Consider the following 228,855-nt stretch of genomic DNA (forward strand, 5'->3'; position numbering starts at 1 on the left):
CACCTTGGCGTGCAGGTGCACTTCGCCAGCGGCCAGCGCGTGTTCGACTTCTTCCAAGGAAGAGAAGGACATGCCTTCGCCCTTCATGCCGTCACGCTGGATCGTGGTGTAGTACAGACCCAAGATCATATCCTGCGAAGGAACGATGATCGGCGCACCGTTTGCTGGCGACAGAACGTTGTTCGTCGACATCATCAGAACGCGGGCTTCCAACTGTGCCTCAAGGCTCAGAGGAACGTGAACCGCCATCTGGTCACCGTCAAAGTCAGCGTTGAATGCCGAACAGACCAGTGGGTGCAGCTGGATGGCTTTACCTTCGATCAGTTTCGGTTCGAACGCCTGAATGCCCAAACGGTGAAGCGTAGGCGCACGGTTCAGCATGACTGGGTGTTCGCGGATGACCTCATCCAGAATATCCCAGACCTCTGGACGCTCTTTTTCGACCAGTTTCTTCGCCTGTTTCACAGTCGAGGACAGGCCTTTGGCTTCCAAACGCGAGTAAATGAACGGCTTGAACAGTTCCAAAGCCATCTTTTTCGGCAGACCACACTGGTGCAGCATCAATTCAGGGCCGGTCACAATAACCGAACGACCCGAGAAGTCGACGCGTTTACCCAAAAGGTTCTGACGGAAACGACCCTGCTTACCTTTCAGCATGTCGGACAGCGATTTCAGCGGACGCTTGTTCGCGCCGGTGATCACGCGGCCACGACGGCCGTTGTCGAACAATGCGTCAACGGATTCCTGCAACATACGTTTTTCGTTACGTACGATGATGTCAGGTGCGCGCAGCTCGATCAGACGCTTCAGACGGTTGTTACGGTTGATCACGCGGCGATACAGATCGTTCAGATCCGAAGTCGCAAAGCGGCCACCATCCAGCGGCACCAGTGGGCGCAGTTCTGGTGGGATCACAGGAACAACGGTCAGGATCATCCATTCAGGACGGTTGCCCGATTCCAAGAAGTTCTCGACGATCTTCAGGCGTTTGATGATCTTTTTCGGCTTCAGTTCGCCAGTGGCTTCTTTCAGCTCTTCACGCAGCTGCTCTGCAGTTGCTTCCAGATCGATCATCGACAGCATCTCGCGGATCGCTTCTGCACCGATGTTGGCTTGGAACGCGTCCATGCCGTAGGTGTCCTGAGCGTCCAGATACTCTTCTTCCGACATCAGCTGACCGTAGGTCAGATCTGTCAGACCTGGTTCGATAACAACGTAGTTTTCGAAATACAGGATGCGTTCCAGATCACGCAGAGTCATGTCCAGCATCAGACCGATGCGGGATGGCAGGGATTTCAGGAACCAGATGTGCGCAACAGGCGCAGCCAGTTCGATGTGGCCCATGCGTTCACGACGTACTTTTTGCAGCGTAACTTCAACACCACATTTTTCGCAGACAACGCCGCGGTACTTCATGCGCTTATATTTGCCGCACAGACATTCGTAGTCTTTGATCGGGCCGAAAATACGCGCACAGAACAGACCGTCACGTTCTGGTTTGAACGTACGGTAGTTGATGGTTTCTGGTTTTTTGATTTCACCGAACGACCACGACAGGATGCGCTCAGGCGATGCGAGCGAAACTTTGATTTCGTCGAACGCCTTTGCAGGTGTCAGTGGGTTGAACGGGTTGTTGGTCAGTTCCTGGTTCATCGGATGTCCTTACATATCAGTGGGAGACTAGAGGTGAGGCGCGTACGCCTCACTCGTCGTCCTCCGCATCCAGGAGTTCCATATTGAGGCCGAGGCCGCGGACTTCTTTGACAAGAACGTTGAACGATTCTGGTACACCAGCTTCGAAGTTGTCCTCGCCTTTGACGATGCTTTCGTACACTTTGGTACGTCCGGCAACGTCGTCCGATTTGACGGTCAGCATTTCCTGCAAGGTGTATGCAGCGCCATAAGCCTCCAGAGCCCAGACCTCCATCTCACCAAAGCGCTGGCCACCGAACTGCGCCTTACCACCCAGCGGCTGCTGAGTAACAAGCGAGTATGGTCCGGTCGAACGCGCGTGGATTTTGTCATCCACCAGGTGGTGCAGTTTCAGCAGGTATTTAACGCCAACGGTTACCTTACGAGCGAACTGTTCACCCGTACGGCCGTCGAACAGTACCGACTGACCCGACGTGTCGAAACCAGCACGCGCCAGTGCATCGTTCACGTCTGCTTCTTTTGCGCCGTCGAATACTGGGGTCGCGATCGGAACACCCGAGGTAGCATTGCCTGCCAGCTCGATCAGATCGTCTTCGCCCAGATCAGCAAAGCCTTCTTCGTATACAGCGTCACCATAGGTGATTTTCAGCGCGTCACGAACTGGGGTCATGTCGCCCGAACGGCGGTATTCCTGGATCGCTTCGTCGATCTGGATACCCAGACCACGCGATGCCCAACCCATGTGGGTTTCCAGAATCTGACCAACGTTCATACGCGATGGAACGCCCAGCGGGTTCAGTACGAAATCGACCGGCGTACCATCCGCAAGGAATGGCATGTCTTCGACTGGTACAACGCGGGAAATAACACCTTTGTTGCCGTGACGACCTGCCATCTTATCGCCTGGCTGCAGCTTACGCTTCACCGCGATAAAGACTTTGACCATTTTCATAACGCCCGGAGGCAGGTCGTCGCCGCGGCGAACTTTTTCGACCTTGTCTTCGAAACGTGCATCCAGCTGACGCTTTTGGGCTTCGTACTGCTCGTTCAGGGCTTCGACGATTTTCGCGTCGTCTTCGTCCTTCAGAGCGATCTGCCACCACTGACCACGCGACAGTTCTGCCAGTGCTTCTTCGGTGATAACCGAATTCGCGGCAAAACCACGTGGGCCTTTGACGGCTTCTTTGCCCAAAATCAGGTCTTTAAGACGTGCATAGATGTTGCGGTCCAGAATGCCCAATTCGTCGTCACGGTCACGCGACAGGCTTTCGACTTCTTCACGCTCGATCTGCAGCGCACGTTCGTCTTTTTCGACGCCGTGACGGTTGAAGACGCGAACTTCTACGACAGTGCCGTAGTCACCTGGTGGCAGGCGCAGCGATGTATCGCGTACATCGGATGCTTTCTCACCAAAGATAGCGCGCAGAAGCTTTTCTTCTGGCGTCATCGGGCTTTCGCCTTTTGGTGTGATTTTACCAACCAGAATGTCAGCTGGACCTACCTCTGCACCGATGTAAACGATGCCAGCCTCGTCGAGGTTGCGCAGCGCTTCTTCACCGACGTTCGGAATGTCGCGAGTGATCTCTTCTGGCCCCAGTTTCGTGTCACGTGCCGCAACTTCGAATTCTTCGATGTGAACCGAAGTGAATACGTCGTCTTTTACGATACGTTCAGAAATCAGGATCGAGTCTTCGTAGTTGTAACCGTTCCAAGGCATAAACGCGACGATCACGTTTTTACCCAGTGCCAGTTCGCCCATATCGGTCGATGGACCGTCAGCGATAACTTCGCCTTTGGTCACAACCGAACCTACTTTAACCTGCGGACGCTGGTTGATGCAGGTGTTCTGGTTCGAACGCTGGAACTTACGCAGACGGTAGATGTCTACGCCAGGGTCGCCAACTTCTAGATCTTCGGTCGCACGGATAACGATACGGGTCGCGTCAACTTGGTCAACGATACCAGCACGTGCAGCAGTAATAGCAGCGCCAGAGTCGATCGCCACTTTGCCTTCCATACCAGTACCAACCAGCGGCGCCGTTGCTTGCAGCAGCGGAACAGCCTGACGTTGCATGTTCGAACCCATCAGAGCACGGTTAGCGTCGTCGTTTTCCAAGAACGGGATCAGCGCCGCAGCAACCGATACCAGCTGTTTTGGCGATACGTCGATCAGGTCAACGTTTTCTTTTGGTGCGAGCGTGTATTCACCCGACTGACGGGTCGATACAAATTCGTTCACCAATACGCCGTCATCATCCAAGTTCGCGTTCGCCTGCGCAACGGTGTGGCGCATTTCTTCGGTCGCGGACATGTAGGACACTTCGCTAGTGACCTTGCCCTCGATGACCTTGCGATATGGAGTTTCGATAAAGCCGTATTTGTTCACGCGTGCGAAGGTTGCCAGCGAGTTGATCAGACCAATGTTTGGACCTTCAGGGGTCTCAATTGGACACATACGACCGTAGTGGGTTGGGTGAACGTCGCGAACCTCAAAGCCTGCACGTTCGCGGGTCAGACCGCCTGGTCCAAGCGCCGACAGACGACGCTTGTGCGTCACTTCGGACAGCGGGTTGGTTTGGTCCATGAACTGCGACAGCTGCGAAGAGCCAAAGAATTCACGAACAGCAGCCGCTGCCGGTTTCGCGTTGATCAGATCCTGAGGCATGACGGTGTCGATTTCGACGGACGACATACGCTCTTTGATCGCGCGTTCCATACGCAGCAGACCAACACGGTACTGGTTTTCCATCAGCTCGCCAACGGAACGAACACGACGGTTGCCCAAGTGGTCGATGTCGTCGACTTCGCCTTTGCCGTCACGCAGTTCAACCAGCGCCTTGATACATGCAACGATGTCTTCGTTGCGAAGGGTACGCTGAGTGTCTTCTGCGTCCAAAGCTAGGCGCATGTTCATTTTCACGCGGCCAACGGCGGACAGGTCGTAACGTTCGGAATCGAAGAACAGCGTATCGAACAGTGCCGATGCAGCGTCAACGGTTGGTGGTTCACCAGGACGCATAACGCGATAGATATCCATGAGCGCGGTGTCGCGGTTCATGTTTTTATCTGTCGCCAGCGTGTTCCGGATGTATGGACCAACGTTGATGTTGTCGATGTCCAGAACTGGGATGTCGGTGATGCCTTCATCGATCAGTTCTTTGATGGTGCCGCCGATGATATCGCCGTCTTTATCTATCTCCAGTGTCAGTTCGTCACCAGCTTCAACGTAGATCGCCCCCGTCTCTTCGTTGATGATGTCTTTTGCGACGAATTTGCCGACGATCTGGTCGAATGGAACCAACAGGTTCTGTACCGAACCTTCGTCGATCAGTTTCTTAACCGCACGTGGTGTAACTTTGTCGCCCGCTTTCGCGATCACTTCGCCAGTCGCCGCGTCTACTAGATCATAGGTAGGACGGGTGCCGCGAACGCGCTCTGGGAAAAATTTCGTAACCCAGCCGTGCGCTTTCTTATCCAGCGAATAATCGACGGTGTTGTAGTAAGCATCCATGATGCTTTCCTGATCCATACCCAGTGCGTACAGCAGGGTGGTCACAGGCAGCTTACGACGACGGTCGATTCGAGCGAATACCAGATCTTTTGCGTCGAATTCGAAATCCAGCCACGAACCGCGGTAGGGAATGATGCGGCAAGCGAACAGAAGTTTACCCGACGAATGGGTTTTACCTTTGTCGTGATCAAAGAATACGCCCGGCGAGCGGTGCATCTGGGATACGATTACACGCTCGGTGCCGTTTACTACGAACGTACCGTTTGGTGTCATCAAAGGCATATCGCCCATGAACACGTCTTGTTCTTTGATGTCTTTAACCGAACGAGCGCCGGTATCTTCGTCGATATCGAATACGATCAGACGCAGCGTTACCTTCAGCGGAGCACTGTAGGTCAGGTCGCGTTGCATACATTCTTCAACGTCGAATTTTGGCTTCTCCAGCTCGTATTTTACGAACTCAAGAACAGCGGTTTCGTTAAAATCCTTAATCGGGAATACCGACTGGAAAACGCCTTTGATGCCTTCGCCGTCCAGCGGCATGTCGCTATCACCCGAACGCAAGAACAGGTCATAGGACGATTTTTGAACCTCAATGAGGTTCGGCATCTGAAGAACTTCTTCAATTTTACCGTAGTATTTACGCAGGCGTTTCTGGCCAAGGAAGGTCTGAGCCATGTGCTTTGTCACCTTTCAATCTCTGCGGGGCCATGTCGCCGGGGCCGCGACATTTTCCCATTGAGAAGGGAGTTCCGGTCTATTCTTGACCCCCTTCCCAAGGGGGGCCGCCCGACCATTGAAACCTACCCAAGACGGCCGTCTTATAAAACGACCCGCTAAGACAGGTTCGGCTGGACCCGCGAAATCGCGGATCCAGCCCAAATTTGCGTGGCCCCGATCGGGACCAGAAACCAATTAGGCCAGTTCGACCGTTGCGCCAGCTGCTTCCAGCTTAGCTTTGATTTCTTCAGCTTCTGCTTTAGGAGCTGCTTCTTTGATTTTGCCGCCAGCTTCAACCAGTTCTTTGGCTTCTTTCAGGCCCAGGCCAGTGATGCCGCGAACTTCTTTGATGACGTTGATTTTCTGTGCGCCAGCGTCTTTCAGAACGACGTCAAAGTCGGTCTTTTCTTCAGCAGCACCGCCAGCGTCGCCAGCTGGGCCTGCCATCATTACTGCGCCACCTGCAGCAGGCTCGATGCCGTACTCGTCTTTCAGGATGGTTTTCAGTTCTTGTGCTTCAAGCAGGGTCAGACCAACGATCTCTTCTGCCAGTTTTTTCAGATCAGCCATTTTATGCTTTCCGTTCGTTTGATGTGTATTCCAACGTGAGAGAGGTATTCTCTACGAGGGCAATTAAGTTGCTTAAGCAGCGTTCTCTTCGATGGTCGAAAGAATGCTCGCGATGTTCGAAGCAGGCGCGCCAATCGCACCAGCGATGTTCGAAGCAGGTGCACCAATGCAACCAACGATCGAAGCAATAAGCTCTTCGCGGGATGGCATCTGTGCAACGGCTTTCACGCCGGCAACGTCCAGAGCAGTGTCACCCATAGCACCACCAAGGATAACGAGCTTGTCGTTACCTTTAGCGTACTTATCCACGACCTTCGCAGCAGCGACAGGGTCTTCGGAATAGGACAACACAGTCATGCCCGTCAGGTAGTCAGCGATGGACTCGCATGCTTTACCTTGCAGGGCGATCTTGGCGAGCTTGTTCTTGGCAACGCGTACAGAACCACCAGCTTCACGCATTTGCGCGCGCAGGTCCTGCATCTCTGCAACTGTCATGCCTTCGTAGTGTGCAACCACCACGACGCCAGAGCTGTCAAAGATTTGGCCGAGTTCGTCGACCAGCTTCTCTTTCTGGGCTCTATCCACAGTTTCACTCCAAGTTTGGGGTTTCCCCCGGCTCAATTTGACCCCTGTTTATCAAGGGCCGTTCGGGTCCGTTTCAGGGTCCCGAGGCCAGATCGCCCGATCCAAACGGAACGGATATCTATTCTCGTTTCCCATCTCAGGAAGGAATTATTGGGGAAACCCCAACCCTCCGTCTCGGACAGGACAGGGCCAATAAAGGCCCCGCCATTTCACCGCACAAGGCGGCGAAAATTCTTAGTTGCCAGTAGCGGAATCTACATTCACCGACACGCCTGGACCCATGGTCGAGGACAGCGATACTTTTTTCATGTAGGCGCCTTTGGCACCAGCTGGTTTTGCTTTTTGAACTGCGTCAACGAAAGCCAGCAGGTTTTCTTCCAGTGCTTTTGCGTCGAAAGAAGCTTTGCCGATACCTGCGTGGATAACGCCAGCTTTTTCAACTTTGAACTGAACCTGGCCGCCTTTAGCTGCTTTAACAGCTTCTGCAACGTCCATAGTAACGGTGCCGATTTTCGGGTTCGGCATCAGGTTACGTGGGCCCAGAACTTTACCCAGACGACCAACGATTGGCATCATGTCTGGAGTTGCGATGCAACGTTCAAAGTCGATTTTGCCCGACTGAACAGTTTCCATCAGATCTTCTGCACCAACGATGTCAGCACCAGCAGCTTTCGCTTCTTCTGCTTTGTCGCCACGTGCGAAAACAGCAACGCGAACGGTTTTACCAGTGCCGTTAGGCAGGGTAACAGTGCCACGAACCATCTGGTCAGCATGACGTGGGTCAACACCCAGGTTCATCGCGATTTCAACGGTTTCGTCGAATTTCGCTTTTGCGTTGCCTTTAACCAGAGCAACAGCATCAGCTACGTTCAGATCTTCTTTACCAGCAAAGGCCTCAGCGGCCGCAGTGTAACGCTTACCAGCCATCTTACTTCACCTCGATGCCCATGGAGCGTGCCGAACCCAGAATGATCTGCATAGCGGCTTCTACCGTGTTAGCGTTGAGGTCCTTCATTTTGGCCTCGGCGATTTCTTTAACCTGAGCAGCGGTCACGGTGCCCACGGTTTCTTTACCAGGGTTGTTCGCGCCCGATTTCAGCTTTGCAGCTTTTTTCAGGTAGTACGACGCAGGAGGCGTTTTCACTTCGAAAGTGAACGACTTGTCCTGGTAGTAGGTGATGATGGTCGGGCAAGGTGCGCCCGGCTCCATATCAGCCGTTTTCGCGTTGAACGCCTTGGTGAACTCCATGATGTTGATACCGCGCTGACCCAGCGCAGGACCTACGGGCGGCGAAGGGTTTGCTTGACCTGCAGGAACCTGCAGCTTCAGCGAGCCCATTACTTTCTTGGCCATTGGCCTCTCCTTTTTCCAACCCCTCAGGCACGCGTGCCATCAGGACAATGTTGTGTGGTCCGGTGAAACGGGCGCGCCCGCCGAACCTCCCACGAGATAAACTCAGGCGCCTTTGGTGACCTGAGTAAATTCCAGCTCGACCGGGGTTGCCCGGCCAAAGATCGAAACCGTCACCTTCAGGCGCTGGTTCGCATCATCAACTTCCTCGACCATACCGTCGAAGCCTTCGAACGGACCGTCGTTAACCTTGACCTTCTCGCCAACTTCAAAGCTGATCTCGACGCGTGGCGCCTCTTGACCTTCTTCGACGCGACCCAGAATTGCCTGAACCTCTGCATCACGCATTGGCATCGGGCGACCCTGCGGGCCTAGGAAACCGGTCACCCGGTTGATCGAGTTAACGAGGTGATAAGCCTCGTCCGACAATTCCATGTGGACCAGAACGTAACCCGGCATAAACCGGCGTTCGGTGGTCACTTTTTTACCGCGACGAACTTCGATCACCTCTTCGGTGGGGACCAGAACTTCGTCAATTTGGTCTTCGAGACCCAGCTCTTCAGCCTTGGCGCGGATCTGCTCGGCAATCTTTTTCTCGAAGTTCGAGAGCACGCTTACCGAATACCAACGTTTCGCCATAGTCTTCGACACCCTGTCGTTTTGGCCACCAAGGACCAGAATTCCAATTATTACAGCACCTTGCGGCACCAGACTCCGAAAAAATAAAAGCGGCGCGCAACGCGATTCGCCGCACGCCAGTTCGGAATGATTGGCTATTACCGCCCAAAACCCTTTAATTCAAGGGGGCTAGGCGGTTTTTTACCCAATGGCCAATTACCGGTTCAGGATCAGATCGTACAGTCCGAAACGGATCACCAAATCGGTCAGCGAGAAAAACAGCGCCAAAAGAACGGTCATGATGAAGACCATGATGGTAGTCAAAATGACTTCGCGGCGGGTTGGCCAAACAACTTTGGCGATTTCTGCGCGGGTTTGCTGAATGAACTGTACGGGATTCGTCCGTGCCATCGTCTTTTCCTTATCGGTAACGGGCGGGATGTACGCAGATATCGCGCGGTTTTCAACCCTCCGCGTGTCAGACGGCGTAGAACTCCACTTTATCCATCGACTTAATGGCATCTACTTGCACATCATACAGCGCTTGCGCCTCTTGCCGCGCACGATCGTCATACAGCCGATATTTCTGATAGCCATCTTTCATCGGAAATTGGCGGCGCGTTTGCGCAGAGTTGACGGGCCGCCCCGCAGCCTTGTCCGCCATAATTTCAGCCATGGCGCGATCGGTCAGACCTTCGTGCACAATACGGTCAATGGGCTCAACAACGCCGCCTAACCTCCAACGTAACATACGCCGAACAAGTGTTTTAAACACCGATGCATAATCTTCGTACCGCCAGACATGTACCGACTTTACGCCCTCGACCTGCGCAATCGCACGAACAACGGTTGCCCAATTAACCTGTTCGAATGGATGCGCGGCGATGTAGTCATCGGGCTCTAAGAAATGCCCGTTGTACACAGTCTGGCTGTAGGCCGATTCCAAAAATGTGTCCGGCGAACGGATCGCCAGAAATATCCGCACATCGACACCGTCCAAGACGCTGACCAAATCACTGATTCTTTCGCCGGCTTCGCGGTAAATCGGCAGCGCCAGCTTTCCATTACCTTCATGCAATGCGCCTAGAAAATTCTCTTCTGTCAGGAAAATGCGGCGATCACCTTTTGACAGGAATTCGATCTGTTCGGCCGGCGTTCGCGGCGACAGTTTAATGTTGGTCCATCTGCCCAACCCAAACAAACTGGGGATATTCCGGCCACGGCTCCGCAGATAGTCAGGTCCATACGGCCGTACGCCTGCGTCGATAATCTGCTGTTCGTAAGAAAAAATCGACTGCTGCAAATGCGTCGACGCTGTTTTATGCGCACCAAGGTGGAGAGTCAGTTCAACAGGTCTGGGCAATCGGTACATCCTCGCGGTCAACGTGCCGGAGTGGCAGGGGCACCAGGGCTCGAACCCGGGACCTACGGTTTTGGAGACCGTCGCTCTACCAACTGAGCTATACCCCTACTGACGGCGGTGATTAAGCTACGCATTGCGGGGAATCAAGGGGCGAAATGCGTGGTTTTCCAACATTAACGTGGTTTTCTGTTCATCAGTCGGAAAATCCACAACCCAAGCAAGGGAAACGCAAACAATCCCAAGCACAAAACCGATAGCAGCCAGAACGCGATCGGGCTGTTCACACCCGGCATTCCGCCGACATTTACCCCGAACAATCCGGTGATGAACCCCAATGGCAAAAAGATCGCTGACAATACAGACAAGACGAATGTGTTTTTATTAACCTGATCGCTTAATTGACCGGATAGCTCCTCTCGCAAGACCACCGCTTGATCGCGCAGTTCGTCCATGTCTTCGGCGATGCGGGTCATTTTTTGCGCTTCTTCATCGATTTCGCGCCGTGTTTCGGGGTCCATGAAGGAAACAGTCATATCTGCAAACGACCGCAAAGCGTCTCGTTGCGGACCGACATAGCGCCGCGCCGCGATGACCTGTAGGCGCAAGGCTGCAACATCGTGGCGCAGCTCCCTGCCCTTTTCACTGACGACTTTTAATTCCAGATCTTCGGCGACGGCATCCAACTCGGCCTGAAATTCCGCGATATGTCCGACCAAATCTTCAATCAGGACGACCAGAAAATCGCCTGCCGATTGGGGGCCATGTCCTGCGTCCATCGCGGCCTCCATCCGTTCGATTGCCATGATGCGTTTGCGCGCCACCGTCACGATTCGGTGTTCGTCCGCATAAATGCGGATCGACGCCATATCCTCGGGGTCTTCGCCGTCGTTGTCGTTGATACCGCGCAGAATCAAAATCACGCCGTCTTGGACAACCTTGATGCGGGGGCGTGTATCCACATCCAGCAAGGCTTCGCGCGCTTGAAGGTCTAGGTAATCCAGTTCGGCCGACACCCACTCTGCTGCATCGGGATGCTTACCATCCAAATGCGCCCACGCCAGACGATCTTCGCGCAGGGCCATAGAAATGGTTTCGAAATCGGTCGGGTCGATCCATGCCCCGTCTTGCAGAATACGCGAATATTTGACGAGCGGCGTTGTCATCACTGTGTCCTTGATCTTTTACGCACCCTAACCAGCCCACCGCCAAAGCAAAAGGGCCGCCTTTCGGCGACCCTTTCAGTAGTCTGATTGTTAGATCAGATTACTCGATGATTTTGGACACAACGCCCGAACCAACGGTACGGCCACCTTCGCGGATCGCGAAGCGCAGGCCTTCTTCCATTGCGATAGGAGCGATCAGTTCAGCCGACAGTTTCAGGTTGTCGCCTGGCATGACCATCTCGGTGCCTTCTGGCAGAATGCAAGTACCGGTAACGTCAGTTGTACGGAAGTAGAACTGTGGACGGTAGTTTGCGAAGAATGGGGTGTGACGACCGCCTTCTTCTTTGGTCAGGATGTAGACCTCTGCTTCGAATTTGGTGTGTGGCTTAACCGAACCTGGCTTACACAGAACCTGGCCACGCTCAACGCCTTCACGGTCAACACCGCGCAGCAGCGCACCGATGTTGTCGCCTGCTTCACCGCGGTCCAGCAGTTTGCGGAACATCTCAACACCAGTACAGGTGGTTTTCGAGGTGTCACGGATACCAACGATTTCGATTTCGTCGCCAACGTTGATCACGCCGCGCTCAACACGACCGGTTACAACAGTACCACGGCCCGAGATCGAGAACACGTCTTCGATTGGCATCAGGAATGGCTGGTCGATCGCGCGCTCTGGCTCTGGAATGTACGAGTCAACAGCTTCCATCAGCTCTTTGATCTTGTTTTCGCCGATGTTTTCGTCACGACCTTCCATAGCAGCCAGTGCCGAACCTGCGATGATTGGAATATCGTCGCCTGGGAAGTCGTATTCGGACAGCAGCTCGCGGATTTCCATTTCAACCAGTTCCAGCAGCTCTTCGTCGTCTACCTGGTCAACTTTGTTCATGAAAACAACCAGCGCAGGAACGCCAACCTGACGTGCCAGCAGGATGTGTTCACGAGTCTGAGGCATAGGGCCGTCAGCTGCGTTAACAACCAGGATGCCGCCGTCCATCTGCGCCGCACCGGTGATCATGTTTTTCACGTAGTCAGCGTGACCTGGGCAGTCAACGTGAGCGTAGTGACGGTTCTCGGTCTCGTACTCAACGTGAGCGGTCGAGATGGTGATGCCGCGTGCTTTTTCTTCTGGTGCGCCGTCGATCTGGTCGTAGGCTTTGAAGTCACCAAAGTATTTGGTGATCGCTGCGGTCAGCGTGGTTTTACCGTGGTCAACGTGGCCAATGGTGCCAATGTTGACGTGCGGTTTAGAGCGTTCAAACTTTTCCTTAGCCATCTCTTGGCGCCTCGTCGTTTGGGGGCCTTAATATCTGGCCCGTTTCAACATCGCGGGCGATGTATTGGCTATTGGCGCGAAAATCAAGCGTCAGTTGGTCGAATTCGCGTCTATCTGGTCGATTGCGTCATTATGGGCATCACCAGCCACGATTGTCGGGTCATCCGCCAGCGTTTCGGGCACCCCGCCGAACCATTCAGCGTTTTCACGCATGGTCCGCTCGACAGCGCGCGCGACGTTAAAGGCCAGCCCCTCGACCTGCTCTTCTTTCGTGCGCAACATGCCCGACCCCAAAACAGGGGTGCAGCAAGGTTCGAAAATTGTCAGGCGGATGGGGTCTTCGTTCAGTTTGGTTTGGGTCGCATCCTCAAAGAATGTCACATCAACAAGAAGCACCGATTGAGGCGAATACACCATCGGAACGCCGGGCATTGCGGCAACATAGGCCTGAACGACAACCGCGACATGATACCATGCATCGCCTTCATACCGGCCCAATCGATCCTGAACAGCCGATTGAATGGCTTCTTTCCATTCCTCGTCGGTCACATCACGTGAAAACGGGCCTTTTTGTGGGTCATTTGCAACCACAATATTATGGGCCAGCAAGAAATTCCCGATTTGGTCAGGACGTTCAGTCAGATCATCCCGGATTCCACCGCAAGCAGTCAGAACCGCCAAAGCCATCATCGCAACGACTGAACGCATGATAGTCGCCTTTCTATAGACAGCAGCGCCCATCGTGGGGCGCTGACAAATTAAGAGGTAAATCGATTATCACGGGGGAAGCCGCGCGGCGCCATTCGTCCTGTACCTGCGCGTTTGCCCAGCCATTCGGCCAGATCGCTTTCAGTACGGGTGCGACCGGCGGGGTCCAGCCAGCTAAGGCCATTCGCAATATCAAAGGTGGTCGCATCCGACATACCGCCGTCTTTGTATTTCTGCAGACGCACACCTTTGCCGCGGCCCATTTCGGGCAGCTCTTCGATAGGGAACACCAGAACCTTGCGGTTTTCACCCACGACAGCCACATGATCGCCATTCACAGGTTTGATCACGCGGGCAACAACGTCACCTTTGACGTTCAACACCTGCTTACCACCGCGCGTTTGGGCAATGACCTCTTGTTCAGGAACGATGAAACCATCACCAGCCGACGAAGCAACCAGCAGTTTGCGCCCAGCGCGGTGCACCAGAATATCGACAATCTCTGCCTCGTTCGGCAGGTCGATCATCAGGCGCACAGGTTCGCCCATGCCGCGCCCGCCAGGCAGGTTCGCGCCAAGGATCGTGTAGAAACGGCCGTTATTGCCAACCACAATCAATTTATCCGTGGTTTCCGCATGGAAGGCGAAACGACCTTCGTCGCCATCTTTGAATTTGAATTCGCCGTCCAGAGCCTGATGGCCCTTCATCGCACGAACCCAGCCCATTTTCGAACAGATCACGGTGATCGGTTCGCGTTCGATCATGGCCTCCATTGGCACGTCTTCGACTTCGCCCGCTTCGGCAAAGGTGGTTAGACGCTGACCGCGCGACGCAGAGTGACCGAACTGTTTGCGGGTTTCACGCAGTTGTTCGGCAATTTTTGCCCACTGCAAACCATCGTCAGACAGCAGTTCAGCCAATTCGGCCCGTTCAGCGATCAGGGCGTCACGTTCGCGGACCAGCTCCATCTCTTCTAGACGGCGCAAGCTGCGCAGACGCATGTTCAGGATCGCTTCGGCCTGAACCTCGGTCAGCTCGCCGTCGCCTTTGGCAGGCAGAGGCGACACATAATCAGATTCATCAACAGCCCGCGCCCGTTTCAGCGACCAATCTTCGGCCATCAAGGCAGCCTTGGGGTCACCGTCATAACGGATGATGTCGATCACACGGTCCAGATTCAGGAACGCGATGATCAGACCCTGCAATACCTCTAAACGGTGGTCAATCTTGTCGATGCGGTGCTGGCTGCGGCGTTGCAACACGTCACGGCGGTGATCCAGAAATGCGCGCAGCACTTCTTTCATCGAACAGACCTTGGGCGTCAGGCCGTCGATCAGCACGTTCATGTTCAGGCTGAACCGTACCTCTAAATCGGTGTTTTTGAACAGCATCCCCATCAGGATGTCAGGTTCGACCGTCTTGGCGCGCGGTTCCAGAACGATACGCACGTCATCCGCAGATTCGTCACGCACGTCGGCCAGCAAAGGCACCTTTTTTAACTGGATAACTTCGGCCAGTTTTTCGATCAGTTTCGATTTTTGAACCTGATACGGAATTTCAGTGACAACGATCTGCCATTGACCGCGGCCTAGATCCTCTTTCTCCCACCGTGCGCGCAGACGAATGGACCCGCGGCCTGTGCGATAGGCGTCGGCGATATTGTCACGCGATTCGACGATCACACCGCCTGTCGGGAAATCCGGACCTGGCACGTATTTCAGTAGGGTTTCATCATGGGCATCGGGCGATTTGATCAAGTGCAAACAGGCATCGATCAATTCGTGGATGTTATGCGGCGGGATGTTTGTCGCCATACCCACAGCAATGCCCGACGAACCGTTCGCCAATAGGTTCGGGAACGCCGCTGGCAAAACCACAGGCTCTTCTAGCGTACCGTCATAGTTGGGGCGGAAATCGACAGCGTTTTCGTTCAGCCCCTCTAGCAGCGCCTCGGCGGCGGCGGTCATGCGGGCTTCGGTGTAACGGCTGGCCGCAGGATTATCGCCGTCAATATTACCAAAGTTCCCCTGACCATCGACCAGCGGATAGCGCACGTTGAAATCCTGCGCCAAACGGGCCATCGCGTCATAAATCGCCATATCGCCGTGCGGGTGATAGTTGCCCATCACGTCGCCGCTGATTTTTGCCGATTTACGGAAACCGCCAGTCGGTGACAGTTTCAATTCGCGCATTGCAAATAGAATGCGGCGGTGAACGGGTTTCAATCCGTCCCGAGCATCCGGCAGCGCGCGGTGCATAATCGTGGACAATGCGTATTGCAGATACCGTTCACCTATCGCACGGCGAAGCGGTTCTTTGAATTCTGGAAGGCCGGTATCGGCGTCATCTGTGCTGTCGGTCATGTTATATCTGTAGCGACTCGGCACTTTGCTTTCCAGACCGATTTCGCATTCCAAAGAAACGTTTACAAAACTCATAAACGATATGTTTTTCAGATTTTTCCCCTGATCGGCGGAACTTTGCCAGCCTAAACAGCGTTACCAGTGTGTATATTTTGGGGAATGTTCATGCGTACGTTTATGTTGCTAAGTTTCGTGTTTTTGGGTGTTGGGTTTTATGAACTTTCCGGCGGTTCTGATTTCGAACCGGTCGAACGACAGGTCTTTGACGTTAGCTTTGCCGACGAAGGTAATGGTGTTCAGTTGCAGGCGGTATCTGCACCGGCTTTGCGCGTCATTGAACCTGTTGTCACGACTGCTGCGCTGAATGCGCAACGAACCACGAATGCGAACGACGCTGTCATCGTTCAAATTTCGTCTAAAAATATCGATCCTGCGCCTGTACCAGCGCCACAGGTACAGCCTACACCGCAAATCGAACTGGCCACAGTATCTGGCAACGCTGTAAACATGCGCCTTGGGCCTAGCACCCAATATGGTGTCGTCAGCACACTAGGACGCGGCACCGAGGTTGAGGTCCTGGAAACAGCTTCCAATGGCTGGGCACGTTTGCGTGTCGTCGAAAACGGTCAAGTTGGCTGGATGTCCGGTCGCTTTGTAGCCCAAGCAGGGACTTGAGCCGCGGCGCTTTCATCGCCACAAAGGCGCCATGACAGCAAAAACCATTTTAATAACGGGCTGCTCCTCTGGCATCGGATATGATGCAGCCCATGGATTACGACAAGCAGGCTGGCGCGTGTTCGCCAGCTGCCGCAAACAGGCTGATTGTGATCGGCTGATTGCCCAAGGTTTTGATTCACCCCTTATTGACCTCGCAGAAGCAGACAGCATCCGAAAGGGTTTAGCTGACGTTCTGGCAAAAACCGGCGGAACGCTGGACGCCTTGTATAACAACGCCGCATTCGCCTGCCCCGGTGCCGTCGAAGACCTACCCGCGGACGCCCTAAGGTCAGTTTTTGAAACCAACGTGTTCGGCACCCATGACCTGACCCGCGAAGTTATCAAGGTTATGCGCGCCCAAGGTCATGGGCGTATTATCAATTGCAGTTCAGTTTTGGGACTGGTGGGTCTGTCATGGCGCGGCGCATATGTATCAACGAAATTCGCACTTGAGGGCCTGACGGACGTGCTGCGCATCGAAATGCGCGATACGCCAATTGACATAATCCTGATTGAACCCGGCCCGATCACATCCAAAATCCGTGAAAACGCCATTCCGCATTTTGAAAAATGGGTAGACTGGGAAAATGCAGCCCGCGTTGATGAGTATCGCACCCTGACAAAACGCCTGTACGAAGACAGCGGACCAGACGCATTTGAACTCCCGCCGTCCGAAGTCACGCGCAAAATTCTAAAGGCACTTACAGCATCAAAGCCAAAACCGCGCTACTATGTCACAACGCCCACGTATCTCATGGGATTACTAAGGCGCATATTGCCGACACGTGCGCTGGATTGGGTAATATCCAAAGGCTAAACCTTTCCTTTGACGCCAATCGTGTTAGATCGCAGCCAACGATACAAAGGACACGCCAATGCTGTTTAACGATCCGTGGAATATTGCAATCATGGTCGCCGTTTTGGCGGTCGCTGTGATTTTGATGTGGGGCCTTGGCACTTTTGGGTTCGGCACCGACACAGGCAAACAGTCCAACAAAATCATGCGCTACCGCATCTACGCCCAAGGCTTTGCCGTCGCGCTGATTGCGATCTTGTTCTACTTCAAAAAATAATCCGAGGCTCTGATGGTTGTTTTGAACAAAATCTACACCCGCACAGGCGATGCTGGTGAAACTGCATTGGGTAATGGCAGCCGCGTTGCAAAACATTCGGCCCGCGTCACAGCCTATGGCACCGTAGATGAATTGAACGCGACCGTGGGACTAGCCCGTTTGCATGCGACTGGAGACTTGGCGGACCAGTTGTCTGCGATTCAGAACGATTTGTTCGATCTGGGCGCTGACCTATGCCGCCCTGACATGGAAAAAGACGACGAAGCGCCCTACCCCGTTCTACGTATGATTGCGTCGCAGGTTGACCGTCTGGAAACCGAAATTGATGCGATGAACGCAAATTTGGAACCGCTGCGCAGTTTCATTTTGCCCGGTGGATCAGCTTTGGCCGCGCATCTGCACATGTGCAGAACCGTTGCCCGCCGCGCTGAACGCCTGTCTGTCGAACTGGCATCCATGGAATCAGTCAACGACATCGGTGTGAAATACCTAAATCGTCTTTCGGACTGGTTTTTTGTGGCGTCGCGCGTCGCCAACAACAATGGCGCTGATGACATCCTGTGGGTGCCAGGAGCCAATCGTTAAAGGGTTTTGCGCCTGATTCTTTCAGGCGCAAAACCATGTCGCAGCGCAGCAAAAAATTCCATCTCGCAACAAAATTTCACGAACGCACTGCAAAACTTTAGTCGTATTGCGCCCGAAAATACGTCAAAACGTGGCGTCTTATGCGCTTTCCGCGTCGATTTTGCACTATTTTATCCGTGCTGCGCTTGCTAACAAAAGCGGGAATAGGTGCCACGTGGCACAGTTTGAGGGAGATACGCCGATGAAGGTACTCGTGCCGGTAAAACGCGTGATCGACTATAACGTAAAAGTTCGCGTCAAAGCGGACGGTACGGGCGTCGATCTTGCGAACGTAAAAATGTCGATGAACCCATTCGACGAAATCGCAGTCGAAGAGGCGATCCGCCTGAAAGAAGCCGGCAAGGCAGACGAAGTTGTCGTCGTGTCGATCGGCGTAAAGCAGGCTCAGGAAACACTGCGCACCGCGCTGGCAATGGGCGCTGACCGCGCAATCCTGATCATCGCAGCAGACGATGTGAACACAGACATCGAACCACTGGCAGTTGCAAAGCTGCTGGCCAAAGTGGTCGAAGAAGAACAGCCAGGTCTGGTTGTTGCTGGCAAACAAGCCATCGACAACGACATGAACGCCACCGGCCAGATGCTGTCGGCGCTGCTAGGCTGGAGCCAAGCAACCTTCGCATCCGAAGTGGACATCGACGGCGACAAAGCTGTTGTAACCCGCGAAGTCGACGGCGGCCTGCAGACCATCAAGGTCAACCTACCTGCCATCGTGACTGCTGACCTGCGTTTGAACGAACCACGTTACGCGACCCTGCCAAACATCATGAAAGCCAAGAAAAAGCCGCTGGATGAAAAAACCGCAGCTGATTACGGCGTTGATGTCACCCCACGTTTGGAAGTCGTGAAAACTTCTGAACCTGCTGTTCGTCAGGCTGGTATCAAAGTTGAATCGGTCGACGAGCTGGTCACGAAACTTAAAGAAGCAGGAGCAATCTAATGGCTGTTCTTCTACTTGCTGAAATCAACGACGGTGTTCTGTCTGTTGACGCAACCGCCAAAGCTGTCTCCGCATCGACTTCGCTGGGTGATGTAACCGTTCTGGCCGTTGGCGCGACCGCTGCTGACGCTGCTGCAGAAGCCGCAAAAATCGACGGCGTCGCCAAAGTTCTGGTCGCCGAAGACGCGCTATACAGCCACCGTCTGGCAGAGCCTGTTGCGACCCTGATGGCTGCGCTGGCTGCGGATTATTCGCACATCGTTGCACCTGCAACCACTGACGCGAAAAACATCCTGCCACGCGTTGCGGCGTTGCTGGATGTGATGGTCCTGTCGGACGTTACCGCAGTTGTAGACGCTGACACATTCGAACGCCCAATCTACGCGGGTAACGCAATCCAGACCGTCAAATCGTCGGACGCGAAAAAGGTTATCACCTTCCGCACCTCGACCTTTGATGCGGCTGGCGAGGGCGGTTCGGCTGCTGTTGAAACCATCGCGGCTGGCGACAACCCTGGCCTGTCCGAATGGGTCGAAGACAAAGTCGCCGAAAGCGATCGTCCTGAACTGACCTCGGCCAAGATCGTTGTATCCGGCGGCCGCGGCGTAGGTTCCGAAGAAGACTTCGCAATCATCGAAAAACTGGCTGACAAACTGGGCGCTGCTGTTGGTGCGTCCCGTGCAGCAGTCGATTCGGGCTTTGCGCCGAACGACTGGCAGGTTGGTCAGACAGGCAAGGTTGTTGCACCAGAACTGTACATCGCTGCAGGTATCTCGGGCGCGATTCAGCACCTTGCAGGTATGAAAGATTCGAAAATCATCGTCGCTATCAACAAAGACGAAGAGGCTCCGATCTTCCAAGTGGCCGACTTTGGTCTGGTCGCTGACCTGTTCGAAGCTGTCCCAGCACTGACCGAAAAACTGTAATCGCACCCGCGATCCAAGGTTTAAAAGGGTCCGCCTAGGCGGGCCCTTTTTGCATCATACGCCCCAAAACAGGTGTTAACGCTTGTGCCGCTTCACTGTGGGCCAGAAAAGACAACTGTTCGTCTGCGGCAGATATTTGCGTCATCGGGATCTGCATGCCCGACGTTCGATTTTGCCGCGCACGCAAACTAGGCCGCAATTCGACTACATCGCGCGCCTTATCTGTCAGTTGATCGACCATATTTTTGTTGATGAACAACTGATCGCCTTTAAACGGATCGTCTGCGGTGTCCCAGCTATCGTTCGTCAGGGGGCGCTCGCTCCACCAGACCAAGACGACTTTGGTGTTCAATTGATCAAGAACCGACCGCATTCTCGACACCCATGCTGTTTGCAGCTCATGCACAACGATATCAAATTTAGCTGCCGATTTTTCATACAGCGCCTGAAGTAAGTGACGTGTGAATGCGAAATCCGTGAAATCCACATCATCATAAAGCGCACGCAGAACGCTTGACGCTTGTAAAAACCGATCATTACGGCGTGGGTGCACCTGATAGAACCGGTTCGATAGATTATGTGCGCCGGTAATATGAAAAAACGTGACTTCGGCACGGCGGCCCAGCCCCATGGACACACCATCACGGAAATAGGCATCGATGGACGCGTTCGGCACGCCAAAATTAACGCAGGTCATTCCAGTCGCCCGTTCAACCAAATCTGACACGGGCGTTTTCATGTAGCGCCCATAGACATCCGTCCCGCCCATAAATGCCGCATATGGTTGGTTCAGATCCCGTTTCGGGCCTCTAAAAAACAGTCGCGAAGACCCATAGCGGCACGGCGTATAATCGATCGCAGAATCAGACAAAGATTCGAATTTCATGTTTCCCACCCAAAAATTTCTCACCTTGGGCAGGATTCGACCTAAATGATTGCTGAAATCTGAAACTCAGAATTTCAATCAATGTTTAACAATTAACGCGCCTTGAATGATGCGGTTGGTCGCCCCTATGGTGTGGCAGCAGAGGCAAAGGATCAGTGAATCATGACGATTGAAAAAGTTGGTGTCGTAGGAGCAGGCCAAATGGGCAATGGTATTGCCCACGTCAGCGCATTGGCCGGATATACCGTCATGATGACCGACATCAGCCAGGATGCGCTAGACAGCGCTATTGCGCTGATCGACAAAAATATGACCCGTCAGGTGTCCAAAGGCGCGATTTCCGAAGATGAAAAAGCCGCCGCGTTGGCCCGCATTGCCTGCACAACAACACTGACTGACTTAGGCCCTTGCGACCTAATCATCGAAGCCGCAACCGAACGCGAAACCGTCAAACAGGCGATCTTTGACGAACTGTTGCCGCATATTCACGAAAATACAATTCTAGCGTCGAACACATCGTCGATTTCGATCACACGTTTGGCCAGCCGCACGGACCGCCCAGAAAAATTCATCGGGTTCCATTTCATGAACCCTGTGCCGATCATGCAGCTGGTGGAATTGATCCGCGGGATTGCGACCGATGATGCGACCTTTAATGCCTGCCAAGAGGTCGTAGACCGCCTAGGCAAAACATCCGCAACATCCGAAGATTTCCCCGCCTTCATCGTAAACCGCATCCTAATGCCGATGATCAACGAAGCGGTCTATGCCCTGTACGAAGGCGTCGGCAACGTGTCGTCGATCGATACATCGATGAAACTGGGCGCAAACCATCCAATGGGTCCATTGGAATTGGCCGATTTCATCGGATTGGACACATGCCTAGCCATCATGAACGTGCTGCACGACGGTCTGGCGGACACCAAATACCGCCCTTGTCCACTGCTGACCAAATACGTCGAAGCAGGCTGGCTGGGCCGTAAAACGAAACGCGGCTTCTATGATTATCGCGGCGAAACGCCGGTTCCGACCCGCTAACCTTTGAACGGAGCCATCCCGCGGCGGGCCAGTTCATCGGCCCGTTCGTTTTCGGGGTGACCTGCGTGGCCTTTGACCCATTCCCACGTAACCTGATGGCGCTGCGCGGCTGCGTCCAGACGTTGCCACAGGTCCACGTTTTTGACGGGTTTCTTGGTCGAGGTTTTCCAGCCGCGTTTTTTCCAGCCCCACATCCATTCGGTGATGCCGCCTTTGACATAGGCGCTGTCTGTGACCACGGTCAGAGTGCTGGGACGGTCCAATGCCTCTAGCGCATTGATCGCGGCCAACAGCTCCATGCGGTTGTTGGTTGTGTCCGCCTCACCACCGTATAGCTCGCGTTCTTTTACAACGTCTTCGCCATTTTTGGCCTGCAGCAATGCGCCCCAACCACCAGGGCCAGGGTTGCCCGAACAGGCCCCATCTGTGTACGCAAATAATTCAGGCATCAGATTAACAAAGCCCCCAGCGACAGCACCACGAAGGTCGTCAGCAAAACCCGCAGGCGCATCCACCATACGGGCGCCAGCCCCCACGCAGCAAAACGGCTGTCGATAATCAGCAAGCCGATGAACCCTGTAATCTGGTAGATCGCCGCGCTGGTCATGCCGTCGCCGCGCATAAAAAACGCCCATAGGGCTGGCAACACAGACAGGACATATCCCGCCGTCGCCTGCGCCCCGTCAGTTTTCGTGGCAAAGCCCCACAAAACGCCCGACATAAACGACAGAATAACCGTGCCATAGGTCAGCGTGAAAATCGGGCCGCCCATGCCCATGACTGGTGGCAACCAACCCAAAGTGGTCAGCGCACCGAAAACGAACGGGATCAGCCCCGCCAGCCCAAGTGCTAGCGGCGCACGAGGGATAGACATCATGCTGGCATCCTTAGAACGCGGGGCACTTTGAATTCTACGTTTTCTTCGGCGGTCACAACCTGTTCAACAGTCACGGTGTAATGATCGCTAAAGGCGTCGACGACTTCGTTGATCAACACCTCGGGCGCGGATGCACCGGCGGTGATCCCGATGGTTTTGATACCCTCTAGCGCGCGCCAATCAATGTCTGCCGCACGCTGAACTAGCTGCGCGTAATTACAGCCATTCTTTGCCGCGACTTCGACCAAACGTTTAGAATTGGACGAATTCGGCGCGCCGACAACCAACAACGCATCACAATTCGGCGCGATGGTTTTCACGGCCTCTTGGCGGTTGGTGGTGGCGTAACAAATGTCTTCTTTGTGCGGGCCGATGATGGCAGGGAAACGGGCGTTCAACGCCTCGATAATATCTTTGGTGTCATCGACGGACAGCGTGGTCTGCGTAACAAAGGCCAAACGGTTCGGATCGCGCACCTGAACGGTGGCCACATCTTCGACCGTTTCGACCAGCAGTACCTCTCCGTCAGGTAATTGACCCATGGTGCCGATGGTTTCTGGGTGGCCCGCGTGACCGATCATGATCATCTGCAAACCTTCGTCTGCATGGCGGGCGGCCTCGATATGGACTTTACTTACCAATGGGCAAGTAGCGTCCACATAGACCATTTCGCGCGTTTCGGCGGCGGCAGGGACCGATTTGGGCACACCATGGGCCGAGAAAATCACAGGGCGATCGTCAGGGCATTCGTCCAATTCTTCGACGAACACCGCCCCTTTGTCGCGCAGGCTGTCGACGACGAATTTGTTGTGAACGATTTCGTGGCGCACATAGACAGGTGCGCCCCATTTTTCGATCGCCATTTCGACGATTTTGATCGCACGATCCACGCCCGCGCAGAACCCGCGCGGCGCAGCCAGATACAATGTCAAAGCAGGTTTGGTCATACCGAACAGGTAGTCGCAAGGTGCCACGCTGTCCAGCCGCACAAAAGAAAAGGGCCGGAAATTCCGGCCCTGTTTTTAGTCATCAGATGCTTGCTGATCCTCGGGGCGCGGTTCGCGCGGGGGACGGCCAACAACATCGCGCAATTCGTCCAGTTCGATAAAGTTATCGGCCTGACGGCGCAGTTCGTCGGAAATCATTGGCGGCTGACTGCGGATCGTGGACACGACCGACACGCGCACGCCCTTGCGCTGCAACGCTTCGACCAGCGGACGGAAATCGCCGTCGCCGGAAAACAGAACGACGTGATCGATATAAGGGGCCAGTTCCATCGCATCGACAGTCAATTCGATGTCCATGTTCCCTTTGACCTTACGGCGGCCCATGCTGTCGGTGTATTCCTTGGCCGGTTTAGTGACCATGGTGAACCCGTTGTAGTTCAGCCAATCAACCAGCGGGCGGATCGGCGAATATTCGTCATTTTCCAGCAGCGCCGTATAGTAAAACGCCCGCAGCATTTTACCACGGCGCATGAATTCACTACGAAGCAGTTTGTAATCGATGTCAAAACCCAGAGCTTTCGCGGCAGCATATAGGTTCGAACCGTCGATGAAGAGCGCTAGACGCTCGTCACGATAAAACATAAAAAATCCCTTCAATATACGACCACGTGCTTAGCTGTGAGTGGAGAGCACGGAGTTATAATTATAGTTAGCTACAAAAATCGTCTTCTCAAGTCAGGATGTACTATAGCATGCGTACCTTAACACTCGTGGCACTCGGGTCCAACGCTACGTCCTCTTTTGGCACCCCAAAAGAGATTATTGATCATGCTATCGCTACAATTGAATCCAGATTGGGCACTACGTGCGAAAAAAGTCCGATTTATCGCACGCCATGTTTTCCCAAAGGCGCTGGACCCGATTACGCGAATGCGGTGATTCGGTTCGAAACCAATTTAGAGCCGTCAAAGATTTTGCACCAACTCCATGAAATAGAAACGGAATTTGGCCGCGTTAGAACGAAACGCTGGGGTGAGCGCACACTGGATCTGGATCTTCTATGCCATGGCGATACGATTTTGCCCGACGATACCGAAGTCTTGCACTGGATGAATTTGCCAATCTCAGAACAAACCCAGATTGCGCCCAACCAGCTGATCTTGCCGCACCCACGCATTCAGGACCGCGCCTTTGTTCTGGTCCCGATGGCGATGGTTGCGCCAAATTGGCGACACCCAGTGCTACACAAAACCGTGATCGACATGCGTGATGCCCTGCCGCAGACCGAAATTGAAGAAGTCGTTCTGTACGACTGATCCGAATCTGCTTGTCATTTCTATGTTCTGGGCGTAAATGGGGGGCTTCCTAGGACCACATATTCAATAGTGGAGTGCGCTCATGGCCCGCGTAACGGTAGAAGATTGCGTCGATAAAGTTCCCAACCGGTTTGATCTGGTAATGCTTGCAGCACATCGTGCTCGCGAGATTTCCGCTGGTTCGCCGCTGACCGTTGACCGTGATAACGACAAAAACCCTGTAGTTGCGCTGCGCGAAATCGCTGACGAAACCCAACAGGCTGATGATCTGCGCGAACGCATGATCGAATCCAACCAGACCCAGATCGAAGTCGACGAACCAGAAGACGACGCAATGGCTCTGTTGATGGGTGCCGAAGCTGACAAACCAGCAGAGGACGACATGTCCGAAGAAAAACTGCTGCGCCAGCTGATGGAAGCACAAGGCCAGCGTTAATCGCTGCCCAACGATAGAGAATTCGGTGCCGGACCAAATTACGACAGCTGATAAACTGGTTGCGCTGGTCCGCACCTACAACCCTCGCACAAACGAAGCCCTGATCCGCAAGGCGTTCGATTTTGGCGAAGCCATGCATGACGGCCAGTTCCGTCATTCTGGCGAACGGTATTTCACTCACCCGATCGCAGTCGCTGCCATTTTGGCCCGCCAGCAGATGGATGACGCAACCGTTATTACCGCCCTGCTGCACGACACGATCGAAGACACCAAAGCCAATTACAAAGAAGTCGAAAAACTGTTCGGTCGCGATATTGCCGAACTGGTGGATGGCGTCACCAAACTGACGAACATCCAACTGACGTCTACGCAGACCAAACAGGCCGAAAACTTCCGCAAATTGTTCATGGCCATGTCGCGCGATTTGCGTGTCATTTTGGTCAAACTGGCCGACCGCCTGCACAACATGCGCACGATTTCGTCGATGCGCCCTGAAAAGCAGGCTCAAAAAGCCCGCGAAACCATGGATATCTACGCGCCACTTGCTGGACGTATGGGTATGCAATGGATGCGCGAAGAATTAGAAGATCTAGCGTTCAAAGTTCTTAACCCTGACGCCCGCCAATCGATCATCCGCCGCTTTGCCATGCTGCAAAGAGAATCTGGCGACGTTGTCGAAAAGATCACGACCGACATGCAGATCGAATTGGAAAAGGCAGGCATCACAGCAGATGTGTATGGCCGCGCGAAACGCCCCTATTCCATCTGGCGGAAAATGCAGGAAAAGGAACAAAGCTTTAGCCGCTTGTCCGATATTTATGGGTTCCGCGTCCTGACAGAAACCGAAACGGATTGTTACGGCGTGTTGGGCGCTGTGCACCAACGTTGGCGCGCCGTTCCGGGCCGGTTCAAGGATTACATCAGCCAACCCAAATCTAACGGTTATCGTTCGATCCACACCACAGTATCTGGCCGCGACGGGAAACGCGTTGAAATCCAGATCCGTACCCGCGAAATGCACGAGGTTGCCGAAACTGGCGTCGCTGCGCACTGGTCTTATAAAAACGGCGAACTGGTCGAAAACCGGTTTGCTGTTGATCCTGTCCGCTGGATCTCTCAGCTGTCGGAACGTTTGGATGACGATACCGACCACGATGAATTCCTAGAGGCCGTCAAACTGGAGATGTATCAGGACCAAGTGTTCTGTTTCACACCCAAAGGCGACGTCATCAAATTGCCTCGTGGCGCGACCCCGATCGATTTTGCTTATGCGATCCATACACGGATTGGCGCGGCTTGCGTTGGTGCAAAAGTCGATGGGTTGCGCGTGCCTTTGTGGACCCGTTTGAAAAACGGCCAATCTGTCGAAGTCATCACTGCCGAAGGTCAAAAACCCGAAGCAACATGGATCGATATAGCTGTAACGGGCCGCGCGAAAACAGCAATTCGCCGTGCGCTGCGCGAAGAGGATCGTGAACGCTACATCAAGCTGGGCCAAGAACTGGCACGTGTTGCATTCGAAAATATCGGCAAAAAAGCCACCGAAAAAGCGCTGCGTACGGCAGCAAAGACACTCGCGCTAGAAAGCGTTGACGAAATGCTGGCTCGCTTGGGCAGTGCTGAAATTACGTCTCGTCGTGTTGTCCGTGCCATTTACCCAGATCTTGCTGAACGCGAAGGTGACGAAATCGAACAGGAAAAGGCCGTCATCGGCCTGACTGGCGATAAGTCGTATGCGCGCGGTCAATGCTGTCAGCCCGTTCCTGGCGAACGTATCGTCGGCATCGCGATTCCCGGTCATGGCGTGGTTCTGCATACCATTGATTGTACTGCGCTGGCCGAATTCGAAGAGCTACCAGACGCGTGGGTTGACCTGCATTGGCAAGATGGCCGCCACGAAGCCAAACATACCGTCACGCTGGACCTGACCATCAGCAATGATGCTGGCGTTTTGGGCCGGATCTGTACGCTCATCGGTGAACAGGACGCCAATATCTCTGACCTGAACTTCATCGACCGGAAACCTGATTTTTTCCGTTTGCATGTCGACGTTGATCTACGTGACATTGAACATCTGCACCGTGTCATGACCGCATTAGAGGCCGAAAGTAATGTGTCCTCTATCGCTCGGTTGCGCGATCCATCCCGCGCAGCGCAGGTAAAACCAGCAAGGCAATAGACTGTGTTCAAACGCCGCGACAGATTACCTTTTTGGCGGGCAATACGGCAGATGCTTTGGCCCAGGGGGGGATGGCTACGCGCGTATAATTACGTCAAACATCGATTGCGCCGCCTACCTGACACACCCGAAAAAATTTGCCGCGGTATAGCCGTCGGGGTGTTTCTTAGCTTCACACCGTTTTTCGGATTTCACATCATATTCGCATGGCTGGCCGCACGGGCTATCCGTGGCAACAGTGGGGCGGCGGTTTTGGGCACCTTTTCCGGTAACCCTGCAACCTTTGGATTTATCGCTTTTGCGTCGTTGACCACTGGGCATTTTATGTTGGGATCGCGCCCTGACCATGACCCGAATTTGTCGGTCATGGAAAAATTCAGCGCCGCGTGGCAGGATTTGTCGCATAACTTCTTTGCCATTTTCACCCCCGCGAAAACGGACTGGCGCGGGCTGGAATTATTTTTCCACGACGTATTCGTGCCTTATGCGATTGGTGGCGTTCTGATCGGGACGATTGCTGCCGTGATCACGTATTATATCACTCTGCCTGTGATTAGCGCCTATCAGGCCAGTCGCCGCAAACGGCTGCGCAATCGTATGGCCCAATTGTCGCGGTCTGCGGAAAAACACGCTGACGACACTAAAATAACCGATTAGGGTCCACCCAAATTCTAATGTTCGGAGAAAACCGATGAGTGCTGGAAAACTGCGTCTCGGCGTAAATATTGACCATGTTGCCACCGTTCGCAACGCGCGCGGCAGCGCTTATCCTGATCCGATCCGCGCCGCAAAAATCGCAGAAGAGGCAGGCGCCGACGGTATTACTGCGCACCTGCGCGAAGATCGTCGCCATATCAGTGATGCGGACATTGACGGCCTGATGGCCGCTCTGACCAAACCATTGAATTTCGAAATGGCTGCAACTGACGAAATGCAGGCGATCGCATTGCGTCACAAACCACACGCGGTGTGTATCGTTCCTGAAAAACGCGAAGAACGCACCACCGAGGGCGGCCTAGAAGTCGCCAAAGAAGAAAACCGGCTGGCTCATTTCATCGCCCCGCTGCGCGATGCAGGATGTCGCGTTTCGATTTTCATTGCAGCCGACCAACGCCAGATCGAGGCCGCAAACCGTATCGGCGCGCAGGTGATCGAACTCCACACCGGCGCCTATTGCGACCTGCATGCCGAAGGCAAATTTGCCGAACGTGATGATGAATTGAAACGACTGACTGATATGGCTGCGTTCGCCAATTCGTTGGGATTAGAAGTCCATGCGGGCCATGGCCTGACCTATGACACCGTCGGCCCAATCGCGGCCCTGCCCGAGGTCATGGAACTGAACATCGGCCACTTCCTAATCGGAGAGGCGATTTTCCGCGGCTTGGACGGATCGATCCGTGAAATGCGCCGACTGATGGACGAGGCACGCGGGTGATCCGTTTTGCTGCAGCCTTTGGACTGATCGCAGCGCCTGCTGCGGCTGTAACGGTGGATGATTGCCTAGATCACCGGTCTGATGCCGCCGCTATCATGGAACCATGGGACGACAACACCGCGACCTATGCCAATGACCGGATTCGAATTGCCGTAATGGATGGCATCGAACCTGCAGCGGGTGCGCTACACATCATGGTTTTGTCGCCGCCCTTTGATGAATTAGGCAGCCGTCAGTGCAAAATCATTAGCTATGACGAACACCAAGGGTTCGCGGCCATTTGGTTTAATGAACGTAGTGCCGATTATAATCCCGCAACGGGCCTAACGGTCACGTTGCCCGTACAATTCTGGTTGCCTGATTTGTCCTTCACCAATTCGGCCCAACTGGCCATCACGATCAACCAATCCACGGGTGACGTGACCACCGATTTCACGGTCGGAGGCGCAGAATGATTTTGGGGATAGGGTCCGATCTGGCCAACATTGAACGCATCCAAGGCACCCTGGATCGATTTGGCGACCGTTTCAGAAATCGTGTTTTCACGCCCACCGAACAGTCCAAAGCAGAGCGCCGCAAAGATGTGGCCGGCACCTATGCGAAACGCTGGGCCGCAAAAGAGGCTTGTTCAAAGGCTTTGGGAACAGGTTTGGCGATGGGGATTAGCTGGATCGACATGGCTGTTGAAAATCTGCCCTCTGGCCAGCCAACGATGACTCTGACGGGTTGGGCTGCTGAACGTTTGGCGGAAATGACCCCAGCGGGTCACACCGCCCATATTCACGTCACTTTGACGGACGACCACCCTTGGGCCCAAGCCTTTGTCGTGATCGAAGCCCGCCCAACCCCTCAGTTGGGTTGACTTAGCCCAATGTGCGCCGCATGAAGTCCACGTCTTACGCAGGAGCAGAAAATGTCCGAAGAAAATGGCCTGTGGGCCGGCGTCAAAGAAACGGTTAAAACCGTCGTTTATGCCTTGCTGATCGCAGGTCTTTTCCGTTCGATCCTATTCCAGCCATTCTGGATTCCGTCAGGATCGATGAAAGACACGCTGCTGATCGGCGATTTTCTGTTCGTCAACAAAATGGCCTATGGCTATTCCTATGCGTCGTGCCCTGCGGTCAAAGTGCCTGCACTGGGAATCGACATCGGTCCTGATGATTTCTGTGGTGCCTTTATGGGCAGCGATGAACGTCTATTCGGCAGCGATCCAGAGCGCGGCGATGTCGTTGTGTTCCGCCATCGCGGTCTGGGCGAAGATTACATCAAACGTCTGATCGGTCTGCCAGGGGACAAAATTCAGGTGATCGATGGGCTGCTGTACATCAACGATGAACCTGTTCAGGTCGAACCTGCCGGTCAGTTCATCGAAGAAACCAGCCCCCAAGGCCCGCACCAAATTCCGCCCAGCTGTATGCGGCCTGTCACCGACAACCAGTGTGTCAAAGATCGCTTTATTGAAACGCTGCCAAACGGTGTCAGCCACGAAATCCTGAACATCACCAACAATGGTCAGGGCGACAACACAGATGTGTTTTACGTTCCAGAAAACGAATTCTTTTTCATGGGCGACAACCGCGACAATTCCGTCGATAGCCGTTTTGCATGGAACCCGATCAGCAACCGCGGTGTCGGCACCGTCCGCCGCGAAGATATCGTAGGCCGAGCGGATCGCGTGATTTTCTCGTCAGCGGGTAAATCCATTTTGGCATTCTGGACATGGCGCGCCGACCGGTTCTTTCACGCAATTAACTAATTAGCCATGTGGCGCAATTATAACCCCGTACGATTATATCAGGACGGCTATGACTGGACCGGACGCACGTCTAGGTCACAGTTACTGGTCGTCCTGATCTTTATGGGGCTTATCTGTCTTCCGGTTTGGAACCTTCACTGGTTCGGCAAAGCCGGCCGCATCGTCGAAATTGCGGGCTGGATTTCGATCGCATTGATGACGGTGCCCCTTTGGGGTCACATCGTGCGTCGGTTCAATCATATGCGCTGGCCCGCAGCATTGGCGCTATTGCTGTTTATTCCCTTCGTCAACCTTATCGTCCTTGCGATTTTGCTGATCAAAAACCAGGGACAAAGGCGGCTGTTTGAAATGACACCGCTGCGGACCGCAGGATTTTACTGCGCCGTTTTGGTGGCGGTCATCGCGCTGAGCCGGATTATCTGGACGCCTTATTGGGCGCCTGCCGGATCGATGAAGCCGAACCTGTTAATTGGGGATGTCTTTGCCGTTTGGCGTTTGGACAGATCGCCCGACTACGGCGACGTCATGGTGTTTGCTGACGCGTCAGGCACCATTTTCGTCAAACGCGTGATCGCGTTAGGCGGCGATACCGTCAAAATGACCAACGGCGTTCCGCAGGTTAACGGCGCGCCGTTACAGCAATCCCAGATCGACTCATTCATTGAAACGATGGAACCGCAGGGGCAATTCAAAAACCTGCCTCGTTGCAGCAACGGCGCTGTCGGCTATGGCGCGACATGCGTAAAACAACAATTCACCGAAATCGCACCCAACGGCACGACCTATTCCGTGCTGTCCACGATCCCAAATGCGTCGATGGACACTACGAATACCTTTACCGTTCCACAAGGCCACGTGTTTTTCATGGGTGACAATCGCGACAATTCACGCGATAGCCGTATTTCCGTTCCTGCAGGCGGATTGGGATTTGTGCCGGAAACTGCTATCTTCGGTCAGGCCGTGCGCATATTGTATTCGTTCAAAGGGGATGACCCGTATCAACTATGGACGTGGCGCGGCTCTAGAATATTCAAGGCGATCGAATGAAACTATCGGCCGAACTGGTCAAATTCAGCAAAAACCTGGGGCACGAATTTTCGCGCCCTGAATTGCTGGTGCGCGCAATGACCCACCCTTCGATGTCGTCGCCGCATCGTGACAACAACCAGCGTCTGGAATTTCTAGGCGACCGCGTTCTGGGTCTGGTCATGTCCGAAGCGTTGTTCAACGCCGACAAATCCGCAGCCGAAGGCGTATTGGCCCCGCGATTCAACGCATTGGTGCGCAAAGAAACCTGCGCCGATGTTGCCAAGGAAATTGATCTGGGGTCCGTCCTGCGTCTGGGCCGATCCGAACAGAAATCAGGCGGCCGCCGCAAGGATGCATTGCTGGGCGACGCGATGGAGGCGGTGATCGCCGCCGTCTATCTGGACGCTGGTTTTGAAACGGCCCGCGACATGGTTCTGCGCCTATGGGGCGAACGTATCCATCAGGTCGAAGAGGACGCGCGCGACCCCAAAACGGCCCTACAAGAATGGGCCCAAGGCCGCGGCCAGACCCCACCGAAATATGCCGAAGTGTCCCGCTCCGGCCCCGATCATCAACCCGTCTTTACCATCGAAGTGCGCTTGGACAGCGGCGATAGCGAACGCGCCAGCGCAGGTTCGAAACGGCACGCCGAACAGGCCGCCGCCAAAGCATTGCTTGCAAAGGTCAGCTCATGACAGATACCCAAACCCGCGCAGGCTTTGCCGCGCTGATCGGTGAACCTAACGCCGGAAAATCGACCCTACTGAACTGGATGGTTGGCGCTAAAGTGTCGATCGTAACCCACAAGGTTCAAACCACCCGCGCCCGCATTCGCGGCGTTGCGATGGACGATCAGAACCAGATCGTGTTCGTTGACACCCCTGGCCTATTCCGCCCGCGTCGCCGTTTGGACCGCGCGATGGTTGCTGCCGCATGGGGCGGCGCCGCTGACGCAGATGTCGTCGTTCTACTGATCGAGGCACATCGCGGCCTAACCGACGGCGTTCAGGCCATTCTGGACGCGCTGGCCGAAAACATGTCTCATGTGCGCCTTGCCCTCGCGATCAACAAAATCGACCGCGTAAAGGCCGAAGATTTGCTGGCTCTGACCCAGAAAATGAACAGCGCCTATGATTTCGAAAAAACATTCCTGATTTCGGCCGAACGTGGCCACGGCTGCGAGGACCTGAAACATTGGCTGGGCGAACAAATGCCCGAAGGCCCGTGGCTATACCCCGACGATCAGATCGCCGATCTGCCGATGCGCATGATCGCGGCGGAAATCACCCGCGAAAAACTGACCCTGCGCCTGCATCAGGAACTGCCCTACCAGCTGACGGTCGAAACCGAAAAATGGGAAGAACGCAAAGACGGGTCCGCCCGCATCGATCAGATCGTTTACGTATCCCGCGACGGTCACAAAGGCATCGTTTTGGGCAAAGGCGGTGAAACCGCCAAAGCCGTATCCAAAGCCGCCCGCGAAGAATTGCAGGAATTTTTGGGGCGCAAGGTGCACCTGTTCCTACAGGTCAAAGTGCGTCCGAACTGGCTCGAAGAATCCGAACGCTATTCGGAAATGGGTCTGGATTTTAAGGACGGCAACGCATGAGGCTTGCCGCGGGCGTATGGGTGTCGGCCTATCTGACGCGCCTACGTCTGGCCGATATTCCGGCCTTTGTCACAGCGCGCGGCGATGAAACGGCGGGCGCTGTGCTGGTAAAACTGAACACATTAGACGGCAACGCGGCGGCCTATCAGCGGTCTTTTGACCTGATGACGGGCGACCGCAAATGGATGACCCTGATCGAAGGCAGCGATGCAGACGTCGATCAATCCGTCGCCAAACAGCGGTCGTTTGACAGCGATCTATGGGTGATCGAAGTCGAAGACCGCATGGGCCGTACATTATTGGACGAACCGGGGCTGGAATGATCGAATGGCGGGATGAAGGCGCATTGATCGCCGCACGCGCCCATGGCGAAAACGCCATGATCATCGACGTATTCACTCCATCCCGTGGCCGTCACAGCGGCGTTGTGCGGGGCGGCACCAGCCGCAAAATGGTCGCCACCCTACAGCCCGGCACGCAAATCAGCGTCACATGGAAGGCTCGTTTGGAAACCCATATGGGCAGCTTTACCGTTGAACCCGTGCGCAGCCGCGCCGCATTGGTGATGAACGACCGACTGGCGCTAAACGGGCTGAACGCAGTCTGCGGGTTGCTGGCCCGCACCCTGCCCGAACGCGAACCGCATCCGCCGCTGTATGACCGCACCATAGCGCTGCTGGACCTATTGGGACAAAACGACGTTTGGCCGCTGGCCTATCTGCATTGGGAAATGGCCCTGCTGGATGAATTGGGGTTCGGCATTGATCTGTCGGCCTGCGCCGTGCGCGGCACGAACGAAGACCTGTGCTATATCTCGCCCAAATCGGGCCGCGCCGTCAGCGCTCAAGGCGCAGGCGAATGGGCCAGCCGCATGTTGGATCTGGTCCCCGTGATGAAAGGCGAAGGTGACGCCAGCGGAACAGAAATAGCCCGCGCCATGAAGACTACGGGCTATTTCATTGAAAACCGGTTGTTTGCCGCCCATTCGGGCAAAGCCCCCGCAGCGCGCCAACGATTAATCGACGCGCTACAGCGGTTACAGGATTAACCCAGCAAACGGCGCGCGATCACTTGCGCCTGAATTTCTGCTGCACCTTCAAAGATGTTCAGAATACGGGCGTCGCACAGGATGCGGCTGATTTTGTATTCCAACGCGAAACCATTGCCGCCGTGGATTTGCAGGCCATTATCCGCACAGGCCCACGCGATACGCGCTCCCAGCAGTTTGGCCATACCCGCCTCTAGGTCGCAACGACGATCCGCGTCTTTTTCACGAGCCGAGAAATAGGTCAGCTGGCGTGCGATCATGATTTCAACCGCCATCATCGCCAGCTTGCCCGACACACGTGGGAAATTGATCAGCGACTGGCCGAACTGTTTACGGTCGATTGCGTATTGCATCGAAACGTCCAGCGCCGATTGCGCCACACCGATTGCACGTGCTGCGGTTTGGATACGGGCCGATTCAAAGGTCTGCATCAGCTGTTTGAAACCGTTGCCCTCTTCGCCGCCCAGCAGGTTTTCGCCTTTGACTTTGAAATTATCAAAGCCCAGTTCGTATTCCTTCATGCCGCGGTAGCCCAGAACCTCGATCTCGCCGCCAGTCATGCCTTCGGTCGGGAATGGGTTTTCGTCGGTGCCTGGTGCCTTTTCCGCCAAGAACATCGACAGACCACGGTAATCGGTGGTGTTCGGATCGGTCCGCGCCAGCAGGGTCATCACGTGGGTACGTGCCGCGTGGGTGATCCAAGTTTTGTTGCCGGTGATGCTGTAATCGCCATCTTCGCCTTTGACAGCGCGGGTACGCAGCGAACCCAGATCCGAACCCGTGTTCGGTTCGGTGAACACAGCTGTCGGCAGGATTTCAGCAGACGACAGTTTCGGCAGCCAGTTTTGTTTCTGTTCGTCGGTACCGCCGGCCAAAATCAGCTCTGCCGCGATTTCCGAACGGGTGCCAAGCGAACCAACACCGATGTAGCCGCGCGACAATTCTTCGGACACGACGCACATGGATGCTTTGGACAGGCCAAAACCACCGAACTCTTCTGGAATGGTCAGACCGAAAACGCCCATTTCGGCCAGTTCGTCGATGATTTCCAGCGGGATCAATTCGTCCTTCAGGTGCCATTCGTGCGCGAATGGTTCGACCTTCTCCAACGCATAACGGCGGAACTGATCGCGGATCATTTCCAGTTCTTCGTCCAGACCAGAGGTGCCGAACATCGTCGCACCGTTCTGGTCTTGCATCAGTTCAACCAGACGCGAACGCGCGGCCTGCGTATTCGCGGATTGAACCAGCGTGATGATCTCGACCGAATTCAGGTTATCTTGGACACCCAGATCGGTCAGGCGCAGGATTTCGCCTTGGGACATCGGAATGCCGCCTTTGATCTGCGCAAGGTATTCGCCAAATGCGATCTGCAGGATCAGCTGTTCGGTTTCGCCAAATTTATCTTCAGCTTTGGCCGCAACTGCCCAGCCATTCATCTGGCGCAGCGATTCCACATAGGTCGCCAGCCATGCCAGACCGTGTGCAGCCGCCTGATTCTGTTCAACCAGCCCGCCCGACACGCGACCGTCTTTCATCACGCGCGATTTTACCGATTCTTTTGCGGATTCCAGCAGTTGTTCCACTGGGGCGATCACCGCGCCCGTTAAATCCAAAAGATTCTCAAGAATTGGCGATGCTGTCATAGCGATGTCCTGTCCGTCGTGAGGCATGGTCGGCTCCTGATTGTGCACTTGCAGAGATAACGATTTCGCAACTGCAGCGCAACTTAATTTCGTTTATTATACGCAGCGACAAACAAAATGTCGCACGGGAATTTCTAGTGCGTTGTCTTCGTTAAACGTCTAAGCCTGAGGAATGGATGCATTATTTTCGCTGATTTCGCCGGAATTATTGGCCTTTGCTTTTGTCGTGACTGTGATCGCAGGCACGGTAAAAGGCGCGATCGGATTTGCCATGCCGCTGATTATGATTTCGGGGCTAAGCATTCTGATTGATCCGAAATTGGTGGTCGCGGGAATCATTCTGCCAATTGTGCTGACCAACATACTGCAGGTGACCAAAGGCGGCCTGAAAAACGCATGGGATGCGCTGATGGAATATCGGACCTATGTGATTCTGGTCTGCATCATGATCCTAATCACATCGCAGTTCGTGGCCTATGTCTCTGCCGACATGATGTTGCTGGGGTTGGGCGTTATCGTCACGGTCCTATGTGCGATCCAGATCGCAGGCGTGCGCGTTGAAATCCCGCCCCACCGCCGAAAGGTCGGTTCGGTCATCGCGGGCATCCTATCGGGCATTCTGGGCGGATTTTCAGGCACATGGGGCCCGACAACCGTTTTGTATCTGGTCGCGGTCGACACGCCAAAGGCCAAACAGTTCAGCGTTCAGGGCGTTGTCTATGGCGCTGGCGCTGTGATGTTGCTGATCGGGCACCTAAAATCGGGTATCCTGAACGCGCAAACCGTGCCGTTTTCACTGGCTTTGATCCCACCGGGCGTGTTGGGCATGTGGATCGGGTTCAAAATCCATGACCGGATCGATCAGGTTTTGTTCCGCAAAGCAACGCTGTGGGTTTTGCTGATTGCGGGGATCAACCTTGTCCGCCGCGGGATTATGGGCTGATCACGACAGCAGCATATCGCCGCTACACAGGCTTTCGATCGACATTCCTACTGGGGCTGGCACGACGTCAAAAGTAACAGAAAAATGGGTCTGCCCCGCCTGTTCGATCGCGAATGACCATTCGCCAATCAAGACTTCGTACGGCATATCAAAACGATACATGCCTAGGCTAAAATCCTGATCCGACAGGCTAGGTGTCCAACGTTGTTCGGTCACCCCATCGGTGCCCATTGGCGGATGACGTACGACGATTTCAGCACCTGGTAATTTAATTCCATCTGCCAACCGCGCCTGAAAACCGAAACCCAAATGCTGGATCGCTGGCACTGTTGTGGTTGTCGAAACCACGGTTGGGTCACCAGCGATCACATCAATGGCGCCGATTTCGGTATCCGGCGCAGGTTCAGAGGCCAGCACTTCGTACGGGCAATGCAACCCGATGTCGCCAACAACGATTGTGGGCTTTGCCTCATATGCAGAAGCGATAGCAGGAATCAGGGCGAAAACAGTGGTAATCATGCGCATCTTAAACATGGGCGCCATCATCATGCCTAGCTAGGCCATGTCAATAAAAAGGGGCCCGATGCTGTCGCATCAGACCCCCAAATTCGCGTGAGTGGCGCGTATTAGCCGATTGCAGCTGCTTTGACGTCTTCGTCGATGAACGGAACGTACTGAGCAAAGTTATCTGCAAACATATCAACCAGCTTGGATGCCTGCGCATCATAGGCTGATTTGTCAGCCCAAGTTGCACGTGGGTCCAGCAGGGTCGCATCAACGCCAGAAACGGTTACGGGGACTTCGAAACCAAAGTTCGGATCCTTGCGGAATGTTGCTTCGGCCAGCGATCCGTCCAGAGCCGCCGACAGCAGCGCGCGGGTTGCTTTGATCGGCATGCGGCTGCCTGTGCCGTATGCGCCGCCGGTCCAGCCGGTGTTTACCAACCAGCAGGTCGCGCCGTGTGCCGCGATTTTTTCCTGCAACAGTTTGCCATAGGCCTCTGGGCGGCGCGGCATGAATGGCGCACCGAAACAGGTCGAGAATGTCGGGATCGGTTCGGTCACACCAATTTCGGTGCCTGGTGTTTTCGACGTGAAGCCCGACAAGAAGTGGTACATCGCCTGCGCAGGTGTCAGACGCGCGATCGGAGGCAGAACACCATATGCGTCACAGGTCAGCATGATGATGTTTTTCGGATGACCACCCAGCGCCGAATCCGATGCGTTCGAAATGTAGTGCAGCGGGTACGCACAACGCATGTTGTCGGTGATCGAGTTATCTTCGAAGTCCAGTTCTTTGTTGTCTTCGTCGTACACCATGTTTTCGATCACGGTGCCGAACATCGAACAGGTCGCGTAGATTTCTGGCTCCGCTTCAGCCGACAGGTTGATGGTTTTCGCGTAGCAGCCGCCTTCAAAGTTAAAGGTGCCGCGATCCGACCAGCCATGTTCGTCGTCGCCGATCAACACGCGATCAGGGTCAGCCGACAGGGTGGTTTTACCCGTGCCCGACAGGCCAAAGAAAATCGCGGTGTCGACAGGGTTGCCAACAGCGTGGTTTGCCGAACAGTGCATCGGCATGATGCCCTTTTCAGGCAGCAGGTAGTTCAACAGAGTGAAAACCGATTTTTTGTTTTCGCCCGCGTATTCGGTGCCCGCGATCAGAATGGTCTTTTTGTCAAAGTTCAGCGCGATCACGGTTTCCGAACGGCAGCCGTGCTTCTCTGGGTTCGCTTTGAACGATGGGCAGTTGATGATGGTCCATTCTGGATCGAATGCGTCCAGCTCTTCGCGTTCTGGGCGGCGCAGCATGGTGCGGATGAACAGCGAATGCCATGCCAGTTCGGTCACCATACGCACGTCCAAACGGTGTTCAGGGTCAGCGCCGCCGAACAAATCCTGTACGAAATAGGTGCCGCCCTTCATGTGCTCCAGAATGTCGCCGTGCAGCACGTCGAATTTGTCCATTTCCATCGGCGCGTTGTTATCCCACCAGATGGTGTCCTCGACCGATGGGGTGCGAACAACGAATTTGTCCTTTGGCGAACGGCCAGTGTGTTTGCCGGTCGATACCAGCAACGCGCCGCCATTACCCAAGGTGCTTTCGCCCAATTTCAACGATTCCTGAATAAGCGCAGGCTCCATCAGGTTGTAATAGACATAACCCAGTCCAGTGATGCCTTGATTTTCAAGCTTCATGGTTGGGTTGACCCGTCCGTGGTCCATTTGTCTCTCTCCTGATTGTGGGAGCCTGTTGCTCCGGGATAGGGGCCCACATAGCACCATGATTTTCCATCAGAAAAGGCGGGTTTGTCGCAGTTAGCGCAATCATTTTCGTGTTAGCGCAACCTGTTAGCGCGACCATACGACCAAGGCCGCAAATCGGACCAATTGGTCGATTCTGTTAGGCGTAACTGTTTACGCAAACAGTCCGAATCGCAGTTTCCGATTGATTCGCTCGCAGAAAAAATGCGAAAACTGTCGGTAAAAACGGCAGTTCAAAAAATTCAGGCTAAAGGGATCATCCCATGCACAAAATCGCGCTGGTCGACGACGACCGCAATATTCTGACTTCGGTCGCCATGACGCTAGAGGCTGAAGGTTTCGAAATCGAAACATATAACGACGGCCAACAAGCGCTGGATGCTTTTAACAAAAAGCTGCCCGATCTGGCTGTGCTGGATATCAAAATGCCGCGCATGGACGGGATGGACCTGCTGCAGCGCCTACGCCAAAAGACAAACATGCCGGTTATCTTTCTGACCTCGAAAGACGACGAAATTGACGAGGTTCTTGGCCTACGCATGGGTGCAGATGACTACGTCAAAAAACCTTTTAGCCAGCGTCTATTGGTTGAACGCATCCGGTCTCTGCTGCGCCGTCAGGACGCGCTGAACGGGGTCGAAGTTGAAACCGTCGAAGAAGACAACAAAGTCATGACGCGAGGCCAGCTAACCATGGACCCGCTGCGCCACGCGGTGAAATGGAAAGATCGTGACGTGTCCCTGACCGTCACCGAATTCCTACTGCTGCAGGCCCTGGCCCAGCGTCCGGGCTTTGTAAAATCCCGCGACCAGCTGATGGATGTGGCCTATGATGATCAGGTCTATGTTGATGACCGCACCATCGACAGCCACATTAAACGTCTGCGCAAAAAGATGCGTCAGGTCGACGGTGAATTCAGCGCGATCGAAACGCTGTATGGCATCGGCTATCGCTATAACGAAGAGTAACCGATGACTGCCAACCCGCAAATCGATGTTCGTGATCTACGCTCTGTCCGCAATGCGGCACAGAAATCGGACATCGTTTTGGGGGATGAATATATTTCGCCCGAAACGACGATGGACCGTGAAATTCTGGATCGTCGCCGTCGTCGCGGGCTGATTACGCTCAATCGCTCTCCGTTGGCGCGCAAGATCATCACGTTCAACCTGCTGGCCATTTTGATCCTTGTTGGCGGCGTATTGTGGATGAACCCGTCGCGCGACAACCTCGCGTTCCAACGTGCGTCAGGGCTGGTAAACGAAGCTGAGCTGATCGCCGATGTGTTCGAGGCGCAGCTACCCGACAGCGCACCGGTCAATTTGATCACAGGCGATGGCATCAACGTCCCCGAAACCTTGGCAGGTTTGGACCTGCGGGGCGGCGTCCAAGTCTATGTGTTCGATCCCAATGAAACGCTGATCGTATCAGAAACAGCCCCAGATCGTCCCACAATCGACGGCCTAAGCTACAGAGACGATGGCACCATCATTACCGATTTTTTAAATTGGATATGGGAAGGTTTGGCCGGACTGTTCAATTCGGAACCCGATACCAATATTTCGGCTGATCCGATTGAAACCGCACAAACCGATGTGGCCCTAACGTTGACTGATGGCACGCAGGTGCATTCTGAATTCAACAACGACGGTTTGACCACATTCCGCGTTAGCACCCCAATCATGCAAGGCGACACACCTGTAGGCGTTGTTGTTCTGGTCGGCGCCGCTGGCGAATTAGACGCGCTTGTCAGACGCGAACGCGAACAGGTCCTGCAGATGTTCGTGATCGGCATTCTGGTGTCCATCGGACTATCGCTCATCCTTGCCTCTACCATCGCCAATCCGCTGGCAGACCTTGCAGCAGCGGCAGAGGCTGGCCGCGACCGAAATGCACGTAAAATGTCACCCGGCCGTGTACGTATCCCTGACCTGACCGCACGCCCTGATGAAATCGGCCGTCTATCGGGCGCACTGCGCGGCATGGTTGCGGCGCTCTATGATCGCATCGAAGCGAACGAACAATTTGCAGCCGACGTGGCCCATGAAATCAAAAACCCGCTGGCATCGCTTCAATCGGCGGTCGGCACAATGCGGGTCGCCAAACGCGACGATCAGCGTGAAAAACTGCTTCAGGTCATCGAACATGATGTGGTGCGCCTAGATCGTCTGGTCAGCGATATTTCCAACGCATCCCGCCTGGATGCCGAGCTGGTGAAAGAAGACGAAACCGAATTCGATCTTTTGGAAATGTTGGGCAACTTGAACCAGTTCTTGGGCGAACAAGCCCGCGACAAAGGCATCGAATACCTAACCGACCTGCCAACTGGGCCGATTATGATTGCTGGCCTCGAAGGGCGATTGGCCCAAGTTTTCGTCAACTTGATCACCAATGCGATTTCATTCTGCGAAGATGGCGACGCCATTCGCGTCTGGGCGCGCAAACGCGAAAACCGCATTCTTGTGGTTGTCGAAGACACCGGACCAGGCATTCCGGATGGCGCGTTGACCAAAGTTTTTAAACGGTTCTATTCCGAACGCCCCGCTGGCCAGTTTGGCAATAACTCAGGACTGGGCCTCGCGATCTCAAAACAAATCGTCGAAGCCCACGGCGGCGTTATCTGGGCCGAAAACATTCGCCCCACAGACGCAGACATTACATCCGACCCGCTGGGTGCGCGTTTTGTCGTCGGCCTGCCTGTCTAAAACGTGTCAAACGATCCAATCAATGCTCACGGATCATGCGTTGCCTATCAGGGCCGCGCAGCGCTGATCATAGGTGGATCTGGTTCGGGGAAATCGACGCTCGCACTGCAATTGATGTCGATGGGCTGCGATCTGGTGGCCGACGACCGCACCGACATTTACCCCGATTTAACCGTCCGTGCCCCAGCCACAATCAAGGGGCTGATCGAAGCACGCGGCATAGGTATTTTACGTGCACAGCCCGTTTCGGCACAACTTTTGCTAGTAGTAGACTTAGACCGCATTGAAACGGAACGCCTGCCTCAAACACGACACACGACATATCACAAACATGCAATCCCGCTAATATATCGAGTAACAGGCGTTCACTTCCCATTTGGGATACTGCAATATCTGAAAGAAGGCCGACAGGATTAACCCCATGCTAGATGCGCCGGAAAAACAGGATCTGATTTTGGTGACAGGCCCATCGGGTGCTGGTCGCACAACCGCAGTCCGCGCATTAGAAGACATCGGGTTCGAGGTCATCGACAACCTGCCGCTATCATTGCTTGACCGCCTGATCGAAGGTAGCCCGCTGGATCGTCCGTTGGCGTTGGGTCTGGATGTCCGCAATCGCGATTTTACGGTCAATGGTGTGATCGATACGATTGACCGTTTGGGCGTCGATCCACGTGTCGATCTAAAGGTTCTATTTCTGGATTGTGCAGATGACGTATTGATCCGCCGTTTTTCTGAAACACGCCGTAGGCATCCGCTGGCGGACTCTGACGATCCAATTGTTGGTATCCGCAAAGAAAAAGAGCTGATGCAACCGATCCGCACCCGCGCTGAATTTCTGATCGACACCAGCGCCATGAGCCCTCACGAAGCGCGGCTAGAGGTTCAACGATGGTTTTCCAGTGACCACGATCAGTTGCTATCGGTGGCGACACAGTCTTTTTCATACAAACGCGGCCTACCTCGAGGGCTGGATTTCGTCTTTGACTGCCGTTTCTTGCGCAATCCCCATTGGGATCCGGAACTACGGGCATTGGATGGGACAACTGACGATGTTCAGTCCTACGTGACCCAAGACGAACGGTTTGCGCCGTTTTTCAATCACGTCAAATCCATGATTGAATTACTACTGCCGGCATTTCGTGATGCGGGTAAAACGCACCTCTCCATCGGGTTTGGGTGTACCGGAGGGCAACACCGTTCAGTCACAATGACCGAACTGCTGTCCAAGGCTCTTGCAGATGATGGCTGGCGGGTGTCTAAACGCCATCGGGAAATAGAACGCCAAACTGAAACAGGTTTGGCTGATCGGGGTGAACACGCGTGATCGGGATCGTCATCGTAGCACATGGTGGTCTTGCCAAAGAATATTTGGCAGCCATGGAACATGTCGTCGGAAAACAAGATGCCGTTCGCGCCATCGCAACGGGCCCCGAAGATGACCGATCTGCGAAACAAGCCGAAATTTGCGACGCTGCCGATTCTGTAGATACAGGCGATGGTGTTGTGATCGTCACCGATATTTTCGGTGGATCACCGTCAAACCTATCCTTACGCGCCTGCGGACCGACAAACCGCCGCATTTTATATGGGATGAATTTGCCTATGCTGATCAAGCTGGCCAAAAGCCGTGGCAGAACCGTTCCAGACGCGGTCGACGCTGCGCTACAGGCCGCCCGCAAATACATCAATAGTCATCAAGTCACAGAATAATTAACCTATATGTCCATTACCCGCCGCCTTGAAATCATCAATATCAAGGGTCTCCACGCCCGTGCCTCTGCCAAGCTAGCTGAAACCGTCGAACAGTTCGACGCGACGGCAACTGTTTCCAAAGACGGCATGGACGCCGCAGGCGATAGTATCATGGGGCTTTTGATGTTGGCAGCAGCCAAAGGAAGCTTTATTGAAGTCGAAACTTCGGGCAATCAGGCCGAAGAACTCGCCGACGCGATCCAAGCTTTGGTCGCGGATTTTTTCGGCGAAGGTAACTAGGCATTTCAGGGGTTTGACCTTTGACAGACGTAACGCGCAACACAGCGAATGGCCACCCGGCCCCAACCGATGCGCCAAAGGTCTATGACCGACGTAGCCTGACCTATTCGAACACCTTTGACAGTCCTTTCAAACGGAACGTTATCCGCGCGATGGAATGGGTGACGGGCAAATGGTCGATCATCCGCCGCATTCGTCGTTTTGAACGTCTGGGCACCCCGATGGGCCAAGAATTCTGGGCCGCCACGATGCGCGTCATGGGGATTGATCTGCAAACTCCGCGTGCACAAATCGAACGCATTCCCGAAACTGGACCAGTCATTTTCGTCGCCAACCACCCGCACGGATTGGTCGATGGCATGATTCTGGCCGACCTGATCGGCCGCCGCCGCGACGATTACCGCATCCTGACCCGTTCATTGCTGACAGGCATCGATGAAAGCGCTGCAAGCTATATGATCCCCGTGCCTTTCCCGCACGAAGAGGACGCGCAGCGCAAAATGATTGAAATGCGCAAAAAAGCGATGGAGCATCTGGCCGAAGGTGGTCTGGTCGCCCTGTTTCCTTCGGGCGTTGTGGCCGCTGCGGAAACGCCGTTTGGCCCCGCTATCGAAGCGGAATGGAACGTGTTTACCGCGAAAATGATCCGCACCTCTGGCGCGACTGTTGTTCCTTGTTTCTTTCAAGGATCAAATTCACGGGCCTACCAGATCGCGAACTGTATTTCGCCAACGATCCGTCAGGGCCTGTTGCTGCACGAAGTTGCGCACGCGTTCGACAAACCACAGGCACCGATTATCGGCGATCCGATCCCCGCAGAAGTGGTTGCTGAAAAAATCAAATCGCCGCGGGAATTTATGGCCTGGCTGCGCGAACACACGCTAAGCCTCAAAGACTAGGGCGCAGACTGCCCCCAAATTTCAGCGGGCACTGCTTTGACGATCAACACGGCGGCGATGCAGGCGAATAACCAGCCACCCGGCCGTGTGAACATCCAAACCAAAAACAAAAAAACAAAATTGACCGCCATCCGTGGCAGGCCCAACAAAAACACCATCAGATACGCTCCGGCAGCTCCATACCCCGCAGCGCATCTATCGTGGCCACTGGTTTCTTACCCGACCGCTGAAGACGCGTGATTTCCACAGCGCCCGTGCCGCAGGCCACGGTAAAGCCGTTCAGGATTTGCCCCGCTGCGCCGTTGCCTTCGGCCAGTTTGGCCCCCAACAACTTGACCCGTTCGCCATTGATTTCACACCACGCGCCAGGGAATGGCGACAGGCCACGAATTTTGCGATCAATCACCTCGGCAGGTTCGGACCAGTCAATCGCGGCTTCTTCTTTGTCAATTTTCGCGGCATAGGTCACGCCGTCTGTCGGCTGGACTTGCGGCGTCAGCTCGGGCAAATCGGTCAAAGCTTTAACGATCAGTTTCGCGCCCATATCCGACAGCCAGTCATGCAGCTGACCTGTGGTTTCTTCGGCGCCAATCGCGGTGGTCTGTTTCATCAGGACGGGGCCGGTATCTAAACCCGCCTCCATCTGCATGATACACACGCCCGTTTCGGCGTCGCCCGCCATAATCGCGCGATGGATCGGGGCCGCACCGCGCCAACGCGGCAGCAGGGACGCGTGGATGTTCAGACACCCCTGTTTCGGCGCATCCAGCAAAGACTGCGGCAAGATCAAACCATATGCCACAACCACAGCGACATCCGCATTCAGTTCGGCAAAGGCCGCGACATCAGCGGCATCTTTGAAATTCACAGGGTGACGGACGGGAATGCCTAGCGCCTCGGCCCGTGCGTGAACAGGGCTGGGGCGATCCTTTTTACCGCGGCCCGCGGGGCGGGGCGGCTGCGAATAGGCGCAAACCACGTCATGGCCCGCCTCGACCAAAGCATCCAGCACAGGCACCGAAAAATCGGGCGTTCCCATAAACACGACGCGCATTGAATTATCCGTTCAGTTTCTTTGCCTTACGGGTCAGCATGTCACGCTTTACCTTGGACAGATGGTCGAAATACATTTTGCCGTTCAGGTGATCGATTTGGTGCTGGACGCTTGTCGCCCAGATATCCACGAAATCGCGCTCCTCGACCTCGCCCGATTCATTCAAGAACCGAACAGTCACAGCGCGTGGACGCGTGATGACCGCCGATACGCCAGGCAAATTCGGCGAAGCCTCTTCATGATCGCGTGGTTTGACGGACGCGTGCAGAATTTCAGGGTTCGCCATTTTCACAGCGCGCCCCCGTTCATCGGACGCATCGACCACGGCCAAACGTAGCGGGATGCCCAGCTGCACAGCAGCCAGCCCAACGCCGGGCATGCTATCCATCGCTTCGATCATTTCGGCCCAGATGGCGCGAATGTCATCCGTGATCGCATCAACTGGTTCGGCCGGTGTGCGCAGGACTTTGTTCGGCCATTTCACATAAGGACGATGCGCCATTATTTGCCCCGCGCCATTTCGCGTTTCAGTTTCTGCATCTTGCGCGTGATCATCTGACGTTTCAGCGGTTTCAGGTAATCAATGAACAGCGTGCCGTTCAGGTGATCGATTTCGTGCTGAACGCAGGTCGCCCACAGTTCATCAAATTCTTCTTCGACCGTTTTGCCGTCCACGTCGAGCCAACGCACGCGCACCATTTTCGGGCGTTCGACTTCGGCGAATTGATCGGGGATGGACAGGCATCCTTCCTCGTAGACGTTCTTTTCCTCTGATTCCCAAATGACCTCGGGGTTGATCAGAACCATTGGGTTCGGCTTTGCCTCTGGGTCGCGCTGCGCATCCATGACGATCAGACGGTTCAAAATGCCGACCTGAGGCGCCGCCAGACCGATGCCAGGCGCGTCATACATGGTTTCGATCATGTCGTCGGCCTGTTTGCGGATGTCGGCGGACACCTCGGCAATCGGGTCGGCAACCTTTTTCAGGCGGGGATCAGGATGGATCAAAATCGGGCGTAGGGTCATACCCGCGATGTAGCCATTTACCGCCCGTCCCGCAAGGATTGGCGCATTTACGCTTGCACCTATACCGCAAAGGGGCAAATTTGATCACATTGCAGGAAAGAGGCCCCCAATGAATTTCGACGAAGTGATTGATCGCCGTGGCACCCATAATGCCAAATGGGACGAGATGCAGAACATCTATGGCGTCAGCCCAGATGACGGTCTGGCGATGTGGGTGGCCGACATGGATTTCCGCGCGCCCGATTGCATCACGGCTGCGCTGCAAAAACAAATCGATCATGGCGTACATGGGTATTTCGGCGACGAATCCGAATACCACGCCGCAATTTGCTGGTGGATGAAAAACCGTCACGGCTGGGACGTGGATCCAAGTTGGATTTTCACGACCCACGGGCTCGTGAACGGCACCGCAATGTGCGTTGATGCCTACACCGAAAAAGGCGACGGAGTCGTTCTGTTCACGCCCGTCTATCACGCCTTTGCCCGCGTGATCCGCGCCGCAGGGCGCGAAGTTGTCGAATGTCCATTGGCGCTGGACAACGGCAAATACACCTATGATTTCGATGCCTATGACGCGCAGATGACCGGCAACGAAACAATGGTCATCCTCTGTTCGCCACATAACCCCGGTGGCCGCGTTTGGACAAAAGAAGAGCTAGAGGCTGTTGCCGAATTCGCCAAACGCCATGACCTGATCCTAGTGTCGGATGAAATCCACCACGATCTGACCATGCCGGGCGCGACCCATATCCCGATGGCGAACATCGACGGGATCACCGACCGGCTGGTGATGATGACGGCGACGACCAAAACCTTCAACATCGCAGGCAGCCATTCTGGCAACGTGATTATCCCCAATGAGGCCCTGCGCAAAACCTTTGCCGCGCGGATGGGCGCGCTGGGTATTTCGCCGAACTCGTATGGCCTGTTCATGGCAACGGCCGCCTATAGCCCCGAAGGTGCGGCCTGGGTCGACGCGCTACGCGAATATCTGGATGGCAACCGTCGTCTGTTCGACGAAGGCATCAACGCTATCCCCGGCCTGAAATCTATGGAAATGGAATCGACCTATCTGGCATGGGTGGATTTTTCGGGGACGGGCATGACGCGCGATGAATACACCAAACGCGTCCTGCAAGACGCCAAAATCGCGGTGAACTATGGGCCGACCTTTGGTGCGGGCGGTGAAAACTATCTGCGCTTTAATATCGCCACGCCGCGATCCCGCGTCCAAGAGGCGGTACGCCGTATGCAAGCCGCCTTTGGTGACCTACAATAATCGAATCAAAAAAGGGCCGTTTCAGACAGCCCTTTTGCTATTCAGCGTTTGGTGATCAAACCCGCTGGCGCATCTATCGAACGGACGAAATCGACGGGCGGGCCATCCAATGCAGCCTGATGCCACTTATATTCAAACAAACGTTCGCCTTCTTCTTCGCGGGATTGGAATACTAACGCTTGATACAAATACTTTGGCCCATCATATATTTTGACGTGACCGCGCAATTTCGGCGCGGCTTCTGCATCCATCGCAAACCCCGTGTCCCACATCCGATTGATGCGATACACCTCGTCACCATCATGCACACATAGGCGCGACGAACGGCGCTCTGCGGCGCGGCGGGCTTCTTCCAATCCTTTACGGACAGCTTCGGGCAGAAAATCTGACATAGCGTTCACCTTGGTCTTGTATGCCTAGGATGAAGCAGCGGCAGAGAAAATCAACCTATACCAACGCCTTGTGTGACAAACTTGCCCGACGTTATCAAACAGCCGCAGTTTTCCGCGCTTTGACGATGCTGCAAATAGACACAACAGCCGCGACTGCGATTGCAACAACGGCAGCGTAATGATCATGGCCCGATGCAGCCTCTACATGTCCAGGGTGCGCCATCGCAGCGGTCGAAGCAGTCATAAAAACAGCGGTCAGGGCAAAACGGGTCATTTGTATTCCTTTGCAATGCAATAATTTCGCACAAGCAATGCATATAGCGGCGCCCAGTTTCAACCCAAGCCAAGATGCAGCTGTGCATTTATGCAGTGGGGACGTGCGTCAGCTTTTGTTGCGCCTTTGGGCAAATCGCCTAGTTTTCAAGCAACGCATAGACGGAGAGAACGATGGGCTACCTAGATAAAGGCGAGTGGAAAGACAAATGGTACGACACGGAATCGACGGGCGGTAAATTCGTTCGTTCGACCGCTGCATTTCGCAACTGGATCACCGCTGATGGATCAGCTGGCCCATCTGGCGATGCAGGGTTCAAGGCGGAATCGGGCCGCTATCACCTGTATGTATCCTACGCCTGCCCATGGGCACATCGCACATTAATTTTCCGCGCGATCAAAGGCCTGACTGACCACATCACCATTTCGGTCGTGCATCCGCATATGTTGTCGGACGGCTGGACGTTCGAAGACGATTTCGAAGGCGCGACGGGCGATGACCTGTTCGGCCTTCCGTTCCTGCGCGATATCTACACCAAAGTTGACCCTGAAATTTCGGGCCGCGTGACTGTGCCGATCCTATGGGACAAGAAAACCAATACGATCGTATCCAACGAAAGCTCTGAGATTATCCGCATGCTGAATTCGGCGTTCAACGACATCACCGGCAACACGGATGACTATTGGCCCGAACACCTGCGCGATGACATCGAGGCGCTGAACGACCGCATCTATGACACCGTGAACAACGGCGTCTACAAATCCGGTTTTGCCACCAGCCAAGAAGCCTATGAAGACGGCGTAAATCCATTGTTCGACAGTCTGGATTGGATCGAAGACATCCTATCGAAAAACCGTTACCTGACGGGCGATCACCTGACCGAGGCAGACTGGCGCCTGTGGACGACCCTTGCCCGTTTCGATCTGGTCTATCACGGCCATTTCAAATGCAACCGCAAGAAACTGATCGAATACCCGAACATCTGGGCCTACACCCGCGAACTGTACCAAATCCCGGGCGTGGCCGAGACGACCCATTTCGATCACATCACGCACCACTACCACTACAGCCATGACATGATTAACCCCGACCGTATCATCCCAACGGGGCCGGATCTGGATTGGGATGAACCACACGGTCGCGGCGCCTAAAACGCGAAAACAGTCGCGTCTTAGACTTGTGTAACCCTGCCTAATCCTTTTCATAGGCGAAAACAGGGTTAGCCTTATGAAAACACGGGACCACGGCGGAAATCTGGACGCGGCCATCGCACAATACGGTGGCACGCGATCAGATTGGGTTGATCTATCAACAGGCATAAACCCTGTACCCTATCCAGTCGGCGATATTTCGGCGCAATCATGGGGCACCCTACCAGATAAAACCGCGATGACGGCGCTGATCGCGGCGGCGCGTAAATTCTGGAACGTGCCCGACCGCGCCGCGATTTTACCTGCAAATGGCGCCTCGGCTCTTATTCGGCGCATGCCAGAGATTGCAGGCAGCGCCTATATCCCCACCCCAACCTATAACGAACACGCCGCGGCCTTTGGATCTGCCGATACGTCCAACCCGATGTCGCCAGTTCATATCTATGTGCACCCCAATAATCCTGACGGACGGCTTTGGCCTTCAGATGCGATCGGCGGGCGGCCAATGACGGTCATCGACGAAAGCTTTTGTGACGTCACCCCGGACCAATCGCACATAAGTCGCGCAGGCGAAGACGGGATCGTGATCCTCAAAAGCTTTGGAAAATTCTGGGGGTTGGCGGGGTTACGCCTTGGGTTCATGATCGGCACCCCCATTTTGATTGCCCGCATGGCCGAATTGCTGGAGCCTTGGTCGGTCAACGGCCCTGCGTTGGAAATCGGCACGCGCGCCCTGAACGACCCCGAATGGGCCGAACAAACGCGACATAGGTTGTCAGAACACGCGGCATATATGGATCGAATCTTTACCGCGAAAGGGGCAACCATCGCGGGCGGAACATCGCTATTTCGCCTTTATAGGGTCGATTCTGCGGTTCAATGGCGGGATCGTTTGGCCCGTGGTCATGTCTGGTCACGCATCTTTCCATATGCGGATGACTGGATCCGTGTGGGGCTGCCCGCGCCGCATCAATGGGACCAACTAAAGGCCGCTTTATGACCATCATTTTGGCAATGCTATTGGACGCCATTTTTGGCGAACCAAAAGCTATTTGGACGCGCATACCCCACCCCGCCATTTTGATGGGCCGCTGCGTGTCGTTCATTGACCGCACCCTGAATCATGGCCCAATGCGTCGCGACATGGGTATCGCCGGCATGGCAGGTTTGGTCGTCGCATTCGCACTTCTGGGGCATCTGTTGGAACAGTTTATCGGCTGGCCAGCACAGGTGATCGTTGGTGCTATTTTACTGGCTCAAAAATCATTGGTGGATCATGTCCACGCTGTGTCGGTCGGGCTGCGTCAATCGTTGGCCGATGGACGTTTTGCCGTTTCGATGATCGTAGGGCGCGATACCGACGCCATGGACCAGCCCGCAGTCGCCCGCGCCGCAATCGAAAGCGCCGCCGAAAATTTCAGCGATGGCGTCATCGCACCATTGTTCTGGTTTTTAGTCGGCGGATTACCCGGTTTGATGGTCTATAAAATCACCAATACTGCCGACAGCATGATTGGGTACAAAACCGAGAAATACATTGAATTCGGTTGGGCCGCCGCACGGTTTGATGATCTGCTGAACTTGATCCCTGCTCGGCTGACCGCACTACTGTTTATCCTACCCTACCCCCGTCTATGGCATTTCAAATCGATCTACGCAGATGCCATCAAACACCGCAGCCCCAATGCTGGCTGGCCAGAGGCCGCATTGTCGCGCGTTTTGAATGTCGCGTTATCGGGCCCACGCCCCTATCACGGCCAAATGCAAAACTATGATTGGGTGAATGACGGCGCACGCACCGCGCTAACGGTCGATGACATTGATGCAGCCATCGTCCAGCTGTGGCGCGCGTGGTCGATCGCTTTGATCATGATCCTGCTGATCGCCTTTATCTGCGGTTGAAACCTGATGGGCGAATGATACGCTCCTCTCAAGTTTTAAAGGAGCCATCATGCGTGTTATCGCCACCCTTGCCGCGCTTTGCTGCGCTACAGCTGTATCTGCACAAACTTGCGGAGGCTCTTTCAGCAGTTTTCTGTCGGACGTAAAATCCGAAGCCATCGCCCGCGGTCATGCACCTGCAACCGTGGACCGTTTTCTGGCGAACGCGCGTCAAGATGACGCCGTGATCCGCGCAGACCGCGCGCAGGGCGTATTCCAAATGGATTTTGTGACCTTTTCGCGTCGCCTGATTTCGCAAAATCGCATGGATAATGGCCGCTATTACGCGAACAATCAGGACGCCATATTTGACCGCATCGAACGTGAATATGGTATCCCGCGCGGGGTGCTACTGGCGTTCTGGGCATTTGAAACCGATTTCGGGCAAGTTCAGGGCGATTTCAACACGTTGAACGCGCTATTGACCTTGGCGCATGATTGTCGCCGTCCCGAATTGTTCCAGCCGCAGGTTTATGCCGCGTTAGAACTGTATGAGCGCGGTGATTTTGACCCTGTCCGCACCACCGGCGCATGGGCAGGCGAAATCGGGCAGGTCCAAATGCTGCCTGAAGATATTATTCGCAATGGCCGCGATGGCGACGGCGATGGGCATGTCGATCTGAAAAACTCGTCGGCAGATGCGCTTTTGTCGGGGGCATCGGTTTTGTCTTCGCTTGGGTGGCGTCCGAATGAACCATGGCTGCAAGAGGTCACCGTGCCTGCCGATCTTGATTGGTCACTGACGGGATTGAATCACGAAATGATGGGCCGCGAATGGGAACGGCTAGGCGTGCGTGCCACCAGCGGCGATATCGCAGGAAACCTGCCCGCGTCCATTCTGCTACCTGTGGGGCGCAAAGGACCCGCATTCATCGCATACCCGAATTTTCAGGTATATTTCGAATGGAACAAATCCATGGTCTATGTGACCACCGCTGCTTATTTTGGGACCCGCCTGATGGGCGCACCAGCTTATGACGCTGGCAATCCGGACCCTGCCCTATCTGGCGAAGAGGTCATGGCACTACAGCGGAAACTGGAATCCATGGGCTATGACGTTGGCGGGGTCGACGGGATTATCGGCGCAATGACCCGCGAGGCCGTTCAATCCGAACAGGAACGGTTGGGGCTGCCCGCTGACGCATGGCCGACGCGTGACCTGCTGAACCGACTGTAACGCGATTGGTACGTTGGGGCATCTGCACGACAACCAACGCTCCGATCGGGGAGGTGGTTGAATTTGCCGTCCATCACCTGTCGCTGGGCGCAGATCACCTGTGGCTGCACCTTGATACCCCGTCGGATGACGTCGTCGATAAATTGGGGCACCTTGCCAACGTAACCATCATCCAATGCGACACGCCGTATTGGAACCAGCTTGGCGGGCGACCAGACGAACACCAGCTGCGTCAGGTCATGAATATGCAAAGGGTCTACAACAACACCGTTGTGGATTGGGTCGCGCATATTGATGTCGATGAATTCATCGTTGGCGACGATATTTCCAGCGTCCTTGCCGACCACGATGGTGCGTTGATGGTGCGTATGAAACCATGGGAAGCGTTATTTTCACCGCATGATGGCAGCTGTTTCAACGCGCACCTTTTTCGAACAGCTTTGCGCGGCGATACGGCAAAGCAACGCCGACGCCAATCATTTCAGGAATACACCCCATTATTGCCCAAAGGCGCACTAAGCCATACAGCAGGCAAAGCATTTTTTAGGACGGGCACAGGCCTATCGCCGCGGATACACAGCGCGCGTTTGAACCACGCCCCCCTTGATCCTGTACCGTTCGAAGATCGGCTGCAATTACTGCATTTTCATGCCCAAAATCGCACAAACTGGTTGGCGCATTTGCCGTATCGATTGGAACACGGGGCGTATCGCGCCAACCCGAAATTGTCGGCGTTTTTAAAAGATGCTTCAGATGATGAGGTCAAAGATTTCTACAACCAGGTGATGCGCATCAAACCATGGCTGCGTGATAAATTGATAGCCGAAGGTTTGATGATCGATATCGATCTGCACCTCGCCCTAAAGGTAGACGCCGTTATGCGACCATAGCTTCGGCCTTTTTCAGGTCGACCGACACCAACTGACTGACCCCCTGTTCCTGCATCGTGACGCCGAATAGGCGATCCATACGCGCCATCGTGACGGCGTGGTGCGTGATGATCAGGAAACGCGTGTTTGTGCGGCGGGTCATTTCATCCAGCAGATCACAGAAACGGGTGACGTTCGCATCGTCCAGTGGCGCGTCGACCTCGTCCAGCACACAGATCGGCGCAGGGTTCGCAAGGAACACCGCAAAGATCAGCGCCAACGCTGTCAGCGTCTGTTCACCACCCGATAGCAGCGACAGAACCGACAGTTTTTTGCCTGGCGGTTGGCACATGATTTCCAGACCCGCCTCTAACGGGTCATCGGATTCAACCAAAACCAGCTTCGCCTCGCCGCCGCCAAAAAGGTGCGTGAACAAGGTGCCAAAGTTTTCGTTCACCTGTTCAAACGCGGTCAGCAGGCGTTCGCGGCCTTCGCGGTTCAGGCCAAAGATACCTTGGCGCAGCGCTTTGATCGCTTCCTCTAGATCGGCCTTTTCACCGGTCAGCGTGTCGTATTCGGCCTGGACTTCGATCGCGTCCTCTTCGGCGCGCAGGTTCACAGCACCCAAGGCATCGCGCTGGCGTTTGTAGGTATTCACCTGATTTTCGATCTGCTCGGCGGGCGGCATATCTTCTGGATTGACGTCCAGAGCCTCTAGCAGCTTATCGGGTGTGGTATCTTGCGCTTCGGCAATGCGTTCAGTTGCATAGGTCACCGTTTCGCGGGCGGCTTCGTTGCGGGCTTCGGCGCGGGCGCGGGATTCTCGGGCCTCGGATGCCAGACGTTCGGCGTCGCGTTCTTCCATCTGGATATCGCGCAGACCGTTTTCTGCCTCGGCCAATTTGTCAGCAGCGGCGCGGCGGCGTTCCTCGGCGTCCTCAATCGCGGCGTTCAGCTCTTCACGTTGTTCCGCGATTTCCTCAGGGGCTGCCATCGCCTCATACAGCTGATCTTCGCTGTCTTCTTTGCGCTCCACCAATTCAGAGGACCGTTTCGTCGCCGTATCCAAACGGTGACGCCAGCCGCTGATTTCTTTGGTGATCTCTTGGCTGCGTTTGGTGCGCGCATCGCCTTCGCGACGGACTTCGTCGAATGCGGCGCGTTTGGTCATCATAGTCATCCGCGCGGCCTCGACCGCCATTTTGACGTCTTCAACGGCGGCGCGGGCATCGGATAGGTCGGGCAAGCTGCGCGCGGTCGCCTCGGCCTCAGACAAAGCCTTGCGAGCGGTCAGCGCCTCTTCTTCGTGGCGACGCAGAGCCAGCTGAGATGTTTCGCGTTTCCCTTCGGCCAGATTGCGGTCCGCCTCGGCTCGCGATAGCGCGCGGGCGGCATCAGCCACCTGCTGGTCCGCAGCACGGCGGGCATTGCGGGCCATTTGATCCGCTTGGGTCAGGGTTTCCAAACGGGCCTGCATTTCTTCGTGCGCGGCGCGGGCCTGTTCGGCGCGATCCTCGGCGGCCTCTAGATCGGCGCGCAGAGCATTCAGGCGGTTGATTTGTTGCAGGCGTAGCGCGGCGGCAGATGGCGCGTCTTCGGCGCCGGCGCGATAGCCATCCCAGCGCCACAGATCACCCGCAAGGCTGACCAACCGCTGACCAGGTTTCAGCATCGGCTGTAGGCGTTCGGCGTCGATGTTGTCTATCAACCCGATCTGCGCCATACGGCGGCGCAGTACATCGGGCACATCGACGAAATCGGTCAATGGACGCGCGCCATCTGGCAGGGATTGCGCCGCATCGTAATCGGGCAACTTCGACCAACCAGTTTTCAGATCGCCATCCAAAACAGGCGCACGCAAGTCATCGGCCAAGGCCGCGCCCAGCGCCTTTTCATAGCCCGATTTCACCGATAACAGATCAAGGATCTGCGCCCCTTCGGCGCTGTCACGTTCGACCAATTTGGCCAGACCGTTCACCTCGGCCCGCAGGGCGTTCACTTCGCCTTCGGCAGATGACCGCAGGGCGCGGGCGTCGACCTCGCGCGATTGCATTTCGGCGCGGGCGGTTTCAGCCTCGATCAATGTTTCTTCGGCATGTTCGGCGGTGGCAATGGCGGCGGCTTCGGCCTCTTCTGCGGCGGCGAATTGTTCTTCGGCGCGGGTCAGGGCGGCGTCAGCGTCCTGCATCGCGGTGCGGGCGCGAACGGCATCTTCTTCAGCCTTGGCCAATGTTTTGCGGCTGTCATCCAACAAACGTTGCGTGGATTGGTGACGAGCAGACAGACGCGCGACATCTTCGGTCTGTTCCGACAACAGGGTTTCGCGTTCCTGCAACATAGAAGCGGCCTCGCGCGATGCGTCTTGCGCGGCCTCTAAACGCGCATCATGGCCTTGGCTCGCCTTGCTGATTTCGCGCGCTTCCCACTCCAGACGTTCGATCGTTTGTTCCGCGTCCACGTTCAGACCGCTTTCGCGTTCAATATCGCGGGCCAGCTGATCGATGCGGTTTTTCAGAGTCTGAATCGTCTCTAACGCGCGGATTTCCTGATCTTTGAGCGTATCGCGCTGCACTTGCAGGCGTTGTAGGATCGCCGCGGCAATCGCCTCTTCTTCGCGTAGGGGCGGCAGTGCTTCTTCGCCTTGGACACGTTTTGCGGTGGTCGCGCGGGCGTGGCTTTCGGCCTGCGATGCGGCAACGGTGCGTTCGCGCAGAACGTCCACGGCGGCCAAACGCGCCTCTTCGGCTTCTTTCCAGCGGCGGTACAGCAACATGCCTTCGGCGTGGCGCAGGTTTTCACCGATTTCGCGATACCGCGCCGCCTGACGCGCCTGTCGGGCTAATTGGTTCAGCTGATTGGCCAGTTGTTCGGTCACGTCATCGACGCGTTCCAAATTGGCCTCTGCTGCTTTTAGCTTCAGCTCTGCCTCGTGGCGACGCTGATATAGGCCGGAAATGCCTGCGGCTTCTTCCAAAATACGGCGACGCGCCTTGGGTTTCGCGTTAATTAGTTCGGAAATCTGGCCCTGACGGACCAGCGCGGGCGAATGCGCACCGGTCGAGGCATCCGCAAACAACATCTGTACATCGCGGGCGCGCACGTCTTTGGTGCCGACCTTATAGGCCGATCCAATATCACGGGTGATACGGCGGACGATTTCCAAATTATCCGCATCATTGAACGCGGCAGGGGCCAGACGTTCCTGATTGTCGATAATCAGCGATACTTCGGCGAAATTGCGGGCTGGGCGGGTTGCGGCACCAGCAAAGATCACATCCTCCATTCCGCCGCCACGCATCGCCTTAGGGCGGTTTTCACCCATGACCCAGCGCAGCGCCTCTAGCAGGTTGGATTTACCGCAGCCGTTCGGACCCACCACACCGGTCAGACCATCGGCGATGATCAGGTCGGTCGGGTCGACAAAGCTTTTAAAGCCGTTCAGCCGCAGTTTGGTAAACTTCACGCGATATACTCACTGATTCCGTTAGGGTCTGATCTTGCTGAACGCGCAGGGCCTGAGTCAATGGTGACCCACTTTATCTGGCCAGATGAGCGGTTTTATCCACAAGATATCGCCATATCCAGCAGGTTTGCGACAGGTGATTGCAGTGACAAAGGGGCAATGATCTATTCGGAGGCAGCATATTTATTTTCGGATTTTCCCATGATTCTGATTGAACGCACGTCCCCAAAACACCCGCAGGCAACGGCGCTGCTAAAGGCGTCGCACGCCCTAATGCAGAGCCTTTTCCCGCCCGAAGATAATTTCTACCTAGAGATTGATGACCTTTGCGTGCCGTCGATCCGTTTTTTTACCGCGCGCAAAGGCGACACCATTTTCGGCACCGGCGCATTGGCGATCAAAGACGGGTATGGAGAGGTCAAATCCATGTTCGTCGCCGAAAACGCCCGCGGATCGGGCGCGGCGGATGCCCTGCTCCGCCAGATCGAGGATGAAGCCCGCGCCGAAAATCTGGACTGGCTAAAACTGGAAACCGGCAACCTGCTGCATGCCGCGCACAAGGTTTACGCCCGTCACGGTTTCACGAAATGTAGGCCATTTGGCGATTATCCCGATGCGAACTCTTCGATTTTCATGGAAAAACGTCTAACTGCGTTGTCAGACGACGAAGGATAACACCGTGACCCTGACTGCAGACTACATCCAATCCACCTATGAAAAGATCAAAGACGATACGATCCAAACGCCAACCGTGCGTGCATCGCGTCTATCCCCACGTTTGGGATTTGATCTGTTTCTGAAATTGGAAAACCTGCAGCACACCAACGCGTTCAAAGCGCGCGGGGCCTTGGCGAAACTGCTGACGTTATCAGACGCCCAGAAACACGCAGGCGTTATTGCGTGCAGCGCGGGCAACCACGCCCAAGGCGTCGCATACCACGCCACCAATCTGGGCATTCCGTCCGTCATCGTCATGCCCGAAGGCACGCCGTTCAACAAAATCCAGCGTACGCAGGATTTCGGGGCCAAGGTCGTCATCCACGGCAACGGGTTTGACGACAGCGTTGCCTTTACCAAAGATATGGCAGACCGCGATGGCCTGACCTTTATTCACCCGTTCGATGATATCGACGTGGTCGCGGGCCAAGGCAGCGTTGCGATCGAAATGTTGGCGCAGCAGCCCGATCTGGACGTGATCGTTGTGCCCATCGGCGGCGGCGGTCTGATCGCGGGCATGGCAACCGCGGCCAAGGCGATTAAACCCGACGTTCAAGTAATCGGCGCGCAGGCGCTGTTGTTTGACGCAGTGAAATCGGCCATCGACGGCACACCGCCTCATTTTGCGGGCGCATCACTGGCCGAAGGCATCGCCGTCAAAGCGCCGTCAGAAAACAACATCGGCATCATCCGCAACACCGTCGACCGTATCGAAACCGCGACCGAAGAAGAGATCGAAGACGCGATTTTCGACCTACTATCGAACGAAAAAATCGTGGCCGAAGGCGCGGCAGGCGCGGGCATGGCGGTGATCAATCAGCTGCGCGATGAATTGCAGGGCAAAAAGGTCGGGCTGGTTGTCTGCGGCGGCAATATCGACAGCCGCATTTTATCAACGCTGATCCTGCGCGGATTGGTGCGCGACGGACGGATTACACGCCTGACGTTCGTCATTGACGACCGCCCCGGTCAGCTGTCGGAAATTTCGCGCCTGATCGGCGAAGCCGGCGCAAACGTGGTTGAGGTCATCCACCAACGCATGTTCCAGAGTGTCGCCTTGAAACAGGCCGAACTGGATGTGGTGATCGAAGCGCGCGATATTGAACATGTGCGCGACATCGTCGGCGTCTTGCGCGACAAAGGGTTCAACGTTTCGACAAACAACGAAACGCTGTAACGCCTTAGCCTTCTTTTTTCGCGGCGGCTGCCTTTTTCATTTTTTCCAGAATGGCTTTTTTGTCATTGCGAGGATCAGCGGTCTGTTTGTTGCGGCCCTTTTTGTTCATGTCCAGGTCACGGGTGTAACCACTGTGAACGGACGACGGACCCGAAGTACGATAATCTGGCATAGTATGCTCCTTTTTCTGGGCTGATGCCCTATTCGTCGGACATTGGCAATTGGCGGGTTGCGAAACCCTGCCATGCGCAGCAATGTCCACCCAAACCGGAGGATACCAATGTCAGACGAAAATCAACAGCACGCCGAACGCATGAAAAAGGTCAAAGCGGCGCGCGACAAAATGATGGCCAAAAAGACCGATAAAAAGGGCCTGATCATCGTGTACACAGGCGACGGCAAAGGCAAATCAACGGCTGGCTTTGGCATGATTTTCCGTCACATCGGCCACGGCATAAAATGTGCGATTGTGCAGTTCATCAAAGGCAAATGGCCCAGCGGTGAACGCGACATGATCAAAGAACGCTTTCCCGATATCTGCCCCGTTCACGTCATGGGCGAAGGTTTCACTTGGGAAACCCAAGACAAAGAGCGCGACAAAGAAATGGCCGCAGCCGCATGGGAAAAGTGCAAAGAATTGGTGCGCGACGAATCCAACAGCATGGTTCTGATGGACGAAATCAACATCGCACTGCGGTATGATTATCTGGATATCAACGACGTGGTGACTTTCCTGCGCGATGAAAAACCGCACATGACCCACGTGGTTCTAACGGGCCGCAATGCGCACCCCGACCTGATCGAAATCGCCGATCTGGTAACGGAAATGAAGCAGGTAAAACACCCGTTCAAATCCGGCATCGCCGCACAGGTAGGTGTAGAATATTGAACTGGAATGACCCGCGAACAATCCTAAGTTAAATCCCGAAAGGGGTTTGATATGACAAAACTTTTAGGAATTTGCGGGTCGCTTCGCGACGGTTCATATAACTTGATGCTATTGAAACAGGCGGCCGAACGGTTTGGCGCGGATCAGTTCAACATCGCAGAAATCCGTATGGAATTATACGACGGCGATGTCGAAGAACGCGATGGCATCCCTGCCGCTGCGCAGGCGCTATACGACCAGATCAAGGCGTCGGACGCCGTGATCATCGCAACGCCCGAATACAACAAATCCATCCCTGGTGGTTTGAAAAACGCGCTGGATTGGGTCAGCCGCATCGAAGGTAACCCGTGGGAAAACAAACCCGTGTCGATAATCTCAGCAGCCGCAGGTCGCGGGGGCGGTGACCGGTCGCAATATGCGCTGCGCCACGCGCTGCAACCCTTTGCCCCGCTGCTGCTGAATGGCCGCGAAGTCCTTGTCGGCGGTGCGTTCAATGCCTTTGGCGACGACGGCAAACTAGCTGACGATCAGGCGGTTAAGATGCTAGACACGCACCTAGGCGCGCTCAAAGACCTGATTACATACTCGCAGTCGGCTTAAACCCGTCTGGAATAGCGTCGTGGCCGTCCAACATCAGTTCGGCCATGACCTCGGCTATTTTCGGGGCCATACCGAACCCGATTTTAAACCCGCCATTTGCGATAAATTCGCCGTCCCGCAGGGGGTGATGCCCGATCATCGGGGCGCGGCTTTTGGCACGGGGGCGCACACCGGCCCAGCGTTCGATGACGGGCGCGTCTTTCAACACGGGAAACGCTGCAATGGCGCGGGCGATAATATCGTCCAACTGATTGTCCGTGGTATCAGGCGCATCAAATTCGCGTTCGCTGGTGGACCCAATGGCGACCGAGCCGTTCGCGTGCGGCACGATATGCAGACTATCGGCAAATAACTGAGGCAGCAGCCAACCGTTGTATTGCAACACAGCGGCCTGACCTTTGACACCATTGCCGACGTTTTTCCCAACAGTTTCGGACAGTTCCATCAATCCGCGCCACCCTGTGGCGTGCAGGATTTTGCCCTCTGCCGCGCCTTCGGTCACGATTTCACCGCCCAGTGCAACAATCGCCGACGCCAACGCGTGACAGGCCATGCGCGGATGCATCAAGGCGCTAAGGTTATCCCAAACGACCTGCCCCGTGGGCGTGGGCGGGCACCAATCGCCGAAATCACGCGCGCCTGCCACCTGCCATTCGTATTTCCCGCGCCACAATTCGCGCGCGTTTTCGGTGCGCATTTGCGCCAGTTCAATCGTGCGTTCGTCGGCCAGCGGCTGCAATCGCCCCGACCGAACATAGCCCGCGTGTTCGCCCGATACCTCGGCAACCTCGGCCCAGAATTTGGCGGCCATATCCAGACTTTGGAATTGGAATTCCTTTTTGTCGTTCCAATTTTCGGGAACATGCGGGGCCAGCGCCCCAACGACCCCGCCCGAAGACCCAGCGGCCACGCCATTTGGATCGATTACGCGCACGCGGGCCTTGCGTCTGGCGCAGGCATAGCCCACTGCTAGACCAAAGGCGCCTGCGCCGAAAATTGTTACATCTACCGTTGCCATGGCCCCACCTTGGGTTAGTTGCTGCGACGTATTTAAGGCAGACCAGTATGAACGACCAGCCGATTGCGGATATCGAATGGCGCGACGACACGATCCCTGTGTCGAAACAGTTCGATGACCCTTATTTTTCGATCAACGACGGTCTGGCCGAAACGCGGCATGTATTCATTGCGGGCAACGACCTGCCCCAACGGTTCGGAGGCGATTTCCACATCGGCGAATTGGGGTTCGGCACGGGCCTGAATTTTCTGACGACTTGGGCCGCATGGATCGCGGACGGATCGCGCGGAATGGTGACCTTTACCACGTTTGAGGCGTTTCCGATGTCTCTGGATGAAACCGAACGCGCTTTGGCAGCTTTCCCTGAAATTGCGCCTTTGGCCGATCAGATGATCGCGGGCCTGCGGGCGGGCGACACGACATTCGGCAACATCCGTCTGAACATCGTCACGGGTGACGTTCGCGAAACCCTGCCGCAATCAGACCTACAGGCGGACGCGTGGTTTCTGGACGGGTTCAGCCCTGCCAAAAATCCCGAAATGTGGGGCGCTAATTTGATGCAGCATGTTTACGACCACACTGCGCTTGGCGGCACCTTTGCCACCTACACGGCGGCGGGCCATGTGCGCAAATCGCTGGAAACCGCAGGGTTCACCGTGACCCGTACCAAAGGGTTCGCCCACAAACGCCACATGTCACGTGGGATCAAAGAATGACCGAACAAAACAATCGCATGGGCATCTGGATGATGGTGCTGGTCACCTTCATTTTCTCTGTCCAAGACGCCGCATCGCGCCATTTGGGCGAACTTTATGACATCCGTTTCATTGTTATGGTGCGGTTCTGGTTCTTTGCGCTATTCGCGGTGGCTCTTAGCTATCGGGCCACGGGATCGGCCTTTGGAGCGCTGAAAACCAAACAACCGATCGCACAGTTTTTCCGCGCCCTGATTATGGTTTTGGAAATCGGCATCATGGTGGTAGCCTTTACGAAACTGGGCCTTGTGGAAACCCATGCGATTTTCGCCTGCTATCCGCTGATCATCGCGGCATTATCAGGCCCGATTTTGGGCGAATCCGTTGGCTGGCGGCGTTGGGTCGCCATTGGCATTGGGTTTATCGGCGTCTTGATCATCCTTCAGCCCAGCGACGGGGTGTTTTCGCTCGTGTCGTTGTGGGCCGTTGTTCCGACAGTCATGTTCGCGACCTACGGCATTATGAACCGCTACGTGGCGCGCAAAGATTCGGCAGCAACGTCGTTTTTCTGGATGGGCGTTTTCGGGATGATCATGTCGACAGCGGTCGGCGTGTTCTACTGGGAAAACATGGCGCCCGTCGATTGGATTTGGATGCTGTTTTTATGCATCATCAGTCTGGCCGGTCATTACCTGTTGATCCGCGCGTATGAGGTCGCCCAGGCCAGCGCCATCCAACCCTTTGCCTACCTACAGTTGCCGTTCGCATCCTTTATCGGCGTCACGATGTTTGGCGACAACCTGCGCACCAATGTTGTTATCGGTGCAGTGATTGTTGTGACGGCGGGCGTGTTCACGTTGATCCGCGAACAGCTGGCCGCGCGCAAACAGACTAAGGCCGCGCGAGCGGTCGCGGGGCGTTAACCGGCGCATAAGGACTGGTCGACATCGATGGTTCGACTGTGTCGTCCCATGGGCGCACGGCGGGGCGCACCAACGGTTTCACACCGCGTAATAGGTCTGAAAATTCAATGGGACCGCTGACCGTCCCATTCAGGCGGGCGTTATAAATCAGAATGCTTTCCGTCACGCGCTGCACATAGTTACGGGTTTCGCTAAACGGGATCATCTCGATCCAATCAATGACATCCGCGTCGCCTGTACGGGGATCACCGCGTTCATCGATCCACCGTGCAGGACGGCTAGGCCCCGCGTTATACCCAGCAGCAATCATAACAGGCGATGGGCCAAACCGATCCTGCAAATTCCACAGATATTTCGCACCCAAGGTTGCGTTATATTCCCAATCTGCGGTCAGGCGCGCGCGGCTATAGGGCAGATCCAATTCTCCAGCGACTTCTTCGGCTGTCGCAGGCATGATCTGCATAAGGCCCAGCGCCCCGACCGCGCTGCCGACCACAGGATTAAATTCACTTTCGCGGCGTGCAATCGACAGGGCTAATTCAGGATCTACTGGCAAATCCATGCGGTGCAGATCGTGCAGCGGGAAATATAGATCAGGAATGATCATACCACGCGCAGCAGCCGATTTACCCAAGAGCAGCATAAAGAATGGTTCGTTCCTGCGGCGCAGTTCCAACCCCACAGTACCCAATTCAGCGCGATCCAATGTTCGGCCCAATGCCGCAAAAAACAAAACAGCCGACCCACGTTCACCCGCATCCAGCAATTCAAAACCGGATCGCGCCCATTCGTTCGACGACACAGGCGAGGCATCATAAGGATCAAACAGTTCCGAACGGATCAGCGATGGATCCAGTGATTGACCCAATTTTTCCGCGGCCAAAAGACCATAGAACGCCGTTTGATGTGCAGCCGCTTCGGCATAGGCGGCTTGGGCCGATGGAGCATCACCCAAGGCATCATAGGTGCGGCCCAACCAATATCCCGCACGCCCCGACGAAATTGGTCCATCTACTGCGTCTTTCAAACGATTGAAATGGATTCGGGCAACCGCAGGTTGGTCCAGAAACCGCAGTGCGATGTAGCCCGACAACCATTCCAGATCTGCATAGGGTTCACCATTTTCGGGCGTTAAAAAATGCATACTCGCCAATTGATAGGCGCGATAATATCGCCCCTGGCGCATGTCCCAACGGGCAAGGTTACGGCGCCAGCCAGACCATCGAAATGGCTGAGATAGGCTTTCGGCGGAGTCTGTATGGGTCAATAGGATCGCGATCGCGTCTGTGTAATCGCCGCGATTGGAAAGAAAATTCATTCTGTCATAGGCAAGCCCGACATCATCACGACGGGTCGCAGGAACAGCGGATAGTTTTGCGCCCCAATCATTAGAACGGCGGATCAGGGCGATGCGTGCCTCTGCCACGGCCCGATCATCGTCGTGCAGATATTCCAATATCCATTCCACATCATCCGCGCGCGACCGCCACAGCATATTTTCAGCGCGAATGGCGTGATGCGCCGTCAAATCTGGACCAAATTCCGCAATGATTGCGGCAGTTTCTTCTTCGGTCAGGCCGTATTTTTCCCAAATATTTTGAATAACCGCGCGGGCTTGTTCGTTTTGTCCCAACGCCCGCAAAGCTTGGGCAAGGCGCAAGCCCCCTGTCCCAGTTTCGGGTTCGTTGTCCGCAAACCACGCCACCACATAGCTAGGATCGGTTTCGTCGGTGATTGATTCTTCGCCTCGGGCACGCAGACGGTCAATTCCGGGCCAATCGGAATGTTCAGCTGTAAACGCGATGTAGTCACCAAAGGTGCCTTCACCTTCGCGCAGACGGGTCCAAGTGATCAGGTCGTGGGCCAATAAATCAAGCCCGACAAGGCCATAGGCGGAATCCCATTCGCCTGCGCGACCTGCTTCGAATGCGTTTGATAGGGCCGCATCTTGGGCATTCATCGGCGATGCCAATGCCCCGATCAGACCGAAGACCATCAGTTTACAGCGTAAAAATGCCATGAATTCCTGCCCTTTTTCAAAAGAGCCTAACGCCCAATGCACAAAGCACAACTCACAAACTTGGCAAGCGGCGGAAACCCGTCTAGGTTCCGCGCGTTTTAACACGGGCCGATTCACGGCCCTTAGCACAAGGAAAGCGTGTCATGCTCAAAGGATCGATGCCAGCATTGGTAACGCCGTTCAAAGACGGCCAAGTGGATCTGGACGCGCTGAAAAAGCTGGTCGAGTGGCACATCGACCAAGGGTCGCACGGTCTGGTCCCTGTTGGCACCACTGGCGAAAGCCCAACGCTGAGCCACGAAGAACACGATCTGGTTGTTGAAACCGTAGTCAAACAGGTTGCGGGCCGTATTCCTGTTGTTGCGGGCGCAGGTTCAAACAACACTATTGAATCCGTCCGTCTGGTCGAAGCCGCAAAAAAAGCTGGTGCCGACGCCGCGCTGGTCGTGACCCCGTATTACAACAAACCGACCCAAAAAGGTTTGATCGCCCATTTCGAAGCGACCGCAAAAATTGGCCTGCCGATTGTGATCTACAACATCCCTGGTCGTTCGGTCGTGGACATGACCCCAGAAACCATGGGCCATCTGGCAAAACTGCCAGAGATGATCGCAGTGAAAGACGCGACTGGCGATTTGTCCCGCGTTCCTAAATGCCGCATCACCTGTGGCCACGATTTCATCCAGCTATCGGGCGAAGACGCCACCGCATTGGGTTTCAACGCACACGGCGGTCTGGGCTGCATTTCGGTCACCGCGAATATCGCGCCGAAACTGTGTTCCGAATTCCAAGAGGCAACCCTGCGCGGCGATTACAAAACCGCACTGGAATATCAGGATCGCCTGATGCCCCTGCACGACGCTGTGTTTATCGAACCAGGCGTTGCAGGCGCGAAATACGGTATGTCGCTGCTGGGTCTATGTTCTGACGAAGTCCGTTCGCCACTGACCCCACTAGAAGACAGCACCAAAGAACGCATTCGCGCGGCCATGGTGCACGCTGGCCTACTGAATTGAGCCGCACCCCGGCGACCGGTCGGGAAAACCTGATCGGGTCTCTGTTCATGATCCTTTCGATGGCGGGTTTCGCCATCGAAGATTCATTTATCAAATACGCCACTCTGACCGACCGCCAGATCCCGCACGGGCAACTAATCGTCATGGTCGCCGCCAGCGGCATGGTGTTTTTCGGCGCTATGACCGCATTTCGCCGTCAGCCGCTATTCCCCGCTGAATTACTGTCCAAACCTCTGCTGATCCGTGGCGGGTTCGAAATCATGGGGCGGCTTAGTTATACGCTGGCGTTCATCCTTGCCCCGCTGATCACGGCGACCGCTATTTTACAGGCGACCCCGCTGGTCGTTGTGGCGGGCGCAGCGCTATTTCTGGGCGAAAAGGTCGGACCGCGCCAATGGGCCGCGGTCGTATTGGGTTTCTTTGGCGTGATGCTGATCCTGCGACCTTGGGGGGCGCAATTCGATTTCCTGACCATTCTGGCGGTTCTGGGCATGATCGGTTTTGCGGGCCGTGATCTGGCAACCCGCGCTTCCCCTGCCCGCCTGTCAAACTGGCAATTGGGGTTCATCGGATACACAATGTTCACATTGGCGGGTTTGATCATCTGGGGCCTACAGGGCGGGTTCACCCAGATTTCAGGCGCGGCGATGACCTATATCACAATCGCAGCCATGGGCGGGATCACTGGATATTTCGCGCTGACCGTCGCAATGCGCACGGGCGACGTGGGCGCGGTCACGCCGTGGCGGTATACCCGTCTGATCATCGGCGCGATACTGGTTCTGATCATGTTCGGCGAACCCATCGATCTGCCCACCATCATCGGCAGCGTGATTGTCGTGGGAAGCGGCATTTTCACCATGATCCGCAGACGGCAGCGGCAACAGACCTAACCGCCCCTTGCCCCCACTGCGGCAAAGCCCTATCTGGGTTGAACTATGGCCAAGAAAAAAGAAAACACCAATTACAAGGTCATCGCAGAAAACCGCCGCGCGCGGTTTGATTATGCGATCGAATCCGACCTAGAGGTCGGCATCGTCCTCATGGGGTCCGAAGTGAAATCGCTGCGCAACGGGCAGTCGAACATCGCCGAAAGCTATGCCTCGGTCGATGATGGTGAACTATGGCTAACGAACGCCTATATCGCGCCTTACGCCCAAGCCAAAACCTGGGGCCACGAAGAACGCCGCAAACGCAAACTATTGTGTTCGAAACGCGAATTGTCTCGCTTGTGGAATGCCACCAAACGCGAAGGCATGACCATCGTGCCGCTGGTGATGTATTTCAACGACCGCGGTTTGATTAAGCTAAAGATCGGCGTCGCCAAAGGTAAAAAGAACCACGACAAACGGGCCGATAGCGCGAAACGCGATTGGAACCGTCAAAAACAGCGTCTGCTGCGCGATCGCGGATAAATTCCAACCAATTCACGCTGGTTTTTAGTGCAAAGGCGGTCGCGCCTCTTGCCTCATATTATTACCCGCGCTAGTGGGGTTCGGATTGCTACTATCATCCGAAAGGGCACGCGAATGACCCAGACCACTCAGGATGATCCGCGCACCTTGGTTTCGACCGAATGGCTTGCGGCCCATCTAAAAGATGCTGACCTGCGCATTCTGGATGCCAGCTGGTTCCTGCCGACCGAAAACCGTGATCCACGCGCGGATTTCGCCGCGAACCACATCCCTGGCGCACGTTTTTTCGATATCGACGAAGTTGCCGATCTGCGGTCGGACCTGCCGCATATGCTGCCGCCAGTTGAAAAATTCCTATCGCGCGTGCGCGCCTTGGGCGTTGGCGATGGCCACCAGATCGTTGTCTACGATTCCAAAGGCCTGTTTTCCGCCGCCCGCGTTTGGTGGATGTTCAAGGTATTTGGTCACGATCAGATCGCTGTTCTAGATGGTGGCCTGCCGAAATGGACCGCCGAAGGCCGCCCGACCACGGATGCAGACCCCGTGATCCGCGACCGCCACATGCTGGCCGACGTGCGACACCACATGGTCAAAGACGTGACCGAGGTCGCCCGCGCGTCGAAACTGCGCGATTACGACATCGTGGATGCCCGCACCGCCGAACGGTTCCGCGGCGACGCCCCTGAACCCCGCGAAGGCCTGCGCGCAGGCCATATTCCGGGTGCGAAAAACGTCCCCTTCTCGACCGTTCTGAACGCAGACGGCACGATGAAATCCGCAGACGACCTGCGCAGCGTGTTTACCGCCGCAGGCGTTGATCTGTCGAAACCCGTAATCACAACCTGCGGATCTGGCGTGACCGCAGCGGTTTTGTGCCTTGCCCTTGAACGCATGGGCAAGACCGATCACGCGCTATACGATGGCTCATGGTCCGAATGGGGCATGTTTGCCGACCTTCCTATCGCAACCGGAGATGAATGATGCTCGAGCATCTTACCGAACAACCCGCCGATAAAATCCTTGCCCTGATGCAGGCCTACCGCGAAGACCCACGCGACAACAAAGTCGACTTGGGCGTTGGCGTCTATAAAAACGCTGAAGGCGTCACTCCGGTGATGAAAGCGGTCAAAGCTGCCGAACAAAAGATCTGGGAAGCCCAAACCTCCAAGGCGTACACATCGCTGGCTGGCGAACCTCAGTACATCGAAGGCATGATCGATCTGGTGCTGAACGGCGCTGTTGATCGCGCACGCATCGGCGCTGTGACCACTCCGGGCGGTACAGGCGCTATTCGTCAGGCGATGGAACTGATCCAGCGCACATCGCCAGACGCGACCGTCTGGGTTTCGAACCCAACATGGCCAAACCACGTGTCGATCCTGAACTATCTGGGCATGAAGCACAAAGCGTACAGCTATTTCGACACCGCAACCCGCGACGTTGATTTCGCAGGTATGATGGCTGATCTGGCAAATGTTGCTGCCGGTGACGTTGTTCTGCTGCACGGCTGCTGCCACAACCCAACAGGCGCAAACCTGACACTGGACCAGTGGAAAGAGGTCGTTGCCCTGATCAACGAAAAAGGCGCGATCCCACTGATCGACATCGCCTACCAAGGTTTCGGTGACGGTCTGGACGCAGACGCAGCGGCAACCCGTCTGGTTGCTGGTTCGGTTGGTGAATGCCTGATCGCGGCGTCCTGTTCGAAAAACTTTGGCATCTACCGCGAACGCACCGGCATCCTGATGGCCATCGCGGGCGATGAAAAAACTGCGAAACTGTCCCAGGGCATGCTGCAGTTCCTGAACCGCCAGAACTACTCGTTCCCGCCAGACCACGGCGCCCGCATCGTAGCGACCATCCTGAACGATGCTGAGCTACGCAAAATGTGGGAAGAGGAGCTGGAAGAAACCCGTCTTTCGATGCTGAACCTGCGTCAGCAGCTAGCGGACGAATTGAAACGCCTGACCAACTCGGATCGTTTCAATTTCCTAGCAGAACACCGCGGCATGTTCAGCCAGATCGGTACCACCGCCGAAAAGGTTGAAAAGATGCGCGCGGACAGCGCCATCTACATGGTCAGCGACAGCCGCCTGAACATCGCAGGCCTGAACGACAAAACCGTTCCTCTGCTGGCCAAAGCGATCGTAGACGCTGGCGTATAATTGACGCGCCCGCGGGCAACGCCCGCGCGAAACATAAACAACAAACGCCCGCAGCATTTGCTGCGGGCGTTTTCATTTTAACAACAGACATAAAAAAACCCGGGCGCGAACGCCCGGGTCTAAATTCCGATGAAAGGATATTAGCCTTTCGAGAATTCTGGGTAAGCTTCCATACCCAGCTCTGCTTTATCCAGACCGTTGATTTCGTCTTCTTCGGATACGCGGATGCCAACCAGGGCCTTCAGGATGAACCATACGACCAGCGACACAACGAAGGTGAAGATACCGACAACAACGATGGAGTACAGCTGAGTGCCCAGCGATGCGTCACCGTTGGTAAATACAACTGCGATGGTGCCCCAGATGCCGCAAACCAGGTGAACTGGGATAGCGCCGACAACGTCGTCCAGTTTCAGTTTGTCCAGCAGAGGAACAGTGATCACAACCAGGATACCGCCGATAGCGCCGATGATGGTTGCTGCACCCAGAGTTGGGGTCAGAGGCTCTGCAGTGATCGAAACCAGACCAGCCAGTGCGCCGTTCAGTACCATGGTCAGGTCGACCTTTTTGTACAGAAGTTGGGTCATGATCATTGCTGCGATTGCGCCGCCTGCTGCTGCAGTGTTGGTGTTCGCAAAGATACGCGATACGTCAGCTACGTCACCTACGGTGCCCATTGCCAGCTGCGATGCGCCGTTGAAGCCGAACCAACCCAGCCACAGGATGAATGTACCCAGAGTTGCCAGAGTCAGGTTCGAACCTGGGATTGGGTTTACGCGGCCGTCTTTGTATTTACCGATACGTGGACCCAGTACCAGCAGACCAGCCAAAGCAGCCCAGCCACCTACCGAGTGTACAACGGTCGAACCAGCGAAGTCCAAGAAACCAGCTGCGTCCAAGAAACCGCCGCCCCATTTCCACGAAGCTTGCAGAGGGTAGATCACAGCAGTCAGAACTACGGTAAATGCCAGGAATGGCCACAGTTTGATACGCTCAGCCAGAGTACCCGAAACGATCGATGCAGTGGTTGCACAGAACATCAGCTGGAAGAAGAAGTCGGATGCGGTCGCTGCATAGCCGTAGTCATCAGCGCCATCACGAGCAACGCCAACAGCTTCCAGAACGCCTACGCCCCAAACGCCGGACAGAACGCCGTCAACCGACCATGTGCCCAGTGGGTACATCAGGTTGTAACCGATCAGGTAGTAGAAAATCGCTGCCAGCGAAAACAGAGCGACGTTTTTAGTCAGCTGCATCGCAACGTTTTTGGTGCGAACCAAGCCAGCTTCTAGCATCGCAAAACCAGCTGCCATCCAGAATACCAGGAAGCCACCGATCAGGAACAATAGCGAGTTAAAAATGAAAATAGTGTCCGAAGCCGCATCAACGCCAGCTTCTTGGGCAAAGCCCATCGCTGGAAGCGCGGTCAGCGCTGCAGCAGCAGGGAGGAGTTTAGTAAGTTTCATGGAAATTCCCCTGTCGTCGCCTTATAGGGCGTCGTCGTTAGTTTCGCCGGTGCGCACGCGAACGGCGCCCTCAACGTCGAGAACAAAGATTTTACCGTCGCCGATTTTTTCGGTTTTGGCGGTAGCTGCGATGGTCGAAACGATCTGGTCGGCCATGTTATCAGGCACGACGATCTCTAGTTTGACCTTTGGAACAAAGTTCACAGCGTATTCAGCACCACGGTAGATTTCTGTGTGACCGGACTGAGAGCCAAAGCCCTTGATTTCGGTCACCATCATGCCGCGAACGCCAGCGGCGGTTACAGCTTCGCGAACCTCCTCCAGCTTGAACGGCTTGATAGTAGCAATGATCAGTTTCACGTTCTTCCCCTTGCGATATTAATCGACTGACCCCATCTGGGATCTCGCCCCGCTACTGAGCGTGTTAGGTGCCCATTCCTCAAGCAAATGGCGGATTTTCGCCTGTCAGGGCCACGTGTTTCGCCTAAAAATTATACATTTTAATCGATGTGTTCATTTTTTAAGCAGATAAAAAACTTAACAAAGGGTTTCTAGCGGCTCAACATTTCAACCGCACGGGGATAGAATCCCCAAAAACGCACATAAGAAAGAGCAGATAATGAGCGGTAAGGGACAAAAACGCCCCACTTTGGTGGCCGAGAATCGCTATGCGACGCGGCGGGATGCAAAACCGACACCAAAACCCGCACCCAGAAAGCGCAAGACCGCTACCAAAAAGCCGAAACGGCGCGGTCCACTCGGCTGGCTGCGGGCAATAATCTGGTTCTTTATCAGCTTTGTTTTAAAAATCGGCATTGCTGGGGGCGTTATCATCAGCCTGATCATTGCTGGCGCTGTTCTTTTCAAATCGTCGTCCCTGCCCCCTGCATCCGACCTGATCGACGGACGCGCGCGCGGATCTGTCACCATGCTGGACGTGAATGGTGAACAATTTGCATGGCGCGGTGACCAATTTGCGGGGATGATCACCGCCTCCTCGGTATCCGAACATTTGAAAAACGCGGTCATCGCAACCGAAGACAAACGATTCTATCGTCACTTTGGCATCTCACCTCGCGGTATCGCGGGCGCGGTTCGTAACAATTTGGCCGCTGGGAACGGTGCGCTATCTGGCGCGGGCGGATCCACCATCACCCAACAGACCGCAAAACTATTGTGTCAGGGGCAACCCTATGACCCTGACATCTGGGCAACCGAAACCGCCTATGAGGCCGATTGTCGCCAAACCACCCTTTGGCGCAAAGTGACCGAAGCGATCTACGCCATGGCGATGGAAGTTCGTTACACCAAGGATGAGATCCTAACGATATACCTGAACCGCGCCTATCTGGGCGCTGGCACCCGTGGTTTCGAGGCCGCCGCACAGCGTTATTTCGGCGTATCAGCAGCGGGCGTCACTCCGGCTCAAGCCGCACTATTGGCCGGCCTGTTGAAGGCGCCGTCGTCTTATGCGCCGACCAGCAACCTGCAACGCAGCTGGGATCGGGCCAGCGTCGTCGTCGGATTGATGGAGGACCAAGGATATATCACCGCCGCGCAGGCCCAAGACGCGCTGACCAACCCAGCACAGCTATCCGAAGCGGCCCAAACTCGCGCGGGCGGTTATTTTGCAGATTGGGTCATGGACACCGGTCCATCCTATTTCACCGAAGACACGACCGAAGACGTGATTATCCGCACCACTTTCGAACCACGCATTCAAACAGCCGCAGAAGAGGCTTTGGACTGGGTATTCGAAAACAAGGTCCGCGAAGGTTCAGAAGCGCAAGCCGCCATTGTTGTTATGTCCGCAGATGGCGCAGTCCGTGCGATGGTAGGCGGGCGACAAACGTCCATCGGCGGTCAGTTTAACCGCGCGACCCAAGCGTTGCGCCAAACAGGGTCGCTGTTCAAACCGTTCATTTTTTCGGCCGCACTAGAAATGGGGCACGGTCCGTTGGACATCATCAATGATGATCCGCTGTGTCTGAATGTCCCCGGATCCGGTGAATGGTGCCCGCGCAACTATGACCGCGAATTCAAAGGTCCGATCACACTCACCCAAGCTTTGCAAGAAAGCCGCAATATCCCTGCGATTATGCTATCGGAAAGTGTGGGCCGCGAGGCAGTGCAAACCGTTGCGCGCGGTTTTGGGTTTTCAAACGATTTGGCCAACGGCCCCGCGCTGGCGCTGGGGGTATCTGAATCTACACTGATCGAAATGACCGGCGCTTTTGCGGGCATTTTGAATGGCGGATCGTCCGTAACACCCTATGGCATGGAACAGCTAAGCCTTCGCCGAAATGCTGCGGTGCCTCTTATGGGATCAGGCGGCGGCATCGGTGAACGCGTCATCCGCGAAGAAAACGCACGGACACTGACGTGGATGATGCATCAGGTCATTGAACAAGGCACAGGCCAGCGGGCCAAGATTGACGGTTGGCAAATCGCAGGCAAATCCGGCACGACACAAAGCGCCCGTGACGCATGGTTCATTGCTTTTACAGGTGACTATGTGACTGGCGTTTGGATGGGATATGATAACAACACCCCGCTGACAGGGGTCACTGGTGGTGGCCTGCCTGCCGAAATCTGGCACGAAGTCATGACACGTGTCCTAGACGGTATGGTGCCCAGCCCGCTTCCAATGGATGCGCCCCAAGGCGAACCTTCAACTCCTGTTATGACTGACGATCAGGCGCAGGGGTTGATCGAATTGATCTTGCGGGAATTGCAAAACCAATAATCACACAGGCGGCAACAGATCATCTTCGGCATCGGTCGCGCTAATGCCCATAGCCTCAAGCCCGCTTTCTAAATGATCTGCCAAATGCGGCGAACCTTTTAGATAGCTTTCGGTTGGGGCTGTGGCTTCGGCCTGTGCGGTTGCAAAGGCTTCGTCATAGTCGGCCGCATCAAAACTGCCGCGCCCGACCCAGAACAGCGCAACCAAAGCGGCTTGTTCCTCGATATTCAAACGCCTGATGAAACCGTCGAATTCGGCTTCGGCGCGGTCTAATTCACGGGCCAGAATGATTACTTCGGCCACTTTGTCGGATGTAATGTGCATTGGTTCGTTTCCCCTATTCGCATGAAAGGATGGAAACAGTTTGAACGGGGCAATGTTGCCCCGCCTTGATTCAACGCAAATCAGAACAGTCTGTAATACAGCCAATCAGGTAAGAACTGTGACAAACGGAACATCGCCCCAAATCCACGAGGAAAGTTATGGGCAAATCCGTCCGAATTCATATGTTCGAAATAATCCTGCGCCGCGTCCTTGGGTTCTTTGATAAACGGCATCTTGAAATCGTTTTTGTCAGTCAGACGGGTTTTGATGAACCCCGGATTGACCAGCTGCACATCAACGCCTGACCCACGAAGATCCGCGTACATGCTTTCCGCAAGATACATCACGCCAGCCTTAGACGCGCCGTAACCGATGGCTCCTGGCAAACCGCGAAACCCTGACAGCGATCCGGTTAGCACAATATGACCTGCGCCTTTGGCGACCATGTCAGGAATGACAGCACCAACCGCACGCATTGCACCCGTAAAATTAATATCGGCCATAGCGGTTGCCTGATCAGCATCCCATTCTTTGGCGGACATGGGCCAATAGACGCCCGCCAAATACACCATACCGTCAATCGGCCCGATATCTTTTGCCGCCTGTTTGACAGCATCAGCATCGGTCACATCCAGCGGCACTACACGGCTTTTGCCGATCAATTCGTTTGATAGATCTGTCAGTCGATCTGCATCACGTGCAGATAAAATCACCTCGACCCCAGCCGAGCTCATGACCTGCGCCAGAGCCCGACCCAATCCTTCGCTTGCGCCAATTAACCAATAGCGCTTGCCGTTCCAGTCTCGCATTTTCTTTCCTCTGCCGGTCGCATTGTCGCGACCAGTTCGGCGACTTTGATGCCGAATTTGCGGAACTGCGACCGGTTTACCAATACTCCGTTCGGGGCCGCATACATCCAATCCGTCACGGATAAGACATGCCCCCCGGCGTTTTCTGTTAGTTTAATATTGTAGTTCAAAACCACTGCCGATCCAGATTGCTGACCGTTCCCTGTGCCCACTAAATCTGGTGCATCGGCTTTAATCCGCCCATCATCATCAACGGTGAACGTCCATTCACGCGCCTGATTTTCACCGCTGGCGTAGGTGAAATATTCCTTCATCACGCCGCGATTGCCATCCCATTCAGCATGCATATCGGCAACAAAACGCGATGTGACACGGCCCAAAGGCCCGTAAATGACGCCTTCACAAACCAGATGGCCATTAAACTCTTTGCGAATATCAATCGGCCGATCCGCGCTTTTGTAGTCACTGATTTTCTGGGCCCGAAACCCAGCAAAGCGGGAAAACACCCAAAGCGCGGCAGCCACGATCAGGATGCCGCACAAAATTCCATACAGAAAGGTCATCTTGTTGCCTCTTGTGCACTGACATGATGTTGAGGGGGTTCAGGCCGCGTTCGATAGGGCGCGCCCTTGCGCCATAGTCTGAACGCTTGCCAATGGATCAAACCCATTACCCGCAAGGACGCGAAAGGGCGCCGCACGGACGCTACGATCATCGCAGATGTTTTCAACGGTTTTCGGTCACCGCGCAGCGTCGCCACAACGCCGCCACCATCGCGTAGAAAATCAATGACGATCTCGATCTTGTTGTACCCGATATCGAACCGAAATTTATATTCGCCCTCTAACGGCTGAAACGGCGATACATGCATAACCTTGCGCGCGGTGATCCAGCGGTCACGGGAAATCGGCTCCATGTCGGGGTTATGACAAATATAGCAGTGACGATCGCCAAAAGTGTTGGTGACCTCTGCAATGACGACTCGCAGTTGGCCCGAAATATCGTGGCACAGCCAAAAACTGACCGGATTGAACACGTAACCCGCGACACGCGGTTGGGTCAGAAACCTGATATTCCCATCGCATTGCAATTGAAAACGATCCAATACCTCGCGCGCCCATGCGGCGCCGCGGCCTTGGTTCGGTGGACCGCCACAATCGCGATCCCGCACTGACCACAGGCCCAACCGATTTTTCCCAAAACCAATCGGCCCCCGGTCATCGGATTCTAAATCCAGCATCACATAGTCGACCGAATAGCGAAACGCGTTACGGATCGCGCCCCGCCTGCCATGGAATGTTTCGCCTGATACGTGTTCGACGGCTGTCATTGGGCTGCGACGCTGAGTTTTTCGGCCTGCAATCCATTCACCACGTCCAGCGCGCTGGATAAGCCATCTTCGTGGAAGCCATTTTTCATCCACGCGCCGCAGAACCATGTATTTTTACGGCCATTAAACGTAGTGACTTCTTTTTGCGCCTCTAGCGCCCCCAAGTCGTAAACAGGGTGGCGCAGTGTCACCTCGTCCCAAATCAATTCAGGTCGAATGCTGCGATTTGTATTCAACGTGACAAAGAAATTATCGCGGGTAAGCCAAGGCTGAAGCGAATTCATCCAGTAGGTTAGATCGATTGGACCATCCAGCCGTCCATTCATCTCTGTGTAGTTCCACGAACTCCAAACCGCGCGGCGCTTTGGCATGACTGTGTCATCAGAATGCAGAACGATTTTATTGGGCTGATAAGCGACTTTGGATAATGCGCTACGTTCGTAGTCTTCGGCATCTTCGATCATGCGCAAACTGTCATCCGAATGCGTGGCGAAAATCACTTCGTCGAATTGTTCCCAATCTGCGTCAGCCGTTTTGACCATAGCCCCAGAGGCGTTACGACGAACCGCATCGATTGGGCTAGAAACACGCAGCGACACATTCGCCTTTTCCAATGCCGATTGCAGACGCGAGACATAAGAAATGGAACCACCTTCGACCGTATACCACTGATGCTGTCCTGTGTGGCTCAGCAGGGCGTGGTTTTCGAAAAACTGCATCATGGCATATGCTGGGAAATCCATGATTTTTTCCAATGGCGTAGACCAAATCGCACCCGACAGCGGCAAAAGATACCGTTCACGGAACCAATCCGATGTCCCCAAAGCTGTCAGCATTTCACCGATGGTCATGCTGGTGTTGCGGCGCGACAATTCCAAAGCGTCAGAATTGAATTTGAAAATATCACGCACCATGCGCAGAAATCTGGGGCTGATCGCGTGCTTTGGCTGCGCAAACAACGACGATAGCGTCCGTAGTCCGTATTCGAACCCGCCGCCATTGATCGACGCACCAAAGCTCATATTGGATTTGACCACAGGCACGTCTAATTCATCGAACAGCGCCGTCAGATGGGGGTAGTTCGCGTAGTTGAACACGATGAACCCCGTATCCACCGATTGATCACCATTTGGCCCCGCCATCCGCGTACGAGCGTGGCCGCCGATCCGCGGCTCGGCTTCGAACAAGGTGACGTGATCAGTGCCACTTAACTTGTACGCCGCACCCATGCCGGTGATACCACCGCCAATAACAGCGATTTTCCGGGGTGAGGTGGGCTGAGCTTCGAACGGCATGCGGTTTCTCCAATATATCGAACAGGTTACGCATGAACCCACCCATCGGATTAAACATAGATTATTTTTAATCCGTTTCGACTAGCTTTCCGTATCTTTGGTATGTTTGTGCAGTCAGAAACCCAGATTCAGGATGGACCTGTCCCCGTTGACCATTATGGTCAGGGGCAGAACCATAACGTACGAACCAAAAGAAAGCCGTCGCGCGTGCCCAATACAGACACATCGCAGCGCATTGCATGGATCGAAGAAATCTTTGCGATCCGTGACAAACAGGACCAAGCGGCCTTCGCACGCCTGTTTGCGCATTTCGCACCGCGGATCAAAGGTTTCTTGATCCGCAGTGGCGCTGCAGACGACATGGCCGAAGAATGCGCCCAAGAGGTGTTAGCCACCGTCTGGCGCAAAGCGGCCCTGTTTGATCCATCGCGCGCCAGCGCGGCGACATGGATTTTTACAATCGCGCGGAACCGGCAGATTGACATGATCCGCCGCGCCCGACGCCCCGAACCCGAAGATTTGCCTTGGGGACCCGATGCCGAACCTGATCAAGAGGACGTCATCGCCCTTAGCCAAGAAACTGAAAAATTGGGCGAAGCCATTGCAGCCCTACCTGAAAAACAAAGGGAATTGATAGAAAGGGCCTATTTTGGCGATCTAAGCCACTCTGAGATCGCTGAACAAACCGGCCTGCCATTGGGCACCATCAAATCCCGTATACGTTTGGCGCTAGATCGCTTGCGCCATTCGATGAGGTGACGATTATGAAAGACATCAAACACCACCTAACCGATCAGCTGCTGATGGGTTATGCCGCAGGCACCCTACCCGAAGCGTTCAGCCTTGTGGTCGCGACACATGTATCGTTGTGTGATGAATGCCGCGCCCGGTTGGCCGAATACGAAGCCGTGGGTGGCGAGATCATGATGGATGCAGGTGCCGCACCGATGGCAGAAGACGCTCTGGCATCGACCATGGCGCTGATTGCGAATGCCAACCCTGCGCCAAAACAAGAAACCCGCTCTACCGGTATTTTCCCAACACCCTTGCGCGATTACGTGGGTGGTGACAAGGACGCCGTACGCTGGCGTTCGGTTGGTGGGGGCGTCAAACAGATGATCCTATCGACCGAAGGCGAAGCGACTGTGCGTTTGCTGCACATTCCCGCTGGTTCAGCCGTGCCTGACCACGGCCATAACGGAACCGAACTGACGTTGGTTTTGCAGGGCGCGTTTGCCGACCACACCGATCATTTCGGTGTCGGAGATGTCGAAGTTGCAAACGAAGATCTGGATCACACGCCCGTCGCGGCCGAAGGCGAAGATTGCATTTGTCTGGCAGCCACTGATGCACCGCTGAAATTCAATTCGTTCCTGCCCCGCATCGCGCAGAAATTCGTCAAGATTTGATCGGCAGCGCCGGCTCAGCGTCAGGCGCGAGCTCTTCGAAATCAAAGTTATCCAGACGGCGGGCCCGACGGCCCGCTTTGTCTGCACTGATTTTGATTTCGGACAGGTCCTTGGCCGCCTGATTGAAATGCCGATCTAGATTTTCGACACGTGTGCCCAGACGGTCCACATCCGAATATAGCAGCGACAATTCTTTGCGGATCGCCCCCGCCTGCTCGCGCATACGCGCATCTTTCAGGATCGCGCGCATGGTGTTTAGCGTCGCCATACACGTCGTCGGTGATACGATCCAAACGCGAGCATTGAACCCTTCGCGGACAAGTTCCCCAAAATTCGCATGCAGCTCGGCATAGACCGCCTCGGACGGCAGGAACATCAACGCGCCATCGGCGGTTTCGCCTTCGATGATGTATTTTTCCGCAATCGCGCGGATATGCGTCCGTACGGCGATGCGCATCATGCGGGCGGCATCGTTGACTTCGGCATCGGTCGTCGCGCGGCGCAGCGCCTCGTATGCCTCTAATGGGAATTTGCTGTCGATGACGATCGGGCCCGGCGGGTTGGGCAGATGGATCAAACAATCGGCCCTTTTCCCGTTACTTAGAGTCTGTTGCAGCGTGTAACTGTCCGACGGCAGCGCCTTGCTAACAATGTCATGCAGCTGGATTTCCCCGAACGCACCGCGTGTCTGTTTGTTCGACAAAATGTCCTGAAGGCTCAGCACATCGCCCGACAGTTTGGTGATGTTATCCTGCGCCTTATCGATGGTTTTCAGGCGCTGTTGCAATTCACCCAAGGATGCGGCGGTAACCTTCGCACTTTGTGTCAGGTTGCGGTTGGTCATTTCGGTGACCTGCTGCAGGCGCGCCTCCATCAATTTCAGCAGATGCGCCTGCGATTGGGCCTGCGCCTCGGATACCGATGTCAGGCCGCCGTATAGCTGCTGCTGACCGTCCGACAACATTTGTACGCGCTGCGTGACCCCGCCCAACTGCGACGCCACGATTTGCGCCATATGGGCCGACTGCCCCGCGCGGCGCACGACCATCACCAGCAGGATCAAAACCAGCGCACCCAACGCCAGCCCGACGACAGCCAACAACGCCAGAGGATCAGACAGGTCCAGCGTCATCAGCTACGCCCGAACAGACGTTCAATATCCTGCAACCGCAGTTCGACATAGGTCGGGCGACCGTGGTTACATTGGCCGGAATGGGGCGTTGCCTCCATTTCGCGCAGCAGGGCATTCATTTCTTCGGCCCGCATACGGCGCCCTGTGCGGATCGACCCGTGACAAGCGACGCGGGACAGGATCGCCTCGATCCGCGATTTCACCGTGTGGCTGTCGCCCAGATCGGCCAGTTCGTCCAGGATATCCATCATCATATCCTTGGCGTTCACCTCACCCAAGATCGCAGGGGTTTCGCGGACACAGATCGCGCCGCCACCAAAGGGTTCGATGGTCAGGCCTAGCTGAGACAAATCATCCGCGATTTCCATCAGACGCGCCGCATCGCCCGACGACATTTCGATGATTTCAGGGATCAGCAACGCCTGCGCCGCGACCCCGTTGTCCGCCATCTGTTTTTTCAGCTTTTCATAAACCAGACGTTCGTGCGCGGCATGACCATCGACGATCACCAAACCCGTTTCGGTCTGCGCGATGATATAGTTTTCATGCACCTGCGCCCGCGCCGCCCCTAAAGGCAGCGATTCCGCTGGTTTAGACTTTGTTTCTGTCACCTCCTCGAACCGAGCCGAAGGCGCAGACATTTCGGCAAACCCCATCGAAGGCTGCGGCGTTGGGGCCTGCATCTGATAGGTCATGGATTTCGCGCCCATCGACGGGCGGTCCATCTGATAGATCGGCGCGGCAGGGCGTTGTTCGGGACGGAACGCGCCCAAGGTATCCGACGCCACAGTCGTCGATGCGCGGTGCCCCGCATTCGCCAATGCATGACGCAGGCCCGATACGATCAGGCCGCGCACGATGCCAGGTTCGCGGAAACGGACCTCGGATTTGGCGGGGTGAACGTTCACGTCAACAAGGTTGGGATCACAATCGATGAACAGCGCCGCAGCGGGGTGGCGGTCACGCGATAGGAAATCCATATAGGCCCCACGCAGCGCGCCGATCAGCAGTTTATCCCGCACAGGACGGCCATTCACGAACAGAAACTGCGCCACGGCAGAGCCGCGCGAATACGTCGGCAGCGCCGCATAACCCGTCAGGTGAAACCCGTCGCGTTCGGCATCAATCGGCAGAGCGTTATCGGCAAATTCACGGCCCAGAATGGTCGCGAGACGCCCATTTAGCGCATCAAACATTTCGCCCTGTTCGGCATTGGCGCTGAAAATTTCGCGGCGGTTGCCGTTGGACGCATCAAACAGTGCAAAGCTGACATAGGGTTCGGCCATCGCCAGACGTTTAATCACGTCCGTGATTGCCTGCATTTCGGCACGGTCGGTGCGCAGAAATTTCAAACGCGCAGGGGTCGCGAAAAACAGATCGCGCAGTTCGACAACCGTCCCCGCAGACAGCGCGGCAGGTTTCACAGGTTCGATCTTACCGCCCGACACGCGGATCTCTGCAGCATCGCTGCCTGCGCGGCGCGACGTGATCGTCAGGCGGCCCACAGCACCCAATGACGGTAACGCTTCGCCACGAAAGCCGAACGAATGAATATCCAGCAGGTCAGACCCGTCGATTTTCGACGTGGCGTGACGCGACAATGCCAGCGGCAATTCATCAGCCGCAATGCCCCAGCCGTCATCCGTCACGCGGATCAACGTCTTGCCACCATCAGCCACAACGATTTCGATACGGGTCGCGCCAGCGTCGATCGAATTCTCAACCAGCTCTTTCACGGCAGAGGCAGGACGTTCGACCACCTCGCCCGCTGCGATGCGGTTAATCGCTGCTTCGTCCAATTGGCGAATAACAGGTCGATTTTCGGGTATGTTGGGGTTCGTCAGGGCCATGCCACAAGGGATAGCACGGCCCCGCGCGATTCTAACAGGGGTATTTCGTGAACATTATTCCGAAGTTTCCAGCCCTTCAGGCTGGCCAACCACCACGAAATGCAGCGCATCTGGGTCCAGAATTTCACGTGCCACGCGGTTCACATCGTCCAAAGTGACCGCATTGATGTAATCGTTGCGGTTCAGGATATATTCGACGGGCAGACCTTCGACTTGCATGCCGACCATGATGTCGGCAATCGCCTGATTGCTGTCAAACCGCAGTGGGTATTCACCAGTTAGGTAGGTTTTTGCGGCGTCCAATTCCTCTTGGCTGACACCTACAGTCGCAACGCGCGCCCATTGATCGGTCACGACGTCAATGGTTTCGGCCATAACCTCGTTCGCCGACGCAACAGATCCCAACCACATTTCTGCATGGTCTTTGGGCACTAGGTAACTGCCGATGCCATAGGTCAGGCCACGTTTTTCGCGGACTTCCTCCATCAGAATGGACTGCGGACCGTTGCCGCCCAGAATGGTATTCAGGATAAAAGCGGCAAAGAAATCTTCGTCGTCCCGTTTGATTCCCGCCTGCCCGAACAGGGCCACGGATTGCGGTGTGTCATACGGGATCACCGTCACACCGCCGGGCAGACCAAATTCAACGCGGTCTGGCAATGCTGGGCCATCTGCGGACAAACCCGCGACCAGACTGTCGATCATAGGCCCGACCTCGTCCGGCGTGATGTCGCCCACAACGGACACGGACAGACGCGACAGTGCGAATGCATTTTGATGGGCTTCGAACAGGTCCTCTTGGGTCAGGGCATTGACGGATTCGATCGTGCCGTCGCTGTTGGACCCGTAGGGGTGATCGCCAAAGGCAGCGGCATAAAACGCGTTGCCTGCGATGCGGTTCGGGTTCTTTTCATCCGACGCGATATTGGTCAGGACCTGCGCGCGCACGCGATCGATCGCATCCTGATCGAACCGCGGGTCGTTGAGCGCCTGCGCCAGCAGCGCGACAGCCTGATCACTGTTTTCGGTCAGGAATTTAGCGGACACGGATACACTATCATCATAAGCGCTAAACCCAAATGATGCAGCAAGCGACTCGCGTTCGCGTTGGAACGTTCGCGCGTCCATATCGCCTGATCCTTCTTCGATCAGGGCCATCATCAGGTTCGTCGCGCCGCGTTTGCCATCGACATCTAACGACGTGCCGCCCTCGAACAGCATTTCAACGGCGACGAAGGGGATCGAATGTTCCTCGACCAACCAAACGTCGATACCGGCGTCGGTGGTCAGTTGCTGGATTTCAACCTCGGCCTGCGCGGAGGCGGCCGTCAGGATGAATCCGATTGCGGTCAGAATGCGTTTCATTGTGCTGCCTCCTGCGATGCGGCGACCCACATGGTGACGGATTTACGATCGTCCAGAACCAGTTCGGCGGCGGCCTTGATATCTTCTGCTGTGACGTTTTCCAAAATGGTCGGCCAATCCTGCACGTCCTGCACAGTCAGCCCTTGGGACAGGGCCGCGCCATAGCGGTTTGCCAGCCCGTCGACGTTGTCGCGCGCATAGATTTCGGATGCACGCAGCTGCGTGCGGATCGCGTCAATCCGTTCGGGATCAATGTCATTGGCCAGAAAATCGGTCAGAACCTGATCCATCGCGGCCTCGGCATCAGACAGGGAAACATCTGCGGCGGGGGCAACGCTGATGCTGAAAGTGGTGTCATCCAGCGACATGCCAGAATAGCCCGCGCCTGTGTAAATTGCCGTATTCGTATCGAATTGCAGCGCGATCCCTAAATCAGACGAAAACGGCGATCCGCCCAGCAGTTCGGCCAGATACACCAGCGCCGCAGCGGTTTCCTGTGCTCCGCTGTCACGTTCTGGGGCCAGATAACTGCGCACCAGATAGGGCTGAGACACGCGTTCGTCGATATAAGTCAGACGGCGCGCGGCGGTTTGGGGCGGTTCCTGCGAACGGATGCGTTCAGGCAAGTTTTCTTCGGCAGGGATCACGCCATAATATTCATCGGCAAGTGCGCGGACCTGTGCGGGATCCACATCGCCCGCAACGACCAGAATGGCGTTATTGGGGCTGTAATACAGATCATAGAACGACAGCGCGTCGTCCATATCCAGCGCCTCCATTTCATGGCGCCAGCCGATGATCGGAACTCCGTAACGGTGGTTCATGTACTGCACCGAGCGCAGTTGTTCGCGCGCCAAAGCGGACGGAGAGTTATCGACGCGCATATTGCGCTCTTCCAAAATCACCTGACGTTCGGTTTCGATATCGCCGGGGGTCAGGATCAGATTGTTCATCCTGTCCGCCTCCATCTGCATCATCAGGGGCAGACGGTCCGCAGCGACACGTTGGAAATAGGCGGTGTAATCGTAACTGGTGAACGCGTTGTCGGACCCGCCGTTCGCCGCCACGGTATCGGACAATTCACCCGATTCCATGTTCTCGGTCGCTTTAAACAAAAGGTGTTCCAGAAAATGCGCAACGCCCGACTCGCCCACAGGTTCATCAGCAGACCCGCTGCGATACCAGACCATATGGGTGACAACGGGGGCGCGGTGATCTTCGATCACGACGACATCCATGCCGTTGTCCAATGTGTATGTCGTAACATCCTGAGCCAGCGCAGGCGCCGCCCAGAGTGACAAAGCAATCGCAAATTTGCGGAACATTCGGTCCTCCGGTTATCTGAGCAAGACTTTACCCCAAGTCACGCCAACGACAACCGTAGGAAACGCAGATGTTACCGTTAGTTAGCAGGAGGCGCCGAAGGGACCGCCACACCTACCGAACGGAACCGTTCCAATTCGGCATAGGCATCCAATGCCTGCCCGCGGTAGGCTGCGAAATAACGATCATTGCGGAAAATGCGGAACCACGACAGGCCAGTTTTGCGTCGGCGGAAATCCGCGTCAGCCTCGGCCAATTCGGCACGCACCTCGGGATCATAGCCATAGCGCGACACTTCGGCCATCAGGGCCGCATCACCAGTTACGCCCGCGCCATATGTCCCACCCAGCGCTGCGATCGCATCAACCAATGGCGTTGCATCAGCACGGTTCACACCGCCTGGTGTCGGCGCAGGCAGAAACGCCATAGAATCCGGTATTTCCAGTGTTTTCGAAGGGCTGACCCGAAACTCATCGGGGGAATCCCCCAATGCGCGCGAATTATGCAAGGTGCGTTCACCACCCGAGCAAGCCACCAAAGCCAGCACCGCAGGCAGAGCAATGAAAAATCCGCGCATGGATATCCTCCGTTCAAGTGCCTTGGGTTTTAACGCAGCTTTAACGGCTCGTCACGTCACTTGTTTTTGCGGGCTTTTTTCTTTTTGTCTTCGGTAAAGAAAACCAACCCCAAAGCACCGACAAAAATCGCGATATCGGCCACGTTAAACGCATAGGGGTTTTCAAATCCGCAGCAGGACATATTCAGGAAATCGGCCACCGCGCCATACAAAATGCGGTCAACGATATTCCCCAAGGCACCACCGATCAGGATACCCGCGGAAATATAAACGATTTTACTGCCACCTTCGCGGCGCAGCCACCACAGCACAAATCCGCAAATGGCAAAGGCCACAGCGATCAGCACCCAGCGCATATCCATGCCCGAAAACAGGCCAAAATTCACGCCTTGGTTCCACGCCATACGGAATTCAAGGAACGGAGGCAGCACCTCGATCCGTTGAACATGACGTAGGCCCAACATCTGAACGACCACGAATTTCGAGGCCTGATCCAGAAGGAAGATCCAGAACCCTGCCCAAAACAGGGTTCTGAAACCGATATTTTTCGAAATATGCGCCATTAGTGACGGAAGTGGCGCATGCCGGTGAACACCATGGCCAGTCCGTTTTCGTTGGCTGCGTCGATGACCTCTTGGTCGCGCATCGAACCGCCCGGCTGGATCACGCAGGTCGCGCCAGCCGCTGCTGCCTCTAGCAGGCCGTCAGCGAATGGGAAAAACGCGTCCGAAGCGACAGCCGACCCTTTTGCCAAGGTTTCTGGCAGACCCAATTCTTTGGCCATGCGTTCTGCCTTGGATGCGGCGACGTTCGCGCTGTCCAGACGGGACATCTGACCGGCACCAACACCAACGGTTGCGCTGTCTTTGACGTAGACAATCGCGTTGGATTTCACGTGCTTTGCAACTTTCCATGCGAACAGCAGGTCGCGCATCTGGTCTTCTGTCGGGGCTTTTTCGGTGACGACTTTCAGATCGTCCAGACCGACGTAGCCGACGTCTTTGTCTTGAACCAGCATACCGCCCGAAACCTGTTTGAACGCGGTCAGCGCAGCGCGAGACGCCGGCAGGCCATCGGTCAACAGAAGGCGCAAGTTTTTCTTGGCTGCGAAGATTTCTTTAGCTTCGTCCGATGCACCTGGTGCAATCACGACTTCGGTAAAGATTTCGACGATTTTGGTCGCGGTTTCAGCGTCCAGCGGTTGGTTCAGCGCAACGATACCACCGAAAGCCGAGGTACGGTCGCAATCGAAGGCTTTCTGATATGCCTCGACCAAGGTCGCGCCAGTTGCAACGCCGCATGGGTTTGCGTGTTTGATGATCGCAACGGCTGGGCTTTCGGCTGGGTCGAATTCAGCAACCAGTTCGAACGCCGCATCGGTGTCGTTGATGTTGTTGTAGGACAGTTCTTTGCCCTGTAGCTGGACCGCAGTCGCAACACCCGGACGTGCGGATCCGTCGGTGTAGAACGCAGCTTGCTGATGGCTGTTTTCGCCGTAACGCAGGGTCTGTTTGATCTCGCCTGCAAATACGCGGCGGCGCGGTGCGGTCTCACCAATCGCATCGGCCATCCAAGTCGATACAGCCGCGTCATAAGCACCCGTGCGGGCATATGCGATCTGCGCCATTTTCTGGCGGAACGCGTAGGAGGTTTGGCCGTCATTCGCTTCCAGTTCAGCCAGCAGCGCGTCGTAATCTTCGACGTCAACGATGGTGGTGGTGAAACCGTGGTTTTTGGCCGACGCGCGGATCATTGCAGGACCGCCGATGTCGATGTTTTCGATCATTTCCGCATAATCAGCACCGCGGGCTAATGCGGCCTCGAACGGGTACAGGTTTACGACCAGCAGGTCGATTGCGCCGATGCCGTGTTCGTCCATAGCTGCAACGTGATCGTCATTGTCACGCAGCGCCAGCAGACCACCGTGCACTTTGGGGTGCAGAGTTTTCACGCGGCCGTCCATCATTTCAGGGAAACCGGTGACTTCGGACACGTCTTTGACGTTCAGACCCGCATCGCGCAGCGTTTTGGCGGAACCGCCAGTGGACAGCAGTTCAACACCGCGTTTGGCCAAAGCCTGTCCCAGTTCAATCAATCCGGTTTTATCGGATACAGACAAAAGTGCGCGGCGCAGCGGATACAGGTCGGTCATCGGGGCCTCTTGGGTTTTGATATCAATCCGTGATCGTTGGGTCGTCTGTACCGAAATCACGCACGGCATTCGGTGTTTCGTGCGCTTTGGCCAGAGTCCAACGGACGCGGGTCGCATAGGACATTGCGCGGGAGGATAAAACCACTTGTTGCGTAGAACGGGGTTTTAACCGACCTTTTTCTAGGTAAACAGAGGTTTCCAGCCCCATTTCGGCGCTTCCATCGTGGCGCATGACCCAGATTTCGCCGCTTTTGAGCGTGAGAGACACCGCGGTTCCGCCCAGATCCAGCGACGCAACGACATCTGGGTGCAGGTGGAACCGCACGGAATAGGGGATTCCTTCTGGTTCACGCAGGCGGACCTGATCGAACCGTTTTTCATCGGCGCGGCTAAGGGTGGTCAACACATCTTCGCCGCTGATGGTACGCCCGTCCAGCGACAGGTCCAACGTCCGCGCATGGGTCAAACCGTGGGTCGACAAATACCCGTTATGGGCCATTTCCAAACGGGTCGCATTATTCACCGTGCTTTGCTGCGCCAGAACGTAATCGGGCACATCCAGCAATAATTCTTCTTCGCCGTGGACCCGTTTGGATGACCCTAACCGAGACGATGAATATCCTTCGATGGATAGCGTCGAATGACTGGCCGTTGCGCGGCCATAACTTTTCCATTCAGGGCCGAAATCGCCGCCCGCCCCTGCGCTCACGATCATGGGCCGACGCCCCGATGTCACTTCGATCGCGCAGGTCGATGCATGCGCCTCATAACTGGCTTTGCCGCTGGGCGGGGCGGCTGCATCAGCGATCAACGTCGTGCGGCCAGCCGCCAAACGGGCGTATCCCATGTGACGCAGGTTATTGGGCTGTTCTTTGTTGCCCGATTCCACCAGCGCATAATCCAGACGCCCATCAATACCGCGTCCACCGCCATGAAAACGGGCAAGCCCGCCATCAGCATGGCGCAACGCACGCAAAGTCGGAGCGATACGGTCAATCGCCGCGCGGATCGGCACAGGAACGTCGCGGCCCGCTTCGGCCAAAGCTTTGGCGACCCACGATAAAAGGGTCAGCACCTCTAACAGCTCTTCGGGGTTACGCGTTGGAACACCGCCTTCGGCGTTAATCTGGGTTTGGCAATCTTTGGTCAGGGCCGACAGTGCCGCATCTACGTGTTGCTGCATGCCTTCTAATGACAAGCCCGCATAGACCATGCCCGACAACGCCTCGAACCGCGCAAGTCCAGGACGGGCTGATTTCCATCGGCGCGACAAAAATACGGACTGACGCGCCAGCGAAATCAAAAACCGTTCGGTGTCGACCTTTTCTCGGCCCCGCATCAGGAAAAAAGCGTGATTGATCCAGCGGATCAGGCGGCGACCTGTCAAATCCGGTGTCCAGCCGGCCCCTTTGCCGCCATCAAAACGGTCAATCCAACCATAGACCCAATCTTGGGCTTTGATACGTGCCTTGTGATCGCCGACGGCAGCCAGATCATCCAGCCACGCGCATCCCTGAATATGACGCGCTGTTTCTGATTGATCGGGCGCAATATCCCAGATGGATGCCTCTGGCGCTTCGATCAATTGGCCCGCGAACAGGAAATTTCCCGCCGATAGCTGGCGCCCACGGGCGAACAAACCAATCGAACGTGGCTCTGGCTGAGACACAAGCCCCTTGGGCGGCCGCGCGCGCGCCGCTAACCGCGCAGTCACGCGATTCATGATTCGGGTGCCTTTTCCACGCCACATCATGGTGGGAAACCTTGATATTTCTGCCTCGGGGTCTGCGGTGTCCGCATTGTTGTTGGCGGGGATGTTAACCGCCAACCCCCTTCATGTCACGCAGGCTTTGTCACGACTGCGATATAGAACCCATCCATGCCGCCCAAATCGCGCCAATAGTCAGGACGCAGACGCAGGCCGCCTTCTTCGGTGATCCAATCGGGGTCGATCCCGTCGATGGCGCGGATCGCGTCGGTGTTGACGGTCAGGTCGGGGTGACGGTCCAGCAGGTCATCAATTTGAACCTCGCCTTCGTCGGGCAGCAGGCTACAGGTACAGAACACCAAACGCCCGCCAGGTTTTAGCAAGGTCAGCGCGTGATCCATGATCTGGATCTGGATTTCGAACAGTTCACCAAATTCGCTGCCGTCTTTGGCATGGGGCAAATCTGGGTGGCGACGGATCGTACCGGTGGCCGAACAAGGCGCATCCAACAGGATCGCGTCATAGCCGCCTTCAGTCAGTTGCAACGCGTCGGCCACAACTACATTCGCCTTTAGCCCAGTGCGGGTCAGGTTTTCGGACAAACGCTCCATGCGGCCTGCGGAAATATCCACCGCCGTGACGTCGGCGCCTGCGGCTGCCAACTGCATGGTTTTACCGCCCGGTGCTGCGCATAAATCCAGCACCTTTTCGCCCGCCTGCGGGGCCAACGCACGCGCCGCCAATGCCGCTGATGCATCCTGCACCCACCAATCGCCCGACGCGAAACCATCCAGCGCAGATAGCTGCACACCTGCAGGCAAACGCACCGACCCTGTCGGCAACACGGTACCGCCCAGTTTTTCAGCCCAGCCCGCCGCATCGGATTTCACCGTGATATCAATCGCAGCCCCTGCAAAATGCGCGTTTTCAATCCCCGCAATCGCCTTGTTTCCCCATGCGTCAATCAATGGATTGCGAATCCATTTCGGCAGTTGCGGAACGGGCATTTTGCCCCAGTTCGGCGCGCCTTCGTCCGCGACTTTGCGCAGAACGGCGTTTACCAGACCCTTTAGTTTCGCATTCTTTTTATCGCGGCCCACGATTTCGACATAAGCGTTCACAACGCCATGCCCTGCCCCACCTTCGCAAATCTCATACGCGCCCAAACGCAGCGCGTTCTGCACAGGGCCCGCAGGGCGTTTGCGCAAATGGGGTTTCAAAACGCGGTCCAGACGATCCATCGACCGCAGGGTGCCGGTGACAATGCGCTGAACGCGGGCGCGGTCGTCGGCCTCGAGGCGGGATAGCTTGGCCGGCATGACTTCGGACAGTAGCCGCTGGTCTTCGGTCACTGAATTCAGCAAAGAATGTGCCGTGCGGCGTGCAGCTAATCCGGTTTGTGTCATGGCGTCCTCTTGGCCCTTGGGATAACCCCGACTATATCAGAGCCACACAAGGGACAAGGAAAGCCTATGATAGACCGCAAAGACCTGCCCCCCGCCGCCCAGCGCGCATTGGCCGAAGCCGAAGAGCGCCGCAAAGCCGCAAAGCCGTTGGACCTGCCCACAGAACTGGGTGGTCGCGACGGCCCAGAAGCCGTCCGCTATGGCGATTGGGAGAAAAAAGGAATCGCGATCGATTTTTGAATGTCTGTAGTGATTACAGGCCCAGAACGTCGATCATCGAATATTCACCAGGGGCTTTGCCTGCGGCCCACTGGGCAGCTTTGACTGCGCCGCGTGCGAAAACAGCGCGGTCCGTCGCAACGTGGCGCAGGGTGATACGTTCGCCAGCCGCCGCAAACAGCACGTCATGTTCCCCCACGATATCACCGCCGCGGATAACCGCGAAACCGATGTCGCCTTTTTTGCGGGCGCCAGTAATCCCGTCACGGCCCGAATCGCGCACGTCTTTTAGATCAACGCCGCGGCCTTTTGCGGCGGCTTCGCCCAGCATCAGGGCGGTGCCCGACGGCGCGTCGACTTTTTTATTATGATGCGCCTCAATGACTTCGATATCGAAATCTTCGTCCAGTGCGGCGGCAACCTTTTCGGCCAGAACGGTCAGCAGGTTCACACCCAGCGACATGTTGCCTGCACGAATTATCACCGTGCGTTTCGCCGATTCTGCGATGGCGGCCAGATGATCGTCGTCAAATCCGGTGGTGCCGATGATATGCGCGATGCCCGCATCCGCTGCCGCATCGGCAAAAGCGACAGTCGCCGCAGGGGCCGTAAAATCAATGACGGCAGAGGCATTTGCGAACGTTGCAGCCACGTCATCCGACACGATCACGCCCAGCTCCGCGCCGTCCATCGCAGCGCCAACATCGCGGCCGATCCAGTCATGACCTGGGCGTTCCAGAACGCCAGCCAGACGCATTTTTCCCGATTCCAAAACGGTTTTGATCAGCATCTGACCCATGCGGCCAGAACATCCTGTGATCACTACACCAGGTAAATCGGTCATTTTATCGTCCTTTAACTGTCGTCACTTCTGCGTGGGTCCCTGCTTGCCCATCAAACCGCGCCTTGGCAAGGGACAACAGGTGGCGTAGACGGGGAATATGGCAAACAACCGATTTAATACTGGCTCTGGCCCCTCTCAACGACAGCTACGTGTTGGCGAATTGCTGCGCCGTGCGCTGTCTGATGTTCTGCAACGTGGCGATGTGCACGATCCTGATCTGGCGCGTATGTCCATCACCGTAGGCGAGGTCCGCTGTTCCCCCGATCTGAAAAACGCAACGGCCTATGTGTTGCCTTTGGGCGGGCACAAGCAGGATGAATGCCTGACAGCGCTGCGTCGCAACTCTGCCGAGCTACGCCACCTGCTGACGCGCGGCATCACGTTGAAATATGCGCCAAAGCTGAAATTCGAATTGGACCGCACGTTCGACCGTATGGACGACACACGCCGTATGTTGGCCGACGAACACGTCCAGCAGGATCTAGATCACGGCGACGAAGAAGAGTGATCCGAACAATCACCCTAGCGGCCAGCCTAATGCTGGCATCGGCCGCAGGGGCGGTCACCTGCGAAGATCGCGGCGACATCACCCTATGCACCGTTGACGCCACGACCGAAGATTTGCGCCTGTTCCACACAGACCCAGACGGCAATCTATTGGGCAGCTTTTACCCGATCGAGGACGCATTTGGCGAACTACAGTTCGCGATGAACGCTGGCATGTACCACGATGACCGCGCGCCGGTTGGCCTGCATTTGGAAAACGGCGTTGAAACCATGTTTCTGGTGCCCAACCCCGGCCCCGGCAATTTTGGGATGCTGCCGAACGGTGTTTTTTGCATCGGCGATGGTTTCGTATCCGTCATCGAAACACTGGCTTATCGCGACAATCCGCCAAACTGCGACTTTGCCACCCAATCAGGGCCGATGCTGGTGATCGATGGTGACCTGCATCCACGGTTCATTGATGGCAGCACATCGCGCTACATCCGAAATGGCGTTGGCGTGTCGGACGACGGCAAAACAGCCTATTTCGCGATTTCAAACCGACCTATCAATTTCTGGGACTTTGGCAGTTTTTTCCGCGATGAACTGGGCGTTTCAAACGCGCTGTATTTCGACGGCAAAGTATCGCGCCTATTCGCACCAGATCTAGGGCGCCGCGATGGTGGGCCGCGCATGGGACCTATGGTTGGGGTAATCGCGCCCGAATAACGATTGACCGACCCGCCTAACGGCGATAGCAGGCCGCCCTGCACGCATTCGGAGGACGACATGGGCAAACGTAAAGGACGCGATATTTCGGGTTGGTTGATCATCGACAAACCAGCCGGCATCACTTCTACCTCTGTCGTGAACAAAGTGCGCTGGGCGTTTAACGCGAAAAAGGCCGGCCACGCAGGCACGTTGGACCCTGACGCAACGGGCGTATTGGCCGTAGCACTGGGCGAGGCGACCAAAACGATCCCCTACATCACCGATGCGCTAAAGGCGTATGAATTTTCGGTCACATTAGGCGCGGCCACCAACACCGACGACGCCGAGGGCGAAATTATCAAATCATCCGACCACCGCCCCACCGACGATGACATCAAATCGGCGCTGGGCGGATTTTTGGGTGACATCATGCAGGTGCCGCCAAAATTTTCCGCTGTGAAAATCGACGGCGAACGCGCCTACAAACTGGCTCGCGATGACGAAGAATTCGAAATCGCCGCCCGCCCGCTGTGGGTCGAAGAATTGTTGATGATCGACCGTCCTGACGCTGACCATGTTCTACTTGAAATGACCTGCGGCAAAGGTGGCTATGTGCGGTCCATCGCCCGCGATCTGGGGGAAACCTTGGGATGCTATGGCCACGTGGAATGGCTGCGCCGTATCTGGTCTGGATCGTTCACTGTGGAAAACGCTGTAACGTTGGAACAGATCGACGCCTTGGCAAAAATGCCTGAAATAGACTCTCTTTTGCGGCCACTAGAGGACGGCTTGGTTGATCTAGAAGAGGTCAAATGCCCGCCCGAAAGCCTGACCAAATTGCGCAACGGCAACGCGGCAGTCGTGATCGCTCATGATGTCGAATACGGCGAAGAGGTCTGGGCCAGCTATGACGGCGAAGCGGTTGCCGTTGGGACGTTCAAGGCCGGAGAGCTGCACCCCAGCCGCGTGTTTGTTAAGCCGCAGTCAGCGTAAACTGAGCATCATCGTATAGCGCATCAATTTCGTCGTCACCCCACGGTAAAACGGCCGTATCGGGGTCAACGTCTGGGCTAAATTCAGCAACAGCATAGCCGTAGCCGCCGGTATCGATCAACGGATCGGTATCCACGGCCAACTCGGGCGTCATGAAATCATCCAGCTCTGCGCTATTGTCAGCATAGTCTTCAGCGTCGCCGTCGCTTGACGAAAAATCTACAGCCAGTCCAACACCAACTGTTGCGAACGTCAGTATACTTGCCCAGTCCATCAGCTTTACCTCAGGGGTTTATTAATCTTACCCGCTTTTATTTCTGCGGTTGGACAATCATATTGCGGATGAATTTGGTTAATTTATGTCGAAGAATGATCGAAAAAAGACATCAAAAAGGCGATGCAGCGTCGGTTGCAACCTATTCGGACTGCGAAAAATATCGCTATCTGCTTACGCGTGAATGGGACGCAACCCTGCCACGTGCGCTGTTCGTAATGCTCAACCCATCCACGGCGACAGAGGTGCAAAACGACCCCACCGTTGAACGCTGCGAACGGCGCGCACGGGCCTTGGGATTCGGTGCCTTTCGGGTCACCAACATATTTGCATGGCGCGACACCGACCCAAAACATATGCGTGCCGCCAAAGATCCTATTGGGCTATATAATGACGATGCCATCCGCGATTCCGCGATGAATTGGATCCGCGATGGGGACCAGATCATTTGCGCATGGGGCGCACATGGCGACCATTTAGGCCGCGGACATGCTGTTGAATTACTGCTGCGCGGCACGGGCAGACCACTATATTCTCTGGGACTGACCAAAGCGGGGCACCCGAAACACCCCCTGTATATTGGATATGACCGCCAGCCAGAGCTGTGGCCCGTTAACCAATAAACTCGGAAAACCTTGTTTTCATCGACCGATCGGCGTTTGTCGTAAGGCAGACGTATCTTTGGTGGATAATGCGATGTTTTTCCTGCTTAGCCTTGTCAGTGTTGCGATGGTTGGCGCCGTTCTGTTGCCCGACCCAACCACCGAAGAAGACGACATCGCGCTGGGGACCGATGCAGATGACGACCTATCAGGTGGCGGCGGGAACGATTATCTGGACGGGCTAGATGGTGACGATGCCATATCAGGCGGCAATGGCGACGATGACGTTATCGGCGGTTTGGGTGACGACGCTGTTTTCGGCGATGATGGGCAGGATACCGTAAATGGCAGCGCAGGCTTTGACACGATCTCTGGCGGCGCAGGCGATGACGTATTGAATGGTGGGTCTGGCGATGACCACATCTGGGGCGACAGCGGTGACGATTCCCTGCTCGGGTCTCTAGGCGATGACACCATGTACGGCGGCGCAGGCGCAGATGTTCTGCACGGTGGCTCTGGTGACGACACTCTGACGGGCGGCGAAGACGATGATCGCGATTACGTCAATGGCGGCGCAGGCGATGACATTTTGTATGGCGGCGCGAATGACAACTTGAACGGTGGCAGTGGCGCAGACGAATTCATCATCGCCACAGACGGGTTGATCGACATTGATGATTTGACAGAGGCCGATACGTTGTCGATTACAACAGACGGGACTGAACCTAGCCTTACCACCAGAACCGCTGATGATGGTTTGATCCTATATGCCGACGGACATGCGATCGCCTATTTACGTGGACTGACCGAATTTGACGTATCACGCGTCCAGTTCACCAACGACTAAGTGGTTTTTCCTTTATTTCTTGCGCAGAATCGCCTATGCGCCACCAATCTGCTTGCAGATACTCCACGGGCCTTGCTGGACGACATCCCGGCACGCGCCATAACCCTTAACCTTAAAGGAGACCCCGATGTCGATCACTGCAGAAGAAAAAGCTCGTCTGATCAAAGAATTCGCAACCAAAGAAGGCGACACCGGTTCGCCAGAAGTTCAGATTGCAATTCTGTCGTCGCGCATCGCGACTCTGACCGAGCACTTCAAAACACACAAAAAAGACAACCACGGCCGTCGTGGCCTGCTGATGATGGTTGCTCAGCGTCGTAAGCTGCTGGACTACGTCAAAGGCAAAGACGAAAGCCGTTATCAGTCGCTGATCCAGCGTCTGGGCATCCGCCGCTAATTTAGCGTCGAATGATGTTTTTAACGCCCGCTTGGTTCGACCAAGCGGGCGTTTTTCATATTTAGGCCTTATTTATCCGTAGAACTGCGGCAAATTCCATTTAAGAAAGATTTCAGCGCGGCAACACAACCCGCAAGAGTATTGATAAACAGGCGTAGTAATGACTTCGGTATCTTATTCGACGAACCGCATTTTGTTTCAGCGGGCAGCAGTGGCAATGACAGTGATCGGATTGATCATCATGGTTGCCGTGATCCTGTCGAAAAACGACGGCATGTTGGTCTATTCGTTGGATGATCCGTATATTCACCTGTCTTTGGCGGAAAACCTGCTGCGCGGTCACTACGGGATCAATCTAGGCGAAACCGCATCACCGTCGTCGTCGATATTGTACCCATTTGTGTTGGCGCTGGGATTGGGCGCCCAGTTGGGCACCTATGCGCCGCTGATTATTAATATCGTCGCCATGTGCGCGGCGATTTGGCTGCTGGCAGGCCGACTGTTCGACGCCACAGCGTCTGAAACGGACCACACGCAGTCGCCGCTGCGGTTTTTGACCCTTCTTACCTTGATGTTCACCTTCAGCGCCGTGGCATTGCCTCTGACCGGGATGGAACACAGCCTACACGTTCTAGCTAGTGTGATGGTCATCGTCGGCTTGGCGGACATGGCATCGCAGAAACAAGCCCCGAACTGGATGTTGATCGCGGGGATCATCCTGTGTCCGCTGCTGCGGTTCGAAGGCCTGGCCCTATCAGGCGCTGCGCTGTTGATGATTGCGCTATATGGTTACTGGACCCGCGCGATTTTGACAGGCGGGGTAATCGTGGCGTTCATCGCTGTCTACATCGCCGCAATGACATCGCTGGGCCTGCCGCCTTTGCCGAGTTCGGTCATGGTGAAATCATCTGCCTCGGCTGCGGCGGCAGACAGCAACATGACGTCGATGGTGCAGAGCATTATCGACAACCTCGCGCGGGCATTCACGCACCGTCAGGCAATGTTTGTCGCCGGTTTTTCGGCCGTGTTGTTGTTGGGCGCTGTACTGCAATCGACGCGCGCCATGTGGCCAGTTGCCATTGCTGCGGCGCTGGCGGGGGCCGCGCATATTGTGGCGGGACGCTGGGGCTGGTTCGGCCGATACGAGGTTTACGTACTGGCGTTTCAAATCACTGCCATCCTGATCGTTTTCCGCCCGATGCTGACCGCGCCGAATGTCATTCGCATTGCGCCTGTCATCTTGATCGCCATTGGGATTCTGACCGCAAAACCATATATTTCTGTGACAAAAAATACGCCCGCCGCCGCACATTGGGTGTACGGCCAGCAGTTCCAGATGCACCGTTTCGCGACCGAATATTTCCCCAAAGCCGTCGCCGTAAACGATTTGGGTTGGGTCAGCTATGACAATGACACCTATGTTCTGGACCTATGGGGGCTGGGGTCTGAACAGGTACGTAAACTACGCGCTGAGGTCGGGCACCAGCCTGAATGGATAACCGAACTAACCCGCGAACACGGCGTTGTTTATGCCATGGTTTACGACCAATGGTATTTCGGAAACCTGCCCCCAGAATGGTGCCGCATCGGCACATTATCAACGCCCGCCACGGATCTGGAATTTATCGGGGATGTGTCGATCTATTTGGTCGACGAAAGTCACGGCTCAGACCTGCGCGATGCGTTGAACCAGTTCGCCCCCACTGTTCCCCAGAATGTCACCGTCACCGTTCACGACTGCGTATCCTGATTTAAACAGAACGCTTTCATTAGGGGCGATTTTCATGTATGCGCACAACATCTGAGACGTTGCGCCCAGACCCCGGCGCTCGAGTTACGATACAGGGGTCGGTGGCAATGGGGCCACCATGCAAACGGGAGACCCGCAGGGGCGGGAGTGCTCCCAACTAGGATACGCTGATGTTCAACGAAGTGAAAAAATCAATCCAGTGGGGCGAAGAGACCCTAACACTGGAAACCGGCAAAGTTGCACGCCAAGCCGACGGCACCGTAATCGCCACTCTGGGCGAAACCTCGGTAATGGCAAACGTGACTTTCGCCAAAGAACAGAAACCGGGTCAGGACTTTTTCCCGCTGACTGTTCACTACCAAGAAAAATACTACGCTGCGGGTAAAATCCCAGGCGGTTTCTTTAAGCGTGAAGCACGCCCAACCGAAAAAGAAACCCTGACCGCACGTCTGATCGACCGTCCGATCCGTCCGCTGTTCGCACCTGGCTTCAAAAACGAAGTTCTGGTGATGTGCACCGTTCTGTCCCACGATCTGGTCAACGACCCTGACATCGTCGCAATGATCGCAGCATCGGCTGCACTGACCATTTCCGGCGTTCCGTTCATGGGCCCAATTGCTGGCGCGCGCGTTGGTTACGAAGACGGCGAATACGTTCTGAACCCACAAGTCGACGACATGGACAACCTGCGCAACAACCCAGACCAGCGTCTGGATCTGGTTGTAGCTGGCACCAAAGACGCTGTGATGATGGTTGAATCCGAAGCGTACGAGCTGACCGAAGCAGAGATGCTGGGCGCCGTAAACTTTGCTCACCAGCAGATCCAACCTGTCATCGACCTGATCATCGATCTGGCTGAATCGTCGGCAAAAGAGCCGTTCGAATTCGCATCGCCTGACTATTCGGACCTGTACAACGTCGTAAAAGCAGCTGGCGAAGACCAGATGCGTGCAGCCTATGCAATCACCGACAAACAGGAACGCGTTGCTGCTGTGGCTGCTGCCAAAGAAGCCGTAAAAGCGACCCTGACCGAAGAACAACTGGAAGACGCGAATCTGGGTTCGGCCCTGAAAAAGCTGGAATCCAACGTTCTGCGCGGTTCGGTTGTTAAAGAAGGCAAACGCATCGACGGTCGTGCACTGGACGAAGTTCGCGACATCGTTTGCGAAACTGGCATGCTGCCACGTACCCACGGTTCGGCTTTGTTCACCCGCGGCGAAACTCAAGGCCTGGTTGTGACCACTCTGGGCACCGGCGACGACGAACAGATCATCGACGCGCTGCACGGCAACTTCCGTTCGAACTTCTTGCTGCACTATAACTTCCCTCCATATTCGGTAGGCGAAGTTGGCCGCGTTGGTTCCCCCGGTCGCCGTGAAATCGGCCACGGTAAACTGGCATGGCGCGCGCTGCAGGCTGTTCTGCCGGCACCAACCGATTTCCCATACACCATCCGCGTTGTATCCGAGATCACCGAATCCAACGGCTCGTCCTCGATGGCGTCGGTCTGTGGTGGTTCGCTGTCCATGATGGACGCAGGCGTTCCGCTGAAAGCACCAGTTGCTGGCGTTGCTATGGGTCTGGTTCTGGAAGACGACGGTTCCTACGCAGTTCTGACCGACATCTTGGGCGACGAAGATCACCTGGGCGACATGGACTTCAAAGTAGCAGGTACCGAAAACGGCATCACCTCGCTGCAGATGGACATCAAGGTTCAGGGCATCACGCCAGAGATCATGGAAAAAGCACTGGAGCAGGCACGCGCTGGCCGTCTGCACATCCTGAGCGAAATGTCCAAATCCCTGACGTCCGCGAACGAATTCTCGGTTCACGCACCACGCATCGAAACCATGCAGATCCCAACGGATAAAATCCGCGAAGTGATCGGTTCGGGCGGTAAAGTGATCCGCGAGATCGTTGAAACCTCGGGCGCGAAAGTCGACATCAACGACGACGGCGTGATCAAAATCGCATCGTCGAACGGTGACGCGATCCAAAAGGCATACGACATGATCTATTCGATCGTGGCAGAGCCAGAAGAAGGCAAAATCTACAAAGGCAAAGTCGTCAAACTGGTCGACTTCGGTGCTTTTGTGAACTTCTTTGGCAAACGCGACGGTCTGGTCCACGTATCCCAGATCGAAAACCGCCGCCTGAACCACCCTTCGGACGTTCTGAAAGAAGGTCAGGAAGTTTGGGTTAAACTGCTGGGCTTTGATGACCGCGGGAAGGTACGCCTGTCGATGAAAGTCGTGGATCAGGAAACCGGCGAAGAAGCCAAAAAAGAAGAAGCTGCAGAAGAGTAATTCGGCATCTTCTACAATACGGAAAGGCCCCGAGTTTCGGGGCCTTTTTCGTTACAAATCCGCCAAAATTGCATCGCGCCGTTTGTCACGCTCATCAACATCTTTGGATGTATATTTACCTGATTTCACGTCATCTTCGGCAGGATAATATTCTGCATCTAGATAGGTCATAAATGCATCACGCAGCGCGCTGTCGAAATTTACTGATTTAGGGTCCGATAAAACGGATCTCAGCGCGGATGCATCACCAACGCAATGCACAAGCCCTTTGATCCCATAGAACGCTTGCCCCAGAACAATGACAGGTTTGTCATAGAAAAACGCCTGTAGGCCCACAGACGAATTGATATTCAAAACGGCCTGAGACGACTGCACCTGCTGAAATGTATCCGTCACGTTATCAACACGGAATTTGTCGGATTCCATTTCACGCAGTTTGTCAGCAAACCCCACTTTGGCAGATGGATGTTCCTTAATTCGAAGATGCCATCCATCTGGCAACGCATCGGACGCTGATTTGAGTTCATCGATCATATGTTCGACTGATTTGATCCAACCACCATAGATCGTAATTTGGCTATCGCCCGGCACCTGCAAAGGGCAAAAAATATAGTTCTCTTGCGCTAGACCACTATCACCTGCGGCCTGCCCCACATCCTGCCGATTGGTTTTCCGAGCGACAAGATGTTCACCCTGCTTGCGCCAAGCATCACTTTGCTGATCACTTTGCGCCATCCACGCCCGATAAAATGCAGGAATACGCGGCAGGCCTGAACCATAATTCACGCCACTGGTGTCAATTGTCAGGCGGTTAGGGAATGGGCTTTCTTCAAAGTAATATACACTGTGCCCAAGCGATTTGGCAGCGTCCGACAGCATCCGACGACGCCCCTTAATCCCGTTCCAAACAACCAGAAATGCGCGATCTTTTTGTCGAAAAAAATGAAAAGCCCAGCGTGACTGGCAGGCCAGAAAAAACCGCTTTAGCGCTTTTTTCATTGGTGAATGCGCCGGTTTAGTCGCCGAATTCAGAGCAATCTCTATTTCCGCTTTAGACGAGCGGCGCCCGAAGACGCGGATGCCAACCAATTTAATTTGTTCGTAACGTCCGTAGTCACTTACAAATCCGGAAAAGATCTCTTTTTCACGTTTCTTACCCGATCCATCGATGATGGGCATGGCGGGCAAGTTTTCAAAATCCAAATCAATCATGTCTTTGACGCCTGCGGCAGATCATATCCCAATTCTTTAAAATCGGTGCCATATAAGTCTGCGAGCAGGTCCAATTCTGCCACGGTGAACTGATCGGCAGCTTTTGCAGTGGTGTTCAGCTTTTTCAAATCAGCAACCTCGGTCATGCCGCGTTTTGCCAACTCTGATTTAATTACCAACCAATCGTCAGATAGGTTTTCAAAGTGGAATACGTTTAACAAACCGCTTTTAGATGCGCGGTCCAACAACATGGTTTGGGGCATGAAATGATCATTCAGCGCCCATTGGGGCCACGCGCTGCATTTACGCAAAAACGGCTCAAACTCGATCCGTTCTTTGATCCCCATTCTTTGTAGGGGAACGAAAATAGGATCTCGTTCAATCAGTTTATTGCGCCATGCGCTTTTTGCGCGCGACGACGGATCGCGCACAACGGTAAAGACATACCAATCGCTATTTGCACGTTTAAAAAATGAACTACTGGGCTCTAGCAAAGAACGCGTGCGGTTATGGATATCTTTGCTGTGGCCTTGGTCTTCGACCGACAAATACGGCAAAAGCGCCGTTCTGATTGACGTATTGGCCGCTTTGGGCATCGGTAGATAGGCGACCTTGTATTCATCAAAAGCTAAAACGGGCGCATCAGTTAGGTCACGTTTGCCAATTGCGCGGTTAAACCAAATTTCCAACAACTGCGGTGTTTTCAGCCAGCCAAACGGCATAAATTCGCCTTTCAAATATCACATGCGGGTACGTAGCACGGTTTCTGGTCGCTCGCCAGTTCAGGGCAAATCAGCCACGATATGTGAATTTGATGCCCAGTGCCTTGAATATTCACACCTGCGTGTACCATCTAGGCACACATATCGCCCAAGGCTATCGTCCTAGGGTAATACGAATAAGGTGTATAATGTTAAGTCGTCGTCAATTTATTCTTTCCGCAAGTGTATTTTCTGCAGCGCCTGCTTTGGCCAATACCGAAACAGTTGATCTCGCGTCTTGGAAAGAGGAATTGATTGCATCGCTTCCTGGAAACACCGAAGGTCGTTACCAAATTCCTGAACCCTATTGGGCGAAACTGGTAGAGGTGAACCTAAGCCTACCGGTGGGCGAAATTCACATTCTGCCCCAGACCAAGCACCTGTATTACACCGTCGCCCCTGGTTACGCGATCCGCTATGGTTGTGCGATCGGGTCCGAAGGTTTGGCCTATTTCGGCACGGGCATCATCAGCCGCAAGGTCGAATGGCCCAGCTGGACGCCAACGCCTGAAATGATCGAGAGAGATCCAGCCGCCTATGAACAATACGCAGACGGCATGCCTGGCGGACCGAACAACCCTTTGGGTGCGCGTGCCTTGTATGTCTATGAAAATGGGCGTGACACAGCGATCCGCGTTCATGGCACCACGAACCCGCGCAGCATTGGTAGCGCGTCATCGAACGGCTGTTTCCGCATGTACAACAGCCACGTCATCGACCTGTACGACCGCGTACCGATCGGTACGAAAATCCACGCCTACTAGGTCTAGATAATCTCGTCTTCGTCGAACAACGGCTGATCATCCATTTGTTCGGCCAAGGTTTCCATGGTGTCGGCCGCCGCTTCTAGCTTGGGCAATAGTGCGACATGAAACAGTGCGTCGCCTTCGTTAACCACGGGCAGATTTGTGCGTCCGATTATGATGCCGGATTCGTCGGCGGTGACTTCGGTGTCATGTTCGCCGAACGGATCGGACACGATGCCCAACAAGTCGCCTTCTACAACAGTATCACCGGCCTGTTTGAACATGCGGATCAACCCGCCAGCCGGTGCGCGCAGCCACGTGGACGATTTTGTTTGGATAGGCGACGCTTTGGGTTTGGTGACGCCGCGCGATGCGATCATACCTAATTCGCGCATCACCCGCAGAACGCCCATGACCCCTGTTCGGGCGGCATATTCGTCAAACCGCAGACCTTCGCCTGCTTCGTACAACAGCATGTCACAGCCCAGATCGGCAGCGGCATAACGCAACGATCCATCTCGCAATTTTGACGGAATAATCACAGGCGCACCGAACACTTTGGCCATGTGCATCATACGGTCGTTACCCGAATTCACGCGGATCTGGGGCAAATTCGTGCGCTGAATCGCAGCCGAGTGTAAATCGATCCCAAAATCACTACGTTTCACAATTTCGGTCATGAATAAATTGGCCAAACGCGCCGCCAAAGATCCAGATGCTGACCCTGGGAAACACCGGTTTAAATCACGTCGGTCAGGCAGATAACGAGAATGGTTTAAAAAACCAAAAGTATTCACGATCGGCACTGCGATCAGCGTCCCGTGCAAACGATCCATGTTGGGCATCCGCAGCAGACGGCGCACAATTTCGACGCCGATCACTTCGTCCCCGTGGATTGCGGCGGATACGAACATGACAGGGCCGTCTTTTTTGCCGTGAATAACCTGCGCCGAAAGGTTTACAGGCGTATGATCGGACAGAACGCTGACGGGCAGGTCAACCGTCGCCCGCGTCCCTGCTTCAATTATCACACCGCCCAATTCAAATGGCGCACGACGGCTCATCAGCCTTTTCCTTTGGTACGGGTTTTACCCGCGACCGCATTCTTTTCGATGAATTCGATGATCTTGGTCGCGATATCGACACCAGTCGCGTTTTCAACACCTTCCAGACCTGGCGAAGAGTTCACCTCCATGACCACGGGACCATGGTTGGCACGCAGCATATCGACGCCGCAAACGTTCAGACCCATGCATTTGGCCGCGCGGATTGCGGTTGCACGTTCTTCGGGGGAGATTTTGATCGACTGAGCCGACCCACCGCGGTGCAGGTTCGAACGGAATTCACCTTCGGCGCCTTTACGTTCCATCGCAGCCACGACTTTGCCGCCGACAACGAATGCGCGGATGTCGCTACTGCCTGCTTCTTTGATGAACTCTTGCACCATGATGTTCACGTCCGCGCCGCGGAACGCCTCGACCACGGATTTTGCGGACCGTTCGGTATCGGCCAAAACCACGCCGATGCCTTGGGTGCCCTCTAGCAGTTTGACAACCACAGGGGCGCCGCCAGCCAGTTTGATCACCTCGTCCGTGATTTTCGGATCATGGGCAAAGGTTGTGACCGGCAGGCCAATGCCATCACGCGCCATCAACTGCATCGACCGAAGTTTGTCGCGGCTGCGGCCAATCGCAACAGATTCGTTAAGTGGGTAAACGCCCATCATTTCGAACTGGCGCAGCACGGCCAGACCATAGAACGTAACCGACGCGCCAATGCGCGGGATCACCGCGTCATACAGCGGCAGTTTTTCACCGTTGTAATACACCTCGGGACGGCGGCTTGCGATGTTCATATAGCAGCGCAGCGTCTTGATGATGTCGAACTCGTGGCCCCGTGCTTCGGCAGCTTCTTTCATGCGCTGATGCGAATAAAGGGACGCGTTCTGGGCTAGCATTGCGATTTTCATTTGCGTTCCTTTCGGGTGCCATCGGCCAAATGGGATCGACCAGCATCAACTAAAATATTTCGACGCCGGATCGCGGTCCGGCCTAAGATCATGGGAAAAGTCATATTGGCGCGGTTTGCCAATGATACCTCGACCCGCCATTTACGCCCGCCCAATGTCAGCAGGGTTTCGATGACCAGCCGTTCCTGCGGAACCCCTGAGGTATTTTTGATCTCGCGTGCGTCAACCAATGGGGCTTCGCATTCCAGACCTTTTTCCAGTCGCGCGTGCGGCACATGGAACCGCACCCATTTGCGCCCATCGCGGTCAAATACCTTGATCCGCGTGGCATGAATGGCAGACGTGCGTGCGCCAGTATCAACCTTGGCCACAGCCGCAGTGATACCCAGTTCGGGCAGTCCGACGGTTTCACGCCATCCGATAATCATAGGGGGATTCGTTGCCATTGGCACAACTTTCACAGTTTCATCGCCCCGTTAGGGCAATGCCATTTCTGTGTCTATAAAAATTATCGGCCAACGAAAAAGCCCCGCACAATGGCGGGGCTTTGACAACGTTCAGGCGTCTTAGGCCTTGTGTTTTGCAGTCCGCAGGTACGGCAGTTTGATGTCCAGATCGCCGTATTTTTCTTTGGCTTGTTCGTCGTTCAAAGACAGCGCAACGATCACGTCCTGACCCAGTTCCCAGTTAGCTGGAGTTGCGATCGGGTTGCCAAAGGTTGCTTGCAATCCGTCCAGAGCGCGCAGAACCTCGGCAAAGTTACGGCCAACCGACATTGGGTAGGTCATTGTCAGCTGCAGTTTTTTGTCTGGCGACACGATGAATACCGAACGCACGGTTGCGGTGTCAGCTGGGGTACGGCCATCAGGAAGGTAGGCTTCGGCTGGCAGCATGTCGAACGCTTTGGCGACAGCCAGATCGGTGTCTGCGATGATCGGGAAACCAGCGGTTGCACCAGCGAATGTTTCGATGTCGCCTTTCCACTGCTTGTGCTCTTCAACACCATCTACGGAAATACCCATGACTTTGGTGCCGCGTTTCGCCCATTCGTCAGCCAGCTGTGCCACAGCGCCGAATTCGGTGGTGCAAACAGGCGTGAAATCTTTTGGGTGGGAAAACAAAATGGCCCAGCTGTCGCCGATCCAGTCGTGCAGCGCAAATTCGCCCTGATCGGTGGTGACAGTCAAATTCGGGATTACATCATTAATACGCAGAGCCATGAGGGCCTCCTTTTTCAAATGTTCGTCGGACATATAAGATGTATGTGACGTTACCGCTAGCTCGCTTGCGCTTTTGCCGCACATTGATATTGTGCAACCCAAAATATGATCAAATTATCAGGGAGTAGGTGAGATGATCGAGAAACGCGAATTTTACATCAATGGTGAATGGGTTAGCCCATCCGCACCGCGTGATTGTCATGTGATCAACCCATCAAACGAAGAACCCTGTGCGGTCATTTCGCTGGGCGATCAGGCCGACACTGATGCGGCCGTTACTGCGGCGACTGCGGCGGGTCCAGCGTGGGCCGCAACGCCCCCCGCAGAACGTAAAGCGTTGGTTGCCAAAATTCTGGACCAATACAACCTGCGCAAAGAAGAAATGGCCCAAGCGATCAGCATGGAAATGGGTGCGCCCATCGACATGTCCCGCGACGATCAGGCAGAGACCATCCCATGGCACTTGGGCAATTTCCTGAACGCGTTTGACGAAATCGAATGGATCCGTCCACTGCGCGATGACGTCACGGATACTCAAATCGCGATGGAGCCTATCGGCGTGGTCGGCCTGATCACTCCATGGAACTGGCCAATGAACCAAGTGACGCTCAAGGTGATCCCCGCCCTGCTAGCGGGCTGTACCATCGTCCTGAAACCATCCGAAGAATCGCCGCTGTCGTCGATGCTGTTCGCAGAATTCATCCACGACGCGGGGATCCCTGCGGGTGTGTTCAATCTGGTGAACGGCGACGGTATGGGCGTCGGCACGCAGCTGTCCGCGCATGAAGACGTGCAAATGATCAGCTTTACCGGTTCGACCCGCGCGGGCCGTGCGATTTCGAAAACCGCCGCCGAAACCATGAAACGTGTGACGCTGGAATTGGGTGGCAAAGGCGCGAACCTAGTGTTCGCCGACGCCGATGAAAAAGCGGTGGTTCGCGGCGCGCGCCATTGTTTTTACAACTCTGGCCAATCGTGCAACGCGCCAACCCGTATGCTGGTCGAACGCAGCTATTACGACCAAGCCATCGAAATCGCCAAAGACGTCGCTGAAAAGACAGCTGTTGGCCCTGCTGACCAATCGGGACGCCATATCGGCCCTGTCGTCAACAAACGCCAATGGGACCAGATTCAGGGTCTGATCCAATCAGGAATCGACGAAGGCGCGACGCTGGTTGCTGGCGGTTTGGGACTGCCCGAAGGCATGAACAAAGGGTTCTATGTGCGCCCAACCGTTTTCGCAGATGTAAAACCGGGCATGACGATCGAAAAGCAGGAAATTTTTGGCCCTGTTTTATCGATCATCCCATTCGATACCGAAGAAGAAGCCGTTCAGATTGCAAACGATACCATTTACGGCCTAACCAACTATGTGCAGTCGACCGACACAGATCGCCGCCGTCGCCTGTCTCGTCAGTTGAAATCCGGCATGGTTGAAATGAACGGTCGCAGCCGCGCCGCTGGCGCACCTTTCGGCGGCGTCAAAGCCTCGGGTCGCGCCCGCGAAGGCGGCGTTTGGGGAATCGAAGAGTTTCTGGAAATCAAAACCATCGCAGGTTGGGATTAATCAGCACCTAAGGTTTTCCTTAGGTTGAAAGCAAGCTGAACTGTTCACATCTAACTACCGACCGTCACCCGTCGGTAGTTCTTTATCCTTAATTGCCGTATAATTTTGTACGATTTACATAATTTTTCGGCAGATAGGTTTTATCATGCAGAGCTCTGCAAAGAAAATCATTCATGTCAGTGGCTTACCCGGTATGCCGCTCGTGTGCGCATTGACCGAGTTTGAACAGAACGCGCAAGACATCGCAGATTTCATGCAAGACCTGCTGCCTGATTTTCCAATAATAGTGGTCGCAGCGGACCCTGATTGGATCGCCCACAACACGTTCAAGTTCGTTCGATTTATTCGTGATCAGCAAACGCATCTAAATGCGGCGAAACTCATCATGATTGGCCGTGAACGCGCCGCAAATAGTTTGATTACAGTATTGAATAGCGAACCCAGCCTATTTTCAGACCTGATCCTGCTGAACCCGCTGGATTGGAAACCGGCACCTGCCAACCTGAACCTTACAGGAAAACGCATTTTGATCACCTGGAACACACCGCTCAAAACTGAGGACGAACACCGGCTTCAGGCTTATGCAGACAGTTTCAGGGCTCTTTCCGCACGAGTATTTTGGAACGTGTCTGAATTCTCTGGCGACCCAGCATTCGAAGCCCAAGCAATGCGGACTTTTATCGCCTAAAAGGGCGCTTTAGCCGTGAATTTCATACCCTTACCCGTATCAGGGTGTTGGATTTGCAGCGTTTCAGAATGCAACATAAGGCGCGGAAAATCCCGCGCAGGGCCAGTTGCATAAAAAGGATCGCCCAAAATCACATGCCCCAATTCGCGCATGTGAACCCGCAACTGATGCGACCGGCCGGTTTTAGGCATCAGTCGTACCCGAGATTCTGCGTCTGTTGCCTTGATCACTCGGTAATCTGTGACTGCCGGTTTTCCATTTTCATGGTCCACCATTTGCAACGGACGGTTCGGCCAATCAACGATCAGAGGCAAATCTACCGTGCCGGTTTTTTCGGTCATTCGGCCCCAAACGCGGGCAACATAGGTTTTTTTGGTCTTTCGTGCCTCGAACTGCTGACCCAGTTTTTTCTGCGCATTCGGGGTCAGACCAAAAATCATCACACCAGATGTATCGCGATCCAAACGATGCACCAACAGCGCCGTTGGAAACGCTGCCTGAACCCGCGTGATTAGGCAATCGGCCAGATGCTCTCCACGTCCAGGCACAGACAAAAGCCCTGATGGTTTATCGACCACTAGGATTTCATGATCTTCGTGCAGGACAACCAAAGGGTCGTTGGGCGGGTTATAATCAGCAGACATAGGCCCGTTTCGCATCACCGTCCACAGGACGCAAGAGGGTTACAGGCGTCCAAACACGTGGGTCAGGATCGCGGTCAAACCATCTGCATCATCTTGCGTAAATGCAGCTGGCCGGTCGCTATCGATATCAAACACACCAATCACATCCCCCGCGCCATTGAAAACGGGCAAAACGATTTCAGACAAAGTAGACGACGAACAGGCGATGTGATCGGCAAAGGCATGTACATCGTCAACCAATTGTACCTGTTGGGTACGCGCTGCCGCGCCACATACTCCCCGCGCAAACGGGATCACCAAACACCCATGCCCACCCTGATAAGGACCGATTTTCAGGACTTCTGGCGCGGTTACACGGTAAAACCCCGTCCAATCAAATCGGTCGTCAGCATGATGCACTTCGCAAACGACCGTTGCCATGAGCGCAACCTCGTCAGATTCACCTTTCGTCAGCGCATCGATTGTTCGAAACAACTCTGAGTAATCAACCATTGGGTCCATCCGGTATTTTGCATGTTCTACATGCGAATCGCATATGCGAAAGGGATATCATCCTGCCCTTTTCCGCCAATGAATTCGCAACGTTTATAAACGATAGTGAAGGGGTAGCTGAAGTTAAGCTTCCCTCGGTGTTGCGTAAATAAGCCCCCACCCAGTTTCGCAACACCGGGGTACTTTAGTTCAACTGAACCTGAAGCTCATACTGGCCATCATGAAATGGGCCAAAAAACTCTTCTACATCAGGATGTTGAACAGGTTCGCCGGAATAGTCTGCGATGAGGTTCTGTTCAGACACATAAGCCACGTAGAAGCTTTCTGAATTTTCGGCCAGTAGATGATAGTACGGCTGATCTTTGCGCGGGCGCACATCTTCGGGGATGGATTGATACCAGTCTTCGGTATTCGCAAATTCTGGGTCCACATCGAAAACCACACCACGAAAAGGGTGTTTTCGATGACAAACCACCTGACCCAACTGATATTTTGCACGCGTCTTTAACATAGCTTTGACATTAACCACCGCCTTTGATGATTGTCCATGAAACACCACGTGATGAACGGAAACAGTCTGTGAACAACGCCCCGACAGTGATTGAATTTTCCGTGTGGATATCCGCCGATTGACACCAAGACGGTTTAAAAACACGCGAAATCCGCTACACTCACACCAAAATAAAGAAAGCGAGAGGCAGATGAGCAGATTCTTTCTCGCCCTTGGAATGGTGTTGGTACTAGGCAGCTGTGGCGAACGAGAAGGTTCGGCACCGCGTAACTTGGATAATGCTTGCGCGATTCTGACTGAGCGATCGAACTATGTCGGAGCGTTCCGCGCAGCCGAACGCAAATGGGGCGTTGAACCCCATGTCCTGATGGCCATGATCTATCAGGAAAGCAAATTTATTTCGAATGCCCGTACGCCGCACCAATATGCGTTGGGCGTGATCCCTATTGGCCGCCAATCGTCGGCGTTTGGCTACAGTCAGGCATTGGACGGAACGTGGCGTGAATACCAACGCGCCGAAGGCGGAGTAGGCGCACGCCGCGACGATATCCGTGACGCGGCCGATTTCATGGGCTGGTACATGACCCAAACCGCGAACGAGGTCGGCATCCCGCTGAACGACGTACGCAATCAGTATCTTGCCTACCACGAAGGCCGCACTGGTTTCATCCGTGGGACGTATCGCAGCAAGTCATGGCTGGTACGTATCGCAGGCGAAATCACGGACCGTGCCGTGATGTATGAATCCCAGCTGCGCAATTGCCGTGCAGCACGACGCCTGTAAGAAACAAACGCCGCATCAATTTGATGCGGCGTTTTTGATTAACGTTCAGCCCAGGCCCGTTCTTCGGCGATGATGTTAAACAGACGGTTCGGGATGTTTCCACCCACAGTCATATCGCCCAAAACCATCGTTGTTTCGCTGCCGGTATTGTCGGTGATGATCCACTGACGCAGTGCAGGTTCATCTGTAAACACCAGACGGATGTTACCATATTCGGGGTGATCGGGGTCTTGCGCCGTGACTGTGGTAGACGTGCCATCATAGGTGTGTCCAACCACCATACGTTCATTCGCCAAGTTCACATTGTTCTGCAAAATGATCTTTAGCGGTGTTTCCGACAGCGGATAGCGTTCCGCGCCCGTATTCGACCGAGGATCAAAAATCGCGAGCGATCCGCCCCCCGCGATGACCATGGATTCTTCGGGCGGGTCATATTCGAAACGGATACGGCCCGGTCGTTTGATATAAATGGTGCCTGTCGAAATAGTGCCGTCACTTGCGATCTGCGTGAATGCACCCTGAGCCGTTTGCAAACCATTCAGATAATTCGACACCTCGGAAAGCGACAATTCTTCGGCCCGCAAGGCGTGACCACCCAATGCCGCCAAAGCAAAAGGTGCCGCCAATAAAATTCGCCGTAAAGTATTCATAGCTTTTCTTTCAGTTACGGGTGTTACCCCAATCAGATGGGATCAGTTGGACGAATTTCCAATTGATAAGCGATAACACGCCACTGATATGTAATGAAAAAGGCGCGGCGATTGTTCCGCCGCGCCTGAAATAATTAGTGCTGTTCTGGCACCAGAATTTCGCGTTTGCCCACATGGTTGGCCGACGACACGACGCCTTCGTCCTCCATCTGTTCGACCAGTCGGGCGGCTTTGTTATAGCCAATCGACAATTTGCGCTGGATATAGGACGTCGAACATTTGCGATCCTTGATCACAATGGCAACGGCCTGATCATACAGCGCGTCCTCGCCGTTAGTATTGCCGCCCAGACCCAGAACCGCGTCGATGTTCGCCTCTTTGTCTTCGGCTGGGCCTTCTACGACGCCTCCGACATATTCAGGCGGGCCATAAGCCTTAAGGTAGGTCACGATTTCTTCGACTTCTTCGTCCGACACGAATGGTCCGTGGATACGGGTGATGCGGCCACCGCCAGCCATATACAGCATGTCACCCATGCCCAGCAGCTGTTCAGCGCCCTGTTCGCCCAGAATCGTGCGGCTGTCGATTTTCGACGTCACTTGGAACGAAATACGGGTTGGGAAGTTCGCCTTGATCGTACCGGTGATCACGTCCACCGACGGACGCTGAGTCGCCATGATCAGGTGGATACCCGACGCACGCGCCATCTGAGCCAGACGTTGAATGCAGGCTTCGATCTCTTTGCCGGCGACCATCATCAGGTCGGCCATTTCGTCGACGATCACGACGATGAACGGCATGGTTTCTGGTTTGATCTCTTCCGTTTCAAAAATCGGATCGCCGTTATCTTCGTCGAACCCAGTCTGAACCGTGCGTTCGAACATTTCACCGCGTGCCAGCGCGTCGCGAACGCGGCCGTTGTAGCCTTCGATGTTGCGGACGCCCATTTTGGACATCTTGCGATACCGCTCTTCCATTTCGCCAACGACCCATTTCAGGGCGACAACCGCCTTTTTCGGGTCGGTCACAACGGGCGACAATAGATGCGGGATGCCGTCATAGACCGACAGTTCCAGCATTTTGGGGTCGATCATGATCAGGCGGCATTCGTCGGGCGTCAGTTTATACAGCAGCGACAGGATCATCGTGTTAATCGCCACCGATTTACCCGAACCCGTAGTACCTGCGATCAATAGGTGAGGCATCTTGGCAAGGTTGGCGACAATCGGTTCGCCACCGATATCTTTGCCCAAGGCCAGCGGCAGGCGGTGATTGCCATCGCCGTAATCGCGGCTGGACAGGATTTCACGGAACGACACCATTTCGCGGTTATCATTCGGCAATTCGATACCGATCACGCTGCGGCCTGGAACGGTCGACACACGCGCAGACAGCGCAGACATCGAACGCGCGATATCGTCGGCCAGACCGATCACGCGGCTGGCTTTTAGACCTGGGGCTGGTTCCAATTCGTACATGGTGACAACGGGGCCAGGACGGACCGATACGATTTCGCCTTTGATCCCGTAATCATCCAGAACGGTTTCCAGCATCCGCGCGTTTTCTTCCAACGCTTCATCGGACAGAACGTGTCGTTCAACCTCAGCCGGATCCATCAGCAGGTTCAGCGGCGGGCATTGGAATTCGGGCGAATTGTCATCGAAATTCAACGAAGGCTGCGCTTCGGCGCGGGCCTGTTTCGACGGGACCACTGGGCGTTTCAGATTGTGCTGAACAACACGGCGGGGTTCTGGCGTTGGGATAACAGGCGCAGCGGTCGGCAACGGGGCAACATCGGCTTCGGAAATATCGGCGAAAATATTGTCTTCGTCGCCTTCTAGAACGGCGTCTTCGTCCCAGTTCGATTGCGGCATTGGCGCAGGGGTTGGCGCCACCATTTGCGGTTCATTCGCCACCAACGGACGCGGGCCACGGCCAGCGGTCAGGGTCGGTTCAATTCGGACCTGATCGTTTTCCCGAGTGATCGGCGGCACTGGCGCGGCCACAACAGGCGCGGCGCTGCGATTGCGGATCACGTCGGAAATACGCGCCTTGATACGGTCATCGTCGGGCGATTGTTCCCCTGCCGTCATCGGCGGTTCGTTCATCACCAATTCTGGTTCCAGATCAGGCGCAGGTTGGCGCGCGAACATTTTTGGCATGAAGCCGCGGCGCGGCGCCTCTGGCGCGGGGGCATGCATTTCTGGCATCGGCGGCATCGCGGGGAACGGTTCGGCGGTGACGGGCGCGCTGCGCACAACGTTCGCAACACGTGCGCGTTCAGCCTCGTCAGGGACATAATCGAAATCATCGCGCGACGGGGCTGAAGTTTCGCGGCGCGCCTGCACATTGGCATAGCCAGCTTGGGCCACACGTACCGACATATCAGCCCCGCGACCCAGCAATTTCAGGATCGCGGCATAGGTCACAATCAGACCGTAGATAAAGAAACGCCAGCCGGTTTTCACCTCTGGTCGGGTAAAGCCCAAAATGAATGCACCCAGCCACAGGGTCAGAGCACCAGTGATCAGCGCCATCACCTTTACCCAGATCAACGATTGGCTTACCAGCGGCGCAAGGATCATCGACAGCAGCGTATCGCCCAGCATCCCGCCATACCCAAACGAATGCGACCATTCAGGCGATGCCGAAAACGTCGCGAAATAGACCGACGAAATCAGGACAGGGATTGGAAAGAAAATCAAACGGCCAAAGGCGCGTTCAGCCCCGTAATGCAGCGTCAGGCGCGCGCCCCACACGATCGGCAACAACGCAAACCACCACGACGCTTTACCAACGACCAACATTAGCGGCGCGGAAATCGACGCGCCCAAACGGCCCAGCCAATTGTGCACAGGCGCATCGGTCGCGAACATCCAACTGGGGTCTTCGGGGGAATAGGACCAGACCATCATTCCCACAATCAAACCCAAGGCAATCAGGCCAAGGCCCAACAGTTCCTTGCCGCGTTTTTCAATCACCGCCTGCGTGGTGCTGTCAAACAATGGATCGCGTTGTCGTGTCGAATAAGAGGCCATACTACCGTCCCTTTAATCGTAAAGGCATGCGCGAATAAGGGAGAGCCCTTTGCGCATCTGCTCAATCGGGGCGACCATGGCCACCCGAATGTACCCCTTGCCAGGGTTTTCGTTGTTTACATCGCGGCTGAGGTATTCGCCGGGCAATACACGCACACCGGTTTCCAGCCACAGTTTCAGGGTCGCCTTTTCGCCGTCTGGCACAGGCAACCACAGGAAAAACCCGCCTTCGGGAATTTCAAATCCGGGCACATCGCCCAGAATTTCACGCGCAACTTCGTATTTTTCGTTATAGAGTTTGCGGTTTTCGATCACGTGGTCTTCGTCGTTCCACACGCGGGTCGACACGCGCTGGATCGGCAGCGGCAGCGGAGCCCCAGAATAGGCGCGCAGTTGACGGATACGGCGGATCGTTTCAACGCCGCCCGCCACAAAACCAGACCGCAGACCCGGCAAGTTGGACCGTTTTGACAGCGAATGGAAAATCGTGACCCGTTCAGGATCAGCGCCCATTTCCGCAGCCATTTCCAATGCGCCCGCTGGGGCCTTGGACCGGTAGATTTCGGAATAGCATTCATCCGCGAAAATGCGGAAATCATGCTTTTCGGCCAAAGCAATCAGGTCGCGCCAATAGTCGCGGGACGCGACCGCGCCCTGCGGATTGGATGGCGAACAGATATAGGCAATCGTGGTGCGATCCAGAACGTCGGCAGGCAGGCTGTGATAATCAGGTAGGAAACCTGTTTCGGCCGTCGCAGGCACAAACACGGATTCAGCGCCCACAGAAATCGTTGCGATCATATAGACCTGATAGAACGGGTTCGGCGTCAGGATAACAGGACGCTTGCCGTTTTTCGTTTCGGGGCACAGCGCCATTGCGGCGTTATACAGACCTTCGCGGGTGCCATTCAGCGCCATGATCTGATCGGTGCCATAGTCCACGCCGTAACGACGTTTGATCCAGCCCGAAATCGCCTCTAGCAGCGCGGGTTCGCCGTCATTTGGCGGATATTTCGCAAAGCCGCCGATGTTCGCGGCCATCTCTTCACCAACCCACGCAGGGAATGGATGTTGCGGTTCGCCAATCGTCAACGCGATCGGTTCGCCCCCCGCTTCATGGTGGTCGAGTAGAGCCCGCAAACGCGGGAATGCGTAGTCCGCAAGGTTCGAGAACCGCTCCGGATAGATCATTACTGCCTCAAAGTTGCGAGATCATTAGCGTCCCGCTTTCCCCATTGATAACCCGCACAATCACGGGCTGTCCAGAAAAACAGGCCTATACTGATGGTCTTAGGTGAATTGCATGTGGCATTTAAGCCAGCGCGTGTTCCACCGCCAGCGCAATTTCCAACAGGTTTTCATCCTGATCCGCGCCCGCATTCAGCATAATGCCAGCCATAGGGACGGCGGTCGGCAAAGTGATCGAACAGCCGCCCATCAGGTTCGCAACCCGCGTGTTTCGCAGGGCCAGCAGGTTTTCGGCGACGAAATAATCGTCGTCCGTCAGCAGCCGTTCGACATTTGGCGCTCCAATAGGCGAAGACGGCATGATCACGGCGTCATAGTCCGCCGTTTCGTCCTGATATGCGGCGCGGATATTCCACAGCGTGTCCCAGCCGCGCAAATAATCGACCGCGCTGAAATCCGCACCAGGGCGGATGCGTTTTAGGATCTGGTGGTACATTTTGTCGGGATCAGATTCGATGATGTACTGCCATTCGGCATAAGCATCGACGGTATACAGCATCCCCGCCAGTTCGAACGCGTAGTGCATTGGATCGAATTCGATGTGATCCACCGAGGCTCCAGCCGCCTGCAATTTTTCAATAGCATCATCAAACGCCCGGCGCTGTTCTGGGCGGACATCCTCCATCGCGATGGTATCTAAAACCGCAAAGCGCAGATTTTTGATATCTTTTTCCATAACCTGCCCCCCCTGCCCTGCCATGGCGGCGGTCAACAGCGCGGCATCTTCAACGGAACGGCACAGCGGGCCGACCGTATCGAACGTCTTGCATAGCGGCACCACACCGCCCAGTGACAGCCGCCCATGGGTCGTTTTGAACCCGACCAGATTATTCCACGCCGATGGCACGCGCACAGACCCGCCCGTATCCGACCCGATCCCAGCCGCAGCCAATCCAAACGCGACCGAGGCCGCAGCCCCCGACGATGACCCACCGGGCGCCGCACTGTGATCATGCACGTTCGGCGGCGTTTGGGTCACGGGGTTTACGCCTAACCCGCTAAAGGCGATTTCGGTCATATGAGTTTTGCCCAAACACACCAGCCCCGCCGCAGTTGCGGCCGCCAGAACATCGGCATCCTGTTCGGGCGTGCGGCCCGCCAAATAGGCTGTGCCAGCTTCGGTCGGAGTGCCTGCGCTATCAAATAGATCCTTCCAACTGATCGGAACGCCATCCAAAGGCGACAACCGTTTGCCCGCTTTCGCGCGGGCACTTGAGGCTTGGGCTTCGGCCATGGCGCGATCTGCGGTGACGCGGGCATAGATGCGATCCGAGAATTCATGGCTGGCAATCGCGTCCAGATAGACCCGCGTCAGGTCAACAGGATCAATCGCACCATTTTCAATGCCGCGCCCCAATTCGGCCGCTGTCATCCATCGCCAATCTTGCATGATCCGTTCCTTTCGTCAGAAACCATAGGCTAGACCGCCGATGTCGCATGGACAATCCCGCCAATCCGACCATATTTCCCCTATGACCCATGACCACGATATCCTGATCGTTGGCGGCGGCCTGAACGGCCCCGCGCTTGCCCTTGCTGCGGCCCATATCGGCCTGACCGTTGGCGTGATCGACGCTGTGCCGATTAACGTGCATACCGACCCCGATTTTGACGGGCGATCCTATGCGCTGGCGCTGTCATCCGTGCGACTGCTGCGCAACATCGGCCTATGGGGCGCGCTGGCAGATACCGCGCAGCCAATGTTGGAAATCAAAGTCACCGACGGCCACGCAGGCCAAGGCCCCGCGCCATGGATGATGCATTTCGACCACGCTGAAATCGAAGAAGGCCCAATGGGTTACATGGTCGAAGACCGCCATTTGCGTCCCGCGCTGATCAACGCGATGCAGGCGTCGGAGCGGATCACTATTTACGCCCCCGACACTGTGGTGGCCCAAGAAACCACCGACAGCACCGCGTCTGTCACATTGTCTTCTGGCAAAGTGCTGACCGCTTCGTTGTTGGTCGGCGCGGACGGCCGTAAATCGGGCACAGCCGAACGTGCTGGCATTAAACGCACAGGCTGGGGATACGGACAGACGGCTATTGTCTGCGCTGTGGAACATGAATTGCCCAACAACGGCGTCGCACATCAGTTTTTCATGCCACACGGGCCGCTCGCGATCCTGCCGCTGAAAGGCAACAAATCATCAATCGTCTGGAGCGAAACCGACGCCCGCGCTGCCCGATGCGCGGCCATGTCCGATGATGAATTTATCGAGGAACTCAAGCCCGCCTTTGGCAGCTTCCTTGGTCCGATCAAATTGGCAGGGAAACGGTTCACCTATCCACTGGGCCTGACGCTGGCCAATTCGTTTATCGCAGATCGTATCGCTCTGATTGGCGATGCGGCGCACGGGATGCACCCAATCGCGGGTCAGGGCTTGAACGCAGGTTTGCGCGATATCGCAGCACTGGCCGACGTTCTACGCGATGCCCGCCACAGGGGCCAAGATATCGGCGGCGCATTGGTTTTGAAAAACTACCAACAGTGGCGCCGGTTCGATACGGCCACATTGGCGATGGCGACCGATACGTTCAACAGACTGTTTTCCAACGACAACCCGCTGCTTCGCACGATCCGCGATCTGGGCATGGGCGCTGTGAATGCGATGCCGAAACTGCGCCGCAACTTCATCCGCGAAGCCGCCGGACTAACCGGCGACCTACCCAGCTTGATGCGCTAGATCAGTCGATCTGGCGCGCCTCATCCACCAGCATCACAGGAATGCCATTGCGGATTGGGAACGCCAGTTTCGCGGCCTCGGAAATCAGTTCTTGTTTTTCGGCGTCATAAGTCAGGCGGGACTGAGTTTGCGGGCACACCAGCGCCTCTACCATTTTGGGATCAAACAACATGTCGGTCATTGCAGGTTCTCGTCTCCGCCCCCATGCAGGGCATAAGTCATCAATGTAATCAGCGTTTCGCGCCGTTCAGATATGGTCGGCGCTTCTAACAACGCTTGGCGGTCTTCAGGCTCAAACGGGCATAACATCGACAGCGAATTGATCAATAGCTCATCGTCCGCTTCGCGCAGCCCGTCCCAGTCTGTTGATAGGCCGCGATCTTCGAAAAATCGACGAAGCAATTTTAGCAATTCAGGACGATCCATAGCTGAATCGTGTTCTGCATCGCCCAAATCACGATCAAACCCGTCAAAGGATACGTCAAACCGGCGATAGGGCGTGAAACCTTCGATTTCTTCGCCCAGTCGGAAACGCGACACACCAGTTAGGGTGATCATGTAACGACCATCGTCTGTTTCCGAAAACGCTGTCAAACGGCCAGCGCAACCAATCTTATGCAACCCACGCGTGCCATTTGGCTGAACCATCCCGATCAAACGATGGGGTGTTTTCATCACGTCTTCGATCATCGCAAGATAGCGCGGTTCAAAGATGTGGAGCGGCAACTTTGCCCGAGGCAGCATCAGTGCGCCGGGCAAAGGAAAGACAGGTATCGTCTGCGGTAAGTCGGCAATGTTCCTCATTATCCGCAACGTAGGTCGCCCCAGATGTTAGGCAAATATCATGGACGACAATTTGCGACGTCCATTCAGCACAACAGGATCATTCGGCTTTAGCGCGTCGAAAATCTGGAACAGCTGCGCTTTGGCCGCGCCGTCATTCCACTCGCGATCCATTTTGAACATGGTCAGCAACTGATCAACAGCGCCTTCGACATCACCTGCCGCGTGCATGGCTTGGGCCAGATCCAAACGCGCCTGCATGTCGGACGGGTCTGCGTCCACTTTGGCCTGCAATTCGGCGACGGGACCTGCCTTTTCGGCCTGACGCGCAAGTGCAATTTGCGCAAAGGCAGCTTCAATCGGGGCGGCGTTCGAAATTTTTGCGGGTGCGCCATTCAGCACGGCTTCTGCCTCGTCAACTTTGCCCATTGCCAGCGTTGCGCGGGCCAAACCGCCAAAGGCTGCGGCGTTTTCAGGTTCTTCGCCGATCACAGCCGAAAAGATTGCCGCAGCGCTTTCTGCGTCGCCTTCGGCCAGAATGTTTTCAGCCTCTTCCAGCGCGGCCTCTAGGCCCTCTGCACCGCCCATAGCGGACAGTTTGTTTACGAATTCGGACAATTGGCTGGGCGATACGGCGCCCTGAAAACCGTCAACGGGCTGGCCCTGCCAGAACGCGTAAACGGTCGGCACGGATTGAACGCGCAGCTGGCCCGCGATCATCTGGTTTTCGTCAACATTGACCTTGACCATTTTAACCTTGCCGCCTGCGTCGCGCACTGCGGCCTCTAGCTGAGGCATCAGGGTTTTACATGGACCACACCAAGGTGCCCAGAAATCCACGATCACAGGCACCTCTATGGACATCTCGACGACGTCTTGCATAAAGGTCTGGTCGGTCGTGTCTTTGATCAGATCGTCCGCTGCGGCTTGCGGCTGTCCACCTAGTTCGAGCATCTCGCCCTCCGATTAAATATGTTGCCTCATATATGAGGAGGGCAGCGGGCAATGACAACCGCCGCCCGTCAGGTTCAATTACAGATCAAATGTCGCGAAAACCGGCGCATGGTCGCTGGGCTGTTCCCAACCGCGTACCTCGCGGCGGATGCGGCTGGAATGGGCCGCGTTGGAAATATCAGGCGTGGACCAGATGTGATCCAAACGGCGGCCTTTGTCCGCGGCATCCCAATCTTTGGCGCGATAGGACCACCACGAATACAGACGCCCATCAGAAATGTCCTGACGCGTGATGTCGACCCAATTTGCCGACTCTTGTACTTGCGCCAGATGTTCGACCTCGATCGGGGTGTGGCTGACCACCTTGAGCAGTTTTTTGTGATCCCAAACGTCGTCTTCGCGGGGCGCAATGTTGAAATCGCCTACGATCACCGTTTTTTCAGGCTTGGTCGCGTGGAAATAGTCCCGCATTTCGGTTAGGTAATCCAACTTCTGACCGAACTTTTCGTTCTTTTCGCGGTTCGGTTCATCGCCGCCCGCTGGGATATAGAAATTGTGGACGATAACGCCATTTTCCAAACGTCCTGCGATGTGGCGGGCGTGGTTCAGGGATGCGAAATCCTGACTGTCGGATTCTTCCATCGGGATTTTGGATAGGATCGCCACGCCGTTGTATCCCTTTTGGCCACGCGCAACCATGTAGTCATAGCCCAGCGCCTTGAACGCATCGAACGGGATTTTTTCCACGGGGCTTTTGCATTCCTGCAGACATAGAACATCGGGCGTATCTTCGGTCAGCAGGCGCGACACCAATGCCTCGCGCAGACGCACAGAGTTAATATTCCAAGTCGCAAGAGAAAAAGTCATGATCAGCTCCGATATTTGCGATACTCCTATCAACTCAGACTTTGTTTCAAAAGAGTTGTTATGACCCGAATTCCATTGGCAGTCGCCACATGTTGTGTCGTCGGAACCAGCGCCAACGCATTACCGGATGGTAGCTATCTTATCTCATCGGGCATTTTTGATCCCGTCGCAGCCACCCCGCGCTATGTCCATATCGACGTGAATGGCAATGAAATAGATGCCACTTTTTTGGCGTTCTTTTCACCAGACTCTTACACCTGCCACACAACCGAATTGTGCACTGCGATCTGGCCAGGTTTACATATGGAACTGACCGATGACGGCATTATCGCGACACGCACGCGCAGCGATATGATCAGCACCAGTAACGCGTTATTAAACAGCGATATGGCGGACGATCTGTTGTATATCGGGCCGCTGGTGAATTTCCTGAAAACGGCCGAACTGGACGATGATCGCATCCATCCAATGTCACGCGACACCGCATTGGGTTTGCGCGGTTTGATCATGTCGCTAGATGTATCGGTCAGCGCCTTGGGCGGTTGCGACATTCGGCAGTTGTCACAGATTGAGGAAGAAGGCATGACGGGTCGCCTGCAAAACGCGTTAGCCTATTTTCGTTACCAAGCCGAACTGGCCGACCTGCATTATCTGCTATCACCACACGAGCTAATGACCGAGGCAGAATTGGATGCAGCGCGCGCCAAACAGCTCCCGATACGCACCCGCATGACCGTTTTGGGCATGATTACAGCCGAAACGGCAAAAATCGGGGATTTCGACACTGCGGTAGAGTCAGTTATTGAAGCGCCATTTATAGCAGCCATGCTGGATCAATCCGGTCTGACAGCTGACGATATTATCGCGCTTGTGCCTGATTTTATGCCCGACGGCATAGCCTACTATCAAAATGTCGTTGCTCTAAAGCGATCAAATACCGACATCGTCGAAGCGGTCTGCGCTGACATCACATTGGGGCTATGACGCGAACGGACCCTTAGCAGTAGGGGACCATCCGTTTGCACTCTGAACGCGAGTCATTTTTTTGGTAGACGGTTGAGCGGGTGGAGCCTGTGACAAAGGCCAAAGATGCGTAGATTATTGACTGCTTTGATGATGATGTGGGCCTCGACCGTGTCGGCATATCAATTACCCGATGGCGGCTTTCTGGTGTCGACCACTATATTCGACACGACCAAAGCAACGCCCCGATATGTTCATTTGCAGGTATCGGGTGGCGAAATAGATGCAACATTTATCGCCTTTTATCTGCCCGACTATTCGACCTGCCAACAAGCTCGCATGTGTTTTGGCATTTGGCAGGGACTGCACCTATCTCCTGATGCGAACGGCATTTATAGGGCCGAACGGAAACGCACAGATGCCATCAGCACCGTTAGCATGTTCCCGGATTTGGGTTACACGGATGACGATCTATATATCCGGCCGCTAGAACGGTTTCTTAACAAGCTGACATACGGCGACACGCGTATTTCCCGGCTCAGCCTGCCTAATGCGTTGCGCTTGCGTGCAATGGTTCTGGCGCTAGATGTATCAGTGAATGATATGGCGGGCTGTGAAATCGCCCAAATGTCGCTCATCGAACGTATCGGCGGCTATGCGCCTCTGGACGATGCGTTGGACGTGTTCAATTACATCGCAATTCTAAACTATCGCAAAGCCCAATTAGAAACGGCACTGCAAATGTTGGGCGTAGATAGCTGGACAGCCAACCAGATGGGGCAGCTATACGGGCGCCCAGCGACAGCGGTACGCGTAGCGATGGCCCTACGCGGCGAAGCACATGACCAAGGCAACCCTGTCGAAGAGCCCTATAACGGTATTTTTGCCGACAGCCCGTTCACATTTGAAGAGGTGATCGCCCCCGTCGCCGATCAACTGGACGGCGCCGCAAGGTATCTGCGGGAATTCGAACGTATGATGGAAAACCAGGTTTTTATCGCGGATGCCTTGTGTAACGATATCACGCTAGGCCTTTAACAAAAAAAGCCCCCGCAAAAGTCCGCGGGGGCAAGTCCAACAGGGAGGATGGTGACTTGACCCCGCCACCAGGGGAGCTCTTCAATTTTAACGACAGTGCGTTTGGTTTGTTTAACCCTAGGGTCAGACCACCAATCGGTAACCGCCGCTTTCTGTAACCAACAAACGCGCATTGGACGGATCTGGTTCCACCTTTTGGCGCAGTCGGTAGATGTGAGTTTCCAACGTGTGGGTCGTCACACCGGCATTGTAGCCCCAAACTTCGTGTAACAAGACATCGCGCGGTACCACGTGATCCGTCGATCGGTACAAGAATTTGAGGATATTGGTTTCCTTCTCAGTCAACCGTACTTTCTTTTCGTCCTCTGTGACTAGCAATTTCTGTGCCGGTTGGAACGTATATGGCCCAATTTGGAAAATTGCGTCTTCAGATTGTTCATGCGTCCGCAGCTGCGCACGGATACGCGCCAGCAAGACAGGGAACTTGAACGGTTTGGTCACATAGTCATTTGCGCCCGCATCCAGACCCAAAATCGTATCGCTGTCAGTGTCATGCCCGGTCAGCATCAAGATAGGACATTTCACGCCCTGTTTGCGCATCACTTTGCACAATTCGCGGCCATCCGTGTCGGGCAGGCCTACGTCCAAAATGACCAGATCATAGATGCCTTCCCTTACGCGGATCAGGCCATCATGACCGTTTCCGGCTTCGAACACGTCGAACTCTTCGGTCATGATTAGCTGTTCACCCAACGCTTCGCGCAGGTCTTCGTCATCATCTACCAGTAGTATTCGTTTGAGCTGTGCCATTTGTATATCGGCCTCCTTCACGTCTACTTGATCATCTGTGACCTGATACGGACGGCGGCAAGGTTTCCGTCAATAAATCACGCGGACGTGTCAAAATTGCGCCTAATGTTTCAATTCCTGACAATTGGCCCTAATTAGATGCCAACAACAAAAGGCAGCCCCATGGGATTTGGACCCAATATCGTCGAACGTATCGCCCGCGCCCGCGCCGATTTGCGCATGGGTGTACCAGTTGTTTTGGATGGCGGCGCCATGATGTTCGCCGTTGAAACACTGGATCAGGACCGCCTGAACCAACTGGATGACCTGACGGGCGTCACGCTGGTGATCACGTCGCACCGCGCCAAAACCCTGCACGTTACGCCCTACGATTCGGATCTGGCCCGCATCGCGCTGCCGCATGATGTGGACTTGAACTGGATTCGCGCGATTGCCGATCCGGCGGATGACCTAAACGCCCCGATGAAGGGCCCCCTGCGGTCCGAACGCGGCGGTGACGCAACGTTGCACCGCGCCGCCATCGCCCTGACCAAAGCGGCACGGCTGCTGCCCGCCGCAATCGTTGTGCAGTTGAATAATGCGCAGGCTTTTGCGTTGACGCATAACCTGACGATGGTGCCTGCGGACGCCGCGCTGGATCAAACCATGTCGCCCCAGCACCCGATCGTCGCCGCGCGGTTGCCGATCGAGGTCTCCGAAGCTGGCCGCCTCCACATTTTCCGCCCCGAAGACGGCGCCGAAGAACACTATGCCGTTGAAATCGGTAAACCTGATCGGTCTCAGCCCGTTTTGGCGCGTCTTCATTCAGCGTGCTTTACTGGCGACGTGCTGGGTAGCCTGAAATGCGACTGCGGCCCCCAGCTGCGCGGTGCATTGGCCCAGATGGGCGCCGAAGGCCAGGGCGTGCTGCTGTATCTGAACCAAGAAGGCCGCGGCATTGGCCTGACTAACAAAATGCGCGCCTATTCTCTGCAGGATCAGGGCTTTGACACGGTCGAGGCAAACCACCGCTTAGGCTTCGAAGACGACGAACGCGATTTTCGGATTGGCGCGGAAATCCTGCGCAAACTTGGGTTCGCATCTGTGCGTCTGCTGACGAATAACCCGAACAAAGTCGCCCGCATGCAAGAAAGCGGGATCGACGTCGCCGAACGCGTCGCTCTGAAGGTCGGTGAAAATAGGTTCAACCATCACTATCTGGCGACCAAAGCCAAAAAGTCGGGACATCTATTGTAATGCGCGCGTTTGACATAGTGGTGTCACGGGGTAATTTGCGGTTCATGGGCCGCCGGTTTCCCTGCACCATCGGGCGCGGCGGTGTGACTGCAGCCAAACGCGAAGGCGATGGTGCCACCCCGCGCGGGACGCATCGGATCGTTGGGATGCTCTATCGCCCTGATCGCGTGACCCGCCCTGCCGATTGGGCACTACCGATTACCAAAGACGATCTTTGGTCAGACGACCCGACCCACGAAGATTACAACATGATGGTGCGCGCGCCTTATCCGTACAGCCACGAAACGCTGCGCCGCGCCGACCCTCTATATAATATCGTGATCATTACGGACTGGAATTGGCCCTATGCGGTGAAAAACCGTGGCTCGGCCATTTTCATCCACCAAATGCGGCGCCCGGGGTATCCAACGGCGGGATGTATTGGACTGCGCCCCAAAGACCTACGCTGGATCGCGGCGCGCATCAGATACGAAACGCACCTGATCGTTTTGTAATCAGCCGTAGTCGCGTTCGCCAAAAATGGCGGACCCGACGCGCACATGAGTCGCGCCAAAAGCAATCGCCTTTTCAAAATCCGCGCTCATCCCCATCGAAAGCCCGTCTAGCCCGTTCCGTTCTGCAAATTTACGCAGCAAAGCAAAATGCATCGATGCCTCTTCGTCCACGGGCGGGATGCACATCAATCCTTTGACGGGCAGATCCAGCGCACGGCATTCCGCAACAAAGGAATCAACATCACGCGGCAACACGCCCGCTTTTTGATCCTCTTCGCCTGTGTTCACCTGAATAAACAGATCAGGGCATTTTCCGATTTCCTGCGCGATACGCGCCATAGCATGGGCCAGCTTTGATCGATCCAGCGTGTGGATGCTGTCCGCCAATTCCATCGCTGCGCGGGTTTTGTTGGATTGCAGCGGACCTATTAGATGCAAATCGATTCCATCGTATTTTTCGCGGAACATCGGCCATTTGCCTTGCGCCTCTTGGACTTTGTTTTCGCCAAAGACTCGGTGTCCTTGGTCCAATACAGCTTCAACTTTTTCATTTGGCTGCACTTTGGACACCGCAATCAGAGTTACAGATCCCGCTGCGCGACCATGTTCTTTTTCCGCCTTAGCGACCTTTGCTTTGATCTCGGACAGGCCCATGATCTGCTCCATTCATCTTTGAAAATTGGGGTTCTGCGCAGAAATAGGCCACTCGGCCACCTGTGTCATCCACAAAGCCTGCGAAAATGTGGTGTGTCCTTCGTGCATCATTTTTCTGATTGAGGCGCCAACCTGTCGCCATTTGTCTTGAGTGACAGCGGCTTTGGGCGCAAATACACCATCAATGCTAGACACACTGGCATTCTCGGGAATGCAAAACACGAGGGTAATCCTATGAAAAAAATTCTACTAGCTTCGGCTTCGATCGTAGCTTTCGCTGGCGCAGCAGCTGCTGAAGTTTCCTTCTCCGGCTCCGCTGTTCTGGGCTACAACGACACCGACCAGACTCTGGCAACCGACGACAACGAGTACGGTTTCTACGGCGAGATCAACCTGGACGTTGCTCTGTCGGCAGAACTGGACAACGGTCTGACTGTTTCGGCTTCGGCAGACGTTGACGAACTGGACGCAGGCGACGCAGACTTCGGCGGCGTTACCCTGACCATCGCTTCGGAAACTGCATCGCTGGTATACGGCGACACCGAATTCGCAGCAGTTGACGCATGGGCTGGCGTAGGCTCCATGGACGACGACGGCTTTGCTGAGCAAGACGGTGAAACCGTTCTGAAAGCAACCGTTGCATTCGGCGGCGTAGACGCAGCAGTGTCGTACATCGTTGACGCAGCAGACATGTCGGAACTGACCGATCTGTCGATCGGTGCAACCACCACTCTGGGTTCGGTTGACCTGTCGGTTGCTTACCAAGAAGAAGACACCTTCAACGAAATCTTCGGTATTTCGGCAGCAACCTCGTTCGCTGGTGCAGACGTTGCATTCGGCTACGCAATGGACAACACCGCTGACGACTCGTCGATCGGCGTAGAAGTTGCATACCCATTCGGCCCAGTAACCGCGACCGCTTCCTACGTCATGGAAGACGCTGGCGAAGACAACTGGGACATCGAAGTTGCATACGCTGAAGGCGCTCTGGCTCTGACCGTATACACCGACGAATCCGAAGACTACGGTCTGGAAGCTGAATACGACCTGGGCAACGGCATCGAGCTGGCTGCTGGTCTGGTTGACGCTGGCGACACCACCTACGTTGCAGGTACCTACGACCTGGGCGGCGGCGCAGAACTGCTGGTTTCCTATGTTGACACCGACGCAGTCAACGACGACGACGAATACGGTGCAGGCGACTACCAAGAAGGCGCAACCGTTGAACTGTCGTTCGACTTCTAATCTGATCTAAGATCTGATTAAGCGAGAGCGGTCCTTTTGGGCCGCTCTTTGCTTTTGGCGGTGTTGCCTCTTGTGACAGATGCCTGCGTTGTTTACACATTTCGGGAAACAGGCCCTCGGGCACTGACCGAAAGGGTAATGACTTGAACGCCTTTATCAAAACCACCCGCATCACCATCGCAGGTGTCGCCTTGATCGCACTGACGGCCTGCTCTGGGTCGCTGTTCGGCAACCGCCAAGCAGAGAATGCTGTAACGCAGCCCGTTCGCGCAGCAGGCGCTGAATCTGTTGCTGTAAACCGCTACCTGTGGAACGCATCCTTGGATGTTCTATCGTTCCTGCCGATTGAATCCGTTGATCCATTCACTGGCGTGATCGTATTCGGTTATGGCACGCCCCCCGGTGGCGGACGCGCCTATCGCGGAACCGTCCACGTATCCGATCCGGCGCTGGACGCACGATCCCTAAACGTATCGCTATCCACTTCAGCGGGCCCTGTCAGTGCGGCAACCCTGACTGCCATCGAAGATTCCATTCTTGGCCGCGCTCGACAGCTGCGGATTCAAGACCGCGGCCTATAGAATCCGCCCGAAAAACGCATTATGACCACGCCGGGCCCAGTCGCCCGGCGTTTCCATGTCCCAAAGGTCCAAAACATGTCCCAATACTCTGCTGCTGACATCGAACAGAAATGGCAATCCGAATGGGAAAAGGCTGGTGTCTTCACCGCCACCCGTGACGAAAGCAAACCGAAATACTACGTGCTGGAAATGTTCCCCTATCCGTCGGGCCGTATCCACATGGGGCACGTGCGGAACTACACTATGGGCGATGTGGTTGCGCGTTATAAAATGTCGACTGGTCACAACGTGCTACACCCAATGGGCTGGGACGCCTTTGGTATGCCTGCGGAAAACGCGGCAATGGCATCGGGCGGCCACCCCAAAGACTGGACCTATAACAACATCGCGGACATGCGCGGCCAGATGAAACCTCTGGGCCTGTCCATCGACTGGAGCCGCGAATTCGCGACCTGCGATCCTGAATATTATGGCCAGCAGCAATCGCTGTTCATCGACATGCTGGATGCGGATCTGGTGTACCGTAAAAACGCGGTAGTAAACTGGGACCCTGTCGATATGACCGTTCTGGCGAACGAACAGGTTATCGACGGCAAAGGTTGGCGTTCGGGCGCGGATGTCGAACGCCGCGAATTGACCCAATGGTTCTTTAAAATCTCGGACATGGCCGACGACCTGCTGGAATCCATCGACAATCTGGACGATTGGCCGGCCAAAGTGAAACTGATGCAGTCGAACTGGATCGGTAAATCGCGCGGTCTGGAATTCGGGTTTGAACGCGACGGCGCCGATCCGATCACCGTCTACACCACCCGCCCCGATACGCTGATGGGCGCGTCCTTTGTTGGTATTTCCCCCGATCACCCAATCGCGAAAGAGCTGGAGCTGAACAACCCAGCCGCTGCCGAATTCATCGCCGAATGCCGCAAAGGCGGCACCACAGCCGAGGCGCTGGAAAAGGCTGAAAAGCTGGGCATGGATACCGGCATTCGCGTGAAACACCCGCTGGATCCATCGTGGGAACTGCCAGTTTGGATCGCGAACTTTATCCTGATGGACTACGGCACAGGCGCGATTTTTGGCTGCCCTGCCCACGATCAGCGCGATTTCGATTTCGCAACGAAATACGACCTGCCGATCAACGCTGTGTTCACCGCGCCAGACGCAGACTCCACTGACCTGACGGAAGCCTACGTTCCGCTGAAGTCTGAAAAAGTCCGGTACGTTCGCGGTTTTTCGGGCGACGAAGTGCAAACCGGCGATGCAGGCGTTGATGCCGCCATCGACAAAGCCGAATCCGAAGGCTGGGGCAAAGGCGTCACCAAATTCCGCCTGCGCGACTGGGGCCTGTCCCGTCAGCGCTACTGGGGCTGCCCGATCCCTGTCGTCCACTGCGAAGACTGCGGCGTGGTGCCCGAAAAAAAAGAAAACCTGCCTGTGCAGTTGCCTGACGACGTGACCTTTGACGTGCCAGGCAACCCGCTAGACCGTCACCCGACATGGCGTGATTGTGCGTGCCCGAAATGTGGCGCGCCAGCGAAACGTGAAACCGACACGATGGACACCTTTGTGGATTCGTCGTGGTATTACGCCCGCTTTACGTCGCCTCGCGCCGACACGCCAACCAATCGCGCGGATGCCGATTACTGGATGAACGTCGACCAATACATCGGCGGCATCGAACACGCGATTTTGCACCTGCTGTATTCGCGTTTCTTCGCCCGTGCGATGAACGTCACCGGCCACCTGCCTGACAGCGCCCGCGAACCATTCAACGCCCTGTTCACCCAAGGCATGGTAACCCACGCGATTTACCAGACCAAGAACCCAGAAACCGGGCGCCCTGTGTATCACTACCCAGAGGAAGTCGAACTGCGCGACGGCAAAGGGTTCCTGAAAGACGGGACCGAGGTGGAAATCATCCCTTCGGCCAAAATGTCGAAATCGAAAAACAACGTGGTTGACCCGCTGAACATCATTTCGGCATTCGGCGCGGACACCGCCCGTTGGTTCGTCCTCTCCGACAGCCCGCCCGAACGTGACGTTGAATGGACCGCATCGGGCGCCGAAGCGGCCGCAAAACATCTGGCCCGCGTCTACCGCATCTGCGCTGACATCGCGCAAATGGACGACAGCGAAACCGGCGAAGACAAAGCGCTGCTGAAAGCCATGCACAAGGCCATTCAGGACGTCACCGGCGGCGTCGACAGCTTTGGTTTCAACGCAGCGATCGCGAAACTGTACGGTTTCACCAGCGTCCTGCAAAAATCCAAAGCAGGCGGTAAAGCCAAGAAAGAGGCAGCCCGCGTTCTGGCACAACTAATGTCGCCAATGACCCCGCACCTGTCCGAAGAAATCTGGGCATTGCTGGGCGGCGAAGGCCTGATTATCAACGCTGCATGGCCTGTGGTTGATGAATCCATGCTGGTCGAAGACGAAGTTACCCTGCCGATCCAGATCAACGGTAAACGCCGCGCTGAAATCAGCGTCCCGGCTGATATGTCCAAGGAAGAGGTTGAAAAACTCGCCCTAGCGAACGAAGCTGTGGTCAAAGCGCTGGACGGTGGCCAGCCGAAGAAACTGATCGTTGTTCCAGGCCGTATCATCAATGTCGTCATCTAAGTCCTTTGCCCGTTTTGCCCGCCAAATCGCGTTTATTGTGGGTCTGGCTGGCATCGCGGGCTGTGGATATGCGCCGATCTATGGAACCCATGGATCGGCAAGCGACCTTATGGGTTCGGTTTCCTTTAACGTCGATCAAACCGCCGAAGGCTATCACCTGCGCGAACGACTGGTCGAACGTTTGGGCACGCCTGAGGCTCAGGCCCCTAATCAACTGACCGTCCGCATCGCGACGTCGGAAAAACCTGTTGCTATCGCGTCGAACGACACGACTGTGCGGACGACTGTCACTGGCACCGCTGACTATTCATTCGTGAATAATGCGGGTGAAACTGTTGCCACCGGGTCCGTCAGAAGTTTCGAAGGCTATTCCAGCTTGGGCAGCGTTGTTGCGATCAACGCCGCGCAGCAAGACGCATACGAACGCCTCTCGTACAGCCTTGCCGATTTAATCGTCGCCCAGATTTTGACCCGAACAGCGGGCCAATAGCGCCATGAAGTTAAACGCTCGAGACGCCGCAGCCTATTTTCGAAAACCAGACCCGCACAAAGCAGGACTGTTAATTTTCGGCGCTGATGCCATGCGCGTTGCACTGCGCCGCAAAGAGGTCATTGACGCGCTTGTCGGCCCCCAAGGCGAAGAAGAAATGCGCCTGACCCGTATGTCAGGTGGCGAATTACGCAAAGACGGCGCATTGCTTAACGATGCGATCAAAGCCCAAGGGTTTTTCCCAGGTCCACGTGTTGCATTTGTCGAAGACGCCACCGATGGTTTGACCGCAACATTTGAAGCCGCGCTATCGGATTGGCGCGATGGTGATGCGCAAATTATCGTCACAGCAGGCCAATTGGCGGCAAAATCCAAATTACGCAAATTGTTCGAAGGCCACCCAGCCACATATTGCGTGGGCATCTATGACGATCCCCCTGGTCGTGACGAAATCGAAGCAACTTTGGCCAAATCAGGCGTTTCAGACGTTAGCCGCGATGCGATGGATGCGATCCTTGGACTGTCGCGGATGTTAGACCCAGGTGATTTTCGCCAAACCATTGAAAAGCTGGGCCTTTACAAACTGAACGATGCGTCACCGGTTTCCGTAGAAGACGTTGATGCATGCCGTCCGCAATCCGCAGAGGCCGGATTGGATGACCTGCTAAAGGTCGTTGCGAATGGTCAGGCGCAAAGCATCGCGCCCCTACTGCGTCGCCTTTATGCACAAGGCGTCAACCCGACATCCCTATGTATCGGGGCGAACCGACATTTCAGAACGTTGCACGCCGCAGCCTGCGATCCAGGCGGCCCAGCGGCAGGCGTGGGGCGTCTACGCCCACCCGTGTTTGGTCCGCGCCGCGATGCAATTGTCCGCCAAGCCTCGGCTTGGGGACGGGACAAATTGGAACGGGCATTGTCAGAACTTTTAGCCACGGACTTAACGTTGCGGTCGACATCGCGCGCGCCGCAGCAAGCGCTCATGGAACGTGCTCTGGTTCGATTGGCCATGATGGCAAAGCGCTAAAATGACTAAAGGCGGGCCTAGGCCCGCCTTTAGCGAATTTCGATCTAAGTTAGTAAAACTTAGGAGTCGGACGAAGATGCAACTGCTGCAACTACGGCCAGTGCGCCCAGAGCCAGCCACAGGCCACCGTTCGAACCAGCTGGCGCTGGTGCAACTACGGTTGGTGCTGCTGGGGTGGTTACAACTGGTGCAACGCCGCCAGCGGATGCTGCGGATGCTGCTGCGATTGCAACTACGGATGCAAGAACGATTTTACGCATAGTACTACTCCAAAAATAGAAGACATGTCTGAGATCGGGCGTAGCCAATATCCGCACGTTTATCAAGAACTACTTTCATAGACTTGCAATCAATACGATTGCGTCGTCAGGTGTGTCAAATTTGGCGAAATCCATTGCTGTGATTGGATCATTTTCCCACCTTCTTGCACCCAATACGCGTTCTCAAAGCCGATAAGGTCATTCAAACAAACCTCTTTGAAACGCTCCGCAGTGTACTGTCCCGTCGCCAAAGTGACAGTTTCAACTCCGACCCGTTCAAAGGTGCAGTTCAACTCGGCACGGGCAATATCATCGTCACCTTCAAGCAACTCGAAACGTCGTTGATATTCGGTCGGCCCACCAGCAAGCGCCGCAACTGTACCATCAACATCCGCCGCGTATAAATCAAATCCCATGCCGCGTGTGGCCACCACGATGCCCGACTGTGTGGTGACCGAACGTTCATCCATACCCGCCCACGTCACGCGATCACCATTTTGCCCGATACTTTTCAATAGGCCGCCCCAACCCGTGGTCGGTATAGCCATCAGTACCCCTTCGGCACCATTTAACCAGGTTTCTGGATCGACCTGTTCGGGCTGTGCCGCGCGACCAGAAAGAGCCAATTCAACGGCGCGAGAAATGCCGGTGTTTTCAGCCTTGGGTCCGCAGGCCACCAACGCAAACGCCAAGAAAAAATATTGGAATTTCATCGCCAGAAACGTCCCCATGATTGGTTGTAATCGGCAAGGTGCCCGTTACGGATTGAATCGTACAACCGACCATCCACATTCAATCGCGCGCCACCGTCGCGGGTCAGCGAATTCAAACGCATCTCAACAGTGTTGCGGCTGGGTTTTCCGATGGCCCAGTCGGTCGGAATGGTCAACAAAATGCCTTTGTCAAAAGACCCTTCACCAAATTCATCGAAAGGAACATCCGTAATTGTCGCGTAGGCTCCAACGCGCCAACCGTTTGAAAATTCGCGATTAACGGACAGCGTCGCCCCCCAATCACCAGCCAGATAGCGACCCGCATCGATTTGAACGTGGAAATCGCTGGGGCTTTGCCAATAGGCGGACAAGTGACCAGACATTACATCATAGTCTTGTACACCGAATAGCATGTCGAAATCACGTTGCGCGGTGTAATTTAGTTCAGCACCGAATGCCCATCGACTGTCGATAGGTTTCCACAACACTTCGGTTGATAGACCTGCGTGCATTTCTTCGATGTAACCAAAGGTCAGTCGGGAATACAGCGTGTCCGACGGACGCCCGTACCACGCCAGCGTCAACTGATCGATGCCGCCGTCGCCCTGTGTTCGATAAAGCGCCGCGTTACCGCGCACAGGCGGCAAAGAGGAATTGCGAATGGTATCTTCGATGATGTCATCGTCGTAGAGCGACTTGCTCATCGACCCAGCCACAATGATATTTGGCTGTATACGATAGCGCAGGCTGGCTTCGATACCGACGTCAAAAGCGGCCGGGTTACTGGAATCGAACAACGCGACCGTGGCATAGGGCACAATACCCCAGACAAAGGCCGGATCATTGGCCGGTACAGGTATTAAATCATCGCCCGGATAATTAAAATTGGCCCGAGTATAAATATCCTGCGCACTGCCCACGCGGTTTTCCAAGGTTTCGATATCTGAACGCGCAACGGTGACTTGCGATAAAGGGATGCCCCGCTGCATCGGTTCTAATGCGAAAAACTCTACCGATGGCGGCATGGCATTCGTCAAAATGCGCGCAATACGTCCCATCGCCTGCACTTCGCTACGATATCGATTGTTCGTGTATCGCAGACGGACAGTGTCGCCGGTTACCGAAATACCGTTCAGGCTAATGCCTTCGGCGTCCAGAACTTGCGACAACCCTGCACCAACGGCGGCCTGTGTTTGCGTATCAGGTGCCCATGTCGCTGCGGCCGCGGCATCAACCGATCGCACAGCAACGGGTACAGGTGCCCGATCTTCGCCACCAGCGATTGGGGGGCGCGTTGGATTTATGACGCTGGTAAATCCCAAACCGATTTCGCCGCCGTAAAGCGAATATGCGCTGATCTGATAATTTACATTCGGTTGATAGGTTACACCAAAATTGAACGGGGACTTGTGGTCAAAGCTGCCGTTCGCAACTTCTCTTGTGTAGGCGTCAGAAGAGTATTCCGCCACTGCCGTCCATTGCGGATTGATTTGCCATTCGACGCCACCAAAAAACGCTGCATCGCCTCGGAAATACTGGTTGGACGATGGCAACCCACCTAAACCTACATTTCTTCTTGGTCGGGTCTCAAACGCTTCGTCCAATGCGCCTAGAGGGTTGGTAAACCCGTTATAAGACCCCAGACGCCCCCATCCTAATCCTGCAGTTACCTGAACCGAGTCAGTGATTGATTTGGTTGCGACCACATATTCTGACGTGAGCAAACCCGTGCCCGCAAAATCGCGCAAACCAATTGCGAACGATGGACGCCATGGTGTTTCATCAAAGATGCGATACCTGAAATCGAAACTACGATCGTAGGTCTCATCGGTATTTGGGCCGGTGTAATTCGGAAAACGAGTGTATCGGAACGTACCCGACAAACGCGGCGTGATTTGAAACGCAATCGATGTCCGCTGCTGCATAGAAAAACCGGAATAACTCACCGCTAAATCCGCGTCGGCTGCGGATTGCGCGGTCGGCATTTCGATCAAGCCAATATTCCCGAACAACGAATACCTTGAACTGACATCGTCAGCATGAGCAGGCGCAGCAAAACCAAGTGCTGCCAGCGCAATCGGTACACGCACCGATTTGATGAAACTTTTTCGCATATTTGCCCCTTTGCGATCGGGACCGATTTATCAATCGTTCAACATAAAAGCAAAAGATCACAAACTAAGACTAGCAAAAAACAACCTTAAGTGGCATTGATGCAATTCACGGTTGGCATCCTGCGACAACGAGAAACGTATGATCATTTCACACCGGCATCGGTTCATCTTTTTCCATCAACCGCTGACGCATGCGGGTCATTTACACAACTACCTAGAAACCTGGAACGAAGAACCGATCGAACAAATCCATCGGCGCACACCCGAACACCCATTTTATCGCCACATGCCGCCTACTGCGGTGAAAAAGGCATTTGAAAATCTAGGGTGGGATTTTTCCAGCTACAGGCGCATCACCTGCACATCCAACCCTTATGTGCGCCTGTCTGCGCTTCACACCCGTATTAATCGACACGACCCTGTCTGGCGGATGAAATCCTTTATTGGCCTCAAAACGCCCAATTTTGACGAATGGGTCAAACAACTGAGCCATAAAACGAACAGCAAAGACGGAACCGTTTCACAACACTGGCGCAAAATGGCCGCGATGCCTTGCGACACGTGGTGCGCAAACCTCATGACAGACATCATACCAACAGAACGTCTGGAAAGCGAACTTTCCACAGTTTTGGTACAGTTAAAGTTACCCATTCCCCCGAATATCTCTGACCTTTTAGGCGAACCAGAGCCACTGGTTCCGATGAAGAGGGAAACCATTGATTTTATTGCGACACGCTACGCCCGTGACATTGCGGTCTACGGCTATGACGCACCAAATTCATTGACATAATCAACGGCCGCATTTGCAGCATATCGGCCTGTAGCCAGACACCCTGTGATCAAATACCCGCCTGTTGGCGCTTCCCAATCCAGCATTTCGCCTGCGCAAAAGACACCCGCGCGATCACGCAGCATTAAACGGTTATTCATCGCGTCAAATCGCACCCCGCCAGCGACTGAAATCGCTTCGTCTAATGGACGGGGGCCGTTATGACGGATGGGAAGGGCCTTGATCACTGGCGCAAGATCATCGGGAAATGGCCGACCAAATTCTTGTAACAACGCGATTTTGACCGGATCTAACCGTAAGGATTTACGCAAGAAATTGGCCAATGAATTCTTTTTACGCTTTGCCAGACGGCTTCGGACGTCGGCCACAGACATATCGGGCGCCAGATCAACGACCAAAGCTGCACCATCACGTACCGCGGCCGAAACTTCATAAATTCCGCCGCCTTCGACGCCGCGTTCTGACACGACAAATTCGCCTCGGGTGCGGTGTTCGCCGGCGTGTAATTCAACGCCCTTGACGGGTGCGCCGAAATGGCTCTGCATGTGCTGGGTCCAATTCACGTTGAACCCCATATTTGCGGGTTTAAACGGCGCTATCGGGGCGGATATAGAATCGACCCATTTACCGTCCGATCCCAATCGTGACCAACTTGCACCGCCTGTGGCTAGAATCGCTACATCGTAGGGCAGGCTTTGTCGGCCCATCGGTGTATCAAACACGGCTCCGCCGTTGTCCCAATCCACCCATCGCCAGCGCCGGTGCAGAATAACCCCACGGTCATCCAGCCGGCCCAACCAATTGCGCAACAACGGAGATGCTTTCATCACGTTTGGAAACACGCGGCCCGTCGACCCAGTGAACGTCTGCTGACCTAAGCCTTGGGCCCATTCGATCACCTCTGCGGGGCCAAATTCGCCCAGCGCATTTTTCATCGCTTCGGCGACGGGACCAAAAGGGGCCATAAAATCAGGCGTCACTTTGGTGATGTTCAGGCCCGATTTGCCGGCCATCAGAAATTTGCGGGCAGGCGACGGCATTGCGTCCGCAATTGTCACATCAACACCCGCAGCTGACAAAACATCTGCCGCCATAAGCCCTGCGGGGCCCGCACCGATAACAATCGCTTTTGCCATATTGGCCCTACCTATCTTTCAGGCAAAAGACCTATCATTCCACGACGCTGGTTCCAATGGCGCTACGATTGGATCATCGATTTGATGGCTGCCACGTGGCTTTGTTTTGCCAATTGCGCATCTTGGGACAACAACATCGCAGCACCCAATACGTCTTCGTCGTCTATGATGCGATCGATGAGCCCGATAGACAGCGCTTCGTCAGCCAAGATTTTCTGACCGCCCATGAGGATCAGCTTGGCGCGGGACGGGCCAACAAATTCGACCATACGCCGCACATCAGACGGCTGCGGCAGAAATCCCAGACGCATGACAGGATAAAAGAATTTCGCCGCCCCAACGGACACCCGCACATCACAAGCCAACACCATTCCAAACGCGCCGCCTGCGACCGTACCGTTCAACGCGGCAACGCTAAGGCCTTTTATTTCTGCGATGGCTGATGACAATGTTTCCCACTGGTCAGATACGGCCAACCCCTTGGCGGCCTGATCCAGATCGGCACCCGCACTAAAAACACGGCCAGCGCCTGTTAGGATAAACACTTTGATGTCCCGCGCAGCGATCGCGATGTCGGTCAGTTCTTTCAACATGTCTTCGGTGAGGGCATTCGCCTTATCCGCACGATCAATTGTAACCGTCCAAACATCGTCGTTTCTGTCTACGCGGATCATATGAGGCCTACAGCGTTGCGGATTGTTTCGTCTCTTAGTCGAACATCATTGCCTAAATAGCCATCTGCCTCTTCGCCGCACATCCAGACCAAAGTACGCGCAGGCCATTCGGGTGGAATGTGATCAGTCCATTCCAACTGCGCAACGCGGCCCAATCCCGACGATTTGATATCCCGCTGCATTTGCGTTGCCACCGTACCAGGCGACAAACCAATGCAGCGAATACCATTGGAGCGGTATTCCAGATCGACCTGACGCGTCAGCATGTAAACGCCCGCCTTAGAGGCACAATAAGCAGACCAAGGTTCATAGGGATCATGCGCTGCACCAGACGAAATGTTGAAAATCGATCCAGCGCCGCGTTCCAACATGATCGGCAATGCAGCCCGAACGCCATTATAAACACCTTTTAGGTTTACATCGATCACATGGCCCCATGCATCTGGGTCCGTGTCCTCAATCTTTGCCATGGGGGCAATGATGCCAGCATTATTGATCAACACATCCAGCCCGCCAAATGCCGAAACAGTGGCGGTAATCGCCTGTTCAAACTCCCAGTAACGGGCCACATCACATGGAATGGCTAGTGCGTTCGGGCCAATTTCACCGGCCAATTTGGCAATGTCATCTTCGCTGCGCGCGACCAAAGCAACATTCGCACCCTGATTGGCAAATTCCCGCGCAGCAGCAGCACCGATTCCGCGGCTTGCCCCTGTTATCAGTATGGTTTTCCCGTCCATTTTCATGATTTTGCCTTTTACCACTTTGAACAATTGCTTTGTATGATTACCTTTTAGCCGACACTGCCGACCAATCGCGTCACATTCGTAACGGCAATCTATGTTTAGGTTATTCAAAGGAAAGACTATGCAACGTTCCGCAATTTTTAAGAGTGCCGTTTGCACAACAGCGATTTTGACTGCTCCTGCGGCATTTGCGGATGTGAGCGCCGAACAAGTGTGGGAAGACTGGCAATCCCAGATAGTACGCAGTGCCTCGATCAAACTAAATTCAGAAAGCGAAACCTATGAAAACGGCGTTCTGACGATCACTGGCCTTTCCTATGGTTCCAATCAGGACGGGGTGACGATCAATAGTAATCTGGGCGATGTGATCTTTACCGAAAACGCTGATGGCACGGTTGAGATCACGCTCCAAGAGAACATGGTATTCACCATCACCGGCGGGGCCGGCGATGAAGAAATGAACATCACCGCAGATCTGACACTGAACGGGGCAGAAATCATCGCATCCGGCGATGATAGCGCGATCACTTATGACGCGTCGGTAGATCGCTACCTCATCGCGATGAACTTTGTTTTGGACGGTGACCAACCTGAGTCCTTTGATCTGCGCACGACTTTGACAGATGTCACAGGCACCTCGACCAGTGGCACCGACGATGAAGGCCAGTCGTTGGATTATGATCTGAACATTGGTGCGCTAGAATATGTCATGGCTCTTGAACCGACGGATGGCGGAACTGTTGATATCGCAGGACAGGTGAATGACCTTTCGGCAGCAGGCAGCAACTATAACCCAACAGCTGCGATCGAAGGTCCGGCAGAAATGGCGCTGCAAAACGGACTGACGAGCGCCTTTAATGCATCTTGGGGCTTCGCAAGAAGCTTTATCAACATCGACAGCCCAGAATCCAAGCTGACGATCCTTAGCGAAAGCCAGTCTAGCGCAACCGATTTTGCCGTTGATGCGTCTCGAATTAATGCATCCGTCGAAAGCAAAGGCCACGAACTGCGCGTTGTCACCGATGCAATGCCGATGGAATTCGCCATGACCGCCGACACTTATGGTTTCAACATGCTGATGCCGCTGTCCCGTTCTGACGACGCCCAAGATTACGCAATGGGTCTGAACTTGGAAAATATCAGAATGGGCGATGCGATTTGGGCGATGGCTGACCCGTCGAATGCGCTGTCGCATGATCCAATAACATTGCAACTGGACCTAAGCGGTCAGGCCAAGCTGTTCTTTGATGCGATCGATCCAGATCAATACGAATTCATGATGCGGATGAACGACATGGAATCGTTCGGCGAACTATTGTCCCTGAATCTGAACAACCTTTTGATTGCGTTCGGCGGCGCCCAGCTAACGGGAACTGGGGCGTTCACCTTTGACAACTCTGACCTGACCACCTTTGACGGAATGCCACGCCCTACGGGCAGCGCAACGATTAAAGGCAGCGGCATCGACGCACTGATGACCGATCTGGAAACGTCGGGCCTACCTGTGCAGGACGCGATTATGGGCGCCCGCATGATGATGGGTATGTTTACGCAAGCAACGGGTGATGATCAGGTCGAAACGACACTAGAGATCACCGATGACGCCCAAATCCTATTGAATGGCCAACGCATCCGTTAACAAAGCACCCCCCGATGATCGCCTGATCTTCGGGGGTTTTTCTATGCGGCACTTGCAGGACCGCCCCCCGCAGTCTACGTCATTATGCATCCCAAAGGACATACCATGACCAAGACGCTGAACGACCTGACCCAAGATATCCTTGCTGCTGCGAAACGTGCTGGTGCCGACAGTGCCGATGCCATTGCAGTCGACGGCACATCTATCAATATCGAGGTCCGCGGCGGTGCTTTGGAACAAGCCGAACGATCCGAAGGCGTAGATGTTGGTCTGCGTGTTTTTGTCGGCAATCGTCAGGCCTGCATTTCATCATCTGACACCCGCCCCGAAGCGCTGGATATGATCGCTGAACGGGCCGTCGCCATGGCAACCGTTGCCCCCGAAGATCCCTATGCCGGTCTGGCCGACCCCGACCAATTGGCAACTGACATCGACAGCCGCCGGTTGGAACTGTTTGATCCATCGGAAGAACCGACCCCAGAATCATTGCAAGACGACGCTTGCCGCGCCGAAGCCGCCGCATTGACGGTAAACGGTGTCGAACAGGTCATTTCTGCGTCCGCAGGTTACGGCCACCGCCGCGTTCATTTTGCAGCAACCAATGGATTTTCGGCAGGTTATGAACGCACAGATCGCGGCATCTCGGTAGGTGCTCTGGCCGGGTCGGGTTCGGGAATGGAACGCGATTACGATTTTGACGGCCGTATTTTCCAATCGGACATGCGCAGCGCCGAAGACATCGGTCGCACCGCAGGCGAACGCGCCGTTGAAAAACTATCCCCGCGCCGTCCGAAAACGGGGGCGTATCCAATCCTGCTAGACGAACGCATTTCGTCGTCTTTAATCGCGCACCTGCTGTCCGCCATCAACGGGGCAGCAATTGCGCGTGGTTCATCATGGGCGCGCGACCTAAAGGGCAAACAAATCATGCCATCCGGCCTGTTCCTGATCGAAAACCCTCATCGTCCCCGCGCGGCTGGATCGCGCCTGTTTGACGCCGAAGGCCTGCCAACCCGTGAACATGCAATCGTTGAAAATGGCATTCTAAACGACTGGATTCTGGATTTGGCGACGGCCCGCAAACTGGGATTGACCAGCAATGCACATGCCGCGCGGGGCACTTCGGCCCCGCCATCGCCTTCGGCCACGAACATGGCCCTAACCCAAGGCGAAAAATCACGAGCCGACCTGATCCGCGAGATGGGCACAGGTCTTTTGGTCACGGGCTTTATTGGATCAACGATCAACCCTAACACCGGCGATTATTCCCGCGGGGCATCGGGTTTCTGGGTCGAAAACGGCGAAATCACCCACCCCGTGAACGAAGTCACTATTGCTGGAAACCTGATCGACATATTGATGAACATCACCCCAGCGAATGATGCCCGCGCACATCTATCCCGCGTCGTACCATCGCTGTTGGTCGAGGGTCTGACCCTTGCCGGTGACTGATTTAGACCTCATCACCAATGCAGCACGCAAAGCGGGGGCTATCGCTACCCGCTTTTTCGACGCCGATCCAAAGGTTTGGGAAAAGCCGGGGCAAGGCCCAGTGACCGAAGCCGATCTGGCAGTTGATAAAATGCTAAATGACATGTTGCTGACAGCGCGGCCTGATTACGGTTGGCTATCCGAAGAAACCGCAGACACAGATGCACGGCTAAACACCACCCACCAGTTTGTGGTGGACCCGATTGACGGAACACGCGCGTTTATCGAAGGGTCTAAAGACTGGGCAATTTCCATCGCGGTGGTATCGAACGGGATACCTTCGGCGGCAGCGATCTATTTACCGATGCGCGACAACCTATACGCGGCATCACACAAAACGACAGCTGCGTTGAACGGGCGCGATATTATAATCAGCCCAAACTGCAAAACGGTTCTAGCCACCCGCCCAACGATGGACGGGCAGCATTGGAAAAATGAAACGCCACCCAATCTAAAACGTCATTTTAGATCATCGCTGGCATATCGCATGTGTTTGGTTGCCGAAGGCCGCTATGACGCAATGGTAACCCTGCGCCCCAGTTGGGAATGGGACATTGCAGCCGGCAGCCTGATTATTGAACGCGCTGGCGGGATCGTTTCGGACCGCACCGGCGCATCTTTGGCGTTCAACAGCGCCATGCCGCAACTAAACGGTGTGATCGGCGCGACCCCAAAGGCCCACGCCGAAATCATGGACCGACTGATTTAACCGTATTGGGCGTTGTCATCGGCAACAGCTTTGACCATGTCCGTCAAAATTGTGGGGTCGGCTGCGTTAACGCGGCTCCAATTTGGAATAAACGGCGTTTCCATCGGATTTTCCAAAAAGACCGCGCCCGCCTGCATGATATTTGCAGCAAACAGTTCAACAGCGGATTCTTCGGCATGGCGATCAACTGACAGACCGTTCATTTTGGCATCATTGTAATAGGTATCGATCAGGTCCAACGCCATTCGGTAATAGGTTGCTTTGATCGAACGGAACACCTCTTCGCTCAGAACCTGACCATCTGCAGCCATTTTGCGATACAGCGCCTTGCAGATATCAACAGACATACGGCTCAGGCCCTTGGAGGCATCCTCGGGCGACAGATCTTGGTGTTTGTGGTCATAGCGGTCCGAAATTTCGACCTGACACACAGCTTGGGGCGACAGGTTACGCCATGCCTCGGACAAAAGACCGATTTCCAAACCCCAGTCAGAGGGGATCCGCATGTCAGGCAAAATGCCGGTGCGCATCGCAAATTCGCCAGCCAGCGGATAACGGAACGATGATAGGAATTCCAAATAGTCGCGCGGTCCAACCACCTTTTTCAGTGCAAGCAGCAACGGCGAAACCAACAGACGGCTGACGCGCCCGTTCAGTTTCCCATCCGCAACACGAGGGTAAAACCCTTTGGACATTTGATAAGGAAACGCTGGGTTTGCGACCGGATACACCAACCGTGCCAGCATATCCGCGTCATAGGTCACGACATCACAGTCATGTACTGCGACCGCTGCGGCCTCGGCTTCGGCCAAGGTATAGCCGATGCAGAACCAAACATTGCGCCCTTTACCTGGTTCGTTCGGCGACAAGTTCAGTGATTTAAGACGCTTATCAATCGTCTGCAATCTGGGGCCATCGTTCCACAGGATATCGTGTTTGATATTCAACCGGCTGAAAAATTCACGCGCGTATTTGTATTCTTCTTCGGTCGCGCGATCCAAACCAATGACGATCTTGTTCAGGTACGGCACCTTGTTCAGTTCGGTCAGGATATTGGGGAGCGCGTCACCTTCGAGTTCGGAAAACAAGGACGGAAGGATCAAATTGATTTTACGGGTCGCGCCAAAAATCTCTAACTCGCGCGTCATCGCCTCGGTCGACGTGGTGCGTAGGTTGTGTAGGGTTGCGATGCTTCCGCTTTGATGAAAATCGGCCAAAGTCAGGCCTCCTTGTTTTTATGTACAGGGCTATACTGTGAAACGAATTGCGTGACCGCTTGGTTCCATCCTGTTGGCCCATCTTGAGTGGTTCGAATAATTTTGCCCGTCGCCTCGGACGGCAAGGGCGGCAAAGGTTTGGCGTGGGCGTTCGAAATGATTACCCCGAAATCGGCTGTTTCCAGCATTTCAACATCATTCGGCGCATCGCCCAGCGCAATGGACCGGCACGGAGCATAGTCGTTGATAATCTCTGAAACACGATCTGCTTTAGTCGCACCGAACGACAACGTCAGATACCGCCCACCGCGCCGCGCATGAACGCCGCGAGCCATCAGTGCGTCAATAAATTCGGCTTCGCGATCGGCTGGACCGCGCCACAACCCTGGTTCCGAAAACTGACGCGCATGCGCCTTTATGGCCTGTTCGCGGGGCAAACCCGTTTCACGCGCCACCCCATCGGCACCCCAGTCGGTAAACCCTTCGAATCCGCCACGCAAATCCGCGGGTAGGTCATTCAGGGTCGCGATAATTCTATCATGGGCGCTGTGGTCATCCCCAGCCGCCGCAAAGGCTGGCAAAATACCTGCGCCATTTTCGACAATAGCAGGGACATGCTCGAATCCGATCGAGGTCCGAATTTCTGCGATTTCTGCGGCAGTTTTGGAACTGGCTAGAACGACGGGTATATCGTTTGCTTTCGCCAAATCCAGCGCCGGCTGTGCTGGCGCCCAAGAGTAGGTTTCGTGATCCAGAAGCGTTCCGTCTAGATCTGTGAACACAACGATGCGTGGCAAGGTGGTCCTTTCTTCTTCGACTCAAGATTTGGCATATTGGCTGACGAAGGCAAGCGAACCACCCCATTTTTCGCACAGCACAAAAGCACATGCCCAATTTATGTGCAAAATGTTTCAATTAGATGTCAGTTGACCCGCATTCTACGATGACTAGTGTGGCGCCAATTGCTGATAGGAGTTTCACCATGGCCAATCGCCTACATTTGGTTTTCGGCGGAGAGCTGATCGACCCAAGCACCACCAAATTCAAAGACGTCGAAAACATCGATATCGTTGGTATTTTCCCAAACTATCAAGCTGCCTATGACGCATGGAAAGCAGCCGCCCAACGGACCGTCGATGACGCACATACCCGTTACTTTATCGCCCACCTGCACCGCCTGCGCGAAGAAGGCGTAGAGGCATCCATCACGGACGCATTGGATATCTAAACCTTTGAACCGGCGTTCTTTGGCATTGGGGCTATATGTCACGACCCGTCCTGGCGGGTCGGGCATCATTGATGCAGAAAATTGGCCCGAACGGCCAGATGGCCCAGTCATTTGGTTCCATTGCCGCGACATTGCCGATTATGAAAATGCGCGCGCCATCATTCGGCAATCGAATGAAACCCGCGATGATGTGTCTTACGTGCTTACTGGTTCAGGGCAGCCTGACAGTACCAATTCCGATGGCACAATCACCACGTTGTCCGGTCCGGGGCGCACACCGCAAGACATCAAAAACTTTGCCAAACATTTTCAGCCCGATGCCCTTATCTGGATCGGTGGGGCTATTGATCCATTGATCCTGACGGCGACCGATAAATCGGTCCCAAAACGCTATTTAATCTGCGCGAACAGCAACGATATCGAACCGCCCAACAAACGTTGGTTTTGGGGCATGCGGCGCGCGTTGGTTTCCAGATTTGATGCAGTATTCGCAACAGACGCAGCGAGCATGGCGAAATTTGCGAAATGGGGCGCAACTGAATCGAAAACCATCGGATCATTCGAAGAAGACAGCCCCCTACTCCCATATAACGACGCGGAATATCGCGATGTCATTGATACCTTGGACACGCGCCCCGTTTGGATGGCCGTGGATGCTGTCTTACCCGAAATCAAAACGGTGATTGCGGCCCATAAAAACGCCTGTAAACGATCGCACCGATTGTTGTTGATCGTCGTGCCACGCAATGAAACCGATGCACCCGCCATCGCGCAGACACTGACCGCTTCGGGCATTGAAACAGTACTACGCAGTGATGCTGACCCGACCGAAACAACCCGCGCAGTTGTGGCAGATATGTCGGGCGAATTGGGCATGTGGTATCGCGTCGCTCCTCTGACATATTTCGGCGGAACGCTCACCCGTAGCAGCCGGCATCCGTTCGAGGCCGCCTCTCTAGGATCGGTCGTGATTCATGGCCCGATGACCGCACCATACAGCCGTTCTTATGACAAATTAGACGCGGCTGGCGGCGCCTATGCCATCCGCAACCCCAGCGATCTTGCCTCGGCGATCGAAGCCCTGCTGTCACCTGATAAAGCCGCAAAATTTGCCCATGCGGCTTGGGCGGTGACATCTTCCGGAGCCGAGGTTACAAACCGCGTTGCAGATCTGATTGATGAAATCACCCGATAGAAAGCCGCGCCATGCCTGCCCCGTCGTTTTGGTTCAACGCACCTGACCGCCCCGGACTTCGGGCGCGGCTTCTTTCACCGCTAGGTTGGCTATACGGCGCGGCAACCGCTGCGCGTGTCAGAAAAGCAGGCTTCAAAGCAGATGTGCCCGTTATCTGTATTGGCAATATCAACGTCGGTGGTACAGGCAAAACGCCGACCGCTATCTTTCTGGCGCAGTATTTGATCGCCAATGGCCATACCCCTCATATCGTCAGTCGTGGGTACGGCGGTAGTTTGACAGGCCCGACCCAAGTCAATGAACGCGTGCACAAAGCCGATCAGGTGGGCGACGAACCACTGTTGTTATCCGCCTTTTGCCCCACTTGGATCGCCAAAGACCGCGCCGCAGGGGCCAAAGCCGCCCAAGGCGCGGGCGCTTCAATCATCCTACTGGACGACGGGTTCCAAAATCCGTCCGTAGAAAAGGATCTGAACATCGTCGTCGTGGACGCAACGCGCGGATTTGGCAACGAACGTGTTTTGCCTGCGGGACCATTGCGCGAAACGGTGGATGCGGGCCTAAAACGTGCCGATCTGGTTTTGAAAATCGGCGATAGTGACAAACCACTGAACACTAGTGACGTGCCGCAAATCACGGGACGTTTGGCCCCATTGCCCACAGGAATGCCGTGGCAGGGGATGCCCGTTCTGGCCTTTGCAGGTATTGGGAATCCCGAAAAATTCTTTGCCACCTTGCGGGCGATGGGCGCGGTGGTGATCCACGGCGAAGCGTTAGAGGATCACCAACCCCTAACCCCGCAATTGATGCTGCGCCTAGAAACCGAAGCCACCCTAAAGGGCGCGCAATTGGTCACCACCGAAAAAGACGCGGTGCGCCTGCCCGATAATTTCCGGCCAAAGGTTCTGACGGTGCCTGTACGTTTGGAAATCGATCAACCTGAAGTGCTAAACACCGCGCTGCTGAACGCAGGGATCGAACCAAAGTAAAAGGGCGGCCCATTGGACCGCCCCCTTTGAAATTATTGCGCCGTTTCTTCGACGTAACCGGCTTCTTCCAGTTTTTCGTCCAGAACAGCTGCGAAATCCTCGTACGACATGTTCGAATACTTCTCGCCCTGAATGATGAACGAAGGCGTGCCTTCGATACCGTCTTCTTCACGGTTGGTTTCGTACCATGCGATCAGCTCTTCGGCCAAAGCACCGTTTTGCATACATGCGTCTAGCGTTGCGTCGTCGATACCAGCGACTTTACCGATGTTGCGCAGGTTCGCCGCGATCTGTGCGGGTTCGCCCTGAGCCCATTCGCTTTGACGTTCATAGAACATCGAAGTGATACCAAAGAAACGCATATCGCCGCCACAACGAGCAATCATCGATGCCCACAAGCCGTAACGGTCGAAATATACCTCGCGGTAGATGAACCGAACTTTGCCGGTGTCGATGTAGTTCGCTTTGATCTCTTTGAACTGGTTCGCGTGGAAATTCGCGCAGTGTGGGCAAGTGTACGACGCATATTCGATAATCGTCACTGGCGCGTTTTCATCGCCCAGCACCATATCTGCGACAAGAGATTCGGACTCGGCTGCGTCTTGTGCCATCGCACCGTTCAGCATGCCGCTGGAAATCAGTGCCGCGCCTGCGGTGCCCAGAAATAAACGTCGTTTCATAAAAGCCTCTTAACTCTTTGGTTTGTTCAGAACGTTTGTCGCCATCATTTCGATCATACGGCGCAAACCTTCGTCTTTGATGTTTTCGCTGGCTGCGCGGGCCTGTGCCACGACTTGCTGCGATGGTTCGGGTTTGTGTTTTTTGGGGGCGGCTTTGAATGCCACTTGGCCCTCGGCAAAACCTGTGGGGGCGGTCTGCGTTACCTTGATCCGCGAAATCGCGCGGTATCCGTAGCAAGCGTTCACCTTTTGCAGGATTTGTTCTTTTTGCATTTCAACGATCGGGGCCATCGGCCCTGTGGTCAGCAACGTCAGCGTCGCACCCATGCCGCCGCGTCCGTAGGACACATTCACCGGCCGCGCGGTTTGGGCAACATGTTGGCCCACGACATCCTCCCAATGGGTCAAAAGACGCGACACGGCAAAGCCACGGCTTTCGCTAGCCTGACGAATGCGGGTCTGCATCAGGTTCGAAGCGCGTGAAAAACCGCGAGTGGATCCTTTTGGGCGTGGCTGTTTCATAATCATGCTCTATTGTAATGACCCACGCGCACCGCGCCAGCGAAACCGACATTACAGGACTTAAAGTTTGCGTGACAGGCTAATCAACGATCTGCTGGATTGGTATGACGCTAATGCCCGCGTGATGCCATGGCGTGTATCGCCTGCCGACCGTAAAGCAGGGGTAAAGCCCGACCCCTATCGCGTGTGGATGTCGGAAATCATGCTGCAACAAACCACCGTTGCCGCTGTGCGTGATTATTTCAACCGTTTCACCGCGCGCTGGCCCACGGTCGCCGATCTGGCGGCGGCGGATGATGCCGATGTCATGGCTGAATGGGCGGGGCTGGGATATTATGCGCGGGCGCGGAACCTGTTGAAATGCGCGCGTTTCGTAGTGGACGAATGCGGCGGAGCCTTTCCCGACACCCACGCAGGTCTACTGAAACTACCAGGCGTTGGGCCGTACACAGCGGGGGCTGTGTCATCCATCGCCTATAACCTGCCCGAAGTCGTCGTAGACGGAAACGTCGAACGCGTGATGTCGCGGTTATATGACGAGCACACGCCACTACCCGCAGCTAAACCTGTGTTGACGGAATACGCCCGTGCGCTGACGCCCATTGATCGCCCCGGCGATTACGCGCAGGCCGTCATGGACTTAGGCGCGACCATCTGCACGCCGCGCAACCCTGCATGCGGGATTTGCCCATGGCGCGATCCATGTGCGGCCCGCGCGGCTGGCACAGCGCCCGAGCTGCCCAAGAAAACACCAAAGAAACCCAAACCCGAACGGTTGGGATTCGCCTATGTGGCCCGCCGCGAAGATGGCGCGTGGCTGTTAGAGACTCGCCCAGACAAGGGGCTATTGGGCGGTATGTTGGGCTGGCCCGGGTCGGATTGGTCTGACGCGCCTAAAACCAACCCGCCGCTGGATACCGATTGGCAAACGTTGAACGCCACCGCGCGGCATACGTTTACGCATTTTCACCTGACGCTGACCGTTCTGATCGCCCGCGTCCCAAAGGATGCCGCGCCCAGCGCAGGATCATTCGTACCCGCCGCCGATTTCAGCCCGTCGTCACTGCCCACCGTCATGCGCAAGGTGTATGACCTTGCGGCTGATCCACTACGCCACATTGATCCCGATCAGTCATAGGTCTAGCCTGTCGCCAAACACGTAGGGCCGCGCCATGACTGATACGACATCAATGGGACTGTTTCGCAACGCAATGCCATTCTGGCTGTCTTTGGCCTTGGTTCCGCTGCCGATTATCGCCGCGATCTACGGCGGCTGGACAATTGCGCTGACGCCGCTGCTAGCGTGGCATGCGTTTACGTTTATTGATGGCATTGCGGGGCTGAACACCGAAAACCCCGATCCGGAAACGCCGACCGATCAGTTGTTTTGGTATCGCCTGATCACGCAAATCTGGGTGCCCGTGCAATTTGTACTGATCTTTGGCCTGCTGTATTACGTCACTCGCGCCACCCACCTATCAGGCTTGGAAAAGGTCGGTGTAATGGCGGATGTCGGCATTCTGTCGGGAACGATCGGCATCGTTTATGCCCACGAACTGCTGCACCAAAGAAATCGTTTTGAACGTTGGCTGGGTGATCTGCTGCTATCGATGGTGATCTATTCCCATTTCCGCACCGAACATCTGCTGGTGCATCATATCTATGTCGGCACGCCCAAAGACGCGGTAACCGCCCGCTATAACGAGGGGTTCTATCGGTTCTTTGCCCGCGTCCTGATCGACTGCCCCATTTCAGCGTTCAAGGCCGAACAAAAACTATTGGCCCGCCGCAAATTGCCGTGGTGGCACAAAACCAACCCGTTCTGGCGCTATTCCGCGCTAACGATCATCATGTTTGCGATTGCCGCTGTGATTGGCGGTTGGGCGGGCATCGGGCTGTTCATCGTGCAGGCGGCGATTGCCGTTTGGGCGCTGGAGCTGACCGATTACGTGGAACACTATGGCCTGACCCGCGAACATCTGGGGGACGGGAAATACGAACACGTCAAACCGCATCATTCGTGGAACGCATCGCATACGGCGACCAATTGGCTGCTGATCAACCTACAGCGCCATTCGGATCACCATTACAAACCCGACCGCCGTTTTCCATTGCTGCAAACCTATGATGAAACACAAGCGCCGCAATTGCCGTTTGGCTACCCGATGATGGCGATGGGCGCGATGGTGCCGCCCCTATGGCGCCGCTGGATGAACCCAAAGGTCCGCGCATGGCGCCGCCAGCATTACCCACATATTACCGACTGGTCCGCCTATAAGGCTGGCACCAATCCGCTACCCCGCTGAATCAAAAAGCCCCGCCGAATGAACGGCGGGGAGGTATGAGCCTTCTTCGACCGAAGAGAGGTCGGAGGCTCTGGCGGTAACTGAAAATATCCGCTTATTGTTCGCGCATTTCCGCACGGATCTGCTGACGTAGCAGATCGATGGGAACGGTTTGACCGTCGCGTTTGAAATGCCAATAGGTCCAGCCATTACAGCTTGGCGCGCCTTCCATGTGGGCACCGACCTGATGGATCGACCCCTTCATGTCGCGACCAACGATGGACCCATCGGCACGTACCTTGGCCGTGTGACGACCGTTGATGCTGACCAGCTCTTCGCCCGGGCGCAGCAATCCGCGTTCGACCAGAACACCGAATGCGACACGTGGCTCGGCGCGTTTCGACTGGGACACTTGCAGCGCCTCTTTGTCGAATTTGCGCACGGCGTCGATGCGTTTTTTGGCGACCTTGCGGTATGCCTCTTCGCGTTCGATCCCGATGAATTCACGGCCCAGCATTTTCGCAACAGCGCCCGTGGTGCCTGTGCCAAAGAACGGATCAAGGATCACATCACCAGGGTTGGTGGTGCCCAGCAAAACACGGTGCAGCAGCGATTCAGGTTTTTGCGTTGGGTGCGCTTTGTCGCCAGCTTCGTCTTTTAGACGTTCGTGGCCGGTACAAATCGGCAGAACCCAATCGGAACGCATCTGTACACCTTCGTTCAGCGCCTTTAGCGCCTCGTAGTTAAAGGTGTATTTGCTGGCTTCCTGTTTGGACGCCCAGATCAGCGTTTCATGCGCATTCGTCAGACGTTTACCGCGGAAATTCGGCATCGGGTTCGATTTGCGCCACACAACATCGTTCAAAATCCAGAACCCTTGGTTTTGCAATTCAGCGCCCATGCGGAACACGTTGTGATAGCTGCCGATCACCCAGATTGCGCCATTCGGCTTTAGCAAACGGCGGGCCGCAGCCATCCATTCGCGGGTAAAATCGTCATATGCCTTAAACGACGAAAACTGGTCCCAGTCGTTATCAACGGCATCAACTTTGGAATTATCGGGGCGATGCAAATCGCCACGAAGCTGAAGATTATACGGCGGGTCTGCAAAAATCAGGTCCACGCTGCCCGCAGGCAACGAGTTCATAATTTCAATGCAATCACCCGCGAGAATATTGTTCAGGGGGAGCGCGTTTGCGCCCTGCTCCTGCTCTCGGATCATTTTTTACTGCCTCATGTAACCGGCGGATTTTTCCGCTCTATTGGTTGATGCCTAAAATGAGTCAGCAGGCCCCCAGTGTCAAAATGTTTTTTGAATCAGAAGGTTATATTTCACTCTTGATACAATATGTTGTGTATCGGTTTAAAACTGCGCCGATGATGTGGGGTAACCCCTAAAACCCTAAGCGCTTCAAGGTGTTGCGCCGTTCCGTAGCCCGCGTTCTTTTCCCAGCCATAGCCGGGATACTGTTGCGCTAAGTCCACCATTATCTCATCACGACACAGTTTCGCAGCAATTGATGCGGCTGCGATGGACACCGATTTGGCGTCGCCTTTGACCACCGGTTCCGATTCTATGGTCAGGTCTTTGGGCACGCGATTTCCATCGATCAAAACATAGTCTGGCGGCACCTTTAGCCCTGCAACCGCGCGCACCATAGCCAGATGCGATGCGTGGTAGATATTGATGTCATCAATCTCGTCTACTGTGGCGTGAGCGATGGAAATTTCGGCGGCGTCCAAAATTTGTTCCATCAGCGCGGCGCGTTTGCGGGCCGTCAGCTGTTTTGAATCGTTCAGGCCTTCGGGAATTTTAGTGGGGTCCAGAATCACGGCGGCAGCGGTCACAGGGCCGCACAGCGGACCGCGGCCTACCTCGTCCACGCCAGCGATACGGGAAAACCCGCGCGATTGCGCGGACAGTTCATAGGAAAAATCAGGAACAGTTTTGGTCATATATCAGCATTAGAACGGGACAAAGGCCATGTCCAACCCTTGCCCCGCACCGCATCAATTGCGGCGAATGCGCGGATCAGTGGCCAAGCAATCCGCGTCAAATCCCTGTCTTAACCCGCGCTGCGTATCGAACGTCACGCGGCATTGATTACGCAGTTGTGCCACATCGCTGTAATTCCTGTTCAGACAGGTTTGACCGTAAACCAGTCGCGCCTGTCGATTGATGAGCCGCGCGGATAGACATTGATCAGGCAGCGGGGCCAAACGATCTGCGTGCCAACCGCGATCATGCCGACCGTTATTGCGCATCTGAACGCCGTCCCGCCCATGCCTCCATATATTTTGCGTGTTTTGATCTGGCTGGACATTTGACTGGACCGAAGGCCGATCATCATCGCTATTGGAAAAGGCAGCCCCTACAAGCGCCAAAAACGTCAGACCGATGATCGCGTTTCCGACCGCATCGTTGTTGCGGTCTTGGGCCACAGCGGGTGCAGAGGTCGCGGCCAAAGCAATCGCTGCCGCGCCAATAAGGTGAGTGAGATGTTTGAACATGGATCAGGTCCTATCGTTGATGAAACTGTCCCAACCGTTCCTCAAAACCGCTGCGTCACGCGATATCATGACATCGGTTATTGAATAACGCCGCGCCTCGTGATGATCTGACAGCACCATGAAACACATCGCACTTGCACTTTTTACCCTAGGGGCATCGGCCGCAAACGCCGCCTGCTACGCCGATTACAAGGCGAAACAGGATGACCCCTTGCGCCTTCATTATGGCGTGGCCGAAATCAACGGTGCCTGCACCGCCGATAACGCCGAAAACGAACTTGCCTCCCGCCTTGAAAATGGCGGATGGGTGTTGCTGACAGTCATGAGCGTTTTCGACGAAAACGGATTAGAGGATAAACGGGACAGTGCAGGCGAATTCTATCTCCGCTTCTGAAACGCGCGCGACCGGCAACAAAGTGGTCGTCGCAGGCATCGCCGCAATCGTTCTGATTTTGGCAGTTGCCGCAGTGGTTCTGTTTGCCAACCTGCCCGATGCGAACGCGTTTAACGCCCGCGTCGAACAGATCTTTGTCGAAAACGATGACCTGACCAATCAGGCCGAAATCAAGCTGTTGGAAATTCTGGCCCAATCAGGCACCGCGTTTTCCGATACCTTTGAAAGCTATCGGTTCGTGATCTACGTCCTGCTGATTTTTGCGACCGCCATGTTGATCGCCGCAGTGGCGTTTTTGGTCATGCTGGTCCAGCTGAACCGCCGCATGGGCCAGATCGAACGCAAAGGGATCGAGGTGAACAGCCTGCTGATTTCGCGCGACCAGAACACGGTTTACCTGAATAACTTTGAATTCAAACTGACCGCCGCCGCGACCGAAACCCTGTCCATCCTAGCCGAAGCCCGCATGGACGACGAGGTTCTATCAGGCGCTGAAATCGAAGGCATGATTTCGGGCCGCGATGCATCGGACTGCGACGAAGCCGCCGGCGCCACCCGCATCAAACGCCTGCGCGATACGCTGGGCAACCAAATGGTCAGCGAACTCTTGGTCAAAAACATCGCCCGCCGCGGGTATATGTTGGCGATCGATAAGGATGTGATCAGGATGGTGTGAGAGGCGAGCGCGGTGTATTGGTTGATCGATCCACTGTTTATCGCTGCGTCCGCAATTTCGGTCCCCAGATCGCTAATGGGATCGAAAGGCGCCGCCATTGGGTTGGACCGAACAGGCACGTCGACGAAACCTATATCCGCGTCGGTGGGAAATGGCGTTACCTGTAGGGGCCATCGATCGGCACGGTCACCAGATTGATTTCCGGCTCACCGCAAAGCGCGACGCAAAGCCGGCAAGAGCCTTTCTGCGCAAGGCCATTGAGCATGGCGCAGCTGCATCGACCAGTTACAAACTGCACCGATAAAGCGCCTACCTATCGGCGCGTGATCCGCGAGATAAACCACAAGTGAGACCCCCACTTTGACAGCATCGCTCACATCGACAAAAAGTGGAGAAACAATCGCATCGAAAGCGGCCATGCCGCGCTCAAGCGGTTTCTTGGATATTGGTAAAGCGTCCGCTCTCTCTGTGCAGCAAAGGCGATGCTTCGCGGCATTGAGGCCATCCGAACAAACAAGAACTGCCACGAACTAGGCATCCAAGGTGAAATTGCGTTGGTCCATAAAGTGTTCGGGCTGGCAGCGTGAAACAGTGGAGTATCAGGTTGCTTGCCGTCACACGGAGTTAATAAATGTAAACATATCAATATGTTAATCCAAGACGACGCACCATCGTAGCGCCCCCCAAAAAGCCCCGGACATTTCTGCCCGGGGCCAGTTCTGGGAAGGAACCGATTATTGCGACAGGGTGAACGGCGCGGTGTAGTTGTCCACGTTGTCAGGGGTGATCATCAGGCAGTCGAACAGCTGCTTTTCTTCGTCGACCAAACGTTCGCCTGTTTTGATGAAGTGGTCTGCCTGACGGATTGCCTCGGCCGAGAATACCGCGACGGGCTGTAGCACCGAATAGGCCAGTTCGCCCGAACGGATCGCGTCAACAGCGTCTGGCGATCCGTCAAAGCCGCCAACGACCACACCGTCCATGCGGCCAGCTTCTTTCAATGCGGCAATCGCACCCAAAGCCATTTCGTCATTGCCCGCGATAACCGCGTTGATTTCGTCATTGGCTTGGATCAGGGACTGCATTTTGGTGTAACCCATGGTGCGGTCCCAGTTGGCGACCTCTTCGGCCAGTTTCACCATGTCTGGATATTGCGAGATCACAGTTTCATAGCCGTTCGAACGGGTCGCTGCGTTGTTGTCGGCTGGGTGGCCAAAGAATTCGACGTAGTTGCCTGCGCCGCCCGTCAGTTCCAGCCACTGCATCGCACCCAGCGCCGCGCCTTGTGCGTTGTTGGAAACCAGCTGCGCCTGTGCCAGACCGCTTTCGTTGATTTCAGCGTTGACCAAGAACACAGGGATGCCCGCGTCAACGGCCTTGCGCACAGCACCGATCGATCCGTCAGCGTTCGCAGGGTCAAGGATCAGCGCGACAGCGCCGTTGGTGATTGCGGTATCCACCAGCGTGCTTTCGGTGTTGGTGTCACCTTTGTGCGCGGAAACGGTGGCGGTGTAACCCATTTCTTCGGCGGTTGCCTTGGCGACTTCGCCTTCGGTGAACCAGTATGGGTTTGCTGGGTCATTGACGATGATCGAAATCAGGCCCTCTGCCCATGCGCTACCTGCCATCAAAGGCAATGTTGCAACGGCGGCCAATAGTGCGCGTTTGGTGATTTTTGTCATTAGATACTCTCCCTAAGGTTGTTATTGCCGGCAAGCGGCGGTTCTGCGCAGGCGGCTCCTCTCCGCCTTTCGCAAGAATTTCAGTGAATTAGACGCGTTTCAGTCCGCCGTACTGGATCGAGTTCAAAAGAACCGCCAGAACGATGACTGCGCCTGTGAAAACGGTCTGCCAGTAAGACGACACACCGATGATAACGAGGCCATCCGCAAGGAACCCGATCACAAAGGCACCCAACAGCGTGCCCCCGACCCCGCCGCGACCACCCGTAAGCGCCGCGCCACCGACAACAACCGCTGCGATTGCTGTCAATTCGTATGTTTCCCCTGCCGTCGGCCCAGCCGATGTCAACTGAGAGCTAAGCACCAGCCCCGCAATCGCCGCGCAAACGCCCGACAGCATGTAAACGGTGATCTGCACGCGTTTGACCGGTACGCCCGCCAATTCAGCCGCGCGTTCATTCCCGCCCGAGGCATAGAGCCAGCGACCAAATGCAGTGCGCGACAACAGCAAGAACGCAGCGACCGAAACGACGACCAGAACGATGACGCCGACGGGGACATTCGCAATGCGGTTAAAGCCCAGCCAATCGAACCCTGTGTTGCCGAATTCCGTTTTGCCAGACAGGTTGTTGTAGGTCAGGCCATTGGTCATCAACAGCGCCGCACCGCGTGCCACATATAGCGACCCCAGCGTTGCGACGAACGCAGGCACCTTGAACCGTGCGATTAGAATGCCGTTCACGAACCCGACAAACGCGCCCAGCGTCATGGTCAAAACGACGACCGCCCAGACAGGTGGGTACAGGATGATGCCCAGCGACGGGACCTCGACCCCTTGCATCAGATAGCCGGCAAAGACGCCCGATAGGCCCAGAACAGAACCGACCGACAGGTCAATGCCGCCGTTCAGGATGACCAACATCATACCGATCGCCAATAGGCCAAAGATCGCGACGTGGTTGGACATAATCAGAAAGTTACCCACCGACGCATAGTTCGGCGACAGGAACGAAAAGGTGATGATGATAGCGATCAGCGCGAAAAAGGCGCGTCCTTCTAACAGGATGTGACCGATATTTATGCCTTTGGCGGCGGGTTTTGGTGTGTGTGATGCAGTCGATGCTGACATGAATAGCTCCCTGCGGGTATCAGGCGACCATCGACTCGCCAGAGGCGGCCATGATTGCTTCTTTGGTTGTGTCAGAGGTGAAAGTCGCCGAAATTTTGCCGCGGCGCATGACGATGATGCGGTGCGCAATTGATAGGCATTCGGTGACTTCGGATGTGGTGTAAAGAACGGCCAAACCCTGTTTGGCGCGTTCGGCCAGCAGTTTGAAAACTTCGGCTTTGGCGCCGATATCAATCCCGCGGCTGGGTTCGTCCAGCATGATGACCGACGGATCGGTGACCAACATTTTGCCGATCACGACCTTTTGCTGGTTGCCGCCCGACAGCGACCCAATCGGCGCGCCTGGACCATCGGTTTTTACGGTCACGTCGCGGATGCTGTCGGCGATAATTTTGTCTTCGTCCGCATGATTGGTGAACAAACCGCGCGTGAAATTCCCGATAGAGGCAAGCGACAGGTTTTTGCCCACGGTCATCGTTTGGACCAGACCGTCGCGTTGACGATCCTCGGGCACCAGAACCAGACCGGCGTTGATGCGTTCGGCGATGGTTAAGCCAGCGACGTTTTCACCGTGTAGTTTGATCGAACCGCCAGTGTTTTTCAGACGACCTGCTGCACATTCCAGCAGCTCGGTCCGGCCTGCGCCCATTAGTCCGTAGATACAGACGATTTCGCCAGCTGTGATATCCAGATCTAACCCATCAACGGCCAAACCAACGCCCGTGTGTGACGGCACCGACAGGTTTTCAATCGACAGCGCTGGCGCGCCAAACGTAACCTCGGGCGGTGATCCTAGGTCGAAATTTTCGCCGACCATGTTCACAACGATCCATTCCAGATCGATTTCCGAACGGGGTGCATAGGCAGTCATATTGCCATCACGCAGAACCACGGCGTGGTCGGTGATGGTCAGGGCTTCCTCTAGGTGGTGCGAGATATAGACGATCGACACGCCGCGGGCTTTCAGATCGTGGATGACCTTGAACAGAACCTCGACCTCGGATGCGGATAGGGCCGAAGTCGGTTCGTCCATGATCAGGATACGAGCATCGACTGACAAGGCGCGCGCGATTTCGACAATCTGCTGCTGACCCAACCGCAGGTCTTCGACCTTGGACAGTGGGTCGATGTCCTCTTCCAGTTCTTCCATCAATGCGCGGGTCTGGCGTTCCTCTTCGGCGTAATCAACGCCGAACGGACCCATAATTTCGCGCCCCATAAAGATGTTGTCGCGCACGGTCATGTTTGGGGCTAAAGACAATTCCTGATGGATGATGCAAATACCTTTGTGTTGCGCGTCCATGGTGGAATGCAATTCTACAGGCTGACCATCCAGAATGATTTCACCCTTGGTCGGTTTTTGAACGCCCGACAGGATTTTCATCAATGTCGATTTGCCTGCCCCGTTTTCACCGAACAGCGTTGTCACCTGCCCGCGATGCACATCGAAATTCACACCCTTTAGCGCGTGAACAGCCCCAAAGGATTTGGCAACGTGACGCGCGGCCAGAACGACTTCGGACGCATCAGGGTTGGTTTGCGGGATGTCGTTCATCATTCGACCTCGATCGCGACGGGGGTGATCAGCCAGTTTTTCGGGTTGATCAACGTAAAGACGCCAGTGACCGAGACCGTTTGCCCAGACAAACCGTCACGATCCAAATCGGCCAGAACATCAGCCGCCATTGCGCGGTTCAGGCCAGATCCAGCATCCTGAAATTCAATCTGGTTTTTGAATTGACCAAAGGTGATATCGCCGGGAAAATCACGCAAATCGGTGCCATTGATTGCCGGACCCGTTTGCATGCGCACATTGGTGCCTTCGGGCAGGCCAGCAACGGTCAAAGGGAAAATCCCCGAACGACCTTCGCCAGCGACGCCGATAACACTAACGGCTAGCACGCCACCAATGGCGGTTTTGGTGCCATAGGCTTCGATCGCGGCGGCTTTGTCATCGGCCAGCTCTTGGGCTAACTGAACCGCGTCCGGCGCAATTTCCAACACCCGCGACTGGATACGAGGAAAGGTTGCGCGACCAAAGCCATCAGGATCGAACACTTGTTCGCGTACGTCTTCGTCGGATCCGACTGTGACGACTTTGGTATCTAGCGCGATACCTGCGACCACTGCTGCAATACATGCAGGCAGGATCCATCCTTTAACTTTGGATTTCTTCGGTGCTGGCGCCATGAGCGTTGCGTCGGTCACGAATTCCCCTCCCCTTTGGTTGCAACATTTCGCGGCGCAAAACGCCGTTTTTGTCGCTTCATCAGACCACATGGGCCTGCATATTTTCGCTTACAGAAGGCCCACTCTCCCTGTGGGCCATCTCCTCCGTTTGGCTGTCGAATCTGGCGATTCATGTAGATTCGCCTTTTATTTCTATAGCCTTAGACGACCAAAGCCGCCGTTTGTTGAATTGACCATAGTTGTAATTTTTTTCGCTGTCTGCAAAAAAATACACGACATGTAAAATTTTTCTGCTATCTATGTTTTCGACAGTCGCGACATGTTCGCGCAAGATCGCACAGCCCAAGGGCGGCAGAGGAGGCCACCCCTGTAGGGCAAACGCGACAAAGACAGCACTAGGGGGCGGCGCCAGAATCAGGCCCGCCTGAGGAGGACAAAAGTGAGCGTAGAGCGCGATATTATCGTCGGCATCGATGCGGGTACATCCGTGATCAAGGCAGTCGCATTCGATCTGTCAGGTCACCAGATTGCCGCGTCATCCGTGCGCAACACATATCAGATGGGTGAAAACGGCGCAGCCACGCAATGCCTGATGCAAACTTGGGACGATTGCGCCACAGCCTTGCGCGGGTTGGCGGGCAAGATAGATGACTACGCCGCGCGGGTCGCCGCCCTGGCCGTCACAGCGCAAGGGGACGGAACATGGTTGATTGACCACGATGGCGCCCCTGTAGGTGACGCATGGCTATGGCTGGATGCGCGCGCGGCGCCGACAGTGACAGACCTTGCGCAGTCGCCGCAGAATCGGGCGCGTTTCGAAATGACCGGTACGGGCCTGAACACATGCCAGCAAGGCGCGCAAATCGCGCATATGGACCGTCATTCACCCGAACAATTGGATCGCGCGACAACGGCGTTTCACTGCAAAGACTGGTTGTTTTTCAAACTGACCGACGTGCGCGCCACGGACCCGTCCGAGGCCTGCTTTACCTTTGGCGATTTCCGCACCCGCGGATACGACGACACGGTCATCGACGCTTTGGGGCTGACGCACCGCAAATCGCTGTTGCCGCGAATTATTGATGGGTCTCAACAGACTTTTCCATTGACCCAAGACGCCGCCGAAATGACCGGCCTACCTGCGGGAACGCCTGTTTCATTGGGCTTTGTCGATATGGTCATGACGGCATTGGGCGCGGGTGTTCATACAGGCCATGAAGGGGCTGCGTGTTCTACGGTCGGATCAACGGGCGTTCATATGCGTTCCGTTGAGGCAAGCGATGTGCATCTGAACGACGAAGGGACAGGGTATGTCATCTGCCTGCCCTGCGAAAATCGCGTCACACAGGTGCAAACCAATATGGCGGCGACGCTGAATTTGGATTGGCTACTTGCCCTTGCCGAAGATCTGATTGCGGATTTGGGTGAACGCCCATCCCATGCAGATCTGGTCGCACGCATCGATGTTTGGATGACGCAATCCAAACCCGGCGCGTTGGTCTATCACCCCTACATATCCGAGGCAGGCGAACGCGGTCCCTTTGTCGATGCTGCGGCGCGGGCCAGCCTGATCGGCCTGAATAGCACCCACAGGTTCCCAGACCTCGTGCGCGCCGTTATCGAAGGATTGGGAATGGCGGCACGTGATTGTTACGCAGCGATGGGACAGATGCCGACCGAATTGCGCCTAACCGGCGGCGCGGCCCGATCCCCTGCCCTACGCGCGGTTTTGGCTGCTGCGCTAAATATCCCCGTGCGGATCAGCTACCGCGAAGAAGCAGGCGCCGCAGGCTGCGCAATGATGGCAGCCGTCGCAAACGGCATCTATCCGGACATGGATGCCTGCATCGCGGAATGGACGACCCCTTTGCTGGGCGAGGCAGAACAGCCCGATCCCGATCTGGCCACAACCTATGACGGCCTATTCCAAACCTATCAAAATTCTCGACGTGCGCTGCGCCCGATCTGGCATGGCGAAACGCCGAAATCTGACACGTAAAGGCAAAATAATGACTGAAGCAAAAGATGTAGACCTTTTCGTAATTGGTGGCGGTATCAACGGTGCAGGCATTGCGCGCGATGCGGCTGGCCGCGGGCTAAACGTGGTTTTGTGCGAAAAAGACGATCTGGCCGAAGGCACGTCCTCGCGGTCTGGTAAATTGGTTCATGGCGGCCTGCGTTATCTGGAATATTACGAATTCCGTTTGGTCCGCGAAGCGTTGATCGAACGCGAAGTCCTCATGAACGCCGCACCGCATATCATCTGGCCGCTTCGGTTCGTTCTGCCGCACAGCCCCCAAGATCGCCCCGCGTGGCTCGTGCGTTTGGGGCTGTTTCTATACGATCATTTGGGCGGACGGAAAAAACTGCCTGGGACGCGCACTCTGAACCTACGCCGCGATCCCGAAGGCGCGCCAATTCTGGATGAATACAAACGAGGCTTTGAATATTCGGACTGCTGGGTCGATGACGCGCGTCTGGTCGTGCTGAACGCCGTCGATGCCGCCGAACGCGGTGCGACTGTTCTAACGCGATCCCCAGCCATTTCTGCCCGCCGCGAAGATGGCAAATGGCGCGTGACCACGCAAAACACGATCACGGGTGAAAAACGCGAATTTATGGCCAAAATGCTGGTGAACGCAGCAGGGCCATGGGTGACCGATGTATTGTCACGCGTTGCAGGCAGCAATTCGTCGCGCAACGTCCGTCTGGTCAAAGGATCGCACATCATCACCAAAAAATTCTGGGATGGCCCGCATAGCTATTTGGTCCAGAACCACGACAAACGCGTGATTTTCATCAATGCCTACGAAGGCGACAAGGCGCTGATCGGCACGACTGATATTGCCTATGATGGCCGCGCCGAAGACGTGACCTGCGACCCTTCGGAAATCGAATACCTACTGAACGCAGTGAACAAATATTTCAAAGAGAAACTGACATCTGATGACGTGCTGGAAACTTTTTCGGGTGTGCGTCCGCTGTTCGACGACGGCCAAGGCAACCCATCCGCAGTGACCCGCGATTACGTCTTTGATCTTGATGAAACCGCTGGGGCACCGTTGCTGAACATCTTTGGCGGCAAAATCACGACCTTCCGCGAATTGGCCGAACGGGGCATCCACCGTATCGTGAAATATTTCCCCGACATGTCTGGCGACTGGACTGCGTCAGCGCCTTTGCCGGGCGGAGATATGGAAAACGCGGACTACGATCTGTTTCGTCAAAAACTAAAGGCGGATTACCCATGGATGCCGCGCGAATTGCGCGAATATTACGGTCGGCGCTATGGCACCCGCACTGCGATGATCGTTGGAGATGCAACCAGCCTAACAGATCTGGGGCAACATTTTGGTGCCCACCTGTACGAGGCAGAGGCCCGTTACCTAATTGCCCATGAATGGGCACAAACCGCCGAAGACATCGTTTGGCGACGCACCAAACACCGCCTGACCCTGACCAAAGACCAAGAGGCCGCCTTTGCCCGGTGGTTCGAAGCATCCGAGGCCGCAGCATAATGCCCCTAACACTGTCACTGAACACCAACCCGCTGGTGAACCGTTTTGCAGAACCTACGGATTTGATCGAAACAACCGCGCGCGATTTGCGCATTCGTGATCTGCAGCTAACCCATGAATTTATTAATCCCAGCTGGCCTGCTCCGGTCATCCGCCGACTGACCCGCGATATGGATCGCGCCTGTCAGCGAACGGGCGTCCGTTGTACGTCTGGAATGACTGGTCCCTATGGGCGGCTGAGCCACTTTGGTCACCCTGATGCGGACGTGCGGCGGTATTACGTGGATTGGTTCAAAACCTTTGCAGACATCATCGCCGATCTGGGCGGGAAATCTGTTGGAACTCAATTCGCGATCTTTACCTACAAAGACTATGACGATCCCACCCGCCGCGAAAACCTGATCCAGGTCGCCATCGATTGCTGGGCCGAGGTCGCCGATCACGCAAAATCCGCAGGTCTAGACTACGTCTATTGGGAACCAATGTCGGTCGGTCGGGAATTTGGCGAAACAATTGACGAAGCGCTAAAGCTGCAAAATCGCCTAACGGCCGCAGACATGGCAGTGCCTATGTGGATGATGGCCGATATCGACCACGGCGATGTGACATCATCAAACCCCGACGATACAGATCCATACGCCTGGGCCCGCGCCGTGCCAAAAGTCAGCCCGATCATCCACATCAAACAGTCGATGATGGATAAATCGGGCCACCGGCCCTTTACCGCTGAATTCAACGCCAAAGGCGCAATCCAACCTGATCCTTTATTGCAGGCATTCGCCGAAGGCGGCGCAGTTGATAACGAAATTTGCCTAGAATTATCGTTCAAAGAACGCGAACCGAACGACCGTCAAGTTATTGATCAGATCGCAGAAAGCATTGCGTTTTGGGCGCCTTATATCGATACAGGCGCGGCGGAGCTGAAACTCTGATGCAAAACAGATGTGTGACCCGTGATCAGAATGAACTGGATAAACGACATAAAGCGTGTCGATATATGATGCCATGACTTTCTAGGGGGACCGCGTGAGCAAAGACAGCAAATCGATTGATCCGGATCACAGTCTCTCTATTCGGGCGGCATGGCTGCATTACGTTGGCGGTCTGACCCAAGCTGCGGTTGCCAAAAAACTGGGCGTGCCGTCGGTCAAGGCGCACCGCCTGATTGCCAAAGCTGTCGCCGAAGGAGCCGTCAAAGTGCAAATCGACGGCGACATCATCGAATGCATAGAGCTAGAAGAAAAGCTCATCGATAAATACGGGCTGCAAAGCTGCGAAATCGCCCCCGATCTGGGCGAAGAAGGCGTGCCATTTAACACTCTGGCCCGCGCGGGGGCAGCGCGGATGCGGCGATGGTTGGAAACGGGTAAACATACGACCATCGGCATCGGCCACGGCCGAACGTTGGCCGCTGCCGTGCGCGCTATGCCCCATTTCGAAACCAAAGGACTGCGGTTTGTGTCGCTGCTGGGCGGGTTGACTCGTAATTTTTCGGCCAACCCGCATGACGTGATGCACCTGCTGGCGGAAAAAACTGGGGCGCAGGCCTATGTGATGCCGATCCCATTTTTCGCCAACACCGAAGAAGACCGCGCTGTTTTATTGTCCCAAAACGGGGTCAAAGACGTGTTCGAATTGGCACAAAATTCCACCTTGAAAATTGTTGGCATCGGCACCGCGGGATTGGGTACTCAGCTGGTGGAATCCGGTATGATCGAACAGTCTGAAATTACCGAGATCGCAAAACGCGGCGCCAAAGGCGAATTACTGGGCCATTTCTTTGCCGCAGATGGCGAATGGCTGGAAACGCCGCTGACATCGCGCACTTTGGCGGTTGAGTTGGACAAAAGCGATACCAACCGCATCGTCGCGCTGGCGGGCGGCCCGGACAAAGTTGAATCGATCCGCGCCGTTCTGAATTCGGGGCACCTGTCCGGCCTGATCACAGACGAACGCACCGCACGCGCGCTGTTGTAAAACGGGCGACCCCAGGGCCGCCCGATCTACATCACAAAATAGTCTGACCTGTCGCGGCCCAGTCTTTGGCAAATTGTTCCAAACCTTTGTCGGTCAGAACATGTTTGGCCAAACCTTTGATGACGGACGGCGGGATTGTGGACACGTCAGCGCCTGCGATTGCGGCCTCTTTCACGTGGTTAGCAGAACGGATCGACGCCGCCAGAATTTCGGTTTCAAATCCATAGTTGTCATAGATCGCGCGGATATCGCGGATCAGGTCCATACCGTCGATGTTGATATCGTCCAGTCGGCCCACGAACGGCGAAATATAGGTTGCGCCCGCTTTGGCAGCTAGCAACGCTTGGTTCGCGGTGAAACACAATGTGACGTTAGTTTTGATGCCCTTGTTGGTGAAATAACGGCAGGCTTTCAACCCGTCCAAAGTCAACGGCAGTTTGATCACGACGTTGTTCGCGATTTCGGCCAGATGATCGCCTTCGGCAACCATGCCGTCATAATCCATCGCGGCAACCTCGGCCGAAACTGGGCCATCCACGAACGAACAGATTTCGGCGATGACTTCTTTGAAATCACGGCCCGATTTTGCGATCAGCGATGGGTTGGTGGTAACCCCATCCAACAAGCCATAGTCGTTCAGTTCTTTGATGTCTTCGACGACAGCGGTATCTACGAAAAATTTCATGGTTTCCTCCGATTAGCCCAGCAGAGCATTTGCGCGGGCGATGATGGCATCTGCGGTGATGCCGAATTGTTGGTATAGGGCGTCGATTGGGGCGGACGCGCCGAATGTTGTCATTCCGATCACGTCGTCTTCGGTCGCGACATAGCGGGTCCAGCCGAATTTTGCCGCCGCTTCGACCGCGATACGCGGGGCAGAGCCCAAGACTTCGGCGCGGTATTCAGCGGGCTGCGCGTCAAACAGTTCCCAAGACGGCATCGATACGACAGCCACGCCGTGCCCGTTTGCATGCAGGGCTTCGGCGGCTTTGACAGCGATTTCCACCTCGGTTCCGGTTGCAAGAATGGTCAGGTCGCGCGTGTCGCCGAATTGGCGGATCACATAGGCGCCTTTGGCCGACAGGTTTTCGCCCGTGTCCTGCGTCCGCAGTTGCGGCACGCCCTGACGCGACAACGCCAATAGCGACGGCGTTTTGCGCGAACGAACCGCGATATCCCAGCATTCCAGCGCTTCAACAGCGTCCGCGGGGCGGAACACATTCAGGTTCGGCATCGCCCGCAAAGACGCAAGATGTTCAACCGGCTGGTGGGTTGGACCGTCTTCGCCCAGGCCAATTGAATCGTGGGTCATGACGTAGATCGTGCCGACCTCCATCAGCGCGGACAGACGGATCGCATTGCGAACATAGTCCGAAAACACCATGAACGTACCGCCATAAGGGATCAAACCGCCGTGGTTATTCATGCCGTTCATCGCCGCGCCCATCGCAAATTCGCGCACGCCGTAACCGATGTAACGGCCCGCTGTATCGCGGGTGAATTGGCTGTCTACGGCTGGGACGCGGGTCAGGTTCGACCCCGTTAGGTCGGCCGAACCACCGATCATTTCGGGCACGGCTTCGGTCAGGGTTTCCAATGCAATCTGGCTGGCTTTGCGAGTTGCCACCTTTTGCGGGTTCGCAAATAGCGCGGCACGGGCATCGGCTACCGCCTGATCAAAACCTGTTGGCAAAACACCCGACATGCGGCGTTTGAATTCCGCGGCCTGAGGATGCGCGTTCAGACGCTCCTCCCATGCGGAACGATCGGCCGCGCCGCGCGCACCGATATCGCGCCACTGCTGCGCCAAATCCGCAGGAATTTCAAACGGGGCCGAGGTCCAACCCAACGTTTCCTTGGCAAGTTGGCCCTCGGCCTCTCCAAGTGGGCTGCCATGAGAGGAAGCAGACCCAGCCTTGTTCGGGGATCCGAACCCAATCACGGTTTTCATCGCAATCAGGGACGGTTTATCGGTTTCATTTTTCGCAGCCGTGATCGCCGCATCCAGCGCGGCGTGATCGTGACCATCGCATGATTGCACATGCCAGCCGCAGGCGGTGAAACGCGCGGGGATATCTTCGGAGAAAGACACAGAGGTCGCGCCGTCGATGGTGATTTCATTGTCGTCATACAGGACGATCAATTTGCCCAGCCCCAAATGGCCAGCAAAGCTGATTGCCTCTTGGCCGATGCCCTCTTGCAGGCATCCGTCGCCTAACATCACATAAGTTTTGTGATTTACGACATCAGAACCAAATTCTGCGGCCAAAGCTTTCTCTGCCAAGGCCATCCCAACAGCAGCGGCGATACCCTGCCCTAGCGGACCCGTCGTTGTTTCAATACCACCCGCATGACCGAATTCAGGGTGACCAGCCGTCAACGCGCCTGCCTGACGGAAATTGCGGACCTGGTCGATTGTCATATCTTTGTAACCGGTCAGATGTAGCAAAGAATACAACAACATAGACGCATGGCCGTTGGACAGGACAAAGCGGTCTCGGTCCGCCCAATCGGGGGCAAAAGCATCAAATTTCAAGTGGTTTTTGAACAAAACCGTCGCGGCGTCCGCCATGCCCATAGGTGCACCCGGGTGACCCGAATTGGCAGCATTAACCGCATCGATGGACAACGCGCGAATGCAGTTGGCTAGGGCGAAATCATCGCCGTTCAGCGCCGATTTGGCAGCGACAAAATCAACATGATTCGAATTTTTTGGCATCTATGGTCCCTCCTGTTCGGGGATTTGTTAGTGATCTGATCCAAAAATCACAAGCTAAATCACAAAATCACAAAATATATGTTGCCAGAGGCTTTTTCGATGTTAGAACTGTGCCGTCCGATGCGGGTGCGTTATCAACGCCGCGTATCAGACAAGAGGAGACCACATGAAACGCGATGACCGCAGACAAGCGATTATGGACCTGTTGGTTCAGGCTGGCGCCGTTGATCTGGATGATCTGGCCCAACGCTTTGACGTTTCGAAAATGACCATTCACCGCGATCTGGATGATTTAGAAGAATCCGGTTTGCTGCGAAAAATCCGCGGCGGCGCGACGATTGAATCCGGCACCCAGTTCGAGGCCGACTATCGTTACCGCGCGCTGCAAAACACCGATGCCAAACAGGCCATCGCGGCCAAAGCAGCGTCAATGGTTGAACCCGGCATGACCATTTTGATCAATGACGGCACCACTGCTGGCCTAATGGCCGACCATCTGGCGTCCATTCGTCCGCTGACCGTGATCACCAATAATCTGGCGGCGATTAAAACTCTGTCGGACCAGCCTGGCATCAATCTGATCGCTTTGGGCGGCAACTTTAGCCAGAAATTCAACGCGTTCTTCGGCATGATGACCGAAGACAGCCTATCGCGCCTGCGCGTTGACATTGGGTTCCTATCTGCCCCCGCGATTTCGGGCACAACCGCCTATCACATGGATGAAAATGTCACGCGCTGTAAACGCGCGATGATCAACGCCAGCGCGCACCGCGTTCTGTTGGCGGACAAACGCAAATTCGGGCGCACCGCGCTGCATGAATTGGCGGATGTGTCGACGTTTCAAACAGTCATCACAGACACACTCGACCCTGAAATTGCCGCGCCGCTGCGCGATGCAGGGGTCTCAATCATGGAAAGTTAAATAATGCGCCCTTTGTGGATCGGAACCAGCTGGAAAATGAACAAAACTTTGGCCGAGGCGACTGAATTCGCCAACGCTCTGGCCGCAGCGGATGCAACCCGCGATGACCGCATTCAACGTTTTGTCATTCCTTCATTTACCAACGTCCGTGAAACAAAACAGATTTTGGCCGATACGTCGGTCAAGGTGGGCGCGCAAAACATGCATTGGGCTGATAACGGCGCCTGGACGGGCGAAGTGTCCCCCGTCATGCTGACTGACTGCAATCTGGACATTGTCGAACTAGGCCATTCCGAACGCCGTGAACATTTCCGTGAAACCGACGAAACCGTTGGTCTAAAAACCGAAGCCGCGGTCCGTCACGGCCTAACGCCTTTGATCTGCATCGGCGAAACACTGACAGAACGCGAAAGCGGCCGCGCCAAAGATGTGCTCGCGACCCAAGTCCGCGGCGCATTGTCCAAATTATCTAACGACCAGAAATCCGCACCCATTCTATTTGCCTATGAACCGGTATGGGCGATTGGTGAAAACGGCATTCCGGCAACGTCTGAATACGCAGACGCCCGCCAAGCCGAAATCATCGACGTCGCCGCCGATGTGTTGGGCGCAAAGGTGCCGTGCCTCTATGGCGGATCGGTCAATCCACACAACTGCGAAGAACTCATTCAATGCCCGTCGATCGATGGGCTCTTCATCGGCCGTTCAGCGTGGAATGTCGCGGGGTACCTCGACATTCTGACGAAATGCGCCGGCGTCATCTAACCAGTAAAAGTGGAGGAAAACATGAAATTAGCAATCGCAGGCGATAGCGCTGGCGCAGGTCTGGCTGCAACTTTGGCAGAGGCGCTAAAGTCCGAATTCGATGTCACTTTGATCGAGATGGCCGACGTCGGAGAGGACGTATTTTATGCAAATCTATCCGACTACGTAGGCACCGCAGTTGTCGATGGTACATTTGATCGCGCGATTTTGGTCTGCGGCACGGGTATCGGCGTATGCCTTGCCGCGAACAAAGTGCCCGGCATCCGCGCCGCGCAAACCCACGACACCTATTCGGCGGCCAAGGCAGCGACATCGAACAACGCGCAAATTATCACGATCGGCGCCCGCGTAATCGGGGCAGAACTGGCCAAGGATATCGCACTGGCCTATCTGAACGCCGCATTCGATCCAAACGGCCGATCCGCATCAAACGTGGCCGCCATCAACGACGTTGACGCGAAATACCACAACGACGCGCGGTAAAACCTTTTTGGTCAGGGAATGCCCTGACCACTCGCCCCCTTAGCTGCTTTGCGTATCTCCCCTAATAGGATTACGGAACTGAGACCAGGACAACGGGTTCAAAGTCGGCCATATTCGCATCCATGTTTTTGATTTTTGAAAATCTAAATCCCTCATGGGTTTTCGTGCTGATCATGATCACCTGTATGGAATTTCTTTGGCGACCCCGGCAGGATTCGAACCTGCAACCCGCCCCTTAGGAGGGGGCTGCTCTATCCAGTTGAGCCACGGGGCCTTTGCGCATGTTCATGCCTTTGATTTTATGAGTGGTCAATTGTAACGGATTGGACACGGGGTCGATATGTGGATAAATGACACTATTGAGATAGTGATAGGACGATGCCCGTGAGAACGCCGAACAAACGCCCCCTGACTTTGCGTGATGTATCCGAAGCGTCCGGCGTCAGCGAAATGACCGTTAGCCGCGTTCTGCGTAACAAAGGCGACGTCAGCGAAGCCACGCGCAAACGCGTTCAGGATGCGGCGAAGCAACTGGGCTATGTTCCGAACAAAATCGCAGGCGCTTTGGCATCGCAGCGGGTCAATCTCGTGGCCGTCATCATCCCCAGCTTGGGCAACATGGTCTTTCCCGAAGTCCTATCTGGTGTATCCGAGGTTTTGGCGAACACCGATCTACAACCTGTTGTAGGTGTAACCGATTACCTACCTGAAAAAGAAGAAAAAGTTCTGTTTGAAATGCTGTCTTGGCGTCCGTCTGGCGTCATTATCGCAGGTCTGGAACATTCAGACGCTTCGCGCGCGATGCTGCGTCAGGCGGGGTGCCCTGTCGTTGAAATCATGGACGTAGACGGCGAACCTGTGGATGCCTGCGTGGGCATTTCCCACCGCCGTGCTGGCCGCAAAATGGCAGAATCAATCCTGCAAAACGGATACCGCCGCATCGGTTTCTTGGGTACAAAAATGCCACTAGACCACCGCGCCCGCAAACGTTTCGAAGGCTTTACCCAAACGCTGGCGAAATCAGGCATCGAGATTACGGATCAGGAATTTTACTCTGGTGGTTCGGCCTTAGCCAAAGGGCGCGAATTGACCCAAAAAATGCTAGAGCGCACCCCTGATCTGGATTTCTTGTACTATTCGAATGACATGATCGGCGCGGGCGGCCTGCTATACCTGCTGGAAAAAGGCTACGACGTGCCAGGTCAAATCGGCATCGCTGGTTTCAACGGCGTCGAACTGCTGGACGGACTGCCCCGCAAGCTAGCATCGATGGACGCATGCCGCCGCGAAATCGGGCAACGCGCTGCTCAGATTTTGGCAGACCGCGTCGCGAATCCAGATACGGACGAAGGTTTGGTTGTCGAACTCACGCCAAAACTACAACCGGGTGAAACACTGAACCGGACCTAAACGCCTACATTTTAGGCATCGGTGCATTTTTTACGCGCTCAAGTTTCGGTTGTGATTGTAGCTTCGCACGACGTTGCTACAGTCAGCCCATGAAAGACGCATTTTATTTTGACGAAATGACTGGACATCAGGGCGATACGCTACGCGAGCCCTACCAGAATTTCGACCAGTGGTTTCAATCTGAAAACCCTGCCCGCTTACGGAAAAAACAACGCGAAGCCGAAGAGCTGTTCCGTTTGACAGGCATTACATTCAACGTGTACGGCCGCGCTGAAGCGGCCGAACGGCTTATACCTTTTGATATCGTTCCGCGGATTATTTCGGGCCGCGAATGGTCGCGACTGGCCAAAGGGATCGAACAGCGGGTCCGCGCGATTAACGCGTTCCTGTATGACATCTATCACCGGCAAGAGATTGTTAAGGCAGGCCGCCTACCCGCCGAAATGATCGCCAAGAACGAAGCCTTCCTGCCCCAGATGGTCGGCGTATCGCCCCCTGGCGGCGTTTACACGCATATCGTTGGCATCGATCTGGTGCGCACAGGGCCAGATGAGTTCTACGTTCTAGAGGATAACGCGCGCACACCGTCGGGTGTCAGTTACATGTTGGAAAACCGCGAAACTATGTTGCGGATGTTCCCTGAGCTGTTCACCCAAAACCGCGTTCAGTCGGTGTCAAACTACCCCAAAATGTTGCGCCGATCTTTAGCCGCTTGCGCCCCCAATATGGCAGGCGACAAACCGACGGTCGCAGTTTTAACCCCTGGGATATATAATTCGGCATACTACGAACACAGTTTCCTAGCAGACAAAATGGGCGTCGAATTGGTCGAAGGTCACGACCTGCGCGTGGTTGATGGCCGCGTCGCAATGCGCACAACCCAAGGGTATAAACCCATCGATGTGCTGTATCGCCGTGTGGACGATGATTTCCTTGATCCGCTGAACTTTAACCCAGAAAGCCAGCTGGGCGTTCCAGGCATTATGGATGTCTACAAAGCGGGCGGTATTACCATCGCCAACGCCCCCGGCACAGGGATCGCGGATGACAAAGCCATCTACAGCTATATGCCGGATATCGTTGAATTCTATACAGGCGAAAAGGCAATCCTGAAAAACGTGCCGACGTGGCGCTGTAGCGATCCCGAAAGCCTGAAATACGTGTTGGACAACCTGCACGATCTGGTCGTCAAAGAGGTCCACGGTTCGGGCGGTTACGGCATGTTAATCGGGCCAACCGCGACGAAAAAAGATATCGCCGCATTCCGCAAAAAACTGATGGCTAAACCGGGCAATTACATCGCTCAACCAACGCTTTCGCTTTCGACCGTACCTATCTTTACGAAATCAGGTCTCGCGCCACGGCACGTGGATTTGCGTCCCTTTGTTCTGGTGAGCCCCAATAAAATCGACATCACCCCCGGTGGCCTGACACGCGTGGCGCTGAAAAAAGGCAGCCTCGTCGTGAATTCATCACAGGGCGGCGGCACCAAAGATACTTGGGTTCTAGAGGAGTAAGCCATGCTGGGAAAAACTGCCGGCGGACTCTTTTGGATGTTCCGCTATCTTGAACGATCCGAAAACACCGCCCGCCTGATCGAAGCAGGCCTACGGATCGCCCTGACCCGTTCGGGTTCGACCGAAGAAGAATGGGCCAGCGTCCTGCAAACCGTCGCGGTCTATGACGGGTTTATTGCCAAATACGGCACCGATATCACACGCGATCAGGCGATCGACTGGATGCTACGCGATCCGCAAAACCCATCCAGCGTGATGACTGTAATCGAAGCGGCCCGTAACAACGCCAAAACCGTGCGCACCGCCCTAACCCGAGAGGTATGGGAGGCTGTGAACGAATGCTGGATGTCATTGAAACAGGCGCTCACGCGCAAAGTCGCGGATCAGGATCTGCCATTCATCCTGCAGCTGATCCGCCAACGCAGTGCCTATGTGCGTGGTGCGTTGCACGGCACTATGCTGCGTAACGACATCTATAATTTTGCCCGCATCGGGACGTTCTGTGAACGTGCTGACAACACAGCCCGCATTCTGGATGTGAAATACTATGTCCTTTTGCCGTCTGCGATGTCGGTCGGCACAAATTTGGATAACGTCCAATGGCAAACGATCCTGCAATCCGTATCAGCCGAAGGTGGGTTTCAGATGGCTTATGGTCAGGACCCCCGCCCACGCGAGATTGCTCAATTCTTGATTTTGGATCGGCGCATGCCGCGTAGTTTGGCGTTTTGCACCGAAAAGATCAGGTCAAATCTGGGGTATCTGATGTCGGACTACGGCACCCGCCTACCGTGCCACGATATCGCTGACGCAATGGCTCTGCGGTCTATGCAGCGCGATATTGATAGCGTTTTAGATAGCGGCCTGCATGAATTCATTCAGGATTTCATTCAGGACAACGCAAACCTGAGCATGCAGGTGCAAACGGATTATCGGTTTAACCAATGAACACCACGCAGCTCTATATCCATCACCAAACGACTTACACCTATGATGCGCCTGTCCCTTATGGACTGATGCAACTGCGCCTACGGCCCAAAGATAATTTGGGCCAACGGGTTCTGCGTTGGGACGTGACGATTGATGGCGGCAAGACCGAGGTGGAATACACAGACCACCACAACAACCACGTCGCGTTAATCAGCTTTGACGCGGATGTCACCGAACTAACCATCACCTGCGAAGGCGAAGTTGCACTTAGCGAAACGCACGGCGTTGTGGGCCCACATGCGGGTTTCGCGGCGATGTGGTTGTTCGATCAGGTTACGCCGCTGACCACCGCAGGCGCCAAATGCCGCGCAATAGCAAAGGCCGCAACTGGGGAAGTCGGCACAATCGACTGGGCGCATAGCTTGTCCCAAGCTGTCCGCAGCGCGATCACCTATGAAATCGGAAAATCCGAAGTCGGCTGGTCCGCCGAAGACGCCGCATCGGCGGGTCACGGTGTTTGTCAGGATCATGCACATGTCTTTATCGCCTGTTGCCGCCATGCAGGCGTACCCGCGCGCTACGTGTCTGGGTATCTAATGATGGACGACCGGACGCATCAGGACGCCACCCACGCATGGGCCGAGGCCCACATCGAAGGTTTGGGCTGGGTCGGCTTTGACATCTCGAACGGGATATCGCCCGATATGCGGTACGTGCGCGTTGCGACTGGCATGGACTATGCAGATGCTGCTCCTGTATCAGGCACACGATTTGGCACCGCGTCCGAAGAACTGTCGGTGCAATTGCAAGTACAACAATAACGGGCGATCCTATGACCTATTGTGTGGGAATGCGGCTAAACCGCGGTCTGATTTTCATGTCCGATACGCGGACGAACGCGGGCGTCGATAATATTTCGACGTTCAACAAAATGTTCACCTTCGAAATTCCAGGTGAGCGCATGATCACGCTGATGACTGCGGGCAATCTGGCAACGACTCAGGCGGTGATTTCGATGCTGCAAGAACGCAGCAAGGCACCTGACGATCGCAACCCATCGATCCTAGAGGCGCCATCAATGTTTCAGGTCGCCCGCATCGTCGGCGACACTCTGCGCAGTGTGATCGCACTGAACGCGGATGCGGGCCAACGCGCAGACAGTTCGTTTAACGCCACCATCATCGTCGGCGGACAGATCAAAGGCAGCGAACCGCGCCTTTTCCTGATCTATCCCGAAGGCAACTTTATCGAAGCCAGCGACGACACACCGTTTTTCCAAATTGGTGAAACGAAATACGGCCGCCCGATTCTGGTCCGCGCCTACGATCCCGACATGAGCTGGGAAGCGGCAGTAAAACTACTGATGGTCAGCTTTGATTCCACGATCAAGGCGAATCTGGGGGTCGGCCTGCCGCTGGACCTGATGACGTACGAAACGGATTCGATGGAAATCGGCCACAAAAAACGGATCGAAGCGGACAATGTTCACTATCGCGCGATCTCGGACGGGTGGGGCGATGCGCTGAAATCGGCTTTTGATCAGCTGCCCGACATAAAATTGTAAAGAAAACAAACAAAAAGGGCGTCCCGAAGGACGCCCTATTGGCAGACAGTGGTGAGCCGTGCAGGATTCGAACCTGCGACCCACTGATTAAAAGTCAGTTGCTCTACCAACTGAGCTAACGGCCCACTGTGTCTGTGGGGCGGCTTCTAAGAATACCTGCGGGTCGGGTCAACCGCAAAATGCCATATCTGGATTAATTTTTTTCAGAGGCCTATATGGCGGGTATGGGTACACACACAAATAACGGCCTGCCGTTCATGAAAATGCACGGGTTAGGCAATGATTTCGTCATTATCGACGAAAGAGAGACCGGATCGGTTGTCGATCATGGTTTGGCAATTGCTATGGCCGACCGCCACATGGGAATCGGTTATGACCAGCTGGCGACCATTGAATCGGGCAAAGACTCGGATCTGCATCTGATTTTCTGGAATTCCGATGGGTCGAAATCTGCGGCCTGCGGAAATGCCACGCGCTGTATTGCGCGCTGGGAAATGGATCGCACGGGCAAAACCGAACTGACCATCACCACCGAACGCGGCACTTTGTTCGCGCGCGATGCTGGCGATGGGCAAACCTCGGTTAATATGGGGCATCCGCAGTTGCAGTGGGATGAAATTCCACTGGCATCTGAAATGGATACACTGGAACTGCCAATCGACGGCGCACCCACGGCAACCGGCATGGGCAACCCGCATTGCACGTTCTTTGTCGACGATGCCGAAGCGATTGATATCGTCGCCTTTGGCCCGACCATCGAACACCACCCCCTGTACCCAGAACGCACCAACGTGCAGGTCGCGTCCGTCGTAGGCCCTGATCACCTGCGTATGCGCGTCTGGGAACGCGGTGCGGGCCTGACGCTGGCATCGGGGTCGTCATCCTGTGCAACGGCTGTTGCAGCTGCACGGCGCGGCCTGACCGGCCGCAAGGTGCGCATTGATCTGGATGGCGGCACGTTAGAAATCGATTGGCGCGACGATGGCGTTTGGATGACCGGCCCCACAGCCCACGTATTTGACGGAATCTGGCGATGAAGGCCCCCGTCTTTTCCACGCTTGGCTGCCGCCTGAACGCCTACGAAACCGAAGCGATGAAAGAGCTCGCCGCGCAAGCGGGCGTCGACAACGCGGTTGTGGTCAATACCTGCGCCGTCACGTCCGAAGCCGTCCGCAAAGCGAAACAGGAGATTCGCAAACTGCGCCGCGAAAACCCCGACGCGACGCTGATCGTGACAGGCTGTGCGGCTCAGGTCGAACCGGAAACCTTTGCGGGAATGCCCGAAGTATCGCGCGTCATCGGCAATACCGAAAAAATGCAGCCTGAAACTTGGGCGGGTATGGCGCCGAACCTGATCGGGACCACAGAACCGGTGCAGGTGGACGACATCATGTCGGTCACCGAAACAGCGGGTCACCTAATCGACGGGTTCGGAACACGATCGCGCGCATATGTGCAGGTGCAAAACGGCTGCGACCACCGCTGCACGTTCTGCATCATCCCCTTTGGTCGCGGTAATTCGCGGTCCGTCCCTGCGGGCGTCGTGGTGGATCAGATCAAACGGTTGGTCGACAAGGGCTATAACGAGGTCGTCCTGACAGGCGTTGACCTAACATCATGGGGCGCTGACCTGCCTGCGCAGCCCAAACTGGGCGATCTGGTCATGCGTATCCTGAAACTGGTGCCCGACCTGCCCCGACTGCGCATCAGCTCTATCGATTCGATCGAGGTTGATGAAAACCTCATGCAGGCCATCGCGACCGAACCGCGCCTGATGCCGCATCTGCATTTGTCGCTGCAGCACGGCGATGACCTGATTCTAAAACGGATGAAACGCCGCCATCTGCGCGACGACGCCATTCGTTTCGCCGAGGACGCGATCAAACTTCGCCCCGACATGACGTTCGGCGCGGATATCATCGCTGGTTTCCCGACCGAGACAGAGGCCCATTTCGAAAATTCGCTGAAACTGGTCGATGATTGCCACCTGACGTGGCTGCATGTGTTCCCCTATTCCGTCCGCCCCGGCACTCCTGCCGCGCGGATGCCGCAGGTAAACGGCAAAGCGATCAAAGAACGCGCCGCCCGTCTGCGCGCCAAAGGCGAAGAGGCTGTCGCCACGCATCTGGCCGCTCAAATTGGCAAAACCCATCACATCCTGATGGAAAACCCGCGCATGGGCCGCACCGCGCAATTTACCGAAGTCACATTCGATACCGATCAGCCCGAATCGCAGATCGTCACGGCGGTTATTCGCGGCATCAACGGACAGCAGTTGACGGTATGACCCCGATCCTTTGGTCATTCCGCCGCTGCCCCTATGCGATGCGCGCCCGTCTTGGCATCGCCGAATCGGGTGTGCGCGTTGAACTGCGCGAAATCGTGCTGCGCGCCAAACCGGAACCGTTTTTAGAAACCTCGCCCAGCGGAACGGTGCCCTGCCTGAACACTGGGGCCGACGTTATCGACGAAAGCTTTGACGTCATGCGTTGGGCGCTCGCGCAGAATGACCCCAATGACTGGCTAGATATGCCCGACTTGGGTGATGACCTGATCGCCACCTGCGACGGTCCGTTCAAAAAGGCGCTGGATCGGTACAAATACGCCATTCGGTTCGATGACGTAGATGTTGACGCTGAAAAACAGACGGCTGTCGATTTTCTGACCCGCCTGAACGATCAGATCGGCGACCGCGCGTTCCTATTCGGCGATGCGCCCAAACTAGCCGATTACGCGATTCTGCCGTTCGTGCGCCAATTCGCGCATGTGGATCAGGACTGGTTTTACGCACAGCCCCTGCCGAATGTGATCCGCTGGCTGGATGCGTTCAAATCGTCGGATCGGTTCAAATGGATCATGACGAAATACGCGCCATGGGCCGACGGCGACGATCCGATCTATTTCCCTTGAACCTAAGCGTGGGCGCTACATAGTACCCCTAACCCAAGGGAGGCCCCATGAAACTGATCGCATCACCCACTTCGCCATTCGTTCGTAAAGTCCGCGTACTGCTGCACGAAACAGGAAAAACCGACGCCATCGAACAGGTCATGGTGGCAACGACGCCGCTTGCCTCCGATTCGCAGGCCGTCGCTGCCAACCCGATTGGTAAAATCCCTGCGCTGGTCCGCGATTCTGGCCCCGCGATCTATGACAGCCGCGTCATCACCCAGTTTTTGAACGCAACGTGGGATCTGGGCATGTACCCAGCGGCGCGCGAATGGGAGATCAAAACGCTCGAATCGCAGGCCGACGCGATTTTGGATGCTGCTGTGACCGTTGTTTACGAACAAAAACTGCGGCCCGAGGAATTACACTATGAAACGTGGTTCGATGCGCAGCGCCAGAAAATCGACCGCGCCGTCGCCGATATCGAATCGCGCTGGATGTCCCATCTGGCAGGCCCATTGGACATGAGCCACATCGCTGTGGGTGTTGCGCTGTCTTATCTGGATTTTCGGATGCCAGATCGTGACTGGCGCGCCAATGCCCCTGCATTAGCAGACTGGCACGCCAAATTCGCAGCGCGCCAGTCGATGATTGATACGGTCCCGCCTCAGTAAGAGTAGGTTACACCGATATTCAGCGCGTTGGTGATGACGTTGGTCTGGAACGACCCGCCGCTTTCCAGCTCGGCATCATTCATCGAATAGGTGAACTGGTATTCACCAAACATCGACCAAGTGTCGTTGATTTCATAGGACGCGCCTGCAAACAGACGCATCGCGCCGCCTGTGAACTGATAGCCAAAGGTGTGCGGACCACCAGCGGTGGCCTGCACGTCAACATGCGGCATGGCAAAGCCCAAACCACCACCGACATAAGGCGTCAGATCACCGTTCATCCACTGCTCTGGCCAACGATAGTTGACGTTTGCGGTGATGATGTTCAGGCCATCGGTGAATTCAAAACGGTCGTATCCTGTCGCCGCGCGGGTTTCATCGGATGCGTAAACTTTGTCATGGCTGAATTCGACGCCATAGCCAAAATTGGCCGATTTCCAGTGCGTCCAGCGGAAACCGTAATAGGGTGGCGGGGTCCAGGATTTACCTTCCCATGCGGCGGTGAAATCCAGATCGGTGGATACGCCATTCGCAGGGTCCGTGCCGGTCACCACCGAATGCGGGGCGCCCTGAAATCCCATGTAAAAGCTAAAATCGTTTTCAGCCAAAGACGCCGTTGGCACGGCTGCGGCAGTCGCAAGCAAAGCTATCGCGGTCAGCTGTTTCATTCATTGTCCAATCATTGTGTCAGGTGATTTACCTGTTCGCTGTTCCAGCTAAACCACCACCCCGCAAAAAAACCAACCTATGATAACTAATAATCATCGATTTGCGGCAGTTCAGCACAGGGGTAGGTCAAATTTAGCCATATTAAAGGGGCAAGTGCGATTTTTCGTGCAAAATGCACGCCCTGATCCCCCCTGCGCCCGATTGTCCGCTAGACGGGACCGTTTTTGATAGCTAAACAGCGCCCGAACGGACGGCAGAATTCTGCCGGCTGTCCCTATTCGTATGGGCCGAGGCCCGGAATTAACGGAGATGCACCCAGTGTCAAATACCGAAGAACACCAGGGCACCCGCCGCGATTTCATCTACTACGCCACCGCAGGTGCGGGCGCAGTGGTGACCGGCGCCGCTGTCTGGCCGCTCGTTAACCAGATGAACCCTTCTGCCGACGTGAAAGCGCAAGCTTCGAAACGCGTCGACGTCAGCACCGTTGCCCCAGGCACGCAGCTGACCGTTTTGTGGCAGGGTAAACCAGTATTCATTCGCGCACGTACCGAGGCAGAGATCGCCGAAGCACGCGCCGTCGAACTGTCGGCACTGCCTGACCAGTTGGCAGACAACGCCAACTTGCCTGCAGACGCAGACGCATCGGACGAAAACCGCGCCCTGACCGAAGACGGTGTATGGTTGGTCCAGATGGGCGTTTGTACCCACCTTGGCTGTGTGCCTCTGGGCGAAGCAGGCGATTTCGGTGGCTGGTACTGCCCATGCCACGGTTCGCACTACGACACCGCCGGCCGTATCCGCAAAGGTCCAGCGCCGCGCAACCTAGATATCCCTGTCGCCGCGTTCATCGACGACACAACCATCCAACTCGGCTAAGGAGAGGCACGAATGTCCGGTATCCCGCACGACCATTACGAGCCAAAAACTGGCGCCGAGAAGTGGCTGAACAGCCGCCTGCCAGTCATCGGCTTGCTGTATGACACCCTGATGATCCCTACTCCAAAGAACCTGAACTGGATGTGGATCTGGGGCATCGTTCTGGCCTTTACTCTGGGCCTGCAAATCATCACCGGTATTGTTCTGGTGATGCACTACACCCCGCATGTCGATCTGGCGTTTGCGTCGATCGAACACATCATGCGTGACGTTAATGGCGGTCACATGATCCGCTATTTCCACATGAACGGCGCATCGCTGTTCTTTATCGCTGTATACGCGCACATTTTCCGCGGTCTCTACTACGGTTCGTACAAGGCACCACGCGAAGTCACCTGGATCATCGGTATGTTGATGTACCTGATCATGATGGGCACCGCGTTCATGGGCTACGTTCTGCCTTGGGGTCAGATGTCGTTCCACGGTACCGCAGTTATCACCGGCCTATTCGGCGCGATCCCATTCATTGGTGAATCGATCCAGACCTGGCTGCTGGGTGCGTCCGCTGTTGGTCAGCCTGCGCTGAACCGCTTCTTCTCGCTGCACTACCTGCTGCCATTCGTTCTGGCTGGTTTGACCATGGTTCACATCTGGGCATTCCACTCGACCGGCAACAACAACCCAACCGGTGTTGAGGTTCGTCGCGGTTCGAAAGAAGAAGCAGAAAAAGACACGCTGCCATTCTGGCCTTACTTTGTAATCAAAGACCTGTTCGCGCTGGCTGTTATCCTGGCAGCATTCGTAGCAGTCGTTGGTTTCATGCCGAACTACCTGGGTCACCCAGACAACTACATCCCTGCGAACCCGCTGGCGACACCTGCGCACATCGTTCCTGAATGGTACTTCTTGCCGTTCTACGCGATCCTGCGTGCGTTCACTGCAGACGTTTGGGCTGTTCAGTTCGTACAGTTCATCACCTTTGGCATCGTAGACGCGAAATTCTTTGGTGTTCTGGCAATGTTTGGCGCGATCGCTGTTATGGCGCTGGCACCATGGCTGGATACCTCCAAGGTACGTTCGGGTCGCTATCGCCCAATGTTCAAAGTCTGGTTCGCACTGCTGTGCGTAGACTTCATGGTCCTGATGTGGGTTGGCGCCCAGTCCACCGAATTTCCATTCGACTGGATTTCGCTGATCGCTTCGACCTACTGGTTTGCTTACTTCCTGGTCATCCTGCCTCTGCTAGGCGTGATCGAGAAGCCACTGGCACAGCCAGCAACCATCGAAGAAGACTTCAACGCCCACTACGGCACCCCAGCCGAGTGAGAGAGGAAAGAACAATGTTCCGTAAACTAACCCTTTCCGCTGCGATCGCCTTTGGTCTGTCGTCGGGTGCCGTTATGGCAGCCGGCGGAGAGGCCCACGTCGAAGATTTCGCATTCTCGTTCGAAGGCCCATTTGGTTCCTACGACCAAATGCAGCTTCAGCGCGGTCTGCAAGTCTACACCGAAGTATGTTCGGCATGTCACGGTCTAGAGCACGTTCGCTTTGGCACCTTGGCTGACGAAGGCGGCCCACACTATGATCTAGACGATGTCTGGGATTATTCGGCCAACTTTGAAGTATGGGATCCAGAACTGGCTGACGGTGACGGCGATTATCGCGCTGCAACCCCAGCAGACAAATTCCCATCGTCTTCGCTGAACACTGCACCTGACCTGTCCCTGATGGCAAAGGCGCGCGCTGGTTTCCACGGCCCATACGGCCTGGGTATCAACCAGATCATCAAAGGCATGGGCGGCCCAGAATACATCGCATCCCTGCTGACCGGCTACGAAGATGCACCTTCGTGCGCACCAGAAGATTTTGACGGCTACTATAACACCGTCTTCACTGCTGGTGGTTATCCGAACGAATGTATCGACGAAGACGGCAACCACATGTACCCAGGCAGCTGGATCTCCATGGCTCCACCTCTGTGGGGTGAAGACGTGGAATACGCTGACGGTCATTCGAACGACCTGCACCACGAAGCAGCCGACGTTGCTGCGTTCCTGATGTGGACCGCTGAACCAAAAATGAACGCTCGTAAGAACGCTGGTCTGACCGGCTTTATCTTCCTGACTGTTCTGTCGGTTCTGCTGTACATGACCAACAAACGTCTGTGGGCACCGCACAAGAAAAAAGCCAAAGAAGCCGCTAAGAAATAAGCGTTTTTGACAAACAAACGAAAGGCCCGCCAAGTTGGCGGGCCTTTTGCGTTAGTGCAGGCCTAAATACAATTTTATGTCGTCCGACGGATTGTCCAACACATCCGCGACAGGTGCAGGGGGCATAACCCGCCCATCAGCGACAACCGCGATATCATCCGCGATATATCGGGCGTCTTCGGGATCATGGGTCACCATAATCACCACTCGCTCGGGCGATAGAATGACGTCCCTCAGCAAGGCCAGCATATCGCGTTTCAAACCAGGCCCAAGCGCCGCAAAAGGTTCATCCAACAACACAATTGGCCGATCCTGTAATAGCACACGGGCCAATGCGGCGCGGCTTTGCTGACCGCCCGATAGTTGCGCAGGTTTACGCGCATCAAACCCCGCAAGCCCCACACGATCCAGAGCATTAGCGATAGGCCCGCGATCTTTGGATAGTGGGCGCAAACGCGGCCCCAACGCCAGCCCCACGTTTTGCGCGATGGTCAAATGTGGAAACAGGTTATTATCTTGAAACAACGTCGCCAGTGGGCGCCGAGCGGGCGGCAAGCCCTGAATACGGGCTCCATTCCACCGAATATCGCCACCATCACAGTCAACGAATCCAGCCAAAGCTGATAAGAATGTCGATTTTCCTGCGCCCGATGCACCAATTAATGCAGTGACTTTTCCAGCCTCGAACGCGCAATTCGCCTTTAGCGAAAAATCGTCCAAACGAATGCGCAAATCATCAATTTTCAGCGCCATGACGCCCCCATTTATCGCAGATCCAAAACGCGCCTAACGATAGTCCCAATAGGATCAGCGCAGCACCAGATGCGGCATCTGTGCGGTAGCTGCCCATCAGTTGATACATCAACAACGGCAAGGTTTGTTGGTCCGACGTTGCGAACAAAGCAATCACGCCCAAATCACCCATTGATAGCGCAGCCGCTAGTCCAGCAGCAAAACCCAAAGACCCCCGTATGCGCGGTAAGATCACCATCCTGACACGTGCCCAACCAACAATCCCTAGCGACGTAGACAATCGTCCGAAATCGCGTTCTGCTTTGGTCACGGCAGGTTCCATAATACGCAGCGCAAAAGGCAAGGCCATCAGGGCATTCATCATCGCAGTGACAGGTAGCGCAATTTTCGCAGGGTTAAGGATCGGCTGAACCATGATGAACAACCCCGTGCCCACCACCAACGATGATGCGGCCAACGGCAATGCGGAGGCAACAACCACGCCGCGCCCACCGCGGACGGACAACGCGACAGCCGCCAAAATAGTCAGCGAGGTTGAAACCACAGCGACCAAGACCGACCGCACTATCGCGGGCCAGATTTGAACAGGCACATCGCCCAAGCCACCAATGCCGCGTAGAACAACCAACACAAGCGGGACGATTAGAAACGCTGCCGCAACGACGATAGCCAACCCATCCGAAAGCCGCGAAAATATGCTGGCTCCATCCCAACGACGTGCCATGCGGTCCAAACCAGCACCCGATGCATCAGGCACAGCCAGAAACCACGCAATGCCAGCCGCTACCAGCGACATTGCAAACTGTATCGCCGCCAAAAAGGCCGCCCGATCCAGTGCAAAATCGAATCGGATCGCTTGATAGATCGCCAATTCGACGGTGGTCGCCTTTGGCCCCCCGCCCAAGATAAGGGCAACGGCAAAGCTGGTCAGGCAAATCAGGAATATCGAGGCAAATGCACCCGGCAGAACCGCCCTCAGCATGGGGCGTTCCAACAGGCTAAAAACAGGCGCGTCCAGCGCTGCGGCCAATCGGAACCGTTCGGCGGGGATCGACTGCCAGCCTTGCAGGATCATACGCACCGCCAGTGGTAGATTGAAAAAAACATGGGCCAGTACCACGCCCGCTAACCCATAGATCGATACGCGCCCCGCCCCGATCATCGTCAGTGCGTCGTTCAGCAAACCATTGCGTCCGAACACGGCCAATAGGCCCATGACAGCAACAACCACGGGCAGGATAAATGGCGCGCCCAGCAGAGTAATCAATATCGACCGCCCACGAAACCTGCGCCTTGATAGCGCCCGCGCCACGGGAATGGCCGCGATCACGCTGATCGCCGCCGATAGAACCGCCTGTAACAAGGTAAAGGAAATCGCAGCACGATCGGCAGAGCCTAGCCCACCAAACGTATCCGCACGGGTCAGCACCGCGATCAGCGTACCGACCGTCAAAAGCAGCACGAGGGCGATCACAATCGCCCCCGGCCATCGAGGTACGATTACTGCGCCAGCGCGTTGCGCCATGCGTCAATCGCCAGTGGCGCTTTGGCCGCTGCGTCCTCTGCGCTGAACAGCAGCGCGGTTTCTGGGGTCGACAGGGTTTCGAAACCTGCTGGCAGACCTTCGGCTGGGGTCACAACGGGATACATCCAATTGGTCAGCGGGATCACGGATTGGAACCCTTCGGTCGCGATAAAGGCCATGAATTGATCAGCCAGTTCAGGCACGTCGGTGCCTGCGATTTTGCCTGCAACTTCGACCTGCATGTAGTGGCCTTCGTCAAAGGTCCACGATGTTTTCGTGTCATCCTCTTCGGCGATCAAGTGATAGGCTGGCGATGTGGTGTAGGATAGAACCGCGTCAGCTTCGCCCTCTAGGAACAGACCATAAGCCTCGGACCAGCCCGGGGTGACGGTTACGATGTTGTCGGCCAGGTCAGCCCAGATCGATGCAGCGTCGTCACCGTATGCGGCTTCGATCCACATGACCAGACCCAGACCAGGGGTGGACGAACGTGGATCTTGGATCACGATGGACAGGTCGCTATCTGCCAGTTCGCGGAAATTCGCAGGTGCGGCAACGTCTTTGCCTGCGACGAACGCAAAATAACCCCAGTCAAACGGGACAAAGGTCTCATCAGTCCAGTCGATCGGCAGATCGTATTCGCCAGACACGCCCGATGCCGCGAACAGGCCGGTTTCAGCGGCTGCTGCCGTCAGGTTGGTGTCCAGACCCAGAACGATGTCTGCGTCGGTGTTGTCGCCCTCTAGACGCAGACGCGACAGAACCGCAGCGCCGTCACCTGCGCCCACAAATTCCAGATCACAGCCGCATTCAGCCTCGAAGTTCGCTTCGATCTGCGGGCCGGGGCCCCAATCGCTGTTAAAGCCGTCGTAAGTGTAAACTGTCAGGGTGTCCGCAATTGCGCCAGTGGCAATGAACGACAGTCCTGCGACAAGGGGAAGGGTGGAGTATTTCATATCAATCCTCTTACGCCGAACGGATGGGGGTTCGAGGATTCTCGCGACCTTCCCTCCGCCGGTCTTAACCGGTTCAGGTTCAACGGGTCCGCAATATGCGTCTCAGCCACGAAAGGCACCCCGAGGTACCGCGCAACATAGTCCCCATCTGGCCGCACGCAAGGCCCATTCGCCCATAAACGATGATGTTAGACCTTGGCCCTGTGCGCTGTCCGCGCTAAACGATCCCAAACGGAGGCGCCCACATGTCGTATAACAGCTATGGTCACATCTATCGCACCACCACTTGGGGCGAAAGCCACGGTCCCGCTTTGGGCGCAACTGTTGACGGGTGCCCCCCAGGCGTTCCGCTGACACCTGAAATGATTCAGGTCTGGCTGGATAAACGCAAACCAGGCCAGAACAAAAACACCACGCAGCGCAACGAACCTGACGCGGTCAAAATCCTGTCGGGCGTGTTCGAAGGCGTCACCACCGGCACCTCGATCCAGCTGATGATCGAAAACACCGACCAGCGGTCCAAGGATTACGGCGACATCGCCAAAACATTCCGCCCTGGCCATGCTGATATCACCTATCACCAGAAATACGGCCTGCGCGATTATCGCGGTGGCGGCCGTTCGTCGGCCCGCGAAACCGCAGCGCGCGTTGCATCGGGCGGCGTTGCCCGCGAGGCGCTGAAACACCTGAACCCTGGGATCGAGATCAAGGGCTACATGGTCCAAATGGGCGACAAGAAAATTGATCGATCCCGTTTCGATTGGGACACCATCGACCAGAACGATTTCTGGTGCCCTGACACTGAAATGGCAAAAGAGTGGGAAGATTACCTGACCTTCCTGCGCAAAGACGACCACAATTCGGTCGGCGCCGTGATCGAGGTTGTCGCTCGCAACGTACCAGCTGGCATTGGCGCACCCGTTTACGCGAAACTGGACACCGATCTGGCCGCTGCGATGATGTCGATCAACGCTGTGAAAGGCGTTGAAATCGGCGAAGGCATGGCCGCTGCTGCCCTGACGGGCCGTGATAATGCGGACGAAATTTTCTTTGAAAACGGCGAAGTGCGCTATGGGTCGAACCATGCGGGCGGCATTCTGGGCGGCATTTCGACCGGTCAGGACATTGTTGTACGCTTTGCTGTGAAACCAACATCGTCGATCCTGTCGCCGCGCAAATCGATCTATATCGACGGCACCCCGACCGAAGTAATTACCAAAGGCCGCCACGACCCCTGCGTCGGCATCCGCGCCGTCCCCGTAGGCGAAGCAATGGCCGCCTGCGTCGTCCTAGACCACATCATGCTAGACCGCGCCCAAACTGGCGGCGAACGCGGCCAAATCGGTTAATTTTTATCGAACCTACATCATCGTGCCGATATGGGCATGATGATGCTTAGGCCCCTGTGATCAAACGCGCTGTTTCGACAGCTGCACCGCCAAAATGCCTGCGGCGATGATCACAACGCCAACGGCATCCCAAATGCCCAGCGGTTCATTCAGCAGTACCCACGCAATCGCGACGCCGAAAAACGGGTTCAGGAAATGGAACGTCGCCGCTTTGATCGCGCCGATACGTTGTACCAACTGAAACCAGATGAATGTGGCCAATAGACCCGGAACCATCGTGGTGTAGATGAACGCCATGATCAGGGTCCAGCTCCAGTCCACGGTCCAAGTTTCGAACAGCGCCGCAGGGACGGCCAACACAGCGGCGCCCACCATCATCTGCAACCCGACGACCATCAAAAGGTTGCCGCCGCCAGATGCGCCTTTGACAGCCAGCGTTGCGACCGACAGAGCGGTGACCCCGATCACGCATAGGATCAGGCCAAGACTGTCCACAGTGCCCGTCAGGCGCGCTCCCATGATCACGGCGACCCCAAAGAACCCGACGAACAATCCAACGATCCCCAAAGGCCGCGGTCGGTTCCCAGTGATCCAGCTCAGCAGCGCCACAATCAACGGCATGGTGGCCGCGATGATCGACGCAAGCGACGCTTCGATCGTTTGCATGGCGTAGAAAAACATCCCCAGATACAGCGCGTTCTGGCAAATGCCGAAAACGAATGTCGCCGTCCATTGTGGACGGGTCAATTTGATGCGCTGCCCTAGCGCATAAGCAATCGCGATGCCCACAATGCCTGACACCAAAAACCGCAAGGCCAACGATGTCATCGGCGGGGCGGCCTGAACGATGATACGTGCAGATGTAAAGGCAGAGGACCACATGAGGGCAAAGGAAAGCCCCATCAAAATAGCACGTAAATCCATCAAAGCCTCAAATGAAAAAGGGTCACCAATATCGGCGACCCTTTCCCACTATTTGATCAAATGCAAGACCAGCGACGCGATTACGCGTTTACGCTGTCTTTCAGTGCCTTCGCGATAGTCATTTTGACGACTTTATCAGCAGGCTTCTGCATGGTTTCGCCGGTCGCAGGGTTGCGAACGGTGCGCTCTGGACGCTCGCGGCAGTAGATTTTGCCAACGCCAGGCAGGGTCACAGCACCACCGCCCGATACTTCTTCGGAAATGATGTCCAGCAGCGCTTCCAGACCAGCAGCTGCGGTTTTTTTGTCAGTGCCGGATTTTTCGGCCAGTGCGGCGACGAGTTGCGCCTTGGTCATTGGTTTTGCCATTTCCATGGTCTCCTTGTTGCGCCCGATCTTGGGCCTCATGTCCCGTATAGTAACGGTATATAGTAGATCACCACTATGAAATTTGGCCTATTGCAAGCAAAAAAGCCTATTTTCAAGCGGAAAACTGTGGATCAAAGGAATGCTGTCTCTTCGAAGCTGCGTAATTTGCGGCTGTGTATACGTTCGAGAGGCATTTCGCGCAGAGATTCCATCGCCCGAATTCCGATCATCAAGTGACGAGATACCTGTGTTTTATAGAAATCCGACGCCATTCCGGGCAATTTCAATTCCCCGTGCAGCGGTTTGTCGGAGACGCACAAAAGCGTGCCATAAGGCACACGGAACCTGAAACCGTTGGCTGCGATTGTCGCGCTTTCCATATCCAGCGCGACGGCGCGCGATTGCGACAATCGTTGGACCGGCCCCGAATGATCGCGCAACTCCCAGTTGCGGTTGTCGATCGTTGCCACCGTGCCCGTGCGCATAATGCGTTTCAATTCGAACCCGCTTAGCTCGGTCACTTGGGCCACTGCGTTTTCTAGCGCGATCTGAATTTCTGCCAGCGCAGGGATCGGCACCCAGATCGGCAAATCGTCGTCCAGAACGTGATCTTCGCGCAGGTAAGCGTGGGCCAAAACAAAGTCGCCAAGGCTCTGGCTGTTACGTAGACCCGCGCAGTGACCAACCATCAGCCACGCGTGCGGACGCAAAACTGCAATATGATCCGTTGCGGTTTTCGCGTTCGATGGACCGACGCCGATGTTAACCAAAGTAATCCCCGATCCGTCCGTGCGTTTCAGGTGATAGGTCGGCATTTGCGGCATCTTTGCCAAATGCGGCAGCGGCGTTTCCGCATCTGTAATCACCGCATTCCCTGGCGCAACAAAGGCCGTGTAACCGCTGTCTTTTTCAGCCAGCATTTTGCGCGCGTAGGCTTCAAATTCTTCGACGTAGAATTGGTAGTTCGTGAACAGAACGTGGTTCTGGAAATGATCAGGCGCGGTTGCAGTGTAATGCGCCAGACGCGCGAGCGAATAATCCACACGCTGCGCCGTGAACGGGGCCAGTGGGTGCGATCCATCAGGATAAACGAACCCTGTACCGTTCACGATGTCATCATGGGTCGTTGTCAGGTCTGGCACGTCAAACACATCGCGCAGCGTGAAATTCAACACGCCTTCTTGAGGAACGGTGACGTCCGCATCATTAGCAACCGCGAAATGCATCGGCATTGGCGTGTCGGATAAACCAATCTGCACCTGCGTATCGTGGTTTTTAATCAGCAGTTCGATCTGCTGTTCCAGATAGTTTTTGAACAGTTTCGGGCGGGTGATGGTTGTGGAATATGTACCCGGGATCGGCACGTGACCAAACGACAGGCGGCTGTCGGATGTGGTGTAGCTGGTCGTGGTGATCCGCACTTCGGGGTAATAGGCGCGGTACCGCGCGTCGGGTTTGCCTTTGGTGACCGACTCTGAAAATTTCTGGCCCAGAAACGTGATGGCTTCGTCGTAGAGTTCGATCAGGCGGGCGACAGCGGCCTTTGGGTCGGTAAAGGTTTCGGCTGGTTTGCTGTCTGGTGTGATAGTTTCGTTCATTCTTTTTCCTTAACTTCAGGACGGTCTACGTAGGCGACCCCGCTGGATCGCGACGCCCTTTGTCCATTCCTTTATGACCTGTGATCAGACACCAGTTAGGCAACAGCTTCAAGACACGATCAGCGCTTGTCGTCGGGGCATAAAGGGTGGCAAAACGCACCAAAATCGCGGGGGCGGGCATGAAATTTTTGAAAAACCTGTTGGGCGCATCGAATGATGACGCGTTGATCTATGATACGGGCGTAGACATGGGGCAAATCACGCCCCGTTGGCCCATCATCCGCTGCCGCGGCGATCAGGCCCACCAGATCATCGCGAAAGAGGCACAGAACCGCGATCATACCCCAATTGTTTTGGGATCCATCCGCGCCGTTGAAATGATGTACGACGGCACACCGCGCGACGTGGCCGATATTGAGGCCCGCGCCGCGAAATTTTCATTCGACGCCTACATGACCCAAGCGCGATTTGAATGGGCGCAAACCGATCGTCCAAAACGCGGGCCGTTTGACCCTGTTCTATCACAATCCGATGCCATTACTCTGGCGCTGTGGGATGTTGCACGGCAAGAGCCCTATCAAACCGTTCACATCGGCCTGTTCCCCACATCTGACGCGACCCAAGTGTCCGCCCATCTGGACTGCGGCGGCTGGAACGCATTCCCCCAAGCCGAAGTTCACATGGGCCTGATGCGTCGCTGGCGCGACCGATATGGCGCACGCATCGTTGGGCACAGCCATGATACGATCACGATGCATGTGCTGCGCCCGCCAGCCACCCAAGAGGACGCCATGGCATTGGCCGAAGAACATTACGCCTACTGCCCTGACATCATTGATCAGGGATTTGGCACGTTGGACGGATTGGCGGCTGTGCTGATCAACGCACCAACGTGGCAATTCTGGTGGGATTAACGGGTTGACCCCGCAGCTTTGAAACGCACATTTGATTTCATGAAAACTTTGCTTTCTTTCGGCCACGGTTTTTCCGCACGCGCCCTGACCCGCATCCTGCCTGACGATTGGACCGTCATCGGCACCACCCGATCCGCTGACAAGGCGGACGCGCTAACCGCCGAAGGGATCGAGGCGCGCGTTTGGCCTGGCACGGATATCACCGCCGATCTGGACCGCGCGACGCATCTGTTGATTTCCGCCGGTCCGAATGCGGATGGCGATCCCGTTCTGAACGAAATCAAATCCGAAATCGCCGCCCGCCGCGATCAATTCGAATGGGTGGGCTATCTGTCCACCACAGGCACCTATGGCGATCATGGCGGCGCGTGGATAGACGAATCGACGCCAGTAAAGCCCTCCACCGAACGCGGCGAATGGCGCGCCCGAGCTGAGGCCGAATGGCAATCGCTGGACCTGCGGCTGCATATCTTCCGTCTGGCAGGTATTTACGGGCCAGGCCGCGGACCTTTTGCCAAAGTCCGCAGCGGCAAGGCTCGCCGCATCATCAAAGAGGGCCAAGTTTTCAGCCGCACCCACGTCGATGACATTGCGCAAGTGCTGCTCGCGTCGATCAACAAACCCAACCCCGGGGCGGCCTATAACGTCTGCGACGACGAACCCGCCCCACCTCAAGACGTGATTGAATTCGCCGCCAACCTTCTGGGATTGCCCGTGCCGCCCGCGATCCCGATCGAAGACGCGCCCATGACTCCAATGGCCGCGTCATTCTACGCCGAAAACAAACGTGTACGGAACGACCGGATCAAAGACGAACTGGGCGTCAAACTGCTGTATCCTGACTACCGCACGGGGCTTAGGGCGCTTTTGGCGCAGTCCGGCGAATAACCCATGCAGCGCAGGCAAAGATTACCAGCAGAAAAATCGCCACGATGAAATTCGTGACGTAGAAATGCGCGCGGCCATCGAACTCCAGATTATTCAGGAACCGATAGGGCAATCCGTTGGTGACTGTGCCCGTTGGCGTTAATGCGAACCGTTGGACCACCAATTCAGCCCAGGCCACATAGGCCGCAATAATCCCGAACAGCCAAAGAACGGACCCGACCAACCGCCGAAAACCGCGGTGCAGGAACAGCGCGTCGATCCACAACAGCAGCGGCCCGACAGCGTGCAGATAATATTCCAGCCACGGCTGCCCCAATGACCCGTCGCTGGTGACCGACATCGGGTCCGCAAAATACAAACGCCAGTACAGCAGAACGACCATCGCGTTCACAATCGCCGCCGCGCCGATGAATCCATCCCAGCGATTTTCACTGCGGCCCAAACTGATCAGCAGTGTTCGACTATGGGCGAAGGTCGCCAGAAACAGGCCCCAGATGGTCAGATATCGGAATGGTCCAGGGAATTGGCTGTAGTCCCCGAAAAAGATAAAGCGCAAACAGTAGAACACCGCCACGGCGGTGACCACGCTGCGGAAAATCAGCGTTTTGTTCATGATGTCCTCCCTGCAGCTTAGCGTGCGACAGGTTGATCACCGAACAAAGAGGAACCTTGCGTCAGGCGCGGTTTTCGATGCGTGCAACGCCCATGACGTCCAGCACTTTGGCTTCGATATCGGGGGCATTCAGGCCAGCGGTTGCATACATGTCCGCAGGGCTCGCGTGGTCGATCCAAGTATCGGGCAGAACCATGGAACGGAATTTCAGACCGTGATCCATCGCGCCTTCGTCCGATAGCATCTGAACCACTTGCGATCCAAATCCGCCAGCTGCGCCTTCTTCGATCGTGATGATCGCGTCATGGGTTGCTGCGGTTTTCAGGATCAGATCACGATCCAAAGGTTTGGCAAAACGCGCGTCGATGACTGTTGGATGAATGCCCTTGGCGTTCAGGTTTTCGACGGCCTGCAATACCTCTTGCAAACGAGTGCCGAACGACAGGATCGCAACGCCCGCCCCTTCGGTCACGACGCGGCCTTTGCCGATTTCCAACGGCTCTAGCGTGTCGGGGATTTCAACGCCCACACCTTCGCCGCGCGGGAAACGGAACGCGATGGGGCCGTCGTCGTAATCAGCCGCCGTTTTGACCATGCGCGCCAATTCGTTTTCATCCGCCGCTGCCATGACGACCATACCGGGCAAATTCACCAGGAACGACACATCGAAACTGCCTGCGTGGGTCGCACCATCGGCGCCAACCAGACCAGCGCGGTCTATCGCGAAACGGACCGGCAAACGTTGGATCGCGACGTCATGCACGACCTGATCGTAGCCGCGCTGCAAGAACGTGGAATACAGCGCGCAGAACGGTTTCATCCCGCCTGCAGCCAGACCGGCCGAAAATGTCACGGCGTGCTGTTCCGCAATACCAACGTCAAAACAGCGCGAGGCATAGCGCTCCATAAACGTCTTGAGCCCCGTCCCATCTGGCATCGCCGCCGTAACCGCGCAAATCTTTTGATCCTTGGCAGCCAAATCCAACAAGGTATTCGCGAACACGCTGGTATAGCTGGGCGCGTTCGATGGGGCCTTGTGCTGTTTGCCGCTGGGGACGTCGAATTTCGCGGTGGCGTGGCCTTTGTCACGGGCGGCTTCGGCGGGGGCGTAACCTTTGCCCTTTTTCGTGATCGCGTGGATCAGGATTGGGCCGTCAGCGCGGGATTTCACCGTGCGCAGCACCGCCAGCAACTGATCCATGTCGTGCCCATCAATGGGGCCGATGTAGGAAAATCCCAACTCTTCGAACAGCGTGCCGCCGACGGTCATGTGTTTGACCATATCCTTGGCGCGCTTTGCACCTTCGCGGAACGGGGGCGGCAGTAGGCTAACCGCGCCTTTGGCGGCGGCTTTTAGTTCCTGGAACGGGGCGCCTGCGTATAGGCGCGACAGATACGACGATAGCGCGCCCGTTGGTTCGGCAATCGACATTTCGTTGTCGTTCAGAACAACGATCATGCGTTTGCCCAGATGGCCCGCGTTGTTCATCGCCTCGAACGCCATACCGGCGGACATGGACCCGTCACCAATCACAGCAATCGCGTCGCCGACGCCTTCGGGCGTGACGCCGCCCAGATCGCGCGCAACTGCAAATCCCAATGCAGCAGAAATCGAGGTCGACGAATGCCCAGCGCCAAACGCATCGTATGGCGATTCAGACCGTTTTGCGAAACCCGACAGTCCGTCCTTTTGACGCAAGGTGCGGATACGATCGCGGCGGCCTGTGATAATTTTATGCGGATAACATTGGTGCGACACGTCCCAGACGATTTTATCCTTTGGCGTATCGAACACAGCATGCAGGGCGACGGTCAATTCGACAACGCCCAGACCAGCCCCCAAATGCCCGCCAGTAACGGACACAGCATCAATAGTTTCGGCACGCAGTTCATCAGCGACATGACGCAGTTCGCTGTCCGACATGGATTTCAAGTCGGCTGGCGTCTGGACGCGGTCCAGATGAGGCGTGCGTGGTCGATCGGTCATGTCAGTCTCTATTTATCGCGTGCGATGACGAAACGGGCCGCATCGCGCAGGTTTTCTGCGTCTTTCCCATAGACAGATAGTGCATCGCAAGCCTGTGTCACAAGCTGTTCCGCGCGACGTTTCGCCCCGTCCAGGCCCAAAAGGGACACAAAAGTCGCCTTTCCCGCATCGGCATCTTTGCCAACAGCCTTGCCCACGGTGGCGGCATCGCCCGTCACATCCAGCACGTCATCCCAGATTTGAAACGCGAGGCCCAGCGCAGTGCCGTAGGTTTGCAGCGGCCCGATATCGGCCCCTGACATGCGTGCGCCAGCGGTCGCGGACCAATTGATCAACGCCCCCGTTTTGCCCGCCTGTAGTTCAGTGATCTGTTCCAGCGTTAGCGGTTCGGATGCGGTTTCAGCCGCAATATCCATCGCCTGACCGCCCACCATGCCGCGCACGCCCGATGCGATGGCAAAGCTGCGGATCAGGTCAATCCGCGCATCCGCCGAACAGGGCGCATCCGCTAGCAATTCAAACGCCAGCGATTGCAGGGCATCACCCGCTAAAACAGCCGTCGCATCATCCCATTTTCGGTGAACAGTCGGCTGACCACGGCGCAGGTCGTCGTCATCCATGCAGGGCAGATCGTCATGCACCAGCGAATAGGCGTGGACACATTCAATCGCCGCCGCCACATGCCCCGCATCGGTGATGCCATGCACGCGGGCGCTTTCGACCACTAGAAAGGCTCGCAACCCTTTGCCGCCGCGCACGGCATAGGCCATTGCGTCAGCCACAGGCAGGTCGATCCCATGCAGCGCGTCCATGATCCGACCTTCGGCCAGATCACGCGCGGTCGTTAGCGCCGTTTGAAATGTCATTAGCCAGCGTCCAGCGGAGCCGTACCCGTAGGCGCGCCATCAGCGCCGAGCGTGATTTTTGCGACCTTTTCTTCGGCCTCTTTCAGCTTTTCTTCGCAACGCGCCTTTAGCGCGGCACCGCGTTCATACAGCGCGATGGAATCTTCCAACGCGACATCGCCCTGTTCCAGCCGGTTCACCACGGTTTCCAGCTCTTTCATTGCTTGTTCAAAGCTCATTTCAGAAACGTCGGTCATCGGCCTTTTTCCTCTAATACGCGGACATGGGCAGCGGCAGAGGCTGCGAGTGCGGTCAGGTTATAACCGCCTTCTAAAACAGATACCACGCGCCCTTGGCAAGTTTCTGCCGCAACATCGCACAACTGTTCTGCAAGCCACGCAAAATCATCCGTGTCCCATTCCAGTTGCGCCAGCGGATCATCCACATGCGCGTCAAAACCCGCAGAAATCAGGATCAAATCAGGATTGAATGCGCGCAAACGTGGGAACACCGTTTCAGTGTAGACGCTGCGCATCAGATTGCCGTCTGTTTCGGGCGGAAAGGCGATGTTCAGAACGTTTTCAAATTCGCCAGTATCATCAGGTTCGCCGGTTCCTGGCCACAACGGCATTTGCTGGGACGTAATGGTCAGGATTCGTGCATCATCTTGGCACAGCGCTTGGGTGCCGTTGCCGTGGTGGACGTCAAAATCAACGATAGCAACGCGTTTCAGCCCGTGATGGTCCAGCGCGTGTTTGGCCGCAATCGACACGTTTCCGAACAGGCAAAACCCCATGGGCGTTTCTTGTTCGGCATGGTGACCAGGGGGGCGGGTTGCGACGAATGCGTTCTGCACGTCACCCGACAGCACCATATCAACGGCGCGCACGACCCCGCCGGCGGCGCGATAGGCGGCCTCGATTGATCCTGGCGACATGTGCGTGTCTTCGTCCAACTGGAACGACCCCAATTTCGGGGACACGGCCCGCAGCCGATCAATATAGGACTGCGGGTGGCAGCGCAGGATATCATCATCCGCCGCCATCGGTGCCAATTGCTGCTGTAGGGGAATATCGGTCAGCGCATCCAGAATAACGCGCAAACGGGCAACCTGTTCTGGGTGCCCATCTGGGGTGACGTGGTTCAAACAGGCGGGGTGAGTAATCAATGCGGTTGTCATGGCCGCAACTCAACCCCAATCCTGTTCATGCGTCAATCAGGCTGGAGCATGTAACCCGACCCGCGGATCGTTTGCAGGAAACGCGGCTGTTTGGGATCTACCTCGATCTTGCGGCGCAGACGGGTGATTTGGACGTCCACGGCGCGTTCTTGGGTCTGGCCGCCAGAACGGCTCAGTTCCTCAACCAATGTGGTTCGCGTGATCGGTTCACCCACTTTACCGCTGAATATTTTCATCAGCTGGCTTTCGGTCGCGGTCAAACGCACCAGATCGTCGCCGTTCCACAACTCGCCCCGTTCGATGTCATAGCGAAACGGGCCCATGTTCAGCGCCTTGGGCGCGATCGCTGCAGGGGCGGCCTGCGGCACACGGCGCAAAATCGCGTTGATCCGCAGTAGTAGCTCTTTGGGTTCGAACGGTTTGGCGATGTAATCATCGGCACCCGCCTCTAGCCCTGCAATTCGATCAGCAGTTTCGCCTTTGGCGGTCAGCAACAAAATCGGCGTGCTAATCTGCGTGCGCAAGTCACGGCACAGCGACATACCGTCTTCGCCAGGCATCATAACGTCCAGCACGATCAGATCAAATTCCAACCCCGACAGCAAACGTCGCGCATGGGCCGCGTCACGCGCCGTGCTGACCAAAAATCCGTTACGGATCAGAAATTTTTGCAGCAAGCTGCGAATACGTTCGTCGTCATCAACGATCAGAATATGGGGATCATCCATGTTCAGGTCGTCCTATCCCTCAGCGCCTCGTAGTGGCGGCGCATGTCTTCGTCCATCATCGCCTCTAGAACCTGCCGGAAACCGGCCACAGCCGATGGACCGGCTGCACGAAAAGCCGCGCGCATGCGATCCCGCTGCGCATCGGACAATTCACGTTCTAGCGACGCTCCCGCCTCGGTCAGGAAAAGGTTGCGTTCGCGTTTGTCTATCTTCCCGACCCTGCTCTCTACCAAACCGTCTTCGATCAAAGATCGCAACACACGATTCAGGGATTGCTTTGTAACACCAAGGATCGAAAGCAAATTATTTACGGTCGTGCCGGGGCTGCGGTTGATAAAGTGGATGGCGCGGTGATGAGCGCGGCCATAGGCCTTGCCCTCTAGGATACGATCGGGATCTGCCGTGAAACCGCGATAGGCAAAGAACATCGCCTCGATCCCCTGTCGTAACTGTTCATCTGTCAAAAACAGAAGCGACTGACCGCTGGGCACATCATTCATGGCAAATCATCCCTCAATTCTTAATTAGCAGAATACGTCAGCCTTGTTGACATTCCAAGGGTCGAATGATAGCGAATCCCCCGAAACGCGCAATTTTATGACTCGCAGCGGGTCTTTTGCGTAACGAATCTAACTCTGAAGGGAAATAACATGGCGGGTTATGACGATCGCGATGGCAAAATCTGGCTGGACGGCAAACTGGTAGAATGGCGCGACGCAAACGTCCACATCCTTAGCCATGCGCTGCACTATGCCTCTTCGGTGTTCGAAGGTGAACGCGCTTACAACGGCAAGATTTTCAAATCCGTTGAACATTCCGAACGCCTACAGGCGTCGGGCAAGCTGCTGGATATGGAAATCCCATACACCGTTGAAGAAATCGAAGCGGCAAAGCAAGCCGTTCTGGATGCAAACGGCCTGACCGACGCATACATCCGCGTTGTTGCATGGCGCGGCGCTGGCGAAGACATGGGTGTCGCATCATCGCGCAACCCTGTTCGCATGGCGGTCGCTGCATGGACATGGGGCGCCTATTATGGCGACGCGAAAATGCAGGGCGCGAAACTGGACATCGCGAAATGGAAACGCCCTAGCCCGGAAACCATCCCAACCCAGGCGAAAGCGGCTGGTCTGTACATGATCTGCACCATGTCCAAACATGCGGCAGAAGCCAAAGGCTGTTCCGACGCGTTGTTCCTAGATTATCGCGGCTACGTTTCCGAAGCGACCGGCGCGAACATCTTTTTCGTGAAAGACGGCGAAGTCCACACGCCAATCCCTGACGCAATCCTGAACGGCATCACCCGTCAGACCATCATCGGCATGCTGCGCGACAAAGGCATCACCGTTCACGAACGCCGCATTCAGCTGGAAGAGCTGGAAGGTTTCGAACAGTGCTGGCTGACCGGCACCGCGGCAGAGGTAACCCCTGTTGGCCAGATCGGCGACTACACCTTTACGGTTGGCGACATCACCCGCGACATCGCCGCCGAATACGAGGCACTGGTCCGCGCGTAATCGCAAACCAGCCCACAATTTTGATGACGCCCTATGGTTAGCCCTGGGGCGTCATTGCTTTTCTAGGTTGGGTGCGGTTCAGACGCAGTTGGTTTTCGCGCCAGATGATCGCGATACCAGCGCAGATCACGATAAACCCGCCGATCAACGTTGTGCCCGTCGGAATTTCATCGAAAATCATCCAACCGATAGCGACCGAAAAAATCATCGACGAATATTCAAACGGCGCGACCAGCGATGCGTCCGCATATCGATAGCTGGAGGTAAGTAGGATCTGCCCCACCCCGCCCAATAGGCCCGATCCGATCAGCAGCGCGGCCTCGGTCCATGTTGGGATGGACCAGCCCCAATATAGCGTAAACAGCGACAGGCCCGTGGCCGTGCAGGAAAACCAAAACACGATGGATGATGTGGATTCGGTTTTCGTCATTTTACGGATGAACACCTGCGCCAGTGCCGCGCAAACGGCGCCGCCCAGCGCGAACACAGCGCCCAGTGTTGCCGCCGTATCCATGCCAGTCGTCCCGATCGACAGGCGTTGCGACAGCACCACCATCACACCAACCAGTCCAACGCCCACCATCGACAGGCGGAACAGGCGCACGGTTTCGTTCAGGAACATCGACGCAAAGATGACCACGAAAATCGGCATCGCATAGCCAATCGCCGTTTGTTCAGGCAACGGCAGATAGGCCAATGACGCAAACATCAGCGCCATGGCAGAGGTCCCAACCACCCCGCGCCAGACGTGATTCAGCGGGTTTTTCGTGGCAAACCCCTGCGCCAGATCCCCGCGCATCCACAGCCATGCTACAATCACGGGGATCGCAAAGAATGATCGGAAAAACACTGCTTCGCCCGGAGGAATATGGGGCGAGGTTGCTTTGATCATCGCCGCCATCATCACAAAGATCAGGACGGACAGAATTTTGAATGTGATCGCGCGGATCGGCTGCATAACAATCGCCTTAAACTAATCGCGACACGGCCCATGTTGCGGCCTCGGCTACGACCGGATCGGGATCATGGGTCAAAGCTTTGGCCGACTCAATCAGTGCCGGATCGCCTGAATTACCGATGGCATATAAAACGTTCCGCACAAACCGATTTCGTCCGATGCGTTTAATTGGGCTACCCGAAAACATGGCGCGGAATGACGGATCGTCCAGCGTGACCAGTTCAGACAGCTTTGGCGCGATTAGATCGTCGCGGGCGGCGTATTTCACCTCGCGCGCGTCGGCGGCGAATTTGTTCCACGGACAAGCGGCCAGACAATCGTCGCAGCCGTAGATGCGGTTGCCCATCTTTTCGCGCAAGTCATGGGGCACCTGCCCGCCAAATTCGATGGTCAGATACGAAATGCAGCGCCGTGCGTCGATCTGATAGGGCGCAGGAAAGGCATCCGTCGGGCAAGACGTAAGACATGCGGTGCATGACCCGCAGTAGGACACTTCCGCATCGTCAGGTTCCAATTCAATCGTCGTGAAAATCGCACCCAGAAAAAACCAACTGCCCAAATCACGGCCCAAAAGGTTCGTGTGTTTGCCCTGCCAGCCCAGACCCGCCGCCTGCCCTAGCGGTTTTTCCATAACGGGCGCGGTGTCCACGAACACTTTGATTGCCTCATCCCGCTGTTGTTCCAGCATCCAGCGGCCGACCTTTTTCAGGCGTTTTTTCACCACGTCATGGTAATCGCGGTTCTGGGCATAAACGCTGATCGCGGCGCGGTCGTGTTGGTCGATGACCGCCATTGGATCGTGGTCGGGCGTATAGGGTTCGGCCAGCATGATGACCGATTTCGCCTCGGGCCACAGCTCGGCTGGGTTACCGCGCCAATGCATTCGGTCGGCCATCCACGCCATATCGCCGTGACGGCCCGCATCCACAAAATCCTGCAAACGCGCGGCAATATCAGGCACCGCATCAGGGCGGCAAACGCCCATCTTGGCAAAGCCGGCGTCCAGCGCAAAGGCCCGTATCTGATCCTTAGAAATCAAGGTTCGCGTATTGTGGCGACGGCTTAAACCCTGGGATTTGGTCAGCCAGAATTGTGCGGAACGCAGGGCGCGATTTGATTTTTGCGTACCAGTCTTTGACGACTTCGGAGCGGTTCCAATCCACGTCTGATACATAGTCTAGGCAAGACAAATGCGATGCCGCGGCGAAATCCGCCAACGTCATTTCATTGCCAGCCAGCCAGCGGCGTTTTTCCAACAACCAAGCCATGTAATCCAGATGGTATTTGATCGCCTTTGCGCCTGCTTTGACGTTCGAGCTATCTGGATATCCGGTGCCCATAATTTTACGGAACACGCGTTCGCCCATCAGTTTTGACGTGACTTCGGCATAGAATTTATCGTCGAACCACGACACCAAACGGCGGGTTTCGTAACGCGCCTCTGCGGAACGCGGCAGTAGCGATGGATCAGGAATGGTATCTTCCAGATATTCGCAGATCGCCATGCTTTCGGAAAAGAATTTGCTGCCAATTTTCAGGATAGGCACCTTGCCCGCAGGGTTGCGGCGTTTGAAATCGGCATCCTGTTCCCAATAACGCTCTTCGATCAGTTTCACTTCGATTTTCTTTTCGGCAAGGCACAGGCGCACTTTGCGAGAGAAAGGCGAAAGGGGATAGTGATACAAGGCGTACATCAAAAACTCCGGTTCGATACTACGCCTTCCATGCAGGAGATCAGCCGCGGGTTCAAGTCAGGCAAACACCCATTAGCCAGAGTTCGCCGTAAAACAATCCGCGCGGCCGTCGCGCTGAATGGTTGCCGCACCGTCCAGAATTTGCGCAGCGCGGTTGCGTAGGAAATTCGTGGGGTCAGCGGCATCACGGGTTTTGGGTGATGGCAAAACAGCCGCCAGACGCGCGGCCTGCACCGCCGTCAGATTAGCGGCAGTCGTGCCAAAATAATGATCTGCGGCTGCCTGTACGCCAAACACGCCTTGATCGAATTCGGCGACGTTCAGATACACCTCTAGAATGCGGGATTTGGACCAGAACAGTTCGACCAATGGGGTCAGGCCAGCCTCGATCGATTTACGGACCCATGAACGGCCCTGCCAAAGGTAGACGTTTTTCACGACCTGCTGCGAAATGGTCGATCCGCCGCGCGCGGCGCCGTCCTCCATCGCGGTGCGGATCGCGTTGATGTCCAACCCCCAGTGCAAGCAGTAATTGGCATCTTCGGCGGCGACAACAGATCGCGCCATAACCGGCGCGATGTCATCAAAATCCGCCCATTCGCGTTCGATAAACCCGAACTGGCGATATTGGCCAATCATATAGGGTGTCATGCGGGGATTCACGACCGAATACAAAAGTACGGCACCCAGCACCGTCACCGTAACCGCAAACAAGAGCCGCCAAACCCAACGACGAAAGCCCGCCTTTAGGCGGGCAGTCAATGGCGGTTTTGCCTCGGTTTTCTTTGTAGATTTGGCCATGGCGACAGGTATAGGCGTCCTGTCGCCATGTGCAAAGCTGTTTAGGCCGCTTTTAGATCCAGTTTGACCAATGTCTGGTTCAACAGGATGTACGCGATTTCACCAAAGGTCACTGGCCCCGTAAATTTACCAGTCTTTTTGCCTTCTAGTTCGCCATACAGATAATTCAGGATGCAGTTGCACGAATACTGGCCCATCCCTGAATCGCCGACCGACGACGCAAAGGCCGCAGCATAATCCGCCTGAGGCGCAGCCAGTTTATATTCCATGCCTGCGACGACAGGAGCATAAAACTGAACCTCTTTTGCCTCGGCATCGACGTTCTGGATGGATACGTTGATCATTGAACCCGCGTAGTTGGCAACCAACGGCAAACGCGTGTCGATTTCATTTTCGATCAGGTAATCCGCCAGATTGACGGTTTCGCCGTTCACATTCACCGATTTGGCCGCAAAGCCATTTTCGTCGAATTTAAAGGTCAGTTCGTCACCTTGATCAAAGATGTTGACGATATCGACGTCAATGCCCGATCCAGCAGGCATTTCAACATGCAACAGCACGGCGCCATCTTCGGCGGCGGTACCAGTCGATCCATCAACGATCTGCGGCGTTTTGCTGCCCAATTCATCAAGGTGAACGCCCGTGATCCAGCCAACCAGCGGCTGATCAAAAACCGAGACATTATCAGCGCCAGTCATCGCAAATTCGGTGTGCGTTTTAGAAAAGGCAGGGATCAGGACGACAGTGAAACCATTTTCACGGTAGCCATCCGAAATTTGCCCGAGCGTATCAGCCGAAACCATTCGCACAGTGGCACCAACAGCATTTTCAAACGTGGTGCAGAACAATTTATCATCGACGACCGCGCCGCCGTTTTCAGTTACAAAATATGCGGTTGTCCCCCCGATCCAATTGCCCTGTGGCAGTTGTTTCATCAATTCGGCTGCACCCGCAACAACGACTGGCGCACCGCTGCGAATGCGGTCTGCGGCTTCGTCTACGGAAAGAAGTTCGTTTTTCATTCGTTCGCCCCTAAGAAATATCAGATCGACGCAAGGTCTTCGGCAATTTGTGGTTTGGAGTTCAGCACGCTTTCCAGTTCCGACACTTTTTGGTCGATACAGATAGGGCTGTTGGACACCTCTAGCCGCATCCGCGTCAGCATGATGCGGGTCGCCAAAGACGCTTTGGACAAATCAGAGTTGCTGGACAGAAGCGTTTTGATTTTGGCCCGTGGGATTACTGGCATTGGGCACCTTTGTTGTTTCTGGAATGTGAGTGGCAGTCGGAACAACATAGGGCCGTGGGGCAAAGCTGAATAGCTATACTATTGGGCGAAGGCGCACACTCATTAGATGTAAAAAAGGCGACACTGCCATCCAGTGCCGCCTTTTTCCAATTTCATTTTGCAGAACGATTATTCTGCTGGAATTGCTTTTTCTTCATTGGTCAGCGGATGCGGAATGTGGATCAGCATCTCTTTTGGGCAAACCTGAACAAAGTTGGCTTTTTCGATATCCCAGTGCTGCAGGATCTCAGCAGCTTTGCGGCTGCCGGTTTCCTCGGCATGGCGTTCGATCAGGCCTTTCAGTTGGGCTTCCCAGTGGTCAACGGTGACTGGGCAAGTCACCAGCGTTTCCATATTCATCAGAGGTTCGTTCTTGCCCTCTGGGTCGTACAGATAGGCCATGCCGCCCGTCATACCCGCACCAAAGTTCGGGCCGATGGAACCTAGGATAACCGCAACACCGCCGGTCATGTATTCACATGCGTTCGAACCTGCGCCTTCGACAACCACTTTAGCACCCGAGTTACGTACAGCGAAACGTTCACCCGCGCGGCCAGCCGCGAACAGGTAACCGTCGGTCGCACCGTATAGAACGGTGTTACCGATGATGGTGTTTTCCGACGCAACCAGCGGGCTGTTCATTGGCGGACGGACCACGATGGTCGCACCCGACAGGCCTTTGCCCACATAGTCGTTGGAATCGCCCGACACTTCGATTTTCAGACCTGGCGCACCGAATGCACCCAGTGCCTGACCAGCCGAACCTTTCAGCTTCACGGTCAGGTGGTCTGCCTGCAGGTTGTTGCGCATACCGAACTGGCGAACGATATGGCTCGACGTGCGGGTACCAATCGAACGCGAGGTGTTCTGAACAGCGTATTCCAGCTGCATCTTTTCACCATCGCGCAAGAAGCGTTCAGCGTCTTTTACGATTTCCGCGTCCAGAGTGTCTGGAACAGGGTTACGAGGCTTGTTCAGATCGTATTTGATCTTGTCCGCGCCATCGACGGTGATCAGCAGTGGGTTCAGGTCCAGATCGTCCAGATGTGCCGAACCACGCGAAACCTGAGTCAGCAGGTCAGCACGGCCGATCACTTCGTCCAGGCTACGTGCACCGATGGACGCCAGAATTTCACGTACTTCGGATGCGTAGAAGGTGATCAGGTTCACAACCTTGTCTGCGGTGCCGGTGAATTTGGCGCGCAACTCAGGGTTCTGGGTACACACACCAACTGGGCAGGTGTTCGACTGACACTGACGAACCATGATACAGCCCATCGCGATCAGCGCAGCGGTACCGATACCGTATTCTTCGGCGCCCATCATAGCCGCCATGACAATGTCACGGCCGGTACGCAGACCGCCGTCGGTACGCAGGGTGACGCGTTCACGCAGGTTGTTCATTGCCAGAACTTGGTGCGCTTCGGTCAGACCCATTTCCCATGGCAGACCACAATATTTGATCGAGGTCGCAGGGGATGCGCCGGTGCCGCCGTTGTGGCCCGAAATCAGGATCGTGTCGGCCTCTGCTTTCGCAACGCCGGCTGCGATCGTACCCACGCCGGACGATGCCACCAGTTTCACGGTGACTTTCACGGTCGGGTTGATCTGCTTCAGGTCGTAGATCAGCTGAGCAAGGTCTTCGATCGAATAGATGTCGTGGTGCGGAGGAGGCGAAATCAGTGTCACACCTTTGGTTGAGTGACGCAGACGTGCGATCAGGTCGGTCACTTTCATGCCCGGCAGCTGACCACCTTCGCCAGGTTTTGCACCCTGAGCGACTTTGATCTCCAGCTCTTCACAGTGGTTCAGGTATTCGGCGGTCACACCGAAACGGCCCGAAGCCACCTGTTTGATCTTTGCCGACGGGTTGTCGCCGTTTGGCTCTGGAACAAAGTGTGCCGGATCTTCGCCACCCTCGCCCGAGTCGGATTTCGCACCGATACGGTTCATCGCAACGTTCAGCAGTTTGTGCGATTCAGGCGACAGCGCGCCCAGCGACATGCCTGGGGTTACGAAACGCTTACGGATCGAGGTGATCGATTCCACTTCTTCGATCGGGATCGGCTTGCCCATTGGTTTGATCGCCAACAGGTCACGCAGATGGATCGGTGGGTTCGACTGCATCGCCGACGAATACTGTTTCCACAGTTCAAACGACGAACGGTCACAGGCCGCCTGCATCAAGTGCATGGTCGACGCTTCCCAAGCGTGTTTTTCGCCCGAACGGCGCGATTTGTAGAAACCACCAACAGGCAGAACGTTTTTGCCCGATTTCCAACCTTCGGCGTGCACTTCTTCCAGCTTGTGCTGAATACCATGCAGACCGATGCCCGAAATACGGCTGTGCATACCTGGGAAATATTCGTTGACCATTGCGCGCGACAGACCAACGGCTTCGAAGTTCAGACCGCCGCGATACGACGCCAGAACCGAAATACCCATTTTCGCCATGATCTTTAGCAGACCGCCGTCGATCGAAGCGCGATAGTTTGTAACCGCTTCGGTCAGGGTGCAATCCAGCAGGCCGCGTTCGATGCGGTTTGCCAGAGTGTCCTGCGCCAGATACGCGTTCACAGTGGTCGCACCACAGCCGATCAGAACCGCGAAATAATGCGGATCGATACATTCCGCCGAACGGACGTTGATCGAACAGAAGGTACGCAGACCTTTGCGGGTCAGCCACGAATGAACAGCCGAGGTTGCCAGAATGATTGGCATCGCGACTTTGTCGTCACCCTGATTTTCGTCGGTCAGGATGATGTGACCTGCGCCCGAACGCACTGCGTCTTCGGCTTCGGCGCGAACGCGCTCTAGGCCTGCGCGCAGGGCTTCTTGGTCGCTGCCAGCTGGGAAGGTGCAGTCGATGGTCACAACGCTGTCACCGAAATGTTCAACCATTTTCGCGAATTCGGCGTTGCCGACGAACGGGCTCTCTAGAACCAGAATTTCGGTCTGGCTGCTGCTTTCGTCCAACACGTTTTTCAGGTTACCGAAACGGGTCTTCAGCGACATCACGCGGGTTTCACGCAGCGAGTCGATCGGAGGGTTGGTTACCTGAGAGAAGTTCTGACGGAAGAAGTGCGACAGAGGACGGTACATTTTGGACAGAACAGCCGAAGGCGTATCGTCGCCCATCGAAGCCAATGCTTCTTTGCCGTCTTCCGCCATAGGCGTCAGGATCTGTTCCACTTCTTCTAGGCTATAGCCCGCAGCGATCTGGCGTTTGCGCAGTTCATCGCCCGAGAACATGGTCGATTCCTGAACGTCACCCATCAGGTCGGTCAGATCGGTGACTTTTTCGATCCAGTCGCCAAATGGCTGCGCTGCTGCAAGTTTGTCTTTCATTTCGACGTCGTGGTACAGCTTGCCTTCTTTCATATCGACGGCAATCAACTGACCTGGGCCCAATGCGCCTTTTTCAACGCAGGTTGCCTCGTCAGTTGGGACCATGCCAACCTCGGAACCAGCGATCAGCTGACCGTCACCAGTTACGACGTAACGCAGTGGGCGCAGACCGTTACGGTCCAGACCGCCACAGACCCAACGACCGTCGGTCATTGCCAGTGCAGCAGGGCCATCCCATGGCTCCATCACAGCGTTGCAATAGCTGTACATGTCCTGCCACGCCTGCGGCATGCCGTCAGCCTGTTTGGACCACGCTTCTGGAACCAGCATGGTTTTCGCCATCGGCGCGTTGCGGCCTGCGCGAACCAGAACTTCAAATACGGTGTCCAAAGCGCCCGAATCCGATGTGCCAGCCGGAATGATCGGTTTGATATCCTCTGCCATGTCGCCAAAGGTCGACGATGCCATGCGGATTTCGTGGCTCTTCATCCAGTTAATGTTGCCTTTGACGGTGTTGATTTCACCGTTGTGGGCCAGCATGCGGAACGGCTGAGCCAGACGCCATTCTGGGAATGTGTTGGTCGAATAACGCTGGTGATAAATCGCGAAAGCCGATTCAAAACGTGGGTCCATCAGGTCTGGATAGAATTCCGCAACCTGTTCCGCCAGCATCATGCCTTTGTAGATGATCGAACGGCAGGACAGCGAACAGAAATACAGCGAAGGAATCTGTGCCGCTAGCGCCGCTTTTTCGATGCGGCGACGGATGATGTACAGTTCACGTTCGAACTGTTCTTCGTCGATGTCTTTGTCGCAACGGATCAGGATCTGTTCGATCTCTGGGCGGGTTGCGTTCGCTTTGTCACCCAGACATTCGGTGTTCACTGGAACGTGGCGCCAGCCATAAATGTAGTGACCCATGCGCAGGACTTCGGTCTCTACGATGGTACGGCAACGTTCCTGAGCGCCGAAATCGGTGCGTGGCAAGAACACCTGACCGACAGCGATCAGTTTGTTCATGTCTGGTTCGTGGCCCGTACGACGGATCTGGTCGTAGAAGAAAGTCACAGGGATCTGAACGTGGATACCCGCGCCGTCACCGGTTTTGCCGTCTGCATCCACAGCACCACGGTGCCAGATCGCTTTCAGTGCGTTAATGCCGTTTTCAACAACCTTGCGCGATGGGGTACCATCCAGCGCAACAACTAGGCCAACGCCGCAGGACGAATGTTCATCGTCGGTGCGATACAGGCTGTTTTCGGCCATCCATTTGCGCTTTGCCTCTTCGGCAGCAACCCAGGTTTCGTCATAGATGGTCATGAGGCATCTCCTTGCTGTCAAGTTGGACGGGCGCGTGAGACATCACAGCGTCACATCCGAACTTGGGATTGACTGAGAGAAATCCGGAATCACCCGGAAAATCAAATTCCACCGGACTTTCGTCGGTGTCAAAAGTAGTGCCATCCGCCGTGACAACCGCCGTTCCAGGAAAGAACCGGCGCCATGTCGGATGGATATATTCATTACCTTGGGCCTGCCACAGAATATTGCCGTCGTTGCCATAGGCGGTGACGTTGTTTTCTGTTTCCAGCAGCTCCACACCGTCGATTGTGATGGTGCGGCCCGTTAGCTGGTCGAACCCTGTAAAATGGGTCGCGCCAACCTGTGGGGACAGCGTTTTAAAATCGAACGTATCAATGCCCGTTTCCAGCAGTTCATCGAAATTCGCAGGATCGTTCGGAGTCTCCTCCAGATTTTCCTGAATTCCGCTGCGCAGGCTAAAGCTTTCGATCCATTGGGTTTGCGTATCGATGCGGCTTACGAAAATCATGCCGGTTTGATCGAACGTTGCGCTTTGTTGATGGCCCTGAGGGTCATTTTCGCAACGAAAGAAATGCATAACTTCGCAGGACCGCAACTGCGCCGAGGCATAAGCCTCGCAACCGGCTGGCAGGTCAAAGGTGTTTTGCGCAGCCGCAGGCACGCCCAAACCGGCAGCGAAAGCCACCGGCAAGGTTCCTGCAATGATGCGCAAAAAGTTCATCTGTGTTCCTTATTCGGCAGCAACGCTGGCCGACTGGTTGAACTGGCCCAAAATGGCCTGAGCTGCTTCGCGGCCGTCACGGATCGCCCAAACAACCAGCGATGCACCGCGTACGATGTCGCCAACTGCATAAACACCGTCCAGCGCGGTTTTACCGGTGCCAAAATCAGCCTTAACAGTGCCCCAACGGGTCACTTCCAGACCGTCAACGCCCCATAGTTTTGGCAGATCTTCTGGTTCGAAACCCAGCGCCTTGATCACCAGATCGGCGTCTTCGACGTAGTCCGAACCTTCGATCAGTTCAGGCGACTGACGGCCCGACGCATCAGGTGCACCCAGACGCATTTTCTGAACTTCAACGCCGGTTACAGCGTCGCCGCCTTGGAAACCTTTTGGCGCAGACAGCCAGACGAATTCTACGCCTTCTTCTTCTGCGTTTTGGGTTTCGCGCTGCGAACCAGGCATGTTTGCGCGGTCGCGGCGGTACAGACATTTCACCGAATTTGCACCCTGACGGATTGCGGTACGAACACAGTCCATCGCGGTATCACCGCCACCAATAACGATGACGTTTTTACCTTCGGCGGACAGTTCGCCCGATTCCAGTTCAGGAACCACATCGCCAAAGTTCTGGCGGTTCGACGCGGTCAGGTAATCAATCGCGCGAACGATGCCTTTGGCGTCCGAACCAGGGGCAACCAGATCACGGGTTTTGTAAACACCGGTCGCGATCAGAACTGCGTCGTGCTGGCTGCGAATTTCGTCGAACGAAATGTCTTCGCCAACGTTGCAGTTCAGGACGAATTTCACGCCGCCCTTTTCCAGCAGCTCAACGCGGCGCATCACCACGTCTTTTTCCAGTTTGAAACCTGGGATGCCGTAGGTCAGCAGGCCGCCAGCGCGGTCGTAACGATCATAGACGGTAACCTGCACGCCTTGACGGCGCAGCATGTCCGCCGCAGCCAGACCACCAGGGCCCGCACCGATGATGGCAACGCTTTCGCTGCGTTCCGCAGTCGGAGAGATCGGCATAACCCAACCTTCTTCCCATGCGGTATCGGTGATGTATTTTTCGACCGAACCGATGGTGACAGTACCGTGACCGGATTGTTCGATCACACAGTTACCTTCGCACAGACGGTCCTGAGGGCAGATGCGACCACAGATCTCAGGGAACGTGTTCGTCGCCTGGCTGATCTCATATGCCTCTTGTAAACGGCCAGTCGCGGTCATGCGCAGCCAGTCTGGAATATTGTTGTGTAGCGGGCAGTGCGATTGGCAGTATGGAACACCACACTGGCTGCAACGGCTCGCTTGTTCTTCGGCTTTTGCCTCGGCAAATTCGGCGTAGATTTCGTTGAAATCCTGCTTACGATCATCCGCACCACGCTTTGTTGGCATGTCGCGATCGACGTTTACGAACTTGAGCATTTTTTCAGTAGCCACAGGCATCCCTCCGCATTCATCTCGGACCGCTTCTCTAGACGGGATCAAAAGAAATGAAAAGTCACAAATACTGACCTAAATTTAAATCACCAGCACACCATGTATCAAAAATATTCAAAATGTAAGTAAATTTAGGTAACCAATACTGACTTAAATTATTTCTTTCCTTTGCAGCCCGTCGGGGTAGGTTGGCCACATATTCTATTTAGGCCTAGTTTCATGACCCTATTTTATTTGCTTTTAGTTGCTTTAATTCAAGGACTTACAGAATTTTTACCCGTGTCATCCTCTGGTCACTTAGCGCTGCTACCGCATGTCGTTGGCGCACAAGATCAAGGCGTAGCCATCGACGTTGCCGTTCATGTCGGCACCTTAGGCGCGGTGATACTTTTCTTTTGGGCTGACGTGAAATCAGCCATTTTTGGCGTACCCGACCTGATCAAAGGACGAATCAACACCCCCGGCGCGCGCTTGGCGTTCTTGCTCGTCGTCGCGACAATCCCTGTTGTGATCATTGGTCTTGTTCTGAAAGTAACCGGTTTGGCGGACCAAATGCGATCAGTGGCTGTGATCGGTTGGGCGATGCTGATTTTCGGGATTGTACTGTATGTTGCGGACCAAAAAGGCCCCGAAACCCAAAAGGCAGAAGACTGGAATCTACGAGATGCGATCATCATGGGATTGTGGCAGGCTGTCGCCCTGATCCCCGGCACCTCACGGTCTGGCATCACGATCACAGGCGCCCGCGCATTGGGCTACACCCGCGAAGACGGCGCAAAAATCGCGATGCTGATGTCGATCCCAACCATTATGGCTTCTGGCATTTTGCTGGGCGCTGATGTCGTTGGCCAAGCGGATTGGGAACTACTGAAATCCGCTGGAATCGGCGCACTTTTCGCATTCTTTGCGGCACTCGGCTCACTAGCTTTGATGATGCGGCTGCTGAAATCGGTCAGTTTTACGCCTTATGTAATTTACCGGATCATCCTCGGCATCATCCTTATCGCTGTGTCTTGGTAACAAAAAAGGGCGCCCAACAGGCGCCCTTTGTCAATCAATTTGGCCGAAACCTTAGCCGTGCTTTAGGTTCTTTGCCGAATCTTTAATTGCGTCGTACTGACCCGACGGGCGGAAACGCCACAGGTAGGACGGCAGAACCGCCTCTAGGTCGGTTGGGACGATACCCAGATCAGCGAAACCTTTGGCACCTTCGGCAACGACATTATCCGAACGCAGGTTAATGACCTGATCTTTGGTGATTTGCGCGGGCACAATGCCCAGCGACAGGGTTTGAACCGCACCCGAAACGCCAGCAATGATGTTCGCAACGCCGAACGGGATGTTGACGATCATGCGGCGGCGGTGGATTACCTTGAGCATGGTCTGCATTAGTTCGCTAAAGGTCGCCACATCAGGGCCACCCAATTCGTAAACGCCAGCCGCATCGCCATCGACAGCCGCAACAGCTGCTTGCGCCACATCATCCACCCAAACAGGCTGGAACTTGGTGTTGCCGCCAACAACCGGTAGCACAGGCGAGAAACGGGTCATGCCAGCAAAACGGTTAAAGAATTCATCTTCGGTGCCGAACACGATCGACGGGCGCAGGATAACTGCCGATGGGAAAGCCGCCAGAATTGCTGCTTCACCTTCTGCTTTAGTCTTTGCGTATTCGCTGTCCGATTCTGCATCCGCGCCGATGGCAGAGATATGAACCAGTTTTGCAACGCCTGCTTCGGCTGCGATACGTGCCACGCGGCCTGCACCTTCAGCTTGGATAGCGTCAAAGGTGTTTTTGCGAACCTCGGCCAGAATGCCGACACAGTTCACAACCGCATCTGCACCGTCAACAACAGCAGCAACGCTGGCGTCATCACGGATGTTGCAGAATACAGGTTCAACCTGACCGACCGCACCGTAAGGTTTGACGAATAGGGCTTCGTTCGGGTTACGGACAGCGACGCGTACGCGCCAGCCGTCTTTGGCCATGCGGCGGGCGACATAACGACCGACGAATCCCGATCCGCCGATGATGGTAACTAGCTTGGACATGGGCGCCTCTTTGAAAAACTTGGCCTTGGTTTACCTTTCCACCCGTTGCCAGACAAGGCGCAATACGATTTTTGCATTTTTATGAAAAAGGTCGTTGACACCCCCCGCACCTAGCCATAGAAGCCGCGTCACACCAATAACGTGCCCAGATGGCGGAATTGGTAGACGCGCTAGCTTCAGGTGCTAGTGTCTGTATGGACGTGGAGGTTCGAGTCCTCTTCTGGGCACCAAACAATCTTCAGATTGTACTGTTTTTCAAGTATATCATAGCATTAGCGGTCTGTGTGGGACACAAAACGGGACACACGGCGGACACTTTGCATGGCTATGACTATCAAACTTAAATACATCGATTCCCTTTCTGGCGGACGCAAACGGTTTCGCAGACGATTCCCCAAAGACATTGCTACAGAACTTGGTGAAGAATTCTTCCAAGTCGCAATGGAGGCTCGTGAAGGCTCATCTTTGCTTAAAGAGCACGGCCTCTTATTGGCAGAGTTCGAGAAGATCGTCGCCAAGGCTCGACAAACCGAGGAAGAAAAACAAAACGCTTCCCCTCGTGTGCGCTGGAAAGAGGCAACTGAAACCGCAAATTCATTAATCAAAGGTGCTAGAGGCTTTGACGATGAGACCGAAGTTCGACTGCTGGTTGCCGAGCACATTGCTCAGGAAAATGGAGACCCGCTTCTAATTCGTGCCCTAACAAACCCCAGCGCAGAAGCACCCGAACTGACACTTAAAGATGCCAAAGACCTATACGTCAAAGAGCGGCTTGCCGATGACCGCAGCTCACGCAACCGGATAGAGCGCATTTGTAACCGTGTCGAAGCTTCCCTTGGTCCACTTAACAAAATTCAGTTGATTGACCTAAATCGGGAACATGCCCGAAAACTGCGTGATGACATGCTTGCAACGCCGAAACGCAACGGTGAACTGCTAGCGCCTGAATCCGTACGTCGCGAATTAAACATGGTACGCGCAATTTTATCGCTCGCCATCGTAGAGTTTGACCTTCAAGGCAAGGTCCAGAACCCATTTGAAAAACTAGAGGTCACATCCAAGAAGAACGCTAGGCCGACCTCTGCCGCCGACAAAAGGGACCCACTGCCTGCGGATATCCTCATCGCCATGAGAGCGAAGATGAAAGAAAACCTTCGGGTGCCCTCTCTGGGTCTTATCTGGCGCTTGCTTGAGGGCACTGGCTGCCGCAATGCTGAAATAATCGGGTTGAGGGTCGAGGACGTCAAACTAGATGCCCCTTACCCACACCTATGCATTCGATGGCACGAAGATAGACAAATCAAGACAGCCGCCTCTGAACGGAACGTGCCGCTTGTCGGAGACGCGCTAGAGGCCGCCAGAGAGGCCCTCGAAGCCGCGAGAGGATATGACATGCTATTTCCTCGCTATGCTCACGAGGGAGGCGCTGACGCGGCTTCTCAATCCCTCATGAAGCAGCTTCGAAGTGTGACGAAAGACAAACGCCACGTGGTCTATTCGCTGCGACACAATATGAAGGACCATTTGATCTCTGCTGGCGTTGATGAACGGGATGAACACCGCATCCTCGGCCATGCCATGAAGGGTGTCGGCAACCGTGTGTATGGGGGTAAGCAGGCCGCGCTTAAGGCCGCGTACTTAGCCATGCAGAAGGCCCATGAACAAATGCCATAAAGGGCACCTGAAAGGCCCTCGAATTGCACCCTTTCTACCCACCCAAACGCGCCAAATTCGAGAGGGGTGTTAATTGTTATTTATCAGAGGCTTATCGATTAACCCGCACATTAGGACAGGTATGAATTAAGGTTACCTATAAAGTGTTACTTAAGGTTCTAGTTTAAGTATCACCTTGAAGGGTACCTGAAGGTTCCCCCTCCTCCTCCTTCTTCACCTAGAGAAGTGACATAGGGTCTCTATAGGAGGTGGAGACCACAGAGGCGAAAGGCCATCTTAATTACATCATAAAAATCTGAGACCCTGATAATGATATATGCAACCGTTCAAGCCCCCCTGGGGGGTGACCTTCGCTTGGCTACCTTCACGGCCCTTTGGTCCGCCCCTTAAGTGATTAACTGCTTCAAGAAGAAGGTAATAGGAGGCAGAGTTTCACAAATCATTGGCGTTAGAGTCGGCTTCTGCCCCACTTACCAACCAGCGCGTCTCCCTAAAGTTAGTCTCAAGTAATGGGCTAGATAGAGAAGAAGAAACCTTTGTTATTTTATGCCTTACCATTCAGCAAAACCTCACGTAGCATTTCTAACATGTTTAAATTAAAGACTTCACTATTACTGCTCTTCGCATCCCTTACTGCTCCAGCAGCGTACGCCAAACCGGTCGATTTAACTGGTTACTCCTGCCTTCGAACGAATAACTTAGGACCCCAAAGGTGGGATTTTTATGGGGATATCGCGGTAAGGAATTATGGCGATGGAACTCCAACACGTTTTTTCCGTGTCGGAGAAGGCGCATATGAGAAGTACAGTCGACTAGATGGAGAATGGAGTGCATTGTACTACTTCTTCGATAACGGCGAAGGCATCCAAATGAGAATTATGTCTCGCCCGGGAAGTGCCGTAAGAGATGATTATCAACGCGCCCCTTGGGATGAGGCTATTTTTCCGTTCAACGCCGAGTGCATCCCTCTGTGGGAACTGAGATAGCAGCCATATCATTGTACATTTCTGCACTTCGCCATGAACAAATGCCTTAAAGGGCACCGCAAAGACCCTCAAGTTACACTCTTTGCACCCACCCAAACGCACTCAGTCCGGGACGGGAGTTAATTGTTATTTATCAATTTCTTATCGATTAACCCACGCATTAGGAGAAGTGTAAATGAAGGTTACCTATAGAGTGTTACTTAAGGTTCTAGTTTAAGTATCACCTAGAAGGGTACCTGAAGGTTCCCCCTCCTCCTCCTTCTTCACCTAGAGAAGTAACATAAGGTCTCTATAGAAGATGGAGGCCATAGGGAGGACAGACCATCTCATTTAGATCATAGAAATCTGAGACCCTGATAATGATAGATGCAACCGTTCAAGCCCCCCTCGGGGGTGACCTTCGCTTGTCTAACTTCACGGCCCAATGGTCTGCCACTTGCGTGTTCAATTGATGAAGGGAGGAGGAGGTCTAATGGCAGAGGCCGCGACCTCTCTATGGTATCCAACCACTCTTGCGACTTCTGCAGATACCTCAAATATGCTTCAACAAGTTCAAGGCAACTAGCGTCATCCCAACCACCCCAATGATTACTAGTGACCATACGCTTTGCCGAACATTGGCTAGATGGTCTGCACCACAAAGAACCTTCATCACGACCGATCTAAGGTCTGTACGCGCATCAAAGGTCAAATGAAGCAGGATGTAGGTCAGCGAAGGCACCACAGTGATCGCCAATGTATCCCCAACGATGTTGTCCGCCCGGAACAAGACGATCATCAGAATGCAGAACGCACTGAGAGACCACATAACCAGCAACTCACCCGCTCGAATAACTGGGGCCTCCGCCACCATCAACTCACGCGCATGATGCTGTAACTCTTCGGGTAGCGACGCCCTGCCCTTGATCATGTCACACACGGTATCGACATCAACATTCGGGTCTTTGCGCTGGGCGTAATCGACCAAGGCCATCGCGTTTAGATGACTTTGTGACTGAAGGTCGCTCAACCGTTGCAACAAGAAGCCGCCAAGAATACCGATGAAGCCGACAGGTAAGGCGACGAGGTCAATCAGATTGAAGTCTTCGAACAAGACCACCGTAGTAAACGGGTCGGACAACGTCACGAGCGCACCCGTAATTGCGACGCTCAAGAACACACCGATGAATGCAGGCGTCGTGTCAGAACGCATCTGAAGCAGCGCATTGGCACTCACAATCAACGTGGCCCCGACACCCACGGTAATGGTTAAGGTCTCCACACCTGCCAACCACAGCCATAGCAAGGCTATCACAGGGGTCAGGTACCACATGATCGTCAATTCGACTTGGGCAGACCGTGCCAATGCTTCGCGATAGCTAAGAGACCCGAGGGTCACGATGACGACGCCATTCAAAACAGCCCAGCCGAGGGTTTCTGCTTCTAGGTTCGCCAGTTCATGAACAGCATTAGGTAGGAACGGAATGGTCAGCACAAAGCCAACAGCGCCAAACACCTTGGTGGCGGCACTCGCCAAAAGAGCGCGATTGATTTGGTCTACGGTCGCTTCACAACCGCCGTACTGCTCCTCGACATACAGACGAATATTGCGCCCCAAAGCGACAGAGTACGCCATGAAGATGGCCGAGAGGGCCGCAAGTGTCAGGCCGATCTTCCCTTCCCTCGAGAGGATGAACCTAAAGGGGTCCATTGGGTCGACCTTCAGTTGCGAAGCATCAATGACGATGATCACCAAGCCCACGAAGGCCGCGAATGATAGAAACCAAATACGCCGATCTAGGGCAGCCCAGCGCGTGCCTTTGGACCATTGCGGATGTGTCACGGCAAGAAAGAACAAGGCGATGATGGGCCAGATCTCATAGACAATACTCGCCGTCGCCTTTGAGATGTAAACGAACGACGCAAAAAGGCAGGCATGACTCAGGTAATTGATGACCCCGCTCTGCACTGCCTGAAACAACACGCGACGGTCACCTAGAAGGCTCTTTGACAGGCTCTTGAGGTTGTAACCTTTCCTCCTTCGGGTCAGCCAAACGGTCCCGCCAATCGAAACGGCAGCAGAAAGGCAATGCCCCATCCCCGCAAATACAAAGCCGGAGACCTTGACCGTGCCAAACACGCCAACAAGTGGGAAAAGGCTGTAGAGCAATACCGCAATCAGCATGAACGCTATCGCGATGTTCCCACCCGATTTGGTCGGCTCCATATGTCTATACCCGTCTGCCTCAATCTAGTGGCAGGACGTTCAACAGATACACAGCGCAGCGCAACCACCACGACCCGAGAGCATAGAGCAACTAGACATTTGCCCCCAAAAGAAAAGGTTATAGACGCGCCACTTTAGATTGGGTCAAGTACCACGCCAAGATAGTGCGCCTAAGGAGGTTTACTTTTCCGCACCTGTCGAAGCGCTTCTTATACGAAAAGGGGGGCGACCCATGCCGCCGCCCTAAGTTTGAAGCATGATGCAGACTACGAAGCGCTTTCAGCAGGAGTGTAGAATACTTGACGACCATGGCGGTCGTTAACGATACAAGTTTCACTACTAATAACAACACGTTCTGAACCCCGAAGAGGCCCGACGCCGTTCTGTTTAGCTTCCTGAGCGTTTGTACAATACTGAAGTTGCACGCGTTGATAGCCGAGAGACATCATACAAGCTTCATAATTGCGAATACGCGCCGGAGCATTTGCATCATTGACGCTGTAAACGCCGGTCAACAATGCGACAGCAATCTCTGCACCCGGACTGCGGTTAACTGGAACAGCCTGAGTTGCTTGAGTTTCACACTCTGCGCGGTCTTTCTCAAAATCACTGTAGACCATATTGTTTTGCACGAAAGTTTCCTGAGCAACGCAGCCGGACAAACCAAGAATTGCGACGGAACAAATAGATGCCAAACTTTTCAAAATTACCATCTCCTCTACGGTAGCTAAAAATCAGGCCACACCCCTAGCGCAATACAGGGCCACCATCCACATCTTTTAGATGAAAATCAGAGTGAGATTCATTAGCCGACGGTCGGCTGGAATTGGTGTACCGGTTTTTGCGTTTTACCATTCCTTGTGATGACGGAATGACCTGCGAGCCTCTCACAGAATGACCGTTGGGGTATATCCTTACGTACACTCCAAAAGGTGTCCGTTCAGGTGTCCATTAGGGTTGACTTCTATCAACGGACAATACACCTATCGGACGCAACCCTAACGAACACCTTAAGGATACCCTATGGCGACGATCTTCTACGCCCGCGTCTCAACCTCTGAACAAACGATTGAGCATCAAAAGTCTCAGGCGGAGGCAGCAGGGTTCGCGATAGACGAAGTGGTGGTTGACCATGGCGCGTCTGGTGTCTCCACAACTCTGAAAGAACGAGAAGAAGGCCGAAGGCTGTTTGACATGCTCCGAGAGGGAGACACGCTAGTTGTGCGATGGGTGGACCGTCTAGGTCGGAACTATCAGGACGTGACGGACACGATCAGAGAGTTCATGCGCCGTGGCGTTGTCATCCGCACTGTCATCAATGGTCTGACCTTCGACGGGGCCACCACAGACCCCATGCAGGAAGCTGTCAGAGACGCTCTCATTGCCTTCATGGCTGCTACAGCTCAAGCCCAAGCAGAGGCAACGAAAGAGGCCCAGAAGGCCGGAATAGCAGCTGCACGCGAACGTGACCCCAAGAGCTACCGTGGTCGCAAGCCGAGCTACAGCCGCGATCAGCTAACATTGGTCTTAGAGATGCTATCGCAAGGCGAAGGTACCTCTTCAATCTCAAAAGCCACGGGACTTTCACGGCAGGCGGTTTTACGCATTAAGGAAGACCCAACGCGGGCTGAAGAGTCTCTGATACTTTGGGATTGAAGGGGCCGATCAAAATGAACCAGCGTACAGCCAGCTAAAGACACAAGTTTGCATAAACAAAGCCCGCAAAGCTGACTTGCTTCTAGCGTTCACTATGTAAATATTCCGCAAATATTTTAATAATAGACCGAGATGTTAAATGGATTCCGCACTTAAAGTCACAGATCAAGCTGATGAAATCGCCTTTTCCGCAATGGTTGGTGGCGACAACATCATCAACATCCCACTGTTTCAGAGAGCTTATCGCTGGAAACCCTCAAACATCGGTGAATTTTGGGACGACATTGATTCAATACTTGATGAAACGTCTCGCTCCCATTTTCTTGGCGTTTTGGTACTGGTACCCCAAAACCGTAAGGTCGGACACCCGGTTGTGCTTGACGTCGTAGACGGACAGCAGAGACTTTCCACTTGCTATATTACGCTGATGGCGATGGCATATGCGGCTGCAGAAAGCGGCCACATAGATTGGGCTACCGAAGTTATTCAATCATTTCTTCTTACGAGAAAATTCCTGACATACAGCACTAACACTCGACTAATTCCATCCGCAGCAGACCGACAGCAATTTCATAATCTATGGGCAAAACTGCGCTCTTTGACTCCCTTCAGTGCAAATCACTTTGGGGGCGTTGAAGCATTAACTCCACAACCCTCTGGAGAACCCAAAGGTCGGATGCAAAAAGCTTTTGAAATTTCGCTTAAGCGCTGTCGCCAAATCATCAAAGATCAAGGTTTCTCAAAAATTGAAGAAGTGTTCGAAGTCGTTACGGGAAAAATGAGCTTCGTGACTATCAACTTGCGAAGTCCAACGGCTGCACCTGCAATTTTTGAAAGACTGAATGCTAGAGGCGAGAAGATCAACATCAGTGATTTGGTGAGAAACGAAGTCTTCTCTCGAGTTGGTGACGACGCCGCTAGGGCAAAACAAATATTCGAGTCACACTGGGAACCGTTTGTTAACCTATTCGGGGAGCGGGATGGATCATTTGAAAACTTTTTGTTTCCTTATGGTCTCACGATCAAATCCAACATTACCAAGGCCGACCTCTTCACTGTTCTCCGAGAACATTGGCAGGCTAAGGATGGGCCAATGGAGATTGTCCAAGCGATGAATGCTTTCGTGGGCCCATACCTAGTTTTGGAGACCGGAAAAACGACACTGACAATTGATCCAGAAGTCTCGCGGGCTTATGCGAAGCTGAATAGATTAAACGTGCCAAGCACAACTTATTCATTTCTACTCCGTCTAGCAAAGTCAGTATCAGATGGTCTCGTTTCGAGTAAAACAGCAACAGAAATTGTGGACGTAATCGAAAGTTTTCTGTTCCGCCGAGCAGTTTGCGGTATCGAACCAAGTGGCTTACATGCCGTTTTCAAAACCCTTTGGGCCGAGTGTGAGAAAAGCGCCGACGGTGTCTCTGCAATTTCCGTCATCAAAAGCATCTCTCGTCGCTCCACTGTTCCCTGGCCAAACGACATCGAATTCGAACAGGCTATTAGAGTAGATGACTTGTACAGCCGCAAAGTCTGCAGATTTGCCTTACAAGAGTTCGAAAAATTCACTCAGGGAGAAACCCCTAAAGACGACTTTCATATCGAACATATCTACCCCCAAAAACCGGGAAAGGACTGGACCGATAGCCAAAAGGAAGAGCTTGCGCCGCTTGTTAACTGCTGGGCAAACCTCATTCCTCTCACAGTGCAAATGAACCCTTCACTCGGCAATGCCTCCTACATCAAAAAAAGCGCTCAATTCGCAAATTCCATCTTTGCGAGCCCCCGAAAAATTGCAAAACAATTTGACGACTGGAATATAACAAACATAACCAAACGTGCTGACGAAATTGCCGCGTTCGCAAAGCAAAGGTGGCCCCATGTCCGAGTTACATCCTAATTGCAAGGTTGTGCGAGGGGTCCATCTGTTAAAGCATGCTTTCGGCTGGACGCCTCAAGTCGCGTTGACCGCACCAACAAAAAATGAGACACAAATCGTACACACACTGAGACACACAGACCGCAACGCACCCTATATTTGTAAATAAAAACAGAATACTAGCACTTACTAGTTGGTGCCGAACCTCATCTTCTGGGCACCAATTGGGTGATTACGTAAAGCGGCCTTCGGGCCGCTTTCGTCGTTTTCGGGCCTGTGCGTTACATACTTGTTAGCGTCTCGTTTGTCTTTGGGCATGATCGCCCTTCGTAAAATAATGCAATTGCATCGGTGATCCTGTCACCGCCGCCAGCCCGCTGCATCAAAGTCAGTGACGACAGCAGTTTATCAACATCGACATCGCTTCCCATGATTGATCTGATCGGTCGATCCGCATGCGCCAAAAGTATTTCAACACAGGCCAAATACCGTGGGCCGAGTACGGGATGGTCCAGATAGGCGCGCGCCTCATCTAGATCATCCAGCCCATAAAATTTTGCCCGATAGCTATATCCCAAAGACGCAAGCTGCGGAAATATATACCAAATCCAATGGCTTTGCTTTCGTCCGCGTTTTAATTCGAACAATGCGGTTTCATAGTCTTCGTCTTGCGCGTCGATAAAGCGATCCAAGTCGTACATTTTCGTACCCCCTTTGATCATAGGTAGGTGGGTTGTCATCGGGCGCAAATAAAAAAGACGCCCTCAAAGGGGCGCCTATAGTCGGCCAAGCAACATGAATTACTCGGCAGGAACAACCTGAGCAGGGAAAACGCGGCCAAAATGGCGGCGGTTCAGGTAGAAAACCAATACGACCATGGCGACCTGGAACCCCAGTGCGATGGCGGTAAAGGCCCAGTAGGCAACGCCAAATTTCGCGATGATACCGGCGGCGACCAGACCTTTGTTGATCCAGAAATGGCCTAGAACAGACAGCGCAACACCAGGGCAGATCAGGGCGTAGGACCCAGCAGAGGTTTTATCGCCCGTGATAAAGGTGCTGAAATATCCCTGACGACGCAGCACAACCAAGCCCAGCAGACCAAAGGCGATTTGGATTGTGATCAGTTTGGTCAGCATCATGAATTGACCGGCGGCAGTGACATGTTCATCAAAGGTGGTGTGCAGGCCGTGCTGTTGGCGCATCCACATGATTCCCAGAATGGTCATCAAAGGAATGATGATCATCAACGTTGGACCCGATTCTTTCGCTGTCCCGTAGTGCAGCATCGAATTCAGCGCGGTGATCGCGGCCAAAACGGCATAGATCAGCGCAATGGTGCCAAAGAACGTGGACAGGATCAGGCTTGCTGCAACGACGGTTGCGCCCGTGGACATCGCCGCTGGGGCCGCCAGCCCGACCGCAACCATCGCCAATGCAAAGGCAGGCAACAGCTGCGCGAAACTGTTGTGCGCAGTCACGTCAAAGATTCCGCCCTGCGCCAATACGCGGCCCAGAAAACGACCGATCATCGACAACGCCCACAGGCCCGTAAGTACAAAGGCAACCATGGCAGCAGGGAACAGGTATTCAACGATCGTCCAAAGCTGAGGAACGAACACCAGACCAGCAATAAAGCTGCCGTTGATCGACATAGCTACCGCCAGCGGCATTGCCATCAATTGGGTTTCCGCGTTGGTGCTACGCAGTTTGGCGTATGCCTCTGTTTGTTTGAATTGGGAAAACTGGTTGAGGTTCCAAATCAGATATTTGAGGTTCAAAAAGAACATTACCGCGATGCCGATCATCGCAGCAGCGATCCCGATGTGCATGGCTGTTCCGCCGGTGGCCCAAGCGGCAGTGATATCTTCGAACACAGGAACGGGACGGCCCGGGTGTTTGACCCAGAACATCAGGTACATGAAAAATGTGACGGATAGGCCCCCCGCCCCGACAGACGTCAGGAAATATAGAGGGGAATAGGTGTCGGCGGGTCTTTGGCGGGTTGGCATGGTCATATCTCTGCTCCGCAGTTACATTTCAAAATCCTTATATGTCATACAAGTGCCTGCCGCCTTGATATATGTCAATTTTGAAATGTATGTCCGATCTGCACAGGTACTTGGCGCATTTGGGCAGAGTCGCCGCTAATGTTGCGCTTGGGGGTGGCAATCACTAGAGGTAGCAAAACAAGGAAAATGGTGCGGCCTATGGCGAATTATCTGTACAAAAACGATCTACCCGACGGTTTGGACCTAGGCCCGATCGTCGCGATTGATTGCGAAACCATGGGCCTGAACCCGCATCGTGACCGCCTGTGTCTGGTTCAGATGTCGTCCGGCGATGGTGATTGCCATCTGGTTCAGATCGAAAAAGGCCAAACCGCTGCGCCAAATATGTGCGCCATGCTGACCAACCCCGATGTGCTGAAACTATTTCACTTTGGCCGTTTTGATATTGCCGCGCTGTTTCACACCTTTGGCGCGCTGACTGCGCCCGTCTATTGCACGAAAATCGCATCGAAAATGGTCCGCACCTTTACCGATCGTCACGGGCTGCGCAATCTGCTGCACGAATTGGTACAGGTCGACATTTCCAAACTTCAGCAACAAAGCGACTGGGGCGCAGCCGAACTAACCCCAGCTCAGCTGGATTACGCCGCTTCTGATGTTTTGCATCTGCATAAACTCAAAGCCGTGCTAGACGAACGACTAACCCGCGAAGGCCGCGCAGAAATGGCGCAGGCCTGTTTTGACTTTTTACCGACCCGTGCCCAACTAGACCTAGTTGGCTGGAACGAACCTGATATTTTTGCGCATTGATATGAACAGAACCAAAATCATAGAAACCGCTCGACGCGTCACATTGGAAGAATCCAAAGCACTAGAGGTTCTGGCCAATGGGATGGGCGATTCACTTGCTGACGCGGCAGAAGCGATCCTGAACGCACCAGGACGGGTGATTGTGTCGGGCATGGGAAAATCCGGCCATATCGGGCGCAAGATTACTGCCACATTGGCCAGCACAGGCACGCCCGCACATTTCGTCCACCCAGCCGAGGCATCGCACGGCGATCTAGGCATGATCACCAAAGGCGATGTGGTCATCATCCTTTCCAATTCGGGTGAAACGCCTGAACTAGCTGACCTGATCGCGCATACGCGTCGCTTCGGGATCACAATGATTGGCCTCGCATCACGTCCCGACAGTTCGTTGATGCAGCAAGCGGACGTTCAACTGGTTCTGCCTGCATTAGGCGAAGCCTGCGGTCACGGGGTGGTGCCAACTATTTCGACCACGATGACCTTGGCGTTGGGCGATGCGCTGGCCGTTGCGTTGATGGAACACCGCGATTTTGGCGCTGCCGATTTCCGCCAATTCCACCCTGGCGGCAAACTGGGCGCGCGCCTGTCTAAAGTCCGCGATCTGATGCACGATGGGGATGCAATACCTCTGGCGGGTGAAAAGACACCGATGTCCGACGCGTTGCTGACGATCAGTCAAAAAGGCTTCGGCGTTGTCGGCGTTCTGGACGATGATAACCGCCTAAGCGGTATTGTCACCGATGGTGACTTACGTCGTCACATGGCTGGCCTGTTGGATCATGTCGCAGGCGAAGTGATGACAAAATCCCCCCGCACGATCGGCCCCGATGCATTGGCCGAAGAAGCCGTCGCCGTGATGAACGAAAAGAAAATCACCTGTCTGTTCGTTGTAGATCCCGCAGGATCTGGCCGCGTTGTGGGCATCTTGCATATCCACGACTGCCTACGTGCCGGGGTTGCCTAGGTGTCTGCTGACAACGCCTATAGCCGGTTTGTAAACTGGGCAAAGATTATCCTGCCTCTGGCTGCGCTGGTTCTATTGTCGACGCTGTTTTTGCTGGCGCGGACAACAGGCGATACGACAGAAATACCCTTTGCCGATTTGCAGGAAATCACCAGCCAGCAACGTATTTCAGCGCCAACAATTTCTGGCGTGACCAATTCGGGTGACGCCTATCAAATCAGCGCAGACGTCGCCAAGTTTTCCCAAGAAGACACCGACCAGATCCAGATCGACTCCATCGCCATAACCATCAACAGCGCAACAGGCACCGATATCGACCTGATCGCAGGGACCGGCGAATATGACAGTGCGGAGAGAATGGTCGCGCTACGCAATCTGGTGCGCATTACCACAACGAACGGCTATGTCATGGAAACCATTGGCGCTTGGGCCAATTTGGGCACAGGCGATATCGAAACCACTGGCATATTAGAAGTTCGTTCCCCCTTTGGCGAATTCAGCGCAGGACATCTGTCGATCAGCCGCGACGAATCGGGGGCTCAGCAAATGGTTTTCAACGAAGGCGTCAGGCTGGTATACGAACCACAGCCTTAAAGGATGTAATCAATGTCACTACTGCGTATCGTTTTGTTTTTGATGTTCGCCACGGCAACTGCTGCCGCTGCGCAGACCGACATTGCATTGGGCGGCATTCAAGCGGACAGTTCTGCCCCCGTTGAAATCACTGCCGACAGCCTGTCCGTAGATCAGGAAACAGGTATCGCCGCGTTTTCGGGAAATGTTTTAATCACTCAAGGCGAATTGCGCTTGTCCGCTGGCTCGGTCGAGGTTGTCTATGACGATGACAGCGGCGACATCACACGATTGATTGCCTCTGGCGGTGTGACCTTTGTCACCGCAACCGACGCCGCAGAGGCACAAACCGCAGTCTACGATCTGGCAGACAACACGCTGAACATGACCGGCGACGTACTCATCACCCAAGGCCGCAGCGCCATTGCCGCCGATTCGATGCGCGTGAATTTGGCCACGGGCAAAGCGCAGCTAGATGGCCGCGTGCGCACCACCCTGACCCAGCAGGACAACAATTGATGACCGACCCAAAGGTGGATGCAGACGATATCGGCCTGAACATCGTCAACCTGCGCAAAAGCTATAAAAAGCGCACTGTCATTCGTGACGTGTCTTTGCGATTGGAACGCGGCGAAGTGGTCGCTTTGCTGGGCCCTAACGGTTGCGGCAAGACAACGACGTTTTATTCCATCGCTGGTCTGGTCAATCCCGAAGGCGGGCGTGTCTATGTTGACGGCCGCGATGTGACGGCATTGCCAATGTATCGCCGTGCGCGTTTAGGGATCGGTTATCTACCACAAGAAATGTCGATCTTTCGCGGTCTCAACGTCGAAGACAACATCATGGCGATTCTGGAAATTTCCGAACCGAACCCAAAACGCCGCCGCGAACGGCTAGAGGAATTGCTAAGCGAATTTTCCATCGAACACCTGCGCCGCGCGCCTGCAATGGCCTTGTCGGGCGGGGAACGTCGCCGCGCCGAAATCGCGCGCTGTCTGGCCGCAGGCCCAAAGTATGTTTTGTTCGATGAACCATTTGCAGGCGTTGATCCGATCGCCGTTGGCGAAATCCGGCATTTGGTTTCTGATCTGAAAAACCGCGGCATTGGCGTATTGATCACCGATCATAACGTACGGGAAACATTAGAAATTGTTGACCGCGCCTATATCCTACACGATGGCAAGGTACTGATGTCGGGCACCACAGAAGAGGTCGTTCGCGACGAAAATGTCCGCCGCGTTTATCTAGGCAATACTTTCCGCGTCAATTAGCGGCAATTGGCTAGTCGCTCATCAGGGTCATTGACAAATCCCGAATTGAGTCGTGTCATATAAGTGATGACACAGATTGTTCCCCCTCGCGTTCCTGTGCAGGCCGTTTTGCCTGACAGAGCGGTTCGGGCCAATGTCATCAATTTCCCAAACACCGCTATGTCGAAACGGGTGCCATTACGGGCCCGATCCATGGTGTGTGTGTACAAGTGAAGAGGAGATAACATGCGTTACCAAATCAGCGGAAAACAAATTGATATCGGCGAAGCCCTGCAGACCCACGTCAAAACCGAACTCGGTGCGACCTTGGATAAATATGCGGGCCGACCTACCGATGCCGTTGTGATCTTCTCAAAGTCTGGCTCGGAATTCGTGTGCGAAACTGTCGTGCACCTATCCACCGGACTAAATGTCCAGGCAAAATCCCATGCCCATGATATCTATGCTGCTTTTGACGGCTGCTGCGAAAAAATGGACAAACAATTGCGCCGTTACAAACGTCGGTTGAAAGATCACCATAACGAAAGGACAACTCCGGTTGAACTTTTGGCCGGTTCGTCCTATATCCTCGCTGCAACCGAGGACTCGGACGAGGCAGAAACGCCAGCTGATGCACCGATTATCATCGCCGAAATGGAGACTCAGATCCCAGAAATTTCGGTTGGTGAGGCAGTGATGCAGATGGAGCTAGCCCATAACTCTGTTCAAGTCTTTAAGAATGAAAAACATGGCGGCCTGAATGTGGTTTATCGCCGTGAGGACGGAAACATCGGCTGGGTTGATCCAAAGTGACCGCCTGACGCAAGAATAAGGCCTAAGAATACTATATGCAGCTTTCGGAACTTCTGAAGCCCGCAGCGGTCAAAACGATTGCGTCTGCGACGAGCAAGAAACGTCTGTTTCACGACATCGCAGAAATGGCCCATGTCAATTATGGGTTCAACGCGCATGATGTCGTCGACGCACTGCTAGAACGTGAAAATCTTGGGCCTACTGGTGTGGGACAGGGTATCGCCCTGCCCCACGCACGCCTACACGAAGCGGAAAACATCTGCGGTATTTTCATTCGTTTGGAAAAACCGTTGGATTTCGATTCTGTCGACCGCCAGCCTGTTGATCTGGTATTTACCCTGCTCGCACCTGATGCAGCAGGCGTTGAACACCTAAAGGCACTGGCATTGGTGTCGCGCACCATGCGCAACCCTTCGATCTGTGCAAAACTTCGCGCGAACAGCGATCCCGCGACAATCCACGCGATCCTGACCGAAGCACAAGCGACGCAAGCCGCTTAATCGCGCCAGTTTCCAAACCCGAACGTCATGTAGTCGCGCTGGTATGCATCCCGCGCGGCTTTTTCTATATCGGCATCATAGATCCGTGACAGCAAGTCCACATGTGGATCGATCGCCGCAATAGCGGGCGCATCGTCTACACCGACTGATTTAGCCAGAAACGCCAATTCAGCTTCTAGGTCGTCCTCGCGGATCACAACATCGGGGGGAATGAAATTCGCAAAGCCTTGAACGACAGCTGCTTGGGTCGCCCATGACGCATCCACACGGATTGCGGTTTGGCCATTGATGTTCATCTTTAGCCATCTCAGAAACGCTAAAAATGCCTCTTTATGGGTCGCGTCGTTATAATCCGCAGGCGGCGGCGATTTTTTGGGGATCGGAATGCCGAACATCTGGCGCAGTGTTTTGCGGATTTCCCCGAAAACAGTGTCCGAATACCCCAAAATATGATCGCAAAACGCTGCATGAGCCCGCTGCAATGGGTGCCGCACAACCGTAAATCCGCGATTACCAGGGAGCGCCTTTTTCCACTGACGCACCGTTTTTTGCGTAAATCCAGTCAACGCAGGCCGACCATCTAGATCTGACAACCACTGCGTCACGGCATCAACGGGCCCACCTTTGATCGGCAAGTAGATCAAGGGCGTCGCAGGAGCCGCGACATAATGCGGGATCATAGCACCGCGACGTGGTTCGAAATTGGGAGTGCGGGACAAATTAAATCGATCCAGCCGCACCAAGGCACGTTCCATTTCGTCAAAGTTTGACAGCTTTTCCGACAGCGGTTGCGGATTTTGCTTTTTGATCGATTTATCCAGCGCATCCAAACGATCTGCACACCCCAGATATGCGGCCAGTCCATTCATCACATCGACGTCCTGCAAATCCTCGTAGGCAACAT

General features: G+C 55.1%; 230 protein-coding genes, 4 tRNA genes, 2 pseudogenes and 1 riboswitch (2 of these 237 only partly in view). Of the genes and pseudogenes, 118 read left to right on the top strand and 118 right to left on the bottom strand.

What is annotated here, in order from left to right; translation table 11 throughout:
• The 14 genes from rpoC to BVC71_RS06170 form a co-directional block, all read right to left on the bottom strand.
• On the bottom strand, window positions 1–1,653 hold the start of the coding sequence (gene rpoC / locus BVC71_RS06105; protein ID WP_086450780.1) for a DNA-directed RNA polymerase subunit beta'. It extends 2,571 nt beyond the left edge of the window; the window shows 1,653 of its 4,224 coding nt (coding positions 1–1,653); its start codon is at window positions 1,651–1,653; the stop codon falls past the left edge of the window.
• A gap of 49 nt (window positions 1,654–1,702) precedes the next feature.
• Complete coding sequence (gene rpoB / locus BVC71_RS06110; RefSeq protein ID WP_086450781.1) at window positions 1,703–5,842, bottom strand: DNA-directed RNA polymerase subunit beta; 4,140 nt, start codon at window positions 5,840–5,842, stop codon at window positions 1,703–1,705.
• Window positions 5,843–6,079: 237 nt separating this feature from the next.
• Complete coding sequence (gene rplL, locus BVC71_RS06115; protein ID WP_086450782.1) at window positions 6,080–6,454, bottom strand: 50S ribosomal protein L7/L12; 375 nt, start codon at window positions 6,452–6,454, stop codon at window positions 6,080–6,082.
• A 72-nt stretch (window positions 6,455–6,526) separates the two neighbouring features.
• The gene (gene rplJ / locus BVC71_RS06120) at window positions 6,527–7,039 is read right to left on the bottom strand and encodes a 50S ribosomal protein L10 (protein WP_086450783.1); all 513 of its coding nucleotides are present in this window, start codon (window positions 7,037–7,039) and stop codon (window positions 6,527–6,529) included.
• Window positions 7,040–7,273: 234 nt separating this feature from the next.
• Window positions 7,274–7,966, bottom strand: a complete 693-nt coding sequence (rplA, locus tag BVC71_RS06125) for a 50S ribosomal protein L1 (protein WP_086450784.1) — start codon at window positions 7,964–7,966, stop codon at window positions 7,274–7,276.
• 1 nt (window position 7,967) lies between these two features.
• Entirely contained in the window at window positions 7,968–8,393 is a 426-nt protein-coding gene (gene rplK, locus BVC71_RS06130; RefSeq protein ID WP_086450785.1) for a 50S ribosomal protein L11, read from the bottom strand.
• A 102-nt stretch (window positions 8,394–8,495) separates the two neighbouring features.
• Window positions 8,496–9,029, bottom strand: a complete 534-nt coding sequence (nusG, locus tag BVC71_RS06135; RefSeq protein ID WP_086450786.1) for a transcription termination/antitermination protein NusG — start codon at window positions 9,027–9,029, stop codon at window positions 8,496–8,498.
• Window positions 9,030–9,224: 195 nt separating this feature from the next.
• Complete coding sequence (secE, locus tag BVC71_RS06140) at window positions 9,225–9,419, bottom strand: preprotein translocase subunit SecE (RefSeq protein WP_086450787.1); 195 nt, start codon at window positions 9,417–9,419, stop codon at window positions 9,225–9,227.
• Window positions 9,420–9,486: 67 nt separating this feature from the next.
• Window positions 9,487–10,371: a hypothetical protein gene (locus BVC71_RS06145; RefSeq protein WP_133064497.1), complete on the bottom strand. Its 885-nt coding sequence runs from the start codon at window positions 10,369–10,371 to the stop codon at window positions 9,487–9,489.
• Window positions 10,372–10,402: 31 nt separating this feature from the next.
• A tRNA-Trp gene (locus BVC71_RS06150) sits at window positions 10,403–10,478 on the bottom strand.
• A gap of 66 nt (window positions 10,479–10,544) precedes the next feature.
• Window positions 10,545–11,534, bottom strand: a complete 990-nt coding sequence (locus BVC71_RS06155; protein WP_086450789.1) for a zinc transporter ZntB — start codon at window positions 11,532–11,534, stop codon at window positions 10,545–10,547.
• Window positions 11,535–11,634: 100 nt separating this feature from the next.
• On the bottom strand, window positions 11,635–12,810 hold the full coding sequence (tuf, locus tag BVC71_RS06160; RefSeq protein ID WP_086450775.1) for an elongation factor Tu: 1,176 nt from the start codon (window positions 12,808–12,810) through the stop codon (window positions 11,635–11,637).
• Between the two features lie 90 nt (window positions 12,811–12,900).
• Window positions 12,901–13,518: a hypothetical protein gene (locus tag BVC71_RS06165; protein ID WP_133064498.1), complete on the bottom strand. Its 618-nt coding sequence runs from the start codon at window positions 13,516–13,518 to the stop codon at window positions 12,901–12,903.
• 50 nt (window positions 13,519–13,568) lie between these two features.
• Entirely contained in the window at window positions 13,569–15,881 is a 2,313-nt protein-coding gene (locus BVC71_RS06170; RefSeq protein WP_086451240.1) for a DNA topoisomerase IV subunit A, read from the bottom strand.
• A gap of 165 nt (window positions 15,882–16,046) precedes the next feature.
• Between BVC71_RS06170 and BVC71_RS06175 the strand changes: the two genes are divergently transcribed.
• From BVC71_RS06175 to BVC71_RS06200, 6 genes are all read left to right on the top strand, one after another.
• Window positions 16,047–16,556, top strand: coding sequence for an SH3 domain-containing protein (locus BVC71_RS06175; protein ID WP_165767736.1), 510 nt, complete (start codon window positions 16,047–16,049; stop codon window positions 16,554–16,556).
• Between the two features lie 31 nt (window positions 16,557–16,587).
• Window positions 16,588–17,415 carry an SDR family NAD(P)-dependent oxidoreductase gene (locus BVC71_RS06180; RefSeq protein ID WP_086450792.1) on the top strand — a complete coding sequence of 276 codons (828 nt, stop codon included), beginning with the start codon at window positions 16,588–16,590 and terminating at the stop codon, window positions 17,413–17,415.
• A gap of 58 nt (window positions 17,416–17,473) precedes the next feature.
• Complete coding sequence (locus tag BVC71_RS06185) at window positions 17,474–17,671, top strand: twin transmembrane helix small protein (protein WP_338036457.1); 198 nt, start codon at window positions 17,474–17,476, stop codon at window positions 17,669–17,671.
• A gap of 12 nt (window positions 17,672–17,683) precedes the next feature.
• Window positions 17,684–18,256 carry a cob(I)yrinic acid a,c-diamide adenosyltransferase gene (locus tag BVC71_RS06190; protein WP_086450793.1) on the top strand — a complete coding sequence of 191 codons (573 nt, stop codon included), beginning with the start codon at window positions 17,684–17,686 and terminating at the stop codon, window positions 18,254–18,256.
• A gap of 241 nt (window positions 18,257–18,497) precedes the next feature.
• The gene (locus BVC71_RS06195; protein WP_086450794.1) at window positions 18,498–19,256 is read left to right on the top strand and encodes an electron transfer flavoprotein subunit beta/FixA family protein; all 759 of its coding nucleotides are present in this window, start codon (window positions 18,498–18,500) and stop codon (window positions 19,254–19,256) included.
• The gene (locus tag BVC71_RS06200; RefSeq protein WP_086450795.1) at window positions 19,256–20,182 is read left to right on the top strand and encodes an electron transfer flavoprotein subunit alpha/FixB family protein; all 927 of its coding nucleotides are present in this window, start codon (window positions 19,256–19,258) and stop codon (window positions 20,180–20,182) included. Before BVC71_RS06195 ends, BVC71_RS06200 begins: the two co-directional genes overlap by 1 nt.
• A 34-nt stretch (window positions 20,183–20,216) precedes the next feature.
• Here BVC71_RS06200 and BVC71_RS06205 read toward each other — a convergent pair whose 3' ends face one another.
• Window positions 20,217–21,068: a DUF6473 family protein gene (locus BVC71_RS06205; protein WP_086450796.1), complete on the bottom strand. Its 852-nt coding sequence runs from the start codon at window positions 21,066–21,068 to the stop codon at window positions 20,217–20,219.
• A 162-nt stretch (window positions 21,069–21,230) separates the two neighbouring features.
• Here BVC71_RS06205 and BVC71_RS06210 point away from each other — a divergent pair, with 162 nt between their 5' ends.
• Entirely contained in the window at window positions 21,231–22,106 is an 876-nt protein-coding gene (locus BVC71_RS06210) for a 3-hydroxybutyryl-CoA dehydrogenase (protein ID WP_086450797.1), read from the top strand.
• Here BVC71_RS06210 and rnhA read toward each other — a convergent pair.
• The 4 genes from rnhA to BVC71_RS06230 form a co-directional block, all read right to left on the bottom strand.
• Window positions 22,103–22,555 (bottom strand): ribonuclease HI, encoded by a 453-nt coding sequence (gene rnhA, locus BVC71_RS06215; RefSeq protein WP_086450798.1) that lies wholly within the window; start codon window positions 22,553–22,555, stop codon window positions 22,103–22,105. The two genes, BVC71_RS06210 and rnhA, sit on opposite strands and share 4 nt — an antisense overlap.
• Complete coding sequence (locus tag BVC71_RS06220; RefSeq protein ID WP_086450799.1) at window positions 22,555–22,983, bottom strand: DUF3429 domain-containing protein; 429 nt, start codon at window positions 22,981–22,983, stop codon at window positions 22,555–22,557. The genes rnhA and BVC71_RS06220 overlap by 1 nt, the downstream gene beginning before the upstream one ends.
• The gene (ispH, locus tag BVC71_RS06225) at window positions 22,980–23,930 is read right to left on the bottom strand and encodes a 4-hydroxy-3-methylbut-2-enyl diphosphate reductase (protein WP_086451242.1); all 951 of its coding nucleotides are present in this window, start codon (window positions 23,928–23,930) and stop codon (window positions 22,980–22,982) included. The genes BVC71_RS06220 and ispH overlap by 4 nt, the downstream gene beginning before the upstream one ends.
• 75 nt (window positions 23,931–24,005) lie before the next feature.
• Window positions 24,006–24,572 (bottom strand): LabA-like NYN domain-containing protein, encoded by a 567-nt coding sequence (locus BVC71_RS06230; protein WP_086450800.1) that lies wholly within the window; start codon window positions 24,570–24,572, stop codon window positions 24,006–24,008.
• 110 nt (window positions 24,573–24,682) lie between these two features.
• Here BVC71_RS06230 and folK point away from each other — a divergent pair, with 110 nt between their 5' ends.
• From folK to recO, 13 genes are all read left to right on the top strand, one after another.
• Window positions 24,683–25,246 (top strand): 2-amino-4-hydroxy-6-hydroxymethyldihydropteridine diphosphokinase, encoded by a 564-nt coding sequence (folK, locus tag BVC71_RS06235; protein ID WP_086451243.1) that lies wholly within the window; start codon window positions 24,683–24,685, stop codon window positions 25,244–25,246.
• 82 nt (window positions 25,247–25,328) lie between these two features.
• On the top strand, window positions 25,329–25,682 hold the full coding sequence (gene rpoZ, locus BVC71_RS06240) for a DNA-directed RNA polymerase subunit omega (RefSeq protein ID WP_086450801.1): 354 nt from the start codon (window positions 25,329–25,331) through the stop codon (window positions 25,680–25,682).
• Between the two features lie 37 nt (window positions 25,683–25,719).
• Window positions 25,720–27,861, top strand: coding sequence for a RelA/SpoT family protein (locus BVC71_RS06245; protein ID WP_086451244.1), 2,142 nt, complete (start codon window positions 25,720–25,722; stop codon window positions 27,859–27,861).
• 51 nt (window positions 27,862–27,912) lie between these two features.
• Window positions 27,913–28,518 (top strand): DUF2062 domain-containing protein, encoded by a 606-nt coding sequence (locus BVC71_RS06250; protein ID WP_086450802.1) that lies wholly within the window; start codon window positions 27,913–27,915, stop codon window positions 28,516–28,518.
• Window positions 28,519–28,552: 34 nt separating this feature from the next.
• Window positions 28,553–29,299, top strand: coding sequence for a pyridoxine 5'-phosphate synthase (locus BVC71_RS06255; RefSeq protein ID WP_086450803.1), 747 nt, complete (start codon window positions 28,553–28,555; stop codon window positions 29,297–29,299).
• Complete coding sequence (locus tag BVC71_RS06260; RefSeq protein ID WP_086450804.1) at window positions 29,296–29,754, top strand: hypothetical protein; 459 nt, start codon at window positions 29,296–29,298, stop codon at window positions 29,752–29,754. The genes BVC71_RS06255 and BVC71_RS06260 overlap by 4 nt, the downstream gene beginning before the upstream one ends.
• Window positions 29,751–30,161 carry a holo-ACP synthase gene (gene acpS / locus BVC71_RS06265; RefSeq protein ID WP_086450805.1) on the top strand — a complete coding sequence of 137 codons (411 nt, stop codon included), beginning with the start codon at window positions 29,751–29,753 and terminating at the stop codon, window positions 30,159–30,161. The genes BVC71_RS06260 and acpS overlap by 4 nt, the downstream gene beginning before the upstream one ends.
• A 51-nt stretch (window positions 30,162–30,212) precedes the next feature.
• Window positions 30,213–31,055 (top strand): signal peptidase I, encoded by an 843-nt coding sequence (lepB, locus tag BVC71_RS06270; RefSeq protein WP_086450806.1) that lies wholly within the window; start codon window positions 30,213–30,215, stop codon window positions 31,053–31,055.
• A 6-nt stretch (window positions 31,056–31,061) separates the two neighbouring features.
• The gene (lepB, locus tag BVC71_RS06275) at window positions 31,062–32,102 is read left to right on the top strand and encodes a signal peptidase I (protein WP_086450807.1); all 1,041 of its coding nucleotides are present in this window, start codon (window positions 31,062–31,064) and stop codon (window positions 32,100–32,102) included.
• On the top strand, window positions 32,099–32,779 hold the full coding sequence (gene rnc / locus BVC71_RS06280; protein WP_086450808.1) for a ribonuclease III: 681 nt from the start codon (window positions 32,099–32,101) through the stop codon (window positions 32,777–32,779). The genes lepB (BVC71_RS06275) and rnc overlap by 4 nt, the downstream gene beginning before the upstream one ends.
• Window positions 32,776–33,693 carry a GTPase Era gene (gene era, locus BVC71_RS06285; RefSeq protein ID WP_086450809.1) on the top strand — a complete coding sequence of 306 codons (918 nt, stop codon included), beginning with the start codon at window positions 32,776–32,778 and terminating at the stop codon, window positions 33,691–33,693. The genes rnc and era overlap by 4 nt, the downstream gene beginning before the upstream one ends.
• Entirely contained in the window at window positions 33,690–34,016 is a 327-nt protein-coding gene (locus BVC71_RS06290) for a DUF1491 family protein (protein WP_086450810.1), read from the top strand. Before era ends, BVC71_RS06290 begins: the two co-directional genes overlap by 4 nt.
• On the top strand, window positions 34,013–34,741 hold the full coding sequence (gene recO / locus BVC71_RS06295) for a DNA repair protein RecO (protein WP_086450811.1): 729 nt from the start codon (window positions 34,013–34,015) through the stop codon (window positions 34,739–34,741). Before BVC71_RS06290 ends, recO begins: the two co-directional genes overlap by 4 nt.
• On the opposite strand, the gene BVC71_RS06300 is transcribed toward recO, so the two are convergent.
• The gene (locus tag BVC71_RS06300) at window positions 34,738–36,414 is read right to left on the bottom strand and encodes an acyl-CoA dehydrogenase family protein (protein ID WP_086450812.1); all 1,677 of its coding nucleotides are present in this window, start codon (window positions 36,412–36,414) and stop codon (window positions 34,738–34,740) included. The two genes, recO and BVC71_RS06300, sit on opposite strands and share 4 nt — an antisense overlap.
• Before the next feature lie 145 nt (window positions 36,415–36,559).
• Here BVC71_RS06300 and BVC71_RS06305 point away from each other — a divergent pair, with 145 nt between their 5' ends.
• Window positions 36,560–37,330, top strand: a complete 771-nt coding sequence (locus BVC71_RS06305) for a sulfite exporter TauE/SafE family protein (RefSeq protein ID WP_086450813.1) — start codon at window positions 36,560–36,562, stop codon at window positions 37,328–37,330.
• On the opposite strand, the gene BVC71_RS06310 is transcribed toward BVC71_RS06305, so the two are convergent.
• Together BVC71_RS06310 and BVC71_RS06315 are read right to left on the bottom strand one after the other, a co-directional pair.
• Window positions 37,331–37,864, bottom strand: coding sequence for a DUF3859 domain-containing protein (locus BVC71_RS06310; protein WP_165767737.1), 534 nt, complete (start codon window positions 37,862–37,864; stop codon window positions 37,331–37,333).
• 92 nt (window positions 37,865–37,956) lie between these two features.
• Window positions 37,957–39,555: a phosphoenolpyruvate carboxykinase gene (locus tag BVC71_RS06315; protein ID WP_086450815.1), complete on the bottom strand. Its 1,599-nt coding sequence runs from the start codon at window positions 39,553–39,555 to the stop codon at window positions 37,957–37,959.
• 302 nt (window positions 39,556–39,857) lie between these two features.
• Between BVC71_RS06315 and BVC71_RS06320 the strand changes: the two genes are divergently transcribed.
• Genes BVC71_RS06320 through BVC71_RS06350 form a run of 7 tightly spaced genes read left to right on the top strand, consistent with a single transcriptional unit; the run spans window position 39,858 to window position 45,193 of the window.
• On the top strand, window positions 39,858–40,562 hold the full coding sequence (locus tag BVC71_RS06320) for a response regulator transcription factor (protein ID WP_086450816.1): 705 nt from the start codon (window positions 39,858–39,860) through the stop codon (window positions 40,560–40,562).
• A 3-nt stretch (window positions 40,563–40,565) separates the two neighbouring features.
• The gene (locus tag BVC71_RS06325) at window positions 40,566–42,299 is read left to right on the top strand and encodes a sensor histidine kinase (protein ID WP_086450817.1); all 1,734 of its coding nucleotides are present in this window, start codon (window positions 40,566–40,568) and stop codon (window positions 42,297–42,299) included.
• A 3-nt stretch (window positions 42,300–42,302) separates the two neighbouring features.
• Window positions 42,303–42,716 carry an HPr kinase/phosphorylase gene (locus tag BVC71_RS06330; RefSeq protein WP_086450818.1) on the top strand — a complete coding sequence of 138 codons (414 nt, stop codon included), beginning with the start codon at window positions 42,303–42,305 and terminating at the stop codon, window positions 42,714–42,716.
• Between the two features lie 4 nt (window positions 42,717–42,720).
• Complete coding sequence (rapZ, locus tag BVC71_RS06335; RefSeq protein WP_086450819.1) at window positions 42,721–43,626, top strand: RNase adapter RapZ; 906 nt, start codon at window positions 42,721–42,723, stop codon at window positions 43,624–43,626.
• A complete protein-coding gene (locus BVC71_RS06340; protein ID WP_086450820.1) occupies window positions 43,623–44,012 on the top strand; it encodes a PTS sugar transporter subunit IIA in 390 nt (129 codons plus the stop codon). Before rapZ ends, BVC71_RS06340 begins: the two co-directional genes overlap by 4 nt.
• Before the next feature lie 9 nt (window positions 44,013–44,021).
• The gene (locus BVC71_RS06345) at window positions 44,022–44,294 is read left to right on the top strand and encodes an HPr family phosphocarrier protein (RefSeq protein WP_205905957.1); all 273 of its coding nucleotides are present in this window, start codon (window positions 44,022–44,024) and stop codon (window positions 44,292–44,294) included.
• 20 nt (window positions 44,295–44,314) lie between these two features.
• The gene (locus tag BVC71_RS06350; protein WP_240516799.1) at window positions 44,315–45,193 is read left to right on the top strand and encodes a lysophospholipid acyltransferase family protein; all 879 of its coding nucleotides are present in this window, start codon (window positions 44,315–44,317) and stop codon (window positions 45,191–45,193) included.
• A gap of 157 nt (window positions 45,194–45,350) precedes the next feature.
• Here the strand turns inward: BVC71_RS06350 and fmt are convergent, their stop codons facing one another.
• Genes fmt through def (BVC71_RS06365) form a run of 3 tightly spaced genes read right to left on the bottom strand, consistent with a single transcriptional unit; the run spans window position 45,351 to window position 47,273 of the window.
• The gene (gene fmt / locus BVC71_RS06355) at window positions 45,351–46,247 is read right to left on the bottom strand and encodes a methionyl-tRNA formyltransferase (RefSeq protein WP_086450821.1); all 897 of its coding nucleotides are present in this window, start codon (window positions 46,245–46,247) and stop codon (window positions 45,351–45,353) included.
• Window positions 46,248–46,251: 4 nt separating this feature from the next.
• Window positions 46,252–46,749, bottom strand: coding sequence for a peptide deformylase (gene def, locus BVC71_RS06360; protein WP_086450822.1), 498 nt, complete (start codon window positions 46,747–46,749; stop codon window positions 46,252–46,254).
• Window positions 46,749–47,273 (bottom strand): peptide deformylase, encoded by a 525-nt coding sequence (gene def, locus BVC71_RS06365; RefSeq protein WP_086450823.1) that lies wholly within the window; start codon window positions 47,271–47,273, stop codon window positions 46,749–46,751. Before def (BVC71_RS06365) ends, def (BVC71_RS06360) begins: the two co-directional genes overlap by 1 nt.
• 109 nt (window positions 47,274–47,382) lie before the next feature.
• Here def (BVC71_RS06365) and BVC71_RS06370 point away from each other — a divergent pair, with 109 nt between their 5' ends.
• Window positions 47,383–48,552, top strand: coding sequence for a MalY/PatB family protein (locus tag BVC71_RS06370; RefSeq protein WP_086450824.1), 1,170 nt, complete (start codon window positions 47,383–47,385; stop codon window positions 48,550–48,552).
• Between the two features lie 41 nt (window positions 48,553–48,593).
• Here BVC71_RS06370 and BVC71_RS06375 read toward each other — a convergent pair whose 3' ends face one another.
• Window positions 48,594–48,944 carry a hypothetical protein gene (locus BVC71_RS06375; RefSeq protein ID WP_086450825.1) on the bottom strand — a complete coding sequence of 117 codons (351 nt, stop codon included), beginning with the start codon at window positions 48,942–48,944 and terminating at the stop codon, window positions 48,594–48,596.
• Between the two features lie 94 nt (window positions 48,945–49,038).
• Entirely contained in the window at window positions 49,039–49,218 is a 180-nt protein-coding gene (locus tag BVC71_RS06380; protein WP_086450826.1) for a DUF6732 family protein, read from the bottom strand.
• 173 nt (window positions 49,219–49,391) lie between these two features.
• On the opposite strand from BVC71_RS06380, the gene BVC71_RS06385 reads away from it, so the two are divergent.
• From BVC71_RS06385 to BVC71_RS06405, 5 genes are all read left to right on the top strand, one after another.
• Window positions 49,392–50,369, top strand: coding sequence for a glutathione S-transferase family protein (locus tag BVC71_RS06385; protein ID WP_086450827.1), 978 nt, complete (start codon window positions 49,392–49,394; stop codon window positions 50,367–50,369).
• Between the two features lie 76 nt (window positions 50,370–50,445).
• Window positions 50,446–51,369, top strand: a complete 924-nt coding sequence (locus tag BVC71_RS06390; RefSeq protein WP_086450828.1) for a threonine-phosphate decarboxylase — start codon at window positions 50,446–50,448, stop codon at window positions 51,367–51,369.
• On the top strand, window positions 51,366–52,271 hold the full coding sequence (cbiB, locus tag BVC71_RS06395) for an adenosylcobinamide-phosphate synthase CbiB (RefSeq protein ID WP_086450829.1): 906 nt from the start codon (window positions 51,366–51,368) through the stop codon (window positions 52,269–52,271). The genes BVC71_RS06390 and cbiB overlap by 4 nt, the downstream gene beginning before the upstream one ends.
• Before the next feature lie 49 nt (window positions 52,272–52,320).
• Complete coding sequence (locus BVC71_RS06400; RefSeq protein WP_086450830.1) at window positions 52,321–53,487, top strand: lytic murein transglycosylase; 1,167 nt, start codon at window positions 52,321–52,323, stop codon at window positions 53,485–53,487.
• Window positions 53,488–53,540: 53 nt separating this feature from the next.
• Entirely contained in the window at window positions 53,541–54,377 is an 837-nt protein-coding gene (locus BVC71_RS06405; protein WP_165767738.1) for a glycosyltransferase family 2 protein, read from the top strand.
• Here BVC71_RS06405 and smc read toward each other — a convergent pair.
• Window positions 54,364–57,819 carry a chromosome segregation protein SMC gene (gene smc, locus BVC71_RS06410; RefSeq protein WP_086450832.1) on the bottom strand — a complete coding sequence of 1,152 codons (3,456 nt, stop codon included), beginning with the start codon at window positions 57,817–57,819 and terminating at the stop codon, window positions 54,364–54,366. The two genes, BVC71_RS06405 and smc, sit on opposite strands and share 14 nt — an antisense overlap.
• Before the next feature lie 201 nt (window positions 57,820–58,020).
• Between smc and BVC71_RS06415 the strand changes: the two genes are divergently transcribed.
• Entirely contained in the window at window positions 58,021–58,494 is a 474-nt protein-coding gene (locus tag BVC71_RS06415) for a GNAT family N-acetyltransferase (RefSeq protein ID WP_086451247.1), read from the top strand.
• Between the two features lie 4 nt (window positions 58,495–58,498).
• The gene (locus tag BVC71_RS06420; protein WP_086450833.1) at window positions 58,499–59,713 is read left to right on the top strand and encodes a threonine ammonia-lyase; all 1,215 of its coding nucleotides are present in this window, start codon (window positions 58,499–58,501) and stop codon (window positions 59,711–59,713) included.
• A gap of 4 nt (window positions 59,714–59,717) precedes the next feature.
• Here the strand turns inward: BVC71_RS06420 and BVC71_RS15450 are convergent, their stop codons facing one another.
• Window positions 59,718–59,885: a hypothetical protein gene (locus tag BVC71_RS15450; protein WP_165767739.1), complete on the bottom strand. Its 168-nt coding sequence runs from the start codon at window positions 59,883–59,885 to the stop codon at window positions 59,718–59,720.
• A gap of 108 nt (window positions 59,886–59,993) precedes the next feature.
• Between BVC71_RS15450 and cobO the strand changes: the two genes are divergently transcribed.
• Window positions 59,994–60,602, top strand: coding sequence for a cob(I)yrinic acid a,c-diamide adenosyltransferase (gene cobO, locus BVC71_RS06425; RefSeq protein WP_086450834.1), 609 nt, complete (start codon window positions 59,994–59,996; stop codon window positions 60,600–60,602).
• A gap of 51 nt (window positions 60,603–60,653) precedes the next feature.
• Window positions 60,654–61,202 (top strand): NADPH-dependent FMN reductase, encoded by a 549-nt coding sequence (locus BVC71_RS06430; RefSeq protein WP_086450835.1) that lies wholly within the window; start codon window positions 60,654–60,656, stop codon window positions 61,200–61,202.
• Here the strand turns inward: BVC71_RS06430 and BVC71_RS06435 are convergent.
• A complete protein-coding gene (locus tag BVC71_RS06435) occupies window positions 61,180–62,220 on the bottom strand; it encodes an NAD(P)/FAD-dependent oxidoreductase (RefSeq protein WP_086450836.1) in 1,041 nt (346 codons plus the stop codon). The genes BVC71_RS06430 and BVC71_RS06435 overlap by 23 nt on opposite strands.
• A gap of 47 nt (window positions 62,221–62,267) precedes the next feature.
• On the opposite strand from BVC71_RS06435, the gene mnmC2 reads away from it, so the two are divergent.
• Window positions 62,268–62,936, top strand: coding sequence for a tRNA (5-methylaminomethyl-2-thiouridine)(34)-methyltransferase MnmC2 (gene mnmC2 / locus BVC71_RS06440; RefSeq protein WP_086450837.1), 669 nt, complete (start codon window positions 62,268–62,270; stop codon window positions 62,934–62,936).
• On the top strand, window positions 62,933–63,838 hold the full coding sequence (locus tag BVC71_RS06445) for a DMT family transporter (RefSeq protein WP_086450838.1): 906 nt from the start codon (window positions 62,933–62,935) through the stop codon (window positions 63,836–63,838). The genes mnmC2 and BVC71_RS06445 overlap by 4 nt, the downstream gene beginning before the upstream one ends.
• Here BVC71_RS06445 and BVC71_RS06450 read toward each other — a convergent pair.
• Window positions 63,807–65,858, bottom strand: coding sequence for a lytic transglycosylase domain-containing protein (locus BVC71_RS06450; protein WP_086450839.1), 2,052 nt, complete (start codon window positions 65,856–65,858; stop codon window positions 63,807–63,809). The two genes, BVC71_RS06445 and BVC71_RS06450, sit on opposite strands and share 32 nt — an antisense overlap.
• Before the next feature lie 143 nt (window positions 65,859–66,001).
• On the opposite strand from BVC71_RS06450, the gene dapA reads away from it, so the two are divergent.
• The 5 genes from dapA to BVC71_RS06475 all read left to right on the top strand — a co-directional run bounded on the left by dapA (window position 66,002) and on the right by BVC71_RS06475 (window position 70,454).
• A complete protein-coding gene (dapA, locus tag BVC71_RS06455) occupies window positions 66,002–66,874 on the top strand; it encodes a 4-hydroxy-tetrahydrodipicolinate synthase (protein WP_086450840.1) in 873 nt (290 codons plus the stop codon).
• Window positions 66,871–67,767: a DMT family transporter gene (locus BVC71_RS06460; protein WP_276267706.1), complete on the top strand. Its 897-nt coding sequence runs from the start codon at window positions 66,871–66,873 to the stop codon at window positions 67,765–67,767. Before dapA ends, BVC71_RS06460 begins: the two co-directional genes overlap by 4 nt.
• Before the next feature lie 45 nt (window positions 67,768–67,812).
• On the top strand, window positions 67,813–68,289 hold the full coding sequence (smpB, locus tag BVC71_RS06465) for an SsrA-binding protein SmpB (RefSeq protein WP_086450841.1): 477 nt from the start codon (window positions 67,813–67,815) through the stop codon (window positions 68,287–68,289).
• Window positions 68,290–68,403: 114 nt separating this feature from the next.
• Window positions 68,404–69,270 carry a 3-mercaptopyruvate sulfurtransferase gene (gene sseA / locus BVC71_RS06470; RefSeq protein WP_086450842.1) on the top strand — a complete coding sequence of 289 codons (867 nt, stop codon included), beginning with the start codon at window positions 68,404–68,406 and terminating at the stop codon, window positions 69,268–69,270.
• Window positions 69,270–70,454, top strand: a complete 1,185-nt coding sequence (locus BVC71_RS06475; RefSeq protein ID WP_086451249.1) for an amino acid aminotransferase — start codon at window positions 69,270–69,272, stop codon at window positions 70,452–70,454. The genes sseA and BVC71_RS06475 overlap by 1 nt, the downstream gene beginning before the upstream one ends.
• 140 nt (window positions 70,455–70,594) lie before the next feature.
• Here the strand turns inward: BVC71_RS06475 and BVC71_RS06480 are convergent, their stop codons facing one another.
• Both BVC71_RS06480 and BVC71_RS06485 read right to left on the bottom strand, forming a co-directional pair.
• Window positions 70,595–71,920 (bottom strand): ammonium transporter, encoded by a 1,326-nt coding sequence (locus BVC71_RS06480; RefSeq protein WP_086450843.1) that lies wholly within the window; start codon window positions 71,918–71,920, stop codon window positions 70,595–70,597.
• A 21-nt stretch (window positions 71,921–71,941) separates the two neighbouring features.
• A complete protein-coding gene (locus BVC71_RS06485) occupies window positions 71,942–72,280 on the bottom strand; it encodes a P-II family nitrogen regulator (RefSeq protein ID WP_086450844.1) in 339 nt (112 codons plus the stop codon).
• 259 nt (window positions 72,281–72,539) lie between these two features.
• On the opposite strand from BVC71_RS06485, the gene BVC71_RS06490 reads away from it, so the two are divergent.
• Window positions 72,540–74,666, top strand: a complete 2,127-nt coding sequence (locus tag BVC71_RS06490; RefSeq protein ID WP_086450845.1) for a transglycosylase domain-containing protein — start codon at window positions 72,540–72,542, stop codon at window positions 74,664–74,666.
• Here BVC71_RS06490 and BVC71_RS06495 read toward each other — a convergent pair whose 3' ends face one another.
• The 5 genes from BVC71_RS06495 to BVC71_RS06515 form a co-directional block, all read right to left on the bottom strand.
• Complete coding sequence (locus BVC71_RS06495) at window positions 74,667–74,990, bottom strand: DUF3775 domain-containing protein (RefSeq protein ID WP_086450846.1); 324 nt, start codon at window positions 74,988–74,990, stop codon at window positions 74,667–74,669.
• A gap of 80 nt (window positions 74,991–75,070) precedes the next feature.
• Window positions 75,071–75,799 (bottom strand): SDR family NAD(P)-dependent oxidoreductase, encoded by a 729-nt coding sequence (locus BVC71_RS06500; protein ID WP_086450847.1) that lies wholly within the window; start codon window positions 75,797–75,799, stop codon window positions 75,071–75,073.
• On the bottom strand, window positions 75,766–76,362 hold the full coding sequence (locus BVC71_RS06505) for a DUF3833 family protein (protein WP_086450848.1): 597 nt from the start codon (window positions 76,360–76,362) through the stop codon (window positions 75,766–75,768). The genes BVC71_RS06500 and BVC71_RS06505 overlap by 34 nt, the downstream gene beginning before the upstream one ends.
• A complete protein-coding gene (locus BVC71_RS06510) occupies window positions 76,359–77,129 on the bottom strand; it encodes a DUF1365 domain-containing protein (protein ID WP_086450849.1) in 771 nt (256 codons plus the stop codon). Before BVC71_RS06510 ends, BVC71_RS06505 begins: the two co-directional genes overlap by 4 nt.
• Entirely contained in the window at window positions 77,126–78,424 is a 1,299-nt protein-coding gene (locus tag BVC71_RS06515) for an NAD(P)/FAD-dependent oxidoreductase (protein WP_086450850.1), read from the bottom strand. The genes BVC71_RS06510 and BVC71_RS06515 overlap by 4 nt, the downstream gene beginning before the upstream one ends.
• 207 nt (window positions 78,425–78,631) lie before the next feature.
• Between BVC71_RS06515 and BVC71_RS06520 the strand changes: the two genes are divergently transcribed.
• Both BVC71_RS06520 and BVC71_RS06525 read left to right on the top strand, forming a co-directional pair.
• Window positions 78,632–79,183, top strand: a complete 552-nt coding sequence (locus BVC71_RS06520) for a sigma-70 family RNA polymerase sigma factor (protein WP_338036459.1) — start codon at window positions 78,632–78,634, stop codon at window positions 79,181–79,183.
• A gap of 5 nt (window positions 79,184–79,188) precedes the next feature.
• Window positions 79,189–79,833 (top strand): ChrR family anti-sigma-E factor, encoded by a 645-nt coding sequence (locus tag BVC71_RS06525; RefSeq protein WP_086451250.1) that lies wholly within the window; start codon window positions 79,189–79,191, stop codon window positions 79,831–79,833.
• On the opposite strand, the gene BVC71_RS06530 is transcribed toward BVC71_RS06525, so the two are convergent.
• The 9 genes from BVC71_RS06530 to BVC71_RS06570 form a co-directional block, all read right to left on the bottom strand.
• Complete coding sequence (locus BVC71_RS06530) at window positions 79,823–80,965, bottom strand: DNA recombination protein RmuC (protein ID WP_086450852.1); 1,143 nt, start codon at window positions 80,963–80,965, stop codon at window positions 79,823–79,825. The two genes, BVC71_RS06525 and BVC71_RS06530, sit on opposite strands and share 11 nt — an antisense overlap.
• Window positions 80,965–82,815 (bottom strand): DNA mismatch repair endonuclease MutL, encoded by a 1,851-nt coding sequence (gene mutL, locus BVC71_RS06535; RefSeq protein ID WP_086450853.1) that lies wholly within the window; start codon window positions 82,813–82,815, stop codon window positions 80,965–80,967. The genes BVC71_RS06530 and mutL overlap by 1 nt, the downstream gene beginning before the upstream one ends.
• Window positions 82,816–82,869: 54 nt before the next feature.
• Complete coding sequence (locus BVC71_RS06540) at window positions 82,870–84,180, bottom strand: M16 family metallopeptidase (protein ID WP_086450854.1); 1,311 nt, start codon at window positions 84,178–84,180, stop codon at window positions 82,870–82,872.
• The gene (locus BVC71_RS06545; RefSeq protein ID WP_086450855.1) at window positions 84,177–85,505 is read right to left on the bottom strand and encodes a M16 family metallopeptidase; all 1,329 of its coding nucleotides are present in this window, start codon (window positions 85,503–85,505) and stop codon (window positions 84,177–84,179) included. The genes BVC71_RS06540 and BVC71_RS06545 overlap by 4 nt, the downstream gene beginning before the upstream one ends.
• Window positions 85,506–85,582: 77 nt before the next feature.
• A complete protein-coding gene (locus tag BVC71_RS06550; protein ID WP_086450856.1) occupies window positions 85,583–86,080 on the bottom strand; it encodes a DUF3035 domain-containing protein in 498 nt (165 codons plus the stop codon).
• Window positions 86,081–86,136: 56 nt separating this feature from the next.
• The gene (gene lspA, locus BVC71_RS06555) at window positions 86,137–86,643 is read right to left on the bottom strand and encodes a signal peptidase II (RefSeq protein ID WP_086450857.1); all 507 of its coding nucleotides are present in this window, start codon (window positions 86,641–86,643) and stop codon (window positions 86,137–86,139) included.
• Window positions 86,643–88,232 carry a bifunctional phosphoribosylaminoimidazolecarboxamide formyltransferase/IMP cyclohydrolase gene (gene purH / locus BVC71_RS06560; protein WP_086450858.1) on the bottom strand — a complete coding sequence of 530 codons (1,590 nt, stop codon included), beginning with the start codon at window positions 88,230–88,232 and terminating at the stop codon, window positions 86,643–86,645. The genes lspA and purH overlap by 1 nt, the downstream gene beginning before the upstream one ends.
• A 22-nt stretch (window positions 88,233–88,254) precedes the next feature.
• Window positions 88,255–89,955, bottom strand: coding sequence for a heparinase II/III family protein (locus BVC71_RS06565; protein ID WP_086451251.1), 1,701 nt, complete (start codon window positions 89,953–89,955; stop codon window positions 88,255–88,257).
• A gap of 116 nt (window positions 89,956–90,071) precedes the next feature.
• A complete protein-coding gene (locus BVC71_RS06570; protein WP_086450859.1) occupies window positions 90,072–91,346 on the bottom strand; it encodes an RsmB/NOP family class I SAM-dependent RNA methyltransferase in 1,275 nt (424 codons plus the stop codon).
• Between the two features lie 66 nt (window positions 91,347–91,412).
• Between BVC71_RS06570 and BVC71_RS06575 the strand changes: the two genes are divergently transcribed.
• Complete coding sequence (locus BVC71_RS06575; RefSeq protein ID WP_086450860.1) at window positions 91,413–91,586, top strand: DUF1674 domain-containing protein; 174 nt, start codon at window positions 91,413–91,415, stop codon at window positions 91,584–91,586.
• Between the two features lie 13 nt (window positions 91,587–91,599).
• On the opposite strand, the gene dapB is transcribed toward BVC71_RS06575, so the two are convergent.
• The gene (gene dapB / locus BVC71_RS06580) at window positions 91,600–92,409 is read right to left on the bottom strand and encodes a 4-hydroxy-tetrahydrodipicolinate reductase (RefSeq protein ID WP_086450861.1); all 810 of its coding nucleotides are present in this window, start codon (window positions 92,407–92,409) and stop codon (window positions 91,600–91,602) included.
• A gap of 97 nt (window positions 92,410–92,506) precedes the next feature.
• Here dapB and rbfA point away from each other — a divergent pair, with 97 nt between their 5' ends.
• From rbfA to truB, 3 genes are read left to right on the top strand one after another with little or no spacing between them, the layout of a single operon-like run.
• Window positions 92,507–92,917, top strand: a complete 411-nt coding sequence (rbfA, locus tag BVC71_RS06585) for a 30S ribosome-binding factor RbfA (RefSeq protein ID WP_086450862.1) — start codon at window positions 92,507–92,509, stop codon at window positions 92,915–92,917.
• Window positions 92,914–93,624, top strand: a complete 711-nt coding sequence (locus tag BVC71_RS06590) for a phosphodiester glycosidase family protein (RefSeq protein WP_420845599.1) — start codon at window positions 92,914–92,916, stop codon at window positions 93,622–93,624. Before rbfA ends, BVC71_RS06590 begins: the two co-directional genes overlap by 4 nt.
• A 60-nt stretch (window positions 93,625–93,684) precedes the next feature.
• Window positions 93,685–94,599 (top strand): tRNA pseudouridine(55) synthase TruB, encoded by a 915-nt coding sequence (gene truB, locus BVC71_RS06595; protein WP_086450864.1) that lies wholly within the window; start codon window positions 93,685–93,687, stop codon window positions 94,597–94,599.
• On the opposite strand, the gene BVC71_RS06600 is transcribed toward truB, so the two are convergent.
• Complete coding sequence (locus BVC71_RS06600; protein ID WP_086450865.1) at window positions 94,580–94,873, bottom strand: hypothetical protein; 294 nt, start codon at window positions 94,871–94,873, stop codon at window positions 94,580–94,582. The genes truB and BVC71_RS06600 overlap by 20 nt on opposite strands.
• Window positions 94,874–94,968: 95 nt before the next feature.
• On the opposite strand from BVC71_RS06600, the gene BVC71_RS06605 reads away from it, so the two are divergent.
• The 5 genes from BVC71_RS06605 to pnp all read left to right on the top strand — a co-directional run bounded on the left by BVC71_RS06605 (window position 94,969) and on the right by pnp (window position 100,775).
• On the top strand, window positions 94,969–95,496 hold the full coding sequence (locus tag BVC71_RS06605) for a DUF1643 domain-containing protein (protein WP_086450866.1): 528 nt from the start codon (window positions 94,969–94,971) through the stop codon (window positions 95,494–95,496).
• Between the two features lie 73 nt (window positions 95,497–95,569).
• On the top strand, window positions 95,570–96,322 hold the full coding sequence (locus tag BVC71_RS06610) for a calcium-binding protein (RefSeq protein WP_205905958.1): 753 nt from the start codon (window positions 95,570–95,572) through the stop codon (window positions 96,320–96,322).
• Between the two features lie 127 nt (window positions 96,323–96,449).
• Complete coding sequence (gene rpsO, locus BVC71_RS06615; protein ID WP_086450868.1) at window positions 96,450–96,719, top strand: 30S ribosomal protein S15; 270 nt, start codon at window positions 96,450–96,452, stop codon at window positions 96,717–96,719.
• Window positions 96,720–96,879: 160 nt separating this feature from the next.
• A complete protein-coding gene (locus BVC71_RS06620) occupies window positions 96,880–98,469 on the top strand; it encodes a hypothetical protein (protein WP_086450869.1) in 1,590 nt (529 codons plus the stop codon).
• Window positions 98,470–98,639: 170 nt separating this feature from the next.
• A complete protein-coding gene (gene pnp / locus BVC71_RS06625) occupies window positions 98,640–100,775 on the top strand; it encodes a polyribonucleotide nucleotidyltransferase (RefSeq protein WP_086450870.1) in 2,136 nt (711 codons plus the stop codon).
• Between the two features lie 51 nt (window positions 100,776–100,826).
• Here the strand turns inward: pnp and BVC71_RS06630 are convergent, their stop codons facing one another.
• Both BVC71_RS06630 and BVC71_RS06635 read right to left on the bottom strand, forming a co-directional pair.
• On the bottom strand, window positions 100,827–101,987 hold the full coding sequence (locus tag BVC71_RS06630) for a capsular polysaccharide export protein, LipB/KpsS family (RefSeq protein ID WP_086450871.1): 1,161 nt from the start codon (window positions 101,985–101,987) through the stop codon (window positions 100,827–100,829).
• Window positions 101,984–102,709 (bottom strand): sulfotransferase family 2 domain-containing protein, encoded by a 726-nt coding sequence (locus BVC71_RS06635; protein ID WP_086450872.1) that lies wholly within the window; start codon window positions 102,707–102,709, stop codon window positions 101,984–101,986. The genes BVC71_RS06630 and BVC71_RS06635 overlap by 4 nt, the downstream gene beginning before the upstream one ends.
• Before the next feature lie 188 nt (window positions 102,710–102,897).
• Here BVC71_RS06635 and BVC71_RS06640 point away from each other — a divergent pair, with 188 nt between their 5' ends.
• The gene (locus BVC71_RS06640) at window positions 102,898–103,512 is read left to right on the top strand and encodes a L,D-transpeptidase (RefSeq protein WP_086450873.1); all 615 of its coding nucleotides are present in this window, start codon (window positions 102,898–102,900) and stop codon (window positions 103,510–103,512) included.
• A 2-nt stretch (window positions 103,513–103,514) separates the two neighbouring features.
• Here BVC71_RS06640 and BVC71_RS06645 read toward each other — a convergent pair whose 3' ends face one another.
• The 4 genes from BVC71_RS06645 to BVC71_RS06660 all read right to left on the bottom strand — a co-directional run bounded on the left by BVC71_RS06645 (window position 103,515) and on the right by BVC71_RS06660 (window position 106,683).
• On the bottom strand, window positions 103,515–104,558 hold the full coding sequence (locus BVC71_RS06645) for a succinylglutamate desuccinylase/aspartoacylase family protein (protein ID WP_086450874.1): 1,044 nt from the start codon (window positions 104,556–104,558) through the stop codon (window positions 103,515–103,517).
• Window positions 104,558–105,463 carry a 30S ribosomal protein S6--L-glutamate ligase gene (gene rimK / locus BVC71_RS06650; protein WP_086450875.1) on the bottom strand — a complete coding sequence of 302 codons (906 nt, stop codon included), beginning with the start codon at window positions 105,461–105,463 and terminating at the stop codon, window positions 104,558–104,560. Before rimK ends, BVC71_RS06645 begins: the two co-directional genes overlap by 1 nt.
• A complete protein-coding gene (locus tag BVC71_RS06655) occupies window positions 105,460–105,909 on the bottom strand; it encodes an ATP-dependent zinc protease family protein (protein WP_086450876.1) in 450 nt (149 codons plus the stop codon). Before BVC71_RS06655 ends, rimK begins: the two co-directional genes overlap by 4 nt.
• Before the next feature lie 120 nt (window positions 105,910–106,029).
• Window positions 106,030–106,683 (bottom strand): peroxiredoxin, encoded by a 654-nt coding sequence (locus BVC71_RS06660; RefSeq protein WP_086451252.1) that lies wholly within the window; start codon window positions 106,681–106,683, stop codon window positions 106,030–106,032.
• 133 nt (window positions 106,684–106,816) lie between these two features.
• On the opposite strand from BVC71_RS06660, the gene BVC71_RS06665 reads away from it, so the two are divergent.
• Window positions 106,817–108,250 carry an aldehyde dehydrogenase family protein gene (locus BVC71_RS06665; protein ID WP_086450877.1) on the top strand — a complete coding sequence of 478 codons (1,434 nt, stop codon included), beginning with the start codon at window positions 106,817–106,819 and terminating at the stop codon, window positions 108,248–108,250.
• 145 nt (window positions 108,251–108,395) lie between these two features.
• Window positions 108,396–108,938, top strand: coding sequence for a hypothetical protein (locus BVC71_RS06670; protein WP_133064499.1), 543 nt, complete (start codon window positions 108,396–108,398; stop codon window positions 108,936–108,938).
• Here the strand turns inward: BVC71_RS06670 and BVC71_RS06675 are convergent.
• The 3 genes from BVC71_RS06675 to hspQ form a co-directional block, all read right to left on the bottom strand.
• The gene (locus BVC71_RS06675) at window positions 108,935–109,582 is read right to left on the bottom strand and encodes an RluA family pseudouridine synthase (RefSeq protein ID WP_086450879.1); all 648 of its coding nucleotides are present in this window, start codon (window positions 109,580–109,582) and stop codon (window positions 108,935–108,937) included. The genes BVC71_RS06670 and BVC71_RS06675 overlap by 4 nt on opposite strands.
• 39 nt (window positions 109,583–109,621) lie before the next feature.
• Window positions 109,622–110,074: a GAF domain-containing protein gene (locus BVC71_RS06680; protein WP_086451253.1), complete on the bottom strand. Its 453-nt coding sequence runs from the start codon at window positions 110,072–110,074 to the stop codon at window positions 109,622–109,624.
• A 184-nt stretch (window positions 110,075–110,258) separates the two neighbouring features.
• Complete coding sequence (gene hspQ, locus BVC71_RS06685) at window positions 110,259–110,585, bottom strand: heat shock protein HspQ (RefSeq protein ID WP_086450880.1); 327 nt, start codon at window positions 110,583–110,585, stop codon at window positions 110,259–110,261.
• Between the two features lie 190 nt (window positions 110,586–110,775).
• Between hspQ and BVC71_RS06690 the strand changes: the two genes are divergently transcribed.
• Window positions 110,776–111,369 (top strand): transglycosylase SLT domain-containing protein, encoded by a 594-nt coding sequence (locus BVC71_RS06690; RefSeq protein WP_086450881.1) that lies wholly within the window; start codon window positions 110,776–110,778, stop codon window positions 111,367–111,369.
• A 38-nt stretch (window positions 111,370–111,407) separates the two neighbouring features.
• Here the strand turns inward: BVC71_RS06690 and BVC71_RS06695 are convergent, their stop codons facing one another.
• From BVC71_RS06695 to BVC71_RS06710, 4 genes are all read right to left on the bottom strand, one after another.
• Window positions 111,408–112,019 (bottom strand): LolA family protein, encoded by a 612-nt coding sequence (locus BVC71_RS06695; RefSeq protein WP_086450882.1) that lies wholly within the window; start codon window positions 112,017–112,019, stop codon window positions 111,408–111,410.
• Between the two features lie 134 nt (window positions 112,020–112,153).
• Window positions 112,154–115,057 (bottom strand): DNA translocase FtsK, encoded by a 2,904-nt coding sequence (locus tag BVC71_RS06700; RefSeq protein WP_086450883.1) that lies wholly within the window; start codon window positions 115,055–115,057, stop codon window positions 112,154–112,156.
• A 12-nt stretch (window positions 115,058–115,069) separates the two neighbouring features.
• On the bottom strand, window positions 115,070–116,248 hold the full coding sequence (locus tag BVC71_RS06705; protein ID WP_086450884.1) for an aminotransferase class I/II-fold pyridoxal phosphate-dependent enzyme: 1,179 nt from the start codon (window positions 116,246–116,248) through the stop codon (window positions 115,070–115,072).
• A 121-nt stretch (window positions 116,249–116,369) separates the two neighbouring features.
• The gene (locus BVC71_RS06710) at window positions 116,370–117,695 is read right to left on the bottom strand and encodes an amidase (RefSeq protein WP_086450885.1); all 1,326 of its coding nucleotides are present in this window, start codon (window positions 117,693–117,695) and stop codon (window positions 116,370–116,372) included.
• 47 nt (window positions 117,696–117,742) lie between these two features.
• Between BVC71_RS06710 and BVC71_RS06715 the strand changes: the two are divergent.
• Window positions 117,743–118,992 (top strand): annotated as a pseudogene (locus tag BVC71_RS06715) (UbiH/UbiF/VisC/COQ6 family ubiquinone biosynthesis hydroxylase).
• Window position 118,993: 1 nt separating this feature from the next.
• On the opposite strand, the gene BVC71_RS06720 reads toward BVC71_RS06715, so the two are convergent.
• From BVC71_RS06720 to BVC71_RS06735, 4 genes are all read right to left on the bottom strand, one after another.
• Window positions 118,994–119,173 carry a Trm112 family protein gene (locus BVC71_RS06720; protein ID WP_086450887.1) on the bottom strand — a complete coding sequence of 60 codons (180 nt, stop codon included), beginning with the start codon at window positions 119,171–119,173 and terminating at the stop codon, window positions 118,994–118,996.
• Entirely contained in the window at window positions 119,170–119,796 is a 627-nt protein-coding gene (locus BVC71_RS06725; RefSeq protein ID WP_086450888.1) for an LON peptidase substrate-binding domain-containing protein, read from the bottom strand. Before BVC71_RS06725 ends, BVC71_RS06720 begins: the two co-directional genes overlap by 4 nt.
• A gap of 27 nt (window positions 119,797–119,823) precedes the next feature.
• Window positions 119,824–120,729, bottom strand: coding sequence for a thioredoxin family protein (locus BVC71_RS06730; RefSeq protein ID WP_086450889.1), 906 nt, complete (start codon window positions 120,727–120,729; stop codon window positions 119,824–119,826).
• 78 nt (window positions 120,730–120,807) lie between these two features.
• Complete coding sequence (locus BVC71_RS06735) at window positions 120,808–121,596, bottom strand: exodeoxyribonuclease III (RefSeq protein WP_086450890.1); 789 nt, start codon at window positions 121,594–121,596, stop codon at window positions 120,808–120,810.
• 60 nt (window positions 121,597–121,656) lie between these two features.
• Between BVC71_RS06735 and BVC71_RS06740 the strand changes: the two genes are divergently transcribed.
• Window positions 121,657–122,580: a hypothetical protein gene (locus BVC71_RS06740; RefSeq protein WP_086450891.1), complete on the top strand. Its 924-nt coding sequence runs from the start codon at window positions 121,657–121,659 to the stop codon at window positions 122,578–122,580.
• Between the two features lie 105 nt (window positions 122,581–122,685).
• Complete coding sequence (locus BVC71_RS06745) at window positions 122,686–123,597, top strand: hypothetical protein (RefSeq protein WP_133064500.1); 912 nt, start codon at window positions 122,686–122,688, stop codon at window positions 123,595–123,597.
• Window positions 123,598–123,720: 123 nt separating this feature from the next.
• On the opposite strand, the gene BVC71_RS06750 is transcribed toward BVC71_RS06745, so the two are convergent.
• Complete coding sequence (locus tag BVC71_RS06750) at window positions 123,721–124,407, bottom strand: response regulator transcription factor (RefSeq protein WP_086450893.1); 687 nt, start codon at window positions 124,405–124,407, stop codon at window positions 123,721–123,723.
• A gap of 162 nt (window positions 124,408–124,569) precedes the next feature.
• On the opposite strand from BVC71_RS06750, the gene ribA reads away from it, so the two are divergent.
• Window positions 124,570–125,643, top strand: a complete 1,074-nt coding sequence (ribA, locus tag BVC71_RS06755; RefSeq protein ID WP_086451254.1) for a GTP cyclohydrolase II — start codon at window positions 124,570–124,572, stop codon at window positions 125,641–125,643.
• Complete coding sequence (locus BVC71_RS06760; RefSeq protein WP_086450894.1) at window positions 125,643–126,137, top strand: L,D-transpeptidase family protein; 495 nt, start codon at window positions 125,643–125,645, stop codon at window positions 126,135–126,137. Before ribA ends, BVC71_RS06760 begins: the two co-directional genes overlap by 1 nt.
• Here the strand turns inward: BVC71_RS06760 and BVC71_RS06765 are convergent, their stop codons facing one another.
• Window positions 126,138–126,791, bottom strand: a complete 654-nt coding sequence (locus BVC71_RS06765; RefSeq protein ID WP_086451255.1) for a YggS family pyridoxal phosphate-dependent enzyme — start codon at window positions 126,789–126,791, stop codon at window positions 126,138–126,140.
• Window positions 126,792–127,025: 234 nt separating this feature from the next.
• Between BVC71_RS06765 and BVC71_RS06770 the strand changes: the two genes are divergently transcribed.
• From BVC71_RS06770 to holA, 5 genes are all read left to right on the top strand, one after another.
• Window positions 127,026–128,036: a porin gene (locus tag BVC71_RS06770; protein ID WP_165767740.1), complete on the top strand. Its 1,011-nt coding sequence runs from the start codon at window positions 127,026–127,028 to the stop codon at window positions 128,034–128,036.
• Between the two features lie 143 nt (window positions 128,037–128,179).
• Complete coding sequence (locus BVC71_RS06775) at window positions 128,180–128,617, top strand: DUF3576 domain-containing protein (protein ID WP_086450895.1); 438 nt, start codon at window positions 128,180–128,182, stop codon at window positions 128,615–128,617.
• Window positions 128,618–128,692: 75 nt separating this feature from the next.
• The gene (gene leuS, locus BVC71_RS06780) at window positions 128,693–131,239 is read left to right on the top strand and encodes a leucine--tRNA ligase (RefSeq protein WP_086450896.1); all 2,547 of its coding nucleotides are present in this window, start codon (window positions 128,693–128,695) and stop codon (window positions 131,237–131,239) included.
• A complete protein-coding gene (lptE, locus tag BVC71_RS06785; RefSeq protein ID WP_086450897.1) occupies window positions 131,226–131,729 on the top strand; it encodes an LPS assembly lipoprotein LptE in 504 nt (167 codons plus the stop codon). Before leuS ends, lptE begins: the two co-directional genes overlap by 14 nt.
• Before the next feature lie 4 nt (window positions 131,730–131,733).
• A complete protein-coding gene (gene holA, locus BVC71_RS06790; protein ID WP_086450898.1) occupies window positions 131,734–132,756 on the top strand; it encodes a DNA polymerase III subunit delta in 1,023 nt (340 codons plus the stop codon).
• 59 nt (window positions 132,757–132,815) lie between these two features.
• On the opposite strand, the gene BVC71_RS06795 is transcribed toward holA, so the two are convergent.
• The 3 genes from BVC71_RS06795 to BVC71_RS06805 form a co-directional block, all read right to left on the bottom strand.
• On the bottom strand, window positions 132,816–133,016 hold the full coding sequence (locus BVC71_RS06795; RefSeq protein ID WP_086450899.1) for a hypothetical protein: 201 nt from the start codon (window positions 133,014–133,016) through the stop codon (window positions 132,816–132,818).
• Window positions 133,017–133,105: 89 nt separating this feature from the next.
• Window positions 133,106–133,729, bottom strand: coding sequence for a YjbF family lipoprotein (locus tag BVC71_RS06800; protein WP_165767741.1), 624 nt, complete (start codon window positions 133,727–133,729; stop codon window positions 133,106–133,108).
• Complete coding sequence (locus tag BVC71_RS06805) at window positions 133,726–135,843, bottom strand: YjbH domain-containing protein (RefSeq protein ID WP_086450901.1); 2,118 nt, start codon at window positions 135,841–135,843, stop codon at window positions 133,726–133,728. The genes BVC71_RS06800 and BVC71_RS06805 overlap by 4 nt, the downstream gene beginning before the upstream one ends.
• Before the next feature lie 139 nt (window positions 135,844–135,982).
• On the opposite strand from BVC71_RS06805, the gene BVC71_RS06810 reads away from it, so the two are divergent.
• Window positions 135,983–136,633 (top strand): hypothetical protein, encoded by a 651-nt coding sequence (locus BVC71_RS06810; RefSeq protein ID WP_086450902.1) that lies wholly within the window; start codon window positions 135,983–135,985, stop codon window positions 136,631–136,633.
• On the opposite strand, the gene BVC71_RS06815 is transcribed toward BVC71_RS06810, so the two are convergent.
• The 3 genes from BVC71_RS06815 to BVC71_RS06825 all read right to left on the bottom strand — a co-directional run bounded on the left by BVC71_RS06815 (window position 136,606) and on the right by BVC71_RS06825 (window position 139,189).
• Complete coding sequence (locus tag BVC71_RS06815) at window positions 136,606–137,769, bottom strand: TIGR03862 family flavoprotein (RefSeq protein WP_086450903.1); 1,164 nt, start codon at window positions 137,767–137,769, stop codon at window positions 136,606–136,608. The two genes, BVC71_RS06810 and BVC71_RS06815, sit on opposite strands and share 28 nt — an antisense overlap.
• Window positions 137,770–137,831: 62 nt before the next feature.
• On the bottom strand, window positions 137,832–138,443 hold the full coding sequence (locus tag BVC71_RS06820) for an enoyl-CoA hydratase/isomerase family protein (RefSeq protein ID WP_086450904.1): 612 nt from the start codon (window positions 138,441–138,443) through the stop codon (window positions 137,832–137,834).
• Window positions 138,440–139,189 (bottom strand): SDR family oxidoreductase, encoded by a 750-nt coding sequence (locus BVC71_RS06825; protein ID WP_086451256.1) that lies wholly within the window; start codon window positions 139,187–139,189, stop codon window positions 138,440–138,442. The genes BVC71_RS06820 and BVC71_RS06825 overlap by 4 nt, the downstream gene beginning before the upstream one ends.
• A gap of 121 nt (window positions 139,190–139,310) precedes the next feature.
• Here BVC71_RS06825 and BVC71_RS06830 point away from each other — a divergent pair, with 121 nt between their 5' ends.
• The 3 genes from BVC71_RS06830 (at window position 139,311) to BVC71_RS06840 (ending at window position 143,028) form a co-directional block, all read left to right on the top strand.
• Window positions 139,311–140,828 carry a DUF2125 domain-containing protein gene (locus tag BVC71_RS06830; protein WP_086450905.1) on the top strand — a complete coding sequence of 506 codons (1,518 nt, stop codon included), beginning with the start codon at window positions 139,311–139,313 and terminating at the stop codon, window positions 140,826–140,828.
• 105 nt (window positions 140,829–140,933) lie between these two features.
• A complete protein-coding gene (locus tag BVC71_RS06835; RefSeq protein ID WP_086450906.1) occupies window positions 140,934–142,280 on the top strand; it encodes a TldD/PmbA family protein in 1,347 nt (448 codons plus the stop codon).
• Window positions 142,273–143,028, top strand: a complete 756-nt coding sequence (locus BVC71_RS06840; protein WP_338036462.1) for a 3'(2'),5'-bisphosphate nucleotidase CysQ — start codon at window positions 142,273–142,275, stop codon at window positions 143,026–143,028. The genes BVC71_RS06835 and BVC71_RS06840 overlap by 8 nt, the downstream gene beginning before the upstream one ends.
• Here the strand turns inward: BVC71_RS06840 and BVC71_RS06845 are convergent.
• Both BVC71_RS06845 and BVC71_RS06850 read right to left on the bottom strand, forming a co-directional pair.
• Window positions 143,025–144,245 carry a glycosyltransferase family protein gene (locus tag BVC71_RS06845; RefSeq protein ID WP_086450908.1) on the bottom strand — a complete coding sequence of 407 codons (1,221 nt, stop codon included), beginning with the start codon at window positions 144,243–144,245 and terminating at the stop codon, window positions 143,025–143,027. The genes BVC71_RS06840 and BVC71_RS06845 overlap by 4 nt on opposite strands.
• Before the next feature lie 2 nt (window positions 144,246–144,247).
• Window positions 144,248–145,042, bottom strand: coding sequence for an HAD-IIB family hydrolase (locus BVC71_RS06850; protein ID WP_086450909.1), 795 nt, complete (start codon window positions 145,040–145,042; stop codon window positions 144,248–144,250).
• A 185-nt stretch (window positions 145,043–145,227) separates the two neighbouring features.
• Here BVC71_RS06850 and BVC71_RS06855 point away from each other — a divergent pair, with 185 nt between their 5' ends.
• Genes BVC71_RS06855 through lpxK form a run of 3 tightly spaced genes read left to right on the top strand, consistent with a single transcriptional unit; the run spans window position 145,228 to window position 147,657 of the window.
• Window positions 145,228–145,473 carry a DUF4170 domain-containing protein gene (locus BVC71_RS06855; RefSeq protein ID WP_086450910.1) on the top strand — a complete coding sequence of 82 codons (246 nt, stop codon included), beginning with the start codon at window positions 145,228–145,230 and terminating at the stop codon, window positions 145,471–145,473.
• Window positions 145,474–145,477: 4 nt separating this feature from the next.
• Window positions 145,478–146,668, top strand: coding sequence for a 3-deoxy-D-manno-octulosonic acid transferase (locus BVC71_RS06860; protein ID WP_165767742.1), 1,191 nt, complete (start codon window positions 145,478–145,480; stop codon window positions 146,666–146,668).
• A gap of 11 nt (window positions 146,669–146,679) precedes the next feature.
• Window positions 146,680–147,657 (top strand): tetraacyldisaccharide 4'-kinase, encoded by a 978-nt coding sequence (gene lpxK, locus BVC71_RS06865; RefSeq protein ID WP_086450912.1) that lies wholly within the window; start codon window positions 146,680–146,682, stop codon window positions 147,655–147,657.
• A gap of 32 nt (window positions 147,658–147,689) precedes the next feature.
• Here lpxK and BVC71_RS06870 read toward each other — a convergent pair whose 3' ends face one another.
• Both BVC71_RS06870 and BVC71_RS06875 read right to left on the bottom strand, forming a co-directional pair.
• A complete protein-coding gene (locus tag BVC71_RS06870; protein ID WP_086450913.1) occupies window positions 147,690–148,337 on the bottom strand; it encodes a DsbA family protein in 648 nt (215 codons plus the stop codon).
• A 9-nt stretch (window positions 148,338–148,346) separates the two neighbouring features.
• The gene (locus BVC71_RS06875) at window positions 148,347–148,859 is read right to left on the bottom strand and encodes a DUF721 domain-containing protein (RefSeq protein ID WP_086451257.1); all 513 of its coding nucleotides are present in this window, start codon (window positions 148,857–148,859) and stop codon (window positions 148,347–148,349) included.
• Window positions 148,860–148,926: 67 nt separating this feature from the next.
• Here BVC71_RS06875 and mutY point away from each other — a divergent pair, with 67 nt between their 5' ends.
• Together mutY and BVC71_RS06885 are read left to right on the top strand one after the other, a co-directional pair.
• On the top strand, window positions 148,927–149,997 hold the full coding sequence (gene mutY, locus BVC71_RS06880) for an A/G-specific adenine glycosylase (RefSeq protein WP_086450914.1): 1,071 nt from the start codon (window positions 148,927–148,929) through the stop codon (window positions 149,995–149,997).
• A 34-nt stretch (window positions 149,998–150,031) separates the two neighbouring features.
• Window positions 150,032–151,165, top strand: a complete 1,134-nt coding sequence (locus BVC71_RS06885) for an alkane 1-monooxygenase (RefSeq protein WP_086450915.1) — start codon at window positions 150,032–150,034, stop codon at window positions 151,163–151,165.
• 94 nt (window positions 151,166–151,259) lie between these two features.
• On the opposite strand, the gene BVC71_RS06890 is transcribed toward BVC71_RS06885, so the two are convergent.
• The 3 genes from BVC71_RS06890 to BVC71_RS06900 all read right to left on the bottom strand — a co-directional run bounded on the left by BVC71_RS06890 (window position 151,260) and on the right by BVC71_RS06900 (window position 153,655).
• Window positions 151,260–152,366, bottom strand: coding sequence for a site-specific DNA-methyltransferase (locus BVC71_RS06890; protein WP_205905959.1), 1,107 nt, complete (start codon window positions 152,364–152,366; stop codon window positions 151,260–151,262).
• A gap of 110 nt (window positions 152,367–152,476) precedes the next feature.
• Window positions 152,477–153,100, bottom strand: coding sequence for a ribonuclease HII (locus BVC71_RS06895; RefSeq protein ID WP_086450916.1), 624 nt, complete (start codon window positions 153,098–153,100; stop codon window positions 152,477–152,479).
• Window positions 153,101–153,154: 54 nt separating this feature from the next.
• The gene (locus BVC71_RS06900; RefSeq protein ID WP_086450917.1) at window positions 153,155–153,655 is read right to left on the bottom strand and encodes a hypothetical protein; all 501 of its coding nucleotides are present in this window, start codon (window positions 153,653–153,655) and stop codon (window positions 153,155–153,157) included.
• Window positions 153,656–153,773: 118 nt separating this feature from the next.
• On the opposite strand from BVC71_RS06900, the gene BVC71_RS06905 reads away from it, so the two are divergent.
• From BVC71_RS06905 to BVC71_RS15645, 3 genes and pseudogenes are all read left to right on the top strand, one after another.
• Window positions 153,774–154,049 (top strand): hypothetical protein, encoded by a 276-nt coding sequence (locus BVC71_RS06905; RefSeq protein WP_086450918.1) that lies wholly within the window; start codon window positions 153,774–153,776, stop codon window positions 154,047–154,049.
• Window positions 154,021–154,725: a winged helix-turn-helix domain-containing protein gene (locus BVC71_RS06910; RefSeq protein WP_205905960.1), complete on the top strand. Its 705-nt coding sequence runs from the start codon at window positions 154,021–154,023 to the stop codon at window positions 154,723–154,725. The genes BVC71_RS06905 and BVC71_RS06910 overlap by 29 nt, the downstream gene beginning before the upstream one ends.
• 5 nt (window positions 154,726–154,730) lie before the next feature.
• Window positions 154,731–155,312, top strand: a pseudogene (locus BVC71_RS15645) (IS6 family transposase); the annotation flags it as partial.
• Window positions 155,313–155,459: 147 nt separating this feature from the next.
• On the opposite strand, the gene BVC71_RS06920 reads toward BVC71_RS15645, so the two are convergent.
• The 4 genes from BVC71_RS06920 to BVC71_RS06935 form a co-directional block, all read right to left on the bottom strand.
• Window positions 155,460–156,407 (bottom strand): D-ribose ABC transporter substrate-binding protein, encoded by a 948-nt coding sequence (locus tag BVC71_RS06920; protein WP_086450919.1) that lies wholly within the window; start codon window positions 156,405–156,407, stop codon window positions 155,460–155,462.
• Window positions 156,408–156,495: 88 nt separating this feature from the next.
• Window positions 156,496–157,536, bottom strand: a complete 1,041-nt coding sequence (locus BVC71_RS06925) for an ABC transporter permease (RefSeq protein ID WP_086450920.1) — start codon at window positions 157,534–157,536, stop codon at window positions 156,496–156,498.
• A gap of 19 nt (window positions 157,537–157,555) precedes the next feature.
• Complete coding sequence (locus BVC71_RS06930) at window positions 157,556–159,094, bottom strand: sugar ABC transporter ATP-binding protein (protein ID WP_240516801.1); 1,539 nt, start codon at window positions 159,092–159,094, stop codon at window positions 157,556–157,558.
• Window positions 159,091–159,744, bottom strand: coding sequence for a DUF2291 family protein (locus tag BVC71_RS06935; RefSeq protein WP_240516802.1), 654 nt, complete (start codon window positions 159,742–159,744; stop codon window positions 159,091–159,093). The genes BVC71_RS06930 and BVC71_RS06935 overlap by 4 nt, the downstream gene beginning before the upstream one ends.
• A 421-nt stretch (window positions 159,745–160,165) precedes the next feature.
• On the opposite strand from BVC71_RS06935, the gene BVC71_RS06940 reads away from it, so the two are divergent.
• The 4 genes from BVC71_RS06940 (at window position 160,166) to BVC71_RS06955 (ending at window position 165,221) form a co-directional block, all read left to right on the top strand.
• Window positions 160,166–161,725 carry an FGGY-family carbohydrate kinase gene (locus tag BVC71_RS06940; RefSeq protein WP_086450921.1) on the top strand — a complete coding sequence of 520 codons (1,560 nt, stop codon included), beginning with the start codon at window positions 160,166–160,168 and terminating at the stop codon, window positions 161,723–161,725.
• 10 nt (window positions 161,726–161,735) lie between these two features.
• A complete protein-coding gene (locus tag BVC71_RS06945) occupies window positions 161,736–163,244 on the top strand; it encodes a glycerol-3-phosphate dehydrogenase (protein WP_086451262.1) in 1,509 nt (502 codons plus the stop codon).
• Window positions 163,244–164,176, top strand: coding sequence for a sugar phosphate isomerase/epimerase family protein (locus BVC71_RS06950; RefSeq protein ID WP_086450922.1), 933 nt, complete (start codon window positions 163,244–163,246; stop codon window positions 164,174–164,176). Before BVC71_RS06945 ends, BVC71_RS06950 begins: the two co-directional genes overlap by 1 nt.
• Before the next feature lie 94 nt (window positions 164,177–164,270).
• Window positions 164,271–165,221: a sugar-binding transcriptional regulator gene (locus BVC71_RS06955; RefSeq protein ID WP_205905961.1), complete on the top strand. Its 951-nt coding sequence runs from the start codon at window positions 164,271–164,273 to the stop codon at window positions 165,219–165,221.
• A 31-nt stretch (window positions 165,222–165,252) separates the two neighbouring features.
• Here the strand turns inward: BVC71_RS06955 and fsa are convergent, their stop codons facing one another.
• Together fsa and tkt are read right to left on the bottom strand one after the other, a co-directional pair.
• Window positions 165,253–165,906: a fructose-6-phosphate aldolase gene (fsa, locus tag BVC71_RS06960; RefSeq protein WP_086450923.1), complete on the bottom strand. Its 654-nt coding sequence runs from the start codon at window positions 165,904–165,906 to the stop codon at window positions 165,253–165,255.
• A 12-nt stretch (window positions 165,907–165,918) separates the two neighbouring features.
• Window positions 165,919–167,940 (bottom strand): transketolase, encoded by a 2,022-nt coding sequence (tkt, locus tag BVC71_RS06965; RefSeq protein WP_086450924.1) that lies wholly within the window; start codon window positions 167,938–167,940, stop codon window positions 165,919–165,921.
• Between the two features lie 166 nt (window positions 167,941–168,106).
• Here tkt and BVC71_RS06970 point away from each other — a divergent pair, with 166 nt between their 5' ends.
• Genes BVC71_RS06970 through BVC71_RS06980 form a run of 3 tightly spaced genes read left to right on the top strand, consistent with a single transcriptional unit; the run spans window position 168,107 to window position 170,110 of the window.
• Window positions 168,107–168,862 carry a DeoR/GlpR family DNA-binding transcription regulator gene (locus BVC71_RS06970; protein ID WP_086450925.1) on the top strand — a complete coding sequence of 252 codons (756 nt, stop codon included), beginning with the start codon at window positions 168,107–168,109 and terminating at the stop codon, window positions 168,860–168,862.
• 3 nt (window positions 168,863–168,865) lie between these two features.
• Window positions 168,866–169,627: a triose-phosphate isomerase gene (locus tag BVC71_RS06975; RefSeq protein WP_086450926.1), complete on the top strand. Its 762-nt coding sequence runs from the start codon at window positions 168,866–168,868 to the stop codon at window positions 169,625–169,627.
• A gap of 21 nt (window positions 169,628–169,648) precedes the next feature.
• Window positions 169,649–170,110: an RpiB/LacA/LacB family sugar-phosphate isomerase gene (locus tag BVC71_RS06980; protein ID WP_086451264.1), complete on the top strand. Its 462-nt coding sequence runs from the start codon at window positions 169,649–169,651 to the stop codon at window positions 170,108–170,110.
• 197 nt (window positions 170,111–170,307) lie between these two features.
• On the opposite strand, the gene BVC71_RS06985 is transcribed toward BVC71_RS06980, so the two are convergent.
• Window positions 170,308–170,384: transfer RNA gene (locus BVC71_RS06985), tRNA-Arg, on the bottom strand.
• 104 nt (window positions 170,385–170,488) lie between these two features.
• On the opposite strand from BVC71_RS06985, the gene BVC71_RS06990 reads away from it, so the two are divergent.
• The 5 genes from BVC71_RS06990 to BVC71_RS07010 all read left to right on the top strand — a co-directional run bounded on the left by BVC71_RS06990 (window position 170,489) and on the right by BVC71_RS07010 (window position 175,531).
• Window positions 170,489–171,520: a LacI family DNA-binding transcriptional regulator gene (locus BVC71_RS06990; RefSeq protein WP_086450927.1), complete on the top strand. Its 1,032-nt coding sequence runs from the start codon at window positions 170,489–170,491 to the stop codon at window positions 171,518–171,520.
• Window positions 171,521–171,609: 89 nt separating this feature from the next.
• On the top strand, window positions 171,610–173,037 hold the full coding sequence (locus BVC71_RS06995) for a circularly permuted type 2 ATP-grasp protein (RefSeq protein WP_086450928.1): 1,428 nt from the start codon (window positions 171,610–171,612) through the stop codon (window positions 173,035–173,037).
• A gap of 3 nt (window positions 173,038–173,040) precedes the next feature.
• Window positions 173,041–173,985, top strand: coding sequence for an alpha-E domain-containing protein (locus BVC71_RS07000; RefSeq protein ID WP_086450929.1), 945 nt, complete (start codon window positions 173,041–173,043; stop codon window positions 173,983–173,985).
• Window positions 173,982–174,788 (top strand): transglutaminase family protein, encoded by an 807-nt coding sequence (locus tag BVC71_RS07005; RefSeq protein WP_086450930.1) that lies wholly within the window; start codon window positions 173,982–173,984, stop codon window positions 174,786–174,788. The genes BVC71_RS07000 and BVC71_RS07005 overlap by 4 nt, the downstream gene beginning before the upstream one ends.
• 11 nt (window positions 174,789–174,799) lie before the next feature.
• Window positions 174,800–175,531, top strand: coding sequence for a proteasome-type protease (locus tag BVC71_RS07010; RefSeq protein WP_086450931.1), 732 nt, complete (start codon window positions 174,800–174,802; stop codon window positions 175,529–175,531).
• Window positions 175,532–175,580: 49 nt separating this feature from the next.
• Here BVC71_RS07010 and BVC71_RS07015 read toward each other — a convergent pair.
• Window positions 175,581–175,656: transfer RNA gene (locus tag BVC71_RS07015), tRNA-Lys, on the bottom strand.
• 99 nt (window positions 175,657–175,755) lie between these two features.
• Here BVC71_RS07015 and dapF point away from each other — a divergent pair.
• Genes dapF through BVC71_RS07035 form a run of 4 tightly spaced genes read left to right on the top strand, consistent with a single transcriptional unit; the run spans window position 175,756 to window position 179,094 of the window.
• Window positions 175,756–176,568: a diaminopimelate epimerase gene (gene dapF / locus BVC71_RS07020; RefSeq protein ID WP_086451265.1), complete on the top strand. Its 813-nt coding sequence runs from the start codon at window positions 175,756–175,758 to the stop codon at window positions 176,566–176,568.
• Window positions 176,565–177,818: a tRNA (N(6)-L-threonylcarbamoyladenosine(37)-C(2))-methylthiotransferase MtaB gene (gene mtaB, locus BVC71_RS07025; protein ID WP_086450932.1), complete on the top strand. Its 1,254-nt coding sequence runs from the start codon at window positions 176,565–176,567 to the stop codon at window positions 177,816–177,818. The genes dapF and mtaB overlap by 4 nt, the downstream gene beginning before the upstream one ends.
• Window positions 177,815–178,441, top strand: a complete 627-nt coding sequence (locus BVC71_RS07030) for a glutathione S-transferase (RefSeq protein ID WP_086450933.1) — start codon at window positions 177,815–177,817, stop codon at window positions 178,439–178,441. The genes mtaB and BVC71_RS07030 overlap by 4 nt, the downstream gene beginning before the upstream one ends.
• A gap of 47 nt (window positions 178,442–178,488) precedes the next feature.
• Window positions 178,489–179,094 (top strand): glutathione S-transferase, encoded by a 606-nt coding sequence (locus BVC71_RS07035; RefSeq protein WP_086450934.1) that lies wholly within the window; start codon window positions 178,489–178,491, stop codon window positions 179,092–179,094.
• Here the strand turns inward: BVC71_RS07035 and BVC71_RS07040 are convergent.
• A complete protein-coding gene (locus BVC71_RS07040; protein WP_086450935.1) occupies window positions 179,088–179,762 on the bottom strand; it encodes an outer membrane protein in 675 nt (224 codons plus the stop codon). The two genes, BVC71_RS07035 and BVC71_RS07040, sit on opposite strands and share 7 nt — an antisense overlap.
• Before the next feature lie 319 nt (window positions 179,763–180,081).
• Between BVC71_RS07040 and petA the strand changes: the two genes are divergently transcribed.
• Genes petA through BVC71_RS07055 form a run of 3 tightly spaced genes read left to right on the top strand, consistent with a single transcriptional unit; the run spans window position 180,082 to window position 182,852 of the window.
• Window positions 180,082–180,642 (top strand): ubiquinol-cytochrome c reductase iron-sulfur subunit, encoded by a 561-nt coding sequence (gene petA, locus BVC71_RS07045; protein ID WP_086451266.1) that lies wholly within the window; start codon window positions 180,082–180,084, stop codon window positions 180,640–180,642.
• 12 nt (window positions 180,643–180,654) lie between these two features.
• Window positions 180,655–181,968, top strand: coding sequence for a cytochrome b (petB, locus tag BVC71_RS07050; protein ID WP_086450936.1), 1,314 nt, complete (start codon window positions 180,655–180,657; stop codon window positions 181,966–181,968).
• 14 nt (window positions 181,969–181,982) lie between these two features.
• Window positions 181,983–182,852, top strand: a complete 870-nt coding sequence (locus BVC71_RS07055; protein WP_086450937.1) for a cytochrome c1 — start codon at window positions 181,983–181,985, stop codon at window positions 182,850–182,852.
• Window positions 182,853–182,903: 51 nt separating this feature from the next.
• Here the strand turns inward: BVC71_RS07055 and BVC71_RS07060 are convergent, their stop codons facing one another.
• The 3 genes from BVC71_RS07060 to thiB are packed head-to-tail and all read right to left on the bottom strand — an operon-like array spanning window position 182,904 to window position 186,086.
• Window positions 182,904–183,605 (bottom strand): thiamine ABC transporter ATP-binding protein, encoded by a 702-nt coding sequence (locus BVC71_RS07060; protein WP_086450938.1) that lies wholly within the window; start codon window positions 183,603–183,605, stop codon window positions 182,904–182,906.
• The gene (locus tag BVC71_RS07065) at window positions 183,589–185,130 is read right to left on the bottom strand and encodes a thiamine/thiamine pyrophosphate ABC transporter permease ThiP (RefSeq protein ID WP_086450939.1); all 1,542 of its coding nucleotides are present in this window, start codon (window positions 185,128–185,130) and stop codon (window positions 183,589–183,591) included. The genes BVC71_RS07060 and BVC71_RS07065 overlap by 17 nt, the downstream gene beginning before the upstream one ends.
• Window positions 185,106–186,086 carry a thiamine ABC transporter substrate binding subunit gene (gene thiB, locus BVC71_RS07070; protein WP_086450940.1) on the bottom strand — a complete coding sequence of 327 codons (981 nt, stop codon included), beginning with the start codon at window positions 186,084–186,086 and terminating at the stop codon, window positions 185,106–185,108. Before thiB ends, BVC71_RS07065 begins: the two co-directional genes overlap by 25 nt.
• Window positions 186,087–186,119: 33 nt before the next feature.
• Window positions 186,120–186,219: riboswitch (TPP riboswitch) on the bottom strand.
• Window positions 186,220–186,331: 112 nt separating this feature from the next.
• On the opposite strand from thiB, the gene aroC reads away from it, so the two are divergent.
• On the top strand, window positions 186,332–187,435 hold the full coding sequence (aroC, locus tag BVC71_RS07075) for a chorismate synthase (protein ID WP_086450941.1): 1,104 nt from the start codon (window positions 186,332–186,334) through the stop codon (window positions 187,433–187,435).
• A gap of 60 nt (window positions 187,436–187,495) precedes the next feature.
• On the opposite strand, the gene BVC71_RS07080 is transcribed toward aroC, so the two are convergent.
• The 3 genes from BVC71_RS07080 to BVC71_RS07090 all read right to left on the bottom strand — a co-directional run bounded on the left by BVC71_RS07080 (window position 187,496) and on the right by BVC71_RS07090 (window position 190,325).
• A complete protein-coding gene (locus tag BVC71_RS07080) occupies window positions 187,496–188,359 on the bottom strand; it encodes a DMT family transporter (RefSeq protein ID WP_086450942.1) in 864 nt (287 codons plus the stop codon).
• Window positions 188,360–188,439: 80 nt separating this feature from the next.
• Window positions 188,440–188,727 (bottom strand): HU family DNA-binding protein, encoded by a 288-nt coding sequence (locus BVC71_RS07085; protein WP_086451267.1) that lies wholly within the window; start codon window positions 188,725–188,727, stop codon window positions 188,440–188,442.
• Between the two features lie 131 nt (window positions 188,728–188,858).
• Window positions 188,859–190,325, bottom strand: coding sequence for an AMP nucleosidase (locus BVC71_RS07090; RefSeq protein ID WP_086450943.1), 1,467 nt, complete (start codon window positions 190,323–190,325; stop codon window positions 188,859–188,861).
• A 179-nt stretch (window positions 190,326–190,504) separates the two neighbouring features.
• On the opposite strand from BVC71_RS07090, the gene BVC71_RS07095 reads away from it, so the two are divergent.
• Together BVC71_RS07095 and BVC71_RS07100 are read left to right on the top strand one after the other, a co-directional pair.
• Entirely contained in the window at window positions 190,505–191,239 is a 735-nt protein-coding gene (locus tag BVC71_RS07095) for a DUF4253 domain-containing protein (protein ID WP_133064502.1), read from the top strand.
• 39 nt (window positions 191,240–191,278) lie between these two features.
• Complete coding sequence (locus BVC71_RS07100) at window positions 191,279–192,127, top strand: SDR family oxidoreductase (RefSeq protein WP_086451268.1); 849 nt, start codon at window positions 191,279–191,281, stop codon at window positions 192,125–192,127.
• Here the strand turns inward: BVC71_RS07100 and BVC71_RS07105 are convergent.
• From BVC71_RS07105 to BVC71_RS07135, 7 genes are all read right to left on the bottom strand, one after another.
• Window positions 192,096–192,740, bottom strand: coding sequence for an androgen-induced gene 1 family protein (locus BVC71_RS07105; RefSeq protein ID WP_086450945.1), 645 nt, complete (start codon window positions 192,738–192,740; stop codon window positions 192,096–192,098). The genes BVC71_RS07100 and BVC71_RS07105 overlap by 32 nt on opposite strands.
• A gap of 61 nt (window positions 192,741–192,801) precedes the next feature.
• On the bottom strand, window positions 192,802–194,727 hold the full coding sequence (gene dxs / locus BVC71_RS07110; protein ID WP_086450946.1) for a 1-deoxy-D-xylulose-5-phosphate synthase: 1,926 nt from the start codon (window positions 194,725–194,727) through the stop codon (window positions 192,802–192,804).
• A gap of 8 nt (window positions 194,728–194,735) precedes the next feature.
• Window positions 194,736–195,593 carry a polyprenyl synthetase family protein gene (locus BVC71_RS07115; protein WP_086450947.1) on the bottom strand — a complete coding sequence of 286 codons (858 nt, stop codon included), beginning with the start codon at window positions 195,591–195,593 and terminating at the stop codon, window positions 194,736–194,738.
• The gene (locus BVC71_RS07120) at window positions 195,593–195,829 is read right to left on the bottom strand and encodes an exodeoxyribonuclease VII small subunit (RefSeq protein ID WP_086450948.1); all 237 of its coding nucleotides are present in this window, start codon (window positions 195,827–195,829) and stop codon (window positions 195,593–195,595) included. The genes BVC71_RS07115 and BVC71_RS07120 overlap by 1 nt, the downstream gene beginning before the upstream one ends.
• Window positions 195,826–196,752, bottom strand: coding sequence for a histone deacetylase family protein (locus BVC71_RS07125; RefSeq protein ID WP_086450949.1), 927 nt, complete (start codon window positions 196,750–196,752; stop codon window positions 195,826–195,828). The genes BVC71_RS07120 and BVC71_RS07125 overlap by 4 nt, the downstream gene beginning before the upstream one ends.
• 32 nt (window positions 196,753–196,784) lie before the next feature.
• On the bottom strand, window positions 196,785–197,480 hold the full coding sequence (locus BVC71_RS07130) for a response regulator (protein WP_205905962.1): 696 nt from the start codon (window positions 197,478–197,480) through the stop codon (window positions 196,785–196,787).
• Between the two features lie 2 nt (window positions 197,481–197,482).
• Window positions 197,483–197,980, bottom strand: a complete 498-nt coding sequence (locus BVC71_RS07135; protein WP_086450951.1) for a MarR family winged helix-turn-helix transcriptional regulator — start codon at window positions 197,978–197,980, stop codon at window positions 197,483–197,485.
• 150 nt (window positions 197,981–198,130) lie between these two features.
• On the opposite strand from BVC71_RS07135, the gene BVC71_RS07140 reads away from it, so the two are divergent.
• Window positions 198,131–198,997, top strand: a complete 867-nt coding sequence (locus BVC71_RS07140; RefSeq protein ID WP_086450952.1) for a branched-chain amino acid aminotransferase — start codon at window positions 198,131–198,133, stop codon at window positions 198,995–198,997.
• 37 nt (window positions 198,998–199,034) lie between these two features.
• Here BVC71_RS07140 and BVC71_RS07145 read toward each other — a convergent pair whose 3' ends face one another.
• The 9 genes from BVC71_RS07145 to BVC71_RS07185 form a co-directional block, all read right to left on the bottom strand.
• Window positions 199,035–199,955: a DMT family transporter gene (locus BVC71_RS07145; protein WP_086450953.1), complete on the bottom strand. Its 921-nt coding sequence runs from the start codon at window positions 199,953–199,955 to the stop codon at window positions 199,035–199,037.
• 10 nt (window positions 199,956–199,965) lie between these two features.
• Window positions 199,966–200,994 carry a tRNA epoxyqueuosine(34) reductase QueG gene (gene queG / locus BVC71_RS07150; RefSeq protein WP_086450954.1) on the bottom strand — a complete coding sequence of 343 codons (1,029 nt, stop codon included), beginning with the start codon at window positions 200,992–200,994 and terminating at the stop codon, window positions 199,966–199,968.
• On the bottom strand, window positions 200,984–201,649 hold the full coding sequence (gene fzlA / locus BVC71_RS07155; protein ID WP_086450955.1) for an FtsZ-binding protein FzlA: 666 nt from the start codon (window positions 201,647–201,649) through the stop codon (window positions 200,984–200,986). Before fzlA ends, queG begins: the two co-directional genes overlap by 11 nt.
• A 72-nt stretch (window positions 201,650–201,721) precedes the next feature.
• A complete protein-coding gene (mtgA, locus tag BVC71_RS07160) occupies window positions 201,722–202,450 on the bottom strand; it encodes a monofunctional biosynthetic peptidoglycan transglycosylase (RefSeq protein ID WP_086450956.1) in 729 nt (242 codons plus the stop codon).
• Between the two features lie 41 nt (window positions 202,451–202,491).
• Window positions 202,492–203,472 (bottom strand): DUF6976 family protein, encoded by a 981-nt coding sequence (locus BVC71_RS07165; protein ID WP_086450957.1) that lies wholly within the window; start codon window positions 203,470–203,472, stop codon window positions 202,492–202,494.
• 20 nt (window positions 203,473–203,492) lie between these two features.
• Window positions 203,493–203,699 carry a hypothetical protein gene (locus BVC71_RS07170; RefSeq protein WP_086450958.1) on the bottom strand — a complete coding sequence of 69 codons (207 nt, stop codon included), beginning with the start codon at window positions 203,697–203,699 and terminating at the stop codon, window positions 203,493–203,495.
• Window positions 203,700–203,867: 168 nt separating this feature from the next.
• The gene (gene gltB / locus BVC71_RS07175; protein WP_086450959.1) at window positions 203,868–208,406 is read right to left on the bottom strand and encodes a glutamate synthase large subunit; all 4,539 of its coding nucleotides are present in this window, start codon (window positions 208,404–208,406) and stop codon (window positions 203,868–203,870) included.
• Window positions 208,393–209,130: a hypothetical protein gene (locus tag BVC71_RS07180; protein ID WP_240516803.1), complete on the bottom strand. Its 738-nt coding sequence runs from the start codon at window positions 209,128–209,130 to the stop codon at window positions 208,393–208,395. The genes gltB and BVC71_RS07180 overlap by 14 nt, the downstream gene beginning before the upstream one ends.
• Before the next feature lie 9 nt (window positions 209,131–209,139).
• Window positions 209,140–210,576 carry an NAD(P)-dependent oxidoreductase gene (locus BVC71_RS07185; protein WP_086451270.1) on the bottom strand — a complete coding sequence of 479 codons (1,437 nt, stop codon included), beginning with the start codon at window positions 210,574–210,576 and terminating at the stop codon, window positions 209,140–209,142.
• A gap of 219 nt (window positions 210,577–210,795) precedes the next feature.
• Between BVC71_RS07185 and BVC71_RS07190 the strand changes: the two genes are divergently transcribed.
• On the top strand, window positions 210,796–211,596 hold the full coding sequence (locus tag BVC71_RS07190; protein ID WP_086450960.1) for an undecaprenyl-diphosphate phosphatase: 801 nt from the start codon (window positions 210,796–210,798) through the stop codon (window positions 211,594–211,596).
• Between the two features lie 51 nt (window positions 211,597–211,647).
• On the opposite strand, the gene BVC71_RS07195 is transcribed toward BVC71_RS07190, so the two are convergent.
• On the bottom strand, window positions 211,648–212,628 hold the full coding sequence (locus BVC71_RS07195; RefSeq protein ID WP_086450961.1) for a complex I NDUFA9 subunit family protein: 981 nt from the start codon (window positions 212,626–212,628) through the stop codon (window positions 211,648–211,650).
• Window positions 212,629–212,771: 143 nt separating this feature from the next.
• On the opposite strand from BVC71_RS07195, the gene BVC71_RS07200 reads away from it, so the two are divergent.
• Window positions 212,772–212,858, top strand: a tRNA-Leu gene (locus BVC71_RS07200).
• A 91-nt stretch (window positions 212,859–212,949) separates the two neighbouring features.
• Window positions 212,950–214,302 (top strand): tyrosine-type recombinase/integrase, encoded by a 1,353-nt coding sequence (locus BVC71_RS07205; RefSeq protein WP_086450962.1) that lies wholly within the window; start codon window positions 212,950–212,952, stop codon window positions 214,300–214,302.
• A 1,518-nt stretch (window positions 214,303–215,820) separates the two neighbouring features.
• Here the strand turns inward: BVC71_RS07205 and BVC71_RS07215 are convergent.
• Together BVC71_RS07215 and BVC71_RS07220 are read right to left on the bottom strand one after the other, a co-directional pair.
• A complete protein-coding gene (locus BVC71_RS07215; RefSeq protein WP_086450964.1) occupies window positions 215,821–217,494 on the bottom strand; it encodes a DMT family transporter in 1,674 nt (557 codons plus the stop codon).
• A gap of 266 nt (window positions 217,495–217,760) precedes the next feature.
• Complete coding sequence (locus BVC71_RS07220) at window positions 217,761–218,207, bottom strand: hypothetical protein (protein ID WP_086450965.1); 447 nt, start codon at window positions 218,205–218,207, stop codon at window positions 217,761–217,763.
• A 310-nt stretch (window positions 218,208–218,517) separates the two neighbouring features.
• Here BVC71_RS07220 and BVC71_RS07225 point away from each other — a divergent pair, with 310 nt between their 5' ends.
• Window positions 218,518–219,150, top strand: coding sequence for a recombinase family protein (locus BVC71_RS07225; RefSeq protein WP_086450966.1), 633 nt, complete (start codon window positions 218,518–218,520; stop codon window positions 219,148–219,150).
• 139 nt (window positions 219,151–219,289) lie between these two features.
• The gene (locus BVC71_RS07230) at window positions 219,290–221,047 is read left to right on the top strand and encodes a DUF262 domain-containing protein (protein ID WP_086450967.1); all 1,758 of its coding nucleotides are present in this window, start codon (window positions 219,290–219,292) and stop codon (window positions 221,045–221,047) included.
• Window positions 221,048–221,307: 260 nt separating this feature from the next.
• Here BVC71_RS07230 and BVC71_RS07235 read toward each other — a convergent pair whose 3' ends face one another.
• Both BVC71_RS07235 and BVC71_RS07240 read right to left on the bottom strand, forming a co-directional pair.
• Window positions 221,308–221,727, bottom strand: a complete 420-nt coding sequence (locus BVC71_RS07235; RefSeq protein ID WP_086451271.1) for a DUF1810 domain-containing protein — start codon at window positions 221,725–221,727, stop codon at window positions 221,308–221,310.
• Window positions 221,728–221,826: 99 nt separating this feature from the next.
• Window positions 221,827–223,038 carry a TsoY family (seleno)protein gene (locus BVC71_RS07240; protein WP_086451272.1) on the bottom strand — a complete coding sequence of 404 codons (1,212 nt, stop codon included), beginning with the start codon at window positions 223,036–223,038 and terminating at the stop codon, window positions 221,827–221,829.
• A gap of 198 nt (window positions 223,039–223,236) precedes the next feature.
• Here BVC71_RS07240 and BVC71_RS07245 point away from each other — a divergent pair, with 198 nt between their 5' ends.
• The 7 genes from BVC71_RS07245 (at window position 223,237) to BVC71_RS07275 (ending at window position 227,951) form a co-directional block, all read left to right on the top strand.
• On the top strand, window positions 223,237–223,848 hold the full coding sequence (locus BVC71_RS07245) for a ribonuclease D (RefSeq protein ID WP_086450968.1): 612 nt from the start codon (window positions 223,237–223,239) through the stop codon (window positions 223,846–223,848).
• Window position 223,849: 1 nt separating this feature from the next.
• Window positions 223,850–224,815 carry a KpsF/GutQ family sugar-phosphate isomerase gene (locus BVC71_RS07250; protein ID WP_086450969.1) on the top strand — a complete coding sequence of 322 codons (966 nt, stop codon included), beginning with the start codon at window positions 223,850–223,852 and terminating at the stop codon, window positions 224,813–224,815.
• A complete protein-coding gene (gene lptC / locus BVC71_RS07255; protein ID WP_086450970.1) occupies window positions 224,816–225,409 on the top strand; it encodes an LPS export ABC transporter periplasmic protein LptC in 594 nt (197 codons plus the stop codon).
• Between the two features lie 12 nt (window positions 225,410–225,421).
• The gene (gene lptA / locus BVC71_RS07260; RefSeq protein WP_086450971.1) at window positions 225,422–225,907 is read left to right on the top strand and encodes a lipopolysaccharide transport periplasmic protein LptA; all 486 of its coding nucleotides are present in this window, start codon (window positions 225,422–225,424) and stop codon (window positions 225,905–225,907) included.
• Complete coding sequence (gene lptB, locus BVC71_RS07265; RefSeq protein ID WP_086450972.1) at window positions 225,907–226,659, top strand: LPS export ABC transporter ATP-binding protein; 753 nt, start codon at window positions 225,907–225,909, stop codon at window positions 226,657–226,659. The genes lptA and lptB overlap by 1 nt, the downstream gene beginning before the upstream one ends.
• A 225-nt stretch (window positions 226,660–226,884) precedes the next feature.
• Window positions 226,885–227,451 carry a ribosome hibernation-promoting factor, HPF/YfiA family gene (hpf, locus tag BVC71_RS07270; protein WP_086450973.1) on the top strand — a complete coding sequence of 189 codons (567 nt, stop codon included), beginning with the start codon at window positions 226,885–226,887 and terminating at the stop codon, window positions 227,449–227,451.
• A gap of 35 nt (window positions 227,452–227,486) precedes the next feature.
• Window positions 227,487–227,951: a PTS sugar transporter subunit IIA gene (locus tag BVC71_RS07275; RefSeq protein ID WP_086450974.1), complete on the top strand. Its 465-nt coding sequence runs from the start codon at window positions 227,487–227,489 to the stop codon at window positions 227,949–227,951.
• On the opposite strand, the gene BVC71_RS07280 is transcribed toward BVC71_RS07275, so the two are convergent.
• Window positions 227,948–228,855, bottom strand: the 3' portion of a protein-coding gene (locus BVC71_RS07280; RefSeq protein WP_086450975.1) for a sulfotransferase family 2 domain-containing protein. It continues 511 nt past the right edge of the window; the window shows 908 of its 1,419 coding nt (coding positions 512–1,419); its start codon lies beyond the right edge, outside the window — the gene reads right to left on this strand; the stop codon is at window positions 227,948–227,950. The genes BVC71_RS07275 and BVC71_RS07280 overlap by 4 nt on opposite strands.

Origin of the sequence: Marivivens niveibacter (assembly GCF_002150005.2) — a bacterium.
Taxonomy (GTDB): Bacteria; Pseudomonadota; Alphaproteobacteria; order Rhodobacterales; family Rhodobacteraceae; genus Marivivens; species Marivivens niveibacter.

Bases quoted from the DNA above. Each gene is read 5' to 3' on its own strand.
- rpoB (WP_086450781.1), bottom strand. From the start codon at position 5,842: ATGGCTCAGACCTTCCTTGGCCAGAAACGCCTGCGTAAATACTACGGT.
- rplL (WP_086450782.1), bottom strand. From the start codon at position 6,454: ATGGCTGATCTGAAAAAACTGGCAGAAGAGATCGTTGGTCTGACCCTG.
- rplA (WP_086450784.1), bottom strand. From the start codon at position 7,966: ATGGCTGGTAAGCGTTACACTGCGGCCGCTGAGGCCTTTGCTGGTAAA.
- rplK (WP_086450785.1), bottom strand. From the start codon at position 8,393: ATGGCCAAGAAAGTAATGGGCTCGCTGAAGCTGCAGGTTCCTGCAGGT.
- nusG (WP_086450786.1), bottom strand. From the start codon at position 9,029: ATGGCGAAACGTTGGTATTCGGTAAGCGTGCTCTCGAACTTCGAGAAA.
- secE (WP_086450787.1), bottom strand. From the start codon at position 9,419: ATGGCACGGACGAATCCCGTACAGTTCATTCAGCAAACCCGCGCAGAA.
- BVC71_RS06155 (WP_086450789.1), bottom strand. From the start codon at position 11,534: ATGACAACGCCGCTCGTCAAATATTCGCGTATTCTGCAAGACGGGGCA.
- tuf (WP_086450775.1), bottom strand. From the start codon at position 12,810: ATGGCTAAGGAAAAGTTTGAACGCTCTAAACCGCACGTCAACATTGGC.
- BVC71_RS06165 (WP_133064498.1), bottom strand. From the start codon at position 13,518: ATGCGTTCAGTCGTTGCGATGATGGCTTTGGCGGTTCTGACTGCTTGC.
- BVC71_RS06170 (WP_086451240.1), bottom strand. From the start codon at position 15,881: ATGACCGACAGCACAGATGACGCCGATACCGGCCTTCCAGAATTCAAA.
- BVC71_RS06175 (WP_165767736.1), top strand. From the start codon at position 16,047: ATGCGTACGTTTATGTTGCTAAGTTTCGTGTTTTTGGGTGTTGGGTTT.
- BVC71_RS06180 (WP_086450792.1), top strand. From the start codon at position 16,588: ATGACAGCAAAAACCATTTTAATAACGGGCTGCTCCTCTGGCATCGGA.
- BVC71_RS06185 (WP_338036457.1), top strand. From the start codon at position 17,474: ATGCTGTTTAACGATCCGTGGAATATTGCAATCATGGTCGCCGTTTTG.
- BVC71_RS06190 (WP_086450793.1), top strand. From the start codon at position 17,684: ATGGTTGTTTTGAACAAAATCTACACCCGCACAGGCGATGCTGGTGAA.
- BVC71_RS06195 (WP_086450794.1), top strand. From the start codon at position 18,498: ATGAAGGTACTCGTGCCGGTAAAACGCGTGATCGACTATAACGTAAAA.
- BVC71_RS06200 (WP_086450795.1), top strand. From the start codon at position 19,256: ATGGCTGTTCTTCTACTTGCTGAAATCAACGACGGTGTTCTGTCTGTT.
- BVC71_RS06205 (WP_086450796.1), bottom strand. From the start codon at position 21,068: ATGAAATTCGAATCTTTGTCTGATTCTGCGATCGATTATACGCCGTGC.
- BVC71_RS06210 (WP_086450797.1), top strand. From the start codon at position 21,231: ATGACGATTGAAAAAGTTGGTGTCGTAGGAGCAGGCCAAATGGGCAAT.
- rnhA (WP_086450798.1), bottom strand. From the start codon at position 22,555: ATGCCTGAATTATTTGCGTACACAGATGGGGCCTGTTCGGGCAACCCT.
- BVC71_RS06220 (WP_086450799.1), bottom strand. From the start codon at position 22,983: ATGATGTCTATCCCTCGTGCGCCGCTAGCACTTGGGCTGGCGGGGCTG.
- ispH (WP_086451242.1), bottom strand. From the start codon at position 23,930: ATGACCAAACCTGCTTTGACATTGTATCTGGCTGCGCCGCGCGGGTTC.
- BVC71_RS06230 (WP_086450800.1), bottom strand. From the start codon at position 24,572: ATGTTTTATCGTGACGAGCGTCTAGCGCTCTTCATCGACGGTTCGAAC.
- folK (WP_086451243.1), top strand. From the start codon at position 24,683: ATGCGTACCTTAACACTCGTGGCACTCGGGTCCAACGCTACGTCCTCT.
- rpoZ (WP_086450801.1), top strand. From the start codon at position 25,329: ATGGCCCGCGTAACGGTAGAAGATTGCGTCGATAAAGTTCCCAACCGG.
- BVC71_RS06250 (WP_086450802.1), top strand. From the start codon at position 27,913: ATGCTTTGGCCCAGGGGGGGATGGCTACGCGCGTATAATTACGTCAAA.
- BVC71_RS06255 (WP_086450803.1), top strand. From the start codon at position 28,553: ATGAGTGCTGGAAAACTGCGTCTCGGCGTAAATATTGACCATGTTGCC.
- acpS (WP_086450805.1), top strand. From the start codon at position 29,751: ATGATTTTGGGGATAGGGTCCGATCTGGCCAACATTGAACGCATCCAA.
- lepB (WP_086450806.1), top strand. From the start codon at position 30,213: ATGTCCGAAGAAAATGGCCTGTGGGCCGGCGTCAAAGAAACGGTTAAA.
- lepB (WP_086450807.1), top strand. From the start codon at position 31,062: ATGTGGCGCAATTATAACCCCGTACGATTATATCAGGACGGCTATGAC.
- rnc (WP_086450808.1), top strand. From the start codon at position 32,099: ATGAAACTATCGGCCGAACTGGTCAAATTCAGCAAAAACCTGGGGCAC.
- era (WP_086450809.1), top strand. From the start codon at position 32,776: ATGACAGATACCCAAACCCGCGCAGGCTTTGCCGCGCTGATCGGTGAA.
- BVC71_RS06290 (WP_086450810.1), top strand. From the start codon at position 33,690: ATGAGGCTTGCCGCGGGCGTATGGGTGTCGGCCTATCTGACGCGCCTA.
- recO (WP_086450811.1), top strand. From the start codon at position 34,013: ATGATCGAATGGCGGGATGAAGGCGCATTGATCGCCGCACGCGCCCAT.
- BVC71_RS06300 (WP_086450812.1), bottom strand. From the start codon at position 36,414: ATGCCTCACGACGGACAGGACATCGCTATGACAGCATCGCCAATTCTT.
- BVC71_RS06305 (WP_086450813.1), top strand. From the start codon at position 36,560: ATGGATGCATTATTTTCGCTGATTTCGCCGGAATTATTGGCCTTTGCT.
- BVC71_RS06310 (WP_165767737.1), bottom strand. From the start codon at position 37,864: ATGTTTAAGATGCGCATGATTACCACTGTTTTCGCCCTGATTCCTGCT.
- BVC71_RS06315 (WP_086450815.1), bottom strand. From the start codon at position 39,555: ATGGACCACGGACGGGTCAACCCAACCATGAAGCTTGAAAATCAAGGC.
- BVC71_RS06320 (WP_086450816.1), top strand. From the start codon at position 39,858: ATGCACAAAATCGCGCTGGTCGACGACGACCGCAATATTCTGACTTCG.
- BVC71_RS06325 (WP_086450817.1), top strand. From the start codon at position 40,566: ATGACTGCCAACCCGCAAATCGATGTTCGTGATCTACGCTCTGTCCGC.
- rapZ (WP_086450819.1), top strand. From the start codon at position 42,721: ATGCTAGATGCGCCGGAAAAACAGGATCTGATTTTGGTGACAGGCCCA.
- BVC71_RS06345 (WP_205905957.1), top strand. From the start codon at position 44,022: ATGTCCATTACCCGCCGCCTTGAAATCATCAATATCAAGGGTCTCCAC.
- fmt (WP_086450821.1), bottom strand. From the start codon at position 46,247: ATGCGCGTCGTGTTTATGGGAACGCCCGATTTTTCGGTGCCTGTGCTG.
- def (WP_086450822.1), bottom strand. From the start codon at position 46,749: ATGGCGCATCGTCCTTATGTGAAATGGCCGAACAAAGTCCTGCGCACA.
- def (WP_086450823.1), bottom strand. From the start codon at position 47,273: ATGACCCTACGCCCGATTTTGATCCATCCTGATCCCCGCCTGAAAAAG.
- BVC71_RS06370 (WP_086450824.1), top strand. From the start codon at position 47,383: ATGAATTTCGACGAAGTGATTGATCGCCGTGGCACCCATAATGCCAAA.
- BVC71_RS06375 (WP_086450825.1), bottom strand. From the start codon at position 48,944: ATGTCAGATTTTCTGCCCGAAGCTGTCCGTAAAGGATTGGAAGAAGCC.
- BVC71_RS06380 (WP_086450826.1), bottom strand. From the start codon at position 49,218: ATGACCCGTTTTGCCCTGACCGCTGTTTTTATGACTGCTTCGACCGCT.
- BVC71_RS06385 (WP_086450827.1), top strand. From the start codon at position 49,392: ATGGGCTACCTAGATAAAGGCGAGTGGAAAGACAAATGGTACGACACG.
- BVC71_RS06390 (WP_086450828.1), top strand. From the start codon at position 50,446: ATGAAAACACGGGACCACGGCGGAAATCTGGACGCGGCCATCGCACAA.
- cbiB (WP_086450829.1), top strand. From the start codon at position 51,366: ATGACCATCATTTTGGCAATGCTATTGGACGCCATTTTTGGCGAACCA.
- BVC71_RS06400 (WP_086450830.1), top strand. From the start codon at position 52,321: ATGCGTGTTATCGCCACCCTTGCCGCGCTTTGCTGCGCTACAGCTGTA.
- BVC71_RS06415 (WP_086451247.1), top strand. From the start codon at position 58,021: ATGATTCTGATTGAACGCACGTCCCCAAAACACCCGCAGGCAACGGCG.
- BVC71_RS15450 (WP_165767739.1), bottom strand. From the start codon at position 59,885: ATGCCAGATTATCGTACTTCGGGTCCGTCGTCCGTTCACAGTGGTTAC.
- cobO (WP_086450834.1), top strand. From the start codon at position 59,994: ATGTCAGACGAAAATCAACAGCACGCCGAACGCATGAAAAAGGTCAAA.
- BVC71_RS06430 (WP_086450835.1), top strand. From the start codon at position 60,654: ATGACAAAACTTTTAGGAATTTGCGGGTCGCTTCGCGACGGTTCATAT.
- BVC71_RS06435 (WP_086450836.1), bottom strand. From the start codon at position 62,220: ATGGCAACGGTAGATGTAACAATTTTCGGCGCAGGCGCCTTTGGTCTA.
- mnmC2 (WP_086450837.1), top strand. From the start codon at position 62,268: ATGAACGACCAGCCGATTGCGGATATCGAATGGCGCGACGACACGATC.
- BVC71_RS06445 (WP_086450838.1), top strand. From the start codon at position 62,933: ATGACCGAACAAAACAATCGCATGGGCATCTGGATGATGGTGCTGGTC.
- BVC71_RS06450 (WP_086450839.1), bottom strand. From the start codon at position 65,858: ATGGCATTTTTACGCTGTAAACTGATGGTCTTCGGTCTGATCGGGGCA.
- dapA (WP_086450840.1), top strand. From the start codon at position 66,002: ATGCTCAAAGGATCGATGCCAGCATTGGTAACGCCGTTCAAAGACGGC.
- smpB (WP_086450841.1), top strand. From the start codon at position 67,813: ATGGCCAAGAAAAAAGAAAACACCAATTACAAGGTCATCGCAGAAAAC.
- sseA (WP_086450842.1), top strand. From the start codon at position 68,404: ATGACCCAGACCACTCAGGATGATCCGCGCACCTTGGTTTCGACCGAA.
- BVC71_RS06475 (WP_086451249.1), top strand. From the start codon at position 69,270: ATGCTCGAGCATCTTACCGAACAACCCGCCGATAAAATCCTTGCCCTG.
- BVC71_RS06480 (WP_086450843.1), bottom strand. From the start codon at position 71,920: ATGAAACTTACTAAACTCCTCCCTGCTGCTGCAGCGCTGACCGCGCTT.
- BVC71_RS06490 (WP_086450845.1), top strand. From the start codon at position 72,540: ATGAGCGGTAAGGGACAAAAACGCCCCACTTTGGTGGCCGAGAATCGC.
- BVC71_RS06495 (WP_086450846.1), bottom strand. From the start codon at position 74,990: ATGCACATTACATCCGACAAAGTGGCCGAAGTAATCATTCTGGCCCGT.
- BVC71_RS06500 (WP_086450847.1), bottom strand. From the start codon at position 75,799: ATGCGAGACTGGAACGGCAAGCGCTATTGGTTAATTGGCGCAAGCGAA.
- BVC71_RS06505 (WP_086450848.1), bottom strand. From the start codon at position 76,362: ATGACCTTTCTGTATGGAATTTTGTGCGGCATCCTGATCGTGGCTGCC.
- BVC71_RS06510 (WP_086450849.1), bottom strand. From the start codon at position 77,129: ATGACAGCCGTCGAACACGTATCAGGCGAAACATTCCATGGCAGGCGG.
- BVC71_RS06515 (WP_086450850.1), bottom strand. From the start codon at position 78,424: ATGCCGTTCGAAGCTCAGCCCACCTCACCCCGGAAAATCGCTGTTATT.
- BVC71_RS06525 (WP_086451250.1), top strand. From the start codon at position 79,189: ATGAAAGACATCAAACACCACCTAACCGATCAGCTGCTGATGGGTTAT.
- BVC71_RS06530 (WP_086450852.1), bottom strand. From the start codon at position 80,965: ATGACGCTGGACCTGTCTGATCCTCTGGCGTTGTTGGCTGTCGTCGGG.
- mutL (WP_086450853.1), bottom strand. From the start codon at position 82,815: ATGGCCCTGACGAACCCCAACATACCCGAAAATCGACCTGTTATTCGC.
- BVC71_RS06540 (WP_086450854.1), bottom strand. From the start codon at position 84,180: ATGAAACGCATTCTGACCGCAATCGGATTCATCCTGACGGCCGCCTCC.
- BVC71_RS06545 (WP_086450855.1), bottom strand. From the start codon at position 85,505: ATGTTCCGCAAATTTGCGATTGCTTTGTCACTCTGGGCGGCGCCTGCG.
- BVC71_RS06550 (WP_086450856.1), bottom strand. From the start codon at position 86,080: ATGCGCGGATTTTTCATTGCTCTGCCTGCGGTGCTGGCTTTGGTGGCT.
- lspA (WP_086450857.1), bottom strand. From the start codon at position 86,643: ATGGCGCATATTTCGAAAAATATCGGTTTCAGAACCCTGTTTTGGGCA.
- purH (WP_086450858.1), bottom strand. From the start codon at position 88,232: ATGACCGACCTGTATCCGCTGCGCCGCGCACTTTTGTCTGTATCCGAT.
- BVC71_RS06565 (WP_086451251.1), bottom strand. From the start codon at position 89,955: ATGAATCGCGTGACTGCGCGGTTAGCGGCGCGCGCGCGGCCGCCCAAG.
- BVC71_RS06570 (WP_086450859.1), bottom strand. From the start codon at position 91,346: ATGACACAAACCGGATTAGCTGCACGCCGCACGGCACATTCTTTGCTG.
- BVC71_RS06575 (WP_086450860.1), top strand. From the start codon at position 91,413: ATGATAGACCGCAAAGACCTGCCCCCCGCCGCCCAGCGCGCATTGGCC.
- dapB (WP_086450861.1), bottom strand. From the start codon at position 92,409: ATGACCGATTTACCTGGTGTAGTGATCACAGGATGTTCTGGCCGCATG.
- rbfA (WP_086450862.1), top strand. From the start codon at position 92,507: ATGGCAAACAACCGATTTAATACTGGCTCTGGCCCCTCTCAACGACAG.
- truB (WP_086450864.1), top strand. From the start codon at position 93,685: ATGGGCAAACGTAAAGGACGCGATATTTCGGGTTGGTTGATCATCGAC.
- BVC71_RS06600 (WP_086450865.1), bottom strand. From the start codon at position 94,873: ATGGACTGGGCAAGTATACTGACGTTCGCAACAGTTGGTGTTGGACTG.
- BVC71_RS06605 (WP_086450866.1), top strand. From the start codon at position 94,969: ATGATCGAAAAAAGACATCAAAAAGGCGATGCAGCGTCGGTTGCAACC.
- BVC71_RS06610 (WP_205905958.1), top strand. From the start codon at position 95,570: ATGTTTTTCCTGCTTAGCCTTGTCAGTGTTGCGATGGTTGGCGCCGTT.
- rpsO (WP_086450868.1), top strand. From the start codon at position 96,450: ATGTCGATCACTGCAGAAGAAAAAGCTCGTCTGATCAAAGAATTCGCA.
- BVC71_RS06620 (WP_086450869.1), top strand. From the start codon at position 96,880: ATGACTTCGGTATCTTATTCGACGAACCGCATTTTGTTTCAGCGGGCA.
- pnp (WP_086450870.1), top strand. From the start codon at position 98,640: ATGTTCAACGAAGTGAAAAAATCAATCCAGTGGGGCGAAGAGACCCTA.
- BVC71_RS06630 (WP_086450871.1), bottom strand. From the start codon at position 101,987: ATGATTGATTTGGATTTTGAAAACTTGCCCGCCATGCCCATCATCGAT.
- BVC71_RS06635 (WP_086450872.1), bottom strand. From the start codon at position 102,709: ATGCCGTTTGGCTGGCTGAAAACACCGCAGTTGTTGGAAATTTGGTTT.
- BVC71_RS06640 (WP_086450873.1), top strand. From the start codon at position 102,898: ATGTTAAGTCGTCGTCAATTTATTCTTTCCGCAAGTGTATTTTCTGCA.
- BVC71_RS06645 (WP_086450874.1), bottom strand. From the start codon at position 104,558: ATGAGCCGTCGTGCGCCATTTGAATTGGGCGGTGTGATAATTGAAGCA.
- rimK (WP_086450875.1), bottom strand. From the start codon at position 105,463: ATGAAAATCGCAATGCTAGCCCAGAACGCGTCCCTTTATTCGCATCAG.
- BVC71_RS06655 (WP_086450876.1), bottom strand. From the start codon at position 105,909: ATGGCAACGAATCCCCCTATGATTATCGGATGGCGTGAAACCGTCGGA.
- BVC71_RS06660 (WP_086451252.1), bottom strand. From the start codon at position 106,683: ATGGCTCTGCGTATTAATGATGTAATCCCGAATTTGACTGTCACCACC.
- BVC71_RS06665 (WP_086450877.1), top strand. From the start codon at position 106,817: ATGATCGAGAAACGCGAATTTTACATCAATGGTGAATGGGTTAGCCCA.
- BVC71_RS06670 (WP_133064499.1), top strand. From the start codon at position 108,396: ATGCAGAGCTCTGCAAAGAAAATCATTCATGTCAGTGGCTTACCCGGT.
- BVC71_RS06675 (WP_086450879.1), bottom strand. From the start codon at position 109,582: ATGTCTGCTGATTATAACCCGCCCAACGACCCTTTGGTTGTCCTGCAC.
- BVC71_RS06680 (WP_086451253.1), bottom strand. From the start codon at position 110,074: ATGGTTGATTACTCAGAGTTGTTTCGAACAATCGATGCGCTGACGAAA.
- hspQ (WP_086450880.1), bottom strand. From the start codon at position 110,585: ATGTTAAAGACGCGTGCAAAATATCAGTTGGGTCAGGTGGTTTGTCAT.
- BVC71_RS06690 (WP_086450881.1), top strand. From the start codon at position 110,776: ATGAGCAGATTCTTTCTCGCCCTTGGAATGGTGTTGGTACTAGGCAGC.
- BVC71_RS06695 (WP_086450882.1), bottom strand. From the start codon at position 112,019: ATGAATACTTTACGGCGAATTTTATTGGCGGCACCTTTTGCTTTGGCG.
- BVC71_RS06700 (WP_086450883.1), bottom strand. From the start codon at position 115,057: ATGGCCTCTTATTCGACACGACAACGCGATCCATTGTTTGACAGCACC.
- BVC71_RS06705 (WP_086450884.1), bottom strand. From the start codon at position 116,248: ATGATCTATCCGGAGCGGTTCTCGAACCTTGCGGACTACGCATTCCCG.
- BVC71_RS06710 (WP_086450885.1), bottom strand. From the start codon at position 117,695: ATGCAAGATTGGCGATGGATGACAGCGGCCGAATTGGGGCGCGGCATT.
- BVC71_RS06720 (WP_086450887.1), bottom strand. From the start codon at position 119,173: ATGACCGACATGTTGTTTGATCCCAAAATGGTAGAGGCGCTGGTGTGC.
- BVC71_RS06725 (WP_086450888.1), bottom strand. From the start codon at position 119,796: ATGAGGAACATTGCCGACTTACCGCAGACGATACCTGTCTTTCCTTTG.
- BVC71_RS06730 (WP_086450889.1), bottom strand. From the start codon at position 120,729: ATGCTCGAACTAGGTGGACAGCCGCAAGCCGCAGCGGACGATCTGATC.
- BVC71_RS06735 (WP_086450890.1), bottom strand. From the start codon at position 121,596: ATGACTTTTTCTCTTGCGACTTGGAATATTAACTCTGTGCGTCTGCGC.
- BVC71_RS06740 (WP_086450891.1), top strand. From the start codon at position 121,657: ATGACCCGAATTCCATTGGCAGTCGCCACATGTTGTGTCGTCGGAACC.
- BVC71_RS06745 (WP_133064500.1), top strand. From the start codon at position 122,686: ATGCGTAGATTATTGACTGCTTTGATGATGATGTGGGCCTCGACCGTG.
- BVC71_RS06750 (WP_086450893.1), bottom strand. From the start codon at position 124,407: ATGGCACAGCTCAAACGAATACTACTGGTAGATGATGACGAAGACCTG.
- ribA (WP_086451254.1), top strand. From the start codon at position 124,570: ATGGGATTTGGACCCAATATCGTCGAACGTATCGCCCGCGCCCGCGCC.
- BVC71_RS06760 (WP_086450894.1), top strand. From the start codon at position 125,643: ATGCGCGCGTTTGACATAGTGGTGTCACGGGGTAATTTGCGGTTCATG.
- BVC71_RS06765 (WP_086451255.1), bottom strand. From the start codon at position 126,791: ATGGGCCTGTCCGAGATCAAAGCAAAGGTCGCTAAGGCGGAAAAAGAA.
- BVC71_RS06770 (WP_165767740.1), top strand. From the start codon at position 127,026: ATGAAAAAAATTCTACTAGCTTCGGCTTCGATCGTAGCTTTCGCTGGC.
- leuS (WP_086450896.1), top strand. From the start codon at position 128,693: ATGTCCCAATACTCTGCTGCTGACATCGAACAGAAATGGCAATCCGAA.
- lptE (WP_086450897.1), top strand. From the start codon at position 131,226: ATGTCGTCATCTAAGTCCTTTGCCCGTTTTGCCCGCCAAATCGCGTTT.
- holA (WP_086450898.1), top strand. From the start codon at position 131,734: ATGAAGTTAAACGCTCGAGACGCCGCAGCCTATTTTCGAAAACCAGAC.
- BVC71_RS06795 (WP_086450899.1), bottom strand. From the start codon at position 133,016: ATGCGTAAAATCGTTCTTGCATCCGTAGTTGCAATCGCAGCAGCATCC.
- BVC71_RS06800 (WP_165767741.1), bottom strand. From the start codon at position 133,729: ATGAAATTCCAATATTTTTTCTTGGCGTTTGCGTTGGTGGCCTGCGGA.
- BVC71_RS06805 (WP_086450901.1), bottom strand. From the start codon at position 135,843: ATGCGAAAAAGTTTCATCAAATCGGTGCGTGTACCGATTGCGCTGGCA.
- BVC71_RS06810 (WP_086450902.1), top strand. From the start codon at position 135,983: ATGATCATTTCACACCGGCATCGGTTCATCTTTTTCCATCAACCGCTG.
- BVC71_RS06815 (WP_086450903.1), bottom strand. From the start codon at position 137,769: ATGGCAAAAGCGATTGTTATCGGTGCGGGCCCCGCAGGGCTTATGGCG.
- BVC71_RS06820 (WP_086450904.1), bottom strand. From the start codon at position 138,443: ATGATCCGCGTAGACAGAAACGACGATGTTTGGACGGTTACAATTGAT.
- BVC71_RS06825 (WP_086451256.1), bottom strand. From the start codon at position 139,189: ATGAAAATGGACGGGAAAACCATACTGATAACAGGGGCAAGCCGCGGA.
- BVC71_RS06830 (WP_086450905.1), top strand. From the start codon at position 139,311: ATGCAACGTTCCGCAATTTTTAAGAGTGCCGTTTGCACAACAGCGATT.
- BVC71_RS06835 (WP_086450906.1), top strand. From the start codon at position 140,934: ATGACCAAGACGCTGAACGACCTGACCCAAGATATCCTTGCTGCTGCG.
- BVC71_RS06855 (WP_086450910.1), top strand. From the start codon at position 145,228: ATGGCCAATCGCCTACATTTGGTTTTCGGCGGAGAGCTGATCGACCCA.
- lpxK (WP_086450912.1), top strand. From the start codon at position 146,680: ATGCCTGCCCCGTCGTTTTGGTTCAACGCACCTGACCGCCCCGGACTT.
- BVC71_RS06870 (WP_086450913.1), bottom strand. From the start codon at position 148,337: ATGAAACGACGTTTATTTCTGGGCACCGCAGGCGCGGCACTGATTTCC.
- BVC71_RS06875 (WP_086451257.1), bottom strand. From the start codon at position 148,859: ATGAAACAGCCACGCCCAAAAGGATCCACTCGCGGTTTTTCACGCGCT.
- BVC71_RS06885 (WP_086450915.1), top strand. From the start codon at position 150,032: ATGACTGATACGACATCAATGGGACTGTTTCGCAACGCAATGCCATTC.
- BVC71_RS06890 (WP_205905959.1), bottom strand. From the start codon at position 152,366: ATGATCCGAGAGCAGGAGCAGGGCGCAAACGCGCTCCCCCTGAACAAT.
- BVC71_RS06895 (WP_086450916.1), bottom strand. From the start codon at position 153,100: ATGACCAAAACTGTTCCTGATTTTTCCTATGAACTGTCCGCGCAATCG.
- BVC71_RS06900 (WP_086450917.1), bottom strand. From the start codon at position 153,655: ATGTTCAAACATCTCACTCACCTTATTGGCGCGGCAGCGATTGCTTTG.
- BVC71_RS06905 (WP_086450918.1), top strand. From the start codon at position 153,774: ATGAAACACATCGCACTTGCACTTTTTACCCTAGGGGCATCGGCCGCA.
- BVC71_RS06920 (WP_086450919.1), bottom strand. From the start codon at position 156,407: ATGACAAAAATCACCAAACGCGCACTATTGGCCGCCGTTGCAACATTG.
- BVC71_RS06925 (WP_086450920.1), bottom strand. From the start codon at position 157,536: ATGTCAGCATCGACTGCATCACACACACCAAAACCCGCCGCCAAAGGC.
- BVC71_RS06930 (WP_240516801.1), bottom strand. From the start codon at position 159,094: ATGATGAACGACATCCCGCAAACCAACCCTGATGCGTCCGAAGTCGTT.
- BVC71_RS06945 (WP_086451262.1), top strand. From the start codon at position 161,736: ATGACTGAAGCAAAAGATGTAGACCTTTTCGTAATTGGTGGCGGTATC.
- BVC71_RS06950 (WP_086450922.1), top strand. From the start codon at position 163,244: ATGCCCCTAACACTGTCACTGAACACCAACCCGCTGGTGAACCGTTTT.
- fsa (WP_086450923.1), bottom strand. From the start codon at position 165,906: ATGAAATTTTTCGTAGATACCGCTGTCGTCGAAGACATCAAAGAACTG.
- tkt (WP_086450924.1), bottom strand. From the start codon at position 167,940: ATGCCAAAAAATTCGAATCATGTTGATTTTGTCGCTGCCAAATCGGCG.
- BVC71_RS06970 (WP_086450925.1), top strand. From the start codon at position 168,107: ATGAAACGCGATGACCGCAGACAAGCGATTATGGACCTGTTGGTTCAG.
- BVC71_RS06975 (WP_086450926.1), top strand. From the start codon at position 168,866: ATGCGCCCTTTGTGGATCGGAACCAGCTGGAAAATGAACAAAACTTTG.
- BVC71_RS06980 (WP_086451264.1), top strand. From the start codon at position 169,649: ATGAAATTAGCAATCGCAGGCGATAGCGCTGGCGCAGGTCTGGCTGCA.
- BVC71_RS06990 (WP_086450927.1), top strand. From the start codon at position 170,489: ATGCCCGTGAGAACGCCGAACAAACGCCCCCTGACTTTGCGTGATGTA.
- BVC71_RS06995 (WP_086450928.1), top strand. From the start codon at position 171,610: ATGAAAGACGCATTTTATTTTGACGAAATGACTGGACATCAGGGCGAT.
- BVC71_RS07000 (WP_086450929.1), top strand. From the start codon at position 173,041: ATGCTGGGAAAAACTGCCGGCGGACTCTTTTGGATGTTCCGCTATCTT.
- BVC71_RS07005 (WP_086450930.1), top strand. From the start codon at position 173,982: ATGAACACCACGCAGCTCTATATCCATCACCAAACGACTTACACCTAT.
- BVC71_RS07010 (WP_086450931.1), top strand. From the start codon at position 174,800: ATGACCTATTGTGTGGGAATGCGGCTAAACCGCGGTCTGATTTTCATG.
- dapF (WP_086451265.1), top strand. From the start codon at position 175,756: ATGGGTACACACACAAATAACGGCCTGCCGTTCATGAAAATGCACGGG.
- mtaB (WP_086450932.1), top strand. From the start codon at position 176,565: ATGAAGGCCCCCGTCTTTTCCACGCTTGGCTGCCGCCTGAACGCCTAC.
- BVC71_RS07030 (WP_086450933.1), top strand. From the start codon at position 177,815: ATGACCCCGATCCTTTGGTCATTCCGCCGCTGCCCCTATGCGATGCGC.
- BVC71_RS07035 (WP_086450934.1), top strand. From the start codon at position 178,489: ATGAAACTGATCGCATCACCCACTTCGCCATTCGTTCGTAAAGTCCGC.
- BVC71_RS07040 (WP_086450935.1), bottom strand. From the start codon at position 179,762: ATGAAACAGCTGACCGCGATAGCTTTGCTTGCGACTGCCGCAGCCGTG.
- petB (WP_086450936.1), top strand. From the start codon at position 180,655: ATGTCCGGTATCCCGCACGACCATTACGAGCCAAAAACTGGCGCCGAG.
- BVC71_RS07055 (WP_086450937.1), top strand. From the start codon at position 181,983: ATGTTCCGTAAACTAACCCTTTCCGCTGCGATCGCCTTTGGTCTGTCG.
- BVC71_RS07060 (WP_086450938.1), bottom strand. From the start codon at position 183,605: ATGGCGCTGAAAATTGATGATTTGCGCATTCGTTTGGACGATTTTTCG.
- BVC71_RS07065 (WP_086450939.1), bottom strand. From the start codon at position 185,130: ATGGCGCAACGCGCTGGCGCAGTAATCGTACCTCGATGGCCGGGGGCG.
- thiB (WP_086450940.1), bottom strand. From the start codon at position 186,086: ATGAAATACTCCACCCTTCCCCTTGTCGCAGGACTGTCGTTCATTGCC.
- aroC (WP_086450941.1), top strand. From the start codon at position 186,332: ATGTCGTATAACAGCTATGGTCACATCTATCGCACCACCACTTGGGGC.
- BVC71_RS07080 (WP_086450942.1), bottom strand. From the start codon at position 188,359: ATGGATTTACGTGCTATTTTGATGGGGCTTTCCTTTGCCCTCATGTGG.
- BVC71_RS07085 (WP_086451267.1), bottom strand. From the start codon at position 188,727: ATGGCAAAACCAATGACCAAGGCGCAACTCGTCGCCGCACTGGCCGAA.
- BVC71_RS07090 (WP_086450943.1), bottom strand. From the start codon at position 190,325: ATGAACGAAACTATCACACCAGACAGCAAACCAGCCGAAACCTTTACC.
- BVC71_RS07095 (WP_133064502.1), top strand. From the start codon at position 190,505: ATGAAATTTTTGAAAAACCTGTTGGGCGCATCGAATGATGACGCGTTG.
- BVC71_RS07100 (WP_086451268.1), top strand. From the start codon at position 191,279: ATGAAAACTTTGCTTTCTTTCGGCCACGGTTTTTCCGCACGCGCCCTG.
- BVC71_RS07105 (WP_086450945.1), bottom strand. From the start codon at position 192,740: ATGAACAAAACGCTGATTTTCCGCAGCGTGGTCACCGCCGTGGCGGTG.
- dxs (WP_086450946.1), bottom strand. From the start codon at position 194,727: ATGACCGATCGACCACGCACGCCTCATCTGGACCGCGTCCAGACGCCA.
- BVC71_RS07115 (WP_086450947.1), bottom strand. From the start codon at position 195,593: ATGACATTTCAAACGGCGCTAACGACCGCGCGTGATCTGGCCGAAGGT.
- BVC71_RS07120 (WP_086450948.1), bottom strand. From the start codon at position 195,829: ATGACCGACGTTTCTGAAATGAGCTTTGAACAAGCAATGAAAGAGCTG.
- BVC71_RS07125 (WP_086450949.1), bottom strand. From the start codon at position 196,752: ATGACAACCGCATTGATTACTCACCCCGCCTGTTTGAACCACGTCACC.
- BVC71_RS07130 (WP_205905962.1), bottom strand. From the start codon at position 197,480: ATGGATGATCCCCATATTCTGATCGTTGATGACGACGAACGTATTCGC.
- BVC71_RS07135 (WP_086450951.1), bottom strand. From the start codon at position 197,980: ATGAATGATGTGCCCAGCGGTCAGTCGCTTCTGTTTTTGACAGATGAA.
- BVC71_RS07140 (WP_086450952.1), top strand. From the start codon at position 198,131: ATGGCGGGTTATGACGATCGCGATGGCAAAATCTGGCTGGACGGCAAA.
- BVC71_RS07145 (WP_086450953.1), bottom strand. From the start codon at position 199,955: ATGCAGCCGATCCGCGCGATCACATTCAAAATTCTGTCCGTCCTGATC.
- fzlA (WP_086450955.1), bottom strand. From the start codon at position 201,649: ATGTACGCCTTGTATCACTATCCCCTTTCGCCTTTCTCTCGCAAAGTG.
- mtgA (WP_086450956.1), bottom strand. From the start codon at position 202,450: ATGGCCAAATCTACAAAGAAAACCGAGGCAAAACCGCCATTGACTGCC.
- BVC71_RS07165 (WP_086450957.1), bottom strand. From the start codon at position 203,472: ATGAAAAACGAACTTCTTTCCGTAGACGAAGCCGCAGACCGCATTCGC.
- BVC71_RS07170 (WP_086450958.1), bottom strand. From the start codon at position 203,699: ATGCCAGTAATCCCACGGGCCAAAATCAAAACGCTTCTGTCCAGCAAC.
- gltB (WP_086450959.1), bottom strand. From the start codon at position 208,406: ATGACCATCTATGACGAAACCTGGGTTGCTGCCGAAGAGGCAAAGCGC.
- BVC71_RS07180 (WP_240516803.1), bottom strand. From the start codon at position 209,130: ATGAACTTTTTGCGCATCATTGCAGGAACCTTGCCGGTGGCTTTCGCT.
- BVC71_RS07190 (WP_086450960.1), top strand. From the start codon at position 210,796: ATGACCCTATTTTATTTGCTTTTAGTTGCTTTAATTCAAGGACTTACA.
- BVC71_RS07195 (WP_086450961.1), bottom strand. From the start codon at position 212,628: ATGTCCAAGCTAGTTACCATCATCGGCGGATCGGGATTCGTCGGTCGT.
- BVC71_RS07205 (WP_086450962.1), top strand. From the start codon at position 212,950: ATGGCTATGACTATCAAACTTAAATACATCGATTCCCTTTCTGGCGGA.
- BVC71_RS07215 (WP_086450964.1), bottom strand. From the start codon at position 217,494: ATGGAGCCGACCAAATCGGGTGGGAACATCGCGATAGCGTTCATGCTG.
- BVC71_RS07220 (WP_086450965.1), bottom strand. From the start codon at position 218,207: ATGGTAATTTTGAAAAGTTTGGCATCTATTTGTTCCGTCGCAATTCTT.
- BVC71_RS07225 (WP_086450966.1), top strand. From the start codon at position 218,518: ATGGCGACGATCTTCTACGCCCGCGTCTCAACCTCTGAACAAACGATT.
- BVC71_RS07230 (WP_086450967.1), top strand. From the start codon at position 219,290: ATGGATTCCGCACTTAAAGTCACAGATCAAGCTGATGAAATCGCCTTT.
- BVC71_RS07235 (WP_086451271.1), bottom strand. From the start codon at position 221,727: ATGTACGACTTGGATCGCTTTATCGACGCGCAAGACGAAGACTATGAA.
- BVC71_RS07240 (WP_086451272.1), bottom strand. From the start codon at position 223,038: ATGCCAACCCGCCAAAGACCCGCCGACACCTATTCCCCTCTATATTTC.
- BVC71_RS07245 (WP_086450968.1), top strand. From the start codon at position 223,237: ATGGCGAATTATCTGTACAAAAACGATCTACCCGACGGTTTGGACCTA.
- BVC71_RS07250 (WP_086450969.1), top strand. From the start codon at position 223,850: ATGAACAGAACCAAAATCATAGAAACCGCTCGACGCGTCACATTGGAA.
- lptA (WP_086450971.1), top strand. From the start codon at position 225,422: ATGTCACTACTGCGTATCGTTTTGTTTTTGATGTTCGCCACGGCAACT.
- lptB (WP_086450972.1), top strand. From the start codon at position 225,907: ATGACCGACCCAAAGGTGGATGCAGACGATATCGGCCTGAACATCGTC.
- hpf (WP_086450973.1), top strand. From the start codon at position 226,885: ATGCGTTACCAAATCAGCGGAAAACAAATTGATATCGGCGAAGCCCTG.
- BVC71_RS07275 (WP_086450974.1), top strand. From the start codon at position 227,487: ATGCAGCTTTCGGAACTTCTGAAGCCCGCAGCGGTCAAAACGATTGCG.